This is a genomic window from Pseudactinotalea terrae (assembly GCF_009733845.1).
Lineage (GTDB): Bacteria > Actinomycetota > Actinomycetes > Actinomycetales > Beutenbergiaceae > Pseudactinotalea > Pseudactinotalea terrae.
The window spans coordinates 339,932-570,617 of record NZ_WNXZ01000001.1; the positions used below are offsets into that span (position 1 = coordinate 339,932).

The 230,686-nt window shown below is 70.7% G+C and carries 201 protein-coding genes, 3 tRNA genes, 1 other RNA gene and 1 pseudogene (2 of these 206 cut by a window edge); 142 read left to right on the plus strand and 64 right to left on the minus strand.

From position 1 onward, the window contains the following. From GPA03_RS01580 to GPA03_RS01640, 13 genes are all read left to right on the plus strand, one after another. Positions 1 to 58, plus strand: partial view of a carbohydrate ABC transporter permease gene (locus GPA03_RS01580; protein WP_156250250.1) — the end only. Its footprint begins 878 nt before the window's first position; 58 of the gene's 936 nt are visible here — the last part of the coding sequence; the start codon falls outside the window, past its left edge; it ends in the stop codon at positions 56 to 58. Next, positions 42 to 989 (plus strand): carbohydrate ABC transporter permease, encoded by a 948-nt coding sequence (locus GPA03_RS01585; RefSeq protein ID WP_206673427.1) that lies wholly within the window; start codon positions 42 to 44, stop codon positions 987 to 989. The genes GPA03_RS01580 and GPA03_RS01585 overlap by 17 nt, the downstream gene beginning before the upstream one ends. Positions 990 to 1,048: 59 nt before the next feature. After that, on the plus strand, positions 1,049 to 2,518 hold the full coding sequence (locus tag GPA03_RS01590) for an ABC transporter substrate-binding protein (RefSeq protein WP_162458222.1): 1,470 nt from the start codon (positions 1,049 to 1,051) through the stop codon (positions 2,516 to 2,518). Positions 2,519 to 2,607: 89 nt separating this feature from the next. Beyond that, positions 2,608 to 5,610 carry a DUF5722 domain-containing protein gene (locus GPA03_RS01595; RefSeq protein ID WP_156250252.1) on the plus strand — a complete coding sequence of 1,001 codons (3,003 nt, stop codon included), beginning with the start codon at positions 2,608 to 2,610 and terminating at the stop codon, positions 5,608 to 5,610. Between the two features lie 49 nt (positions 5,611 to 5,659). Then, complete coding sequence (locus tag GPA03_RS01600; RefSeq protein ID WP_156250253.1) at positions 5,660 to 6,526, plus strand: amidohydrolase family protein; 867 nt, start codon at positions 5,660 to 5,662, stop codon at positions 6,524 to 6,526. Between the two features lie 34 nt (positions 6,527 to 6,560). After that, positions 6,561 to 9,719: a family 78 glycoside hydrolase catalytic domain gene (locus GPA03_RS01605; protein WP_156250254.1), complete on the plus strand. Its 3,159-nt coding sequence runs from the start codon at positions 6,561 to 6,563 to the stop codon at positions 9,717 to 9,719. Between the two features lie 14 nt (positions 9,720 to 9,733). After that, on the plus strand, positions 9,734 to 10,933 hold the full coding sequence (locus GPA03_RS01610) for a cytochrome P450 (RefSeq protein WP_162458223.1): 1,200 nt from the start codon (positions 9,734 to 9,736) through the stop codon (positions 10,931 to 10,933). 884 nt (positions 10,934 to 11,817) lie between these two features. Next, positions 11,818 to 12,771, plus strand: coding sequence for an ABC transporter ATP-binding protein (locus GPA03_RS01615; protein ID WP_156250256.1), 954 nt, complete (start codon positions 11,818 to 11,820; stop codon positions 12,769 to 12,771). Next, positions 12,768 to 14,423 carry an ABC transporter permease gene (locus tag GPA03_RS01620; protein ID WP_156250257.1) on the plus strand — a complete coding sequence of 552 codons (1,656 nt, stop codon included), beginning with the start codon at positions 12,768 to 12,770 and terminating at the stop codon, positions 14,421 to 14,423. The genes GPA03_RS01615 and GPA03_RS01620 overlap by 4 nt, the downstream gene beginning before the upstream one ends. Before the next feature lie 214 nt (positions 14,424 to 14,637). After that, the gene (locus GPA03_RS01625) at positions 14,638 to 15,411 is read left to right on the plus strand and encodes an SDR family NAD(P)-dependent oxidoreductase (protein ID WP_156250258.1); all 774 of its coding nucleotides are present in this window, start codon (positions 14,638 to 14,640) and stop codon (positions 15,409 to 15,411) included. 57 nt (positions 15,412 to 15,468) lie between these two features. Beyond that, positions 15,469 to 16,044, plus strand: a complete 576-nt coding sequence (locus GPA03_RS01630) for a hypothetical protein (RefSeq protein WP_156250259.1) — start codon at positions 15,469 to 15,471, stop codon at positions 16,042 to 16,044. A gap of 146 nt (positions 16,045 to 16,190) precedes the next feature. Then, on the plus strand, positions 16,191 to 18,935 hold the full coding sequence (locus GPA03_RS01635; protein ID WP_241681031.1) for an ATP-binding protein: 2,745 nt from the start codon (positions 16,191 to 16,193) through the stop codon (positions 18,933 to 18,935). Positions 18,936 to 18,985: 50 nt separating this feature from the next. After that, the gene (locus GPA03_RS01640) at positions 18,986 to 19,888 is read left to right on the plus strand and encodes an NAD-dependent epimerase/dehydratase family protein (protein ID WP_241681032.1); all 903 of its coding nucleotides are present in this window, start codon (positions 18,986 to 18,988) and stop codon (positions 19,886 to 19,888) included. Positions 19,889 to 19,905: 17 nt separating this feature from the next. Here the strand turns inward: GPA03_RS01640 and GPA03_RS01645 are convergent, their stop codons facing one another. The 4 genes from GPA03_RS01645 to GPA03_RS01660 all read right to left on the minus strand — a co-directional run bounded on the left by GPA03_RS01645 (position 19,906) and on the right by GPA03_RS01660 (position 21,930). After that, on the minus strand, positions 19,906 to 20,364 hold the full coding sequence (locus GPA03_RS01645; protein ID WP_156250260.1) for an SRPBCC family protein: 459 nt from the start codon (positions 20,362 to 20,364) through the stop codon (positions 19,906 to 19,908). Positions 20,365 to 20,492: 128 nt separating this feature from the next. Continuing rightward, complete coding sequence (locus GPA03_RS01650; RefSeq protein ID WP_156250261.1) at positions 20,493 to 21,113, minus strand: dihydrofolate reductase family protein; 621 nt, start codon at positions 21,111 to 21,113, stop codon at positions 20,493 to 20,495. Further along, positions 21,110 to 21,601, minus strand: coding sequence for an SRPBCC domain-containing protein (locus tag GPA03_RS01655; RefSeq protein WP_156250262.1), 492 nt, complete (start codon positions 21,599 to 21,601; stop codon positions 21,110 to 21,112). Before GPA03_RS01655 ends, GPA03_RS01650 begins: the two co-directional genes overlap by 4 nt. Beyond that, entirely contained in the window at positions 21,598 to 21,930 is a 333-nt protein-coding gene (locus GPA03_RS01660; RefSeq protein WP_156250263.1) for an ArsR/SmtB family transcription factor, read from the minus strand. The genes GPA03_RS01655 and GPA03_RS01660 overlap by 4 nt, the downstream gene beginning before the upstream one ends. A 181-nt stretch (positions 21,931 to 22,111) precedes the next feature. Between GPA03_RS01660 and GPA03_RS01665 the strand changes: the two genes are divergently transcribed. The 5 genes and pseudogenes from GPA03_RS01665 (at position 22,112) to GPA03_RS01680 (ending at position 29,318) form a co-directional block, all read left to right on the plus strand. Beyond that, the gene (locus GPA03_RS01665; RefSeq protein WP_241681033.1) at positions 22,112 to 23,158 is read left to right on the plus strand and encodes an iron-containing redox enzyme family protein; all 1,047 of its coding nucleotides are present in this window, start codon (positions 22,112 to 22,114) and stop codon (positions 23,156 to 23,158) included. Beyond that, a complete protein-coding gene (locus tag GPA03_RS01670; RefSeq protein ID WP_156250264.1) occupies positions 23,155 to 23,355 on the plus strand; it encodes a CDGSH iron-sulfur domain-containing protein in 201 nt (66 codons plus the stop codon). The genes GPA03_RS01665 and GPA03_RS01670 overlap by 4 nt, the downstream gene beginning before the upstream one ends. A 98-nt stretch (positions 23,356 to 23,453) precedes the next feature. Further along, positions 23,454 to 24,593 carry an NAD(P)-binding domain-containing protein gene (locus GPA03_RS01675; RefSeq protein WP_156250265.1) on the plus strand — a complete coding sequence of 380 codons (1,140 nt, stop codon included), beginning with the start codon at positions 23,454 to 23,456 and terminating at the stop codon, positions 24,591 to 24,593. A gap of 14 nt (positions 24,594 to 24,607) precedes the next feature. Next, positions 24,608 to 24,724 (plus strand): annotated as a pseudogene (locus tag GPA03_RS22750) (GNAT family N-acetyltransferase); the annotation flags it as partial. Between the two features lie 172 nt (positions 24,725 to 24,896). Further along, positions 24,897 to 29,318, plus strand: a complete 4,422-nt coding sequence (locus GPA03_RS01680) for a lamin tail domain-containing protein (RefSeq protein ID WP_156250266.1) — start codon at positions 24,897 to 24,899, stop codon at positions 29,316 to 29,318. Between the two features lie 13 nt (positions 29,319 to 29,331). Here the strand turns inward: GPA03_RS01680 and GPA03_RS01685 are convergent, their stop codons facing one another. After that, positions 29,332 to 29,838, minus strand: a complete 507-nt coding sequence (locus GPA03_RS01685; protein WP_156250267.1) for a MarR family winged helix-turn-helix transcriptional regulator — start codon at positions 29,836 to 29,838, stop codon at positions 29,332 to 29,334. A 46-nt stretch (positions 29,839 to 29,884) separates the two neighbouring features. On the opposite strand from GPA03_RS01685, the gene GPA03_RS01690 reads away from it, so the two are divergent. Then, positions 29,885 to 30,598 (plus strand): SDR family NAD(P)-dependent oxidoreductase, encoded by a 714-nt coding sequence (locus tag GPA03_RS01690; RefSeq protein ID WP_156250268.1) that lies wholly within the window; start codon positions 29,885 to 29,887, stop codon positions 30,596 to 30,598. Here the strand turns inward: GPA03_RS01690 and GPA03_RS01695 are convergent. Continuing rightward, positions 30,588 to 31,511 (minus strand): DUF4349 domain-containing protein, encoded by a 924-nt coding sequence (locus GPA03_RS01695; protein WP_162458224.1) that lies wholly within the window; start codon positions 31,509 to 31,511, stop codon positions 30,588 to 30,590. The genes GPA03_RS01690 and GPA03_RS01695 overlap by 11 nt on opposite strands. Positions 31,512 to 31,798: 287 nt before the next feature. Next, positions 31,799 to 32,386, minus strand: a complete 588-nt coding sequence (locus GPA03_RS22755) for a YbjQ family protein (RefSeq protein ID WP_156250270.1) — start codon at positions 32,384 to 32,386, stop codon at positions 31,799 to 31,801. Positions 32,387 to 32,508: 122 nt separating this feature from the next. On the opposite strand from GPA03_RS22755, the gene GPA03_RS01705 reads away from it, so the two are divergent. The 4 genes from GPA03_RS01705 (at position 32,509) to GPA03_RS01720 (ending at position 37,787) form a co-directional block, all read left to right on the plus strand. Then, complete coding sequence (locus GPA03_RS01705; protein ID WP_156250271.1) at positions 32,509 to 33,669, plus strand: Gfo/Idh/MocA family protein; 1,161 nt, start codon at positions 32,509 to 32,511, stop codon at positions 33,667 to 33,669. A 127-nt stretch (positions 33,670 to 33,796) separates the two neighbouring features. Beyond that, positions 33,797 to 34,390 (plus strand): PadR family transcriptional regulator, encoded by a 594-nt coding sequence (locus GPA03_RS01710; protein ID WP_156250272.1) that lies wholly within the window; start codon positions 33,797 to 33,799, stop codon positions 34,388 to 34,390. Beyond that, the gene (locus GPA03_RS01715; RefSeq protein WP_156250273.1) at positions 34,387 to 35,118 is read left to right on the plus strand and encodes an ABC transporter ATP-binding protein; all 732 of its coding nucleotides are present in this window, start codon (positions 34,387 to 34,389) and stop codon (positions 35,116 to 35,118) included. The genes GPA03_RS01710 and GPA03_RS01715 overlap by 4 nt, the downstream gene beginning before the upstream one ends. Positions 35,119 to 35,120: 2 nt before the next feature. Then, positions 35,121 to 37,787 carry an FtsX-like permease family protein gene (locus GPA03_RS01720; protein WP_162458225.1) on the plus strand — a complete coding sequence of 889 codons (2,667 nt, stop codon included), beginning with the start codon at positions 35,121 to 35,123 and terminating at the stop codon, positions 37,785 to 37,787. 9 nt (positions 37,788 to 37,796) lie between these two features. On the opposite strand, the gene GPA03_RS01725 is transcribed toward GPA03_RS01720, so the two are convergent. Genes GPA03_RS01725 through GPA03_RS01735 form a run of 3 tightly spaced genes read right to left on the minus strand, consistent with a single transcriptional unit; the run spans position 37,797 to position 39,199 of the window. Continuing rightward, a complete protein-coding gene (locus GPA03_RS01725) occupies positions 37,797 to 38,255 on the minus strand; it encodes a hypothetical protein (protein WP_194239487.1) in 459 nt (152 codons plus the stop codon). A gap of 24 nt (positions 38,256 to 38,279) precedes the next feature. Continuing rightward, a complete protein-coding gene (locus GPA03_RS22760) occupies positions 38,280 to 38,804 on the minus strand; it encodes a helix-hairpin-helix domain-containing protein (protein WP_156250275.1) in 525 nt (174 codons plus the stop codon). Then, positions 38,801 to 39,199, minus strand: coding sequence for a hypothetical protein (locus GPA03_RS01735; protein WP_156250276.1), 399 nt, complete (start codon positions 39,197 to 39,199; stop codon positions 38,801 to 38,803). The genes GPA03_RS22760 and GPA03_RS01735 overlap by 4 nt, the downstream gene beginning before the upstream one ends. Before the next feature lie 110 nt (positions 39,200 to 39,309). Here GPA03_RS01735 and GPA03_RS01740 point away from each other — a divergent pair, with 110 nt between their 5' ends. Then, the gene (locus GPA03_RS01740) at positions 39,310 to 39,753 is read left to right on the plus strand and encodes a QcrA and Rieske domain-containing protein (RefSeq protein WP_156250277.1); all 444 of its coding nucleotides are present in this window, start codon (positions 39,310 to 39,312) and stop codon (positions 39,751 to 39,753) included. Between the two features lie 24 nt (positions 39,754 to 39,777). On the opposite strand, the gene GPA03_RS01745 is transcribed toward GPA03_RS01740, so the two are convergent. Further along, the gene (locus tag GPA03_RS01745) at positions 39,778 to 40,266 is read right to left on the minus strand and encodes an SRPBCC family protein (protein ID WP_156250278.1); all 489 of its coding nucleotides are present in this window, start codon (positions 40,264 to 40,266) and stop codon (positions 39,778 to 39,780) included. A 182-nt stretch (positions 40,267 to 40,448) separates the two neighbouring features. Here GPA03_RS01745 and GPA03_RS01750 point away from each other — a divergent pair, with 182 nt between their 5' ends. Beyond that, positions 40,449 to 40,934: a DUF4282 domain-containing protein gene (locus tag GPA03_RS01750; RefSeq protein WP_156250279.1), complete on the plus strand. Its 486-nt coding sequence runs from the start codon at positions 40,449 to 40,451 to the stop codon at positions 40,932 to 40,934. Between the two features lie 96 nt (positions 40,935 to 41,030). Here the strand turns inward: GPA03_RS01750 and GPA03_RS01755 are convergent, their stop codons facing one another. Continuing rightward, positions 41,031 to 43,418 (minus strand): ATP-dependent DNA ligase, encoded by a 2,388-nt coding sequence (locus GPA03_RS01755; protein ID WP_156250280.1) that lies wholly within the window; start codon positions 43,416 to 43,418, stop codon positions 41,031 to 41,033. A 265-nt stretch (positions 43,419 to 43,683) separates the two neighbouring features. Between GPA03_RS01755 and ku the strand changes: the two genes are divergently transcribed. Beyond that, complete coding sequence (gene ku, locus GPA03_RS01760) at positions 43,684 to 44,574, plus strand: non-homologous end joining protein Ku (RefSeq protein WP_156250281.1); 891 nt, start codon at positions 43,684 to 43,686, stop codon at positions 44,572 to 44,574. Positions 44,575 to 44,583: 9 nt separating this feature from the next. On the opposite strand, the gene GPA03_RS01765 is transcribed toward ku, so the two are convergent. Beyond that, complete coding sequence (locus tag GPA03_RS01765) at positions 44,584 to 45,132, minus strand: ATP-binding protein (RefSeq protein ID WP_206673428.1); 549 nt, start codon at positions 45,130 to 45,132, stop codon at positions 44,584 to 44,586. 218 nt (positions 45,133 to 45,350) lie between these two features. Between GPA03_RS01765 and GPA03_RS01770 the strand changes: the two genes are divergently transcribed. Genes GPA03_RS01770 through GPA03_RS01795 form a run of 6 tightly spaced genes read left to right on the plus strand, consistent with a single transcriptional unit; the run spans position 45,351 to position 54,242 of the window. After that, positions 45,351 to 47,228 (plus strand): ABC transporter ATP-binding protein, encoded by a 1,878-nt coding sequence (locus GPA03_RS01770; protein ID WP_156250282.1) that lies wholly within the window; start codon positions 45,351 to 45,353, stop codon positions 47,226 to 47,228. Next, the gene (locus GPA03_RS01775) at positions 47,225 to 49,069 is read left to right on the plus strand and encodes an ABC transporter ATP-binding protein (protein WP_241681035.1); all 1,845 of its coding nucleotides are present in this window, start codon (positions 47,225 to 47,227) and stop codon (positions 49,067 to 49,069) included. The genes GPA03_RS01770 and GPA03_RS01775 overlap by 4 nt, the downstream gene beginning before the upstream one ends. A 50-nt stretch (positions 49,070 to 49,119) precedes the next feature. After that, on the plus strand, positions 49,120 to 49,806 hold the full coding sequence (locus GPA03_RS01780) for a hypothetical protein (RefSeq protein WP_156250283.1): 687 nt from the start codon (positions 49,120 to 49,122) through the stop codon (positions 49,804 to 49,806). Positions 49,807 to 49,839: 33 nt separating this feature from the next. Continuing rightward, a complete protein-coding gene (locus tag GPA03_RS01785) occupies positions 49,840 to 51,597 on the plus strand; it encodes a hypothetical protein (RefSeq protein WP_156250284.1) in 1,758 nt (585 codons plus the stop codon). A 10-nt stretch (positions 51,598 to 51,607) separates the two neighbouring features. Then, positions 51,608 to 53,524 carry a metallophosphoesterase family protein gene (locus GPA03_RS01790; RefSeq protein ID WP_156250285.1) on the plus strand — a complete coding sequence of 639 codons (1,917 nt, stop codon included), beginning with the start codon at positions 51,608 to 51,610 and terminating at the stop codon, positions 53,522 to 53,524. A gap of 43 nt (positions 53,525 to 53,567) precedes the next feature. Beyond that, a complete protein-coding gene (locus GPA03_RS01795; RefSeq protein WP_156250286.1) occupies positions 53,568 to 54,242 on the plus strand; it encodes a vitamin K epoxide reductase family protein in 675 nt (224 codons plus the stop codon). Between the two features lie 24 nt (positions 54,243 to 54,266). On the opposite strand, the gene GPA03_RS01800 is transcribed toward GPA03_RS01795, so the two are convergent. Together GPA03_RS01800 and GPA03_RS01805 are read right to left on the minus strand one after the other, a co-directional pair. Then, positions 54,267 to 55,283 carry a Gfo/Idh/MocA family protein gene (locus GPA03_RS01800; protein WP_156250287.1) on the minus strand — a complete coding sequence of 339 codons (1,017 nt, stop codon included), beginning with the start codon at positions 55,281 to 55,283 and terminating at the stop codon, positions 54,267 to 54,269. Then, positions 55,280 to 56,107 (minus strand): sugar phosphate isomerase/epimerase family protein, encoded by an 828-nt coding sequence (locus tag GPA03_RS01805; RefSeq protein ID WP_156250288.1) that lies wholly within the window; start codon positions 56,105 to 56,107, stop codon positions 55,280 to 55,282. Before GPA03_RS01805 ends, GPA03_RS01800 begins: the two co-directional genes overlap by 4 nt. Before the next feature lie 68 nt (positions 56,108 to 56,175). On the opposite strand from GPA03_RS01805, the gene GPA03_RS01810 reads away from it, so the two are divergent. The 13 genes from GPA03_RS01810 to GPA03_RS01870 all read left to right on the plus strand — a co-directional run bounded on the left by GPA03_RS01810 (position 56,176) and on the right by GPA03_RS01870 (position 74,270). Next, positions 56,176 to 57,177, plus strand: a complete 1,002-nt coding sequence (locus tag GPA03_RS01810; RefSeq protein WP_156250289.1) for a LacI family DNA-binding transcriptional regulator — start codon at positions 56,176 to 56,178, stop codon at positions 57,175 to 57,177. 70 nt (positions 57,178 to 57,247) lie between these two features. Then, positions 57,248 to 58,657, plus strand: coding sequence for a glucuronate isomerase (gene uxaC / locus GPA03_RS01815; RefSeq protein WP_206673429.1), 1,410 nt, complete (start codon positions 57,248 to 57,250; stop codon positions 58,655 to 58,657). After that, positions 58,654 to 60,024, plus strand: a complete 1,371-nt coding sequence (locus tag GPA03_RS01820) for a mannitol dehydrogenase family protein (protein ID WP_241681036.1) — start codon at positions 58,654 to 58,656, stop codon at positions 60,022 to 60,024. Before uxaC ends, GPA03_RS01820 begins: the two co-directional genes overlap by 4 nt. Before the next feature lie 571 nt (positions 60,025 to 60,595). Beyond that, positions 60,596 to 63,073 (plus strand): leucine--tRNA ligase, encoded by a 2,478-nt coding sequence (leuS, locus tag GPA03_RS01825; RefSeq protein ID WP_156250291.1) that lies wholly within the window; start codon positions 60,596 to 60,598, stop codon positions 63,071 to 63,073. Positions 63,074 to 63,122: 49 nt separating this feature from the next. Next, on the plus strand, positions 63,123 to 64,160 hold the full coding sequence (locus GPA03_RS01830; protein ID WP_156250292.1) for a LacI family DNA-binding transcriptional regulator: 1,038 nt from the start codon (positions 63,123 to 63,125) through the stop codon (positions 64,158 to 64,160). Between the two features lie 274 nt (positions 64,161 to 64,434). Beyond that, positions 64,435 to 65,043 carry a KpsF/GutQ family sugar-phosphate isomerase gene (locus GPA03_RS01835; protein WP_156250293.1) on the plus strand — a complete coding sequence of 203 codons (609 nt, stop codon included), beginning with the start codon at positions 64,435 to 64,437 and terminating at the stop codon, positions 65,041 to 65,043. Further along, on the plus strand, positions 65,040 to 65,999 hold the full coding sequence (locus tag GPA03_RS01840; protein WP_156250294.1) for a ribokinase: 960 nt from the start codon (positions 65,040 to 65,042) through the stop codon (positions 65,997 to 65,999). Before GPA03_RS01835 ends, GPA03_RS01840 begins: the two co-directional genes overlap by 4 nt. Before the next feature lie 12 nt (positions 66,000 to 66,011). Next, positions 66,012 to 67,112, plus strand: coding sequence for a glycoside hydrolase family 172 protein (locus GPA03_RS01845; RefSeq protein ID WP_156250295.1), 1,101 nt, complete (start codon positions 66,012 to 66,014; stop codon positions 67,110 to 67,112). Between the two features lie 11 nt (positions 67,113 to 67,123). After that, positions 67,124 to 68,254: a DUF4185 domain-containing protein gene (locus GPA03_RS01850; protein WP_241681037.1), complete on the plus strand. Its 1,131-nt coding sequence runs from the start codon at positions 67,124 to 67,126 to the stop codon at positions 68,252 to 68,254. A gap of 51 nt (positions 68,255 to 68,305) precedes the next feature. After that, complete coding sequence (locus GPA03_RS01855) at positions 68,306 to 69,661, plus strand: ABC transporter substrate-binding protein (RefSeq protein WP_156250297.1); 1,356 nt, start codon at positions 68,306 to 68,308, stop codon at positions 69,659 to 69,661. Positions 69,662 to 69,798: 137 nt separating this feature from the next. Then, entirely contained in the window at positions 69,799 to 70,767 is a 969-nt protein-coding gene (locus tag GPA03_RS01860) for a carbohydrate ABC transporter permease (RefSeq protein WP_156250298.1), read from the plus strand. Further along, the gene (locus GPA03_RS01865; RefSeq protein ID WP_156250299.1) at positions 70,767 to 71,669 is read left to right on the plus strand and encodes a carbohydrate ABC transporter permease; all 903 of its coding nucleotides are present in this window, start codon (positions 70,767 to 70,769) and stop codon (positions 71,667 to 71,669) included. The genes GPA03_RS01860 and GPA03_RS01865 overlap by 1 nt, the downstream gene beginning before the upstream one ends. 3 nt (positions 71,670 to 71,672) lie before the next feature. Next, positions 71,673 to 74,270 (plus strand): GH116 family glycosyl-hydrolase, encoded by a 2,598-nt coding sequence (locus tag GPA03_RS01870; RefSeq protein WP_156250300.1) that lies wholly within the window; start codon positions 71,673 to 71,675, stop codon positions 74,268 to 74,270. A gap of 5 nt (positions 74,271 to 74,275) precedes the next feature. On the opposite strand, the gene GPA03_RS01875 is transcribed toward GPA03_RS01870, so the two are convergent. Both GPA03_RS01875 and GPA03_RS01880 read right to left on the minus strand, forming a co-directional pair. Beyond that, complete coding sequence (locus GPA03_RS01875; RefSeq protein WP_206673469.1) at positions 74,276 to 77,020, minus strand: AAA family ATPase; 2,745 nt, start codon at positions 77,018 to 77,020, stop codon at positions 74,276 to 74,278. A gap of 177 nt (positions 77,021 to 77,197) precedes the next feature. Continuing rightward, positions 77,198 to 77,848 carry an NAD(P)H-binding protein gene (locus GPA03_RS01880; protein ID WP_156250302.1) on the minus strand — a complete coding sequence of 217 codons (651 nt, stop codon included), beginning with the start codon at positions 77,846 to 77,848 and terminating at the stop codon, positions 77,198 to 77,200. Between the two features lie 455 nt (positions 77,849 to 78,303). Here GPA03_RS01880 and GPA03_RS01885 point away from each other — a divergent pair, with 455 nt between their 5' ends. From GPA03_RS01885 to GPA03_RS01930, 10 genes are all read left to right on the plus strand, one after another. Then, on the plus strand, positions 78,304 to 78,522 hold the full coding sequence (locus GPA03_RS01885; RefSeq protein WP_156250303.1) for a hypothetical protein: 219 nt from the start codon (positions 78,304 to 78,306) through the stop codon (positions 78,520 to 78,522). Beyond that, positions 78,519 to 79,448, plus strand: a complete 930-nt coding sequence (locus tag GPA03_RS01890) for a protein kinase domain-containing protein (RefSeq protein WP_156250304.1) — start codon at positions 78,519 to 78,521, stop codon at positions 79,446 to 79,448. Before GPA03_RS01885 ends, GPA03_RS01890 begins: the two co-directional genes overlap by 4 nt. A 37-nt stretch (positions 79,449 to 79,485) precedes the next feature. Continuing rightward, positions 79,486 to 80,358, plus strand: coding sequence for an alpha/beta fold hydrolase (locus GPA03_RS01895; protein WP_156250305.1), 873 nt, complete (start codon positions 79,486 to 79,488; stop codon positions 80,356 to 80,358). A gap of 29 nt (positions 80,359 to 80,387) precedes the next feature. Then, positions 80,388 to 80,546, plus strand: coding sequence for a hypothetical protein (locus tag GPA03_RS01900; RefSeq protein WP_156250306.1), 159 nt, complete (start codon positions 80,388 to 80,390; stop codon positions 80,544 to 80,546). A 40-nt stretch (positions 80,547 to 80,586) separates the two neighbouring features. Beyond that, a complete protein-coding gene (locus GPA03_RS01905; RefSeq protein ID WP_156250307.1) occupies positions 80,587 to 81,330 on the plus strand; it encodes a helix-turn-helix domain-containing protein in 744 nt (247 codons plus the stop codon). A 66-nt stretch (positions 81,331 to 81,396) separates the two neighbouring features. Then, positions 81,397 to 81,966, plus strand: a complete 570-nt coding sequence (locus GPA03_RS01910) for a small multidrug efflux protein (RefSeq protein WP_156250308.1) — start codon at positions 81,397 to 81,399, stop codon at positions 81,964 to 81,966. Between the two features lie 5 nt (positions 81,967 to 81,971). Further along, complete coding sequence (locus GPA03_RS01915; protein ID WP_170296867.1) at positions 81,972 to 82,649, plus strand: GOLPH3/VPS74 family protein; 678 nt, start codon at positions 81,972 to 81,974, stop codon at positions 82,647 to 82,649. 166 nt (positions 82,650 to 82,815) lie between these two features. Then, the gene (locus GPA03_RS01920; protein ID WP_241681039.1) at positions 82,816 to 83,196 is read left to right on the plus strand and encodes a DUF4260 family protein; all 381 of its coding nucleotides are present in this window, start codon (positions 82,816 to 82,818) and stop codon (positions 83,194 to 83,196) included. A gap of 56 nt (positions 83,197 to 83,252) precedes the next feature. Next, positions 83,253 to 83,669, plus strand: coding sequence for a DUF1801 domain-containing protein (locus tag GPA03_RS01925; protein WP_156250309.1), 417 nt, complete (start codon positions 83,253 to 83,255; stop codon positions 83,667 to 83,669). A 34-nt stretch (positions 83,670 to 83,703) separates the two neighbouring features. After that, a complete protein-coding gene (locus GPA03_RS01930; RefSeq protein ID WP_162458226.1) occupies positions 83,704 to 84,399 on the plus strand; it encodes a lysoplasmalogenase family protein in 696 nt (231 codons plus the stop codon). Here the strand turns inward: GPA03_RS01930 and GPA03_RS01935 are convergent. The 3 genes from GPA03_RS01935 to GPA03_RS01945 form a co-directional block, all read right to left on the minus strand. Further along, complete coding sequence (locus GPA03_RS01935) at positions 84,342 to 85,292, minus strand: RNA polymerase subunit sigma-70 (RefSeq protein WP_156250311.1); 951 nt, start codon at positions 85,290 to 85,292, stop codon at positions 84,342 to 84,344. The genes GPA03_RS01930 and GPA03_RS01935 overlap by 58 nt on opposite strands. Then, positions 85,289 to 85,909: a maleylpyruvate isomerase family mycothiol-dependent enzyme gene (locus tag GPA03_RS01940; RefSeq protein ID WP_156250312.1), complete on the minus strand. Its 621-nt coding sequence runs from the start codon at positions 85,907 to 85,909 to the stop codon at positions 85,289 to 85,291. The genes GPA03_RS01935 and GPA03_RS01940 overlap by 4 nt, the downstream gene beginning before the upstream one ends. 104 nt (positions 85,910 to 86,013) lie before the next feature. Then, complete coding sequence (locus tag GPA03_RS01945) at positions 86,014 to 87,846, minus strand: helicase HerA-like domain-containing protein (RefSeq protein ID WP_156250313.1); 1,833 nt, start codon at positions 87,844 to 87,846, stop codon at positions 86,014 to 86,016. 142 nt (positions 87,847 to 87,988) lie between these two features. On the opposite strand from GPA03_RS01945, the gene GPA03_RS01950 reads away from it, so the two are divergent. The 4 genes from GPA03_RS01950 (at position 87,989) to GPA03_RS01965 (ending at position 91,643) form a co-directional block, all read left to right on the plus strand. Next, positions 87,989 to 88,708, plus strand: coding sequence for a helix-hairpin-helix domain-containing protein (locus tag GPA03_RS01950; RefSeq protein WP_241681040.1), 720 nt, complete (start codon positions 87,989 to 87,991; stop codon positions 88,706 to 88,708). Between the two features lie 4 nt (positions 88,709 to 88,712). Then, the gene (locus GPA03_RS01955; RefSeq protein ID WP_156250314.1) at positions 88,713 to 90,191 is read left to right on the plus strand and encodes a ComEC/Rec2 family competence protein; all 1,479 of its coding nucleotides are present in this window, start codon (positions 88,713 to 88,715) and stop codon (positions 90,189 to 90,191) included. Between the two features lie 81 nt (positions 90,192 to 90,272). After that, a complete protein-coding gene (holA, locus tag GPA03_RS01960) occupies positions 90,273 to 91,289 on the plus strand; it encodes a DNA polymerase III subunit delta (RefSeq protein WP_156250315.1) in 1,017 nt (338 codons plus the stop codon). Positions 91,290 to 91,391: 102 nt separating this feature from the next. Then, complete coding sequence (locus GPA03_RS01965) at positions 91,392 to 91,643, plus strand: glycine zipper domain-containing protein (RefSeq protein WP_206673431.1); 252 nt, start codon at positions 91,392 to 91,394, stop codon at positions 91,641 to 91,643. Positions 91,644 to 91,725: 82 nt separating this feature from the next. Here the strand turns inward: GPA03_RS01965 and rpsT are convergent, their stop codons facing one another. The 3 genes from rpsT to GPA03_RS01980 form a co-directional block, all read right to left on the minus strand. Further along, the gene (gene rpsT / locus GPA03_RS01970) at positions 91,726 to 91,986 is read right to left on the minus strand and encodes a 30S ribosomal protein S20 (RefSeq protein WP_156250316.1); all 261 of its coding nucleotides are present in this window, start codon (positions 91,984 to 91,986) and stop codon (positions 91,726 to 91,728) included. Positions 91,987 to 92,198: 212 nt separating this feature from the next. Continuing rightward, complete coding sequence (locus GPA03_RS01975) at positions 92,199 to 92,744, minus strand: type II toxin-antitoxin system PemK/MazF family toxin (RefSeq protein ID WP_156250317.1); 546 nt, start codon at positions 92,742 to 92,744, stop codon at positions 92,199 to 92,201. Positions 92,745 to 92,774: 30 nt separating this feature from the next. Then, positions 92,775 to 93,971 carry an acetyl-CoA C-acetyltransferase gene (locus tag GPA03_RS01980; RefSeq protein WP_156250318.1) on the minus strand — a complete coding sequence of 399 codons (1,197 nt, stop codon included), beginning with the start codon at positions 93,969 to 93,971 and terminating at the stop codon, positions 92,775 to 92,777. 161 nt (positions 93,972 to 94,132) lie between these two features. Here GPA03_RS01980 and GPA03_RS01985 point away from each other — a divergent pair, with 161 nt between their 5' ends. Genes GPA03_RS01985 through GPA03_RS02010 form a run of 6 tightly spaced genes read left to right on the plus strand, consistent with a single transcriptional unit; the run spans position 94,133 to position 99,834 of the window. After that, entirely contained in the window at positions 94,133 to 94,891 is a 759-nt protein-coding gene (locus GPA03_RS01985) for a CoA transferase subunit A (RefSeq protein ID WP_156250319.1), read from the plus strand. A gap of 3 nt (positions 94,892 to 94,894) precedes the next feature. After that, entirely contained in the window at positions 94,895 to 95,536 is a 642-nt protein-coding gene (locus tag GPA03_RS01990; protein WP_241681041.1) for a 3-oxoacid CoA-transferase subunit B, read from the plus strand. A gap of 35 nt (positions 95,537 to 95,571) precedes the next feature. Continuing rightward, positions 95,572 to 97,146: a circularly permuted type 2 ATP-grasp protein gene (locus GPA03_RS01995; protein WP_156250320.1), complete on the plus strand. Its 1,575-nt coding sequence runs from the start codon at positions 95,572 to 95,574 to the stop codon at positions 97,144 to 97,146. Beyond that, a complete protein-coding gene (locus GPA03_RS02000) occupies positions 97,146 to 98,075 on the plus strand; it encodes an alpha-E domain-containing protein (RefSeq protein WP_156250321.1) in 930 nt (309 codons plus the stop codon). Before GPA03_RS01995 ends, GPA03_RS02000 begins: the two co-directional genes overlap by 1 nt. Then, the gene (locus GPA03_RS02005; RefSeq protein WP_156250322.1) at positions 98,072 to 98,911 is read left to right on the plus strand and encodes a transglutaminase family protein; all 840 of its coding nucleotides are present in this window, start codon (positions 98,072 to 98,074) and stop codon (positions 98,909 to 98,911) included. The genes GPA03_RS02000 and GPA03_RS02005 overlap by 4 nt, the downstream gene beginning before the upstream one ends. Positions 98,912 to 98,946: 35 nt before the next feature. Further along, the gene (locus GPA03_RS02010) at positions 98,947 to 99,834 is read left to right on the plus strand and encodes a hypothetical protein (RefSeq protein WP_156250323.1); all 888 of its coding nucleotides are present in this window, start codon (positions 98,947 to 98,949) and stop codon (positions 99,832 to 99,834) included. On the opposite strand, the gene GPA03_RS02015 is transcribed toward GPA03_RS02010, so the two are convergent. Then, entirely contained in the window at positions 99,827 to 100,126 is a 300-nt protein-coding gene (locus GPA03_RS02015; protein ID WP_156250324.1) for a GNAT family N-acetyltransferase, read from the minus strand. The two genes, GPA03_RS02010 and GPA03_RS02015, sit on opposite strands and share 8 nt — an antisense overlap. 82 nt (positions 100,127 to 100,208) lie before the next feature. Between GPA03_RS02015 and GPA03_RS02020 the strand changes: the two genes are divergently transcribed. Further along, positions 100,209 to 100,757, plus strand: coding sequence for a GNAT family N-acetyltransferase (locus tag GPA03_RS02020; RefSeq protein ID WP_162458227.1), 549 nt, complete (start codon positions 100,209 to 100,211; stop codon positions 100,755 to 100,757). On the opposite strand, the gene GPA03_RS02025 is transcribed toward GPA03_RS02020, so the two are convergent. From GPA03_RS02025 to GPA03_RS02045, 5 genes are all read right to left on the minus strand, one after another. Beyond that, complete coding sequence (locus GPA03_RS02025) at positions 100,683 to 101,303, minus strand: response regulator transcription factor (protein WP_156250326.1); 621 nt, start codon at positions 101,301 to 101,303, stop codon at positions 100,683 to 100,685. The genes GPA03_RS02020 and GPA03_RS02025 overlap by 75 nt on opposite strands. A gap of 16 nt (positions 101,304 to 101,319) precedes the next feature. Continuing rightward, positions 101,320 to 102,375, minus strand: coding sequence for a sensor histidine kinase (locus GPA03_RS02030; RefSeq protein ID WP_206673432.1), 1,056 nt, complete (start codon positions 102,373 to 102,375; stop codon positions 101,320 to 101,322). A gap of 17 nt (positions 102,376 to 102,392) precedes the next feature. After that, a complete protein-coding gene (locus GPA03_RS02035; RefSeq protein ID WP_156250327.1) occupies positions 102,393 to 103,157 on the minus strand; it encodes an ABC transporter permease in 765 nt (254 codons plus the stop codon). Then, positions 103,154 to 104,083 (minus strand): ABC transporter ATP-binding protein, encoded by a 930-nt coding sequence (locus GPA03_RS02040; protein WP_156250328.1) that lies wholly within the window; start codon positions 104,081 to 104,083, stop codon positions 103,154 to 103,156. Before GPA03_RS02040 ends, GPA03_RS02035 begins: the two co-directional genes overlap by 4 nt. A gap of 79 nt (positions 104,084 to 104,162) precedes the next feature. Continuing rightward, a complete protein-coding gene (locus tag GPA03_RS02045; protein ID WP_156250329.1) occupies positions 104,163 to 104,834 on the minus strand; it encodes a hypothetical protein in 672 nt (223 codons plus the stop codon). Positions 104,835 to 104,927: 93 nt separating this feature from the next. Here GPA03_RS02045 and lepA point away from each other — a divergent pair, with 93 nt between their 5' ends. From lepA to GPA03_RS02065, 4 genes are all read left to right on the plus strand, one after another. Further along, positions 104,928 to 106,814 carry a translation elongation factor 4 gene (gene lepA, locus GPA03_RS02050; RefSeq protein ID WP_277754858.1) on the plus strand — a complete coding sequence of 629 codons (1,887 nt, stop codon included), beginning with the start codon at positions 104,928 to 104,930 and terminating at the stop codon, positions 106,812 to 106,814. Then, entirely contained in the window at positions 106,814 to 107,965 is a 1,152-nt protein-coding gene (gene hemW / locus GPA03_RS02055; RefSeq protein WP_156250331.1) for a radical SAM family heme chaperone HemW, read from the plus strand. Before lepA ends, hemW begins: the two co-directional genes overlap by 1 nt. Before the next feature lie 81 nt (positions 107,966 to 108,046). Further along, on the plus strand, positions 108,047 to 109,114 hold the full coding sequence (locus GPA03_RS22975) for a DUF2189 domain-containing protein (protein WP_156250332.1): 1,068 nt from the start codon (positions 108,047 to 108,049) through the stop codon (positions 109,112 to 109,114). Between the two features lie 3 nt (positions 109,115 to 109,117). Then, positions 109,118 to 109,984, plus strand: coding sequence for a hypothetical protein (locus tag GPA03_RS02065; RefSeq protein WP_156250333.1), 867 nt, complete (start codon positions 109,118 to 109,120; stop codon positions 109,982 to 109,984). Here the strand turns inward: GPA03_RS02065 and GPA03_RS02070 are convergent. Next, complete coding sequence (locus GPA03_RS02070) at positions 109,971 to 110,819, minus strand: DUF3097 domain-containing protein (protein ID WP_156250334.1); 849 nt, start codon at positions 110,817 to 110,819, stop codon at positions 109,971 to 109,973. The two genes, GPA03_RS02065 and GPA03_RS02070, sit on opposite strands and share 14 nt — an antisense overlap. Positions 110,820 to 110,939: 120 nt before the next feature. Between GPA03_RS02070 and hrcA the strand changes: the two genes are divergently transcribed. The 7 genes from hrcA (at position 110,940) to GPA03_RS02105 (ending at position 120,693) form a co-directional block, all read left to right on the plus strand. Then, the gene (gene hrcA, locus GPA03_RS02075) at positions 110,940 to 111,965 is read left to right on the plus strand and encodes a heat-inducible transcriptional repressor HrcA (protein ID WP_156250335.1); all 1,026 of its coding nucleotides are present in this window, start codon (positions 110,940 to 110,942) and stop codon (positions 111,963 to 111,965) included. A gap of 34 nt (positions 111,966 to 111,999) precedes the next feature. After that, positions 112,000 to 113,121 (plus strand): molecular chaperone DnaJ, encoded by a 1,122-nt coding sequence (gene dnaJ / locus GPA03_RS02080; protein ID WP_156250336.1) that lies wholly within the window; start codon positions 112,000 to 112,002, stop codon positions 113,119 to 113,121. Between the two features lie 10 nt (positions 113,122 to 113,131). Continuing rightward, positions 113,132 to 113,896: a 16S rRNA (uracil(1498)-N(3))-methyltransferase gene (locus GPA03_RS02085; protein WP_156250337.1), complete on the plus strand. Its 765-nt coding sequence runs from the start codon at positions 113,132 to 113,134 to the stop codon at positions 113,894 to 113,896. Positions 113,897 to 114,046: 150 nt separating this feature from the next. Beyond that, positions 114,047 to 114,658, plus strand: a complete 612-nt coding sequence (locus tag GPA03_RS02090) for a GNAT family N-acetyltransferase (RefSeq protein ID WP_162458228.1) — start codon at positions 114,047 to 114,049, stop codon at positions 114,656 to 114,658. A 110-nt stretch (positions 114,659 to 114,768) separates the two neighbouring features. Next, positions 114,769 to 116,100 (plus strand): Dyp-type peroxidase, encoded by a 1,332-nt coding sequence (locus GPA03_RS02095; RefSeq protein WP_156250339.1) that lies wholly within the window; start codon positions 114,769 to 114,771, stop codon positions 116,098 to 116,100. Between the two features lie 26 nt (positions 116,101 to 116,126). Next, positions 116,127 to 117,011 (plus strand): aminoglycoside phosphotransferase family protein, encoded by an 885-nt coding sequence (locus GPA03_RS02100; protein ID WP_162458229.1) that lies wholly within the window; start codon positions 116,127 to 116,129, stop codon positions 117,009 to 117,011. Between the two features lie 73 nt (positions 117,012 to 117,084). Then, a complete protein-coding gene (locus GPA03_RS02105; protein WP_156250341.1) occupies positions 117,085 to 120,693 on the plus strand; it encodes an ATP-binding cassette domain-containing protein in 3,609 nt (1,202 codons plus the stop codon). Positions 120,694 to 120,744: 51 nt separating this feature from the next. On the opposite strand, the gene GPA03_RS02110 is transcribed toward GPA03_RS02105, so the two are convergent. Next, positions 120,745 to 121,386: a response regulator gene (locus tag GPA03_RS02110; RefSeq protein WP_156250342.1), complete on the minus strand. Its 642-nt coding sequence runs from the start codon at positions 121,384 to 121,386 to the stop codon at positions 120,745 to 120,747. Then, a complete protein-coding gene (locus tag GPA03_RS02115) occupies positions 121,383 to 122,483 on the minus strand; it encodes a sensor histidine kinase (protein ID WP_156250343.1) in 1,101 nt (366 codons plus the stop codon). The genes GPA03_RS02110 and GPA03_RS02115 overlap by 4 nt, the downstream gene beginning before the upstream one ends. Before the next feature lie 148 nt (positions 122,484 to 122,631). On the opposite strand from GPA03_RS02115, the gene GPA03_RS02120 reads away from it, so the two are divergent. The 3 genes from GPA03_RS02120 to GPA03_RS02130 all read left to right on the plus strand — a co-directional run bounded on the left by GPA03_RS02120 (position 122,632) and on the right by GPA03_RS02130 (position 125,034). Then, the gene (locus GPA03_RS02120; protein WP_156250344.1) at positions 122,632 to 123,618 is read left to right on the plus strand and encodes a hypothetical protein; all 987 of its coding nucleotides are present in this window, start codon (positions 122,632 to 122,634) and stop codon (positions 123,616 to 123,618) included. Next, positions 123,615 to 124,034, plus strand: coding sequence for a hypothetical protein (locus tag GPA03_RS02125; RefSeq protein WP_156250345.1), 420 nt, complete (start codon positions 123,615 to 123,617; stop codon positions 124,032 to 124,034). The genes GPA03_RS02120 and GPA03_RS02125 overlap by 4 nt, the downstream gene beginning before the upstream one ends. A gap of 247 nt (positions 124,035 to 124,281) precedes the next feature. Next, positions 124,282 to 125,034, plus strand: a complete 753-nt coding sequence (locus GPA03_RS02130; protein ID WP_156250346.1) for a nucleotidyltransferase domain-containing protein — start codon at positions 124,282 to 124,284, stop codon at positions 125,032 to 125,034. A 430-nt stretch (positions 125,035 to 125,464) separates the two neighbouring features. Here GPA03_RS02130 and GPA03_RS02135 read toward each other — a convergent pair whose 3' ends face one another. Then, entirely contained in the window at positions 125,465 to 127,000 is a 1,536-nt protein-coding gene (locus tag GPA03_RS02135) for a phytoene desaturase family protein (RefSeq protein WP_156250347.1), read from the minus strand. Positions 127,001 to 127,100: 100 nt separating this feature from the next. On the opposite strand from GPA03_RS02135, the gene GPA03_RS02140 reads away from it, so the two are divergent. The 17 genes from GPA03_RS02140 (at position 127,101) to GPA03_RS02220 (ending at position 153,045) form a co-directional block, all read left to right on the plus strand. Continuing rightward, positions 127,101 to 128,171, plus strand: coding sequence for a PhoH family protein (locus tag GPA03_RS02140; protein ID WP_156250348.1), 1,071 nt, complete (start codon positions 127,101 to 127,103; stop codon positions 128,169 to 128,171). Further along, the gene (gene ybeY / locus GPA03_RS02145) at positions 128,168 to 128,620 is read left to right on the plus strand and encodes an rRNA maturation RNase YbeY (protein WP_156250349.1); all 453 of its coding nucleotides are present in this window, start codon (positions 128,168 to 128,170) and stop codon (positions 128,618 to 128,620) included. Before GPA03_RS02140 ends, ybeY begins: the two co-directional genes overlap by 4 nt. Next, the gene (locus GPA03_RS02150) at positions 128,617 to 129,954 is read left to right on the plus strand and encodes a hemolysin family protein (protein WP_156250350.1); all 1,338 of its coding nucleotides are present in this window, start codon (positions 128,617 to 128,619) and stop codon (positions 129,952 to 129,954) included. Before ybeY ends, GPA03_RS02150 begins: the two co-directional genes overlap by 4 nt. Next, entirely contained in the window at positions 129,929 to 130,849 is a 921-nt protein-coding gene (gene era, locus GPA03_RS02155) for a GTPase Era (RefSeq protein WP_156250351.1), read from the plus strand. The genes GPA03_RS02150 and era overlap by 26 nt, the downstream gene beginning before the upstream one ends. Positions 130,850 to 130,962: 113 nt before the next feature. Continuing rightward, positions 130,963 to 132,462 (plus strand): alpha/beta hydrolase family protein, encoded by a 1,500-nt coding sequence (locus GPA03_RS02160; RefSeq protein ID WP_156250352.1) that lies wholly within the window; start codon positions 130,963 to 130,965, stop codon positions 132,460 to 132,462. Between the two features lie 57 nt (positions 132,463 to 132,519). After that, on the plus strand, positions 132,520 to 133,377 hold the full coding sequence (locus tag GPA03_RS02165) for a PP2C family protein-serine/threonine phosphatase (protein WP_156250353.1): 858 nt from the start codon (positions 132,520 to 132,522) through the stop codon (positions 133,375 to 133,377). A gap of 34 nt (positions 133,378 to 133,411) precedes the next feature. Then, positions 133,412 to 134,848, plus strand: a complete 1,437-nt coding sequence (locus tag GPA03_RS02170) for an FHA domain-containing protein (protein ID WP_156250354.1) — start codon at positions 133,412 to 133,414, stop codon at positions 134,846 to 134,848. 7 nt (positions 134,849 to 134,855) lie between these two features. Then, the gene (locus tag GPA03_RS02175) at positions 134,856 to 136,322 is read left to right on the plus strand and encodes a serine/threonine-protein kinase (RefSeq protein WP_156250355.1); all 1,467 of its coding nucleotides are present in this window, start codon (positions 134,856 to 134,858) and stop codon (positions 136,320 to 136,322) included. Positions 136,323 to 136,367: 45 nt separating this feature from the next. Beyond that, entirely contained in the window at positions 136,368 to 137,123 is a 756-nt protein-coding gene (locus GPA03_RS02180) for an FHA domain-containing protein (RefSeq protein WP_241681042.1), read from the plus strand. 126 nt (positions 137,124 to 137,249) lie between these two features. Beyond that, positions 137,250 to 143,507 (plus strand): Ig-like domain-containing protein, encoded by a 6,258-nt coding sequence (locus tag GPA03_RS02185; RefSeq protein ID WP_156250356.1) that lies wholly within the window; start codon positions 137,250 to 137,252, stop codon positions 143,505 to 143,507. A gap of 19 nt (positions 143,508 to 143,526) precedes the next feature. Then, the gene (locus GPA03_RS02190) at positions 143,527 to 144,519 is read left to right on the plus strand and encodes an AAA family ATPase (RefSeq protein ID WP_156250357.1); all 993 of its coding nucleotides are present in this window, start codon (positions 143,527 to 143,529) and stop codon (positions 144,517 to 144,519) included. 10 nt (positions 144,520 to 144,529) lie between these two features. Continuing rightward, the gene (locus GPA03_RS02195; RefSeq protein ID WP_156250358.1) at positions 144,530 to 145,807 is read left to right on the plus strand and encodes a DUF58 domain-containing protein; all 1,278 of its coding nucleotides are present in this window, start codon (positions 144,530 to 144,532) and stop codon (positions 145,805 to 145,807) included. Next, positions 145,804 to 148,101, plus strand: a complete 2,298-nt coding sequence (locus GPA03_RS02200) for a transglutaminase TgpA family protein (RefSeq protein ID WP_156250359.1) — start codon at positions 145,804 to 145,806, stop codon at positions 148,099 to 148,101. The genes GPA03_RS02195 and GPA03_RS02200 overlap by 4 nt, the downstream gene beginning before the upstream one ends. A gap of 35 nt (positions 148,102 to 148,136) precedes the next feature. Beyond that, on the plus strand, positions 148,137 to 149,360 hold the full coding sequence (locus tag GPA03_RS02205; protein WP_156250360.1) for an FHA domain-containing protein: 1,224 nt from the start codon (positions 148,137 to 148,139) through the stop codon (positions 149,358 to 149,360). A 149-nt stretch (positions 149,361 to 149,509) separates the two neighbouring features. After that, on the plus strand, positions 149,510 to 151,255 hold the full coding sequence (gene leuA / locus GPA03_RS02210; RefSeq protein WP_206673433.1) for a 2-isopropylmalate synthase: 1,746 nt from the start codon (positions 149,510 to 149,512) through the stop codon (positions 151,253 to 151,255). A gap of 291 nt (positions 151,256 to 151,546) precedes the next feature. Then, the gene (recO, locus tag GPA03_RS02215) at positions 151,547 to 152,278 is read left to right on the plus strand and encodes a DNA repair protein RecO (RefSeq protein ID WP_156250361.1); all 732 of its coding nucleotides are present in this window, start codon (positions 151,547 to 151,549) and stop codon (positions 152,276 to 152,278) included. Beyond that, positions 152,275 to 153,045 carry an isoprenyl transferase gene (locus GPA03_RS02220; RefSeq protein ID WP_194239488.1) on the plus strand — a complete coding sequence of 257 codons (771 nt, stop codon included), beginning with the start codon at positions 152,275 to 152,277 and terminating at the stop codon, positions 153,043 to 153,045. The genes recO and GPA03_RS02220 overlap by 4 nt, the downstream gene beginning before the upstream one ends. 4 nt (positions 153,046 to 153,049) lie before the next feature. On the opposite strand, the gene GPA03_RS02225 is transcribed toward GPA03_RS02220, so the two are convergent. The 5 genes from GPA03_RS02225 to GPA03_RS02245 are packed head-to-tail and all read right to left on the minus strand — an operon-like array spanning position 153,050 to position 156,581. Continuing rightward, on the minus strand, positions 153,050 to 153,607 hold the full coding sequence (locus GPA03_RS02225; protein WP_156250363.1) for a DedA family protein: 558 nt from the start codon (positions 153,605 to 153,607) through the stop codon (positions 153,050 to 153,052). After that, positions 153,600 to 154,007: a Fur family transcriptional regulator gene (locus GPA03_RS02230; protein WP_156250364.1), complete on the minus strand. Its 408-nt coding sequence runs from the start codon at positions 154,005 to 154,007 to the stop codon at positions 153,600 to 153,602. Before GPA03_RS02230 ends, GPA03_RS02225 begins: the two co-directional genes overlap by 8 nt. Continuing rightward, positions 154,007 to 154,888: a metal ABC transporter permease gene (locus tag GPA03_RS02235; RefSeq protein WP_156250365.1), complete on the minus strand. Its 882-nt coding sequence runs from the start codon at positions 154,886 to 154,888 to the stop codon at positions 154,007 to 154,009. The genes GPA03_RS02230 and GPA03_RS02235 overlap by 1 nt, the downstream gene beginning before the upstream one ends. After that, positions 154,885 to 155,673: a metal ABC transporter ATP-binding protein gene (locus GPA03_RS02240; protein WP_156250366.1), complete on the minus strand. Its 789-nt coding sequence runs from the start codon at positions 155,671 to 155,673 to the stop codon at positions 154,885 to 154,887. The genes GPA03_RS02235 and GPA03_RS02240 overlap by 4 nt, the downstream gene beginning before the upstream one ends. Continuing rightward, entirely contained in the window at positions 155,664 to 156,581 is a 918-nt protein-coding gene (locus tag GPA03_RS02245) for a metal ABC transporter substrate-binding protein (RefSeq protein ID WP_156250367.1), read from the minus strand. The genes GPA03_RS02240 and GPA03_RS02245 overlap by 10 nt, the downstream gene beginning before the upstream one ends. 110 nt (positions 156,582 to 156,691) lie before the next feature. Between GPA03_RS02245 and GPA03_RS02250 the strand changes: the two genes are divergently transcribed. Both GPA03_RS02250 and GPA03_RS02255 read left to right on the plus strand, forming a co-directional pair. Further along, the gene (locus GPA03_RS02250) at positions 156,692 to 158,080 is read left to right on the plus strand and encodes a glycine--tRNA ligase (protein WP_241681043.1); all 1,389 of its coding nucleotides are present in this window, start codon (positions 156,692 to 156,694) and stop codon (positions 158,078 to 158,080) included. Positions 158,081 to 158,083: 3 nt separating this feature from the next. Beyond that, on the plus strand, positions 158,084 to 159,307 hold the full coding sequence (locus GPA03_RS02255; RefSeq protein ID WP_241681044.1) for a YibE/F family protein: 1,224 nt from the start codon (positions 158,084 to 158,086) through the stop codon (positions 159,305 to 159,307). A gap of 7 nt (positions 159,308 to 159,314) precedes the next feature. Here GPA03_RS02255 and GPA03_RS02260 read toward each other — a convergent pair whose 3' ends face one another. Beyond that, on the minus strand, positions 159,315 to 159,941 hold the full coding sequence (locus GPA03_RS02260; RefSeq protein WP_338325714.1) for a TetR/AcrR family transcriptional regulator: 627 nt from the start codon (positions 159,939 to 159,941) through the stop codon (positions 159,315 to 159,317). Positions 159,942 to 160,035: 94 nt separating this feature from the next. Here GPA03_RS02260 and GPA03_RS02265 point away from each other — a divergent pair, with 94 nt between their 5' ends. After that, complete coding sequence (locus GPA03_RS02265) at positions 160,036 to 160,725, plus strand: DUF899 domain-containing protein (protein WP_156250370.1); 690 nt, start codon at positions 160,036 to 160,038, stop codon at positions 160,723 to 160,725. Between the two features lie 10 nt (positions 160,726 to 160,735). On the opposite strand, the gene GPA03_RS02270 is transcribed toward GPA03_RS02265, so the two are convergent. The 3 genes from GPA03_RS02270 to GPA03_RS02280 form a co-directional block, all read right to left on the minus strand. Next, entirely contained in the window at positions 160,736 to 162,037 is a 1,302-nt protein-coding gene (locus tag GPA03_RS02270) for an exo-beta-N-acetylmuramidase NamZ family protein (protein ID WP_156250371.1), read from the minus strand. A gap of 29 nt (positions 162,038 to 162,066) precedes the next feature. Next, entirely contained in the window at positions 162,067 to 163,857 is a 1,791-nt protein-coding gene (locus GPA03_RS02275; protein ID WP_156250372.1) for a glycoside hydrolase family 3 protein, read from the minus strand. Positions 163,858 to 164,018: 161 nt separating this feature from the next. Continuing rightward, a complete protein-coding gene (locus tag GPA03_RS02280) occupies positions 164,019 to 164,483 on the minus strand; it encodes a YbaK/EbsC family protein (protein ID WP_156250373.1) in 465 nt (154 codons plus the stop codon). A gap of 15 nt (positions 164,484 to 164,498) precedes the next feature. On the opposite strand from GPA03_RS02280, the gene dusB reads away from it, so the two are divergent. Further along, entirely contained in the window at positions 164,499 to 165,716 is a 1,218-nt protein-coding gene (gene dusB, locus GPA03_RS02285) for a tRNA dihydrouridine synthase DusB (protein ID WP_156250374.1), read from the plus strand. Positions 165,717 to 165,720: 4 nt separating this feature from the next. Here dusB and GPA03_RS02290 read toward each other — a convergent pair whose 3' ends face one another. The 5 genes from GPA03_RS02290 to GPA03_RS02310 form a co-directional block, all read right to left on the minus strand. Next, on the minus strand, positions 165,721 to 165,951 hold the full coding sequence (locus tag GPA03_RS02290; RefSeq protein ID WP_156250375.1) for a hypothetical protein: 231 nt from the start codon (positions 165,949 to 165,951) through the stop codon (positions 165,721 to 165,723). A 46-nt stretch (positions 165,952 to 165,997) separates the two neighbouring features. Continuing rightward, a complete protein-coding gene (locus GPA03_RS02295) occupies positions 165,998 to 166,798 on the minus strand; it encodes a ChbG/HpnK family deacetylase (RefSeq protein WP_156250376.1) in 801 nt (266 codons plus the stop codon). After that, positions 166,795 to 168,192, minus strand: coding sequence for an MFS transporter (locus tag GPA03_RS02300; RefSeq protein ID WP_156250377.1), 1,398 nt, complete (start codon positions 168,190 to 168,192; stop codon positions 166,795 to 166,797). Before GPA03_RS02300 ends, GPA03_RS02295 begins: the two co-directional genes overlap by 4 nt. A 76-nt stretch (positions 168,193 to 168,268) precedes the next feature. After that, on the minus strand, positions 168,269 to 168,523 hold the full coding sequence (locus GPA03_RS02305; protein WP_156250378.1) for a hypothetical protein: 255 nt from the start codon (positions 168,521 to 168,523) through the stop codon (positions 168,269 to 168,271). 74 nt (positions 168,524 to 168,597) lie between these two features. Then, positions 168,598 to 171,513, minus strand: a complete 2,916-nt coding sequence (locus tag GPA03_RS02310; protein ID WP_156250379.1) for a LamG-like jellyroll fold domain-containing protein — start codon at positions 171,511 to 171,513, stop codon at positions 168,598 to 168,600. 144 nt (positions 171,514 to 171,657) lie between these two features. Between GPA03_RS02310 and GPA03_RS02315 the strand changes: the two genes are divergently transcribed. Next, the gene (locus tag GPA03_RS02315; protein WP_156250380.1) at positions 171,658 to 172,839 is read left to right on the plus strand and encodes an ROK family transcriptional regulator; all 1,182 of its coding nucleotides are present in this window, start codon (positions 171,658 to 171,660) and stop codon (positions 172,837 to 172,839) included. Between the two features lie 26 nt (positions 172,840 to 172,865). Further along, a complete protein-coding gene (locus GPA03_RS02320; protein WP_241681045.1) occupies positions 172,866 to 173,057 on the plus strand; it encodes a KTSC domain-containing protein in 192 nt (63 codons plus the stop codon). Positions 173,058 to 173,082: 25 nt separating this feature from the next. On the opposite strand, the gene GPA03_RS02325 is transcribed toward GPA03_RS02320, so the two are convergent. Continuing rightward, on the minus strand, positions 173,083 to 174,066 hold the full coding sequence (locus GPA03_RS02325; RefSeq protein ID WP_241681128.1) for a LacI family DNA-binding transcriptional regulator: 984 nt from the start codon (positions 174,064 to 174,066) through the stop codon (positions 173,083 to 173,085). Between the two features lie 193 nt (positions 174,067 to 174,259). Between GPA03_RS02325 and GPA03_RS02330 the strand changes: the two genes are divergently transcribed. From GPA03_RS02330 to GPA03_RS02340, 3 genes are all read left to right on the plus strand, one after another. Beyond that, positions 174,260 to 175,525, plus strand: a complete 1,266-nt coding sequence (locus GPA03_RS02330; protein ID WP_156250383.1) for a sugar ABC transporter substrate-binding protein — start codon at positions 174,260 to 174,262, stop codon at positions 175,523 to 175,525. Between the two features lie 138 nt (positions 175,526 to 175,663). Continuing rightward, on the plus strand, positions 175,664 to 177,253 hold the full coding sequence (locus GPA03_RS02335; RefSeq protein WP_156250384.1) for an ABC transporter permease subunit: 1,590 nt from the start codon (positions 175,664 to 175,666) through the stop codon (positions 177,251 to 177,253). A 1-nt stretch (position 177,254) separates the two neighbouring features. Further along, positions 177,255 to 178,142 carry a sugar ABC transporter permease gene (locus GPA03_RS02340; RefSeq protein WP_156250385.1) on the plus strand — a complete coding sequence of 296 codons (888 nt, stop codon included), beginning with the start codon at positions 177,255 to 177,257 and terminating at the stop codon, positions 178,140 to 178,142. Between the two features lie 6 nt (positions 178,143 to 178,148). Here GPA03_RS02340 and GPA03_RS02345 read toward each other — a convergent pair whose 3' ends face one another. Continuing rightward, on the minus strand, positions 178,149 to 179,864 hold the full coding sequence (locus tag GPA03_RS02345; RefSeq protein WP_156250386.1) for a glycoside hydrolase family 13 protein: 1,716 nt from the start codon (positions 179,862 to 179,864) through the stop codon (positions 178,149 to 178,151). Between the two features lie 90 nt (positions 179,865 to 179,954). On the opposite strand from GPA03_RS02345, the gene GPA03_RS02350 reads away from it, so the two are divergent. The 6 genes from GPA03_RS02350 to GPA03_RS02375 all read left to right on the plus strand — a co-directional run bounded on the left by GPA03_RS02350 (position 179,955) and on the right by GPA03_RS02375 (position 187,309). Continuing rightward, on the plus strand, positions 179,955 to 181,214 hold the full coding sequence (locus GPA03_RS02350) for a deoxyguanosinetriphosphate triphosphohydrolase (RefSeq protein WP_156251304.1): 1,260 nt from the start codon (positions 179,955 to 179,957) through the stop codon (positions 181,212 to 181,214). A 151-nt stretch (positions 181,215 to 181,365) separates the two neighbouring features. Then, a complete protein-coding gene (locus GPA03_RS02355; protein ID WP_206673434.1) occupies positions 181,366 to 181,944 on the plus strand; it encodes an ArsR/SmtB family transcription factor in 579 nt (192 codons plus the stop codon). After that, positions 181,941 to 183,347, plus strand: coding sequence for an MFS transporter (locus tag GPA03_RS02360; protein WP_156250387.1), 1,407 nt, complete (start codon positions 181,941 to 181,943; stop codon positions 183,345 to 183,347). The genes GPA03_RS02355 and GPA03_RS02360 overlap by 4 nt, the downstream gene beginning before the upstream one ends. A 10-nt stretch (positions 183,348 to 183,357) precedes the next feature. After that, positions 183,358 to 185,319 (plus strand): DNA primase, encoded by a 1,962-nt coding sequence (gene dnaG, locus GPA03_RS02365; protein WP_156250388.1) that lies wholly within the window; start codon positions 183,358 to 183,360, stop codon positions 185,317 to 185,319. Further along, complete coding sequence (locus tag GPA03_RS02370) at positions 185,319 to 185,636, plus strand: hypothetical protein (protein WP_156250389.1); 318 nt, start codon at positions 185,319 to 185,321, stop codon at positions 185,634 to 185,636. Before dnaG ends, GPA03_RS02370 begins: the two co-directional genes overlap by 1 nt. Before the next feature lie 128 nt (positions 185,637 to 185,764). Next, complete coding sequence (locus GPA03_RS02375; RefSeq protein WP_194239489.1) at positions 185,765 to 187,309, plus strand: HNH endonuclease; 1,545 nt, start codon at positions 185,765 to 185,767, stop codon at positions 187,307 to 187,309. A gap of 84 nt (positions 187,310 to 187,393) precedes the next feature. Here GPA03_RS02375 and GPA03_RS02380 read toward each other — a convergent pair. The 3 genes from GPA03_RS02380 to GPA03_RS02390 all read right to left on the minus strand — a co-directional run bounded on the left by GPA03_RS02380 (position 187,394) and on the right by GPA03_RS02390 (position 188,934). Further along, positions 187,394 to 187,466: transfer RNA gene (locus GPA03_RS02380), tRNA-Asn, on the minus strand. 75 nt (positions 187,467 to 187,541) lie between these two features. Further along, positions 187,542 to 187,985, minus strand: a complete 444-nt coding sequence (locus tag GPA03_RS02385) for a hypothetical protein (RefSeq protein ID WP_156250390.1) — start codon at positions 187,983 to 187,985, stop codon at positions 187,542 to 187,544. Positions 187,986 to 188,034: 49 nt separating this feature from the next. Next, a complete protein-coding gene (locus tag GPA03_RS02390; protein ID WP_156250391.1) occupies positions 188,035 to 188,934 on the minus strand; it encodes a LysR family transcriptional regulator in 900 nt (299 codons plus the stop codon). 99 nt (positions 188,935 to 189,033) lie between these two features. Between GPA03_RS02390 and kdgD the strand changes: the two genes are divergently transcribed. Both kdgD and GPA03_RS02400 read left to right on the plus strand, forming a co-directional pair. Continuing rightward, positions 189,034 to 189,945 carry a 5-dehydro-4-deoxyglucarate dehydratase gene (gene kdgD, locus GPA03_RS02395; protein ID WP_156250392.1) on the plus strand — a complete coding sequence of 304 codons (912 nt, stop codon included), beginning with the start codon at positions 189,034 to 189,036 and terminating at the stop codon, positions 189,943 to 189,945. A 37-nt stretch (positions 189,946 to 189,982) separates the two neighbouring features. Continuing rightward, positions 189,983 to 191,197 carry an L-talarate/galactarate dehydratase gene (locus GPA03_RS02400; RefSeq protein WP_156250393.1) on the plus strand — a complete coding sequence of 405 codons (1,215 nt, stop codon included), beginning with the start codon at positions 189,983 to 189,985 and terminating at the stop codon, positions 191,195 to 191,197. Between the two features lie 25 nt (positions 191,198 to 191,222). Here GPA03_RS02400 and GPA03_RS02405 read toward each other — a convergent pair whose 3' ends face one another. Next, entirely contained in the window at positions 191,223 to 193,163 is a 1,941-nt protein-coding gene (locus GPA03_RS02405; RefSeq protein ID WP_156250394.1) for an elongation factor G, read from the minus strand. Between the two features lie 133 nt (positions 193,164 to 193,296). Here GPA03_RS02405 and GPA03_RS02410 point away from each other — a divergent pair. Then, positions 193,297 to 193,370, plus strand: a tRNA-Ile gene (locus GPA03_RS02410). 4 nt (positions 193,371 to 193,374) lie between these two features. On the opposite strand, the gene GPA03_RS02415 is transcribed toward GPA03_RS02410, so the two are convergent. Further along, a complete protein-coding gene (locus tag GPA03_RS02415; protein ID WP_156250395.1) occupies positions 193,375 to 194,151 on the minus strand; it encodes a peptidoglycan-binding domain-containing protein in 777 nt (258 codons plus the stop codon). Positions 194,152 to 194,320: 169 nt separating this feature from the next. Between GPA03_RS02415 and GPA03_RS02420 the strand changes: the two genes are divergently transcribed. Continuing rightward, positions 194,321 to 195,469 carry a PIN domain-containing protein gene (locus GPA03_RS02420; protein WP_156250396.1) on the plus strand — a complete coding sequence of 383 codons (1,149 nt, stop codon included), beginning with the start codon at positions 194,321 to 194,323 and terminating at the stop codon, positions 195,467 to 195,469. On the opposite strand, the gene GPA03_RS02425 is transcribed toward GPA03_RS02420, so the two are convergent. Then, positions 195,470 to 195,934, minus strand: coding sequence for an Lrp/AsnC family transcriptional regulator (locus GPA03_RS02425; RefSeq protein WP_156250397.1), 465 nt, complete (start codon positions 195,932 to 195,934; stop codon positions 195,470 to 195,472). A 62-nt stretch (positions 195,935 to 195,996) separates the two neighbouring features. Here GPA03_RS02425 and GPA03_RS02430 point away from each other — a divergent pair, with 62 nt between their 5' ends. The 5 genes from GPA03_RS02430 (at position 195,997) to GPA03_RS02450 (ending at position 201,715) form a co-directional block, all read left to right on the plus strand. Continuing rightward, positions 195,997 to 196,887: a phenylalanine 4-monooxygenase gene (locus tag GPA03_RS02430; RefSeq protein WP_156250398.1), complete on the plus strand. Its 891-nt coding sequence runs from the start codon at positions 195,997 to 195,999 to the stop codon at positions 196,885 to 196,887. 74 nt (positions 196,888 to 196,961) lie between these two features. Then, the gene (locus GPA03_RS02435) at positions 196,962 to 198,188 is read left to right on the plus strand and encodes a multidrug effflux MFS transporter (protein WP_241681046.1); all 1,227 of its coding nucleotides are present in this window, start codon (positions 196,962 to 196,964) and stop codon (positions 198,186 to 198,188) included. A gap of 34 nt (positions 198,189 to 198,222) precedes the next feature. Then, entirely contained in the window at positions 198,223 to 199,752 is a 1,530-nt protein-coding gene (locus GPA03_RS02440; protein WP_156250399.1) for an alpha-N-arabinofuranosidase, read from the plus strand. Positions 199,753 to 199,868: 116 nt separating this feature from the next. Beyond that, positions 199,869 to 201,041 carry a hypothetical protein gene (locus GPA03_RS02445; protein ID WP_156250400.1) on the plus strand — a complete coding sequence of 391 codons (1,173 nt, stop codon included), beginning with the start codon at positions 199,869 to 199,871 and terminating at the stop codon, positions 201,039 to 201,041. Positions 201,042 to 201,202: 161 nt separating this feature from the next. Next, positions 201,203 to 201,715, plus strand: a complete 513-nt coding sequence (locus GPA03_RS02450) for a DUF3145 domain-containing protein (protein WP_156250401.1) — start codon at positions 201,203 to 201,205, stop codon at positions 201,713 to 201,715. 30 nt (positions 201,716 to 201,745) lie between these two features. On the opposite strand, the gene GPA03_RS02455 is transcribed toward GPA03_RS02450, so the two are convergent. From GPA03_RS02455 to GPA03_RS02475, 5 genes are all read right to left on the minus strand, one after another. Beyond that, a complete protein-coding gene (locus GPA03_RS02455; protein ID WP_156250402.1) occupies positions 201,746 to 202,969 on the minus strand; it encodes a beta-ketoacyl-[acyl-carrier-protein] synthase family protein in 1,224 nt (407 codons plus the stop codon). A gap of 87 nt (positions 202,970 to 203,056) precedes the next feature. Continuing rightward, complete coding sequence (locus GPA03_RS02460) at positions 203,057 to 203,305, minus strand: acyl carrier protein (protein ID WP_156250403.1); 249 nt, start codon at positions 203,303 to 203,305, stop codon at positions 203,057 to 203,059. Positions 203,306 to 203,405: 100 nt separating this feature from the next. Further along, positions 203,406 to 204,458 (minus strand): beta-ketoacyl-ACP synthase III, encoded by a 1,053-nt coding sequence (locus GPA03_RS02465; RefSeq protein WP_156250404.1) that lies wholly within the window; start codon positions 204,456 to 204,458, stop codon positions 203,406 to 203,408. Positions 204,459 to 204,507: 49 nt separating this feature from the next. After that, a complete protein-coding gene (locus GPA03_RS02470) occupies positions 204,508 to 205,443 on the minus strand; it encodes an ACP S-malonyltransferase (protein ID WP_156250405.1) in 936 nt (311 codons plus the stop codon). A gap of 78 nt (positions 205,444 to 205,521) precedes the next feature. Then, positions 205,522 to 206,679 carry a PucR family transcriptional regulator gene (locus tag GPA03_RS02475; RefSeq protein ID WP_241681129.1) on the minus strand — a complete coding sequence of 386 codons (1,158 nt, stop codon included), beginning with the start codon at positions 206,677 to 206,679 and terminating at the stop codon, positions 205,522 to 205,524. Positions 206,680 to 206,803: 124 nt separating this feature from the next. Here GPA03_RS02475 and GPA03_RS02480 point away from each other — a divergent pair, with 124 nt between their 5' ends. Then, positions 206,804 to 207,235, plus strand: a complete 432-nt coding sequence (locus GPA03_RS02480; protein ID WP_156250407.1) for a VOC family protein — start codon at positions 206,804 to 206,806, stop codon at positions 207,233 to 207,235. A gap of 1 nt (position 207,236) precedes the next feature. Here the strand turns inward: GPA03_RS02480 and aceE are convergent, their stop codons facing one another. Continuing rightward, the gene (aceE, locus tag GPA03_RS02485) at positions 207,237 to 209,993 is read right to left on the minus strand and encodes a pyruvate dehydrogenase (acetyl-transferring), homodimeric type (RefSeq protein WP_241681047.1); all 2,757 of its coding nucleotides are present in this window, start codon (positions 209,991 to 209,993) and stop codon (positions 207,237 to 207,239) included. Positions 209,994 to 210,223: 230 nt separating this feature from the next. On the opposite strand from aceE, the gene GPA03_RS02490 reads away from it, so the two are divergent. The 18 genes from GPA03_RS02490 (at position 210,224) to rnpB (ending at position 228,374) form a co-directional block, all read left to right on the plus strand. Continuing rightward, positions 210,224 to 210,649, plus strand: a complete 426-nt coding sequence (locus GPA03_RS02490) for a DUF3052 domain-containing protein (RefSeq protein WP_156250409.1) — start codon at positions 210,224 to 210,226, stop codon at positions 210,647 to 210,649. Next, positions 210,646 to 211,122 (plus strand): redoxin domain-containing protein, encoded by a 477-nt coding sequence (locus tag GPA03_RS02495; RefSeq protein WP_156250410.1) that lies wholly within the window; start codon positions 210,646 to 210,648, stop codon positions 211,120 to 211,122. Before GPA03_RS02490 ends, GPA03_RS02495 begins: the two co-directional genes overlap by 4 nt. Position 211,123: 1 nt before the next feature. Beyond that, complete coding sequence (locus tag GPA03_RS02500; protein ID WP_156250411.1) at positions 211,124 to 211,918, plus strand: glycerophosphodiester phosphodiesterase family protein; 795 nt, start codon at positions 211,124 to 211,126, stop codon at positions 211,916 to 211,918. A 122-nt stretch (positions 211,919 to 212,040) separates the two neighbouring features. Next, positions 212,041 to 212,117: transfer RNA gene (locus tag GPA03_RS02505), tRNA-Val, on the plus strand. 295 nt (positions 212,118 to 212,412) lie between these two features. Then, the gene (locus GPA03_RS02510) at positions 212,413 to 213,948 is read left to right on the plus strand and encodes a family 16 glycosylhydrolase (protein WP_162458230.1); all 1,536 of its coding nucleotides are present in this window, start codon (positions 212,413 to 212,415) and stop codon (positions 213,946 to 213,948) included. 83 nt (positions 213,949 to 214,031) lie between these two features. Then, positions 214,032 to 215,693: an ABC transporter substrate-binding protein gene (locus tag GPA03_RS02515; protein ID WP_156250413.1), complete on the plus strand. Its 1,662-nt coding sequence runs from the start codon at positions 214,032 to 214,034 to the stop codon at positions 215,691 to 215,693. A 34-nt stretch (positions 215,694 to 215,727) separates the two neighbouring features. Continuing rightward, positions 215,728 to 216,804, plus strand: coding sequence for an ABC transporter permease (locus tag GPA03_RS02520; RefSeq protein ID WP_421958390.1), 1,077 nt, complete (start codon positions 215,728 to 215,730; stop codon positions 216,802 to 216,804). Positions 216,805 to 216,811: 7 nt separating this feature from the next. Then, positions 216,812 to 217,723: an ABC transporter permease gene (locus GPA03_RS02525; protein ID WP_156250414.1), complete on the plus strand. Its 912-nt coding sequence runs from the start codon at positions 216,812 to 216,814 to the stop codon at positions 217,721 to 217,723. Beyond that, positions 217,720 to 218,772 (plus strand): ABC transporter ATP-binding protein, encoded by a 1,053-nt coding sequence (locus GPA03_RS02530; protein ID WP_156250415.1) that lies wholly within the window; start codon positions 217,720 to 217,722, stop codon positions 218,770 to 218,772. The genes GPA03_RS02525 and GPA03_RS02530 overlap by 4 nt, the downstream gene beginning before the upstream one ends. Beyond that, complete coding sequence (locus tag GPA03_RS02535; protein WP_156250416.1) at positions 218,769 to 219,854, plus strand: ABC transporter ATP-binding protein; 1,086 nt, start codon at positions 218,769 to 218,771, stop codon at positions 219,852 to 219,854. The genes GPA03_RS02530 and GPA03_RS02535 overlap by 4 nt, the downstream gene beginning before the upstream one ends. Beyond that, positions 219,851 to 220,918 (plus strand): LacI family DNA-binding transcriptional regulator, encoded by a 1,068-nt coding sequence (locus GPA03_RS02540; RefSeq protein ID WP_156250417.1) that lies wholly within the window; start codon positions 219,851 to 219,853, stop codon positions 220,916 to 220,918. The genes GPA03_RS02535 and GPA03_RS02540 overlap by 4 nt, the downstream gene beginning before the upstream one ends. Before the next feature lie 2 nt (positions 220,919 to 220,920). Further along, entirely contained in the window at positions 220,921 to 222,519 is a 1,599-nt protein-coding gene (locus tag GPA03_RS02545; protein ID WP_156250418.1) for an FAD-dependent oxidoreductase, read from the plus strand. A gap of 113 nt (positions 222,520 to 222,632) precedes the next feature. After that, the gene (locus tag GPA03_RS02550) at positions 222,633 to 224,009 is read left to right on the plus strand and encodes an MFS transporter (RefSeq protein ID WP_156250419.1); all 1,377 of its coding nucleotides are present in this window, start codon (positions 222,633 to 222,635) and stop codon (positions 224,007 to 224,009) included. A gap of 49 nt (positions 224,010 to 224,058) precedes the next feature. Beyond that, positions 224,059 to 224,718: an HAD family hydrolase gene (locus GPA03_RS02555; protein ID WP_156250420.1), complete on the plus strand. Its 660-nt coding sequence runs from the start codon at positions 224,059 to 224,061 to the stop codon at positions 224,716 to 224,718. A gap of 71 nt (positions 224,719 to 224,789) precedes the next feature. After that, entirely contained in the window at positions 224,790 to 226,241 is a 1,452-nt protein-coding gene (locus GPA03_RS02560) for a threonine/serine exporter family protein (RefSeq protein ID WP_162458231.1), read from the plus strand. Positions 226,242 to 226,274: 33 nt separating this feature from the next. Beyond that, positions 226,275 to 227,210: an aldo/keto reductase gene (locus GPA03_RS02565; RefSeq protein ID WP_156250422.1), complete on the plus strand. Its 936-nt coding sequence runs from the start codon at positions 226,275 to 226,277 to the stop codon at positions 227,208 to 227,210. A gap of 41 nt (positions 227,211 to 227,251) precedes the next feature. Next, positions 227,252 to 227,983: a zinc ribbon domain-containing protein gene (locus GPA03_RS02570; protein WP_156250423.1), complete on the plus strand. Its 732-nt coding sequence runs from the start codon at positions 227,252 to 227,254 to the stop codon at positions 227,981 to 227,983. Positions 227,984 to 228,005: 22 nt separating this feature from the next. Next, positions 228,006 to 228,374: RNase P RNA component class A (rnpB, locus tag GPA03_RS02575), an RNA gene on the plus strand. Positions 228,375 to 228,377: 3 nt separating this feature from the next. Here rnpB and GPA03_RS02580 read toward each other — a convergent pair. Beyond that, positions 228,378 to 228,716 (minus strand): hypothetical protein, encoded by a 339-nt coding sequence (locus GPA03_RS02580; RefSeq protein WP_156250424.1) that lies wholly within the window; start codon positions 228,714 to 228,716, stop codon positions 228,378 to 228,380. A gap of 21 nt (positions 228,717 to 228,737) precedes the next feature. After that, positions 228,738 to 229,151, minus strand: coding sequence for a VOC family protein (locus GPA03_RS02585; protein ID WP_162458232.1), 414 nt, complete (start codon positions 229,149 to 229,151; stop codon positions 228,738 to 228,740). A 58-nt stretch (positions 229,152 to 229,209) separates the two neighbouring features. On the opposite strand from GPA03_RS02585, the gene GPA03_RS02590 reads away from it, so the two are divergent. Continuing rightward, complete coding sequence (locus tag GPA03_RS02590; RefSeq protein ID WP_156250426.1) at positions 229,210 to 229,674, plus strand: hypothetical protein; 465 nt, start codon at positions 229,210 to 229,212, stop codon at positions 229,672 to 229,674. On the opposite strand, the gene GPA03_RS02595 is transcribed toward GPA03_RS02590, so the two are convergent. Further along, a complete protein-coding gene (locus GPA03_RS02595) occupies positions 229,667 to 230,047 on the minus strand; it encodes an HNH endonuclease (protein ID WP_156250427.1) in 381 nt (126 codons plus the stop codon). The genes GPA03_RS02590 and GPA03_RS02595 overlap by 8 nt on opposite strands. Before the next feature lie 114 nt (positions 230,048 to 230,161). Between GPA03_RS02595 and GPA03_RS02600 the strand changes: the two genes are divergently transcribed. Continuing rightward, positions 230,162 to 230,686, plus strand: the start of a protein-coding gene (locus GPA03_RS02600; RefSeq protein WP_156250428.1) for an NAD(+) synthase. Its footprint extends 1,545 nt past the window's final position; only the first 525 of its 2,070 coding nucleotides appear in the window; the start codon lies at positions 230,162 to 230,164; the stop codon falls past the right edge of the window.

Genomic DNA, 230,686 nt, shown 5'->3' on the forward strand with positions numbered 1-230,686 from the left:
GCTGAGCGTCGTGATCTTCCGCGTCCGGAAGGAGGACCCCGGTGTCCGTCCCATCTGACGCTCTCGCATCCGGCCAGGGCGCCGCCGGTGCGCCAGCTGCTGGAGCCGTCGTCTCGAGGTCAGCACCCGTCCACGTGACAGGGCGCGCACGCGGGCCCGGCTCGGGCCGGGCGGGGCGGCTCAGCCAGCTCGGGATCGTCGTCACGCTGTCGGTGATCGCGTTCGTGGGGCTGTTCCCGTTCCTGTTCATGCTGGTGACGTCCTTCAAGACGAACGAGCAGTACTTCACCTCGTTCTGGCGACCCGCCTGGCCGCCGCACCTGGCGAACTACGTGGACGCCTTCACCCAGATCGCCCCCTACTTCGTCACCACCGTGGTGGTCGCGGCGGGCTCGATCGTGGGCGCGCTCGCGCTGTGCACGGTCGCCGCTTTCGTGATGGCGCGCTATCAGTTCCCCGGACGGCGGCTGCTGTTCGGCGCCATCGCGCTGCTGCTGATGGTCCCGGGGATCGCCAGCCTGATCCCCAGCTTCCTACTCATGCAGCAGCTCGACCTGCTCAACACTCGGCTGGTGCTCATGATCCCGCACGTGGTGGGTGGTGCGGTGCTCGGGACGCTGCTGATGAAGACCTTCGTCGAGCAGCTCCCGCAGGAGTTCTTCGACGCCGCGCTGGTCGACGGCGCCTCCGGGACGCGGATGTTCGGCTCCATCGTGCTGCCGCTGTCGCTGCCTGTCGTCGGGACGATCGCCCTGGTCACGGTCATCGGAGTCTGGAACGACTTCTTCTGGCCGCTGCTGACGGTCAGCCAGAACGAGCTGCGGACGATCTCCGTAGGCCTGGAGTTCTTCAACGGCCAGAACGGCACCAACTACGGGCCACTGTTCGCCGGGTACGTCCTCGCGAGCCTGCCCCTGCTGCTGCTGTTCACCTTCCTGTCCAAGCACTTCCTGGCGGGCCTGTCCGGCGGCCTGACCGGGAGCAAATGACGCCACCGACTTTCACCACCCCGCTGCGGCGCTCGCCGCCCGAAACGAGAAGAGACGAGATGACGACGACGACATCGCGCGTGCGCCTCATCGCCCTGGCCACCGCCGGCGCCCTGACGCTGGCCGCCTGCGGCGGCGGCGGCGATACAGACGAAGGCGGCGAGAACGGTGACTCCCTGGCGGGCACCACCATCACCCTCGCCGGCCCCAACCAGTGGAACAGCGACCCAGCCAGTTTCGGACCTGCCTGGGAAGCGCTGGTCGCGGCGTTCGAGGCCGAGACCGGAGTCATCGTGGAGACGACGGTGCTCCCCGTCGACCAGTTCGCGCAGACGCTGTCCACACAGCTGGCGGCGGGTACCGCGCCGGAACTGGTCTTCAACCAGGCCCCGCACGAGCCGGAGCTGGTCACCCCGCTGAACGAGTACCTAGAAGCGCCGAACCCCTTCATCGAAGGCAACACACGCTGGTGGGACGCCTTCGAGGCCGACAAGTACGGGCCCGGCGTCGCCGCCTCGGTCAACGCCGACGGCGACACCGAGTTCGTGCCGTTCAACCTCGTGGCGACCGGCGTCTTCGTCAACGCCGACATCTTCGCCGAGGTCGGTCTGGAGGCGCCGATCGAGACCTGGACCGAGTTCATCGACGGCTGCGGCGCGCTGCGGGAGGCGGGGTACACCCCGTTCGCGATGGACAACGGTGACCTCGGGCTGGGCTGGACTGTCCAGACCATTTCGAACATGCTGTTCGCCAAGTACTACGACGAGCTGAACGTCTACGCACCCGACGGCAGCGAGGGCAGCAGCCAGCAGCTGATCGCCAAGGACTGGGCCAGGGCGATCCTCAGCGGCGAGCTCGACGCCACGACGACCCCGGAGGCACGCGCGAGCGTCGAGCTGCTCGGCGAGTTCTACGACGCCTGCGTGACCGAGAACTGGTCCGGCGTGACCCCCTCCGGCGGTGGCGCCGTCGTCGGGCTGGACGAGTTCGCCTCGGGCGGCGCGGCGATGGCTTGGGGCGTGAACTTCGGCTACTCCGCCCTCGAGAACGTCGAGTTCGAGCTCCTGAGCATGCCATTCCCCACCATCGACGAAGAAGCCCACCCGCTCTCCACCGGGTTCGAGGCCCAGTACGGCTCATCCACCGGCGGAACCAGCTACATGGTCCCGGCCACCACCGAAGGTGTCGAGCTGGACGCAGCGATCGCGTTCCTGCAGTTCGTCTCGGCACCCGAGCACATCGAGCCGTGGCTGCAGGAGACCGGAGGCATCCCCGCCGTCGTCGACGCCGAGGCCGCGCCGTCGGTCGCTGGCTTCGCCGAAGGCGCGTGGGGCGAGCAGATGCTCACCGGTGGGATGCCCGCAGGTCCGCCCGGGACCACGATCCAGAGCGTCTACGACGGCTACCTGCTCGGCCAGCGCGACCTCGACGCGCAGCTCGCGCACCTGCAGGAGCAGTGGCTGGCTTCGCAACGCACCGCCGTGGAGGACAACGACTGGGAGTCCGAGCCGTGGGCGGCAGGCCCGTGACGCTCCACCAGCGGCTGCGCCGGACGCACGACCGCTCCCGCACTCTTCCCCCCGCACGCACTGTAGAAACCCCTCAACCGGAGGTATCCGTGTCGCACCACCCAGGCGGACTACGACGTCCGCGCACATTCCTGGCCGTCCTGCAGGCGGTCGCGCTGATCCTGACGCTCGGGTGGGTCGCCGGAGGCCCGGCGATGGCGGACAGCCATCCGACCGACGTCGTCGACGGCGTCAGCGGCGTCACAGCCCGCGATGACGTCATCGAGGTGTCCGGTCATGCCCCGGCCGGCGCTGAGGTCGAGGTGTACGCGCTCGGTACCGAGGCCGATCCGGCGTCGTGGCCCGAGCTCGAACCGGTCGCCACCGTGACCGCCGACGACGCCGGCACCTTCGGCGCATCGCTCCCATGGGACGCGGAGTCGGGGCTGTACTACGCCAAGTACCTGGCGGTGTCGGACGGGCAGGTGCTGGGCACCTTCCGCTACGTCGACGACAACCAGGTCACCCCGCTGCAGGACTTCGCTTACCCGGAGGCGCTGAGCAAGAAGGGCCTGCAGGTCCAGATGACCGATGACGCCGAGGTGATCGGCAACCAGCACGCGGGAATCAACATGCCGTTGGACCAGCTCATGCAGCTGGAGGACGAGGGCCCCGAGAACACCATCACCTTCGTCTCACAGGGTCGCGAGTTCTACTTCGACCGCCAGGCCGTGGAGGCGTCCGACCGGCAGATCAAGCCGCTGTCGGACAACGACCAGATCGTCAACCTCATCCTGCTGGTGTACGCCAGCGACGACCCGAACTCGGCGGCGCAGGTGCTGATCCACCCTGACGCCGACTTCAGCGGGGGACCGGTGTTCGGCTTCAACACCGAAACTGCCGAGGGCGTGGCGCACTACACCGCGGCTATGGAGTTCATCACCCAGCGTTACACCATGGCCGACGAGCGGTACGGCCGGGCGGTCGGCTTCATCGTCAGCAACGAGGTCGACGCGCAGTGGACCTGGAGCAACATGGGCGACAAGCCGCTCGAGGAGTTCCTGATGTACTACGAGCGAGCGATGCGCATCACCCACATGGCCGCCCAGGCCGCGTATGGGGGCGCGCGCACCTACACCTCGCTCACGCACTGCTGGACGATCGTCTGTGGGGCCAACCCGGACCCCGAGAACCCGACCCGCTACTACCCGGTGCGCGACGTCGTCGACGGCCTCAATGCACTGACCAAGGCGCATGGCGACTACGGCTGGTACCTGGCGCACCACCCCTACCCGGAGAACCTGTTCGACCCGGCGTTCTGGGAAGACACGACCGCGACGGACGACGTCGAGACGACCCCGCGCATCACGTTCAAGAACATCGAGCTGCTGCCGGCCTACCTCGCACGCCCCGAGCTGTTGTTCGAGGGTGAGTCGCGCCGAGTGATCCTGTCCGAGCAGGGCTGCAACACCGCCAACAACAGCGAGGAGGCGCAGCTGCTGCAGGCGGCCTGCTATGCCCTGGCGTATTACAAGGTGCGGTTCTTGGACAGCATCGACAACTTCATCCTGCACAGGCACGTCGACCACAAGATCGAGGGCGGCCTGCGGCTGGGGCTGTGGACCTGGGACGAGGACCGACCCGAACCGTCCTCTCCCGACGAGCGCAAGATCATCCACGAGGTGTTCCAGTACATCGATACCGAGCGGTCCCTGGAGGTAACCGAGTCGCTGCTGGACGTCATCGGCATCGACGACTGGTCCGAGCTGGTGCCCGGGTGGGACCCCACCGCGCTCGCTCAGCGACCGCTGCCTACGGCAGTGGGGGCTTCCACCACGGCGCGGCCGAAGGGTGAGACCACCACGGTCGCCGACTTCGCCGACGGTACCGACGGCTGGCGGATCTCCGACAACGTCACCTCGGTGACGGCGGCCGACGGCGACCTCGTGGTTGGGTTCGACTCACTGGCTTCGCTGTGGCGTGGCACCGATGTCGAGCTCACCACCCCGCTCGACGCAACCGACCAGCCGGTGCTCACCACCCAGTTGCAGGTCCCCGCCGACGCCGCCATCGGGACCCGATACGCCCGCATCAAGGTGTACTCAGGCAGCGGCGGTGTCATCGCCGAAGGCACCGCGCGGCTGGCGGACGGGGGCGGCACACAACGGGTCTCGATCGACTTGACAGGCTGGGACGGGCTGGAGGAGATCACCCGGATCAAGATCTGGGTGAGCGGCTCCACCAACGCCGACTGGGCGGGCGAGCTGCGCGTCGGCGATATCCACCTCGCTGAACGGCTGGCTGGTACCGGGCGCACCACGAACATCCAGGTGAGCGCCGCCGCCCCCCAGGGCTCGGACGTCGGCGCACCGCTGGAGCTCACCGTCACCAACAACGACCTCCGGCCGGCGGAGGCCGACCTGGTAGTCCAGCCGTGCCTGGGCATCGGCGCCGATCCCGACGCCGTTGAGCTGGATGGGCTCGGCACCGGGCAGACCCGGACCTACACCCTCGCCATCGAGACCTGGGAGCCTGCCGACCCGCAGGCCCCTACCGTCTGCCTGCAGATCCAAGGCGAACGGTTCCAGGTCCCGGTGTCGGTGCCACCACCGACGGCGGAGTCGGTCTACGACTTCGACGACGGCACCACCCAGGGCTGGCAGGCCGGGCAGAACGTCATGTCGGTCAGGGCCGCGACGAGCTTCCTCAACGGTCCCGGCGGCCCACAGGACGGCAGCCACGTGCTCGCAGCCGAGGCAGAGGTCGGCCCGGCGACCGACCTCAAGTCGGTCGTCGTGGAACCGGACGTCCCCCTCGACCTCAGCGACGCCGTCGAGGTCGTCGTGTTCCTCGACTCCTACGGCGGTGCTCCGGGCGCAACCGGCTACGAGGCGACGTTCACGCTGACGTCCGGCGAGGACGAGCTCACGGTGACGCAGCCGTACTCACCGGACAGCTGGAACGAGCTCGTGCTCGACGTCTCCGGCTGGGAGGGGCGGGCGTCGATCGACCGGATCGAGGTCGGCATGCGGGCGGTCGGCACCGACTTCGCGACCTGGAATCCGCAGTTCCAGATCGACTCGGTCGGCTACTACGACCGGCCTCGTTCGTGACTCGTGCGGATGCTCGGGCCGGGGCCACGTCCCGGCCCGGGCGCAGCCGATGATCGCCGACAGCCACTGCCACGCCTGGCGGGTCTGGCCGTACGACCGGCGCGTCCCCGACCCCGAGCACCGCGGGACGGTCGATGCCTTGCTGTGGCAGATGGATACGCACGGCGTCGCCCACGCGGCGGTGGTGTGCGCCCGCATCGGCGGCGGCAACGACGGCGCCGGGTTCGCCAACGCCGACAACAACGCCTATGTCGTCGATGCGGCACGCCGGTACCCCCACCGCCTCACCGCCTGGGTCGATGTCGACAGCATGTGGCGGGCTGAGCACCACACGCCCGGGGCGGCGCGCCGGGTGGCCGACGTTCTGGAGGAGACCGGCGCGCCGGGGGTGACCCACTACGTCCGGCCTGAAAACGACGGCTGGTTCCGCAGCGAGGACGGGCACGCGTTCGTGGCGGAGATCGCGGCACGGGGAGCGGTGCTGTCGTTGGCGGCCGGGGCGGCCTGGCTGCCCGACGTGGTCGAGATCGCGCGGCGGCACCCGTCGCTGGTGGTCCTGCTGCACCACCTCGGGCTGCCGCGCCAGGGGCGCCACCGCGAGCAGGACGTGAACGCTGTGCTCACGTGCGCCGAGGTGCCGAACATCGGCGTCAAGGCGTCCGGATTCCACTACAACGACGAGCCTGCGTGGGGCTACCCGTACCCAGCCGCCCAGCAGCTGTTCCAACGGCTACTGGATGGGTTCGGCCCGTGCCGCCTGCTCTGGGGCTCGGACTTCCCCGCCTCCCGCGACCTGCTGACCTACCGGCAGTCGATCGAGGTGGTCCGCGCGCATGCGGGACTGTCGACCGACGAGCTCGACCTCGTCATGGGCGGCAACCTCGACCGGTTGCTCCGCACTGGCTCGCTGACCTGACGCCCGATCCGGTTCGAGAAGGAGAGTCGTCGGCATGGCTGACATCCTGCATGGCGTGGTTGCCGGCGATGAAGTCATCACCTCCACGGCTGATCCGACCTCGAGCCGGCCGCACTGGCTGAGGGTGGACGGTCGGCCGTCCGGAAAGCCGGCGTCGGGCTCGCGCTGGGTCCCGACGGCGGCCGACCGGCGACCGCGACTAAGCTGGACCGTCCCCCTGCGCCGCGAATGCCAAGGCCAGACCGGCTATCAGCTGCAGGTCGAGTCCGCCCCGCGAGCGGGTCGGACCACGACGATCCTCGACACCGGTGTGGTGGAGGGCCGTGATCCCTGGCACCATCTCGTCCGGCCCCTTGACGCCCTCAGCAGCTACCGGTGGCGGGTCAGGGTGCGGGATGAGGAGCAGTGCTGGACGCCGTGGTCGGGGTATGCGCCTCTGGAGTGCGGTCCTTGGTGCTACACGGACTGGCAGGCGGATTGGATCACGGTGCCACCGCTGCGTCAGATGCGGATCCCGATCACGCTCGAACAGCCGGTCGAGCGAGCCCGACTGCATCTGACTGCCCAGGGCCTGGTCCGCGCCAGCTTCGACGGGGTCGCGATCAACGGCCACGCGGTCGACCCGTCCCGCACCGACATCGCCCGGGCTCTCTATCGCACCTACGACGTGACCGACCTGTGCACTCCTGGCGAGCACGTGCTCGACCTCACCCTGGCCCGAGGCGCCTGGGCGATCACCGATCTCCCCCCTCGCGTGCTCGCCACCTGCGTCGTGGAGCTGCCCGACGGCACCATCCGACACTTCGGCACGCGGGCGGCGATGGCCACCGCCCCCAGCGCCGTCGTCGTGGAGCAGCCCTTCTACCTGGAGCGGCACGACCTACGGGTCAGCGACCCATTCGTTCACGCCGGTGAGGCCACCGCGATCACGCCGGTGAGCTGCCCTTCGAGCCCGGCCTCGCCGCCCCTGGACGTCGCTCCGGACCCGGGCCCACCGGTGCACGCCACGTCGACGGTGGTGCCCAATCTGCTCGGTGACGAGGGGGGACGCCGCGTCTACGACGTCGGGCTGAACATCGCCGGACGGGTTCGCCTCAGGATTCTCGACGCCTGCCCGGCCGGCACCGAGATCCGGCTGGTCCACGGTGAGCATCTCGGCGCTGACGGTGCTGTGGACACCGTCAACCTGACGCTCCCGCACGATCGCGGCCGTACCCGCCAGGTGCTCGAGTTCGTTCTGGCCGGCGTTGGGGACGAGGTGTGCGAGGCCTGGTTCAGCTATGCCGGGTTCCGATACGTCGAGATCACCGGTCTGCCGCCGGCCACAAGGATCGAGCTGACCGCCGACACGCTGCACAGCGACCTGGCTCCGACCGGCACGGTGGAGACCGACTCGGCCGTCGTCGAGCGCCTCGTCGACTACGGGCGGCGGACCCTGCTCAACAACGTGCACGGCATCCCCGAGGACTGTCCCACCCGGGAGCAGGCCGGCTGGACCGGAGACACCGCCTCGGCCACCGAGTTCGAGCTGTCCGCCTTCGACGCCGAGGGATTCTTCACCAAGTGGCTCGGCGACCTGCGCACCAGCCAGCTGGACGACGGCGCCATCCCCGCCATCGCCCCCAATCTGTCGCCGAAGGCCACACCGCCGGACCCGGTCTGGGGCGCCGCGCTGCAGCGGGTGCTGTTGGGGCACTGGCTGCAGTACGGCGACCGGCGGGTACTGGACGCCAACCTGCCGGCGTTGCGGCGCTGGACCGACTGGCTCCTCGGCTGCATCGGACCGGATGGCATCGTCGACGGCGCGCCGATCAGCTACGGCCACGACTGGCTCGGGCTCCAGCAGACCCCTCCGGAGCTCCACCAAACCGGTGCCGCGATCGACGCACTGGACGTCCTGGCGAAGCTGGAAGCCGAGGTCGGGTCTCCGGACGCCGCCCGACGCGCCCAGGACCGGGCCGAAGCCCTGCGGACGGCGGCGCGGGCTGCATTCGTCGACCCGGACCGCCGCGTCGTCGGGAACGGGTCGCAGGGCTCGCTGGCCGTCGCCCTAGAAGCCGGTCTGCTCACCGACGACGAGCGGGCGTGGGCCGTCGCGGACTTGGTCGCCGCGATCCGCGGCCGTGGCAATCGGGTCAGCTCCGGTTTCGCCACGACCCGGACCGTCGTCCGGGCTCTCGCCCACGCCCGGCAGGACCAGGTGGTGTTCGACGTCCTCACCCAGCCTGCGGAGCCCGGCGTAGGGGCGATGATCGCCTCCGACATGGGCACCTTCTGGGAGTGCTGGTGGATCGACCCTGCCAACACGGGTACCGGCTCGCTGGACCACGTAGGCCTCGGAGGTCCGTTCGCCGGCTGGGTGTGGCAGTTCCTGGCCGGTGTGCAACCGCTCAGCGCGGGCTTCGGCCGGTTCCTGGTCGACCCGCATCCGGTGAGTGGGGTGAAGCGGCTCAGCGCCCGGATCGCCACCGTGCGTGGCGACATCGACCTGGCGTGGCAGCGCGACGGCGAGGCGCTCGAGGTCGAGCTGACCGTCCCGGTCTCGGCCACCGCGGTGCTGCCAACGCCGGATGGTCCGGTCGAACTGTCTGCGGGCGTGCACCGACTCCGGGTGCCGCGACCAGTGACGACCAGCCGACCGGCCCTGACGCAGCCAGCATGGTCGCCGCCAGCATGGGCGAGCCAGGCTGCCTACGTCGACACCGCCCCGCTTCTGGACACCACCACTGCCCACCAGATGACATCGACGGACGGCGCCAGGATCGAGGTGCTTCCCGACGGCCTGCGGTGCATGCCGGTGCCGCACGAGCAGGAGCCCGGCCCGGTGGTTCGGATCACCGGTGCCGCCGGCACGTCGCGGGCCATGGCGAGCCTGGAGCTTGACGCCGACCTGGAGTCCGCCACCTTCGCCTATGCCCGGGTCGACACCTGTCTGCCCACCACCCGGCGACCGGTGCGGGCGGTGCTGCGGCTGCACGCCGCCGACGGCAGCGTCCGTTGTGGCACCGCACGTCTCTGGCCGGCGGGATGGAGCCGTGTCGCTGTCGACATCCAAGACTGGCCAGGGAGATCCCGAATCGTCCGCATCGAGGTGGGCGTCGAGGTCAACGAGGACACCGACCCGATCGACGACCACCCAGCGGCAGTCCACGTCGGCACATTCGGCGTCAGCACCGCGCGCAGAACCTGGTGACAATGATGCACACGATGACAGGCTGCCCTTTCGGACACGACCAGAGCACGCTCCCGGGCGACTCGACGCCAACGCGGCCCTCGCCACGGTTCGCCACGTGGCGCGAGGAGGCCGCTCTCGTGCCGTTGCACTACCGCGACGGTCACGAGGGTGTGCTCGTCACCCGGTACGACGAGGCCAAGGCGGTGCTGACCGATCCGCGGTTCAGTCAGCAGCCGCAGCGGATGCCGTGCGCGGACGCGCCGATCGAGGCGGGCGTGCCGCCCGGCCCGTTGGACGAGGCGGGTCTGCTCGCCGATCGCAGCGGCAACATCCTCGGCTTCGACGGCGCACCGCACGTGCGCTTGCGCCGCGCGGTGACGCGGCGCTTCTCGGGGCGGTCGGCACGGACGCACCGACCTCGGATCGCCGCGATCGTCGCCGAGCAGCTCGAAGTCCTGATCGACGCCGGTCCCGGTGCCGACCTCCTGGCGCTGTACGCCGAGCCGATCTCGATACGCGTCCACGCGCTGGTCCTGGGGGTGGCCGACCACCTGCTCGACCGTTATGCGCAGGACTACGTGCACGGGGCACCGCTCCAGCAGCAGCACGACCTGTTGCGGGAGGCGGTGGCCCACCGCCGGGAGGACCCGGGCGAGGACGTGATCAGCGATCTGCTCGCCAACGACGACCTGACGGACGCCGAGGTCGAGGGGCTCCTGCACATGCTGAGCATGTCGGGTCGCGACACCGTCGCGTACATGATCTCGACAGGCACAGTCGCCCTGCTCGAGGACCCCGAGCAGTACCGCCTGCTCACCCAGGACCCCGAAATGGTGCCGGCCGCCGTCGAGGAGATCGTGCGGTTCTGCACGATGTTCCTGACGGTGTTCCCACGCACCGCGACCGAGGCGGTCACGATCGGAGACGTGACTGTCGAGTCCGGGACCACGGTCTCGGTCTCGGCGGTCTCCGCGAACCGTGACGAGCGACGCTTCCCCGACCCGGACAGGCTCGACGTCCTCCGTGACGCGCGCGGCCATCTCGCTTTCGGAGATGGGCCGCACGGCTGCGTCGGTCAGCAGCTCGCCCGCGTCGAGCTCGACGAGGCGTTCCGGGCGCTGGTCACCCGGCTGCCCGGGATGCGACTGGTCTCGACCGAGTACCACCGGCCCACACCGTTGGCGAACCCGGTGGCCACCTACGCAGCTCGGCCGGTCCTCGTCAGCTGGTGAGCGAAGCCGTGGCCGTTGGGGCCCGCCGCCCGTGACCGCTCCGGGCGCGAACATCTCGAGCTGGCGCAACCGGCACCCACGATCCGGCACGAACCGCAACGCGGGGACCTCGCGCACCGGTCCCCGGGTGCGGAACACTCCGGTCTGGCCGACCCGCTCGAACACTTCGTCGTCGCCGTCGTCGAGCACGCGCCACTCCGCGCCGACACGCGCTTCCAGGCCGACATCTCGCCGTTGTTCCCGTCGCCCGGATACCCCTGGCCGAGGTCGGACCCGACGAAGAGCCGGTCCGTCCTAGTTCGGACCAGCGCGCGGGGTGGCGTCATACTGTGAGCGACCGCGTTCGACTGGCCCTCCCGACGCTGGCACATTACTGGCACAGGTCAATCGGTCATGCATCGTGCCTGGTCAGAGCCATGCGGGCGAGCATCCCCTTAGCTCCACAACCAGAAGGACCAGGGCACGTTTTTCGCCCTGGTCCTTTGCGTTGAAAGGGTCAGTGATTCGAGGAGGAGCGAGGCACGAGCGACGGAGTCCCCTTAGCTCCACGGATGTGAGGACCCCGTCGGACCGTTGGTCTGGCGGGGTCTTTGCTCACAGTTGTGGAGGCGTTGCAGCTCGTACCCGTACCGCCGAGCGGGGGGTGCCGTGACCACGGCGCTGGTGACCACTGTCGTTCGCGCTGTCCACGGAGCTGCCTCGGCCCCCACGTTCGAACCACGCTTCCCTCTGCCGAGCCCAGGCCGCCGGGACGAATGACCCTGGTCATGAGTGCGTCGGTGGAGCACGGTTGAGATGCGACACCGGGGGAGTTCCCGGTCACGGCACACGCCGGGTCGCGGGTGGCGGGCCCGACCCGTCACGGCTGATGAGGAGGCGCGCCGATGCCTGCAGTATCGGTCGATGGCCTGCGCAAGACCTACGGGCCGGTCGTGGCCGTCGACGACCTGTCCTTCACGATCGGGGCGGGCGAGATATTCGCCCTGCTGGGACCCAACGGCGCCGGCAAGACGACCACGGTCGAGATCCTGGAAGGGCACCGCCGCCGCTCGAGCGGGAGCGTCGACGTGCTCGGCTTCGACCCCCAGACAGGTGGCAGGGCGTTCCGCGAGCGGATCGGAATCGTGCTGCAGGAGGCGGGCTTCGACGACACCTTCACCGTCGCCGAGCTGGTGCGACTCTACGGAGGCCTCTACCCTCGCCGGCTGGACCCAGACGTGGCCATCGACCGCGTCGGGCTCACCGACAAGGCGCGCGCACGGGTCAAGACCCTCTCCGGTGGGCAGCGGCGTCGACTGGACCTCGCCCTCGGACTGGTGGGTGACCCGGAGCTGCTCTTCCTCGACGAGCCCACCACCGGCTTCGACCCTTCCGCCCGCCGCCGGGCCTGGGAGCTGATCCAGGGGCTACGGGAAACGGGCAAGACCGTGCTCCTGACGACGCACTATCTCGACGAGGCCGAGCACCTGGCCGACCGTGTGGCCGTCATCGTCCATGGGCGCCTGGTCGCGCTCGGCACCACGGCCGAGCTGGCGGCCCAGCACAGCGGCGCAGTGGTCTCCTTCCGGCTGCCGGCCAACGCTGCGGTCACGGACCTCCCAGCGCTCGGCGGCACCCTGGTCCCGGAGGGTGCTGGATGGCAGCTCGCGACCGCCGCCCCCACCGCAGCCCTTCACACGCTCACCGCCTGGGCACTCGAACGAGGCATGGAACTGCCGTCGTTGACCGTGCATCGGCCCACCCTCGAGGACGTCTACCTCTCCCTCGTGGGCGCTGACAGCCACGCGCCGGCGGACAGGTCTGACGACGCGCGAGTCGAAGGGGGGCGGGCGCGATGAGCGACGTGTCGCTGGCCGGTCGGCCGGGGACGGTAGGTCTGGTCGCGCGCCAGGCCCGTTACGCCGCCACGGACTTCTGGAGAGCCCGGGTGGTGGCCTTGCTGAGCCTCCTTGTCCCGGTCGTCTGGCTCGTGATGATCGGTGCGATCGCGGGAAACGAGGTCCTCGACCCGACGACGGACCTGCGCGTCATGCAGTTCGCCACCCCGACGGCGCTGGTCATGGGGGTGCTGTACGCGACGCTTCCCACGATGGCCATCACGCTGACCAACGCCAGGGAGACGGGCGTGCTGAAGCGCCTGCGTGGCACCCCCTTGCCCATGTCCATCTACCTGAGCGGGCGCATGCTCGGCGCCTTGGGATTCGCAGTCCTCGCGGTGGCGGTCGCCCTTGCGCTCGCCGTGGTCGCCTACGACGTCCAGATCCTCTGGCGAACCGCTGTCGCGAGCGTCGCCACTGTTCTGCTGGCCGCCGTGTGCTTCCTGTCGCTTGGCCTCGGCCTGTCGGCACTATGCCGCTCGGCGGTCGTCGCTGAGGGCGTATCGATCGGCGCGGTCGTCGTCACCTCCTTCATCTCAGGCCTGTTCACCATCGGCGGCGCGCTGCCCGATCCCGTCACCCGGCTGGCCGAGGTCCTGCCCGTCAAGCCCCTCACCGACGCGCTGCAGGAGCAGTTCAGCCCGCACCTCGCCGGCGACGGCTGGGACCTGGGGGTGCTGGGCATCCTGCTGGCATGGACGGCCGTGGGTGCCGCCGTCGCGGTCTGGGGCCTACGAACAGAAGAGTCCTCGCGGACGGGTCGCCACGGAGCGCCGGTGGGGCGGCCGGCTAGTCGTCCAGCCGGCGCCCGGCGAGCCTCGGCAGCCAGTGCTCTCATCACCCACGCACAGCCACGCGTCGTCGAGGTGGTCATCGCACAGGCGGCCGCGGCGCTCAAGCAGGTGTGGCGTGACCCAGGGTCGGTGTTCTTCGCCGTCGTCCTGCCGCTCGGGCTGTTCGCCCTGATGGCAACCGTCTACTCCGACGGCGGTCCGGTCATCGGCGGGGTGCCCTTCATCACTCACCTGGCCGCAGGAATGATCACGTGGGGGGTTGCGGTGACAGCGTTCATGAATGTCCCCGAGACCGTTGTGCGGGCCCGCGACCGTGGCGTGCTGAAGCGCCTTCGCGGAACCCCGCTGGCACCTGCCCAGTACGTCGTCGGTCGGGTGGCAGGAGGGGCGGTGCTGGGTGTTGTCGTCACTGCCCTGGTGCTGGGTCTGGGCGTGGTGGCCTACGGCATGCGACCCTCGGCCGTCGAGGTGCTCATGGCGCTCGGCCTGCTGCTGCTCGGCACCGTGACCCTGGCCGCGTGCGGGTTCCTGATCGCAGCCGCGGTCGGCAACGCCCGCTCGTTCGGCGCTGTCTCCCTCACGGTCCTGCTACCCCTGTCATTCCTGTCGGACATCTTCACCATCGGCGCGCCGGAATGGATGAGCACCGTCGGAATGGTGTTCCCCCTCAAGCACCTGCAGAACGCGCTCGCCGACGTCCTGGGAGGGGCCGCGAGCTCGGGCACCTGGCTGCACATAGCCGTCTTGGCCGCATGGGCGATCGTGGCCGGCGCACTGGCGCTGCGCTACTTCCGCTGGCACGTCACGGAATCAGGCTGAGGGCAGTCGGCGAGGCCCAGGTCAATGACGTCTCGGTGTCCGGGCAACTACGTAGCGCGGCATCACCAGTGATTGTCACCGACGCGAAGGGCTCACCCGGTGCAGCACTCTTCAAGCCATGGGCAGGGCGCCCGCCCAGCGCTTCCGAGCCAAGGTTTCGGCGGTATGTCGCCTTTCTCGAGCGCTCTCACGCAGCTAGACGGAAGGCTCAACCATGACGACGCCGAGACAGCGAGTCGCCATCATCACCGGCGCGGGAAGCGCAGCGGGAATCGGCTTCGCGGCAGCCCGACTTCTCGGCGCCGGCGGAAGTCCTGTGGTGATCACGTCGACGACGGATCGCATCTTCGAGCGGGTCGCAGAGCTACGCGCCGCGGGTGTTCGAGCCGAGGGGGTGGTCGCCGACCTCACTCATCCTGCCGATGCGGCCACCGTCGTGGGGTGCGCGTCGGACTCGTTCGGCGGCGTGGACATCCTCGTCAACAACGCCGGGATGACCTCCGTGTCCGGCTCGTACGCGTCGGGTGCGGTCGACACGCTGTCCCTGGACGCCTGGAATGCCTCGCTCGATCGAAACCTGACCACGTCGTTCTTGATGATCCGCGCGGTGGCGGACCTCATGCAGGTGGCCGGGTACGGCCGCATCGTCAACGTCTCATCGGTGTCGGGACCGGTCGCCGCTTATGCGGGTGACGTCGGCTATCACGCGGCGAAGGCCGGCGTCGTCGGACTGACCCGGGCCACGGCGATCGACATGGCTGCGGCGGGCATCACGGTGAACGCCGTCGCACCGGGGTGGATCGACACCGCGTCCGCCTCCGACTACGAGCGGGTCTTGGGCGCGGCCACACCCGTGGGCCGGTCCGGCACTGCCGACGAGGTGGCGCATGCGATCGGGTTCCTCGCTGGTGAGGGCGCGTCCTACATCACCGGTCAGCTCATCACCGTCGACGGAGCGAACTCCATCAGCGAAGCGCGCGGGCGTTGACCCCCGACCGATGAAGCGCGCGTCATCGCGGACGCGCTCGAGAAGAAGGTGACGATCATGCGTGAGGTGACAGACGAAGTTCTGCTCGGCCTCGCAGGCATCGCGGCGACCCTCGTCGGCACGTTCATCGTTGCCGTGTTCTTCTATCTCGATTCCGTGCTGCATCGATCGCGCGGCGCCGCGCGCAGCGCGCCGGACCAGTACATGCGGGCCGGTGCCCGGTGGGTACTCATCGCCTACAGCCTGCCCCTTGTCGTCCCTCTCGCGCTGGTGGGTGCGGAGCCCGTGTGGGCGCGCGTCGCGTTCGTGACATTCGCAGCGGCACTCGTGGTCGCCACCGTCGACACCACCCGTCGTGTCCTGAAGAAGGGTGCGACCAGAAGGTCGCCCGCGCTGGCCGCGAACGAGGCCTTCACCTCGTTCGCGGTGGTGGCCCTGGTCGTGCTGCCGTGGACGCTGGGCGGCTCGACCCCGTCGGCGAGCGACTACCTCCCGTCTCTCCTTCTTGCCCTCGCCATCGGCTTCACCAGCACAGCGACGGTCATCATGTCGGTCTTCGATGCCGAGCGAACGCCGGTGCCTGCTCCGGAGGCCCCGGTGTCGTCGCGACCCTCCTCCACTCGCGGGCCGTGACCAGCAACGGATCGGTCGAGGTGGAAGGGCCGGTGTTCTCGCTGCTCGTGCCCTTGGATGCGGGGGAGCTGGGTCTGGCGCGTGAGGCGCGCATCGGAGAGAATCGGCCCGTTCGCCGGTACCGACCCGGGGGAGGAAGCCAGCCAGTGAACCTCTTGGGCCGACGCACCGAGCGCGAGATGGTCGAGCACCTGCTCGCCGGGGCGCGAACCGGACGCAGCGGGGTGCTCGTGGTGCGCGGGGAAGCGGGCATCGGGAAGACCGCGGTGCTGGAGCATGCCCAGCGAACCGCAACTTCGGCGGGGCACCGGGTCGTGCTCGTGGCCGGGGTGGAGTCCGAGACGCACCTCGCTTTCGCTGGCCTGCACCAGCTCTGCGCACCCCTGCTCGCTGGTGCTGAGTCCTTGCCCGAACCGCAGCAGGCAGCTCTGGGCGTGGCGTTCGGGTTGCACGGCGGTGCGACGCCGGACAGGTTCTTGGTCGGACTGGCGACCCTCAACCTGCTGGCCGAGACCGCCGAGGCCGGGCCGCTGGTGTGTCTCGTCGACGATGCTCAGTGGCTGGACCCGGCGTCCGCGCAGATCCTGGCGTTCGTGGCGCGGCGGTTGGCAGCCGAACGAGTCGCGCTGGTGTTCTCGGTGCGCGACGACGCCGAGAGCGAGTCGGACGCGCTCGCGGGGTTGCCGGAGATTCGCCTGGATCGGCTCGGCGACGCGGACGCGCACGACCTGCTGGCGGCAGCGGTCCGCACTCCGCTCGATGACGGAGTGCGCGACCGGATCGTCGCCGAGGCACGGGGCAACCCGTTGGCGCTGCTGGAGCTGCCACGAAGCGCGCAGCTGGCCGGTGGGTTCGAGCTGCCCGACGCTGTCACCTTGCCGCGTCGCATCGAGACGAGCTTTCAGCGCCGCTCAGGCGGTCTGCCGCCAGAGACGCAGCTGCTGTTGGTGCTGGCCGCGGCCGAGCCGACCGGGGATGTAGAGCTGTTGTGGCGGGCAGGCGAGCAGCTGGGCATCGCCGCCGACGCTGCGGCGGCTGCCGAAGCGGCTGGACTTCTGGAGATCGACCATCAGGTGCGGTTCTCTCATCCGTTGGTGCGCTCGGCGGTCTATCGAGCCGCCACATCACCGGACCGTCGCCGGGCACACCGCGCTCTTGCCGAGGCAACCGACCCGCGACGCGACCCTGATCGGTGTGCGTGGCACAGCGCGCAAGCGGTGCTCGGGGTCGATGAGGAGGCAGCCGCCGAGCTCGAGCGCTCGGCCGGCCGAGCGCAGGCCCGCGGCGGGGCGGCCGCAGGAGCGGCGTTCCTGCAGCGCGCAGCCGAGCTGACTCCGGATCCGGCCCTGCGCGCACGCCGGGCGTTGAACGCCGCGCAAGCCAAGTACGCGGCAGGTGCGTCCGAGGCCGCCTTGGAGCTGTTGACGGTCGCCACGGCCGGACCTCCGGACCCCCTGCACGATGCCCGCGTCGAACTGCTTCGCGCCCAGATCGCCTTCCACCTCACCCGCGGCAACGACGTGGCGGAGATGCTCCTCGATGCGGCGAGAAAGCTCGCCCCGCTGGACGCCGCGCTGGCCCGCGAGACCTACCTGCACGCCCTCGACGCCGCCATCATCACCGGCCGTCGGGACTCCCGCCTTGGCGTGCACGAGGTAGCCGAGGCGGCCCGGGCCGCACCGCCCCCGCCCGGGACGCCGGCGCCGTGGGACCTCTTGCTCGACGGCCTCGTGACGACGTTCACCGAGGGATACGAGGTGGGCGTTCCCGGGCTGCGTCGCGCGCTGGCGGCGTTCCGCGATCGCGGGCTACGCGCCGGGACTGCGAACGACGGCGAAGATCGCCGCTGGCTGTGGCATGCCAGCCGGACCGCGACGGCGCTCTTCGACGACGAGGCCGTCCACACGCTGGCCGCCCTTCATGTGCGGCTCGCCCGTGCAGCAGGCGCGCTGGTCACGCTGCCCGCCGCGCTCCTGTTCCAATCCGTTGCGCTGACGCTCAGCGGTGAGCTCGACAGTGCGGCTGAGCTAGCCGCCGAGCAGGCCGGGATCGAAGGTGCGACCCGGGCCGTCCCGTTGCTCCACTCCCAGCTCATCCTGGCTGCTTGGCGTGGCAGTCCGGACGAGGTCACCAGGATCCATGCGGCCATCGTCCGAGAGGCTGCTGCGCGGGGGCATGGCACCGAGATCTCTCTCGCGCAGTACGCGCTGGCGGTTCTGCACAACGGCATGGGCAGATACGACGCCGCGCAGGAGGCCGCCGCGCGGGCATGCGAGTCCGACGAGCTGAATCACAGCAACCTGGCGCTGCCTGAGCTCGTCGAAGCGGCGTGGCGTGCCGGTGAACCGGAGCGTGCACACGCGGCGTTGGAACAGCTGAGCTCGCGAGCAGACGCCAGCGGTACCCCATGGGCGCTCGGGCTGGCGGCCTGCTCGCGAGCCCTGACCAGCCCTGGTCCCGCCGCCGAGGACAGCTACCGCGAGGCGATCGAGCACCTCCAGGGCTCCCGGATGGCCGTCTACCTCGCCCGCACCCACCTCGTGTACGGCGAGTGGCTACGCCGGGACGGACGTCGCCAGGACGCCCGCGAACAGCTCCGCACCGCCCATCGGATGCTCTCGGACATGGGCGTGCGGGCCTTCGCCGAGCGCGGTGCCCGCGAGCTGCGCGCCACTGGCGAGCACCCACACAGCCGCAGCGCCCGGCCCACTGACGCCCTCACCGCGCAAGAGCTCCACATCGCGCGACTCGTGGCGACCGGTGCAACCTCCCGGGAAGTCGGTGCGCAGCTGTTCCTCAGCCACCGCACGATCGAAGCTCACCTCCGGAACATCTTCCGCAAGCTCGGGATCACCTCCCGCCGACAGCTCAAGGACGTCCGGCTCCCCTGACCGGCGAGACAACTCTGAGACAGGTCGAGGACGTGGACTAGATTCGTGCGATGGCCCGTCATCCGGGCGGTCCGACGGTGGACGGGGTTGTCATGGCGCGGGTAGTGGTCACAGGCGGAGCCGGGAAGCTAGGACGTGCGTGCGTCCGAGACCTGGTCGATCACGGCTGGGACGTCGTCGTGTTCGACCGCGCCCGGCCGGAGTCACCGACAGCCGGGGTGACCTACCTTCCGGTCGATCTCACCGACTACGGCCAGGTGATCGACGCGATGCTCGGCGTGGAGGAGCGGTACCACCAGGTCGACGCGCTGGTGCACCTCGCCGCCGTGCCAGCCCCCGGGCTGGTGCCGGATCACCACACCTTCTCCAACAACATGCTCAGCAGCTGGAACGTGATCAGCGCGGCGCGCCGGGCGGGCGTGCTCAACATCGTCTGGGCGTCGAGCGAGACCGTGCTCGGGCTGCCTTTCGACGTGCCGCCGCCCTACGCACCGGTCGACGAGGAGTATCCGCCGCGACCCAACTCGACCTACTCGCTCGTCAAGACGCTGGAGGAGCGGATGGCGGTGGAGCTCTGCCGGTGGGATCCCGAGCTGAAGATGATCGGGCTCCGCTTCTCCAACGTCATGGAGCCGGCGGACTACCAGCGGTTCCCCGCCTTCGACGACGACCCACGGCTACGCAAGTGGAACCTGTGGGGCTACATCGACGCTCGTGACGGCGCGCAGGCGGTCCGGCTCGCCCTCGCCTCGGACCTGACCGGTACCGAGGTGTTCATCGTGGCCAACGCGGACACGGTGATGAGGCGCTCCAGCGCATCCCTGCTCGCCGAGGTGTTTCCCGACGTCGAGGTGCGCGGCGAGCTCGGTGAGCACGAGACGCTGCTCTCGATCGACAAGGCCCGGCGGATGCTCGGTTTCGACCCCCAGCACAGCTGGCGCGACGAGGTCTGACCGGGCCGGGTACGGGATCAGGGTGTCTGGACGTCTCCGCGCCACGCGCCGGACTCGTGACCACGCTCCTCGATGAGCTCCTTGAAGCGTTCGAGGTCGCGCTCCACCTGACGGTCGTCGACGTTGACCGCTGAGCCGACCTTCTCCACGATGCCGGACGGCTGCCAGTCGATCTGGACCATCACACGGGTGCTGCTCTCGGCCAGCCGGTGGAACGTGACCACACCGGCGTGCTGGGTGTCGCCGCCGATGCTGCGCCATGCGACGCGCTCATCCGGGTGCTGCTCGGTGATCTCGGCATCGAACTCGCGCTCCACGCCGGCGATGTCCGTGACCCAGTGCAGGTGGGTGTCATCGACCTGGGTGATCGACTCGACACCGCCCATGAACTGCGGGAAGGTCTCGAACTGTGTCCACTGGTTGTACGCGGTGGACACAGGGACATCGACGTCGATGGACTTCTGAACTTGACTCATCGTCACTCCTTCGTTCCGTGCGTGCTGTGTGCGCGCCTGAGCGTCGCGGTGCTCCGGCGTCTACCGGTACCCGATCCCTGGCGTGAGCATGCAGCCGTGGTGGGGACAAGCGAGCACACCGGCGTGAATCAGGCGAGGTCGGCGACTCCGGCGTAGTCGCCTCGTGGTGCCGGCCCGGTGGTCTCGTAGTCGAGGAGCAGCAGCCCGGTGCCGGTGGCGCGGTGGGACACGAGGCGCAGGCCGACGTCGTCCGGCTCGGAGAGGAGCCGCCGACCCCGCCCGATGACGCAGGGTGCGACGACGAGCCGGAGGGTGTCGACCAAGGCTGCGGCCAGCAGGGTCGAGGCCAGCCGAGCGCTCCCGTGCACCTGGAGCTCGCGGCCGGGTCGGCGCTTGAGCTGCTCGACCGCCGTCACGGCCTCGCCGCCCAGCAGCGTCGTCGGGCTCCACAGGCCGGTGGTGAGCGTGCTGCTCACGACGTACTTGGGCAGGCCGTTCATCCGGGCCGTGAACGGGTCGGGCTCGGAGATCTGGGGCCAGTCCCGGCCGAACGCCTCATAGGTGCGACGCCCGAGCAGCAGCCCGTCGGCCAGATCCAGCCAGGCCGAGGCCTGTGCGATGAAGGTGTCGTCGATGTAGGGCACCAGCCAACCGCCGCGATCGAAGCCGTCGCTGGTGTCCTCGTCCGCCGAGCCCGGTCCCTGGCTGACGCCGTCGAGCGTGATGAACTGGGTGACGGCGAGCTTCATGCTGCAGCCCCGTTCTCGACGAGCGTGGCCAGCGCCCGGGTCACCGAGCCCCAGCCGTCGAAGAAGCCGAGGGTCTCGTGGTGCTCGCGTGCCGACGGATCGCCATGACGCACCACCACTCGGTAGTCGGTGCCGTCCGGGTGTTCCCCGAGCACGACCTCGGCCGTCATCGCGACTGGAGCGGGCGTCGCGGGTCGCCAGCCGCTCGAGATCGCATTGGTGAACACGATCCGGCGCTCCTCCTCGACGACGAGGAAGATGCCATCGGTGTGCGGGACGAAGTCCCGCCCGTTCTCGCTCATGAACGTGACGAAGCCTCCTCCAGGTCGCACATCGAGCTCCTCGATCCGCGCGGTCGTCGGAGCGGGGACCCACCACCGCTGCAGGAGTGCCGGGTCGGTCCAGGCGCGCCAGATGCTGTGGCGCGGTGCGCGGATGACGCGCTCGACCGTGAGGTCGAGCGCAGGGTCGTAGCTCGGTCGGGTCATGGGTTCTCCTCCTTGGTGACGACGTTCTCGAGACGATCGGTACGGGCCTCCCAGACGCTGCGCTGCTCGGCGAGCCAGTCGTCGAGCAGCGCCAGTCGGTCTCGGTTGAGGGTGCAGGTGCGCACCCGTCCGGACTTCTGCGTGCGGATCAGTCCGCTGGACTCGAGCACCCGGACGTGCTTCATGAAGGACGGCAGCGTCATCGGGAACGGGCGCGCGAGCTCGCCGATGCGCTTCGGACCCCGCCCCAGGGCCTGGACCACGTGCCGGCGGGTGGGATCGGCAAGCGCGACGAGCACGCCGTCGAGGTCCGCCGAATAGTTAGCCACAAGGCAAAGTATTCCCGAACGCTTGGCGATAGCGCAAGCGGGATCCCAACACGCTCATCACTGACGCACCCACCAGTTTCAGCCGAGCTGTTTGAGCAGGTGGCTGCCCGGGTACTGAAGGGCATCGGCGCACCTGCCGGGTTGCCGGCTCCGGTGCTTTCCTTCGTGATCGGAGACGTGCTTGTCCCTGGATGTCCGCCCCGCAGCGCTGGCCGCCCCCTTTCGTCCACGGGGACCCCTGAGCGAGGCCGTCCTCGCGAGGCTGACAGGTCAGCCCGGTCAGCCGGGCGACGCCGGTCTCGCCGCCCTGGCCGACCGCGCCCTGACCGAGACCGTCGACGTCGTGAGGGATGACGACGTCCAGCTCGCGCTGTTCGCGCTGTTCGCATCGTCGTACGGCTCGTTCGACCAGTTCGAGGCGGATCTCGAGTGGGATGGCGAGCTGATCGGTGCCCGGCGTCAGCTGGAGGCCGATTTCGAGCAAGCACTCCGGGCCGCCGTCCAGGTGCCCGCGTTGCCGACGTCGACGACCGACGCCGTCGCGCGGGCCTTGTTCGCGCTCACGGCGCAGGAGGGTGGGCCGAGCCTGTCGCGGTACCTGGCGAAGCGAGCGACACGTGAGCAGGTGCTCGAGCTCCTCGTGCAGCGTTCGGTCTACACGTTGCGCGAGGCCGACCCGCACTCCTGGGCGATCCCGCGGCTGCACGGGCGGGCCAAGGCGGCGCTGGTCGAGATCCAGGCGGACGAGTACGGCGGCGGCCGGCCCGATCGCGTGCACGCGGCGATCTTCGCTGCCTCGATGCGGGGCGCTGGGCTCGACGACAGCTACGGCTCCTACGTCGACGTCGTCCCGGCGCTGACCTTGGCCTCCCACAACATGATGTCGATGTTCGGTCTGAACCGGAGGCTGATCGGAGCGATCGTGGGCCATCTCGCCGCGTTCGAGATGACCTCCTCCATCCCGAACCGCCTCTACGGGGACGGGTTTCGCCGTCTCGGGTTCGGCGAGGACGTCACCGACTACTTCGACGAGCATGTCGAGGCCGACGCCGTTCACGAGCAGATCGCGGCCCACGACCTCGCCGGCGCTCTCGCAGAGGATCGGCCAGACCTGCTGCCCGACATCATGTTCGGCGCCGCGGCATGCGTCACGATCGACGGATGGGTGGCGCAGCAGATGCTCGATGCCTGGCATGACGGCGGCACGTCGCTGCGGGTGCCGGTATGAGCGAGCAACGTCCCACGATCACGCCGTACCCCGACGGCCCGCTCCTGGTACGCGGCGACATCGATCTGCGGACCGCCGACGGCGAGCCGATCGAGCGCAGGCGACGCACGGTCGCGCTGTGCCGCTGCGGGCTCTCCACGATCAAGCCGTTCTGCGACGGCACGCACAAGGCGGCGGGGTTCCGTACCGACGACTGAGGTCGACTCGCACGCCGCAGGCCCTGGGTCCGGGAATGTCGCGTCACGGTGGACGTTGTGCTGGGTAGCCATGTTGCCGAGAACGACGACGGAGATCGATGAGCACCGACCACGAGCGTGATCGGGCCGCCTCCGTGGTGGTGATCGGAGCGGGACAGGCCGGCCTCTCGGCCGGTTACCACCTGCGACGGCTCGGGTTCGAGGCGGCGGCGGGGGAGGGCGCGGGGGCCGGGCGGACGTTCGTGATCCTTGACGCCGAGGCGGCTCCCGGGGGCGCGTGGCAGCATCGGTGGGAGTCCTTGCGCATGGGCACCGTCAACGGGATCTTCGACCTCCCGGGCTTCCCGAAGCCACCGATCGACGCGCGGGAGCCGAGCCGGATCGCCGTCCCGCGCTACTTCGCTGCATTCGAGGAGCACACCGGTCTGCCGATCCGGCGCCCCGTCGCCGTCACCTCGGTGATGCCTGTCGACGAGCGGCCGCAGAGCGCCCTGGTCGTGACGTCCACCGCCGGTACCTGGCGCACGCGCGCGATCATCAACGCCACCGGCACGTGGGACAACCCCGTGCTGCCGCGCTTTCCGGGCCACGAGACCTTTCGGGGCCGTCAGCTGCACACGCGCGACTACCTGAGTGCGAACGAGCTCGCCGGGCAGCGGGTGGCGATCGTGGGTGGCGGGATCTCGGCGATCCAGCAGCTCGAGGAGATCTCGCGCGTCGCCACCACCTTGTGGTACACCCGCCGTGAGCCGATCTTCCGCGAGGACGGCTTCCGGTCCGAGGTCGAGGGTCGCGAGACCATCCGCCGGGTGGTCGCCGACGTCGAGGCGGGCAACCCCACCGGGAGCGTGGTCTCGTACACCCAGCTCGCCTGGTCGCCGTACGCCGTCGCGGCGCGCGATCGAGGTGCGCTCGTGCGCCGTACGATGTTCACCGCGATCGAGCCCGACGGCGTCCGCGAGCCGGACGGCAGCCTCACCTCCCTCGACGCGATCCTCTGGGCGACCGGCTTCAAGCCCGCCCTCACACACCTCGACGGTCTCCACCTCCGCAACGAGCGTGGGGGCATCGCGCTGCGCGGCACCCAGGTAGCGCAGGATCCGCGCGTGCACCTCATCGGCTTCGGCCCGTCGCAGTCGACCGTCGGTGCCAACCGGGCAGGGCGCGCCGCCGTCACGGCGGTCGCCCGCTGGCTCGGATCCGCGAGCGAGGAACGGGTGGTGGCTGTCAGCGCCTGAATCGGCTCGTGCGCGGCGAGCGCGTCGATCTGACGATGGCGTCTGTGGGTACCCGCGCACAGTTCGAGCGCGCCGGTTTCGTCAAGGCCTCCGACACCGCCTCGGTCATCGACGGGTTCCCGAGGTGCTGATGCGCACGCTCCTGCCGGCCGAGGCAGACGCGGCCTGAGAACCGGGCGTGAGACCGACGTCGGTGGCTCGCGGCGATCGCGCGCATTGTTCCAACGGTCACCGATGCGTCACGTCTCGTTCGTCTGCGCTCCCTAGCGTGAGGGGGTTCGTCGCCGACCTGAAGGTTCACCTGTGTCCACGCATCGTCGCTTCGCACCCCTGCTCGCACTGACTGCCGCGGCCTCGTTGGGAGGTGCGCTGGTGGTCCCCTCGGTGCCCGCGCAGGCTGCACCCGGGGAGAGCGTGCTCGTCTCAGAGGTCGTGGTCGACAACGTGGGCGACGACAACTTCGAGTACCTCGAGGTCCACAACGCGACCGCTGCGCAGGTCACGATCGGACCCGAGGGGTTCTCCCTCGCCTACATCTATGCCGACGACACCGACACGGCTCGGGATGTCCCTCTCGTCCCCGAGACACCTGTGCCACTGGCCGCCGGTGCGACTGCGGTGCTGTGGCTGAGCTACACCTCGGGCACCGGTGCGGTCGACTCCTTCGCGTACACCGAGGAGGACTTCCGGGCCCACCACGGCATCGCGGCCGGCACTCAGGTCGTGCGCATCACCGGCCAGGCAGGCATGTCCAACGGCGGTGGCCGCGGGGTCCGGGTGCTCGATGGCACCGACATCGTCGGCTGGTCCTTCTACCCGGCCGGGTCCGTCGGCGCGGACCAGGCCGCTCATTTCCAGGTCCCGGCCGCACCGGGTGCCGCGATCCTGCACGCCGGCCCGGCGGCGCCGTCGCCCGGCACCGTGACGCCGGAGCAGCTGATGCCCGGAGTGACCGAGCCGGATCCCGACCCCGACCCGGAGCCCGAGCCGCAGCTCGTACCCGACCCCGATGTGGTCACCGCGGCCCTTCAGGTCACCGAGGTGCTGCCGGACAGCGGCAACGTGGGTTCTGCCGACGGCTACGAGTTCATCGAGCTCTTCAACGCCACCAGCGAGCCCATCGACCTCGCCGACTACGCGCTGGTCTACCTCTACCCGCAGGACACCGCGGTCAACACGAACGAGGCGCACTGGCCACTGGTGCCCGACGACGTCGTGATCGCGGCGGGGGATACCCTCGTCATCTGGATCAAGAACGGCCAGAACGACGACCTCGACGGCGCAGCCTTCAACTCGTACTTCGGCAGCGACCTGGTCCTGGGCGCCGACCTGGTGGAGACCTTCGTGGGCGGCATGGCCAACGGGAGCCCGCGCGGCATCGCGATCCGCACCAGAACCGGCTTCGACATCAATCGCGCCTACTACAACATGGGCGGCGCAGACGACGTCTCGGCCGACCGCAGCATCCGGTACCAGGTGACCACCGACCTCCGCCTGCAGGAGATCGTCGAGGCGGGTGCGGTCCCGAGCCCGGGGCGTGTGCAGGCCGATCAGGTGCCGACCGGCCTGATGATCCCGGAGGTCGACGGCGCAGCCCCCACCCTGACCGACCTCACCCCCGAGGAGATCGACCCGGCCGCCGACTTCGTGATCGAGGCGCAGATCACCGATGACATCCAGGTCCGCAGGGTCACGCTCGAGCTGCGCAACGACGTCGACGCCGACTCGCTCACCGTCAACCTCACGCACGACCCGGGTGCACCCGACAGCTACCGGCACACCGTGGTGGCCGCCGACCTGATCGGGAAGCACTGGTATTCCTACCGGTTCCACGTGTCCGACGGCGCCCGCACGATCTCGACAGATGACGTCCAGGTCGCGGTCACCGGCACCTCGAGTGATCCGCTCCGGCTCGGTCTCGCCGAGGGCGCGGTGCTCGCCGGGAGCGTCCCGGTCACCGCCGGCGCCGACACCTACCCCTCGACGCTGGAGCTGGCGGTCGACGGGACCGCGGTGCCGAGCGACGCCTCGCTCGAGCAGCCACCGGTGTTCGTGTTCGCTGAGTCGCAGACCGACTTCTACTTCCGCAACGGGGTGCGGGTCGGCGAGGACGTGCTGCTGATCTTCGACGAGGGCAGCTACGCGGACACCGTCACCCGGTCGACTCCGGTGCCGCTCGAGCACCTGGTGCCCGGAGAGCCGCTGGTGGTCTCGGTCTGGGCCGGCACCAAGGCGGGGCCGTGGATCGACGAGGCGGAGAACAACGACGACTTCGTGATCTCGGCCATTCGACTGGTGCTGCCGGACGGACGCACTCTGACACCAACGGGCTACGAGAATCCCGCGCAGCTCATCCAGATGGGCGACAGCGCCGGAAAGAACGACGTCTACGACTCGGCCTTCACGATCCCCGAGGATGCCTGGACGGGGCGCACCTTCACGTGGGACACCACCCTGGTGAGCGACGGCGCACACGTGGTCTCCGCCGTCGACGGCGAGCACGAGGTGAGCGTCTCTGTGCTGGTCGACAACACGCCGCCGGTGGTGACGCCGTCGCTCGCCGAGGGCGCCACCTATCAGGGCCAGATCGTGCTCGACGCCGAGGTACGCGATGCGACCTCCGGCACCGCGTCGGTCAGCGCGACGCTCGACGGCGCGGCGATCGAGCTCGGTCACGTCACGTCCTCGGTCGTTCTCGGGGCGGGCGAGCACGTGCTGGAGGTCGTCGCTGCCGACGATGCGGGCAACACCACCGCGAGCACCACCACGTTCCTCGTGCCCGAGGAGATGCCCGAGACGCTCTCGTTCGATCCGGAGGACGGCGCCGTGGTGGCGCCGGGCGACATCGCGTTGCAGGCGCGCGTCGAGGACCCGACCGCTGACGACCTGGACGTCGCGTTCTACGAGGGCCACCGGTTCGACGCCGACGACGCGGAGGTCACCGCGACATCGGGCACCGTCAGCGATGCGCTCGACCTGGACCGCAGCGGCGGCACGGCCGGGCTGGGTGACATCAGCTCCGGGGACGGCTTCCCCTACCAGCAGCTCGAGATCCAGGTGCCTGCTGACGCCGGGGACTCGGCGCGGGTGCGACTGACCTGGGACGGCACGGCGGAGGTGGGTGCCGACGTGATCCTGTACGCGCTGGCTGCCGACGGCAGCTCCTGGGACGAGGTGGACCGAGCGGCGAGCGCCGGTGACCCGATCGAGCTCAGCGGCACGGTGACTGTCGGGGCGCACGCTCGCGACGGCGTCATCACCGCGCTGGTGCAGCACTCGGAGGGCTTCGCGGCGGCGCCGCAGTCGGATCGCGACACGGTCGTCAGCGGCGGCCATCCCGACGACGTGCCGCGCTCGGAGTACGACTTCACGATCGCGTGGGAGTCGGACACGCAGTACTACAACGAGGAGTTCTACGACCACCAGGTCGCGATCCACGACTACCTGCTCGAGCGGCGCACCGATCTGGACCTGCGGTACGTGATCCACACCGGTGACGTCGTCGACGACTACGACCAGCCCTACCAGTGGGCCAACGCGTCGCCGCAGTACGCGCGGTTCGACGACGTCGGTCTCCCGTACGGCGTGCTCGCAGGCAACCACGACGTCGGCCACCAGCTCGCCGATTACTCAGCCTTCAGCGAGCACTTCGGGGAGGCCCGCTACGCCGGCAACCCGTGGTACGGGGGCAGCTACGCCGACAACCGCGGTCACTACGACCTGATCTCGGCGGGCGGCATCGACTTCCTGATGCTCTACATGGGCTGGGACCCCGGCGACGAGGCGATCGACTGGATGAACGAGGTGCTCGCGCGGTACCCGGATCGGGTCGCCCTGGTGAACCTGCACGAGTACATGCTGACCACAGGCGGCCTCGGGCCGATCCCGCAGCGGATCCTCGACGAGGTGGTGGCGCCCAACCCCAACGTGCGGATGGTGCTGTCCGGTCACTACCACGACGCCTTCACGCGCATCGACACCTTCGACGACGACGGCGACGGTGTCGACGACCGCACGGTGCACGCCATGCTCTTCGACTACCAGGGGCTGCCTGAAGGCGGACTCGGCTATCTGCGTCTCCTTCACTTCGACAACGAGGGCGAACGCATGATGGTGCGGACCTACTCGCCGTCGCTCGAGCGGTACAACTCCGACGACCCCACCCTGCTCGGACCGGAGGGCGACCCGTACGCCTTCCAGGAGTTCGAGATCGGCTACGCCGCCCTCGGGATCGAGCCCAGCGACCGCACCCTCGCAGCTGAAGGCTTCGAGGTCGAGGTGCTCACCGACAACGTGATCGCGTCGGTGGAACAGGTCGAAGAGGCGTCAGGCGGCGGGGTGCAGGCCGGCTCGCGAATCCTGCCGATGCTGATCTCGGGTTCGGTGGCGACGGCGACGTGGACCCTCACCGACCCGGGCGAGTACGGCTGGTACGTGCGCACCGCGGACCCGTACGGCGCGGTCGACGACTCGGTCGTCAACCGGCTGGTCGTCGACGCCGGCGGTGACGGTGACGGCACCGACGGCGGGGGCTCCGCGCCCGGCACAGATCCCGGCCCCGGCGGCCCGGACATGGTGGACGGCCCCGGCTCCGTCGACGACGACCAGCCGCTGCCTGTCACCGGTGCCTCGCCGGCGTGGGCGGCGCTGATCCTGGCCGTTCTCACCATCGGCCTCGGTCTGGTGCTGCGGGCAGCGGCCGGCCGCCGCCGAACGCGACGGTGATCGGCCGGTCCCGCTAGCCCTCGGGCATCGAGTCCAGCCACCGTGCCAGCAAGCGTTCGAGGTCGGCCAGCTCGGAAGGGTCGAGACCGGCCGTCGTCGCCGTGTCCGCCTCGAGCACCTGGAGCGCGCTGCGCTCGACCAGCTCGTGCCCGGCGGCGGTGAGGAGCACGTCGACGCTCCGACCGGCACCGGGTCGCCGCTCCACGAGCCCCTCACGCTCGGCGCGGGCGACGCGCTGCGAGACGGCACCCGCGGTGACCAGGCAGCGCATCGCCAGTTCGCGTGTCGTCAGCGCGTAGGGATCGCCCGCGCGTCGAAGGGTGCTCAGCAGGTCGAGCGTGGCGCCGTCGATCCCGAGCTCGCGAAGGGTGCGCTCACGCGTGCGGCGCAGCCGGCTCGCGACCGACTTCGCCAACCAGATCGCGGGTAGCGAGGAGGTCGCGGCGCCAGGCATCTCCCGCTGCCACGCCGCCGCCACCGCGTGGGCAGCCGCCTGCTCTCTGGCTACGTGCTCGACCATGGTGCTAGCCTAACGTTTAGGTCTAAACGTTGAAGGAGCGGGAACAGTGACACGACGGGTGCTCGTCACCGGAGGTTCGCGGGGGATCGGCCGTGCGATCGCATCTCGGTTCGTCGACGACGGCTGTGAGGTCGTGCTGACAGGGCGGGGCGAGGAGGCCGAGCGCACCGCGCAGGAGATCGGCGCACGCGCGCTGCCTCTCGATCTGTCCGATCGGGCGACGATCTCCCACCTGGCCGAGCGGGTGGGGGAGCTCGACGTCCTCGTCAACAACGCAGGCGGCTTCGTGGGCCGGCCGCCGAGCGGTGCGCCGGACGTCGAGGCGATCGCCGATCACTGGGAGCGCACGCTCCGGGTGAACCTCGTGGGGCCGGCGCTCGTGCTCGCGATGCTCGAGCCCGGGTTGCGCGACGGCGGCGCGGTGGTCTCGATCGGATCGATCGGCGCCGAGTACGCGGGCAATCCGTACTCGGTCGCCAAGGCGGCGGTCCAGGCGTGGTCGGCCGGTGCGGCCGAGCGGCTCGGGGCGCGCGGCATCACGGCGAACGCGATCGCGCCGGGCTACGTCGCGGGCACCAACCTGTGGGGCGGCCCGGTCGCCGAGGAGCGCCACGCCTCGTTGGTGGAGCGCACGCTCGTGGGCCGGGCGGGCAGTCCTGCCGACATCGCCGAGCTGGCGTTCTTCCTGTGCTCGCCCGGCGCCCGCCACATCACCGGGCAGACCATCCACGTCAACGGTGGTGCCTTTCTCACGCGCTGACCTCGGGCGGCACCTGCCGACCCGGGGCCGCCGGCCGCCGTCGCCGCAGGATCACGAGCACGATCAGCGCCGGCACGCCGAGCGCCACGATCCACGGGAGGAGCGCTCCGATCACCACGAGCGCCGAACCGACGAAGGAGACGAGAGCGTTCCAGCCACTCTCCAGGCCACCGACGAACCCCCCTCGGGCCGCCGCGGGGGAGGCCGGCACAGACTCGAGCGAGACCGTGAGCGTCGACATCGCGACGCGGTTCGCCAGCGCGTCGCGCTGCGACTGCAGCGACTCGAGATCGGCCTGCCGCTCGCTGAGCGTCTTCTCCGTCGCCAGCAGGTCGGAGGTGTCATCGGCGCTCGCCATGATCTCGAGCAGTCGTTCGGTCGAGGTCTCGAGGGCGCTGATCCGGGCGTCGAGGTCCACGACGGTGCTGGTCACGTCCTCCTCCGACTGCGAGACCGACTGGACCTCGCCGACGTCGACCAGGTCCTCGATCACCTGGGTGAGGTCACCGGCCGGGATCCGCAGCACGAGCGAGGCCCAGCCGGGATCGTGCTCACCGGTACCGGCGTACTCCTCGCGGGCCTCCACGTGACCGCCGGTGGCTGCCGCTAGCGCCGCGACCTCGGCGGCCGCCGCCCGTGGGTCGTCGGTGAGCACCGCGACGTTCGCGGTGACGATCACCTGTCGCACGGTCACGTCCGTGGGGGTCATCGGGACCTCGGTGTCGGCCCCGCCGTCGTCCGAGCCCGCGCTGTCGGCGTAGTCGCCCGCTGCATCCTCCCCTCCGCCACCCGACCCGGCCGAGTCGCCGGCGCCGCTGGAGCAGCCCACGAGTGCGAGCAGGGTCAAGGTGATCGCGGCGACGGCGAGACGAGCGCGTCGCGACCCGCGCTGCGCTGGTTCCTGCGCGTCCACTCGCGAGCTTCGCTGGTTGCTCAGCGGCCACCGAGCGGCGCGGGTGGCCGCTGAGTGACCAACCGGCGGTGAGGATGGCCGCTGACTGAGGTTCGCGGGCTCGTCCCTGCGCACGTTGTCCATGCGGGAAAGGTAGGGACAGCGCTCACACGGGCGGAAGGTTTGTCACCTACTCGACGCACGATCGATGCTCTTCCGTGACCTACGTCGCCACTTTCCGGCACGAGCGCAACGAAAGATCGGGTCGCGACACAGGCTGTCGCGACCCGATCGGGGGCGTGGTTGGCTCAGCCCTGGCCGTACGGGGGCTGCTGCCCGTAACCGGGCTGCGGAGGCTGCTGGCCGTAGCCCGGCTGCGCCTGGGGCGGGAAGGGCTGCGCCCCGTACCCGGCGGCCGGCGGCTGCTGACCAGGCTGACCCTGCTGCGGGAACGAGGCCTGGCCGCCGTAGCCCGGCTGCGCGGGAACCTGGGTCGGGGCGGGGGTGGGCTGCGGCGCAGGCTGCGGGTGCTTCGCCTGCTCGGCTGACTGCTTGGTGGCGCCCTCCTCGCCCTCCTCGATCGGGGTCACCACGACAGCGGTACCGTAGGCACAGACCTCGGTGAAGGCCTGGGCGATGTCGCCGGTGTCGAATCGCATCGCGATCACCGCGTTGGCGCCCCGCTGCTCGGCCTGCTGCACCATGCGGGCCATGACCTCCTCGCGGGAGGCGTACACGAGCCGGGTGTACTCGTTGACCTCACCGCCACCGATCGCGCGGAAGCTCGCGACGATGTTCTGGCCGATGTTGGCGCTGCGGACGGTCATACCCATCACTTCACCGAGAACGGCGTCGATGCGATACCCGGGGACGGAGTTGGTGGTCACCACGATCATGCGCACATCCTTGCACCACGCGCCGCTCGAGGAGAGCACTAACGATGGCTGCTGCTGCAAGGTCTGGCAACGGGGTCGGCGCAGCCGGTGCTCAGCCCTAGCCTGACCGGCAGGAGGTCACAATGACTGAAGGACCAGTGAGGCTCGGGATCGTCGGGCACGGTGTGCAGGGTGGCAGCTACGCGCGTGCGATCCATGCGGGTGAGGTCGAGGGGATGGTGCTCGGCGCCGTCTGCGACCGGAACGAGTCCAAGCGGGAGGCGGCCCACGGTTACGGGGTCCCATACTTCGCGGACCACGAGGCGATGATCGCCAGCGGTGCCGTGGACGCCGTGGTCGCGACGGTGCCGCACTTCCAGCACCCGGAGGTGGTGATCGCCGCCCTGGAGGCCGGCCTGCACGCGCTTGCCGAGAAGCCTGCGGGTGTCTACGCCGCGCAGGTGCGGCAGATGAACGACGTCGCCGCGGCGCACCCGGACCTGACCTACGCGATCATGTTCAACCAGCGCACCAACCCGCTGTACCGGCGCATCAAGGAGATCGTCGACGGCGGTGAGATCGGTGCGATCCGCCGTTCCTCCTGGATCATCACCACCTGGTACCGGCCGCAGGTCTACTACGAGCAGAGCGCCTGGCGCGCCACCTGGGGCGGCGAGGGCGGCGGCGTGCTGGTCAACCAGTCGCCGCACCAGCTCGACCTGTGGCAGTGGATCTGCGGTATGCCCAAGACGGTTACCGCCAAGCTGGGCTTCGGGTTCCGGCGTGAGATCGCAGTCGAGGACGAGGCCACGATCCTGGCCGACTACGGCGACGGCGTGACCGGTACCTTCATCACCGCGACCCACGACCTGATCGGCACCGATCGTTTCGAGATCCTCGGCGATCGCGGCAAGATCGTGGTCGAGGGCTCGGCGCGAGCGACCGTGACCCGGCTCGACAAGGACGAGCAGGAGATCTCGGCGGCCGTGCCGCTCGAGGATGTCTTCAGGGTGGTCTCCGGTGGCAGCCAGCTGTACGAGAGCACGAGCGAGACGCTCGAGTTCGCCTCCCAGTGGGGCGGGCAGCACATGGAGGTGCTGCGAAACTTCGCGGCGAACATCCGGCACGGCGAGCCGCTGATCGCGCCCGGTTCCGACGGCATCAACGGCGTCAAGCTCGCCAACGCGGCGCACCTGTCGGCGTGGCTGGGCCGCGAGGTCGCCGTCGACGGCGAGGACGAGAGCTACCTGCGTGAGCTCAATTCCCGGATCCGTGCCGAGGGGCAGTTCCCCGAGCGCTCGTAGTCGTCGCTGATCGAGCGCGGCGTGCCCGACGACGAGCGACCGGACTCGACCCGCTCGTCACGACTCCCTGTGGTGGCAGGGTTACTCGGTAACCGCTATGGTTACCGGGTAACCGAGGGAGGCAGGGATGTCGGTCAAGCACGGACTGCTGGCGCTGCTGGCAGAGGAGCCGATGGGCGTGTACCGCCTGCGCAAGGAGTTCGAGGCACGCACGGGCGGGTCGTGGCCGGTGAACATCGGTCAGGTCTACTCGACGATGCAGCGCCTCGAGCGGGACGGCCTCGTCGCCAAGGTGGCAGCGCCGCACGAGGACGTCGATCTCTACGAGCCGACCGAGACCGGGCGAGCCGAGGCAGACGCGTGGTGGCGCACGCCCGTGGCACGCGGCGAGGTGGGGCGTGACGAGCTGGTCATCAAGCTCGCGCTCGCCGTCAGCGCGGTGGGTGTCGACGTGCGCGACATCGTGCAGGCACAGCGGTCGGAGACGATGCGCGCGATGCGCGACTTCACCCGGCTGAAGAGCCAGGTGCCCGCGCCCGGCGAGCCGGTCACCAGCCCTGAGCTCGCCTGGTCGCTCGTGCTGGACCACCACACCTTCACGGCCGAGGCCGAGGTGCGGTGGCTCGACCACATCGAGGCGAGCGTCGCGCGGGCGGTGCTCACGCCGTCGAGCGCGGGCACCACGACCACGGATCGCGACGAGGCCGAGGTGCCTCGGTGAGCGACCCGGTCCTGCTCACGTTGGAGGGCGTGCGCAGGGTTCACGGCTCAGGAGCACGGGAGGTCGTCGCGCTCGACGGCGTCGACCTCACCGTGCGCCTGGGCGAGCTCGTCGCCGTGATGGGGCCCTCGGGCTCGGGCAAGTCGACGCTGCTGAACCTCGCGGGCGGGCTCGACACGCCGACGTCGGGAACGGTGACGATCGCCGGCGACGTGCTCTCCGAGATGGACGCAGGAGGCCGTGCGGCGCTGCGCCGCAAGCGCATCGGGTACGTGTTCCAGGACTTCAACCTCATCCCTGCGCTCACCGCCGCCGAGAACGTCTCGCTCCCGCGAGAGCTCGACGGCGTGCCGGCCCGCAGGGCTCGCACCGAGGCGAGGGCGGCGCTCGCCGAGGTCGGCCTGGAGAAGCAGGCGCGGCGGTTCCCGGACGAGCTCTCGGGCGGCCAGCAGCAGCGGGTCGCGATCGCGCGGGCGCTCGTGGGACCGCGCCGCCTCGTGCTGGCGGACGAGCCGACCGGGGCACTGGACTCGGTGACCGGGGAAGCCGTGATGCGGGTGCTGCGCGCCCGGGTCGACGCCGGCGCCGCGGGTCTGCTCGTCACGCACGAGCCGCGGTTCGCGGCCTGGGCGGACCGCACGGTGTTCCTGCGCGACGGCAAGGTCGTCGACTCCACGGGCACCGACGAGCCCGAGGCACTGCTCGCCGACGCTTCCGCGGAAGCATGAGCATGGGCATCTGGGCGGCGCGGTGGCGGGTGGCGCTCCGGATCGCCTGGCGAGACGCCGCGCTGCACAAGGGGCGGACCGCGCTCGTCGTCGCGATGGTGGCGCTGCCGCTGCTTGCGGGCACGACGTTGATCACGGTGCTGCAGTCCGCCTACCCGACGCTCGCGACGACGGCCCAGATCGAGCTCGGGGACTCCGCCCAGGCACGAGTTCAGGCCACCGGGTGCGGCGCGGGCATGGTGCAGAGCGTCGACGGCCAGCAGTCGAGCTGCCTGGGTGAAGCTGCAGAGCCGCCGGACCCGCAGGCCGTGCTGGACGAGGCGTTCGGGCCGGACCTCGTCGTCGCACGCGAGCTGGTCGGCACCGTGAGCAACGGTGACGCGGCGCGGCCCTGGGACGTACGCGAGCTCGACGTGACCGATCTGCCTGGCATCGTCACACCGATCGAGGGTCGGCTGCCGTCGGCGCCGGGCGAGGGACTCATCGGTGAGTTCTGGGTGGAGGGCTTCGGCGGCATCGGTGACTCGATCGATATCACGGTCGGTGAGCAGACCACATCGGTGGAGATCGTCGGGATCACCGGGGATATCGAAGGCTTCTCGTTGGCGGTGCAGGAACCCGATTCCCAGTACCTCTACGTCGCGCCCGGCACGCTGCCGGGCAACGGCACCGCGTCGAGGCTCTGGTACGTCACGGGTGACCACGCGGTGACCTGGGACGACGTGCTCGAGCTCAACGAGGCCGGGTTGCTGGTCACCAGCCGTGCCGTGCTCCTCGACCCGCCCGCCTCGAGCGCGGTCCCGTTCGACGCAGTGAACGAGGATGACCTCCGCATGACGGCGTATATCGCCGGCATCGCGGCGCTGCTGCTGATCGAGGTGGTGCTGCTGATCGGTCCGGCGTTCGCCGTCGGCGCGAGGCGCCAGGCGCGTCAGCTCGCGCAGGTCGCGGCACACGGCGGCGCCCCCCGTGACCTGCGCAGGATCGTGCTGAGCAGCGGTCTGGTGACGGCGACCACCGGGGGAGTGATCGGCCTCGGTCTCGGCCTGACGGCGGGCGCGGCGATCTTCGGCGTGCTCGCGTGGCGAGGAACGCCACTGCCCAACCTCGTGCTGCCGACCTGGGAGCTGGCTGCCCTGCTGCTGCTGGCCCTCGGGATCGGTCTGGCCGCCGCCTGGATCCCGGCTCGGACCGCGGCGCGCGCCGATGTCGTCGCGACCTTGGGTGGGCGGCGGCACGAGGCGGCTCCGCGGAAGGGCGTCCCGCGCCTCGGCGTCGCCGTGGCTGTGCTCGGCGCGCTGACGGCAGTCCTCGGAGCAGTGATCGTCCGGCCGGTGGTGCTGCTCGGCGGGGTCGTGCTGCTGGAGGTCGGCATCATCCTGTCTGCGGGTGGGGCGATCGCGCTCGTGGCTGGGCTGGCGCCGCGGCTTGGTGTGGCCGGTCGGTTCGCGGTTCGTGAGGCTGCCCGCCATCGCACGAGGACGGGGCCGGCCGTCGCGGCTGTGATCGCCGCCGTCGCGGTGGCGAGCACGCTGATGATGTACGTCGCCGGCTCCGAGCGGGCTCAGCAGGACGCCTGGCAGCCCCTGGTGCCGCAGCCGAGCGTCGTCGTCCAGCTCTCAGAGGGTCTCGATCCCGCTGCGGGCGCAGCGCTGGTGGCCTCCGTCGCTGACGAGCTGGGCGATGACGTCCCCTTCGACGCGATCCACCCGGTCGTCGCGGTCGCGACCGGTGACCCGAGCGCGGCTGATCTCACGAATGTCGAGATGGAGATCGCGCCCGAGAAGACCTGCCCGTGGGACCAGCTCACCGACGCCGAGCGCCGCACCGACCCGAGCTGCAGCATCGTCCTCCACCGCGGTCCGTTCGGGACCATCGTCGACGACGGCACGCTCATGACGGAGCTCGGGATCGCGGACGACCGGGCAGCGCAAGGGCTCGCATCGGGGGGCGTCCTCGTCCCGGACGACATGTTCGTCTGGTCCGACGGGCAGGCGCATCTGCGCGTCGATGTCCACGACTCGACGTCGTCGGCCGAGCCTGAGATCAGGACCGTGACAGCCGAGGCGTCCGTCGAAGACTGGGCCGACCGGCTGGGATCGCTCATGGTCTCGCCCGAGGTCGCCGACGCGATCGGGCTCGGGTCGGTGACAGCAGGTGCGCTCGTCGTGAGCGCCGAGCCGCTCGATGACGCGGCCGTCGACCGGGTCCAGGGCGCCTTCTCCGCCGTCGATGAGAACGTGCAGGTCCTCCGGGACGACCCACCGTCGCCTGCCAACGGCGCCCCGATGCTGATCTCGCTGGCGATCGCGAGCCTGGTGGCCCTGGTCGCCACCGGTCTGGCCACGGGGCTCGCGGGATCGCACATCGCACCTGACCTGGCGACCCTGCTGGCGATCGGAGCGGCACCGCGCACCCGGCGGCGCATCGTCGCCGCCCAGGCCGTGGTGATCGCCGGGACCGGCGGTCTCCTCGGAGGGATTGCCGGGCTCTGCCTGGGTGGCGTCGTCGTGCTGTGGGAACGGGCGCAGGGCGCCTGGCCGGACTTCCCGTTCGTGGTGCCGTGGCAGATGGCGGCGCTCGTGGTCGCGATCCCCCTGGTGGCGGGCGGTGCCGGGTACCTGTTCACCCGGTCTCGGCTGCCCTTGGTTCGTCGCCTCGCAGAGTGACCTGACGCGTCAGCCTTCCGCTGGGAGCTCGGCGGGTGTCGCCTCGTGCCCGGCCTCGCCCACGCTGCGCTCGCGCTGCTTCATCCGTGCCTCGTAGATGTGGCGGCGGCCGCCGACGAGCGACTCGCGCACCTCGCGCTCGAGCTCGCGGAACAGCGACCAGTAGCCGTCGTCGTAGTCCTCGACGATCTGGAAGGTCCATCGGCCGGCGATCACGTTGCGACCGAGCAGCTCACGCTCGATGCGCTCGACGACATCGCTCCGACCGGCGTCCCGCAACGCCTGCACCGCCTCGCCGAGCTGGATGTCCGCGCTGCCGGTCAGCTGGTGGAAGGAGTAGAGGTGACCCCGTGCCCGTTCGCACGTCTCCAGCGCCTCGGTGATCTTCCCGACGGCGTCGACCACCTCGGCAGGCACGCCAGCGGGCGCGGTGTGGTCGGGCGAGGGCAGCTCGGACGCGTCGTCCATGCCTCCACTGTGCCAGAGCAGTCCTCAGGAACGCTCGGCGATCGCCCGCCGGAGAATCGCCACGGCCTTCGGGCCGACGCCGTGCAGCGAGGAGAGCTCGGCGTCCGAGAGGCGTGCCACGCCGTCGAGCGTGGTGATCCCCGCCTCCGCGAGCGCCCGCGTGGCGGGCCGGCCGATCGAGGCCGGCAGCTCGCCGGCACCGGGCTCCGCACGTGCAGCCGCTTCTGCGGAGGCGACCAACCGCTTCGGGGCCCGGTGCTTCCAGGCTCGGCGTACCCAGTGGTTGAGCTGCTGCCCGTTGATGTCGGCGAGCCGAAGGCGTGCACCGATCACGAGCGTGCCACGTGTCAGACGTTCGGCGCTGGGGTGCTCCGCGAGCACGCTGTCGACGTCGTCGCCGCTCAGCCAGAGCTGCACGTGCTCACCGTCGTTGGTGAGAGCCGCGAAGCTCGCGCCCCGCACCGCATAGCTGGTCCGCCCGGCCTGACCGGCGTCCTCGGCTTCCGGCAGCGAGAGCGCGGTCTGGCGCAGCTGGCGCGCCGTCGTCATCGACGCGCTCGCCACCACACCAGCAGGGCCAACCCGGCGGCGATCAGTCCCACGGACTCACTGACCAGTGCTATCACCTGCCAGCTGTCCCAGAACCCCTCGCGCAGGCCGAAGAAGCCGGTCGGCGTGTGCGAGATCAGCAGCGCGCCGAGCGAGAGCGCGTTGAACCCGACGGCGAGGAACCGCCACGCCCAGTGAGCGCTCGCGATCAGGGCCACCGCGATGACCGCGCCCGACACCGCGTTGACCGCGAACAGCGGCCCCACCACCGGCACGATCGACCAGCCGTCGAGAAACAGGTAGCCGTGCACCACTGCGGAGATCGCGGTCCCGACCGCCGCGATCCTGCGCAGGGCCGTCGCCTCGGCGGTGGTGGAGGCGGTCGTGGTGCTCATCGGGTCGTCATCCTCATACGTCCCATTCTGCTGGCATCGGCTCCGAGCGCAGGCGTCGCCGCGGCCGGCGTGGCTCACCGGGTACCCGGACCGTCGGCGAGACTAGGACCGTGACCGCCACGCCCTGCGCCCCCGACCGACCCCACACCTGTCTCAGCCGGCGTGCCCTGCTGGCAGCGGGAGGTGCGGCTGCCGGGGTCACGCTCGCGGCCTGCGGTGACGGGACCGAGGCCCCCACCACGGGAGATCCGGCGGCGGAGCCCACCACGCTCGCGAACGTCTCCGACATCCCGGTCGGCGGAGCGATCGCGGTGAGCAGCGCATCGGCCGGCGACATCCTGCTGACCCAGCCGGTCCAGGGCGAGATCCACGCGTTCTCCTCGATCTGCACCCACGCGGGCTGCGCCGTCGAACCGGCCGAGGGCGAGCTCGACTGCCCCTGCCACGGCTCCCGGTTCGACCTGCAGACCGGCGCGGTGCTCGGCGGACCGGCCCGAGATCCGCTGCCGACCGTGAGTGTCGAGGTCGCCGAGGACGGCTCGGTCATCGGCTGATCGCCCGAGCCGGGACCGTTCCTGCTACTCCAGGTCGTCGTAGTAGCCGATGAGCCCGGGGTAGTAGTCGTCGAACGGCGCGGGCGCCAGCCCGGACCGGATCGCGATCAGCCGGTCGAGGTAGTACTCCCAGCCCGGGCCGACCGTGCGGATGTCGTCGCCCTGCTCGATCAGCTGGTTGAGCTCGAGGCGGGTCCCGTCACCGCGGGGGCGCACGTCGATCTGCAGCTGCCAGCTCCCGGCCTCGCTGAGCATCTCGACCTGATAGCGCTTCGGTGGATCGCAGTCGATGATCGTGACCTGCTCCGGCTCGGCGCTGGCCTCGGCGGTCATGGTGAGCTCGACGACCTTGCCGGTACCGGTCTCGCCACTGACCCGGCCGATCCACTGCTCGAGCTTGTCCGGCTCGCTCACCCACGCCCAGATGTCCTCCGGCGGCGCCGCGATGTCACGCGGTACCACCAGCTCCAAGCCATCTCCGCTGGGGCGCAGAAACCCCGTGCCCTCCGCCATGTGGTCCTCCAGCTCGTTCGATCGGTCTGCCGCTGACGCTACCGAGCGCCGGCACCGCACGACAACGAATGCCGGGCAGTTCTCCCCGCGGTGGCTTCCCGACCCGCGCAGCGACGACCCCTAGGCTGCTGACGGCCCGCACCGCCGGACACGACCGTTCGGCCACGCACGCGAGGAGCAAGATGAGCCAGTATCAGCCGCCGCAGGGCGGACCCGCGCCCCAGCCCAGCCCCTTCCCACAGCAGCAGCCGCCGCCGGGCTTCGGGCAGCAGTCGCAGCCGCCGCAGGGCTTCGGGCAGCAGTCACAGGCTCCCCAAGCCTTCGCCCCGCAGGGCTACCCGCAGCCGACGTTCCAGCAGGGCCCGGCCGAGCCGGGACTGTTCGACACCACCTTCGCGAAGCCGACCACGCTGAAGGTCGCCAGGCCGGCGTACATCGCGGTGATCGCGGTCGCCGCATCCCTCGTCGTCTACGGCTTGATGCAGGCGATCTCGTCGTTCTCCATGGGCGGGATGTACGGCGGCGTCGGCTACGTGCTCGTCGGTATCGGTCAGCTGCTGTTCCTGCCGTCGGCAGGTTTCGCCGTCCTCACCCTCGGGCGCATGACGATCGAGCACTTCGTCCAGACCCACAAGGCGCGCGAGCGCGCAGCGGCCGAGAAGGCCTGAGACCCGCTGGCGCGGGAGCATGCCCGACGGCGATCTTCCCTGGGGTGGGTCCGGGTCGCCCGCGGTGTGCGGCTGGGTCGGGATTCGCCCAGGAGCTCACTCCGAGGAGATGTCCTCGACAGCCTTGTCGGGGCGCCACCCGCGCCAGCGTGGGTGGCGCAGGCGCCCGGCCGGTGACCACTCACCGAAAGCGACCTCCGCGACCTGGACCGGGTCGAGCCAGATCGCCCCGCGCGCGTCGAGCGGCGGCACGTCCTCGGCAGGTGAGTCCTCCCGGCGCAAGGGATCGAACCGGTCGAGCCACGCGCTCGTCTCCTTCTCCGTGAAACCCGACCCGACGCGGCCCACATAGCGCAGCGCTTCGCCGTCGGGCACGGCGAGCAAGAGCGAGCCCACCTTGCCCGCGCGGTTCCCGCCGCCCTCGCGCCAGCCGACCACCACGACCTCCTGGGTACTCGTGTGCTTGAGCTTGAGCCAGGAGGGGGAGCGGCGGCCGGGGGAGTAGCGGGAGTCGCGGCGCTTGGCCATCACGCCCTCGAGCCCGAGCTCGGCACTGGTGGCGAGGGCGGCGTCGCCGTCGTCACCGCTGGGCGGCACGTGCACGATGCCCTGCTCGCTCACGAGCGCCTCGAGCGCGTCGCGGCGGTCGACGTACGGCTCACCCATCAGCGAGGTGTCCTCGATCTCCAGGACGTCGAACAGCATCAGGTGCACCGGCCGGCGCTGCGCGGCACGGGCGATCTCGGGCTCGCGAGTGGCCTGCATCCTCGGCTGCAGCAGCGAGAAGCTGGGGCGGCCCTGGGGGTCGAGGGCGACGATCTCGCCGTCGAGCACGGCGCGGTTCGCCGCGACCAGCTCGGGCAGCACGCTCAGCTCGGGGTACTGCGCCGTCTGGTCGCGACCGCTGCGGGACATCACGCGCACCGTGCCGCCATCGACCTCGATGAGCGCCCGCACGCCGTCCCACTTCATCTCATACGCCCAGCCGGGCTCGTCCGGAAGAGCGTCGGCGAGCGTGGCCATCATCGGGCTGGGGAGCACCTGGCGACCACGGCCCCGGGTGCTCGACGGCGCTGCTCGCCGCTTGGGGCGGCTCGGGTCCATGAGGTGGATGAGCCAGTTCTCGCCGGTGCGGATGAGGGCGATCGTGCTGGTGCGGCCAGGCCCGTGGGCGAGGCCGCCGTCGGGACGACCGGTGAGGGTGGCGATGACCTCCTTGCCGTCGCGCCACTTGCTGGTGGTGTAGGTCCCGGAGTCCCAGATGGTCATCTCGCCGGCGCCGTACTCGCCCGCCGGGATGGTCCCCGAGAACGTGGCGTACTCCATCGGGTGGTCCTCGGTCTGGACGGCGAGATGGTTGACCTCGGGATCGTCGGGCACGCCCTTGGGGAGCGCCCAGCTGACCAGGACGCCGTGGCGCGCCAACCGAAGATCCCAGTGGAGCCGGGAGGCGTGGTGCTCCTGGATAACAAAGACACGGGACGAGCGGTCGTCTGACGCGAGGTCGTCAGCGCTGTGGGAGTCCGGGACGGGCTCGGGGGTGCGGGCCGGGTCGCGCTTGGCGCGGTAGGTGGACAGCCGGTCGGTGCCCGCGCCGATGCCGGGCGGGCGGCCGATCGGCCCCATCGGGTCGCCCCTGTCGGCCACGAGCTCGAGCACCTCGTCGAGCTCGAGGTGCCGCAGGTCGGGGTCCTCCAGCTCCTCCCACGTGCGGGGTGCCGCGACCTGCGGGCGGGAGGTGCCGCGCAACGAGTAGGGGCAGATCGTCGTCTTGTTGGCGTTGTTCTGCGACCAGTCGAGGAACACCTTGCCCGCGCGGGCGGACTTGGTCATCTCCGAGACCACCAGGTCGCGATGGTCGGCCTCGAGGCTGCGGGCGAGCTCCTTGGCGAGGGCGGAGGTCTGCGCCGAGGTGTAGCTGCCGTCCATCGGCGCATACAGGTGGATGCCCTTGCTGCCGCTGGTGACCGGGAACGTCGGCAGCCCCATCTGGTCGAGGATCTCCTTGACCAGCCGTGCGACGTGCGCGACCTGGGGGAGCTCGACACCCGGGCCGGGGTCGAGGTCGAACACGATCCGGTCCGGATTCATCGGATGCTCGTCGCCATCGAAACGCCACTGCGGCACATGCACCTCGAGCGCGGCGATCTGAGCGAGCCACGCCAGCGTGGGCCGGTCGTTCGCGATCGGGTACACGTTGTCGGAGTCCGAGTGGTGCAGGGTCGCGCGATGCACCCAGTGCGGGGTCCCACCGCCGAGGTTCTTCTGGAAGAACACCTCACCCTCGACGCCGTTCGGCCACCGCTTGCGCGTGACCGGTCGGTCCGCGCAGTGGGGCACCATCACCTCGGCGATCTGCGCGTAGTACCGCAGCACGTCCGCCTTGGTGGTGCCGGTCTCGGGGTAGAGCACCTTGTCCAGGTTGGTCACGCGCAGCTGGATGCCGTCGACGGCGACGGTCGCCTCGTTGCTCGCGGTGGGCATCTGCCCATCCTCCCCTGACCCGTCGCGCAGCACCCGCGTACACACCGCCGAGCAGGTGGTTCTGCCCGCCGGCGCGCGCCGAGCAGATGGTTCTGCCCGGTATGGCACGCCATACCGGGCAGAAACCCCTGCTCGGCGATGAGCGGGGCGTGGGAGCGGGGAGGGCGGCAGCGGCGCGCGGCGCCTGGAAACTCGGGCGTGCGTGGGCGGGTGATGTTTGACTAGGTTCACACCGGGGAGGCGACCGGGGGGAGAGGAGCTGGCTATGCGTGCGATCTGGAAGGGTGCGATCACCTTCGGCCTGGTCAACGTGCCCGTGTCGTTGTACAGCGCCACGGAGAGTCATGACGTGAAGCTGCACCAGGTGCACGATGCCGATGGCGGCCGGATCCGTTACCAGCGCAAGTGCGAGGTCTGCGGCGAGGTCGTGCCCTACGAGCACATCGACAAGGCCTACACCGAGGGCGAGACCACCGTGGTGCTCACAGAGGAGGACCTCGACTCGCTGCCTGCCGAGCGCAGCCGTGAGATCGACGTGCTGGAGTTCGTCCCCAGCGACCAGCTCGACCCGCTGATGTTCGAGGGCGCCTACTACCTGTCCCCGAACTCGGCGTCCACCAAGTCCTACGTGCTGCTGCGGCGCACGCTCGAGGAGACCGAGCGCACCGCGATCGTCTCGTTCGCCCTGCGGCAGAAGACACGTCTCGGTGCCCTGCGCGTGAAGGACGACGTGCTGGTGCTCCAGACGATGCTCTGGCCCGACGAGGTCCGCGCAGCCGACTTCCCGGCTCTCGACGAGAAGGTGCGCATCAGCGCCAAGGAGCTCGAGATGAGCTCGGCGCTGGTCTCGAGCTTCGAGGCCGACTTCGACCCCGAGGCTCATCACGACGACTACCAGGAGCAGCTCCGCACCTTGATCGAGGCCAAGATCGAGCAGGGCGAGGCCATCGACACCGAGGCCACGTTCGGCGGGACCGAGGAGGAGCCCGCGGAGGTCCTCGACCTGATGGAGGCGTTGCGTCGCTCGGTCGAGGAGACCCGTGCCAAGCGCGCCTCGTCCGGAGAGAGCACCGACAGCAAGTCCTCCGGGTCGTCGTCCAAGAAGTCCCCTGCCAAGAAGTCGACGGCGAAGAAGACCACCAAGAAGTCGGCCTGACCCCGATCGTCAACGGTCCGACAGGGAGGGCCAGCGCTCGCAGGCCCACTGCCGCCACGTGGCAAATCCGGTGGGTACAGGCGGTACCGGCCCCCCGCGCAGCTCCTCCTGGTCCGGCACGTCGAACTCCCCGTGCCACCGCTGGAGCTCGGTCTCGCTCATCCGGAACTGGCCAGGCTCGAACCGGAAGCGGCCGGCCACCCGTCTGCGCTGCTCGGGGTAGTCGATCGGCAGGTAGACGACCTGCGCGTCGACGCCGAGCGAGTGCGCGATCCAACGGAGCGCCGAGCGTTCGTCCCTGCTCCAGAGGCCGAAGTCGTAGATCACGTCGATGCCGAGAGCAGCCGCCCGCATCCCTACCTCGATCAGCTTGCCCTCGATCCGATCACGATGATCGGCACGCTCCCTGGAGCGCCAGCGGTCAGGGCTGTCAGCGTCGAAGACCGCCATCTGCCAGTCGTCGGGAGTCAAGCGAAGAGCGGGCAGAGCGACCTCCTGCTCCCTGGCCCACGTGGTCTTTCCCGCCCCGGGCATGCCGACGACGAGGGAGATGGTCACGCCGCGACACTAACCGCGTCGGCGCCGGGTGTACGAGCGCGGACAGCCGGAGGGTGCGACGACGGTCATGGTCGGCTCGCCCCGACCGGGCAGCGACGGTCGGGCGCTTCCACGATGTGGGACGTTGGATACCGCTTCCCGAGAGGAGTAGACTGTCGGCACCGGCTTGGTCGAAACGATTCGCAAAAGCGGCGAGCCAGCCGGTGCTCTTGGGAGGGATGCTCGTGTCCGCGACGGCGCCCGCACAGCGGAAGCCAGCAGACACCTCGACCGTTGCTACCTTGCTGCGGCTGTTGCCGTTCGTGAGGCCGGCACTGCCACGCATCAGCATCGGGATGCTGTGCGCGCTCGGCGCAGGCCTGTGCGCGCTCGCGATCCCGCAGGTGCTGGAGTCGCTCGTCGACGGCCCGCTCGCGGGTGCAGCGACCAGCGGTGACACGCGTGGGTTGTGGCTGGCGGTCGGGGCTGTGCTCGGTCTAGGTCTGCTGGAGGTGTTCTTCGTCTTCCTGCGCCGCAGGATGATCCTCACGCCGACGACGTATGTCGAGTGGGGGATGCGGACCACGCTCTTCAAGCATCTGCAGGATCTGCCGCTGGCGTTCCACGACCAGTGGCCTGGCGGGCAGCTGCTGTCCCGCGCGATGACGGACCTCAACATGCTTCGGCGCTGGATGGCGTTCGGCATCGTCATGCTCGTCGTCAACTTCGCCACCGTCGGCGTGGGCATCGCGTTGATGATCCGGACCGCCGGCCCGCTCGGCTGGGTGTACCTGCTCGGCGCGATCCCGATGGCGATCCTCAGCTTCAGGTTCTCGCGCCGGTTCCGGCGGATCGCCCGGATGTCGCAGGACCAGGCCGGTGACCTCGCCACCACGGTCGAGGAGTCGGTGCACGGGATCCGGGTTCTCAAGGCCTACGGCCGCGGCCCGGAGGCCTACAAGAACTTCGCCTCGCAGGCCGGCGAGCTGCGCAACACCGAGATGACCAAGGCTCGGCAGATGTCAGCGTTCACCTTCTCGATCATCTCGATCCCTGAGTGCGTCCTCGGCGCGTGCGTCTTCTGGGGCGTGTGGCTGGTCACCCAGGGCGATCTCACCATCGGAGCGCTCGGTGCTTTCTTCGCGACCGCCGCGGTGATCAACGGGCCGGTCGAGCAGCTCGGCCAGCTGCTCTCGATGAGCCTGACGGCCAAGACGTCGGTCGATCGCTACTTCGAGGTGCTCGACAGCGAGAACACCGTGGCCGACCCGCAGAAGCCGGTCCGGCTCGAGGAGGTCCGCGGCGAGGTCCGGTTCGAGGCCGTCCGCTTCCACTACCCGGACGCGCCCCCGATCGATCTCGTGCCCGCGCACACCCATGTGCCCCACGAGGCGCCGCGCGAGGAGGTGCTCACCGGTGTCGACCTGACCGTCCGGCCGGGGGAGACGATGGCGCTGGTCGGGCTGACCGGCTCGGGCAAGACCACGATGGCTGCGCTCGTGCCGCGGCTCTTCGACGTCACCTCGGGAGCGGTGCTGCTCGACGGGGTCGACATCAGAGCGATGACCCGCGAGCACCTGCGCACCCAGGTGGCGATCGCGTTCGAGGACGCGACGCTGTTCTCTGCCTCGGTCCGCGAGAACGTGCTCCTGGGCGCACCACCGCAGGCGCGCACCGAGGCCGACCTCCAGCGCGCGCTCGACATCGCTCAGGCGGGCTTCGTTCACAAGCTCCCGTTCGGCGTCGACACCACGATCGGTGAAGAGGGCATGAGCCTGTCCGGCGGTCAGCGGCAACGGCTCGCCCTGGCGCGCGCGATCGCCGCACGCCCCCGCGTGCTGGTGCTCGACGACCCGCTGTCGGCACTCGACGTCGAGACGGAGGAACGGGTCACCGTGCGGCTGCGCGAGGAGCTCTCCGACACCACGGTGCTCGTGGTCGCGCACCGTCCCTCCACCGTGGCGCTCGCCGACCGGGTGGCGGTGCTGCAGGAAGGGCGGGTCACCGGCGTCGGGACGCACTCCGAGCTGCTGGTCAGCCACCTGCACTACCGCTTCGTCATCTCCAGCCTGATCGAGGACGAAGAGTTCGACCGCGCACGTGGGGTTCGAGTATGAGCAAGATGATGGGCGGCCCCGGTGCCGCAGTCGCCGCGCGCCCGCTCGGCGTCGGTGACGAGGAGAACATCAACCTCGACCGGGACACGTCGAAGGCGGTCCGCAGGCGGTCGCGTCAGCTGCTGCTCAGCCTGCTCCGCCCGGAACGGACCAAGTTCTGGGCCACCGTGGTGCTCGTGGTAGTGGCACAGGCCTCCCGGGTGGCCGGCCCGGCGATCATCGCGATGGCGATCGACCGCGGCGTTCCCGCCGCCCAGCAGGAGGACTGGACCACGGTCGGCGTCATCGGCGGCGCCTACCTGCTCGCCGCGATCCTGGCCGGCGCGGCGTCCGCGGCGTTCATCCGGCTCGCCGCGCGCGTCAGCCAGGCGGTGCTGCTCGACCTGCGGCAACGTGTGTTCGCACAGACCCAGCGGCTCTCGCTGGAGTTCCACGAGAAGTACACCTCGGGACGCATCATCGCTCGCCAGACCTCGGACCTCGAGGCGCTGCGCGAGCTGCTCGACAACGGCATCACCTCGCTCGCCTCCGGCATGCTCTTCATGCTGTTCACAGGGCTGTCCTTGTTCCTGCTGGACTGGCGGGCCGGGATGGTGCTCGCGGTCGCCGTCGTCCCGGTGTTCCTCGTGGTGCGCTGGTTCGCCACCCGGTCGCGGGTCCTGTACCGCGAGTCGCGGGTGGCGTCGGCGCGCATGATCGTCAACTTCGTGGAGAACATGACCGGCATGCGTGCCGTGCAGGCGTTCCGCCGCGAGGAGTCGAACAACGAGCACTTCAGCGAGCTCGCCGAGGACTACCGGCGCAACAACATGAAGTCGTTCAACCTCAACGGCATCTTCGACCCCGCGCTGCAGCTGATCGGCAACCTCACGGTGGCGATCGCGCTGGCGGTCGGCGGCTACCGGGTGCTGCACGGTGACCTCGAGGTCGGCGTGCTCGTCGCGACGCTGCTCTACACCAAGCGGTTCTTCCAGCCGGTGCAGCAGATGGCCGGCGTCTACAACTCGTTCCAGTCCGCCACCGCCGCTCTCGAGAAGATCTCGGGGCTGCTGGAGGAGCAGCCGACCGTGCGGAACGCGGAGGACCCGACGCCGTTGCCGCACGCCTCGGGTGACCTGCTGTTCGAGAACGTCACCTTCGGGTACGGCTCGGGAGAGGTGGTGCTGCCACAGCTGGACCTGCACGTGCCGGCCGGGCAGACGGTCGCTCTCGTGGGTGCCACCGGCGCGGGCAAGTCCACCCTGGCGAAGCTGATCGCCCGCTTCTACGACGTCACCGAAGGCTCGGTCAGGCTCGACGGCGTGGACCTGCGCGACCTGTCCCGCCAAGACCTGCGCCGCGCGATCGTCATGGTCACGCAGGAGGCCTACCTGTTCAGCGGCACCGTCCGCGACAACATCGCCCTGGGTCGGCCCGACGCGGACGACGAGGAGATCGTCACAGCCGCTCAGGCGGTCGGCGCCCACGAGTTCATCCTCAACCTCCCCGACGGCTACGACACCGACGTGAACAAGCGCGGCGGTCGTGTCTCGGCGGGGCAGCGGCAGCTGATCTCGTTCGCGCGCGCGTTTCTCGCGGACCCGGCGGTGCTGATCCTCGACGAGGCCACCAGCTCGCTGGACATCCCCGGCGAGAGGCTCGTCCAGCGGGGGCTCGAGTCGCTGCTGCACGACCGCACCGCGCTGATCATCGCGCACCGGTTGTCGACCGTCGCGATCGCCGACCGCGTGCTGGTGATGAGCGACGGCCGCGTGGTCGAGGACGGCACCCCCGACGAGCTGATCGCCGGGAACGGGCGGTTCTCGGCCCTGCACGCCGCCTGGCGGGACTCGCTCGTCTGAGCGCGTCCACGCCGTCGGGTCTCGTGGTTGCATAGGCCCTGGAGGAGCCCATGCCATCTGAGAGAGCCGCCGACGGCGCAGCCGCGCCGCGCTCGCGGGGCGGGAGCGCACCTCCGGCTTGGCTACGCGACGTCACGCTCTGGGTCGCGGCGGCGCTGGCGGCCGTCGTCCTGGTCGTGCTCGGGGTGGCAGTCCTGCCGGGGTGGTGGGCCTCGGTCGTGGCCGGCTGGGTGCAGGGCGTGCTCGGCCGTGGCATCCCGATCGGCCTGGGCCTCGGCGCCCTGTTCACGCTGCTGCCGCTGGGCGTGGGGGTGCTGGCGCTGCGCAGCGGGCTCACCTCTCGCTCCCGGATCGCGCTCATCGTGGTGGCACTCCTGCTCCTGCTACCCAACGTGGTGACGATCGCCGTCTCCCTCGGCCGGGGCGACCCTCGGTCTGTTCTCGCGATCGCTGCTCCGGGCTTCGTGGGCGCCAGCGTCGCCGGGATCGGGCTCGTGGTCGCCCTGCTGCTGGCGCTGGTGCTGATCCGGCGCCGGTCGCGGCGGACCCGCAGGATGATGACCGAGGCGGGGGAGCGGGTCGCGGCGGCCAACCGTGAGCGCGCTCGGGAGCGAGAGATCGCCACCGAGCAGTCCGAACGCTCCGAGACCGAGCAGGCGGACCCGGTTCGGCCGGTCGTCGTCGAGCCGGACCCGGACTTCCCGCAGGAGCCCCCGGCCGAACCTCGGACACGCTGACGACCGTCACGGTCGCGCGGTTAGAGTGGATCGATGCCTGCTTCCCCGGTGCGCAAGCGGCCGCACGCCCGCGTAGCCGCCGCGGTCGCCGCGCTCATCCTCGTCCTGACCGCGTGCTCCGGCGACGGCGACAGCGACGAGGAGAGCTCTGAGCCGCCGTCGAGCGGCTCCAGCGCCAGCCCGACCGAGGAGGCGAGTCCGCGCCCGACCTCCGAGGCCCATGCACCTGACTCGGCGTACACGCTGCTGCCCTCGGTGGACCCCACCGAGATCGCCGTCGGGGTCTCCCGCACCTATTTGACCGGAGCGCAGGTGGCGATCGTGGCGCCCGAGGGAGACCGGGCCGCCGTGCTGCGGGCGGCGTCGATCGGCGCCTCGACCGGAGCCCCGGTGCTGCTCTCGGACGGTCCGGTCGGTGAGCTCAACACCGAGCTGCTGCGACTCGGCGTCGTGGGTGTGGTGACGATCGGGTCGGTCGATCTCGGCATGGTCGACACCACCTCGCTGATCGTGGCCCCGGCGCCCGAGGACGTCACGGATCTCGGCGACATCTTCGGGATCCCGCTCACCGCCGTCGAGATCCCCGCGGCGGAGGGCAGCGACGACATCGGCGCGCTGCTGGCGCTCGAGCCGGGTCAGGTGTTCACGCCCGGGGATCGGGCCGACGAGAGCACGCCGGAGGCGACGCCGTCCGACGGCGCGACGAGCGCGGGGCAGGAGCCGACGGCGGTCGGTGAGCTGCCCGAGCTCGCGCCGCCGGTCCAGGTGGAGGCGAGCGCGGTCATCGCCGACGGCGACCCGTCTCAGCTCGCGGGCCTGGGCACGGCGCTGGGTATCGGTGCGGACGTGATCCGGGTCACCGGCGACATCCGCGGCGATCCGACCGCGATCGCCGCGCTCTCCGAGCTGCAGCCGGAGACGCTTCTCGGCATCGGCACCACGCTGGGCAGCGAGGTCGACTTCACCTGGCAGACCGCGACGGCGCAGACCGGGGTGGAGCTTCCCGGTGGCGGTCAGCTCGTGTTCGACTCCAAGCGCTACATCGCCCTCTACGGCAGCCCCGTCACGCCGGCGCTCGGGCTGCTCGGCGAGCAGGACGTCGAGGCGACCATTGCCCGCGCCGCGCAGTTCGCGAGGCTATACCAGCCCCTCACCGAGGACACCACGGTTCCCGCGCTGGAGATCATCGTCACCGTCGCCAGCAACAGCGCAGGTGACGATGGCAACTACTCCAACGAGTGGGACTCGTCCACGTTCGTGCCCCTCATCGAGGCGGCTGCCGCGGCCGGTCAGTACGTGGTGCTCGACTTCCAGCCCGGCCGCTCGACATTCCTGTCGCAGGTGCAGCAGTACGAGGACCTGCTGGCCTACCCGAACGTCGGCATCGCGCTCGATCCGGAGTGGCGGCTGACCGACGACCAGGTCCACCTGGAGCAGATCGGGTCGGTGTCGGCGGCCGAGATCAACGAGGTGGTGACCTACCTGGCCGACTTCGTGCGCGAGCGCACGCTGCCGCAGAAGGTGATCGTGCTGCACCAGTTCCAGCTCCGCATGATCACCGACCGGCAGGATCTCGACATGAGTCGCAGCGAGGTCGCCCTCCTGATCCACGCCGACGGGCTGGGCTCGCAGGGCGCCAAGCAGGCCACCTGGCGAACCCTTCACGAAGGCGCGCCCGAGGGGATTCACTGGGGCTGGAAGAACTTCGTGGACGAGGATCGGCCGATGCTCACCCCCGAGCAGACCTACGCCGACGTCGACCCTGTCCCCGACTTCGTCTCGTACCAGTGAGCGTGACCCGATGACCGAGAACGAGCGCCCCGCAGCATCGCCGGCGGAGGCCGAGGAGACACCGCCGACCGAGGCGAACGACCCGACCGCCGGAAGCGAGGAGCAGCGGCCTCGTCGGCGGTGGGAGTGGTGGCACCAGCGCAGCACCACGTTCCGGCGCGCCGTGCGGTCGAGCGCAGCGATCCTGGTGGCCGGTCTCGTCTCGTTGGCCTTCGGGGTGACGACGGCGCAGTTCACCGGGTCGCTCGGACCTCACGTGGCGCAGTACTCGACCACCCTCAACTCCGAGGTCACGGTCGACATGGGGCCGCTGGGTGCGTTGATCATCGACTCGCCGCTGCCGCTCGGGCTCGGCGCCGACGTGGTGGTCAAGGAGATCCCGATCGAGCTGGCCTCGGCATCGGTCAACCCGGTCGCCGGCCTGACCGCGGACCTGTCCAGCTACAGCCAGTTCCTCGCCAACCCCGAGGCTGCGATCCGGGATGCTGCGATGGGTCTGGTGCGGGACGCCGTCGGTCGCAGCGTGCTCGCGTGGACCGTGCTGCTCGCGCTCGTGGCGCTCGGGCGGCTGGCCTCGCACGGGGTGCTGCGCGAGGCCGCTCGGAGCGCGTGGCGCCAGCAAGGAGTGCCGGCGATGACGATCGGGCTGGCGCTCGCGCTGATCGTCCCGCTCGTGGTGACGGCGACCCGTGGCTCGGGCGGGGTCGGCCGGCCCTCGGAGGTGCTGGCCGGGACACCGCTGGCCGAGGCGCGCATCACCGGTCGGCTCGGGAGCCTGGTCGACTTCTACGGCGGCTACGTGGTCGACGCGATCACGGAGAACCAGGAGTTCTACGAGGAGGTCGAGGCGAACCTCCGCGCCGAGTACGCCGCCGATCCTCAGCCGCTCGCACCGACCGGGGTCCCGGAGATGGTGCCCACGATCGACCCTGTCGCCGATGATCCGACCGCGACCGACGATGCGGCAGCGACGGACGATGCGGCCGCCGATGCGACGTCGGAGCCCACCGAGGATCCCGGCGAGCCGGCCTCGGAGGACGCGACCGCGGCGGACGCGACCGCGGAGTCTGAGGAGCCTGTCGAACCCGATCCGGTGACGATCACGATGGTCACCGACCTCCACTGCAACGTGGGCATGGCGCCGGTGGTGGGGGCCGTCGTCGAGCTCTCGGAGTCCGACGTCGTGCTCAACGCGGGCGACACCGTGATGGGTGGCACGTCGGTGGAGTCGGTGTGCGTGAACGCCTTCGCCGATGGCATCCCGGACGGCGTGCCGGTGGTGGTCGCGGACGGCAACCACGACTCCGAGACGACCGCGGGTCAGGAGGAGGCCCGCGGGTGGACCGTGCTGCGGGGGGAGCCGGTCGAGATCGCCGGGCTGACCATCCTCGGTGACCGCGACCCGATGCTGACCTCGTTGGGCGCACCGACGCACCCGCAGCGCGACGAGACGTTCGAGGAGATGTCCGCGCGGCTCAACGAGGTCGCGTGCGAGGCAGCCGAGGCGGGTGACCCGATCGACATCCTGCTCGTGCACAACATGCGGGCAGCGCAGGCCGGGCTCGACTCGGGCTGCGTGGGCCTCACGCTCAACGGGCACCTGCACCGGCGCATCGGGCCGTGGCAGAGCGGGCTCGGGATCCAGTACCTGAGCGCCAGCACGGCCGGCGCCACCAAGGACACCCCGACGATCGGGCCGCTGCAGAACACGGCCACGATCACGATAATCCGCTGGGACCGTGCCAACGACGTGCCGATGGACTTCCGGGTGGTCACGTTCGGCGTCGACCGCACCGTGACGATCGGTGAGTGGCTCTCGTTCCCGCCGCGTTCCGAGACGCCGGTCGATCTCGAGGCCCCGGCTCCGGGGGATGGGCCCTGGGACACGCAGGCAGGCGACCAGGCCACGTCGGACGACGACAGCTGAGCGGGACCTATCCTGAGGCCCGGACAAGGATGAGGAGACCCGAGTGAGCGCGAGTACCCACGAGGATCCGGACCTCGACGAGCTGGAGACCGATACGCCGTCGGCGCCGGACAGGTGGGCGGGCACCGAGCACGAGCGCGCCGGTGGCGCGGGGCGTGGGTTCGCGCTGCTGCTGGTGGTCACGGGGATCCTCGGCACGCTCGCGGCCGCGATGCTCAACATCGAGTACATCCACGTGCTCAACGACGAGAGCTACCGGCCGATCTGCGACATCAACCCGTTCCTCACCTGCGGGGCCTTCCTCGGGTCGCCGCAGTCGCAGGCGTTCGGGTTCCCCAACGTGGTCATCGGGATGGTCGCGTTCCCGGTCGTGGTGGTCACCGGCGTCCTGCTCCTCGGCCGGATGCGGCTGCCGGTCTGGTACTGGCGCGGGCTGCTGGGCGGAACGGTCTTCGGGATCGGCTTCGTGCTCTGGTTGCAGTACCAGGCGCTGTTCTCGATCCGCGCGATCTGCCCCTGGTGCGCCATCGTCTGGCTCGCGATGATCCCGCTGTTCGTGCACACGCTGGCCCGGTCGACGCAGAACGGTGTGCTACCGGTCGGCGACGGGCTGCGGTCGCTGCTCGTGCAGTACCGCTGGGTGCTGACCGGGCTCTGGTGGCTCGTGCTGGTCGCCATCGCGCTGATCGCGCTCGCCGACCAGTGGGCGATGCTCTGAGCGGTAGCGCCTGAGTCGTCCGCCTCAGCCGCCGTACAGTCCCGACTGCTCGTACACGCCCGCGAGGATCCGCTGCGCGGGCAGCGCATCCGCCAGCGAGATCCAGAACGGCTCGGGGTCCTCGAGGGTGGCGTAGAAGTCGGCGATCAGCGCCTTGTGGGACAGCCCCCAGTACGACGGCGTGGTCGCGCCTGGCGGGTCGTCGGAGACCACCGAGGTGGTGCCGTCGGCACTGACCATCGTCAGGTCACCACGCAGGGAGAGGCTGCCGCGCTCGCAGAGGATGTCGAGCGTCACGGGGGCGTTGGTGGCGTTGGCGTTGGTGGCCCACATCGTGCTGCGGACCGGCTCGCCGTCGGGCTGCGTGTGGACCAGCGTGAACGCTGCGGTGTCCTCGACGTCGACGCCCGGGATCGGGTGGAGCTGGAAGGCCCGGCCGGACACCTCGGTCACGGGGCCGACCAGCCACTGCAGCAGGTCGATCGTGTGGATCGACTGGTTGATGAGCACCCCCCCACCCGAGCGGTGCGACTGCCCGGCCCACGGCTTGGCGGCGTAGTACCCACCGGTGCGCGACCAGGCAACGGTGGCGGAGGCCGCGAGGACCGGGCCGAGGTCGCCGCTCTCGAGAGCCGCCCTCATCGCCCTGACCGTCGGGTTGTACCGGTTCTGGAAGCACACGCCGGCCTTCACGCCCGCCGTGGCGGCGGCCGCAGCGAGGCGGTCCGCCTCGGCGAGCGTGTTCGCGAGCGGCTTCTCGAGCAGCACGTTCACGCCGGCCGCCAGCGCGGCCAGCGCGACCGGGGCGTGCTGGTCGTGCGGCGTGCACACGTGCACGACGTCGATGTTGCCGGCTCCGAGCACGGCGTGGAGGTCGGTGGTACCGACGCTGGCGGCGCTCGCCGCGCGTTCGTTCGCGCGCTGCTCATCGAGATCGACGACGGCGGCCACCTCGATCTCAAGGGCGGTCAGGGCATCGATGTGGACACGTGAGATGTCGCCCGCGCCGACGACGACGGCGCGTCGCTTCGTGGTGCTCATGCGAAGGGGATGTTCTCCTCGGTGAGGATGCTCGTGAAGGCTTGGTGCGCCGTCTTCCACAGCTCGGGTCCGGAGAACCCTCCGAACGGTCCGGCGGCGGCGAGGTGGGGCTCGAGGGAGAAGAACCCGTCGAAGCCGTCCTCGGCCAGCGCGCGCACGGTCTCGCGGACCTCGCCGTCACCAGCGCCTGCCGGCACCACGGTGCCGTCGGCCAGCAGCGCGTCCTTGATCTGCACGTAGGTCAGGTGGGGTCGCAGCATCGTGTACCCCTCGGAGTAGGGCCGCACGCCGCACTGCACGAAGTTCGCCGCGTCCCACGCGATCTGCAGGTGCTCGTTGTCGACGCTCTGCACGATGTCGAGGCAGCGCGACGGGATGTCCCCGTAGATGTGCTTCTCGTTCTCGTGCACCATCGCGATCCCAGCCGCGCCGCCGATCGCGGCGAGGGCGTCCATCCGGCGTAGCACCTCGTCGCGGTGGTCGGCCGGGTTGTCACCGGTGGGGATGAAGAAGCTGAAGAGGCGGATGAACGGCGCCTCGAACTCCTGCGCGACCTCGACGCAGTGGCGCATCCGGTCCAGGTGCGGCTCGACGTCGTCGGTGATGTCGATCTTCCCGATCGGGGAACCGATCGAGGAGACGCGGATGTTGCGCTCCTTGAGCGCGGCAGCCACCTGCGCGCGCTGCGCGTCGGTCAGGTCGAGCACGTTCGTGTCCCACGCGCTACGGAGCTCGATGTACTCCAGGCCCAGCTCGGTGACCACCTCGAGCTGCAGGTCCAGGTCGGGTCCGATCTCGTCGGCGAAGCCACTCAGCGTCCACATGGTCCACGATCCAAGCGAGCCAGGACGCGAATGGCAATCGGTTGCCGCGTGTTGTAGCGTCCCGAGACATGGCAGAGCGGCCCACGACGATCTACGACGTCGCACGTGCTGCCGGCGTCGCCCCTTCCACGGTCTCGCGCGCCTTCTCGCGCCCCGGGCGTGTCAACGCGGAGACGGCGGAGCGCATCCGTGAGGTGGCTGCCGAGCTGGGGTACCGGGCGAACCCGCAGGCGCGGGCGCTCTCGACGAGGTCGACGTCGATGATCGCGGTGCTGCTCGCCGACATCGCGAACCCGGTCTTCGCCGAGCTCGTGCGCGGCGCCGAGGAGGCCGCGGCCGAGGCCGGTTACGCGATGGTGCTCGCGGACACGCGCGAGTCGGCGGGCCGCGAGCGCGAGGTGCTCGACAAGATCCTGCCCACCGTCGACGGGATCGTGCTGGCGAGCCCGCGGATGTCGGACACCGCCGTGCGGCAGGTCGCCAAGGTCAAGCCCACGGTCGTGCTGAACCGGGAGGTGGGCGGGCTCCCCAGCGTCGTCGTCGACAACCCGCGAGGGATGCGCCGGGCCGCCGAGCACCTCGCGGCGCTCGGGCACACGCAGGTCACCTATCTGGCCGGACCCGAGGCCGCATGGCCCGACGGCGTCCGCTGGCGGGCGCTGCGCGACGCGCGCACCGACCTGGGCCTCACGGTGCGCCGGGTCGGACCGGTGCCGCCGACCGTCAACGGCGGTGTCCGCGCAGCTGCCGCGTGGGCGACACACCCGACCTCCGCCGTCGTCGCCTACAACGACATGGTGGCGATCGGGTTCATGCGCGGCGCGCTGGCGATGGGCCGGCGGGTGCCCGGCGACGTCAGCGTGATCGGCTTCGACAACACCCAGTCCGCCGAGATCGTCACCCCGGGGCTCACCACCGTGGCGGCGCCCCAGCGCGAGCTCGGCGCGCGTGCGGTGCGGCACGTGCTCGCGTTCGTCGGCGGTGCCAGGAGCACCTCGACCGACCCGCTGGTGCTGCCCTCGAAGCTGGTCGAGAGGGCGAGCACCGGGCCGTATCCCGCGCCCTCGTGAGGTGCCTCGGCGGCAGCAAGGGTTGGCAATAGTTGGCACCGACGATCGGCGTGGATCAACGATGATGCGCATGCCTGCACTGGAGCTGCACCCCGACCGCTTGCTGCCCGCCGACGCAGCCACGCGCGCCGTCGCGCGCGAGCTGTACGACGCTGTCGCCGACAAGCCGATCCTCAGCCCCCACGGCCACGTGCCGCCGCAGTGGCTTAGCGAGGACATCCCGTTCCGGGACCCGACGTCGCTGCTGATCACGCCGGATCACTACGTGACGCGGATGCTGCACGCGCACGGGGTGTCGCTGAGCGACCTGGGCGTGGGGGAGGGGCCGCTCGACGAGGCCGCCTCGCGCCGCGCCTTCAGGATCCTGTGCGAGCACTGGAGCGCCTACCGCGGGACGCCGGTGCGGTACTGGCTCGTGGACGAGCTCGTGGGCATCTTCGGCGCCACCGAGCGGCCGAGCGGCGAGACCGCCGACGCGATCTACGACACGATCGCCGAGAAGATCGCGCAGCCCGAGTACCGGCCGCGCGCGCTGTTCGACCGCTTCGGCATCGAGGTGCTCGCGACGACCGACGACCCCTGCGACGACCTGGCGCCGCACGAGGCCCTCGCCGCCGACCCGACGTTCACGGGCCGCGTGGTCCCGACGTTCCGCCCCGACCGGTATCTCGACCCGCGGGAGGCGACGTGGAACGAGCGGGTGACCCGCCTGGGCGAGGTGGCGGGTATCGCCGTCGACGACTACGCGGGCTACGTCGCAGCGCTCGAGGACCGCCGTCGGTACTTCATCGAGCACGGTGCCGTCTCGACCGACCACGGCGTGGGCGACGCCGAGACCCTCGTGCTCGAGCACGCCGAGGCGGGCCGGTTGTACACCGCGGCACGCGCCGGCTCGGCGACCGCGACCGAGCTCGATGCGTTCCGCCGCCACATGATCAGCGAGATGGCCCGGATGTCGACCGAGGACGGGCTGGTGATGACGATCCACCCGGGCGTGCGGCGCAACCACCACCGTGCGACGTTCGAGGCGTTCGGAGCCGACGTCGGCTGCGACATCCCCACCACGGTCGAGTACACCAACGCGCTCGCCCCGCTGCTGAACGCCTACGGCACGCACCCGAACCTCAACCTCGTGCTTTTCACGATCGACGAGACCGTCTACTCCCGCGAGATCGCGCCGCTGGCGGGGTTCTACCCGAGCGTCTACGCGGGGGTTCCGTGGTGGTTCATCGACGCTCCCGAGGCGATCCGCCGCTTCCGCGCCGCGGTCACCGAGACCGCCGGCTTCTCGCGCACCTCCGGCTTCATCGACGACACGCGGGCGTTCTGCTCGATCCCCGCGCGGCACGACATGTCCCGCCGCCTCGACGCCGGCTACATCGCCGGGCTGGTCGGCGAGCACGTGCTGGCCATGGACGAGGCGCTCGAGGCGATCAACGACCTCGTCGTCAGCAACCCCCGAAAGGTGTTCAAGCTGTGACCCGACTGTCTCGCTCGCTGCCGAGCATGCCCGCCGCGGCCCCGGTGCGGATCGTGCACCTCGGCGTCGGCAACTTCTACCGGGCGCACGCCGCCTGGTACACCCACCACGCGCCCGACGCGGCCGACTGGGGCATCGCCGCCTTCACCGGCCGGCGGCCCGACGCCGCCCGGGCGCTGGCACCGCAGGACGGCCTGTACACGTTGATCACCAAGGGCGCCGAGGGCGACTCGACCGAGGTCATCGGCTCGATCGTGGCGGTGCACAGCTCCGACGAGCACGAGGCCTACCTGGGATACCTCGAGAACCCGGCGGTCGCCGTCGTGAGCCTCACGGTGACGGAGGCGGGCTACCGCCGGGGCGCCGACGGCACGATCGACCTGGACGACGAGGCGGTGGCTGCCGACGTGGCGGCACTCACCACGGATCCGCGGGCGGCCGTGACCACGGCCCCGATGAAGCTGGTGGCCGGGCTGCTGGCTCGGCGGGCGGCGGGCTCGGGCGCGATCACGATCATGCCGTGCGACAACCTGCCCGACAACGGTGCGGCGGTCGGGGCTGTCGTGCTCAGCGCCGCTCAGGCCGTGGACGCAAGCCTGGCGCCGTGGATCGAGGAGCACGTCGAGTTCGCCTCCTCGATGGTCGACCGCATCACGCCGGCGACGACCGACGCGGACCGGGATCTCGTGCGCGAGGCCATCGGGGCCGACGACGCCTCACCGGTGCCGACCGAGCCCTTCTCGGAATGGGTCATCAGCGGTGACTTCCCGGCAGGGCGACCGCAGTGGGAGGCCGCCGGCGCACAGCTGGTGGACGACGTCGAGCCCCACGAGCGGCGCAAGCTGTGGCTGCTCAACGGGTCGCACACGCTGCTCGCCTACGCGGGCTCGATCCGCAGCCACGAGACGATCGACGCCGCGATCGCCGACCCGGCCTGCCGTGGCTGGGTGGAGCTGTGGTGGCAGGAAGCCGAGCGGCACCTCGGTCTGCCGCACGAGGAGATCCAGGCCTACACCGATGCGCTGCTGGACCGCTACGCCAACGCCCGCGTGCGGCACCTGACGGCGCAGATCGCCTACGACGGCTCGCAGAAGCTCCCGGTCCGCACGGTACCTGTGGTGCAGGCCGAGCGCGCTGCCGGCAACGTGCCGACCGGCGGCGCCACCACCCTGGCCGCCTGGGTGCTCCACCTGCGCGGCGAGGGTGCCCCGGTGAAGGACGCCACGGTCGAGAAGGCCCTCGCTGCGGCGACCAGCGGCGACCTGCCGGTGGCCGTGCCCGCCGTGCTCGACCTGCTCGGCCTCGGCGGCGACGAGGAGCTCACCGCCGCCGTGCTCGCCCAGGTCGACGCCATTCACGCCCCCTGACGTTTCAACGCACTTTCGCCCGCCTCGCGATGTGAACGCAATTTCGACCGGCTCTGGGTGGTGAGCCGGCGTCCATCGGCTGGCTTCGCTGGTGGCTGAGCGTCCACCGGCTGGCTTCGTAGGTGGCTGAGCGTCCATAGATCGCCGGCGCTGGACGCTGAGCCACCGCTACCTGGCCATGGTCCGGCTGCATGCCGCTCGGCGCCGTTGCAGAAGTGACAGCAGGGCGCTTTCCACAACGCCTTCGAGGCTGTGCCGTTGCGGAAGTGACAGCTGGGCAGTTTCCGCAACGTCTACCGGGTCGTGCCGTTGCGGAACGGACATCGAAGCACGTTCCGCAACGCGGCGGGTCGGCTGCGACGCGCTCGCGGCCCGGCCACGAGGCGCACCCGTAGATCGCGGGAAGAGACAGGCGCGAGTACGATGTCGGCATGCGCTTCAGGCTGCTCCTTATCTAGCCGCGGCGAGAACCGACTTCTCAGCCGCGGCCGCCCCTCGCCCGAGGGGCTTTTTTGTGCCCCGAGGACCTAGCCCCGCAGCACCGCACCAGCACGAGGGAACCGACACGACCATGAGCAGCGAGACGAGCGAGACCGAGGCGACCTACGACGTCGTCGCCATCCAGGAGCGGTGGCGTCCGGTGTGGGAGGACCTCGACGCGTTCCGCGCGGGCACCGCGGCACCAGGCGCCGAGAAGCGCTATGCGCTCACGATGTTCCCGTACCCCAGCGGTGACCTGCACATGGGCCACGCCGAGGTGTTCGCGCTCCACGACGTGCTGGCGCGCTACTGGTGGCTGCGCGGCTACGACGTGCTCAACCCGATCGGGTGGGACTCCTTCGGGCTGCCGGCAGAGAACGCAGCGATCCGCAACGGCAGCAACCCCAAGGACTGGACGTACGCCAACATCGAGACGCAGGCCGCCTCCATCCGGCGTTACGGCGTCAGCTTCGACTGGTCGCGCCGGCTGCACACCTCGGACCCGGAGTACTACCGCTGGACGCAGTGGCTGTTCCAGAAGTTCTACGAGCGAGGGCTGGCGTACCGGAAGGCCTCGCCCGTCAACTGGTGCCCGAACGACCAGACCGTGCTGGCCAACGAGCAGGTCGTCGGCGGGATGTGCGAGCGGTGCGGCGCCGTGGTCACCAAGCGCGAGCTGACGCAGTGGTTCTTCAAGGTCACCGATTACGCGCAGCGGCTGCTGGACGACATGGAGGGGCTCAAGGACACCTGGCCCGAGCGTGTGCTGACCATGCAGCGCAACTGGATCGGCCGCTCCGAGGGCGCGCACGTGGAGTTCGCGATCGAGGGTCGTGACGAGCCCGTCACGGTGTTCACCACGCGCCCGGACACCCTGTTCGGTGCGACCTTCTTCGTGGTGGCAGCGGATGCCGCGCTGGCCGCCGAGCTGGTGACCGCCGAGCAGCGCCCCCAGTTCGAGGCCTACCTGGAAGAGGTCCGTCGCGCTTCCGACATCGAGCGCCTGGCCTCCGACCGCCCCAAGACCGGTGTGTTCTTGGGGCGTCACGCCGTCAACCCTGTCAACGGTGAGCGCATCGGAATCTGGGCCGCCGACTACGTGCTCGCCGACTACGGCACCGGCGCGATCATGGCGGTACCCGGCGGCGACGAGCGCGACTTCGCCTTCGCACAGGCGCACGACCTGCCGGTCGTCCACACCGTGCAGCCACCTGCGGACTTCGACGGCGGTGCCTACACGGGCGACGGCGTCACGATCAACTCGGCCAACGACGAGATCGACCTCAACGGGCTGGATGTCGAGACGGCGAAGCAGCGCGTGCTGGGTTACCTCGAGAGCAAGGGCGTCGGCACCGGAACGATCAACTTCCGGCTGCGCGACTGGCTGCTGTCGCGGCAGCGGTTCTGGGGTGCGCCGATCCCGATCATCCACTGCCCGAGCTGCGGCGAGGTGCCGGTGCCGCAGGACCAGCTGCCGGTCGTGCTGCCGGATCTCGAGGGCGATGAGCTCAAGCAGCAGGGCGGCAGGTCGCCGCTGGCGAACGCGACCGACTGGGTCAACGTGCCCTGCCCGCGGTGCGGCGGCGACGCCCAGCGCGACACCGACACGATGGACACCTTCGTCGACTCCTCCTGGTACTTCCTGCGCTACATCTCGCCCCAGGACGACACGCAGGCATTCGACCCCGAGGGCGTGCGCGCGTGGATGCCGGCGAACCAGTACGTCGGTGGCGTCGAGCACGCGATCCTGCACCTGCTGTACTCGCGGTTCTTCACCAAGGTGCTGGCCGACATGGGGATGATCGACTTCCAGGAGCCGTTCACCGCGCTGCTGAACCAGGGCCAGGTCATCAACCAGGGCAAGGCGATGAGCAAGTCGCTGGGCAACGGTGTGGACCTGGGCAAGATGATCGACGAGTTCGGGGTCGACGCCGTGCGGCTTACCCTGGTCTTCGCCGGCCCGCCCGAGGACGACATCGACTGGGCTGACATGTCGCCCGGCGGCTCGTTGCGCTTCCTGCAGCGCGCCTGGCGCCTGGCCGGCGACGTCACCTCGGCGCCCGGCGCCGATGCTGCCGACGGCGATCGTGACCTGCGTCAGGCCACCCACCGCACCGTGCGGCAGGCCGAGGAGCTGCTCGAGTCGCACCGGTTCAACGTGGTGGTCGCCCGCACGATGGAGCTGGTCAACACGACGCGCAAGGCGATCGACTCCGGGGTGGGCGGCGCGGACCCGGCGGTGCGCGAGGCCGTCGAGGCCGTCGCGCTGCTGCTGTCCCTGGTCGCGCCCTACACGGCCGAGGACATGTGGGAGCGACTGGGCCACGAGCCGACGATCGGCCGCGCCACCTGGCCAACGGTCGACGAGAGCCTGCTCGCCCAGGAGAGCGTGACCGCCGTCGTGCAGGTGATGGGCAAGGTGCGGGCGCGGCTCGAGGTCTCACCGGACATCAGCGAGGCAGACCTGCAGGAGCAGGCGTTGGCCGCGATCGCCGCGCACACCGAGGGCAGGGCGGTACGTCGCGTGATCGTGCGCGCGCCGTCGCTGGTCAACGTCGTCGTCGGCTGATCTGCGCCGTGGGCACCACGGGAAGCTCGAGTCGTGGGACCATCTCGGCGTGAGCAAGGCAAGCGCAGACAGGCGCACGCCGGTGAGGATCACCGACGTGGCGCGTGCTGCGGGTGTCTCGAGCGCCACGGTGTCGCGCGTCCTGAACGGCGCCGTGACGGTCGATCCTGCGCTCGCCGAGCGCGTCCGCGCCGCTGCCGCGGAGTCGGGATACGTGCCGAACCCGAACGGGCGCGCGCTGCGGCGTCAGCGCACCGACGTGTGGGCGGCGATCGTCTCGGACCTGCAGAACCCGTTCTTCACCTCGCTGGTGGCGGCGGTCGAGCACGTGGCCGTGCGCAACGGCTTCTCGGTGATGCTCTGCAACACCGACGAGCAGCTCGATCGAGAACGTGGATACCTCGCCACCGCGATCGCGCAGCGGATGGCCGGCGTGGTGGTATCCGTGACCTCGCAGGAGGACTCCGACCTCTCGGAGGTGCTCGCCGCCGGGGTGCCCACCGTGGTCGTCGACCGGCGCGTGCACGATTTCAGCGGTGACACGATCCTGCTCGACAACGTGCGAGCGGGCCGGATGGCCGTGCAGCACCTGCTCGAGCTGGGGCATCGCGACATCGTCTGCCTGGCCGGCCCCTCGGGCGTGAGCACCACCGAGGACCGGCTGCGGGGCGCGCTCGACGCGCTGGACGAGGCCGGCGTCCCTCACGACGACCGCCGCATGCTTCGTTCGGACCTCCGCGCCGGCGACGCCGAGGGCATGGTGCGTCAGCTGCTGGACGGACCGCACCGCCCCGATGCGATCTTCGCGACCAACGGTCCGGTGACGGTCGGCGCGTATCAGGCGATTCAGGCCAGCGGGTTGCGGATGCCGCAGGACATCTCCCTGGTGGGCGTCGACGACGAGCGCTGGGCCCAGCTCGTCCGACCGAGCGTGACCCTCGTGGCACAGCCGGTCGCCGAGATGGGGGAGCGGGCTGCCGAACAGCTCCTGCGCCGTGGCACCGAGCCCGATGCGCCGCCGCTGCACCTGCTGCTGACCCCCCGGCTGCTCATCCGCGAGAGCACCGGCCCCCGCGCCGCCCGCTGACCGGGCAGCGAGAGTAGCCTGCTCGCCGCGCCATGGCGGGCGCGCTGGGCGGGCGCCGGTGGGACACTCGTCCTGCCGCCAGCGGCGGATGAGGGTGTGGGCGTGGGGGCGCGGGTGTGGGGCCCGTGGCGCCCGGGGGCGTGCGGCCTGGGGGATGGGAGACCAGAGACTCGGGCGGGTGGGAAATCCGATCGGGACATCGGACTTCCCTTCGGCGGAGAAATCGATTACTGTCCTCAGTAATCGATTCCTGAGTCATGGAGGACACGGGCGGATGGGTGACAAGATCGACGCGGCGGTCGATGCGGGCGTCGGCGCGATGAGGATCGAGGCGAACGCGATCGCGGTCGCCGCGGACCGTATCGCGCCACAGCTCGCCGCTGCCGTGCGGCTGATCCGCCAGGCTCGTGGGCGCGTGCTGGTGTCCGGGATCGGCAAGTCCGGGCACGTGGGGGCGAAGATCGCCGCGACCCTCGCCTCGACGGGGACCCCGGCGCAGTTCGTGCACTCCTCGGAGGCTCTCCACGGAGATTCCGGCATGGCCACTCCGAACGACGTGGCGATCCTCATCTCCAACTCGGGCGAGACCGCCGAGGTGAACCAGTTCGCCGCGATGCTGCGGCGCTGGGGTGTGCCGATCATCGCGATGACGCGCGACCCCGACTGCACGCTGTCGCGCCTGGCGAACGTGAACCTCGATATCGCCGTCGACCGGGAGGCGGACCCGCTGGGCCTCGCGCCCACCTCCTCGACGACGGTCACGATCGCGATCGGCGACGCGCTCGCTGCGGTCCTGATGACCATGTCGGGCTTCACGCCCGAGCAGTTCCACGAACGGCACCCGGGCGGGTCCCTCGGTGCGCAGCTCGGAGCGGGATCATGAAGGTCTGTGTGCTGGCGTCCTTCATGTACGACCTGGTCGCCACCGCGCCGGTACGACCGGAGCGGGGTCAGACGGTCGTGGGCACCGCGTTCGAGACCTTCGTCGGTGGCAAGGGTTTCAACCAGGCGGTCGCAGCACGCCGCGCCGGTGCCCAGGTGAGCGTGCTGGGACGGATCGGTGACGACCCTTTCGGCGAGGAGTTCCGCGACTTCCTGCACGCCGAGGGGATCGCCGCCGAGCACGTCATCGCCGACGCGGCGGCCGGCACCGGTGTGGGCCTGCCGGTCGTGGAGACCGGGGGTCAGAACTCGATCGTGATCGTGCCGCGGGCGAACCTGCAGGTCACCCGCCACGACGTGGCGCACGCCTCGAGCACGATCGCGCACGCCGACGTGCTGCTCGTGCAGCTCGAGCTGCCGATGCCGGCCATCCTGGCTGCGGTGCGTATCGCGCACGCGTCGGGCGTGACGGTCGTGCTCAACCCGGCTCCGTACGCCGTGCTGCCGCCCGACCTGCTCGCGATGGTCGACGTGCTGGTCCCGAACGAGGGGGAGCTCCGCGAGCTCGCCGGAGCAGGCCCGGAGGAGGCGATCGAGCAGGTCGCGGAGACCTACTGGGCAGGGCGGCCGGGGTCGCTCGTCGTCACCCTCGGTGGCGCCGGCGTGCTGCTGCTCGACGGCGACGCACCCCCCGAGCTGGTGCCCGCGTTCCGGGTCGACGCGATCGACACCATCGGCGCGGGCGACGTCTTCTGCGGCAACCTCGGCGCTCGCCTCGCTGCGGGCGACGGTGTGCGGCAAGCCATCGTGGTCGCCAACGCGGCAGCCGCACTGAGCGTGCAACGCCACGGCGGCGCGCCGGCCGCACCACAGCTCGCCGAGACCGCGAAGCTGCTCGAGCGCGACGACCTGACCACCGACCTGACTGCCCCCGACGGGGCTCACGCACACGCCTGAGAAGGAGAATCGATGACGATCACCAACGGAACCGGCGCGGGCTACGGCAGCTACGGCAGTAGCCTGCGCGACCTGCCGCGGCTGCGGCACCATCGACGGATGCGCGTCTCCAGCTGGGACACGAGCGGGGGCAACGACGACCGCGTGACCGTCCGGCCGGGCGAGACCATCACGCTCGCCGACATCAACGGCGCAGGGGCGATCAACCACATCTGGATCACCGTCGCGCCACTGCAGCCCGGCAACCCGGAGACCGCGGATCAGGACTTCCTCCGCAAGCTGGTGCTCCGCATCTACTGGGACGACTCGCCCGAGCCCAGCGTGCTGGTGCCTGTGGGCGACTTCTTCGGAGTCGGCCACGCCCGCACCGTCAACTTCGCCTCGGCGCCCCTGCAGATGAGCCCGCAGGACGGCAAGGGCTTCAACTCGTTCTTCCACATGCCCTTCGCGACCAGGGCGCGGTTCGAGCTGACGAGCGAGTGCGAGTCCGAGCCGCTGGCCTTCTACTACTACATCGACTACGACGCCTTCAGCTCGCTCGAGGACGGACTCGGGCGCTTCCACGCCAGCTGGAACCGGCAGAACCCGACCGACGGCATCGAGCAGGGCACGATGACGAACTCGGAATACCTGTTCGGCCGCTCCAACATCGGCGGCGAGGGCAACTACACGATCCTCGACACGGTGGGGCGGGGCCACTACGTCGGGTGCGTCCTCAACGTCACCAACCTGCGGCACACCCCGGAATGGAACTGGTACGGCGAGGGCGACGACATGATCTTCGTCGACGGCGAGAGCTGGCCCCCCAGCCTGCACGGCACCGGGACCGAGGACTACTTCAACACCGCCTGGTGCCCGAGCGAGAGCTACGCCGCGCCCTACCACGGGATCACCTTGCCGGGCGGTGAGAACTGGTCCGGGCAGATCTCGATGTACCGGTTCCACATCGAGGACCCGGTGACCTTCACGTCCTCGATCCGGGTGACGATCGAGCACGGGCACAACAACCATCGCAGCGACGACCTCTCCTCGACCGCGTACTGGTACGCCGAGGAGCCGGCGACCGGTCTGACGCTGCTGCCGGTCGAGCAGCGGCTCCCGAGGCTGGGATGAGGCGCGGACGCATGACCGCAGCACTCGTCGCCACCATCGCCGCGGGCGGTCTCGTGGCGTGCGCCGGCGGCGGCGACGGGGTGCCGGTGGACACCGAGACCGACAAGCCGTTCGTCGTCACCGGTGCCAGCGACGTCACCCAGATCGCCCAGCTGACCGGTCCCGGCGCCATCAACGACACCGAGTCGGTCGCTGTCGCCGGCACCGATCTGGGGTCGATGGTCAACGTCGGCGAGCGGACCTACTTCGTGTTCGGCGACACGTTCGGCACCCGCGACGAGGGCATGACCGGTGGCGGGGGCGGCAACTGGCGTTCGAACGCCGTGGCCTTCACGACCGACGAGGACCCGAGCGACGGCATCACCTTCGACGGCTGGGTCCTCGACGACATCGGCCTGGCCCTGGAGGTTGCTGTCGGCCAGAAGGATCCCAACGACGGCGAGGGAGAGGTGACCAAGATCCCGACCTACGGGTTCGCCGTCGGGGAGACGATCTACCTGCACTACATGTCGGTGAGCTTCTGGGGCGAGCCGGGCGCGTGGGACGCCAACCATGCCGGCCTCGTGCGCTCCGCCGACGGCGGCGCGAGCTGGGAGGTGCTCGACGGGCCGCAGTGGCCGGGTGACTCCAACTTCGTGCAGGTGGCCACAGCCGACGTGACCGAGGGTGGGCAGGACTTCATCTACTTCTGGTCGATCCCCTCCGGCAGGTTCGGCGGCGTCCAGCTCATGCGGGTCCCGGCCACCACAGAGGCGGTCGAGGACATCGACGCCTACACCTACTTCGCCGGCACCGACGGTGCCGGGGAGCCGATCTGGTCCGCGGACATGACCGCCGCGACCACCGTGCTGGACGGCACGATCGGTGAGCTCTCGGTGATGTGGTCACCGACGCTCGAACGCTGGCTGATGACCTACTCGACGAACGGCGACGCCGTGCTGAGCGAGGGCATCACCCCGTGGGGTCCGTGGAGCGAGCCGCACGTGCTCACCACACAGGCGCAGACCCCCGGTCTGTACAGCCCCTACATGAACCCCCGGTACGTGAGCGAGGACGGCAAGACGATCTACTTCTCGCTCTCGATCTGGGATCCCTACAACGTGTACTGGTACAGCGCCCGACTGGAGACGGCCGATGCCTGAGGGCACCACACTTCACCCCGAGTCCCACCGAGTCATCGAGGAGGATGGCAGATGAGAAGCACCACGTTCCGTGCCCTGGGCATGGTCGCCGCGGCGAGCGCAGTCGCGCTCACCCTGGCGGCCTGCGGCAGCGGCACACCGGGTCAGCCCGCTGACACCGGAGGCGGCGGCGAGGACGTGCCCGAGGGCGCGACCACCGTCGAGTTCTGGCAGCTCAGCTTCCAGGAGGTGGAGAACGACTGGTACACGGCTGTCGTCGACGCCTTCAACTCCTCGCAGGAGGAGGTCCATGTCAACCTCACCCAGGTGCCCGGCGACGCGTGGGAGCAGCGGATGACCGCAGCCCAGGCCGCCGGCAACGCCCCCGACATGTACACCATCGCCTACAACGGCGTGATCTCGGCGGCCAGCACCGGGCAGATCCTCTCGCTCTCGGAGCACATCGGCGACGACGTCTGGACCGACGTGCAGCCGGAGGTGCTCGGCTCGGTCTCGATGGGGGAGGATCACTACGCCTTCCCGATGCTCGTGGAGCCCTCGGCCGTGCTCTGGTACCGCACCGACCTGTTCGAGGCGGCCGGCATCGACGCACCACCGGCCACCTGGGACGAGCTGGTCGAGCACGCCGCGACGCTGACCAGCGGTGACGTGTTCGGTTTCGGTGGCCCGCAGTCCGCTGGTGATGCCGGCTGGAGCACCTGGGGGCTGCAGTGGAACGTGGCCGGTCATCTGCCGATCAGCGACGACTGGAGCGAGGCCCAGTGCACGGACGAGTACGCGCCGTTCCTGCAGGCGTGGCAGGACATGTACGCGGCCGGCTCGCTGCCGCAGCAGGCGTTGTCCGGTGTCGCTGACGGCAACCCGCTCGGCCAGGGCCAGCTCGCCATGAACATGGGCGGGTCCTGGTTCGCCAGCGTGCTGCTCAACGACTTCCCCGAGATGGTCGAGAACATCGCTGCTGCGCCCATGCCGAGCTTCCACGGCGACCCGACGGCGCCGACCGCGACGCTCGGTGGCTGGACCTGGGTGGTCGACGCCAAGAGCGAGGTACCCGCTGAAGCGGCCAGCTTCATCGAGCACGCCCTCGGCGGTGGCGATGACGAGCAGCTGCTCGAGTACTTCGCGGCGACCCAGTACTCGAAGTACTCACCCCGCACCACCGTCAACGAGAACCTGATCGAGGCGGCGTCCAGCTCGGAGAACCCGTGGGCCGCGACGATCGCCGAGCAGATCGTGCCGAACTCCAAGCCCGAGGCCTCCTACCCGTGGGACATCTCCCTGGCGTTCGGGACCGCGCTCGAGCAGGCGATGCAGGGCACGGACGTCAGCGCCGCGCTGGCCGACTGCAACGCCGAGATCAACCGGCTGATCGAGGCCAACCAGCTCGCCGGGACTGCGCCGCAGTAGCCGGCAACGGGCGATCGAGGCGAGCCTCAGCGTCGAGTACGAGCCGTGCACCGCTCGTACTCGACGCGACGGCTCGTGCTCGCCGCCGCAGCAGCCAGTCCGCGGCACATGCAGGGCTCGACCAGGAGGAGTCGACGATGACCCAGACGGTTCAGGCGCCACCAGGCGCCGCCACCGTGCCACCACGCGTGCGCCGAGGGCGCGTGAAGCAGCCACGCGTGCGCACCGGCGTGAATGCGCGCAGCAACGTGATGGCGTACGCGATGCTCGCGCCGATCGTGCTGCTGCTGACGATCTTCGTGGTGTGGCCGGTGATCTATGCGATCTACCTGAGCTTCTACAACTGGAGCTTCTACACGCCACCGATCCCGGTCGGGTGGCGCAACTACGTCAACGTGCTGGGGGACCGGACCTTCATCCAGTCGGTCGGTCGCGGTTTGCTGTTCGCGGTCATCGTGGTTCCCGTCCAGCTGATCATCGGGTTCCTGTTCGCGAGCCTTGTCAAGAGCGTCAGCGGGAAGCTCGCGACCGTGCTCAAGGTCAGCATCTACATCCCGACGATCATCTCCGGCGTCATCGCCTCGATCGTTTTCGTGCTGATCTACAACTACCAGGGCGGCATCCTCAACGCCTTCGTCGGCCTGTTCGGCATCGAGAAGCAGGCGTGGCTGGGCAACGCGGAGACCGCCCTCGGCGCGCTGACGGTGCCGGCGATCTGGCTCGGCCTGGGCATCGGGACCCTGATCATGCTGGCGGGGATGGTCGACATCCCGCCCTCCTACTACGAAGCGGCGGATCTCGACGGCGCCACGTGGTTCCAGAAGACCTTCTACATCACGATCCCCTTGATGCGGAACATCTTCCTGTACCTGCTCATCGCAGGCTTCACGGCGGCGGTCCAGCAGTTCGAGCTTCCGCTGGTGATGACCGACGGAGGACCGCTCGAACGAACCTTGCTGCCGAACCTCTACATCTTCCAGCACTTCAGGAACGACACCTACGTGGGCTACTCCATCGCGGCGGCGATCCTGCTGATGATCGTGCTCGGGAGCATCTCCGCGGGGATCTTCCGTGTCCTCAACTCCGAGAAGGCGGTGGACGGCTGATGGCTGCCCAGACCCCGGTGACTGCGCCTGCGATCAGTGCGATCGGGCAGGCGCCCCGCTCGAGCGGCCGTTCCGAGGGCGGCTTGAAGGGCGTGCTGATCGGTGCCGGCAAGGCGGTCATGGCGACGGTCATCGTGCTGCTGGCCCTGTTCCCGCTGGCGTGGATGCTCATCGCCGGCTTCAAGAGCCGCTCCGAGGTGGTCGAGACACCCTTCCAGTTCTTTCCCGACGTGTGGCGGGTGGAGAACTACCAGCTGATCCTGCAGGATCCGGAGTTCATCCGCTCGATGAGCGTCACGTTCGCCGGCGCGATCATGTTCACCGTGCTGTCGCTGGCCGTGAACTCGCTCGGCGCATACGCGTTCGCACGGCTCGAGTTCGCCTTCAAGAACGTGCTCTGGGTGTACGTGATCACCACCATGTTCATCCCTGGCATGGCGATCCTGCTGACCTCGTTCGTGGTGGTGACTCGGCTGCGGATGCTCGACACGCTGGCGGTGCTGGTGCTGCCCGGCGCTGCCTCGGCCGCGCATCTGTTCTTCATGCGGCAGTACTACCTGAACGTTCCGTTGGCGATGGAGGAGGCTGCGACTCTCGACGGCGCGAGCAAGTGGGAGATCTACCGCCACATCTTCCTGCCGATGAGCAAGCCGGTGTTCGTGGTGGTGGGGATGACCTCGTTCCTCGCGTTCTGGAACTCCTACGTCTGGCCGATCATGACGATCACGAGCCGAGATCTCTACCAGATCCAGCAGTACCTCGCGACGTTCCGGTCTGAACGGGCGGCCGAGCTCGGGATGTTGATGGCAGGATCGACGTTGGCGGCGCTGCCGGTGCTGATCCTGTTCCTCATCTTCCAGCGTCACATCATCGGCGGCATCAAGATCGCGGGGCTCAAGTAGACGATGGTGACGCAACGCTCGGTGGCCTCCTCGGAGGCACCGCACATCGCGATGCCGCTCGGTGGCATCGGGACCGGGAACGTCAGCATCGGTGCCGACGGCGGGCTGCGGCAGTGGCAGCTCCACAACATCGGGAATCACCGCGGCGACCTCCCGAACTCGTTCTTCGCGCTGCGGGTCTCGCAGTGGGAGCCACCGTTCGACGCGGTGCGGGTGCTGCAGGCGCCGCCGCCGCGGCGGCTCTCCGGCACCCCGCTGGTGAACGACGACCTCGTGCCTCGCTGGCAGCACGAGCTGCTCGCGCGGCACGGCGGGGTGGAGGCCACCCGGTTCCGCGCGACCTACCCGGTGGCGGAGATCGACTACGAGGACGACCTCCCGGTGACGGTGCGGCTCGAAGCCTTCACGCCGATGGTGCCGCTGGACGTCGAGGCCAGCTCGCTGCCGGTGGCGATGTTCACCTTCACGATCACCAACACCACGGACGTCCCGGCACACGGGTGGCTCGGCATCGGGATGCAGAACCCGCTCGGGATCGACGGCACGCTGCAGCCGCAGGGTGTCTGGGCGCCCGGCTACGGCGGCAACGTGAACCGGGTGGACCGCTCCGCCGTCGAGCAGCCCGATGGTCCCGCGAGCTGGACGCACCTGCTGATGGAGAACCCCGGCCTGGCGGAGCGGCACCCTGGCGCCGGCCAGCTCGTGGTGAGCGCAGACGCCCCGCTCACCACGGCGCTACCGCACTGGACCGAGCCGGAGCAGTTCCTCGACTTCCTGCGCCAGCGGCAACCCTTCGGTCCGCGGGACTGGGCCCACATGCCCCCGGATCTCGCGGATCCGCAGCCGTCCGGCTCCTGGGCGGCGGCGGGGCCGAGCCCCGAGGGCAGCACGTGGAACGGCGGGCTGGCGGCGCAGTTCGACGTCGAGCCGGGGGCGTCCACCCAGATCCGGGTGAGCCTGGCCTGGTGGCTGCCGAACCGGTACATGAACTTCACGCAGTTCGGTGGGATCCGGCCCGAGTGGGGGGCTGAGCGGCACTGGCTGGGCAACCACTACGCCACCCGCTTCGCGAGCGCGCGCGCGGTCGCGGACCACGTGCACGAGCGGTGGTCCGGGTTGCGCGACGCCACGCTGCGATGGACCAGCACGCTTCGCCACAGCGGCCTCGATGACGTCGAGGTGGAGCACCTCGCGGCGCAGGCCGCGATCGTGCGGAGCCCGTCGTTCTTCAGGGTCGCCTCGGGTGAGCTCTACGGCTTCGAGGGCGTGCAGGGTGCCTCCACCACGATGTGGTCGGGCGATGTGGGCGGCTCCTGCCCGCTCAACTGCACGCACGTGTTCATGTACGCGCAGGGGCTGGCGCGGCTGTGGCCCGAGCTCGACCGCAGCATGCGCGAGACCGAGCTGGACGTCATGCAGGCGCCCGCGGGCTTCATCCCGCACCGCGTGATCCTGCCGACCGCGCTCGGCCAGCTGTGGGACCGACCGATCGGTGGGCCGAAGGACCCGGCGCTCGACGGCATGCTCGCCGCCGTGCTCAAGGGCTACCAGCAGGTGCGCAACGGTGTCGGTCAGCCGTGGCTGGAGCGGTACTGGCCGAACCTGCAACGGCTGCTGGACTACATCGCGAGGACGTGGGACCCCGCGCAGACCGGGATGCTGCACGGCATCCAGCCCTCCACCCACGACATCGACCTGGCCGGGCTCAACACCTACATGGGTACCTTGTGGCTCGCCGCGCTGCGCGCGGGCGAGGAGCTGGCGCGAGAGGTCGACGACATCGATCAGGCGGGGACCTGGCGTGACCTCTTCGAACGTGGCAGCGCACGCTACGACGCCGAGCTCTTCACGGGGGAGTACTACCGGCAGGTCCTGGAGCAGGGCGATCCTGTCGAGTTCCAGTGGGGTCCCGGATGCCTGTCGGACCAGCTGATCGGGCAGTGGTGGGCACACGTGCTCGACCTCGGCTACCTGCTGCCGGCCGAGAACGTGAGGACTGCGCTGCGATCGGTGGTCCGGTACAACGTGCGGCGCGGCTTCGAGGGCTTCGAGCACCCCTACCGCAGCTTCGCCGACGGCGACGAGACGGGGCTCCTGATGTGCACGTGGCCCACCGGTGGCCGGCCGGAGGTGCCCACGCGCTACTGCGATGAGGTGTGGACCGGGATCGAGTACCAGGTGGCGGCCCACCTGGCGCACGAGGGTCTGGCGGCGGAGTCGCGGGCCGTGGTCGACGGCGTCTGGGGCCGGTACGACGGTCGCCGTCGCAACCCGTACAACGAGATCGAGTGCGGTGACCACTACGTCCGCGCGCTCTCGGGCTGGAGCGTTCTCGAGGCACGCACCGGTCAGCGCTGGGACGCACGCTCGCGGACGTTGACCCTGCGCTCACCCGCTCCTGGCTCGGCGTGGCCGATCGTGCTCGACGGCGGGTGGGGTCAGGTGCTGAGCTCCGCTGACGGTGCCCTTGCGCTGAGGTGCGATCACGGCAGCCTCGCCGTCGATCACGTTCGCCTCGACGGCGCGGACGCCTGCGACGTGTCGCTGCGGCTGCGTGCTGGAGAGTCCGCCCCGCTGCTGGGCCGGTCGCCCTCGTCCTAGGCGGATCAGGGTAGGTGGAGGGTGCCGAGCTCGCGCCGCGAGGTGATCCCGAGCTTGCGGAAGATGTTGCGCAGATGAGCCTCGATGGTGCGCGGGCTGAGGAACAGCTGGGCGCCGACCTCGCGTGAGGTGGCCCCGGTGGCCACCAGGCGCGCGACGTGCAGCTCCTGCGCGGTGAGCTCGTCGGTGGGCTGGGCGGTCCGTGCTCGTGGCTGCTCGCCGGTGGCGCGCAGCTCGCGCGCGGCTCGTTCGGCGAAGGCATCGATGCCCATGTCCACGAGCATCCGGTGGGCTGTGCGGAGCTGGTCACGGGCGTCGTGGCGGCGGCCTTCGCGACGCAGCCACTCACCGTAGACGAGATGCGTGCGGGCGAGGAACACCGCCCACCGGCAGCTGGTGAGACGCACGAGCGCCTCGCGGTAGTGCTCCTCGGCGGCTGGACCGGTCGTGGTCAGCGCTCGTGAGCGCGCGGCCAGCCCGAGCGCGAAGTCCGTCCCGCTCGCGTGGGCCCGAGAGGTGAGGACCTCCAGCGCGGACGCGGCACGTGGGGTATCGCCGGCGCGGGCCGCGGCCTCGACCAGCTCGGGCAGGGCGAGGGCGCTGTACGCCAGGTCGTCGTGCTCGCACGGAGGCGCCGCGGCGGCGACGGCGGCCTCGTAGTTGCCCAGTCCGTTGTGCAACGCCGCCAGCGTGGCCTGGGCCAGGCAGACCGTCGCGCCCTCACCTCGCTCGGTCGCCTCGGTGACCATGCTGCCGTAGAGCTCGAGCGTCTCGGCCTGCCGGCCGCCCCAGGCAGCGAGCATCAGCCGAGCATTCGGTAGCGGTGGGGCGCCGGTGGCCTGCGTGATCGCCGCCTCCTCGGCCGCCAGCTCCGTGGCCTGGTTCAGCTCACCGGTGAGCACGCGTATCGAGGCCACCGCGTTGAGCGCGGCGGGGAGCATGGACAGCGAACCGGCGTCACGGGCGAGCCGGACCGCGGTCGTGGCCAGCGTGTAGAGGGTGTCGTCATCCCACAGCATCGACGCGACGTGGCAGGCCAGCCACAGCCAGCGGCGGTTGTCATCCGTGACCCGGGACTCCGGGCCGAGCAGCATCTCGAGCGACCGTTGCAGGGTCGGGACGCTCGCCTCGAACCCCTGCTCTGACCTCGTGGTGAGTCCTTCGAGCAGCAGATCGACCGGTCGAGGCGGCGCCGGCGACGGGGGCGCGTCGGCAGCTGCTCTGGCGGCCTCGGGCAACCCGCGGCCCTGGGCCAGGTGACCGGTGTGGATCGCGGCATCGATCGCCTGCAGGTACGTCTCGCGTGCCAGCGCCGGGTCCAGTGGGGAGAGCGACTTCGCGGCGTCGAGCAGCAGGCCCGGGATGTCGCTCCCTCGGGTCCGGTGGAAGGCGATCTGGGCGTGGAGCAGCTGGAGACGGGCACCTGCCAGGGTGTCCAGCGGCCCCGCGGCTGCGACGGCCAGGAGCTCGCCCGCGGCGTCGGACGCGCCGGCGTCGTGCTTGGCGTGGGCGGCGTCGAGCGCTCGCCTCGCACGGGTCGCCGGGTCGGGCGTCAGCTCGGTGGCGTGCTGCAGGAACGCGGCCGCGGCCGCCAGACCGCCGCGAGCGCGTGCCCGCTCGGCCGAGTGCTCCAGCTCCGCGGCTACGTGTTCATCGGTGCCCAGCACGGCCTGCGCGCGGTGCCAGGCACGGCGGTCCGGATCGGTCTGCGGGTCGGTCGCGGCTGCCAGTGCGCCGTGGGCACGCCGGCGGTCGGGCGGCGTGGCTGCCCGGTACACCGCTGATCGCACCAGGGGGTGGCGGAAGCGCACCCGGGCGTCGATGTCCAGCAGGCCCGCGGCCTCCGCGGGTATCGCGGCCTCGGGAGCGAGGTCCACGTGCGCGGCTGCGCGCCACAGCAGCCCGACGTCGCCCGTCGGCTCCGACGCGGCGACCAGCAACAGCTGCTGTGTCTCGGCCGGGAGACTGGCCGACCGGCGTCGGAAGCTCTCCTCGATGCGGCGCGGGACGCTCAGCGCGCCCGGGAGCTCGAAACCGCCTGCGAGATGGGTCGACGGCGCGTTGCGGGGCAGCTCGAGCAGGGCCAGCGGGTTGCCGCCGGCCTCGGCGACGATGCGGTCGCGCACGCGCACGTCCATCGGCGTGCGCACCGCGGCGCTCAACAGCTCCCGGGCATCGAGCTCGCCGAGCCCCTCCAGCCGGAGATCAGGCAGGCCGGAGAACGGTAGGCGGTCGCCTTCCTCGGAATCTCTCACCCCGAGGACCAGGGCCAACCGTTCGGCGCCCAGCCGCCTGGCCACGAAGGCCAGGACCTGTGCCGACGCCTCGTCCAGCCACTGCGCATCGTCGACGAGACACAGCAGCGGCTCCTGCTCGGCGACCTCGGCCATCAGGTGGAGCGTCGCCAAGCCGACCAGGAATCGGTCCGGAACGGCACCGCTGCGGAGGCCGAACGCCACTCCGAGTGCGACCTGCTGCGGCTCGGGCAGCGTACCGGTGTGGTCGAGCAGGGGCGCGCAGAGCTGGTGCAGCCCGGCGAACGCGAACTGGGTCTCGGACTCGACGCCGACCGAGGACTCCACGCGGAAGGCGGAGCCGTCAGCGCTGTCGCGCGCGTACTCGAGCACCGCCGTCTTGCCGATACCGGCCTCACCGCGCAGCACCAGAGCCGCGCTGCGCCCGGACCGTGCCTGGGACAGCAGCGCGTCGACCGCTTCGCGCGCGGCGCGCCGGCCAATGAGGTTCGCCAGGCTGTGCTCCCGTCAGAGCCCCGACATCAGTGCTCACCATCGTAGTTGTCATTGCAACCAAGCAGGGCGGGTTTCGGGTGCGAGGGCGCAGCACGTGGCGGGGCTGGCGCGGGTCGTACCGCTGTCACGTTCGTCGGACTCCGCCGACCCGCGCGACCGCCGCCGCGGATGGGCGACTCAGGGGAGGTTGGCCAGCACTGCGGCAGCGATCGGCGTCGAACCCTGCGTGAGCTCGAGGATCTGCCTGCGGATCCGAGGCTCGTGGAGCAGCTCCGCCAGGGTTGCTGCCACATCTTCACGGGGGATCTCGTCATGCGGCTGTGCCGGCCCGAGGGATACCGTGCCGGCCCCGGGGCGGTCGACCAGCAGGGAAGGTCGAAGGATCAGCCAGTCGAGCCCGCTCATGCTGACCGTGACGTCGACCAGCTTCTTGACCGCGAAGTAGAACTCCACGTCGTCGCCGAGATCGTGCCCACGTTCGGCCTCGGGGAGCACCGACACCAGGACGAAGCGATCGACACCTGAGAGGCGAACCGCCTCCATCGCCGTCACCACGCCTTCGCCGTCGATGGCGGACGTGACCTCCCGCGCGCCCCCGTTCGAGCCGGCCGTATACACGACGGCGTCCGCGCCGGTGACCATCGGTACCAGGGACTCGGGCGTGAGGTCCGTGAGCTGGGCGACATGCGCGTCGACTCCCCGGGCAGCGAGGTCTCGTCGTTGCTCCTCGCGGCGGACCAGACCGGCCACGCCGTCGCCCCGAGCGATCAGGTTCCTGGCGAGCAGCCCACCGACCGCCCCGCTGACACCGATGATGAAAACCCTCATCGGTGCGTGCTCTGCCCGGCGTCGGGCGTTCCGCGCCCGGTACCGGCGGAGCGATGACTATCGACGTACCGATGCATGATGCCAGCCTGAACCTCCGAGCCTGCCCTTCGCGTCGGTAGAACCCACCGATCTTCGACCGGCTGGACGGGCGAGGTCGCTGCCCCGAGGCCCGCACCCCGGGTGTTTGTCCCATGCGGTGGTGACCACCTACGTGGCTCTCACCGACGCGAGGGCTCCGGTACCGCTGCGAGCCTGATCAAGCAGCAACGACCGACCGTCCGCACCTCCCGCGGCAGGACGGATGCCACCACCCATGGCCGGTGCCACCAGGTCAGGGCCTCGACGAGAGGAGTCACCATGTCCGCCAGTCCGGTCGCGCCGGCCGCCCGGCCGAACGCCGACGAGGTGCGCGGACTCCGCGTCTGGCGCATCGTCTCCCTCCGGGGCGGCCCGCGATGACGATCGTCGTCCTCAGCTACCGCGATGTCCTTGCCGGGGGCGCCCTGGGATGCGTCCCGGCCGGCCTCGTGCTCACCATTGTCGTGCTCGCCCTGTACAGCACGGCTGTGAGCGTCGTGGAGGGTCGCCGCCGCTGCGCCGGGACCCGTGCGGATCTGACGCCGGACCCGCGCTCGCCGTTCATCGACCGACCTCGGCGACAGGGACGCTCATGACCGGCGAACGCCTGCTCGGCGGGCGGTATCAGCTTCGTGAGGTCGTCGGCTACGGCGGCATGGCTGATGTGCACCTCGCTCGCGACGTCCATCTGGACCGCTGGGTCGCCGTCAAGATCCTCCGCGACGACCTCGCCCGGGACCCGATGTTCCGAGCGCGGTTCCGGCGCGAGGCGCAGGCAGTCGCGGGCCTCAACCACCCGACGATCGTCGCCGTCTACGACATCGGGCACGGCGACGAGGGCCGACCTGAGGGTGCGCCGTTCATGGTCATGGAGTACGTCGCGGGCCGTTCGCTGCGGGATCTGCTCGACGACGGCGAGCTCGCTCTGGCGGACGCCGTCCAGCACGAGCTGGGGGTCCTGTCCGCACTCGCTGTCAGCCACCAAGCCGGGGTGGTCCACCGCGACATCAAGCCGGCCAACGTGATGCTCACCCTCATCGGTGCCGTCAAGGTCGTGGACTTCGGGATCGCGCGCTCCAGCGGCGACCGCGACGCAGGTGTGACCGAGACGCGAGCGGTTCTCGGGACCGCCCAGTACCTCTCGCCAGAACAGGTGCGGGGTGAGCTGGCCGACGCACGCAGCGACCTGTACTCCGCAGGCTGCCTCCTCTACGAGCTGCTGACCGGGCGGCCACCGTTTCTCGGCGACAGCCCGGTGGCCGTCGCCTACCAGCACGTGCACGAGGAGCCGGCCCCCGCCAGCACCCACCGCGACCAGATCACCCCGGCCCTCGACGACGTGCTCCGCAAGGCGCTCGAGAAGGACCGGGAGAACCGGTTCCAGAGCGCCCGAGAGTTCACGGACGCACTGCAGTCCGCCGCGAAGGGGCTCGTCGACGAGAACGGCTGCCTCGCGCCTGACCACCTCACCTCCCCGGCCGGCCAAGGCCACGAGGACCTCTGCCACACCAGCTGCCGATGAGCGCACAGGTCTCATCGGCCTCACGAAAGGAACGAGCATGGGATCGATCACCGTCGGGAACGAGAACAGCACCCCGATCGAGCTCTACTACGAGGATCAGGGCGCGGGTCAGCCCGTCGTCCTGATCCACGGCTACCCGTTGAACGGACATAGCTGGGAACGCCAGACGCAGGAGCTGCTGGCTGCCGGCCACCGCGTCATCACCTATGACCGGCGCGGCTTCGGCCGGTCCAGCAAGGTCGGGGAGGGCTATGACTACGACACCTTCGCGGCCGACCTCCACACCCTGCTGGAGACCCTCGATCTGAGCGACGTCGTCCTCGTCGGGTTCTCGATGGGCACCGGCGAGCTCGCCCGGTACGTGTCCCGCTACGGCCACGAGCGCATCGCCAAGCTGGCCTTCCTCGCCTCCCTCGAGCCGTTTCTCGTCGCTCGTGAGGACAACCCCGAGGGCGTGGCGCAGGAGGTGTTCGACCAGATCAGAGAACAGGCCAAGAACGACAGGTACGCCTGGTACACCCAGTTCTTCTCGAACTTCTACAACCTCGATGAGAACCTCGGCTCGCGCATCAGCCAGGAGGTGGTCACCGGAAGCTGGGCGGTCGCCGTGACGAGCGCCCCGGTGGCGGCCCATGCGGTCGTCTCCTCCTGGATCGAGGACTTCCGTCGCGACGTCGACGCAGTCCGCGCCTCCGGGAAGCCGGTGCTGATCCTGCACGGGAGCGCCGACAGGATCCTGCCGATCGACGCGACGGCACGCCGATTCCGGCAGGCGCTTCCCGAGGCCCGATACCTGGAGATCGACGGCGCTCCTCACGGTCTGCTCTGGACCCATGCGTCGGACGTCAACGACGCGTTGCGCAGCTTCATCACCTCGGACCACCGCCAGCCGGCCGCGGCTCGCGGCTGAACCCGCCAGCACCCACGGAAGGCACGACCATGAGCGACGAGCACCAGACCCCGAGGACCGACGACCGCGGCGGGAGCGCCGCCGCCAACGAGGTCGCGATCAGCCTCGCCGCAGCTCTCGGCGGCACGCTGCTCGGGGTCACACCCGATCGTCGGGGGCGTGACCTCGCCAGCACGGCATCCAGCTGAGCCCCGACACCCGTAGCGACCGACAGCGAGGACCGATCTCATGGCCTGGAGCACACGTGAGCTCGCGGAGCTCGCCAGCACCACGGTGAACACGATCCGGCACTACCACCGACTCGGGCTCCTCGACGAGCCCGAGCGGCGGTACAACGGCTACAAGCGGTACGGCGTGCCGGACCTGGTCCGGCTGCTGCGGATCCGACGACTGGCGACCCTCGGCGTCCCGCTCTCCAGGATCGGTGAGGTCGAGGCGGGCGGCGACAGCGTGCGTGATGTCCTGCTCGACCTCGACACCGAGCTCGCCGCGGGCATCGAGCGGCTTCGGAGGGCGCGGGCCGACATCGCGACGATCCTGCGCGAGAACGCGCCACCTGACGCGCCGCCCGGCTTCGAGTCCGTGGCCTCCAGACTGTCGGAGTCGGACAGCGCGATCATCCACATCTACACCCAGCTCTACGACGCGGACGCCCTGGCGGATCTGCGCCGGATGGTCGAGGTGGATGCTGACGCCGGCGCGCTCGGGGACGAGATCAACGCGCTCCGGGCAGATGCCGACGAATCGGCCCGGCAGCGGCTGGCCGAGATGCTCGCGCCGTCACTCGCTCAGAACCTGATCGACTTCCCATGGCTGCGGGATCCGATCGAGCACCTCTCGAAGAGCGAGCATCTCACCCAGCGCACGTTCCTCGATGCCGTGGTCGAGCTGTACAACCCCGCCCAGCTCGATGTCTTCCAACGAGCGGGCGTCCTCGCACAGGCGCAGGTCCAGGCAGCCGATGCCCGGTGACGGGCACGCCATCTCGATGTCCGCACCGAAACCACCCCCACCACCACTGAAAGACAGGAGTCAGACATGAGCGGTATAGAGCAGCTCATCATCAACTTCCAGGAGCTCGTCGCCCAGGTTCCAGAGCTCGTCCGGCCGTTCATCATCATGCTGGCCGGTGCCATCCCGTTCGTGGAGGGTGAGGGAGCATCGCTGATCGGCGTCGCTGGCGGCCTTCATCCCGTCGTGGCGTGGCTCGCGGCCGCCTCGGGCAACTTCCTGTGCGTGCTGGTCGTCGTGGCCGTCACGTCGAGGGCGAGGAGTGCCGTCGTGGATCGACGCGCCAGCCTCGTCGCCGCGACTGCCGGAGGGGGAGCGCCTCCGAACGATCCGTCGTCCCTGCACGAGGCTCCTGCCGCCGTCCCCGAGTCGAAGGGGCGTCAGCGCTTCAAGAGGTGGCTCGTCCGCTTCGGGGTCCCCGGCGCGAGCATCCTCGGGCCGCTCGCCATCCCCACGCAGATCACCTCGGCGATCCTCGTGGCCGGCGGCACGCCTCGCCGCTGGGTGCTGCTCTGGCAGGCCGTCGCCATCGTCATCTGGACGACGGTCGCCACGGTCTCGATCTGGGCCGCCCTCACGTACGTCGTGGGGGTGTGACCGACATGGCGGAGGCACCGACGTTGGCCGAGGATCTGATGCTGCTGTTGTTCCAGCCCCGCTCGGGTACGTTCGCCGGCGAGACCACGCTCTACTACGTGCTCGCCGCGGCCGTGCTCGCCGATCTCGCGCTCGAGGAGCGCGTGCGCGTCGAGACGACGCCGACCGGGACCGTCAGGGTGGGAGCAGTCGCCGAGCGTGCGCCGTCGGACGAGATCCTGCGTGCCACCTGGGACCACGTCGCCGACCGACCGCGGTTCGTCCAGTCCGTCCTGCCCACGGTCGGGCCACAGCTGCGCCAGCCGACGGTCGAGCGCCTCATCGCGCGTGGCGACATCGGGCAGGAGTCCCGCCGAGTCCTCGGACTGTTCGGGCGGAAGGTGCTGGTACCGGGGAAGAACGGCCGCCGCGCCGAGCTGGTCGCTGGGGTACGCGCCGTGCTGGTCGAGGGCGCGCAGCCGGGGCCGCGGGTGTCAGCGCTCGCAGCGTTGGCCTGGGCAAGCGGCTCGCTCTCCCAGCTGGATCCGGAGATCCCGTGGACGTCCGCGGTCACCACCCGCGCGCAGGAGCTCGAGCGCGGGAGCTGGGGGGCGGCAGCCGGTGGCGAAGCGGTGGTGCGCACCATGAACGCGATCATCATCAACAGCGTCATCGTGGCAAACGCTGCGCTCAGGCGCTCCTAGGCGTGTGCGGCCACCATGGTGGGACGCCACGCGAGATGGTGAGACGTCACGCGAGTCCCTGGGCCCCGGTCCCACGGCACGGCCGCACCGACGCACGGCTGCGAGAACGCACGTCGTCGGTCGCCCGACGACGCCCGGCGAAACGAGGACAACGAAGGGAACTGCGATGATGACGACGACCATCCAACGAATCGAGAACGGTGCGTTGGCGGTGGCGATCCTGCTGGTGATGATCGCTGCGCACCAACCCTGGTGGCTGCTGCTGGCCGCCTTCCTCCTGTTCGACCTCTCCGCCCTGGGCTATCTGCGAGGTGCACGCGCAGGCGCCCTCACCTACAACGTGGTCCACAACTACACGGGTCCGGCCATCGCCCTGTCGCTCTACGTCGCGCTCGTCCTGACCGACCGGACGGTGACCTGGCTCGCCCTTCTCGCCGCCTGCTGGGCGTTCCACGTGGCACTTGACCGCGCACTCGGGTACGGGCTCAAGCTGGACGACTTCGCGCACACGCATCTGGGGCGGATCGGTCGAGGGTCGCGCGGTTAGCCGGCCAGGCCCCCGACTCGTAGCGCGATGTCGGTACCTGGGTCCATGCTGAGCGCATGGCTGAAGCGAAGACCCGACCGACCGATGAGTCGGTGTCGCAGTTCCTCGACGCCGTCTCGCCTGCGGCCCGCCGGGACGATGGTGCAGCGCTGGCTCGGCTGATGACCGAGGTCACCGGCGTCGACCCGGTGATGTGGGGGCCGTCGATGATCGGGTACGGCAGCTACCACTACCGGTCGCCGTCGAACCCGCGTACGCACGGTGACTGGCCCCGGGTCGCGTTCTCCCCACGCAAGAGCTCGCTGGTCCTCTATGGCATCAAGGACCGCCCCGAGGCACAGCCACTGATGGCCTCGCTCGGCAGCTACACCGAGGGTGCCGGGTGCGTCTACGTGAAACGCCTGACCGATGTCGACGAGGGCGTGCTGCGCAGCCTGGTCGAGATCGCGTTCAACCGACCCGACGACGACTGATCGAGCCCGGTGCTTGTCGCCTACGGTGACGCAGGTGGGCAGGGGCGAGGTGGACAGGCGGCGAGGCGCGGTGGTCCCGCTGATCGGCCTCAGCCTGGTCGCGTGCATCGTGCAGGTGGTCGCTACCGCCGCCGGCTGGGACTGGGCGGGTCGCGCACAGTGGTTCGCGATGCCGTTGCTGGCACTCGCGCTCGTGCTCGCGGGCGGGCTCCGGGATCCGCGCGGTCGTTGGTGGCTCGCCGGCCTCGTGTTCTCGTGGGCGGGCGACACCCTCGGCGGCAACGGCTTCCTGGTGCTCCTCGGCTGCTTCCTCGTCGCGCACCTGTGCTACCTCGTCACGCTCTGGCCCAGCCGCGCCCGCAGCGTGCTCGGCACGGCGCCGATGATCGGCTACCTCGCCGTGGGCGGCACGGGTGCGGCCCTGATCGCCCCGGTTGCCGGAGGCGTGCTGGCCGCACCCGTGGTGGTCTACGCGGCAGCGTTGACGATGGTCGCCGTGCTGGCCACCGCGGCCGGCCGGGCGGGGGTGATCGGCGGCATCCTGTTCATGTTCTCCGACCTCACCCTCGCGCTCGGGATCTTCGTGATCGACATCCCCGCCGCGCTGCAGACCTTCCTGGTGATGGGCACCTACGTGCCGGCTCAGGCGCTGCTGCTGGTCGGGGTGCTCGGTCAGCTCGGGTCGGCGAAGGACTCCGGAAGCCCGAACGCGGCGAACCGGTCCCGCTGATCGAGGTAGGTGACCATCGTGCTCACCGCCGCGCCCTCGACCTCGAGCAGCACGATCGCGAACGGCCGGTAGACGGTCTCACCGCCGGGTCCCTGCTCCGGTGCGTACTGGCCGAACGCCGGCGAGCCGTTCGCGCTGGTTCGCAGCAGCCGATGCCCCACGCATCCGGCCCTCGACGCGAACGCCCGAGACACCTCGTCGATGCCGGAGAGCCAGAAGGCGACCGGTGGCATCGAGGTGATCACATCGGTGGTGAGCAGCCTCGCGAGCGCGTGGACGTCGTGGCGCTCGAACGCCATGACGAAGTCGTCCAGGAGCCGGTCGTCGACCGACCGGGCAGCCGCGCCGGGGCTGGGGGCGGCGATCGTGCGTCGGGCGCGGCGCAGGGTCGAGTGGACAGCGGTCTCACTGGTGCCGAGGACCGCAGCGGTCTCCGCCGCCGAGAGCGCGTAGACGTCCCGCAGCACGAGAACGACCCGCTGTCGCGGTGGCAGCCGCTGCAGCGCCGCCACGAACGCCATCCGGATGGTCTCACGCTGCTCCCACGCCGTCGCGGGATCGAGCGCGTCCGGGAGCGGTGTGATCCATGACCCGGCGGGCAGCACTCGATCGGTGGAGCTGGCGGGGTCCGCATGCTCGACCATGTCGGTGGGCAGCTCGCGGCGGACCGCGGCCTTGAGCCGGTCGAGACAGTGCCGTGTCGCGATCGTGTACAGCCAGGTGCGGAGGGAGCCGCGCGCAGGGTCGTAGCGCTCGCGTGCCCGCCAGCCCGCGAGCAGCACCTCCTGGGCGGCGTCCTCGGCGAGGCCACCGTCGCCGAGCACGCGGTAGCAGTACCGGACCAGCTCGGGCCGCAGCCCGGCCAGGGCCTGGTCGTCGACGGCGAAACTCACACAGCCTCCGACGGGTGCCCCGGCACCGGCGCTCGCCCGGTCACCGCGAGCACGAGGTCGACAGCAGGCATCCGCACCTCGGTGACACCCCGGTCGCCAGGGTCGGAGCGAACCGTGAGGTCGGCGTCGTCCGCGACGAGTGCGATCCCGCCGAGGTCGACGCCGAAGAACGCGATCGACTCGGGGCTGCCACCGGCGAGCGCAGCGGCAGCCACGTGCGGCTCCGGCCCCGGGAGGCCGAGCGGCACGGTGATGTCGAGCCCGTGGATCACCTCGTGGGCGAGCGCGCCCTGGTGTGCGTCAGGGCCGGGCGTCCAGCGGCTCGGCACCCGTCGCTGGTACCGATCGAGCAGCTCCGCGTCGCTGAACCGTGCGGTGTGGGCCCGGGCGGTGCGGTCGCACGCCACGTTGATGTCGCCGTCGGCGGCGGCGACCGTGGCCTGGAACTCCGGCCAGCTCTGGGTCTCCGAGGTAGTGAGGTGGGCCACGACCTCGCGGATGCGCCAGCCCTGGCACAGCGAGTCGGCGGCCCACTGCTCAGGGCTCAGCTCGGCGAGCAGTGCGGCCAGGCGGCGGCGCTCGGAGACGGTCAGCTCGTACAGCTCGGTGGCGTTCATCAGCATCCTCTGATCGATATGATCCCGCGGGCTGCGGCATCCTCGTCAGGGGATACGAGGCAGCGACGTGGAAGTCGTCGCTCACCGCCACACGAGTGGATCGCTCAGCGCCTCCGGGTGCCGAAGATGGACCGGGTGATCTCCCGGCCGATCGCTCGCCCGGCGGAGGTGAGCATCGAGTCCAGCGTCGACCGCCGGGACTTGGCGTTCCGCTCGGCCTCCTTGGCCGCACGCGCAGCACGCGCCGCCTCTTCCTTGGCACGCGCCTTGGCCGCGGCCTCGGCCTCCTTCTCGGCGCGCTTCTCCGCGGCGACGCGGTCCTTCTCGGCCTGCTCGGCCGCGGCCTCGGCCTGCTCTGCCTCGATCCGGGCCTGCTTCTCCTGGTCGATGCGACGCACCAGCATCTCGTAGGCGCTGACGCTATCGACCGCGGTGCCGTACCTCGACAGCGCAGGGGAGGCCTGCACCACCGCGGTGACAGCGGCCTCCGGTGCCGGGTCCATCAACGCCTCGGGCGCGCGCAGGCGTGTCCAGGCGACCGGGGTGGGTGCGCCCTTCTCGGTGAGCACGGTGACGATCGCCTCGCCGGTCCCCAGAGCGGTCAGCAGCTCTTCCAGGTCGTACTCCGACGTCGGGAAGGTCCTGACGGTGGCGCGCAGCGCCGTGGCATCGTCCGGGGTGAACGCACGCAGCGCGTGCTGCACACGGTTGCCGAGCTGGGCGAGCACGTCCCCGGGCACGTCCTTGGGGGTCTGGGTGACGAAGAAGATCCCCACGCCCTTCGACCTGATCAGCCGCACCGTCTGCGTCACCTGGTTGAGGAACTCCTTCGACGCGCCGTTGAACAGCAGGTGCGCCTCGTCGAAGAAGAAGACCAGCTTCGGCTTCTCGGCGTCACCGACCTCGGGCAGCTCGCCGAACAGGTCGGCGAGCAGCCACATGAGGAAGGTGGAGAACAGCGCGGGCCGGTCCTGCAGGTCGGGGAGCTCGAGGGCGGAGATGATGCCGCGGCCGTCGGCGGCCGTGCGGATGAGGTCGGCGGTGCTGAAGGCAGGCTCACCGAAGAAGACGTCGGCGCCCTGCGCCTGCAACGCGACGATCTCACGCAGGATCACCCCGGCGGTCGCCGAGGACACGCCACCGATGCCCTTCAGCTCGTCCTTGCCGTCCTCGCTGGTGAGATACGCGATCGTGGACTGCAGGTCCTTCAGGTCCAGCAGCGCGAGGCCTTGCGTGTCCGCCCAGTGGAAGATCAGCCCGAGCGAGGACTCCTGGGTGTTGTTCAGCCCGAGCACCTTGGCGAGCAGCAGCGGTCCGAAGTCGGTCACGGTGGTGCGGATCGGGACGCCGTTTCCCTGGCCGCCGAGCGAGTAGAACTCGACGGGGAACGCGGTGGGCATCCAGTCCTGCCCGAGGCTGGTGGTGCGGGCGAGCAGCTTCTCGTTGCCCTGGCCGGCGACGATCAGCCCGGACAGGTCGCCCTTGATGTCCGCGAGGAACACCGGGACGCCTGCGGTGCTCAGGCCTTCGGCCATGCCCTGGAGGGTGCGGGTCTTGCCGGTGCCCGTGGCTCCGGCCACGAGCCCGTGCCGGTTCATCATCGCGAGGGGGAGACCGATCTGCACGGCTGGCACCGCGTCGTCGTCCTCGACCAGCGCGCCGAGCGGCAACGTGCCGCCCTCGAACGTGTACCCGGCCTTGATGGCGGCCGCCTGCTCCGAGAGCGGGGCGTCCTCGCCCGGCTTGTCCGGCCCAGCCTCGGCGACCTCGTCCGGCTCGCTGGGTTCCGCGGGCGCATCGGCCGGCGCACCCGCGGCTGCTGCGGCCTCGGCTGCCCGCAGGGCTGCGACCGCTGCCGCGGCCTTGGCCTCGGCTGCCTCGGCAGCGGCCTGTGCTGCGGCGGCACGAAGGGCCGCAAGCTCTGCCTCAGTCGTCATGACGCCTCACATTAGGGGCTCCGGTGCATGTGCACGGGCTGACCGAGGCCCGACTGTCCACAGCTGCAGCCAGATGCACCGCTGTCCACAGCACCCCTGCGTTGCCGCGCGGGTCGGGCACCGGTCGACCTACGTTCGCCTCATGCGTGACGATCCCGGCGCACGGTTGCGGAGCTACCTGCGCGTCGCGTACGACAGCGGCACCGAGCCCGAGGTGTCCACGCGCGAGCCCCGCAGGTGGGCGGCGCCCACAGGGGCGGCAGCCAGGGTCGCGGCCGTGCTGATCGTGCTGCTCGTCGCGGGTGTCACCTGCCTCGTGCTCATGCGGATCCCCGTGGCACCCGCTGCGCCTGCCGCCCCCACGGCGGAGCCGGCGCCTCCTGCGAGTGCACCCACGGCGGCGGCCACCCCGAGCGATGGCGAGCAGGCCGGCGGTGAGGTGCTCGTCGTGCACGTCGCCGGTGCTGTCACCGAGCCCGGGGTCGTCGAGGTGCCGCACGGAACCCGCGTCGCCGATGCCATCGAGAGGGCGGGCGGCGCGACGGCGGAGGCCGATCTCGATGCGCTCAACCTCGCTGCGCCGGTCGCTGACGGCCAGCAGGTGTACGTGCCGCGGGAGGGCGAGGAGGTCCCCCCGGTGAGCAGCGGGGCCGGCTCGGCCACCGCCGATACCGTGCTGAACCTCAACACGGCCGACGCCGCCGCGCTCGAGACCCTGCCCGGTATCGGCCCGGCCATCGCAGGACGCATCATCGCCTGGCGCGAGGAGCACGGTGCGTTCGTCTCGGTGGATGCGCTGACCAACGTGTCCGGCATCGGCCCGGCCACACTGGAACGCCTGCGCGACCTGGTCACGGTGTGAGGCAGTGCCTGCACCCAGGAGCCAGGATCTGCGCCTGCTGCCCGCGGCGGCGCTCGGCTGGGTGGCAGCCATCCTCGGTCTGCACGCAGGAGCGCTGCTCACCGGAGGCGCGCTGCTCGGCTGCCTGGCCGTCACCGCTGCGGCTGCAGCCCGGCTGCGACGAGCCCCCGCTGGTCGGCACCGGCGTCGCACCCATGGCCGTTCGGCTGCCACCGCCGTGCTCGCCGGCGCGACGGCGGCAGCACTGCTCGGCTGGTCCTGGGCGCGCGCCGAGGCCCGTGGCGCGGTGGTCGAGCCCTACCTGGGCTCCGACGTCGTCGCAGTGCTTCGGATCGACTCCGAGCCCCGGGTCCTCAGTGTCGGCCGGGTGCTGCTGCGGGCGACGTGGATAGCCGTGGGCTCGAACCCGCACGACGCACCGACACACCCGCTCGGGGTCGCGGTGTCCGTGCTCGCCGATGCGAGCTGGATGAGCGCGGTGGTGGGGGAGCGGGTGCACGCTGCCGTTCGCGTGGTCGAGACCGAGCGTGCTGATGCCGCTGCCGCGCTCCTCGTCGCGGAGGGCGGGCACGAGGTCGTGGCCCGGGCGCCGCCGGTCGCTGCGCTCGTCGCGAGCCTGCGAGCAGGGCTGGTGTCGGCCAGCTCGGATCTGGACGCGCAGGCCCGCGGCCTCGTGCCGGGCATCGCCCTGGGGGACGACAGGTTGCTCCCGGCCACGCTCGAGGACGACCTGCGCACGGTCAGCCTCACCCACGTCACGGCGGTCTCCGGTGCACACGTGGCGATGGTGCTCGGGCTCGTGCTGCTGACCTTGCGCCGGCTGCCGCGCGCGGCGCAGGCGGTGCTCGGGGCGGTGGTGCTCGTCGCCCTCGTCGCTCTGGTGCACCCTGCGGCGAGCGTGCTGAGGTCGGCGACGATGGGTGGGGTGCTGCTCGTCGGGCTGCTGCTGGGCCGGCCCCGCGCGGCGCTGCCGGCCTTGTGGGCGAGCATCGTGGTGCTGCTCGCCGTCGACCCGTGGCTGGCAGGCTCGTTCGGGTTCGTCCTCTCGGTTCTCGCGACGTCCGGACTGCTGATCGGCGCCGGTCCGATCGCGGACCGGCTCACGCGCCTCCTTCCGCGCCCGGCGGCGTTGGCGCTCGCGGTGCCGATGGCTGCCCAGCTGGCGTGCGCTCCTGCGCTGGCCCTGTTGCAGCCGGCGATGCCGGTGCACGGTGTGCTCGCCAACGTCATGGCGGCGCCCGCCGTGCCTCCGGCGACCATCCTCGGCCTCGTCGCCACGCTCGTGGCACCGTTCTCCGCGGCGGTGGCGCACGTGCTCGCGGCCTGGGCCGGGGTGGCGACGGCCTGGGTGGCCACGGTCGCGATCTGGTGCGCGGCGCTCCCGCTCGCGACCCTCCCGTGGTGGCTGGCGGTGCTCGGGGCGCTCCTCGGGCTGCTGGCGCGTGCGGTCCTGCTGCGCTCGCGGGCCGGGCGGGGGCGTTGACCGGCCTCTCGGGGCGGCCGGCGGGCTTGCGCCCGTGAGGGCCGATGCCCTGCTGTCGGCCGGAGGTGGCAGGCTGGTCCCGTGCCACCCTCACGCCGTCGACCAGCCGGGCTCAGCCCTCTCGATCTCGATGCCATCCCGCTCGCGCCGGTCGTGCTGGTCAAGGGTGCGGAGGGCTACTTCGTCGACGCCGTGACCGACCACCTGCTGGCGCTGGCGAAGGAGCGCGATCCCCAGGTCGAGGTGACACGGATCGACGCGGCGGCCTACCAGCCGCATCAGCTCGACGTCATCACCAGCCCGTCCTTGTTCGAAGAGCGCCGCCACCTGGTGATCGATGCCGTGGATGCTGCGTCCGACGCGTTCATCACCGACGCCGTCGCCTACGTCGAGAACCTCGACGGCGATGTCGGTGAGGTCACGATGGTGATGCGCCACACCAAGGGCGTGCGCGGCAAGAAGCTCCTCGACACGATCGCGGCCGCCAAGCTCCCGGTCGTGCAGTGCGATCCCCTCAAGCGCGACACCGAGAAGGCCGACTTTGTCAGCGGCCGGTTCCGTGCCGCCGGGCGCCGCGCGAGCGCCGACGCCGTCCGCGGTCTCGTCGAGGCGCTCGGCTCCGACCTGCGTGAGCTCGCGGCAGGTGTGCAGCAGCTGATCGACGACACGACCGGGGCGATCACACCCGATGTCGTGCAGCGGTACCACGGTGGCCGTGTCGAGGCCACCGGCTTCCGTGTCGCCGACACCGCGATCGCGGGCGATGGTGCGGCCGCGGTCACGTTGCTGCGCCACGCCCTGGCCACCGGTTCCGACCCCGTGCCGCTCGTCGCCGCGCTGGCGATGAAGCTGCGCACGCTCGCCAAGGTCGCCGCCACCCGCGGTCGCGGTGGTGCCAGCGCGGGCGAGCTGGGCCTGGCGCCCTGGCAGATCGACAGGGCTCGCCGCGAGCTCTCGGGCTGGACGCCCGAGGGTCTCGCCGCGGCGATCTCGGCAGTCGCCGACGCTGATGCCGAGGTCAAGGGCGAGAGCCGCGCACCGCAGTTCGCCGTCGAGCGCGCGGTGCTGCGTGTCGCGGGCGCTCGCGCCGGCCGCTGATCCTCCCGGGCTGCCGATCCCTCCGCCGCCCGGGGGAGCAGGTCGGCAGGCTCACCCGCTCGACGGAGGAGGCCGCACGCGTGCTCCCGGCATGCTGGGGGCATGGACGAGGACCAGCAGCCCGAGGAGCAGCAGCCCACGAAGCCGGCTGCGCAACCGATGTTCGCTGCCGGTATCGCGATCGGGCTCTCGATCGGTGCGGCCATCGGAGTCGCGATGGACAACATCGCCATCGGCATGTCGATCGGAATCGCCATCGGGGTCGCCTTCGGCATCGCGTTCCAGTCCGAGCGGTCCGCCGCTGACGAGCGGGCTGACGACGACGCCGACGGCCCCACCGAGCACGAGCCGTGATGCCCGGGCCGGCGCCCAGCGGGCAGACGACGACGGCGCCACCCCGAGGGGGTGACGCCGTCGCGACGTTGTGCTGGGTCGCTCAGAGAGCGGCGACCTGCTTGGCGAGCGCCGACTTGCGGTTCGCTGCCTGGTTGAGGTGGATGACGCCCTTGGAGGCGGCCTTGTCCAGGTGACGGGAGGCGGTCGCCAGAGCGGCGGTCGCGGTCTCCTTGTCGCCGGAGGCGATCGCCTCACGGACGTGTCGAACCTGGGTCTTCAGCTCCGACTTGACGGCCTTGTTGCGCAGGCGCGCCTTCTCGTTGGTGCGGATCCGCTTGATCTGGGACTTGATGTTTGCCACGTGTAACTCGGACTCTTTCGGTGGTTCGCTCGCGCGATCGGACTACGACGAAGAGGGTGTCGGCGCTGCGACGCGGAGACGGACACGAGGGCTGGGATCCTCTGGGGCTTCCGCGATGGCGCTGTGCGGGTCACCGAATCAACAGCAACCCAACGGAGCACTTTACCAGGTTCGCGATCCTCCCCGGGAGCACCGTTCACGTGGCCTGGGCCTCAGCTGCCGTGCTCGGCTCGGTGAGCCTGGAGCGCGTCGGCAACGGCGTCGTAGCGCTGCTGCTCGAGCACGGCACCCACGCGCCGGATCGCGGCCGTCGGGAGGTAGAGCACGCGATCGAGCCGGACCTCGGACTCGCGGCTCCGGCTGTCCCACGAGCCGCCGCCGATGTCGAACCAGTACCGGCCCCAGCGCGCCTCGTCGGCGGCGTCGCGGTCGTGATCCTTGGAGGTGGTCTGCAGGCCGAGGTACCCACCCCGGTGCCGCGCGATCACGAGCACGGGACGGTCCTTGCCACGACCGTCGTTCTCGTCGTACGGCACCCACGCCCAGACGACCTCACCGGGGTCCGCCGCGTCGTCGTCCTGCGGCGCGTACCGCAGCGGAGGCAGGTCGCCCTCGTACGGCGCTGTGGTCTGCGCGAGCTCGGCCGTGCTGGTCCTGCTCGGTCGCCTGCTTGCCGCCCGCCCCCGCCGGCGGGAGGTGTGTGCGGCATCGCGCACCAGCGACGCCGCCACGTTGACGATCCGGTTGAGCAAGCGCATGACGCCCGAGGTTAGGGCATGTCACCCAGCTCAGCGACGCAGCAGCAGCGCATCCCCCTGGCCGCCGCCGCCGCACAGCGCCACGGCAGCGCGGCCCGAGCCACGCCGCGCCAGCTCGTACGCGGCGTGCAGCGCCAGCCGGGCGCCCGAGGAACCGATCGGGTGCCCGAGCGCGATCGCACCGCCGTGGATGTTGACGCGCTCGGGGTCGATGCCGAGCTCGCGCGTCGAGGCCACCGAGACCGCCGCGAACGCCTCGTTGATCTCCACGAGATCGAGGTCGCTCACCCCCCACCCGGCACGGCTGAGCGCGGCCTCGATCGCGCGCGAGGGCTGGCTGTGCAGGTGGTTGTCCGGCCCGGCGACCTGACCGGCCGCGTCGAGCGTCGCCATCACGGTGAGCCCGGTGGCCTCGGCGTGCGCCCGCGTGGTCAGCACCAGCGCCGCCGCGCCGTCGCTGAGCTGGCTGGCGTTGCCGGCCGTGATCGTGCCGTCGTTCGCGAACGCGGGGCGCAGCTTCGCCAGCCCCTCCGCACTGGTGTCCTCCCGGACTCCCTCGTCATGCTCGACGACGACGTCCCCCCGCCTGCCGGAGATCGTCACCGGAGCGATCTCCTCGGCGATCACCGCGCGCGCGGCCGCCGCCCGCTGGTGCGAGGCGAGCGCGACCGCGTCCTGCTCTTCGCGCGTGAGGCCGCGGGTGGTGTTGCCGCGCTCGGTGAGCGCACCCATCGGCCCGCCGTCGGCGGCGTCGGTGAGACCGTCGTGGGCGAGGTGGTCGACCGCCGTGCGGTCGCCGTACAGCCACCCGGCGCGCGTGCCGGGCAGCAGGTGCGGCGCGTGGGTCATCGACTCCATCCCGCCTGCGACCACGACCGCCGCATCGCCGGCACGGATCATGCGTGCGGCGTCGATGATCGCCGTCAGGCCCGAGAGGCACACCTTGTTGACCGCGGTGGCGTGCACCCGCGGGTCCAGGCCGGCACCGAGCGCTGCCTGGCGCGCCGGGTTCTGCCCGGCGCCCGCCTGCAGCACCTGCCCCAGCAGCACGGCGTCGACCGATCCGGGGGAGATGCCCGCGCGCTGCACGGCGGCGCGGATCGCGTGCGACCCCAGCTCGACGGCGGTCATGCTCGCGAGTGCTCCCGCAAGCTTGGCGTACGGGGTGCGGGCGGCACCGACGATCACGACGTCGGTGGGGGCGTCCTGCTGTGGCACGGAGGTCATCCGTCGCCTCCTCTTCATCGGGGATGGGATCAGTCTCGCACCGCTCGGGTGCGCGGTCCGAGTCCGCAACGAGGGCGGGCACCGTACCCCGGGCGCGGCTCGGCCGGCTGCGGCAGGATGGCAGCGGAAGCAGCGCAGCATCCGTGGCAGCGAGGAGCACGATGAACATCGACAAGGTCGTCGAGAGCGCGGCCACAGCCGTGGCTGACATCCCCGAGGGGGCGAGCATCGCCGTCGGCGGCTTCGGGTTGTGCGGCAACCCGATGGAGCTGATCACAGCGCTGCTGGCTCAGGGAACGGGCGGGCTGTCGGTGGTGAGCAACAACTGCGGTGTCGACGACTGGGGGCTCGGGCTGCTGCTCGCGCAGGGGCGGCTCGCGAAGATGACCTCCTCGTACGTGGGCGAGAACAAGGAGTTCGAGCGGCAGTTCCTCTCCGGCGAGCTCGAGGTCGAGCTGACCCCGCAGGGCACGCTCGCCGAGAAGCTCCGGGCTGGCGGCTCCGGGCTGGCGGCGTTCTTCACGCAGACGGGGGTCGGCACGCAGGTCGCCGAAGGCGGCCTGCCACGCCGGTACGACGGCGCCGGGGGAGTCGCGGTCGCGTCCCCGCCCAAGGAGGTCCGCAGCTTCGGCGGCAAGGAGTACGTGCTGGAGGAGGCGATCACGTGCGACTTCGCGCTCGTGCACGCGTGGCGGGGTGACCGGGCGGGCAACCTGCAGTTCCACGCCTCGGCGCGCAACTTCAACCCGCTCGCGGCCATGGCCGGGCGCGTCTGCGTCGCCGAGGTCGAGGAGCTCGTGGAGGTCGGTGACATCCCTCCGGACGCCGTCCATCTGCCCGGCGTGTTCGTGACCCGGGTGCTCGAGGTGGGCACCGACATCGAGAAGCGGATCGAGCGCCGCACCGTGACGGAGGTCTGAGCCGTGGTGCTGACCAGGCAGCAGATGGCGGCCCGCGCGGCCGCCGAGCTCACCGACGGCTCCTACGTCAACCTCGGGATCGGGCTGCCCACGCTCATCCCGAACTACGTGCCCGATCACGTCACCGTGGTGCTGCAGTCGGAGAACGGGATCCTGGGCGTGGGTCCGTACCCGGTGCCGGACGCCGTCGACCCGGACCTGATCAACGCGGGCAAGGAGACCGTGACGACGCTGCCGGGTGCGGCGTTCTTCGACAGCGCGCTGAGCTTCGCGATGATCCGCGGCGGCAAGATCGACGCAGCGATCCTGGGCGGCATGCAGGTCTCGGCATCCGGAGACCTGGCGAACTGGATGATCCCGGGGAAGATGGTCAAGGGGCCCGGCGGTGCGATGGATCTGGTGCACGGCGCGAAGCGGGTGATCGTGCTGATGGAGCACGTGGCCAAGGACGACAGCCCCAAGATCGTGGCTCGGTGCTCGTTGCCGCTCACGGGTCGCGGCGTGGTCAGCCGGGTCATCACCGACCTGGCCGTGATCGACGTCGAGCCCGACGGGCTGGTGCTGCGCGAGTGCGCCCCCGGGGTCTCGGTCGAGCAGGTCGTGGCGGCCACCGAGCCGCCGCTGCGGATCGACCTGGCGACGTAACGCGCCCGACACCGGACGGGCGGTAGGTTCGGGCCATGGCCGATCTGTTCGAGGGGTACCCGAGCGGAGCCGCCTGGGACGAGATGCTGGGCGGCGAGAGCCGTGCGGTGCGCACGCCGTACGAGCACGTGCACCGCACGATGGGCGCGCTCGACGCCGACGAGCTGCGGCTGCGCGCCGATGCGCTCGCGCGCAGCTATCTCGATCAGGGGATCACGTTCGACATCGGTGGCGAGGAACGCCCGTTCCCGCTGGACTCGGTGCCGCGGGTGCTCGACGGCGCCGAGTGGGAGCACCTCGCCCCCGGCATCGCGCAACGGGTGCGGGCGCTGGAGGCGCTGCTCGCCGATGTGTACGGCGAGCAGAAGATGATCGCCGACGGCGTGCTACCGCGCAGCCTGATCCTCTCCTCGGCGCACTTCCACCGAGCAGCGATGGGCGTGCAGCCCGCGAACGGCGTCCGGGTGCACGTGGCAGGCATCGACGTGATCCGCGACGCCGCCGACTCCTGGCGCGTGCTCGAGGACAACGTGCGGGTGCCGAGCGGGGTCTCCTACGTGCTCTCCAACCGCCGCGCGATGGCGCAGTCGTTCCCCGAGCTGTTTTCCACGATGCGGATCCGGCCGGTGGCGGACTACCCGCGCCGGCTCCTCGCAGCACTGACCGCGGCCGCACCGCCCGGGGTCGACGACCCGGTCGTCGTGGTCCTCACCCCCGGTGCCTACAACAGCGCGTACTTCGAGCACTCGCTGCTCGCCCGTCTCATGGGGGTCGAGCTCGTGGAGGGCCGGGACCTGGTGTGTGCCGGGGACCGCGTCTACATGCGCACCACCGAGGGGCGCCGCCGTGTCGACGTCATCTACCGGCGGGTCGACGACGAGTTCCTCGATCCGGTCGCGTTCCGGCCCGACTCGCTGCTGGGCTGCCCCGGGCTGCTCAACGCGGCCCGCGCGGGCACCGTGACGATCGCGAACATGGTGGGCAACGGCGTCGCCGACGACAAGCTGGTCTACACCTACGTGCCCGACCTGATCCGGTACTACCTGAGCGAAGAGCCGATCATCTCCAACGTCGACACCTGGCGGCTCGAGGAGCCCGAGGCGCTCGCCGAGGTGCTGGACCGGCTCGACGAGCTCGTGGTCAAGCCGGTCGACGGTTCCGGCGGCAAGGGCATCATCATCGGTCCCGCGGCCGACAAGGCCGAGCTCGACGCCGCCCGCGCGCGGCTGCGACGAGACCCGCGCGGCTGGATCGCCCAGCCGGTCGTGCAGCTGTCCACGGTCCCGACGCTCGCGGGGGAGTCCTTGCGCCCGCGGCACGTGGACCTGCGCCCGTTCGCCGTCAACGACGGCGAGAACGTCTGGGTGCTGCCCGGCGGCCTCACCCGCGTGGCGCTGGCCGAGGGGCAGCTGGTGGTCAACTCCTCCCAGGGCGGTGGGTCGAAGGACACCTGGGTGCTCGGGAGCGGCCGGCAGCGCGTGCCGGTGCGACCAGAGGCCGTGCCCGAGGTGGCGATCCAGGGGGTGCCGCTCGACACCAACCCGTTGGACAGCGGCCAGCAGCAGCAGGCGCAGCAGCAACAGCAGTCACGCGCGGAAGGGGCGACCTGATGCTCTCCCGGATCGCCGAGTCGCTGTTCTGGATCGGCCGCTACGTGGAGCGCGCCGACGACACCGCCCGCATCCTCGACGCCCATCTGCAGCTGCTGCTGGAGGACCCGTGGGTGGAGGAGGACCTCGCCTGCCGGTCGCTGCTGGCCGTCATGGGTGCGCCTGCGCCGCCCGACGGCGATGAGGTCGGCCGGCAGCACGTGCTCACCGAGCTGGCGTTCAACCGTGCCTCACCCGGTGCGATCGCCGGAGCGCTGACGGCGGCCCGCGAGAACGCGCGCCGGGCGCGCGAGGTGCTCTCCTCCGAGCTCTGGGAGGCGCTCAACACCACCTGGAACGCGTTGCCGGGCCGGATCGCGACCTCGACACCACCCGACTTCTTCGCGTGGGTCCGTGCGCGTGCCGCGCTGGTGGGCGGTCTGGTGGACGCCACCACCCCCCGGGACTCGACGCACCAGTTCATCGTCCTCGGGCGCTCGATCGAGCGGGCCGACATGACCGCGCGGCTGCTCGCCACCCGTGCGCTCGCGGGCGGTGCGGCACCCGGGTGGACCACGCTGCTGCGCTCGTGCGGCGCCCACGAGGCCTACCTGCGGACGTATCGCGGTCGCGAGGCCGACCGCCTGGCCGCGGAGTTCCTGCTGCTCGATCCCTCGTTCCCCCGGTCGGTGCTGTACTCGCTGGTCCGGGCCGAGGGCTGCCTGGGCGAGCTCGAACCGGGGGTTCGCCGCAAGGACGACGACGACCCGCGCACCGTGATCGGACGCATCCGCTCCGCGCTGGAGTACCGCCCGATGCTCAAGCTCCTCGGCAACCTCCCGCAGGAGATGGAGGACGTGCAGCGCGCCTGCTCGGAGGCCTCCGACGCGATCAAGCTCCGGTACTTCCCCTCCGGGGTGTCCGACGACTGGATCGGAGATCCCTGGTGAGCCGGCTCCACATCGTGCACCGCACGACCTTCTCCTACGCCCGCACCGTCACCGCCTCCTACAACGAGGCACGGATGCGGCCCGCCGAGCTGCCGCACCAGCACCTGATCTCCTCGCGGTTCACGGCGACGCCCTCGACCCACCACTCGACGTACCTCGACTACTGGGGCACCTCGGTGACCCCGTTCGAGGTGCTGACGGCGCACGAGGCGCTGGTGGTCCTGTCCGAGTCCCGCGTCGAGGTGAGCGCGCCGCGCCCGTTCCAGCCGGTCGGGTGGGACGTGCTGCGTTCGCCGGCGCTCGTCGACCGGATGTGCGAGTACCTGGTCCCCACCTCGGTGACCGAGCCCGCGCCCGACCTCGCCGTGCTGGCCAGGGACAGCGTCGGCGACCGGTCGCCGTCGGAGGCTGCCGGCCAGATCCTGCGCGCGATGCGCGACGAGCTCGAGTACCTCCCCGGCGTGACAGGGGTGCACACCAAGGCGATGGAGGCGTGGGAGTCGCGGGCGGGCGTGTGCCAGGACATCGCGCACCTCGGCGTCGGGGCGCTCCGCGCCGTCGGGATCCCCACCCGGTACGTCTCGGGCTACCTGCACCCGCTGACCTCGCTCGCCGAGCCGGGTGTGCCGGTCACGGGGGAGTCGCACGCCTGGGTCGAGTACTGGGTGGGCGACTGGGTCGGCTTCGACCCCACGAACCGGATCACGGTCGACGACCACCACGTGATCGTGGCGCGCGGGCGTGAGTACGGCGACGTCACGCCGCTGCGGGGCGTGTACGCGGGAGGCGGCCGGTCCGAGCAGAAGGTCGAGGTCCGGATCACCCGCGAGGCCTGATGAAACGAACCGGGCGTCGGCGACATGAGCCGGGCATGAGGACACAGCAGGGGATCACAGCCGGCGCCGGGGCGCTCGCCGTCGCCATGATGATGACGGCGTGCGCGGGTGCGCCCAGCGACCAGACGGCGGGCTCGGGCTCAGGCTCAGGCTCAGGCTCAGGCTCGGGTGACGGGGGCACCTACGCCGCCTTCAGCACGATGCTGCAGCCGGCGCAGGACGCACCGCCGGAGCTGTGCCTGGGTGGTGTGGCGGAGTCCTATCCGCCGCAGTGCGGCGGTCTCGAGCTGATCGGGCTGGACTGGGACGATGTCGCCGACGCAGAGACCGCGAGCGGCGTCACCTGGGGCACCGGCTGGGTCGTCGGGAGGTACGACGGCGAGGCGGGCACGTTCACGCTGACGGAACCGGTGAGCGCCGAAGCGCCGGCAGGCGTCACTGTCCCCGAGGAGGAGCCGCTCGAGTTCGCGCCGCTGTGCGATGACCCGTACCGCGGCGGTGACGAGTCCTTCGACGGCTCGCCCGAGGCGGCTGCGGCCCAGGAGGAGCTGCTGGCCGCGGCCGCCGCGCTCGACGGCTACATCACCCTGTACGTCTCGGACGGCGCCTCGGAGTTCAACGTGCTGGTGCAGGGAGACGCCGAGGCGGCGCACGCCCAGCTCCGCGAGGTGTGGGCCGGCTGGCTGTGCGTCGCGACCGGCAACGGTGCCAGCGAGGCGGACCTCAGCGCCGCGCAGCAAGCGGTCCACGAGAAGCTCGGTGACCTCGTGCTCGGATCAGGGGGCGACGGGGTCGACGGCGTCTTCCACGTGTCGGTGATCGTCGCCGACGAGGCCACCACGCAGGCCGTGCTGGACGCCGTCGAGGAGTGGCTGACGCCGGAGCAGGTCGTGGTGACCGGGACGCTGATCCCGGTCAGCTGAGCGGTCGGTGCCCCTCGACCAGGTCCGCATGCTCCGGATGCCGCTCGAGGTACGCCCCGACGAACTCGCAGACCGGGACGATCGATCGCCCAGCAGCACGTTCGGCATCGAGCGCAGCCCGCACGAGGGTGGACCCGACGCCCTGGCCCTCGTGCGCCTCGTCGACGACGGTGTGCGTGAAGGTCGTCACGCCGCCGGCGCGATCGTACTCGGCGAACCCCAGCACCTCACCGTCTCGCTCCGCCAGGTACCGGCTGCTGCTCTCGTCCTCACGAACGGTGATGTCGCTCATGGCGTCAACTCTAGGTCGCCTCGACCGGCGCCCGGCTGAGAACCGCTCGAACGCGAGCGCGAGGGCCGGTCACACTGGCGGCATGAACGAGGTCGCGCTCCGCCCCGGCACACCGGCGGACCTGGCCGCCGTCGCGGCGGTGTACCTGCGGGCACGCGCCGCGGCCTACCCCGCGATGCCGCGGGGCGTCCATCCACCCGGCGAGGTTCGGGAGTGGGTCACGAGCTGGGATCTCTCGGCTGTCGAGGTGTGGGTCGCCCACCGCGGTGACCGCCTGCTGGGGTACGCCCGGATCTCGGGGGAGTGGCTCGAGGACCTGTACGTCGACCCTGCCGCCCAGGGTGAGGGCGTCGGATCGGCACTGCTCGGGGTGGTCAAGTCCCGCCGTCCTGCCGGGTTCCTGCTCTGGGTCTTCGAGTCCAACGAGCCCGCTCGCGGTTTCTACCGCTCGCACGGTCTGGTCGAGATCGACCGCACGGACGGGTCCGGCAACGAGGAACGAGCGCCCGACGTCAAGATGGCTTGGCGCGGAGGGCCCGCAGCTCGCCTCAGCGCATCACAGCCAGCCGCGCTCCTGCGCGACGCGGGCGGCCTCGTACCGGGTGTGGGTGCCGGTCTTGCCGATCGCTGAGGACAGGTAGTTCCGGACCGTGCCCTGCGACAGGTGCAGTCGCACCGAGATGTCGGCCACCGTGGTGCCGGTCAGAGCCAGCCGCAGCACGTCCCGCTCGCGCTCGGTCAGGTGACTCTCGCCCTCGATCAGCGAGCTGGTGGCGAGCGCGGGGTCGAGCACGCGCAGCCCCTGGTGCACCCGACGCACCGCGTCGGCGAGCTGCCTGGCCGGGGTGTCCTTGACGACGAAGCCGGTGGCACCGGCCGCCAGCGCCCGCTTGAGGTACCCGGGCCGGCCGAAGGTGGTCACGATCAGCACGTGGCACCCCGGCAGCCGGGCACGCACCGCCGCGGTCGCCTCGATCCCGTCGATCCCCGGCATCTCGATGTCGAGCACGCACACGTGAGCACCGCTCTGGACGGCGGCGCTCACCACCTCGTCGCCGCGCCCCACCTCGGCGACCACCTCGATGTCGGGCTCCAGCCCGAGCAGGGTCGCGAGCGCACCGCGGACCAGTGCCTGGTCGTCCGCCAGCAGCACCCGGATCGGCGGCGTCTCGCTCACCACGGCCGCACCTGCCTCACAGCTCCACCCTCAGCTCGTGCCCGCGCCCGCCCGGGCCGGTGCCGAGCGTGACCGTGCCGCCGGAGGCGCTCACCCGCTCCCGCAGGCCGCGCAGACCGTTCCCCTCGACGCCGGTGTCCCCGACGCCGTCGTCGGTCACCACCAGGGTGCCCGGTCCGAGCGTGACCACGCATCGGCGCGCGCCGCTGTGCCGGACCACGTTCGTGACCGCCTCGCGCAACGCCCAGGCGAGCACGATGCGGTTGCTGACATCCACCTCGTCGGAGTCGGCCGGCAGGTCCGCCTCGATCCCTGCGGCGACGAGCGAGTCGCGCGCCACCTCGAGCTCGTCGTCGATCCGGGTCGCCCGCAAGCCGGAGACGGTGAGCCGGATCTCGGCGAGGGCCTCCCGTGCGAGCGTCTGCACCTCGGTGAGCTCGGCGGCCGCACGTGCGCCGTCGACCTCGATGAGCCGGCTCGCCAGCTCGGCCTTCACCGAGATCGCGGTGAGGGAGTGGCCGAGCACGTCGTGCACGTCGCGCGCGACACGCTCCCGCTCGCTCACCACGGCCATCTCGCGGGCGAACCTGTCGTGCCGGTCGCCGTAGTGGCCGAGCCCGCGCACCAGCATCGTGAAGCCGTAGATCAGCGGCAGCAGGACGAAGAAGAACCACAGGCCCTCGTGGCCCGAGATGCCGAGGATCGTGAGCGCGACCACGAGCGCGATCCCCGCGACGAGTCCGCACACCGGCCAGCGGAACGAGAACACCGCGAACGAGACGATGAAGGGCGCGACCGCGAGCGCCTCGATACCGATGATCAGCGCCAGCACGCCCGTGATCGCGATCAGGACTGCCAGCGACAGCCAGCCACCGTACGGCCGCTCATCACGCATGATCCGCGTGAAGCCGAGGACGTACAGCGCCCCGAAGGCCGCGATCGCCGCGAGCCCGAGCAGGCGCCACCCGTCGGCGACCTCGACCTCCAGGACCGAGCGGATCGGGAAGTACAGGAACACGATCCAGCCGGCGCCCATGAGCCAGCCGAACCGCGACCAGGGGTTGGGGGGCACGACCGGGACGCTCTCGGTCACTGGCGTCCGCGTCCCCGCTGCACCAGCAGGATCGCGAGCGTCGCGAAGATCACCAGCCACACCGTGACACTAGCCACCGGGACCCAGAGCGGCTCGTGCACGGGCGGGCCGTCGGTCGAGATCAGCCACCCGTCCGTGACCGGATAACGGGCGAGCGCCACGATCCCGTACAGCGGCGTGAACTTGGCCACCATCAGCATCGCCCCCGAGAGCGGGAAGAACAGGTTGCCCAGGAACGCGAGGATCACGAGCGAACCGCTGGCCGCGCTCACAGCGCCCTCGGTCTTGAAGGCCAGCCCGAACACCAGCCCGTACAGCGAGAACATCGCCGCCCCGACCAGCGCGAGGAGCGCCGTGAGGACCCAGAGGTGACCGGTGCCCTGGGCGCTCGTGAAGAAGCCGAGCGCGTAGATGAGCGTGACCGGGATCGCCGCCACCGTGAGCCCGAGCACGGTCTTGACAAGCACGTACTGCGGGTCCCTCATCGGTGTCAGCCCGAGCTGGCGGCCCCAGCCCTGCATGCGTTCGACGGCGGCCATGCCGCCGATGCTCGTGGTCGCCGTCACCGCGCCGTACACGGCCATCGACACCATCATGTAGAAGGCGACGTTCCCCTCGCCGGTGGGGAGCATCTCCTGCGAGTAGCCCTGCGAGGCTCCGAAGATCACGTAGAGGAACGCCGGCAGCACGGCCGTGAAGAACAGGCTCATGTAGTCCCGGACGACCCGGCGCAGCTCCATCCGGTAGTAGGTCGTGTTCATCGCTGTGCTCCGTCCGAGGTCAGGGCGAGGAAGGCGTCGTCGAGGGATCCGGTGGTGATCTCCAGCCCGGTGCCGCCGAGCTCGCTCAGCAGCAGCAGGGCCACGGCATCGCTGTCGCCCGCGCGGACGACCACCCGGTCACCCGCGGTGTCGACGTCGGTGACGGAGTCGGTGGCGCGGAGCTGCCGGACGGCGCCGTCGAGCCGGTCGGGAGGCAGCGTGGCGGTGACCGTGCGCCCGGTGGCGCGTGCCCGGATCTCCTGGGTGGCGCCGTCGGCCACCACCGCCCCGCGCGCGATCATGACGATCCGCTCCGCGAAGGTGTCGGCCTCCTCGAGGTAGTGGGTCGCGAAGATGACCGTGCGGCCGGCGGAGACCTCGGCGCGCATCGTGGCCCAGAACTCGTGCCGGGCACCGACGTCCATGCCGGCAGTCGGCTCGTCGAGGATCAGCAGGTCCGGGTTCGGGAGCAGCGCCAGCGCGAACCGGAGCCGCTGCTGCTCACCGCCCGAGCACTTGCTGACCCGCCGCCTGGCGAGGGCGCTGAGCCCGGCGCGCTCGAGCACCTCGTCGACCGGCTGCGGGTCGCGGTAGGTGGAGGCGATCACCGCCACCGTCTCGCGCACGCTCAGGTCATGGAGGAGACCACCGGTCTGCAGGACGGCGGAGACCAGGCCGCCGAGCACGGCGGCTCGCGGCGCCCGCCCGTAGACGCTGACCGTCCCCGACGTCGGGTCGGTGAGCCCGAGCACCATGTCGAGGGTCGTGGTCTTGCCGGCCCCGTTGGGACCGAGGAACGCGACGATCTCGCCGCGTCCGATGCTCAGGTCGATGTCGCGGACCGCTTCGACCGGGTCGGCGCCCGGCGGCCGGAAGGTCTTGGTGACCCCCACGAGATCGACCGCGCTCTGCGCTGTCGTTGTCATGGCACCGAGTCTGGCGCCGGCGGTGGGGACCGGCCAGGATCGCGCGTCACGGAACCGGCCGTGACAGATGTCATCCGTGTCAGCGCGCGAGCAGCACCGCAGCCATCACGAGGATCGTCAGCCCGCCGACGGCGATCGTGAGCATCGTGCCCGCGAACGCGGCCACGGTGACCCGCAGGTCGTCCACGAGATACGGAGCCTTGGTCGGTCCGCCGGCCGCCCGCAGCAGCGCACGCTGGGCTCGCTCCATCCGCCCGAAAACACGCCCGATCACCGCGAACCGGCCGACGCCGAGCGCCCGGGTCAGCCGTGCCCCGGTGCTGCGGCGGCTCGCCTCCGGAAGCTGCACCTCGGTGAAGGCGTCCATGACGGCCCGCACGTCCTCCTCGCCCTCGAGGCCGCTCATGTCGTCCTCGACCTTGTCCGAGAGCGAGTCGATCCGGATGAGGTCGACCGACGTGTCGGTCACGACCGGCCTGGCCGTGGTCTCGGACTCGGCGGTCAGCCGAAGCCAGCGTCGCCGGCGCAGCGCCAGCACCACGACCGGCAGCGCGAGCAGCGCGAGGAACAGGATCAGCAGCACGGCCCCGACGGTCCCCGGACCGCCGTCGCCCGCCAGCAGCGCCCAGACCTCCAGGGTGAGGATCAGCAGCACGATGCACGCCCACCCGAGCAGGAACGCCGTCGGGAACCGCAACAGCTGGGCACCACCGCGCGCGAAGGCGCCAAGGGACTCCGACAGCGAGCTCATGGCGACCATTCTCACAAATGGCGCAGTCAGGTGGGACGGCGCGGGCATGGGACGATGGCAGCAGCCACGTCCCTGCCACCGCGAGGTCCCTCGTTGCCCCCGATCCCGAGTGCCGCCGACCAGGCGAACCGCATCGCTCCGGCCGCCACCGCGCCGGAGCTGCTGCGCAACTTCTGCATCATCGCCCACATCGACCACGGCAAGTCGACCCTGGCGGACCGGATGCTGCAGCTGACCGGTGTCGTGGACCCGCGGCAGATGCGCGCGCAGTATCTCGACCGCATGGACATCGAGCGTGAGCGCGGCATCACGATCAAGAGCCAGGCGGTGCGGATGCCGTGGGGCGTGCACGAGGACGAGTCCGGCTCGGTCGTGCCGTACGCGCTCAACATGATCGACACCCCCGGGCACGTGGACTTCACCTACGAGGTTTCCCGCTCGCTCGCGGCGTGCGAGGGCGCGGTGCTGCTCGTGGACGCCGCCCAGGGCATCGAGGCGCAGACCCTCGCCAACCTGTACCTGGCGATGGAGAACGACCTCGCGATCATCCCGGTCCTCAACAAGATCGACCTCCCGGCCGCGCAGCCGGAGAAGTACGCCGAGGAGCTCGCCAACCTCATCGGCGGCGACCCCCAGGACTGCCTCCGGGTCTCGGGCAAGACCGGTGAGGGTGTCGAGGCGCTGCTGGACCGGATTGTGCAGGAGGTGCCGGCTCCTGTCGGCGACCCGGACGCCCCGGCCCGCGCGATGATCTTCGACTCGGTCTACGACGTCTACCGCGGCGTGGTCACCTACGTCCGCGTCATCGACGGGCACCTGAGCCCGCGCGAGCGCATCCTCATGCACTCCACGCGCGCCACCCACGAGCTGCTCGAGATCGGCGTCTCCTCGCCGGAACCCAAGCCGAGCAAGGGGCTCGGCGTGGGCGAGGTGGGCTACCTCATCACCGGCGTGAAGGACGTGCGCCAGTCGCGTGTCGGTGACACGGTCACCAACGCGGCCAAGCCTGCCAAGGACGCGCTGGCCGGATACGCGGACCCCAAGCCCATGGTCTTCTCGGGCCTGTACCCGATCGACGGCTCCGACTACCCGGACCTGCGGGAGGCGCTCGACAAGCTCCAGCTGAACGACGCCGCGCTCACCTATGAGCCCGAGACCTCGGTCGCGCTCGGGTTCGGGTTCCGCTGCGGGTTCCTCGGGCTGCTGCACCTGGAGATCGTCCGGGAACGGCTCGAGCGGGAGTTCAACCTCGATCTGATCTCGACGGCGCCCAACGTGATCTACGACGTCACGATGGAGGACGGCAAGGAGATCGTCGTCACCAACCCCAGCGAGTTCCCGGCCGGCAAGATCGGCTCGGTCAGCGAGCCGCTCGTCAAGGCCACGTTGCTCACGCCCAGCGACTACGTGGGCACGATCATGGAGCTGTGCCAGAGCCGGCGCGGATCGTTGCAGGGCATGGACTACCTGTCGGAGGACCGGGTCGAGCTGCGCTACACGCTGCCGCTCGCGGAGATCATCTTCGACTTCTTCGATCAGCTGAAGTCGCGCACCCGTGGCTACGCGACGCTCGACTACGAGCTGACCGGGGACGCCGTGGCCGACCTGGTCAAGGTCGACATCCTGCTGCAGGGCGAGCCCGTGGACGCGTTCTCGGCGATCGTGCACCGCGACAAGGCGTACTCCTACGGCGTGATGATGACCGAGAAGCTCAAGGAGCTGATCCCGAGGCAGCAGTTCGAGGTGCCGATCCAGGCCGCCGTCGGGAGCCGCATCATCGCTCGCGAGACCATCCGCGCGATGCGCAAGGACGTGCTCGCCAAGTGCTACGGCGGCGACATCAGCCGGAAGCGCAAGCTGCTGGAGAAGCAGAAGGAGGGCAAGAAGCGGATGAAGAACATCGGCCGCGTCGAGGTCCCCCAGGAGGCGTTCGTCGCCGCGCTCTCCTCTGACGCCGGGGGCGGCAAGGAGAAGAAGTAGTGCCGCCGTCGTCACCGTTCGGGGTGTACCTGCACGTGCCGTTCTGCTCGGTGCGCTGCGGCTACTGCGACTTCAACACCTACACCGCCACCGAGCTCGGCGGCGGCGCCAGCCAGGCGGCCTACGCGCGCACCGCGGCGCAGGAGATCGCTCTCGCCGACGTCGAGCTGCGGCGCCGGGGGCTGGCCGGACGCGAGGTCTCGACGGTGTTCTTCGGAGGTGGCACCCCGACGCTGCTCCCGACGGCGGACCTCGCCTCGATGCTCGCGAGCGTCCGGGACACCTGGGGCCTGGCATCCGACGCCGAGGTCACCACGGAGGCGAACCCGGACTCGGTGGGTCTGGAGGACCTCGTGGCGCTGCGCGAGGCAGGTTTCACACGGGTCTCCTTCGGGATGCAGTCCGCGGTCCCGCACGTGCTCGCGACGCTCGACCGGACGCACGACCCGGAGCGGGTCCCGCAGGTCGTCGCGTGGGCCAAGCGAGCGGGCCTCGCGGTCTCGCTCGATCTGATCTACGGCACGCCGGGGGAGTCGGTCCAGGACTGGCGCGCGAGCGTGGCGGCGGTGCTGGCGCTCGAGCCGGACCACGTCTCGGCGTACGCGCTCACGATCGAGCCCGGGACGAAGATGCACGCCCGGGTGCGCCGCGGCGAGCTTCCTGGCGTCGACGGCGACGACCAGGCCACCAAGTACGAGGTCGTCGACGACCTGCTGGAGCAGGCGGGCTACGGCTGGTACGAGATCTCCAACTGGGCGCGCTCGCCCGAGCAGCGCTGCCGACACAACGTCGCCTACTGGCGCTCGCACGACTGGTGGGGGATCGGACCGGGCGCCCACAGCCACCTGGCCGGCACCCGGTTCTGGAACGTCAAGCACCCCCGTGCGTACGCGCAGCGGCTCGAGGACGGTGAGCTTCCGATCCAGGAGACCGAGGCGCTCACGGCGGAGCAGGTCGCTGACGAGCAGGTGCTGCTCGGCATCCGGCTGGTCGAGGGACTCCCGGTCGAGGGGCGCGCCGCCCGGGCGCAGCTGCCCGCGATGGTGCAGGAAGGTCTGCTGGAACCGGGCGCCGCAGCCGCCGGGATCGCGCGGCTCACCCGGTCCGGGCGGCTGCTCGCCGACACCGTCGTGGGCAGATTGGTGGCCTGAAGCCCGGCATCCCCACGAACCGGGCATCAATCGGTACGGTAGGCGCGCACCAGATCTCCACCATTCGCTTACAGGAGTGACATGACGCAGAACCCGCCGGACCCCCAGAACCCGGGCGGTGAGCAGCCCAACCCGCAGCAGCCCGGTGGGTTCCCGCCGCCGCCTCCGCCGAGCTACGGCAGCGGAAGCCAGCCGCCGGCCGACCAGCCCCCGAGCTACGGCAGCCCGAACCAGCCGCCGGCTGACCAGCCCCCGAGCTACGGCAGCCCGAACCAGCCGCCCAGCTACGGCGCACCGCAGCAGCCCGGTGGCTTCCCGCCGCCCCCGCCCGGTGGGGGCGCGCCGCCGCCGCCTCCCGGCGGTGGCTTCCCGGGTGCTGCCCCGCCGCCGCCTCCCGGCGGTCAGTACGGCCAGTACGGCGCGCCGCAGTATGGCGGCCCGGCCGGTGGCCAGTGGGGCTCGGACCAGCCGCCGTTCTCGGTCGGTTCGGCCATCAGCTACGGCTGGAACGCGTTCAAGTCGAACGCCGGCGTGTGGATCGGCGCGTTCCTCGCGGTCGCCGTCATCAGCGTCGTGCTGCAGAGCCTGCTCAACCCGTCCGTGAACGTGGACCTGGGCGACGCCGGCTCCATCCCGATGGTCGAGTACACCTTCGCCGGCCAGCTGCTGGCGGGTCTCGCCTCGATCGTGACCTACCTGCTGTCCGCCGTCCTGATCCAGGGCGCCGTGCACAAGGTCAACGGCCGCTTCGAGGGCTTCGGCTCGTTCACGAACTTCACCCACGCCGGCCCGCTGTTCGTCGCTGCCGCGGCGCTCGGCGTCGTCAGCCTGGTGCTCGGCCTGCTGTCGGTCGTGTCGCCGTTCCTGACGAGCATCCTCAACCTCGTGTGGGCCATCCTCAGCGTGTTCACCCTGTACGTCGCGGCTGACCGCGGCCTGCAGGTCGTGGACGCGGTGAAGGAGAGCTTCCGCCTGGTCACGTCGAACCTGGGCTCGGTCATCGTGCTCTGGCTCGCCACCATCGGTCTGGTGATCGCGGGCGTCATCGTGGTCTGCTTCACCGGTCTGATCATCGTGGTCCCGCTGCTGGTGCTCGCCTGGGCGTTCGCGTACAAGACGCTCTCCGGCCAGCCCGTCGCCGCACCCTGATCGATGACGCAGCCCCCGGAGGAGCCCGAGCCGAGAGCGATCTCGGACCCGGGGGCTGCGTCCGATCCGCACGAGCCGTACGGCCGAGCACCGGATCCCAGCGGCGCGTATCCCAGCCCCGATCAGGGCGGGTTCGCGCCGCTGCCTGATCTGCGGGCAGGGGACTATCTCCCACCCGGACCCGGGTACAGCGGCGCAGACACCGGGCCGGATGCCGCGCCCCAGGCCACCGACTCGCTGCGCCGCGCCTGGCGGATCTTCGCCGACAACCCGGTGCCGTTCGTCATCTCCCAACTGATCTGGGCCCTGATCTTCGTCATCCCCGTGGCGCTGCTGCTGATCGCGTTCGGCGCGCTGCGGCTCGCCGATGGCGGCACCCCAGCCGGGCTGCCGGCGCTGCTCGGTGTGGGCGGGCTGGTGACCGTGCTGGTCATCGTGCTGCTCGCCGTCGTGCAGCAGGGTGCCTTCGCGACAGCGACGCTGAAGGCGGTCGACGGCGACCGCGTGGGCGTCGCGGACTTCTTCCGCCCACGCCACGTGGCCCAGCTGCTCCTGCTCGCCCTGATCCTCGGCGTCGCCTCGGCCCTGCTCGCGATCACCGGCATCGGTCCGTTGATCGTGATGTTCTTCGGCGTCTGGGCGGTGCTGCTAGTGGTCGAGCGCGGGCTGTCGGCGGTCGAGGCCGTCAAGGTCAGTGTGAGCGCCAGCCTGCGAGAGCCTGGCCAGACGATCGTGCTGGTGCTCGCCGCCTACGTGATGAACGCGGTCGGAGCGCTGCTGTGCGGGCTCGGCACGCTCGTCTCGATGCCGGTGGGTGTGCTCGCGTTCGCGGACTACTACCGGCGCAGCGCGGCGTTCAGTCGACCGTGACGAAGTCGACGAGCTCCTCCACGCGCCCGAGCAGCGCGGGCGAGAGGTCCTTGTAGTCACGTACCCGGCCGAGGATCCGCTTCCACCCGGCTGCGATGTCCGCCTGGTTCTTCGCGGGCCAGCCGAGGGCGCGGAGGGTGCCGACCTTGATGTCGGTGCCCCGCGGGACGTGCGGCCACTCCGCGAGACCGACCCGGGCGGGCAGCACCGCCTGCCACACGTCGACGTACGGGTGCCCCAGCACGAGCACACCCGGGAACGTCGCCATCACGGCGTCGGCGATCCTGCTCTCCTTGGATCCGGGCACGAGGTGGTCGACGAGCACCCCGACGCGGCGCGCGGGGCTGGGTCCGAAGTCGGCGAGGCGATCCGCGAGGTGATCGACGCCGTCGAGCATCTCGACGACGACACCCTCCACCCGGAGGTCATCACCCCAGACCCGCTCGACGAGCTCGGCGTCGTGGCGACCCTCCACCCAGATCCGGGAGGCGCGCGCCACCCGGGCGCGCGCGTTCGTGACCGCGACCGAGCCGCTGGCGGTCCGCCGCGGCGTGGCGGGACCGGACCGCGGTCGCGGCGCCACGAGTCGCACGGGCTTGCCGTCCACCCAGAAGCCGGCGCCGAGCGTGAACGTGCGGGTGCGTCCCTGGCGGTCCTCGAGCACGACCACGTGCTCGCCGCCGCTCTTCTCGACCCGCACCACAGCACCGACCCACCCGCTGGTCACGTCCTCGACGACCAGGCCGCGATCGGCCGGCACGTCGGTGGTCTGAGGCTTGCGGTGGCGGTGCGGGTCCTGGGACAGGACGTCGCTGCCGTAACGATCGTGGCTCACGCCGGTCGACGTTACGCAGGCCACGCCCGCGAGTGTGGGAGGCACGGCTTAGAATTGGCACTCGGGAACCGTGAGTGCCATCACGAGCGCTACTGCGAGTCGTCAGGAGGAGGCGAGCCGATGGAACGGCAGGACCGGCAGCTCGACGTGCTCCGCGCGATCGTGCAGGACTACGTCCGCAGCCGCGAGCCGGTTGGCTCGCGTCACCTCGTGGAGCGGTACAACCTCGGCTTCTCGCCCGCCACGATCCGCAACGACATGGCAGTGCTCGAGGAGGAGGGCTATATCGCCCAGCCACACACCTCCGCCGGCCGGATCCCCACCGACAAGGGCTACCGGGCGTTCGTCGACAGGATCAACGTCGTCAAGCCGCTCTCGGCGGCGGAGCGGCGCGCGATCCACGAGCTGCTGGACTCCGCCGTCGATCTCGACGACGTGCTGGAGCGCACGGTGCGCCTGCTCGCCCAGCTGACCCAGCAGGTGGCGGTGGTGCAGTACCCCTCGCTGCGCCGATCGGCACTGCGTCACGTCGAGCTCGTCCCAGCGGCCGCACACCGGCTGATGATCGTCATCATCACCGACACCGGGCGGGTCGAGCAGCGGATCATCGAGCACGAGCAGGAGATCGATGCGCCGTTGCTCGCCGAGGTGCGTGCGCGGCTGAACGCGGCGGGGACCGGGCGGCGGATGCCCGACCTGGTGGGAGCCTTCCGTGAGGTGGTGGAGGCGTTCCCCCACGATGACCGCGCGCTCGTCACCGAGATCGCCGAGCTCGTCACCGACACCCTCTCCGAGGAGGTCGAGGAGCGTATCGTCATGGCAGGCACGGCGAACCTGGCCCGTGCCGACGTCGACTTCACGCGCACCATCTCGCCCGTGCTGGAGGCGTTGGAGCAGCAGGTCGTGCTGCTCAGGTTGCTGACGGAGATGGGCGAGGAGTCGCCGCTCGCGGTGCGCATCGGAGCCGAGACGCTCGACGAGGGCCTCAGCGAGACCGCGGTGGTGGCCGGCGCCTACGGAACAACCGGTGGCGGGAGCGGGTTCGGTCAGGTGGGCATCGTGGGACCGACCCGGATGGACTACCCCTCGACGATGGCCGCCGTCCGCGCGGTGGCGCGTTACCTGTCCAAGATCCTGGCGCCCTGACGCCGATCACGAACCAACGAACGAGACGAGAAGCGTGACGACGGACTACTACGAGGTGCTGGGCGTGTCCCGGGAGGCCACTCCCGAGGAGATCAAGCGCGCCTACCGCAAGCTCGCGCGTCAGTACCACCCCGATGTGGCAGGCCCCGAGGCTGCCGACAAGTTCAAAGAGGTCAGCGCCGCGCACGAGGTGCTGTCCAACCCCGAGAAGCGCCGGATGTACGACATGGGTGGCGGCATGCCCGGCATGTCCGGCAGCGGCGCAGGCTTCGGGTTCAGCGACATCTTCGAGTCGTTCTTCCAGGCGGCCGGTGCTGGTGGCGCGAGCCGTGGCCCGGCCTCGCGCGTGCGCCGCGGCCAGGATGCGCTGATCCGGATCGACGTGGAGCTCAAGGACGCGGCGTTCGGCGTCGCGCGCGAGGTCACTGTCGACACCGCCGTGGTGTGCACCGTCTGTCACGGCTCCTGCTGCCGCCCCGGCACCGGGCCGGTCACGTGCGTGGAGTGCCAGGGCCGTGGCTCGGTCCAGCGCGTCGCCCGCTCCTTCCTGGGCAACGTCATGACGACGGCGCCCTGCGCCGCATGCGGCGGCTTCGGCTCGGTCATCCCCGACCCGTGCCAGGAGTGCTCCGGCGAGGGCCGCGTCCGCAGCCGCCGGACGATCACCGTGAACGTCCCCGCCGGCGTCGACACCGGCACCCGGATCAAGCTGAGCGGACAGGGTGAGGTCGGTCCCGGTGGCGGCCCCGCCGGCGACCTGTACGTGGAGGTGCGGGAGCGCAAGCACCCGATCTTCACCCGCCGCGGCGACGACATCCACTGCACGGTCGAGCTCCCGATGACGGCCGCGGCGCTCGGCACCGTGGTGGCGATGGAGACGCTCGACGGTGAGCAGGAGGTCGACATCCGGCCCGGCACCCAGCCCGAGGACATCGTCACGCTGCGCGGACTCGGCATCGGTCATCTGCAGGCAGGCGGCCGCGGTGATCTGCACGTGCACGTCAAGGTCAGCGTGCCCACCGAGCTGACCCCCGAGCAGGACCGCCTGATGCGCGAGCTGGCGGCCGAGCGTGGCGAGGAGCGTCCGCAGGCACGGATCTCACCGGTGAAGAACTCGGTGCTCCGGAAGCTGCGCGACACGTTCGCCGGTCGGTGAGCGTGGGGTCGTGACCGCGCCGGTCTTCGTGGTGGAGCCCGGCGCGATCGGCGTCGGGCTCGGCCCGGGTGATCGCTGGACGCTGACAGGCCCCGAGGCCCGCCACGCGGCCTCGGTGCAGCGGCTCCGCGCCGGTGAGCCGATCGAGGTGGTCGACGGCGCCGGGACCAGGCTCCGAGGTGACGTCGCCGACGGATCGGGACCGGGCGCCGTCGAGATCTCGGTGCGCGAGGTCGCCCACGAGCAGCCGCCCACCCCTCGACTGGTGCTCGTGCAGGCGCTCGCCAAGGGCGGCCGCGACGAGATGGCGGTCGAGGCCGCCACCGAGCTCGGCGTCGACGCGGTGCGGCCGTGGCAGTCAGAGCGTTCGGTCGTGCAGTGGCGCGGCGACAAGAAGGCCAAGGGCGAGCAGCGCTGGCGGGCGCTGGTCCACGCAGCCACCAAGGTGGCGCGGCGCTCGTGGCTGCCCGAGGTGCTGCCGTTCGTGCGCGGGAACGCGCTCGTGGACGTCGTCGCCGAGGCTGTGGCGGGTGGCGCCGTGGTGCTGGTGCTCCACGAGGTCGCGAGCGCACCACTGGTGCAGGTACCGCTCGAAGGGGTGCGCGAGGTGATGGTCGTGATCGGGCCCGAGGGCGGCATCAGCGACGACGAGGTCGACGCCCTCGTCGCCGCCGGTGGCGCCGCGGTGCTGCTGGGACCGAACGTGCTGCGCAGCTCCACCGCGGGGCCGGCGGCGCTCGCCGCCATCAGCGCTCGCTCCGGCCGCTGGGCCTGAGGTCTCGCTCGATCGACACCGGGTGAGTCACCGATCGCCCGGTGACGACGCCCCAGACCGCGCAGGGGCGATCGCCGGATGTCGCCCGCAGCAGGTTCCGCTCGGTCGCCCGACCGTGCAGGCTGCTCTCGAGCGCCCGAAGGAGCCGGAATGTCCGCACCACAGCCGTACCACCACGTCCGTCCGATCGCAGCTGTCGACCTGCCGGCCGTGGCCGAGCTGCTCGGCCGTGGCATGGCCGACAACCCGATCCACGTCGCGGCATACCGGGGCGACGAGAGCTCCGGTGCACGCCGACACAGCCGGCTGATGCATACCCTCCTGCGTGCCTCGCGCTCGTTGCAGCTGGAAGGCGTCGACCGGGACGGCGCGCTGGCCGGTGTCGCCGGGTGGGCCCCGCCGGGGACGTGCCGGCCCGTGCTCGGCGCCCAGCTGCGCCTCATGGCCCGAGGTGTGACGTTCGGCCCACGAACAGCGGGCCGCTTGCTGACCTGGACGACTGCGTGGGCCAAGCACGACCTCGACGCTCCCCACGTGCACCTCGGCCCCGTCTCGGTCGACCGTCACCTGCGTGGGCTCGGCATCGGCAGCCTGTTGCTCTCGCGGCACGTCAGCCGGCTCGACGTCGCCGGCGCGGTGGGATACCTGGAGACCGATCGGCCCGAAGCCGTGGGCTTCTACGAGCGGTTCGGATTCCGGGTGGTCGAGCGGGCCGACGTGCTGGGGACGACCTGCTGGTTCATGCGCCGGCCCGCCAGCTGAGGATGTCGCACCACGGCGACATCGCTCGTACGCGGTGTCGTCGCTGGTCGACCGAGAGTGTCGTCTCGGCACGGATGCGGCGCCGCCGAGCCCTTCGTAGCGTCTCGCTCATGACGAGATCGCCATCGACCGCGCCGCAGGGCCGGCGCACGATCACCGTGCCACGGCGTGCTCTGCTGGGATCGGCTGTCGCGACCGTGGGTGGCGCAGCGGTGGCGGGCTTCGCGGGCGGGCAGCTGCAGGCCGGTGTGGATGGCACACCGGTCGACCCGGCTGCCGAGGAGGTCGTGTCCGCGTTCGGGGTCCATCAGGCCGGCATCACCACGGCGCAGCAGCGGTACGCCACCTTCGTCGCCGCCGACCTGACCATCACGGACGGGGCGCTGCTGCGCCGGCTGCTGGCCGACATCTCCGCCACGGTAGCGCTCGTCACGCAGGGCCAGGAGCCGCCGCCCTCGCCGATGTTCCCGGACGGCGCTATCACCCCGACCGACTTCGCGACCGGCCTCGGAGCGGCGCGGCTGACGATGACGGTCGGAGTCGGCGCCCGGGTGCTCGAGCTGCCGGGCATCACGCGTGAGGCACCACGACGGCTTCGACCGCTGCCCGCCTTCGCGGGAGACCACCTCGACCCACGCTGGGGCGGCGGCGACCTGTTGGTCCAGATCTGTGCCGACGACGCCCAGGTGGTCAGCGCGGCCATGAGAGCCCTGCGGGCACGACTGCCCGGCTATGCGGTCATCCGCTGGACGCACTCGGGCTTCCTCAGTGCCCCGACCGGCGGCGGGACGCCGCGCAACATGTTCGGGCACAAGGACGGCACGTCCAACCCGCGACCCGGTTCCGCCGAGCTCGCCGACATCGTCTGGTCGCTCCCCGACGAGCCCGCATGGTTCGCCGGAGGCACGTACCTGGTGTTCCGCAAGATCCGGATGAAGACGGCGAGCTGGGACCTCACGACCCGCGACGAGCAGGACGCGGTGATCGGTCGCCGTCGCTCGGACGGCGCACCGCTGACCGGCGAGCAGGAGTTCGACCAGCCCGATCTCGAGGACACGGGAGCAGGCGGCGCGCCCGTCATCGCCGAGGACGCGCACATCCGGCGTGCGCACGGGTTCTCGATGCTGCGCCGCAGCTACAACTACGACTACGGGTTCCTCACCGCCATGGCCGGCGGCAGCCCCGACCCGTTGGAGCACCCGGAGGACCACCCGCACGCGCCCGGCACCGAGGACCACCATCACGGCGGGCACGGCAAGCTCGACGTCGGGCTGCTGTTCTGCGCCTACGGCAACGACCCCGACAGCCAGTTCGTCGCCGCGCAGCACCGCCTGGCCGAGCACGATCGTCTGAACACCTTCATCCAGCACACCGGCAGCGCCATCTTCGCGATCCTCCCGGGGTTCCGAGACGGGGGCTACGTCGGGGACACTCTCGTCTGAGACGAGAACGACTCATGGAGACCAGGATGAGTGACACGGGCGCGGCTCCGCCCACTGACCCCGTGGCGGCGGACCAGGCGGTCCTGGACGAGATCGGTGCACGGCACGGCCTGTGGGCACCCGGAACCGCCGGCGCGACACTGGCACGGGGAGGGGAGAACACCACCGTCGCCGTCGAAGGCTGGGTCGTGCGGTTCAACGAGGATCACGACGCCGTCGCGCGCGAAGCGGCGCTGCTCGGTGCGCTCGCCCGTGCCACCTCCGTCTCGACGCCGGTGCCGCAGGTCCACGACGACCGGCTCGGGCTCCTCATCTACCGCCGGCTGCCGGGCGAGCCGCTCCTGGCTCGTCAGCAACGGCCCGCAGCGGGCGCGGTCGCGGCGCTCACGGAGGTCCTCGCCGCGCTGCGGCAGATCCCGGAGGCGCAGCGGCTGCCGGTGGACGACTACCCGAACGATGCCTGGCACCAAGACGCGCTGGAGCACTTCCGCGCGACCAGCTCCAGGCTCGAGCCGGAACGCGCCGCCGTGATCGCGTTCTTCCTCAGCGAGCCGGTACCACCGAACCGGGATCTGCTGGTCCCGCAGCACAACGACCTCGGGGCCGAGCACATCCTCGTCGACCGGACCGGCGTCGTGACGGGCGTCATCGACTGGACGGACGCCGCACGGACCGACCCGGCGCGCGACCTCGGACGCCTCTACCGCGATCTCGGGAGCGAGATCGCGTTCGGTGTCGCCGCCGCGCTCGACGGACCCGTCGGCGACGACGAACGCACCCGCATCCAGTTCCACGCTCGCTGCACATGGCTCGAGGACTTCCGCTACGCCGTCGACGACCCCGGGCCTCGGGCGCTCTACCTGGACAACTGCCTCCGCACCTTCGACCACACCTTCGGAAACCCTGCATGAGCTCGGCGCGCACGCCCGCGCGGCGCAATATTGAGGCGGAGGATGTCGGAGCGGGCACGTACCTTCTGAGGTGATGATCAGCGAGCAGCACACGCCTGGGACAACGCCTCTTCCCGACGCGTCGCGAGAGCATGCCCCGAGCCCGGACGATCCGGCTAGGCGGCTGGACTGGCGGCGCCTGCGCAGGCCTGCCGCGCTGGTCGCGCTGCTCGCGCTGAGCGCCGGCGCGCTCGGCCAGGTCCTCGGTACCGCGGTGGCCGGTCGGCTCGCGGAGAACGCCACGCTCGCCGGGCTGGTCCTGCTCGCCGCCTGCGTCGTGGGTGGCGCGCTGCTCGACGGCGCCGGTCAGGTCGTGTGGGCCGGTGTCGTGGACAGGGCCGAGGGCAAGCTGCGGAGCGACCTGCTCGACGCCGCCCTGAGGCAGCCGCTGTCCGCACTGTCGGAGCAGGCCGTGGGCGAGGTGCTGGACCGCGTCGACGACGACACCCATGCGGTCGGCACCCTGGTGCGGCGCCAGCTGTGGGGTGCCGGCCGCACGGTCGTGGCGACCGTGCCGATGTGGGTCGTGGCTGGGGTGACCTGGTGGCCCGCGTGGATCCTGTTCCCTGTGCTCGCCGTGGTGGTCTGGTTCGCCACCAGGCGGATGCTCGACGAGATCGCGCGCCGCAAGGTGATCGAGGAGATGGCCTGGACCGACCACGCCGCGGCCTTCGAGGAGGCGGTCGCGGCACGCAACGACCTGCGCACCAGCCTCGGGCAGGCGTTCGCCGTGCGCAGGCTCGCCCAGCTCTCGGCGGCCGTGCACGAGAAGTTCCACAAGGTCGTCCGTGTCGAGGAGCGGCTGATCCGCCGGGCGGGCATGCTCACCTACTCGCTGCTGGCCGCGACGGCGGTGGTCAGCTCCATCCTCGCTGCGGGCGGGGACCTGTCGGTGCAGCAGCTCGTCACGCTGTTCCTGGTCACCGCCATGTTCATCGGCCAGATCGACAACCTGGTCCATCACCTTCCTGACATCCAGGAGGGTCTGGGTGCGGTGCTGCGGCTGCGTCAGATGTTGGCGCTGCCGCCGGAGCCCGAAGGCGGGGACGAGGTGCCCGAGGGTCCGCTGGACGTCGAGCTCCGTGACCTCACCTTCACCTACGCCGAGGGCACGTTCGCGCTCCGAGACGTCAACCTGCGGGTGCCGGCGGGCCAGACCATCGCGCTGGTGGGCCGCACAGGTTCGGGCAAGTCCACGCTGGCCGCGCTGCTCTCGCGCGCCGTCGAGCCTGGCCGCGGGATGGTGCTGATCGGCGGCGCCGACGTACGCGACCTCGACCTGCAGAAGCTGCGCCGCGCCGTCGGGGTGGTGACCCAGCGCACGGAGATCCTGGCCGGCACCCTCGCGGAGAACATCGCCCTGTTCGCGGACGTCCCGCGAGCCCGGATCGAGGCGGCGGTGCGCGAGCTCGGGCTGGGCGAGTGGGCCAGCGGGATGCCCGACGGCCTCGACACGCTGCTCGGGCCAGGCGGCACCACGCTGTCGGCGGGGGAGGAACAGCTGGTCGCGTTCGCGCGGTTGCTCGTGCAGGACGTCCAGCTGGTCGTGCTCGACGAGGCGACCGCGCGCATGGACCCGCTCACCGAAGCGAGGGTCGTGGCGGCCTCGGACCGTCTGCTCACCGGCCGCACGGGCGTCCTGATCGCGCACCGGCTCAGCACCATCGAGCGCGCGGGGCTGGTCGCCGTGCTCGATCACGGTCGGGTGGTGCAGCAAGGCCCGCGGGCAGCGCTCGCACGGACACCAGGCCCGTTCCGCACCCTCGTCGAGGCCGGGGCGAGCGACGGCTCGCTCGACGACGAGGACTACGACGGCAGCCTGCACGACCACCACCCCGACGAGGTTCCCACCGGCGCGGCCGGGTCGAGTCCCGCTGCTCAGGAGACCGAGGGCGCTGTGGTCGAGGCGGTGGGTGGTCGCCGTCGGACGGGCGCACCACCAGACGTGCCCGAGCCGGGTTCGGGACTGAGCCTGGCTCGCGGCATCCTCAACGGGCTGCTTGTCCGACCGAAGTGGGGTGTCTTCGCCGCGCTGCTGTTCCTCCTGTCCAGCCTGGTGGCCGCGCAGGGTGCGGTCAGCGGCTTCCTGTGGGGTCGTGCCGTCGAGCAGGTGCAGACCGGGGTGGTGCCGGTGGTGCTCGTGGGCTCGCTCGCGGTGCTGCTGCTCACCCAGCCGCTGCTGCTCTCCCGCGCGATCGGCCTGTACCCACGATGGTGGGTGGAGGTGCTGCTGCGGATCCGGATGGCCGTCATGCACGGGCAGACCCGCCAGCACCGGCTGCCCGTGACGCCTCCGGGCGAGGTCGTGGCGCGGGCGATGGACGCGGACCGGTTCGTCCGGTACGCCGACCGCTGGGTCGACTTCACCAACGGACTGCTCATCGTGGCCGTGACGGCGGTCATCAGCGGAACCTGGACCGCGGGTGCGGTGCTGCTGGGTGTCATGGTGGTCTCGGCCGCCGCCTCGGCGATCGGCAGGCCGATCGCCGGCCGCTCCGCCACCAAGTCGTCGACCGCGCGGGCCCACTTCGGGCGGGCGCTGGTGTCCGCGCTCGACTCCGCGCGCACCGTCAAGCTCGCTGCGCGGACGCCGGATGTCCGGCGGCACCTGCGTGAGGTGGACTCCGGGAGGGTGCGTGCGGCGATCTTCGAGCACCGGGTGCAGGCGGTCCTGGACTCCGTGCCGATCGTGATGCTCCACGTCGGTGTGGTCGTGGCCTGGGGCTTCCTGCTCACGAACAGGTGGGATCTCGCGACGACGCTGCTGGTGGCGAACGCCGTCACCGGGTTCGCCTGGTACGGCGTGGTGGCCGGTGCTGTGATCACGGAGGCACCCGGGACGCGCTCGTGGCAGGTCGCCACCGCACGCTTCGCCGCCGGCGCCGATCTCACCGCCGCGCAGCCCGGCGTGGACCTCGTCTCGGGGCGTGCACCCACGCCGGTGCAGCCAGCACGCACGCCGCTCGAGCGGCTCGAGCTGGCCGGGTTGAACGCCGTTCACGACGACGGCACGGTCGGTGTGTACGACGTCGATCTGCAGGTGCGGCGCGGCGAGCTCGTCCTCCTGCTCGGGCAGGTCGGCTCGGGCAAGTCGTCGCTGCTGTCGGCGCTGGCCGGACTGGTCGAGCACACCGGTGAGGTCCGCTGGAACGGCGTCCCGGTGCGCGACGCTCAGGAGTTCCTGCGGCCCGCGCAGGTCGCGCACGTGGCACAGGTGCCGCGGGTGCTGTCCGGGACGTTCTCGGACAACGTCCGACTCGACCACCCCCGTGACCTCGACGGCCCGATCCGGGCGGCGCGGCTCACGCAGGACGTGGAGGAGGCAGGCGGACCGCACTCGCTGGTCGGGCACCGCGGCGTGCGGCTGTCCGGTGGTCAGGTGCAGCGTCTCGCGCTCGCACGAGCGCTCGCCGCCGACACCGAGCTGCTGCTCGCCGACGACGTCTCCAGCGCGCTCGACGCCTCCACCGAGATCGAGCTCTGGGCGGCGCTGCGCGAGCAGGGCACCACCGTGGTCGGTGCCACGTCGAAGCGCGCTGCGCTCGCCCGTGCCGACCGTGTGGTGGTGCTGGTCGACGGCACGGTCGCCGCCGTCGGGCCCTGGAACGAGCTGTCACCGCGCTGGAGCCACCTGGCCGGCTGACCCTCGAGCGCCTCGCTCGCGCGGTGCTTCCTCACCGTGCCGGTGGCCAGCTCACGACTGCCCGCGCCGGTTCCACACCCACATCGCGATGCCTACCCGGTTGCGGACGTCGAGCTTGCTGCTCACGGTCGCGACCAGGTTCTTGACCGTTCCCACGGCAAGGTGCAGCTCGGCGGCGACCTGGGCGTTGGTCAGGCCTCGCGCCACCAGCTCGGCCACCAGGAGCTCGCGGGGACTCAGGGCCGGTTCCGGAATCGGGACCGGGGCCCGCGAGACGTGGCGCAGCAGCCGCGCCGTGAGCTGCGGGCTGATGAGCACATCTCCGGCGGCGGCGGCCCGGATGGCTTCGACGAGCAGCGTGGGACCGGATCGCTTGAGCAGGAAGCCGCAGGCACCGTTGCGCAGGGCAGCATGGACGTCCTCGTCGACGTCGAAGGTCGTCACGACGAGTACGCGGATCGCGGGGTCTGCGCCGGGTCCGGCGAGCTGCCGGGTGACCTCCAGACCGTCCAGCTTCGGCATCCGGACGTCGGCGACGACCACATCGGGCCGCAGCCGGCGAGCCAGGTGGACGGCGGCAGCGCCATCGGCCGCCTCGCCCACCACGGTCATGTCGGGCTGCGCGTCGATGACCATCCGATAGGCGCTGCGGAGCTCGCTCTGGTCGTCAGCGATCACGATCCTCAGGCTCACCGGTGGCTCCGTCCCGCCGGGAGCACCGCCGCCAGTCGCCAGCCGCCGCCGGACCGCGGACCGGCGGTCAGCGTGCCACCCTGCGCCTCGAGGCGCTCGGCGAGCGTCGCGATCCCGCTCCCGCCCGGACCGGCCTGTGCCGGCTGCGCAGTCCTCGGTACCACGGCCTCCGAGGACACCGCGTTCTCCACGACGACGGCCAAGGCCCTCCGATCGTCCGTCGGTCCGATGTCGACGGTGACCTCCGTCGAGTCTGGTGCGTGCCGCCGGATGTTCGTCAGGGCCTCCACGACGATGCGGTAGGCGTTGGCGGACACCTCACCGCCGCAGTCCTCGGCGCCTGGGGCGACGTGCAGGTCCACGGGCGCCGGCCCGATCGCCGAGAACTGCTGCGCGAGGTGGCGTAGGTCCGAGAGGCTGCGGCGGCGTTCGTCGTGCTCGCGGAGCATGTGGACGCTCTGGTCGAGACTGGCCAGCGCACGCTGTCCCAGCACCTCGATCCGTTCCAGGGCGAGCGCAGCCTCCCGTCCCTCGGCGTCGAGCATCCGGGCCGCCTGGGCCTGGAACAGCATCGCGCTGACCTCGTGCGCGACGAAGTCGTGCAGGTCCGCCGCGATGGCCAGCCGCTGCTCGGTCTGGACGCGCCGCACCTCGCGCAGGTGCGACGCGTCCTGGGTGCGCAGGTACCAGCCCGCGGCGGCAGCGGCGAGGACGAAAGGGATCCAGAACAGACCGAGCAGCAGATCCGCCGGGGACTCGATCGGCGCACGGACGCGCAGCAGCGTGGCGGCGATGGCGCTGCCGGCCAGGGCGCCCACCCCGATCGCGACCGGTGACCGCGACCGACGCACGAGGACGACGACCAGCGTGAGGAGACCGGCGATCTCCACCAGGCCCCAGAGAGCCGCACCGATGCCGCCGTCGCCCGTCGGCAGGTGCGCGGCAGTCAGGACGAGCGACAGGCCGGCGAGAGCCGCGGTCGGGACGTGCACGGATGGGCGGCGTCCCCGCCACCACACGATCGCCGCTACGACGGCGAGGACGGCCACGGACGCGCGGCCGACCCCCAGCACGAGGCCGGCCAGGCTCATCTCCATGGGCAGGCGTTTCGAGGCACGGCGTCAACACTAGGACGGGCACGTCCCGCGAGAACCGTGCCGAAGGTCATCGACCAGCTCGCCGTTGCCGAGACCAAGGGCTTTCGGCACCTTCCGCGGGTGTGCCCGACCACAGCATCGTCGAGGCATGACATCACATCTAGCTCTTCGACATCGGTGGCCGGCCCTGGCGGCGGCCTGGTGGTTGACCTACGCAGGGCTCGCCGTCGCGTGGAGCCTGGGGGCTCCCGGCTGGCCGTTCGCCGTCGAGGGTGCGGCCGCGCAGGCCGGTGCGGTCCTCGTCGGGATCGACCCGGCGACGGCGGCGCCTGTGGTGGCGGCGTTCAGCATCGCCACCGCCGCCGCCAACCTCGCGCTGCGCCGGTCCCGCGGTACGCAGCGCCGGCGGCTGATCCTTCCCTTCGCCTGGGGCACGGTCCTGGTCACGGTCCTCGTCGTACCCGACGCCCGCCTCCTGCTGACGTTCTTCCAGCTGATGACGGGCAACGTCTCGGGCGCGGTCTGGCCCGTGGCCAACCAGGCGGTGTGCGTGGTCGGTGCGCTGCTCACCGCCGCTGCCGCGCACACGGCCGGTGAGCGCTCGCCCGGCCGGCGGGCGTCGTCGTGGTCGCGCCTGGCGATGGTCTGCGCCGTCGGTGCCCCGCTGGCCTACGCCACGATTCGCGGCGCATGGGCGCTGGGACTGCCCGTCGGGGCGACCGAGACGTTCCTCGCGCCCTACACGGCTCCCGGCGCCCGGCTCACGGAGGCGATCATCGCCGGTGCGGCGACCGTAGGAGCGCTTCTCACGGTGGGGCTGGTTCGGCCGTGGGGCGAGACGTTCCCTCGGTGGTTGCCGGGCCTGGCCGGCAGGCGCGTCCCTCCGATGCTGGCGGTGATCCCGGCTGCCGCTGCCGCGATCCTGCTCATGAGCGCCGGCGTCGCCCTCTCACGGGGCATCCTGGCCATGGCGTGGGGCCTGATGCCGGCCACGCCCGCTGCGGAGCTCGCGAACTGGGGTGCGTGGTCGGCGGCGCCGCTCTGGGCACTCTGGGGACTGGCGCTGGCGGCTGCGACCTACGCCTACCACCTCCGACGCCGGTCGACCAGGGCCGTCGTGGGCGGTGCGTCATGACCGCCCGGATCCGTGGGGCCGGGTACACGGCCGCAGCGTGCGCAATAGGGCTGTCGGTGGCGCACGGCGCCGTCTACACGATCGGCTTCCTCACCCAGGCCGATGCGACCTGGGCGGCGTACCTCGTCGGCGGCCTGGCACCGAGCGCGGTCGCCGCGGGGCTGGGTGCCTCGGCTCTCGTCCTCACCCGTGGCCGTCCGCGCCGGGGCGAGCGCCTGCTGATCGGGCTCGCCTGGCTCGCCTGCCTCCTCTTCACCCTGCAAGCCGTGCTGCTGCTCATGGCGGGAGACCCACGGCTCTTCGCACCCGACAGGCCCGGGACCTATTCGCTGGTCGGCGGCCCCGCCTTCGGCGTAGTCGCCTGGGCGTCGCTGCGCCGTCGTACGGCGTGGAGAAGACGAGGGTCCGGTCGATGAGCGTGACCTCGAGCCGTGGCCCAGCGATCGGCTCCGGTACCCACGCCCCATGCCTCGGCGGGGCCGACCCGGAGCGCAGCCGCGACCAGGTCCTTGCGGGGTGACGGGCGTCGGAGCGCGCGCGCCGATCGTGTGGTGGTTCTGGTCGATGGCACCGTGGCCGACGTCGGTCCATGGACCGGCTCTCGCCTCGCTGACGCCACCTCGCGGCTGAGCGTCTCGTCCACGGCCTGACAGACTGTGAGTGATGATCGAGATCTTCACTCAGACCGAGCGGGAGGCGCTGCGCGAGGCCTTGATCGCGCGCGCGCAGCAGGACCCGGACGTGTCGGCGGCCGCCCTCGTGGGCTCGGTCGCGACCGGTCGTGAGGACCGCTGGTCCGACATCGACCTGGTGCTCGGGGTGGAGGCGTCCGTCGTCGACACGGTGGCGCACCGCTGGACGAACGCCATGTACGGCGAGCACGGTGCGGTCCACCACCTCGACGTGGTGGCCGCAGGCGTGCTCTACCGCGTGTTCCTGCTCGCCTCCTCCCTGCAGGTCGACATCTCCTTCTGGCCCCAGGACCAGGTGCGGGCCACCGAGGAAAGCTTCCAGCTACTGTTCGGTGAGGTCAACGAGCCGACCGTTCCGCGTGAGCAGGATCCCGCGGCCGCGATCGGCTGGGCCTGGCTCTACGCGCTGCACGCGCGTTCCGCCCTCGCGCGTGGCCGCACCTGGCAGGCGGTCATGATGCTCGACGACCTGCGCAACCAGGTGCTCTCGCTGGCGTGCTTGCGTCACGGTCTCGTCGCCTTCCACGGCCGTGGGGTCGATCAGCTCCCGACGGCGGTGCTCGCCGCGTTCGCCGACGCGCACTCATCGGACCTCACCGACGCTGCGCTCGCGCGCCGGTTCCGCTCCCTGCTCGACCTGTTGCTCACCGAGATCATCGAGTACGACCGGGACCTCGCCGAGCGGCTCCGACCCAGCTTGCTGCTGCTGACCTCTCAGAGCTGAGACCGGAGCGATGCGATCCAACGTCCCCATCCCGGGCAACCCGTGGCCGCGGGACATGGTGATCCGTGTCGACCCGCACAGCCACCTGATCACGCTCCTGTTCGTCCGGCACGCCTGGGGCAGCAGGCCTGGGCGTGGTTCGCCGCCGCGGACCCGGTCCGGCCGCGCTGGGAGAGCACCTACGGCCGGGACGGCATCGACTCCGTCGCGCTCACGGACTGGGAGCGGGCGGTTGAAGGCCCGCTTCCGCCGGCCAGTCCCGAACACGACTGCGTCGACGTGCTGGTTTCGGCCTGGCGAAGCGGTATCGACTCGATCGTCGTGCTCCCGTACCGCGGCTACTACGTGCATCGGTTGAGTCGTCGTCACCTGGCGGTGTCGAGGTCGACCCGCGAGGATCGCGTGCTCTACCGCCGCGCGCTGGCGACGATCACGTGAGCAGCTCCAGCAGCGCGTGCGCGGCGTTGTGGCCGGCGATGCCGCTGACCGCACCGCCGCGCACCGCGCCCGAGCCGCACACCAGCACCCTCGGGTAGTCGGTAGCCACGCCCCAGGCGGCCGCCGGCCCGGCGGCCGGCTCCGACAGCCACGGCCAGTCGAGATCCCCATGGAAGATGTGGCCGCCGGGCATCCCGAGCTCAGCCTCGATGTCGCGCGGGACCTTGGCCTCCAGGCACGGGCGGCCGTCGGCATCGGTCAGCAGCAGCGGCTCCAGCGGCTCGGCCAGGTGCGTCTCCAGGCCCGCGACCGCGGCAGCGAGCAGGTCCGCACGCGGGGTCGGGTCGTCCGCTCGCACGTGGAGGCCGAAGTAGGTGAGCGTCTGCACGCCGGCGGCGTCGAGCTCGGGCGACAGGATGGAGCGGTCGGTCAGTGTGTGGCAGTACACCTCGCCCGGCGGCGGGCCGGTCAGCGACCCGACCGGTGCGCCCGCCGCCACCGCACGGTGCACCCGTTCGAGGTCGGAGTAGGCCTCGCCGCTGTGGAGCGTTCCCGCGAAGGCCACCGCCGGATCCGCACCGCTGCGCAACCGCGGCAACCGGGACAGCACCATGTTCACCTTCAGCTGCGCACCCACGGGCCTGGTCGGAACGACATCGCCGCAGAGCTCGGCGAGCAGCGCCGGGGCGACCCCGGACAAGACCCAGCCCGCCTCGCGACCGAAGGCTCCGCCGTCGGGCCCCGAACCCCGCACGGTGACGTGGTCCGCACCCGGTTCCAGCGCGGTCACCCGGTGGCTCAGGCTGATCCGTACCCCGGCCTCCACGGCCACCCGCCGCAGCTCAGCGCTCACCGCTCCCATGCCGCCGACCGGCACCCGCCACGGCCCGCCGATCACGTGGTAGAGGAAGCAGCGGTTCTGCACGAGGGACGTCTCGCGAAGGGAGGCGAACGTGCCGATCAGCGCATCGGTCGCGACGACGCCGCGCACCAGGTCGCTCGAGAACCGGCGCTCGAGCGCCTCGCCCAACGGGCGTGTGATGAGGTCGTGCCAGACGCCGTCGGGCACGGCGGCGCGGATCTGCCGCTCGGCGGGCAACGGTCCGAGCAGGGTGGGGGCGACGGCGTCCGCGAGGCGCTGGGCGTCCTCGTAGAAGTGCGTCCAGGCGTCGTGCTCGGCGTCGGAGCCGGTGAGCTCACGGAACGAGGCACGGGTGCCCGGGAGATCATCGGTGACGAGCAACGCGGCAGGCCCGGCGTCGCCGTCGTACGGCGTGCACGAGGCGACCGACCGGTCCGCGAGGCTCACATCGAGCCCGAGGTCCGCGATCAGTGCCGCCGGCATGAGGCTCACCAGGTACGCGTACCGGGACAACCGCACGTCCACGCCCGCGAACGGCGCCTCGCTCACGGCGGCCCCGCCCACGTGGTCGGCAGCCTCGAGGATCTCGACGGCGAGCCCCGCCCTGGCGAGATAGGTCGCGGCCACGAGCGCGTTGTGGCCACCTCCGACGACGACGACGTCCATGCACCCGAGGGTATGCCTGGGGTGGTTGGTCGCCTGCGCCGGTACGCTGGTGCCGACCCTGTCGTCAGTCCGAGGAGCACCTGGGCCCGCGGCCCTGCCCATGTCTGAGAGCACCCCACAGCCAGCGATGTCCACGCCCGGCGGTGCCGCGCATGTCACCCATCAGGTGACGATCCCCGACGATGTCCCCATGGTTGCGCTTCTCGGTCGCCGCGACGAGGTGCTGCGCGCGATCGAGAAGGGTTTCGCCGGCGTCGACATGCACGTGCGCGGCAACGTGGTGACCCTGACGGGCCCGCCCGGGGACGTCGCGCTCGCCGAGCGGCTCCTCGACGAGCTGAGCCAGGTCGCGGGGAGCGGGCAGCCCTTGGACGCCGACGCCGTCGAGCGCGCGATCACGATCCTGACCGCGACCACCACCGACCGCCCGGCGCAGGTCCTCACGATGAACATCCTGTCCAACCGCGGCCGCACGATCCGGCCGAAGACGATGGGGCAGAAGGAGTACGTCGAGGCGATCGATCGCCACACCGTCGTGTTCGGCATCGGACCGGCCGGTACCGGCAAGACCTACCTCGCCATGGCCAAGGCCGTGCAGGCTCTGCAGGCCAAGCAGGTCAACAGGATCGTGCTGACACGGCCTGCCGTGGAGGCGGGGGAGAGCCTCGGTTTCCTCCCCGGGACGCTCAACGACAAGATCGACCCCTACCTGAGGCCGCTCTACGACGCCCTTCACGACATGCTCGACCCCGACTCGATCCCGCGCCTGATGGCCGCCGGCACCATCGAGGTGGCGCCGCTGGCCTACATGAGGGGGCGGACGCTGAACAACGCCTTCATCATCCTCGACGAGGCGCAGAACACGACTCCCGAGCAGATGAAGATGTTTCTGACCCGGCTCGGCTTCGAGAGCAAGGTGGTCGTCACCGGTGACGTGACGCAGGTCGACCTGCCCGGCGGCGCCCGATCGGGGCTGCGTGTCGTCCAGGAGATCCTCACCGAGATCGAGGATGTCGAGTTCTGCCGGCTCACCAGCGCCGACGTGGTCAGGCACCGGTTGGTGGCCGACATCATCGACGCCTACGAGCGATGGGACGCCACCCAGCCCCGCGAGGACGCCCGGCAGCGGTCCCACCGAACCGAACAACGAGCAGGACGGAACCAGCGGTGAGCACCGACGTCACCAACGAGTCGGGCTACACGCTCGACGAGGTCGAGTTCAGCGACCTCGCCAGCTACGTGCTGGACGAGATGCACGTTCACCCGCAGGCAGAGCTGGAGGTGCGGTTCGTCACCACGGAGGTGATGGCCGATCTCCACGTGCGTTGGATGGACGAGGAGGGTCCCACCGACGTCCTGTCGTTCCCAATGGATGAGCTTCGCCCGGGCGACGTCGATGAACCGAGCGAGGAGGGCATCCTCGGCTCCGTCGTGGTCTGCCCGGATGTCGCGGTCACCCAGGCCAAGCAGGCCGGGCACTCGCCCGAGGAGGAGATGCTCCTGCTCACCACGCACGGGATCCTGCACCTGCTCGGCTTCGACCACGCCGAGCCGGAGGAGGAGAAGGAGATGTTCGCGCTGCAGCGACGCCTGCTCCTCACCTTCCTCGCCAACCGATGAGTGGCTTACCCGCCCTCGCCGCCATCACGGGTCCGGCCGAGGGCGTGCCGATCAGCCCGCTGCTGATCCTGGCCCTCGGCTCGATCGCGCTCGGCGCGGTCCTGTCGGCCGGTGAGGAGGCGGCGCGCACGATCACGCGCGCGGCGGCCCACGAGGCCGAAGGGCGCGGTGCGGACGCCGTGGTGGCCATCGCCGAGGACCCGGAGCCGGCCGCGCGCGTCACCGGCTACCTGCTGGTGCTGGCGCAGATGACCGGCGCCGTGGGGCTGACGCTCGTGCTCGTGGGCCTGCTGGAGACCTGGTGGCAGGTGCTGGTCGGCTCGATCCTGGTGGCGGCGCTGATCATGATGCTGGTGGTGGGCGCCAGCCCGCGGCGGTACGGCCGGCGCGAGCCGGTGAAGGTGCTCGCGACCGTCGGGCCGCCCATCCTGGCGCTCGCGCGGTTCATGGCGCCGATCGCGCGGCTGCTGTCCCGGATGGGTGAACGCGCCGGCCGCACCACCGGTGAGCAGCGCGCCGTCGACGAGGAAGAGCTGCGTCAGATGGTCGATCGCGTGAGCGAGAGCGAACAGATCGACGACGACGAGCGCGAGATGCTGCAGGGCGTCTTCGAGCTGGGCAACACGATCGTGCGCGAGGTGATGGTCCCACGCACCGACATGGTCACGCTCGCCGCCCACACCTCGATCAACAAGGCCAGGAACCTGTTCGTGCGCTCCGGCTTCTCGCGGGTGCCGGTGGTCGGGGACAGCGTCGACGACCTCCGCGGGGTGCTCTACCTCAAGGACGTGCTGGCGTACACCTTGAACCGGCCCGACCGCGACAAGGAGCGGGTCGAGGCTGTGCTCCGCACGCCGGTTCTCGTGCCGGAGACCAAGGCCGTGGACGACCTGCTCGAGCAGATGCGCACCACGGGTATCCACATCGCGATCGCGTTCGACGAGTGGGGCGGTGTGGCCGGCCTCGTGACGATCGAGGACGTCCTGGAGGAGCTGGTCGGTGAGCTCACCGACGAGCACGACCGGTCCGAGCCCGAGGTCAAGCCCGACGGCGAGGGCTCCTTCCTCGTGCCCGCCCGCCTCGCGCTGGACGAGCTGGGGGATCTCTTCGATCTCGAGATCGAGGACGACGACGTCGACACGGTCGCCGGTCTCCTCGCCAAGGCTCTGGGCAAGGTTCCGATCCAAGGGGCGCACGCCGTCACCCACGGCCTCGAGCTCGAGGCCGTGAGCGCCGCCGGCAGGCGGCGCCGCATCGATACGATCCGGGTCACCCGTGCCCCGGAACCCGAAGAGCAGGAGGACGCCGATGAGCGACGAGACTCGCGGCGGTGAGTTCCGGGCGGGCTTCGTGTGCGTCGTCGGGCGCCCCAACGCCGGCAAGTCGACGCTGACCAACGCGCTCGTCGGACAGAAGGTCGCGATCACGTCCAAGCGCCCGCAGACCACCCGGCGCGCGGTGCGCGGCGTCGTGAACCGACCCGGTGGCCAGCTGGTGCTGGTCGACACCCCTGGGCTGCACCGACCGCGCACGCTGCTCGGCGAACGGCTGAACGAGCTGGTGAGAGGCACTCTCGCTGAGGTCGACGTGGTCGTGTTCTGCCTTCCCGCGGACCAGAAGGTCGGCCCCGGCGACCGGTTCATCGCAGACGAGCTGCGCGAGTCGCGCACGCCGGTGGTCGCTGTCGCGACCAAGGCCGACTCGGTCCCGCAGGAGCGGTTGGTCGAGCACCTGCTCGAGGTGTCGGCGCTCGGCGACTGGGCTGACATCGTGCCGGTCAGCGCGCACAAGGACTTCCAGCTGGACGTGCTGGTGGACGTGCTCCTGAAGCACGTGCCCGAGGGCCCGCAGATGTACCCCGACGGCGAGCTGACCGACGAGCCCGACCACATCATGGTGGCCGAGCTGATCCGCGAAGCAGCCCTGGAAGGGGTGCGCGACGAGCTTCCCCACTCCCTCGCCGTCGTGGTGGAGGAGATGGTCGAGCGCGACGAGCCCCGCCGCGACGGCCGCCGCCTGATCGACGTCCGCGCCGACGTGTACATCGAGCGCCCCAGCCAGAAGGCGATCATCATCGGTGCCGGCGGCTCACGGCTCCGCGACGTCGGCACCCGTGCGCGTCACGGCATCGAGGCTCTGCTCGGGTGCGCTGTCTACCTCGACCTCCACGTGCGCGTGGCGAAGGAGTGGCAGCGCGACCCCAAGCAGCTGCGCCGCCTCGGCTTCTAGCCTCCGCCGTCGGACCGCGGCAGGCCTGCGCCCTCTCGGTGCGTGGATGGCCGCCGCGGGTGGTGCAGCCCGGTGGTCGGGTGAACGTGCCGGAAGGTTTTACGCTGAGGCATGTGAAAGCCCGGTTCCTGCTCGCTGTGCTGGGCACGATCCTCCTGCTCGGGCTCGTCGGGTCGATCGCGGGGCCGGCGTGGGATCCGGAGCCGCTCACGGAGCAGCTGATCGTCGAGACCGACGACGTCACGATCTCGACCGCCGAGCCCACGGCGCCTGTCGGCACCTACGAGACCACCACGAGCGACGTCGAGATCGAGCTCGACGGCGCGAGCGTCACCGCACGCCTGACCGCGCCGGTCGGCGCGCCGGACGGTCAGCCCGGCATGCTCTTCATGCACGGCGCCGGCACCGCGGGCCACACGAACTTCACCGACCAGGCCCAGGCGCTCGCCAGCGCGGGTGTGTACGTGCTCGTGCCTGCGAAGCGCATGGACACCTACACCACCCGGTCCCGCGACTACGAGGGCATGGCCCGGGACTACCTCGTCTCCTGGGAGCTGCTGGCCTCGACGCCGGGGGTGGACCCCGAGCGGGTCGGCATCTACGGCGAGAGCGAGGGCGCCTGGATCTCACCGATCGCCGCTGTGCTCGAGCCGCGGGTCGCGTTCCTGGTGATGGTCGCGGCACCGGTCGTGCCGCCCCGCGAGCAGGGCGCGTTCGCGATGGACAACTACCTGCGCAACACACACGTCCCGTGGCCGGTGTTCCGCGCGATCCCGCGAGCCACCGGGGCCCACATCCCCGGCGGCGGCTTCGAGTACGTGGACTTCGACGTCAGCCCCTGGCAGCAGCAGCTCACCCAGCCCGTGCTGATGGTCTACGGCACCGGCGACACGTCGATGCCGCTGGTCCAGGCACCGCTGCAGGTCATCGACGACATGGCGGTCAACGGCAACGACGAGTACACGCTCCGCTACTTCGCGGGAGCCAACCACGGCATCCGGATCGACGGAGCGCTCGCCCCGGGGTTCACCGATGCGCTTGCCGCATGGACGCTGGGACTGCCCGCCACCGGGTCTGCGGAGCCACGGATCGCGGGTGACCAGCCCGAGCAGACCTACGAGGCGCGGGCCCTGCCGAGCCCGCGCTGGTACGCCAACGGCGACATGCTCATCTGGTCGGTCGTGGCCTCCGCGCTGCTCCTGGTCATCGGGCCGATCCTGTGGGTCCTGACGGCGTTGCCGCGGCGCCGCTCGGGCCGTCGCCTCCCCGGTCCGGTCGCCCGCCACACCGCAGCCACGGGGCTCGCCGCGCTCGCGGTGCTCGTCACCTTCGTGGCCTACTGCGCCCAGGTGGCCGACCTCGCCCTGAACTACCGAACCAACGACCTCGTGGTCCTCGGGGGGTGGATCGTGGTGCAGGCAGTGGGGGTCCTGGCGGCGACCGTGCTGGTCCACAGCGTCTGGACCGCCAAGCCGTTCCACCCGGAACGCTGGAGCAAGCGCGACAGGCGCGCAGGCCGCTCCGGTGTGCTGCTCTGGTGGGGCACGCACCTTGGCGCACTGGGGCTGCTGCTGGTCGCCGCGTACTGGGGCGTCTATCCCGCGGTCGTGTAGTACTGCCCACCCGATGACGCGCCGCGCAGGTCCCGATCCCTCATAGGATCGTCCACGATGTCCACCGACGAACGCGCCACGCCCACGAGCTTCGGTGCCCTCACCGACACGGGTGGTCGGAGGGCGGTCAACGAGGACTCGGTGCTGGCGCACCCACCGGTCTTCTGCGTCGCCGACGGCATGGGCGGCCACAGCCGCGGCGCCATGGCCTCGGCTGCCGTCGTGGCGGCGTTCGAGGCACTGGCCCGACAGATCGATGCGGACGTCTCCGGCGTCGAGGTCTCCGCCGGGCAGGTGCAGGCCGCTGTCGTGGACGCGCAGGCACGTATCCGCTCCGACCTCGGGCTCGCCGAGCCGGAGTCCGATGCGGAGATGACCGCAGGCTCCACGCTCGCCGGTGTGATCCTCACCCGCGCCGACGAGCGGCTGTGCTGGCTCGCCTTCAACATCGGCGACTCGCGCATCTACCGGTACTCGGGCGGCACGCTCAGCCGCGTCAGCGTCGACCACTCGGTGGTGCAGGAGATGATCGACGCCGGCGAGATCAGCGAGGCGGAGGCGCTCACGCACCCGATGCGCAACATGATCACGCGCGCCGTCGGCAGCGGTGTCGAGGTGAGCCCCGACTTCTGGCTCCTCGGGGCCGCTGCGGGCGATCGACTGCTGCTGTGCAGCGACGGGCTGATCAACGAGGTTCCCGAGGCCGAGATCGGTCAGACGCTCGCAGGGGGTGGCACCGCGCGGCAGGTCAGCGAGACGCTGATGGCGCGCGCCACCTTCCGGGGCGCCCGCGACAACGTGTCGGTGATCGTGGTCGATCTCGATGCCTCCAGCCAGGCCGACGAGGTGACTGCGCCACGCCTCGCCGGGGCCTACGATCCCGAGGACACGATGCCTCGCGAGTACGCCCGATGATCCGACGACCTCACGAAGGGGACGGTGGCACCAGATGACTGACTACAGCTACGGGCCGGGAGAGTGGACCGCGCTCGCCCACGGTGGCAGGGCGGCGCTGCTCGACCCGGCGATCGACGCCGAGTCGGTGCGGACGATCTGGGCCTCGCTGTCCCAGGGCGGGTCCCTGGAGTCGTGGCTCGAGGTGCTCGCCGGGAACGGGCTGGCATCGCTGCCGAGCTTCGGCTTCGTCGACCCTGGAGAGGACGGCGTCCGCGTCGTCGTGCGCGGAAGCGTCACCGGGATCGTCGAGGGTGCCGAGATCTCCGCGGGGGGCATGCGCACCTGGCGTGAGCACGTCGCCCCGGCCGAGTCGGCCGTCGTGCTCCAGGTGGCGCCCAGCGACGTCAGCCTCGTGCTGATCGGAGGCCACGTGCTGGCCTCGACCCTGCAGGTCGGCCACCTGCCGGAGCCTGTCGAGGAGGCGGACACGATCGAGGGTGAGGCGCACGAGGCCGCGCCCCTCGCCGACCAGGTCGCTGCGGAGGCTGCGGGCGAGAGCTGGGCCGGAGGCGCGCCGGTCGACGAAGAAGGCCCCGCGCCGGCGGAACCCGCAACCGACGAGGTCGAGCCCGACTTCGTGCTCGACGACGACGACGACGAGGACGAGGACATCGCTGACGAGGCGCACGAGACAGGTGCCGAGCTCGAGGCCAGCGACGAGTCGACCGGTTCGCTCGTGGGCGAGGACGGTCCTGGTTCCGAGAGCGGCACGGCCGTGCTCGAGGACCTGCCCGACGGGTCGACCGCAGCAGGAGCAGCTCCGCTCGCCCCGCCGTCCGGTCAGCAGCCCTGGGCGGTGCCGGCGCCGGCGGAGCCGCAGGCCAACCAGTGGGGGCCGCCCCTGCAGCAGGAGGCTGCGCCGTCGTTCGAGCAGCAGCCGCAGGAACAGCCCTGGCAGCAGCCGGCCCCGGAGCAGGGCGAGCAGCAGTCTGAAGCCGATCTCGGCGACCACGACGGCTACACCATGCGCGCTGCTGATGTCCCGAGGCCCGAGGAGGACGCGCAGGTCGACCACACGTTGGCGCCCGCGCAGGAGGAGCCCGGCCAGGAGTCCGCTGCGCAGGGTCCGGTGATGCAGCTCTCGTTGTCCACCGGCCAGCAGGTCGAGCTGGACCGGCCGGTGCTCATCGGCCGCGCACCGGAGTCCTCGCGGTTCGGCTTCGGCGAGACCCCGCGCCTGGTGACCGTGCCCAGCCCGCAGCAGGACATCTCGCGCACCCACGTCGAGATCAAGATCGATGGCGACTCGGTGCTGGTGACCGACCTCCGCTCCACCAACGGCACGGTCGTGGTGCTGCCCGGCTCGCCGCCGCGGCGGCTGCACCCGGGGGAGAGCGTCCCGGTTCCCACCGGGACCGTGGTCGACCTCGGCGACGGTGTGACGGCGGTGGTGGGTCTCCCCGACACCGCCGCCCCGATCGCGCACTGACGCGCTGGTGGTCAAGAAGCGCCCACCCGCTCCACCGCCGGAGATCCCGGGCTTCGAGTTCATCCGGCTGCTCGGGTCCGGGGGCTTCTCCGACGTCTTCCTGTACGAGCAGGAGCTGCCGAGGCGCCGGGTCGCGGTGAAGGTGCTGCTCGCGCAGGCCTCCGGCGAGACGGCGCGCCAGCAGTTCGTCGCGGAGGCGAACCTGATGGCGCAGCTGTCCACGCACCCCTCGATCGTGACGATCTATCACGCGGACACGGCCGCCGACGGCCGGCCGTACCTGATGATGGAGTACTGCCCGCGACCGAACATGTCGGTCAGGTACCGCAGCGAACGCATCGCCGTCGCCGAGGCGATCCGGATCGGTATCCGGCTGGCGGGCGCCGTCGAGACCGCGCACCGCATCGGCATCCTGCACCGTGACATCAAGCCGGCGAACGTGCTCACCACCGATTACGGCTGGCCGGCGCTGACCGACTTCGGCATCTCGGTCGTGTCCACCGCGACGCCGGGTGGCGAGGCTGTCGGCATGTCGATCCCGTGGGCGGCGCCCGAGTTCTTCGCCGACGACGCGGTCCGCGGCGTCGGCGGCGACATCTACTCCCTCGGTGCCACCGTGTACACGCTGCTCAAAGGAGCCTCGCCGTTCGAGGACCCGGACGGTCCCAACTCGGCGCTGGACCTGATCACCCGGATCGAGCGCAGCGCGGTGCCGCCTATCGGGCGGCCCGACGCGCCCGCGTCGTTGGAGTCGGTGCTGGTCCGCGCAATGGCCAAGCGCCCCGAGGGTCGGTACCCGAGCGCCGCCTCGTTCGGCCGAGCACTGCAGCGTGTCGAGCAGGAGATGCAGCTCTCGCAGACCTCGCTGGACCTGCCGGACACCTCGTGGGCGCAGACGGAGGGCAGCGAGGACACCGACGACCTGCGCACCCGGGCCCGCATGGTGACCACCGTGCAGCAGGGCATGGTCTCCGACTCGAGCGTGCCGCCGCCGATCTCCGCCCCGCCGCCCGGCCCGGCCGGGCCTGCGGCACCACCACCGCAGCCGAACGGCGAGGAGCCCGAGAAGAGACGTCGCTGGCCCGCCTTGCTCGCGTCGCTCGCCGTCGTGGCAGTGATCGTCGTCGTCGTCATCATCGGAGCGCTCAACAGCCCGGACGTGCCGATCAACGAGACGAGCACGACCCCGGCGCCCACCGAGGAGATCCCGACCGACACCCTGGAGATACCGCCGCCACCGGTCGGTCTCGAGGGTGAGCGGTCGCCGGGCGGACCGATCCGTTTCACCTGGGCGGCGCCCGAGTGGGAGGGCGAGCTGACCTACATCTGGCGGATCCAGGGGGAGCAGAACACGGAGCGCACCGTGGGTGGTACCACGCTCGATGTCGACGATCCAGGTACGGTGTGTGTCGAAGTCGCTTCTGTCACGGACCGGGGCTCGCTCTCCGAGTACGCCAGCGCCTGTGCGGGATGAGCGGCTTCCGCGACGCGAATCTTCACTGGTGAGACGGGGAAATCAATGGGTCTGCAGGTCGAGTTCTGCGGCGAGTGGTACGACCTCGACGAGGCGAACCCGTTCCAGATCGGGCGTGAGGGCGACCTCGAGGTCGACGAGAACCCCTATCTGCACCGCCGGTTCCTGACGATCAACCATCACGACGGGCTGTGGTGGCTCGAGAACGTCGGCTCCCGGCTCTCAGCCACGGTGTCCGACGGCGAGGGGAACGTCCAGGCATGGCTCGCACCCGGCGCGCGGCTGCCGTTGGTCTTCGCCCACACGACCGTGCTATTCACGGCTGGTCCCACCACCTACGAGCTGGGGATCGTGGGCGACGAGCCCACATTCACCTCCGCCGTCAACGAGCACACCGAGGTCGGCGAGACCACGATCGGTCCGGTCACCTTCACCGAGTCCCAGAAGCTGCTGATCCTGTCGCTGGCCGAGCCGGTCCTGCGGGGCCGCGGCAGCACGGCGTCGATCCCGACCTCCGCTGATGCCGCCAAGCGGCTCGGCTGGAGCATCACGCGCTTCAACCGCAAGCTCGACAACGTCTGCGAGAAGTTGAGCCGGCACGGCGTGCGTGGCCTTCGCGGCGGTCAGCAGCAGCTGGCCGTGAACCGCCGCGCCCGGCTCGTGGAGCACAGCGTCGCCTCGCGGCTGGTCGTCGCCGCCGATCTCGAGCTGTTGGAGAAGAACGCCGAGGAGGCCGCAGCGGCCGCGGCAGAGGAAGCGGCCAAGGCCGAGCAGCAGACGGAGACGGCGTCGGTCGACTGACGGGTTGCCCTACCCATCCAGACCGCCGCGCTACCCGGTTCGCGCGGTTAGGATGACATCCGGTCTTGGGCGTGCCGGATGCGCTCGGTGCCCGATGTCCACGTGTGCTGATGGGGGAGTGAGCGCGTGCCTTCCACGAGGCTGCGATGGTTGCGCGACCGGAAACGGGTCGCGAGTGCGCTCGTCGTCGCGCTCGTCGTCGGCACGATCGTTGCGCTCTCGCTGAACTACCGGGGCGTCGCCACCGCTGATGTCGAGCTGAACGACGGCGGTGTCTGGGTCTCGAACGAGAACAGCGTCCTCGTCGGGCGCCTCAACTACCCGGTGCGCGAGATCGACGCCACGCTCGCCGCGGACACCCCCGACATCGACCTGCTGCAGCGCGGCGACGACGTGCTGCTGCGCGACCCGAGCGCCGGCATGCTGCGCCGGATCGACACGGTCAACGTGCAGTTCTCGGGTGCGTCGGTGATGCTGCCGCCCCAGGCGCAGGTCAGTCTGGGCGAGGGGGCTGTCGCGGTCCTCGACCCGGCCGACGGCCGGCTCTGGGTGACGGCCCCGACCGATCTGGCGGTCATCGAGGAGGCCACGGTCGCACCGACCGCCACCTTCGGTGAGGGCGCCCACATGACCATGGGCGACGACGGCACGGTCTACGTGCTCGACGTCGTCGACAACGAGATCCTCACCTACCCGCCCGAGGTGTGGGAGGCGCTCTCCGGCCAGGAGGTCGAGGGCGCCCCGGCGGCGACCGACGGCACCGACGGCACCGACGAACCGACCTCGGAGGCCACCGACGGCGGTGCGGCCTCGCAGGAGCCCGAGCCGGAGGAGAGCTCGACCGCTCAGCCCGAGGTCACCGTGCTCGACGAGGAGATCGACCTGACGACGGCGCAGGTCCAGATCACCGCCGTCGGTGACGAGGTGGTCGTGCTCGCCTACGAGGCGGAGGACGGCACGCTGACCCTGGTGCGCCCGGATCAGGATCCGGTCGACCTGAGCGCCCTCGACGTCGATCACGCGAGCGCGCTGCTGCAGGCGACGAGCCGCAACGGCGAGAGCGTCGCCATCGCCGCCAGAGACGCCCTCGTGACGGTCCCGCTGACCGGCGGCGACCCCCGCGTGGTGCCGAGCACGCAGCCGGGCACGCCCGCGCAGCCGGTCCAGGTGAACAGCTGCGTGCACAGCGCCTGGGCGGGTGGTGTGCCGAGCTATCTGCGCGTCTGCGGCGACGCCGAGGCGGAGGAGCAGCAGGTCCCGCAGGCGGCCGTCAACGCCGAGCTCGTGTTCCGGGTCAACCGCAACCTCGTCGTGCTCAACGATCTGCAGAGCGGCGACGTCTGGATGCTCGAGGATCGTCTCTACCTCGTGGAGAACTGGGAGGACGTGATCTCCTCCACCTCCGAGGAGGAGGAGACCGAGGACCCCTCCGAAGCCGAGACCGACGAGGTGCCCCTCGACCGTGAGGCCGAGAACCAGGACCCGACCGCCAACCCGGACCAGTTCGGCGTCCGCCCGGGCCGCACGATCGTGCTCCCGGTCCTCGACAACGATCGCGACCCTGACGGCGACCTGCTCACCGTCGCGACGTACACGCAACCTGCCGAGTCCTTCGGCACCGTGGAGGCGATCCTCGGGGGCCGGGCGCTGCAGGTCCGGCTCACGCCCGACGCGAGCGGCAGCGCCGAGATCGAGTACGGGATCAGCGACGGCCGCGACGGCCAGGACTCCTCGACGATCCGGCTCGACGTGAGCGCAGCCACGCAGAACGGTGCTCCGGAGCAGACCGACCCGATCGAGGCCGAGGTGGTCGCGGGACAGGCGGTCGAGGTCAACATCCTCAACGACGTACGCGACCCCGACGGCGACGACGTCTACCTCTCCGGCGCACAGGCGCAGGACACGCTCAACGTCTCGGTCCGCCCCGACGGCACGGTCACGATCACCGACCTGGGGATCAGGACGGGCCTCCAGCAGGTCGTCGTCGATGTCAGCGACGGGCAGCTGACCGAGCAGGCGACGATCGATCTCGAGGTGCTCCCGGACACCGCGGCGCCGCCGCAGGCCGTGTTCGACTTCGCGACCGGGTTCGTGGGCTCGCCGATCGTGGTCGAGCCGCTCGTCAACGACATCGACCCGAACGGCAAGCCGCTCGACCTCGCGATCGTCACGCCCACGAACGGCGGCGAGCAGCGCACCGACACGGACAAGGACTCGTTCACCTTCGAGGCCAGCGCCGCCGGCAGCTACTACCTGACCTACGTGGTCACCGACGACGACGGCCTCAACGCCGAGGGCCTCGTCCGGATCGATGTGGTGCAGCCCAGCACCGAGCTGGCGCCGGTCGCGGTGAGCGACACCGCGTTGCTGCCACCCGACGGCTCGGTGGTCGTCGACGTGCTCGACAACGACAGCGACCCCGCCGGTGGTGTGCTGGCCGTGCAGAGCATCGACGTCCCGCGGGGCGTGGGTCTGCAGGTCGCGATCCTCGACCACAGGATCCTGCGGATCACCTCCGAGCAGGTGCTGCGCGAACCCGTGACGATCGGGTACACGGTCTCGAACGGGACCCGGTCGGCACAGGGCGCGGTCACGGTGATCCCGCTGAGCGGTCAGAGCGACGCGCTCGGGCCGCAGCCCCACCCGGACGCCGCGACGGTGCGTACCGGTGACCATGTGACGATCCCGGTGCTCCGCAACGACACCCACCCGAACGGCCTCGAGTTCCACGTCAGCGGCATCGAGGTCCCCGACGACATGCCGGGCCTGCCGTTCGTCAGCCAGGACCTCGTGCGCTTCGCTGCGCCGGACGAGCCGGGCACCTACCGGTTCACCTACACGGTGACCGACGAGAACGAGCGCACCGACTCCGCCACGATCACGATCTACGTCGAGGCACGGGGGGAGGAGGCGAACGCCCCGCCGCAGCCGGCCGATGTGGAGGTCCGCGCGTTCGCGGGCGAGCGGATCCGCATCCCGATCGACATCTACGGCATCGACCCCGACGGCGACTCGGTGCAGCTGGTCGGTCCCACCACCTCGCCCGAGCGCGGGCGGATCGTCGACGTGCAGTCCGGTTTCATCGACTACATCGCCTACAACTCCGTCGAGGGCGGCACCGACTCGTTCACGTTCACGGTGCGCGACCGTCAGGGGGCCCTGGGCGAGGCGACCGTGACGATCGGTGTGATCCCGCCGCCGGCCACCAACCGCAGCCCTGTTACGGCAGCCGACGAGATCACGGTGCGCCCGGATCGGAACATCCAGGCCGACGTCCTGCTCAACGACACCGATCCCGACGGTGACCAGCTCACCTTCGGCGACCCCGCGGTCGTCGACCCGCCCGAGGGGCTGGACGTCGGCGTCGAGGAGGGCTTGCTCACCTTCACCTCGCCCTCGGAGGAGGGCACGTACACGATCCAGTACCGCGCCGACGACACCCACGGCGGCAACGACATCGGCTCGCTGACCGTCACGGTCGACGAGGACGCGACGCTGATGCCGCCGGTTGCCCTGGACGACCTGGTGCCGGCGACCCAGCTGATCGACGCGGTCTCGCTCGATGTGGACGTGCTCGCCAACGACTACGACCCGGACGGCAGCAGCGCCGACCTCACAGTCTCGCTGCCGGGTGGCGAGGACACCATCGCGGTGCTCGACGACGGGCGGTTGCGGATCCCGGTCACGCCCACCCGACAGGTGGTCACCTACCAGGTCACCGACGTCGACGGCGAGAGCACCTACGCGTTCGTGGAGGTCCCCGGCACCGAGGACACCGGCCCGGTGCTGCGCTCCGACGTCGCCCTGGAGGTCGACTCCGGCGAGGAGCTCCTCGTGGAGCTCGAGGACACCGTCGTCTCGCTCGCCGGCCGCACGGTCCGTCTGTACGACCTCGACGGCGTCATGGCCACCAACAGCGACGGCGGCCCGTACGTGGTCGACGAGGACACGTTGCGCTTCGTGTCCGCCGCCGACTACGCCGGCCCGGCGGCGATCACGTTCTCCGCGACCGACTTCGCGGACATCAACGCCGCCGACGTCATCTACTCGGTCATCACGATCCCCATCGAGGTGATCGCGACCACGCAGCAGCCGCCGACGTTCCGGAACGGCTCGATGGAGCTGGAGGCCGGCGGCGACCCGGTCAGCCTGGACATCGGTCGGCTGGCCGACGACCGCGACACCGAGCTCTCCGACCTCGAGCTCACCATCGGTGACGTACCGGCGGGCTTCAGCGCGAGCCTCGAGGGCGGCGTGATCCTCACGGCCTCGGCCGATCTCGACACCCCGCGCGGCACCGTCGTCGAGCTGCCGGTCCAGGTCAGCGACGGCGACAACCCGCCGGTCGAGGGCGTCATCACGCTCACCGCGACCGGGAGCCGGGCGCCGCTGCTCGTGGCGAACGACGACGACATCGGCGAGGTGCACCAGGGGGAGTCGGTCAGCGTCCCGGTGCTCGGCAACGACACCAACCCGTTCCCGGGTGAGCCGCGCACGATCGTCGATGTCTTCGTCGAGACCGGGGAGGCGTCGGCGAGCATCCAGGGCGACCAGGTCGTGGTCACCCCGGCGCCGAGCTACGACGGTCGGCTCGTGGTCGTCTACACGGTGCAGGACGCCACCGAGGAGTCGGAGCGGTGGCGGCAGGCACGGGTCACCGGCACGGTGCTCGGGGTCCCGGAGGCGCCGGCCCGGCCGGCGATCGAGTCGGTGGGCAACCGCGAGGTCGTCGTCGACATCACGCCGCCCGATGACAACGGTGCTCCGATCACGGGCTACGAGGTCACCGCGAGCGGCGGCCCGACGGTCGCGTGCCCGACGACGACCTGTCGGATCACCGGGCTGACGAACGATGTCACCTATACGTTCACGGTGGTGGCGATCAACGAGGTCGGTACCTCGGAGCCGAGCGCGTCGTCGGCCGAGGCGCGGCCGGACGTCTCGCCCGGACCGGTCGCGGCACCGTCGGTGGAGTTCGGCGACAGCGAGCTGCGCCTGGCGTGGTCGGCGCCAGCCAACGAGGGCTCTCCGATCCACACCTACGACGTGCAGATCTCGCCGCCGCCGCCCAGCGGGCAGTCGCAGATCTCGCTCGACGCGGGCGCGACCAGCTACACCTGGACCGGGCTCACCAACGGTGTCACCTACGAGTTCCGGATCCGGGCGCACAACGACGCGCCGGAGGCCGGTGCCTGGGGCGACTGGTCGCGCGGCGAGTACCCCTCGGCTCCGCCCGCGACGCCGGCGACCCCCTCCATGACCCGCATCGACACGCCCGCGGGCGGGCAGGTACAGGCCAGGTGGACCGCGCCGAACGACAACGGTGACTCGATCGACACCTACCACGTGACGCTGTACCGCAACGGTGTCGTGTACCGCACCGTGACGGTCGGCGACGACACCCTGACACGCCTGTTCGACGTCGAGAACGGCTACGACTACAGCGTCAGCGTGGTCGCCGAGAACCGGTCGGGCCGATCGCCGGCCTCGGCCCAGTCCGCCGCCGTGACCTCGTTCGGGGCGCCCGGCCAGGTGACCGCGGTGTCGGCAGCGCCGACCGGGAACAGCGGTCAGATCACCGTCAGCTACTCACGGCCGTCCGACAACGGGCAGGCGATCCAGCGGTTCGAGTACAGGTTGAGCGGCGGCGGCAGCGGGAATCTCGGCGCCAGTCCCGCGACCATCGGCGGGCTCAGCAACGGCACCGGCTACACGGTGCAGGTCCGCGCATGCAACACGTACTGCGGTGCGTGGAGCGCGGCGTCCGCCGAGGCTGCCCCGTACGGTCCACCCGCGACCCCGAACGCGAGCCACATCAGCTCCTCCGTGGGCAGTGGCGAGAACGGTCGGACGGTGGGCTTCTCCTGGACCTACCCGACCAGCAGCAACGGTGCGGCGATCACGGCCAGCCAGTTCCAGGTCGACAACGGCGGGAGCCAGAACGGTGGGCGCACAGGCAGCACCAGCGTGACGGGCGGCTGGGAGGAGACGCACCGGTTCCGGATGCGGGTGCAGAACGAGTACGGCCAGTGGAGCGGCTGGTCCGACTGGCAGAGCCGGAAGGCCGGGGCCGATCCCACGCCGCCGATCCCGCCCTCGGTCACGATGTTGCACGGTCGCGACGCGCAGGGGCAGCAGGGGTGTACCCACGCCTCGTGCGCCTTCCTCGACTTCAGCTACGACAACCTGCCGTCGGCCAACTACACGATCCAGTTCTACGCCTCCGGGGAGAGTGGGGTCTGGCGCAGCTACACCGCGACGCTCTCCGGCGATGGCCGCTACAACTCCACCACCTACCGCGGGCAGCCCGGCGAGGTGATCCGTGTAGTGATCACCGGGGGCGGGAACACCTACGAGGACTCGATCACATGGCCGAACAGCTGAGGCACCGAGCAGAGGGACGATGACGATCACCAACACCCCCACGACCACGACCGCACAGCAGGCGCAGCAGTTCGCTGACGTCTTCTCGCGGCTGGTCGGCAACGTCGAGCAGGCGGTGCTCGGCAAGGAGCACGTGATCAGGCTGGCGCTCACCTGCCTGTTCTCGGGCGGGCACCTGCTGCTCGAGGACTTCCCTGGCACGGGCAAGACCTCGCTCGCCCGCGCGCTGGCGGCCTCGGTGCACGCCTCCCACACGCGCATCCAGTTCACGCCGGACCTGCTGCCCTCGGACGTCACCGGCGTGACGATCTTCGACCAGGACTCGCGAAAGTTCGAGTTCCACGAGGGGCCGATCTTCGCCTCGGTGGTGCTCGCGGACGAGATCAACCGCGCCTCGCCCAAGACCCAGTCCGCCCTGCTGGAGGTCATGGAGGAGGGGCGGGTCACGGTCGACGGCGTCGCCCGCGCCGTGCCCACCCCCTTCATCGTGCTGGCCACCCAGAACCCGATCGAGCAGGCCGGCACCTACCGGCTGCCCGAGGCCCAGCTCGACCGGTTCCTCATGCGGACCTCGCTCGGGTACCCGGACCAGCGGGCGACCGTCGAGATCCTGGCGGGCTCCGCCGTCCGCGACCGGACCGCGGCCCTGCAGGCCGTGATCGGCGGTCCTGAGGTGATCGAGCTCGCCAAGGTCGCTGCCAACGTGTACGTGGACTGGGCCGTGCTCGAGTACATCTCGAACCTCGCCGAGGCCACCCGCGCCGCCCCGGAGATCGCCCTGGGCGTCAGCGTCCGCGGCGCGCTGTCCCTCGTGCGGTGCGCCAAGACCTGGGCGGCCGCGCTGGGGCGCCACTACGTCATCCCCGACGACGTCAAGGAGCTCGCCGAGCCCGTGCTCGCGCACCGCATGGTGCTCGACGCCGAGGCGGAGTTCGAGGGCGGCACCACCGCGCGCTCCCTGCAGCGGATCCTCAGCGAGATCGCGCCGCCGGCGCAGCGATCGGACTCCTAGGCCGAACCTCATGAGCACTCCCCACCAGTCCACGCGGCAGGCAGCCGCGATCGCGCCGGGACCCGTCGAGGGCACCCGGTCGGTCACGAGCGCCGTCACGGGGCTGGTCGAGGGCGTCAAGAAGTCGCGCACCGCGATCTCCTGGGTCAGCCGCGCGGGATGGGTGGTGCTCGCCGCGGCGGTGATCTCGCTCGTCGCCGGGCTCCGGCTCGCCTGGATGGAGCTGATCGTCCTCGGTGGTGCGCTGCTCACCCTCATCGTCGGGGCGATCGCCTTCGCGATCGGGCGGCACCCCTACCGGGTGACGCTCAGGCTGCGCGAGGGCCGCGTCGTCGTCGGGGAACGGGCGATGGGCGCGCTCGAGGTCATGAACACCAGCCACCGAGCGGTGCTGCCGGCCCGTATCGAGCTGCCGGTCGGGGTGGCGAAAGCCTCGTTCGCGCTGCCCACGCTCGCGGCCGGCGCGGAGCACGACGAGCTGTTCGCGATCCCCACCGAGCGTCGCGGTGTCATCACGGTCGGCCCGGTCTCCTCGGTCCGGGGCGACCCGATCGGCCTGATCCGCCGCGCCGTGCTGTGGACCGAGCCCGAGGAGCTCTACGTCCACCCGCGCACGATCAGGATCGGTGGCACGGCCGCCGGGTTCCTGCACGATCTCGAGGGGCGCGAGACCCGGGAGATCACCAACGCCGACCTGTCCTTCCACGCGCTGCGCGAGTACGTACCCGGTGACGACCGACGCTACGTGCACTGGCGCAGCTCGGCCCGGACCGGCACCTTGATGGTCCGCCAGTTCGAGGAGACGCGGCGCTCCCACCTGGTGCTGGCGCTGTCGGTCCAGGAGGCGGACTACGGCCACCCGGACGAGATGGAGCTGGCGATCAGCGCCGTCGGGTCGCTCGGGCTGCACGCGATCCGCAGCGAGTCCGACCTGACCGCGATGACCACCGAGGAGGTGCTGCTGCACCGCACACCGCGCCAGCTGCTCGACGGGCTCACCCGGCTCGAGGCCACACGCAGCCCCACCACGATCGTCGACCTCGGCCGCACGATCGCCCGCGACGTGCAGCGCGCCACCGTGGTCCTGATGGCGTTCGGGTCCGCCGTGACGCCCGACCAGATCCGTACCGCCGGTGCCGTGCTGCCGGCCGGTGTCCGGGCGCTCGCCCTCCGCGCGAGCCTGGCGGACGACGCCGAGCTCGGCGCGCGGCGCCTCGGCAACGTCACCGTGCTGACGCTGCCGACCCTGGAGGAGCTGCCCCGCGGGTTCCGGAAGGTGGAACGGTGAGCGCCGGTGGCGGCGCCGCCGCCGTCCCGAGCCGCCGATCGCTGCGCGGTACCGGCACCGGCGTGCCTGCCTGGCTGCAGTGGTTCACGGTGCAGCGCGTGGTCGCGATCCTGGTGCCGGTCGCGCTGATCGTCCTCGGCGTCGCCCCGCTGCACGAGGTGTACCTGACCCCGGTGCTCTGGGTGACCGTGGCCGGCGCGGCGCTGCTGGGGACCGTGCTCGCGACCGCCGGGGCGCAGCGCCGCTGGCCGACGCTCACCGTTCTCGCGTTCGCGCTTCCCACGTTCTTCCTGTTCGGCGCCCTCGCGGCGCCGTCGACGGCGATCGGCGGGGTACTCCCGACACTGACCACCTGGCAGGTGATGGGTCGCGGCGTGGTCACGGTCTGGAAGCAGGTGCTGACGATCGCACCGCCGCTGGGCAGCTCAGGTGTCCTGCTCTTGCTGCCGTACCTGCTCGTATTCTTCGGCTCCCTGACCGCGGTGACGATCTCGTTGCGCGCGAAGCGGTGGTCGCTGAGCCTGCTGGCGCCGCTGCTGGTCGCGGTGATCTCGATCCTGTTCGGGACCCGGCTCACGGTAGCGCCGGGCGTGATCGGCGTGCTCGCCGCCGGGATCTCGATCATGTGGGTCGCCTGGCGCGCCGGCCGGCTCGAGGCGCACCGTGTGATCGCCGTCCCGCTGGTGCTCGGGCTGGTCGCGATCGGAGGCACGGCGACGGCGTTCCTGGCCACGCCCGACAACCCTCGCCTCGTGCTGCGCGACTTCATCGACCCGCCGCCGGACCCGCACGACTACACGAGCCCGCTCGCGTCCTTCCGCCGCTACGTGGACACGATGGCGGAGGAGACGCTGCTCACCGCGTCCGGCCTGCCTGCGGGCACCCAGCGCGTCCGGCTCGCCACGATGGACAGCTACGACGGCCACGTCTGGGGGATCACGGGCTCCGGCGCCGCGGGATCCGGCACCTTCGCCCGGCCCGGTGAGCGGCTGGTCACCGAGATCTCGCCGGGCGCCGCCGGGGTGGACATCACGATCGAGGGGTACACCGGCGTCTGGCTGCCGACCGTCGGCGCGAGCGAGGACGTCGACTTCACCGGCAGCCGCGCCGAGGACCTGACCCGGTCGTTCTACTTCAACCGCACCACCGACACCGGGCTGGTCGCGCTGACGATGCGGGCGGGCGACAGCTACCGCCTGGTCGCCGATCCTGCGGCGGACGTGGTCGCCGATCCCGACGCCGCGCCGCCGGAGTCGATGATGCAGCTGCCCGCCTCGCGGGTCCAAATGCCCGAGACCAGCGGCGTCCCCGACGTCATCGCCTCGCTCGCCTCGGAGTGGTCGGCCGGGGCGAACGGCGACTACGAGCGCGTGAGCATGATCGCCACCGCGCTGCACACCTACGGCTACTACTCCGACGGGCTCGAGGGCGACGCACCCTCGCGGCCGGGTCACGGTGCCGCCCGCCTGGTCGGCATGCTCGACAGCGACCAGATGACCGGCAACGCGGAGCAGTACGCCGCCACGCTGGCGCTGATGGTGCGCGAGCTCGGGCTGCCGGCCCGGGTGGTGATGGGCTTCGACGTCTCGCAGGCGAGCGCTGACGGCGGGGTCGTCACGATCACGGGCGCCGACGTCACGGCCTGGGTCGAGGTGCCGTTCGAGGGGCAGGGCTGGCTGCCCTTCTTCCCAACGCCGGACGAGGACCAGATCCCGCAGGTCCAGGACCCGCAGCCGCAGGACCGCCCCGAGCCACAGGTGCTGCAGCCGCCGGAGCCGCCGCAGGAGCCACCGGTCGTGCCGCCGCTGGACCGCGGGGACGCCCCTGCTGAGCAGGAGAACCCCGACGAGGACGACGCCGCCGAGCGGATCCTGCTCTACGTCGCCGTGATCGGGATCCCGCTGCTCGTGCTGCTGAGCCCCTTCCTCGTGATCGCCGCACTCAAGGCGAGACGCTGGCGCCGCCGCCGATCCTCGGGGTCGCCCGACGACCGCATCGCGGGCGGCTGGGCCGAGCTGTCCGATCGCGTGCTCGACCTCGGGGTACCCACGACGAACGGCGCCACCCGCCGGGAGGCGGCGCAGACGTACGACACCGAGCTCGTGGGCGCGGGCACGCTCTCGCTCGCGCGGCGCGCGGACCAGGGCGTCTTCGCCCCCGAGCCGCCGTCGCAGCCGGAGATCGACGCCTACTGGGCCGACGTCTCCACCGCGGTCAAGCACGCCGCTTCGGCGGTCCCGTGGCGGCGCCGGATCGGCGCTCGCTTCTCGCTGCGGTCCTTGCGTCGCAGGTGACGACGGTGGGCCCGAGTTGATCCAGAATGGGTGACATGGACCGCACCGCAGCAAGCCCGCTGGTGGGGGAGGCGAGTCGCTACCTCGAGGACACCGCGCCCAACAACGGCGGCCGCAACACCCGGCCGCTCGCGATCCCGGTCGTGGTGACCACCTACGTCAGCGGGTCCCGCACCGGCGCCGGCGTCGGAGTCGCGGTCCTGGGTGCGTTGGCGGGTCTGGCGGCCTGGTTCGGGGTCGAGGAGCTGACGGCGGAGTCCTCTCTCGTGCTCGCGATCGTCGCCTTCGTGCTCGCCGCGGGGCTGCTGGCGGCAGCGGTGGTGCTCGCGATCCGGCTGGTCCGCAGCGGGGTACGGCTCGTCGAGGCGCTGCGACGCTGGTACCAGGTGGCGCCCGAGGTGCCGGTGCGCGGCGTCGAGGTGCTCACCCAGCAGGCGGGCATCGTGCGGATCGTGCTTTCGGGCCTGGCGGTCGTGACGGCGATCGCGATCGTGGTCGTGGCCGGCGCGACGGGCGAGTCATCGGTCTGGGTCGCGGCCGGCTTCGCCGTGCCGGCCCTGCTCGGGGTCGGCGCCGCCGGTGCGCTGGGCTGGTGGCGGGTGCGTTCGCTGCTGGCGGCCACGGCGCCGCAGCCCTCGGGGGACGCCTTCGCACCCGCGCCGTACGCGCAGCAGCCCGCGATGCAGCCTGCCCAGTCGCACCCGTACCAGCAGGGTCACCAGGCGCCCCCGCACCAGCAGCAGCCCCCGCCCCAGCAGTGGGCGCCGCCCCCTCCACAGCCGCAGCCCCAGCCCCAGCCCCAGCCGTGGCTGCCGGCAGGAGCCCAGCCCGGCGGTGAGACCTGGACGTCTGCTCCCGAGCTCGCCTCCGAGCTCGGCGACACCCGCCTCGTGACCGACGGCACCACCTCCGGTCCGGCGCGGTTCCCGGTCGTGGTGCTCGACGACGGCCGGCGGCTGACCTCCGGCGTCACCACTCTGGTGGGTCGGGCGCCCACGCCCCGCGAGAACGACCTCGCGGTCGAGATCGTGCCGGTCCTGCACCCGACGGTGTCCAAGACCCACGCGGCGTTCCGTGTGACCGACGAAGCGGTCTACGTGACGGACCGGTCATCGACCAACGGCACGACCGCCGTCGGGCAGGACGGCGCGCAGCGCCGCGTCAAGCCCTGGGCGGAGGTCCAGGTGGAGACAGGTGGGGCCGTCCTGCTCGGCAGCTATCGGATCAGCGTCGTGGCCTCGGAGGACCTCGAGCGATGAGATGCCCTAGAGTGTTGGGCATGCGGACGACGCAGCTCCTCCTTCGTCGCCGCGGCGAGGCCCACTGAGGCCGGCCTCCTCGCCGCGGAGTCGCCTGGTGCCCGGCCACCGGCAACGACCGCCCAGCGCGGAGCACAGGAGCAGCGAGCATGACCACGACCCACACCACCTTCGGGATGCCGGTCGGCAAGTACCGGCCCTTCCAGGACACCACAGCGCCGATCGACCTGCCTGACCGGCAGTGGCCGAGCAAGCGCATCACCGCGGCGCCGCGGTGGCTCTCGACAGACCTGCGCGACGGCAACCAGGCGCTCATCGAGCCGATGGACCCGGTCCGCAAGCGCACGATGTTCGACCTGCTGGTGCGCATGGGCTACAAGGAGATCGAGGTCGGGTTCCCGGCCGCGTCGCAGACCGACTTCGACTTCGTCCGCTCGATCATCGAGGACGAGGCGATCCCCGAGGACGTCACGATCTCGGTGCTGACGCAGGCACGTGAGGACCTGATCCACCGCACGATCGACTCGGTGGTCGGAGCGCACCGCGCCACCGTGCACCTGTACAACGCGACCGCGCCCGTCTTCCGCAGCGTGGTGTTCCGCAACGACCGGGAGGGCACGAAAGACCTGGCGACAGAGGGCACCCAGCACGTCATCGACTACGCCGAGAAGGTCCTCGACCCGGACACGATCTTCGGCTACGAGTACTCGCCCGAGATCTTCATCGACACCGAGCTGGACTTCGCGCTCGAGGTGTGCGAGGGCGTCATGGACGTCTGGGCGCCCGAGGAGGGTCGTGAGATCATCCTCAACCTGCCCGCCACGGTCGAGCGCGCCACCCCCAACGTGTACGCGGACCAGATCGAGTGGATGAGCCGCCACCTGTCCCGGCGGGAGTTCATCGCGCTGTCGGTGCACCCCCACAACGACCGCGGCTGTGCCGTCGCGGCGGCCGAGCTCGCGGTGATGGCGGGCGCGGACCGGGTGGAGGGCTGCCTGTTCGGGCAGGGCGAGCGCACCGGCAATGTGGACCTGCTGACGCTGGGCATGAACCTGTACAGCCAGGGCGTCGACCCGGGCATCGACTTCTCCGACATCGACGAGGTCCGCCGCACGGTCGAGCAGTGCACCCGGATGGACGTGCACCCGCGCCACCCCTACGGCGGCGACCTGGTCTACACGGCCTTCTCGGGATCGCACCAGGACGCGATCAAGAAGGGCTTCGCAGCCCGTGCCCAGCAGGTCGCGGACGCCGGCGGCGAGGAGACCGCGGTGCCGTGGGACCTGCCGTACCTGCCGGTCGACCCGAGCGACGTGGGGCGCAGCTACGAGGCCGTCATCCGCGTCAACAGCCAGTCCGGCAAGGGCGGTGTGGCCTACCTGCTGCAGAGCACGCGCAGCCTCGACCTGCCGCGCCGGCTGCAGATCGAGTTCTCGGGCATCGTGCAGAAGCACACCGACAGCTTCGGCGGCGAGATGACCGCCGAGCAGCTGTGGCAGATCTTCTCGGACGAGTACCTGCCGGCCACCGAGGAGAACGGCCTCGAGCCCTGGGGTCGGTTCGCCCTGGGCGCGAGCCAGGTCGCCTCGGCCGGGGACGGCAGCAACGACCTGCTCACCGTGACCCTGCACGACGGCGACCAGGAAGGCACCGTGCAGGCCTCCGGCAACGGCCCGCTCGCCGCGTTCGTGGCGGTGCTGGCGCAGTCCGGCATCGAGGTCCAGGTCCTCGACTACGCAGAGCACGCGCTGTCGCAGGGCGAAGAGGCGAGCGCGGCCGCCTACGTCGAGTGCGAGGTCAACGGCGAGGTGCTGTGGGGTGCGGGGATCGACCCGTCGATCACCACGGCGTCCTTCAAGGCGGTCATCTCGGCCGTCAACCGCGCCCTGCGCTGACCGCGGGGACGGGGTTCGACCAGCGACACTTGACACGTCGACGAAACGCGCTCAGACTCACTCGGTCGACGAGTCGACGTCCTTGCTCGCAGTGTGGACCCGGGATGGCCAGGGGGCTTGCCAGCGGATGCGACGCCACCTCGCGACACGGCGGACCGTCCCGTCGCGAACGGTGCTGGTGGGTGCCCCCCACCAGTACCGTTCTGCGCTCGTCGCGGCCTGCGCAACAACGGGTACCGCCCGCGGGCGCGGCTGCGCACGTCAGAGGTCACGGTGGGGGAGAATGATCCGGTGAAGCTGTACCGGGACGAGGGCGTGGTGCTACGCACCCGCAAGCTCGGTGAGGCCGACCGCATCATCACGTTGCTGACCCGGGAGCACGGGCAGGTCCGGGCGGTCGCGAAGGGGGTTCGGCGCACGTCGTCACGCTTCGGTGCGCGGCTGGAGCCGTTCAGCGTGGTCGACCTGCAGCTGCACATCGGACGCAATCTCGACATCGTCACGCAGGTCGACACGCTCGCACCCCACGGTCGCGCGATCTGCGCCGACTACTCGTTGTTCACCACGGGGACGGCGATGGTCGAGACCGCAGAGCGCCTCACCGAGATCGAGCGTGAGCCGGCCACGCAGCAGTACCTGCTGCTCGTCGGAGCGCTGCGCTCGCTGGCCGAGCGGATGCACGCGCCCAGCCTCGTGCTCGACTCCTACCTCCTGCGCGCGCTCGCGATCGCGGGCTGGGCGCCGAGCTTCGCCGAGTGCGCCCGTTGCGACACCGAGGGTCCGCACCGCGCCTTCGCCGCTCCGCTCGGTGGCATGGTGTGCGCCGAGTGCAGGCCGCCCGGCGCTGCGGCGCCTGCGCCCGAGACGGTCCGGCTGCTGGGTGCGCTGCTGACAGGGGACTGGTCGGTCGCCGATGCGAGCGACGATCGTCATCGCCGTGAGAGCTCCGGGCTGGTCGCCGTCTACACACAGTGGCACCTGGAGCGGGGGCTGCGCTCGCTGCGGCTGGTCGAGCGGGCGTGACCGCGCCGCCTCCGCACCCCTCGGGTGCCCGCCCGCCGACGCTCCCGCCCCACCTGGTGCCCCGGCACGTGGCCGTCGTGATGGACGGGAACGGGCGCTGGGCGAACTCCCGCGGGCTGCCGCGCACCGAGGGGCATGCCGCTGGAGAGGCGGTGCTGCTCGACGTCGTCGCGGGTGCGATCGAGCTGGGCATCACCCACATCAGCGCCTACGCGTTCTCGACCGAGAACTGGAAGCGGTCACCTGCGGAGGTGCGCTGGCTGATGGGGTTCAACCGTGACGTGCTGCGGCGTCGCCGGGACGAGATGAACTCGTGGGGGGTGCGGGTGCGCTGGGCGGGGCGCCGCCCCCGGCTCTGGCGCAGCGTGATCGCGGAGCTGGAGGAGGCCGAGCGGCTCACGCGCGCCAACTCGACCTGCACGCTGACGATGTGCGTCAACTACGGCGGCCGCGCCGAGCTCGCCGACGCCACCCGTGCCATCGCGCGCGAGGTGGCCGCCGGCCGGCTGGACCCCGAGCGGATCACCGAGCGCACGATCGCTCGCCACCTCGACGAGCCGGAGCTGCCGGACGTCGACCTGTTCCTGCGCACCGGGGGCGAGCAACGCGCGTCGAACTTCCTCATCTGGCAGTCCGCGTACGCCGAGATGGTGTTCCTGGACAAGCCCTGGCCCGAGGTCGACCGGCGGGACCTCTGGGATGCGGCCGTGACGTACGCCCGCCGCGACCGCCGCTACGGGGCCGCTGTCGACGCCGTCGAGGGCTGACCGGTCACGCTGCCGGGTCGGCCTCGGCGAGCTCGTTGGCGTGCAGGCCGCCCGGCGTGGACTGCTCGCCCGCGCGGCGGCGACGCCGCATGAACACGACCGTGAGCACGATCACCACGGTGACGGCGAGGATGGCGGCGAGTCCGAGCGGAGACCCGGCCGCGGCGGCCATCACGGCCTCCCAGGCGGCGAAGCCGATCGTGGCGTAGATCGTGGCCCAGGCGAGGGCGCCCGGGATCTGGGCGAGCACGTACTTCCAGAGCTCGATCCGCAGGATCCCCGCAGCGGCCTGCACCATCGACTGGAAGCCGACCGTGAGGTAGCACAGCGGCACCATGCCCAGCCCCCAGCGGCGTAGCGCGCGCACCCCGGGCTCGGCGCCACCGGCCTCGAGCCAGTCGTGCATCCGGCGCTTCCAGCCTTGCTGGGGATGGGTGCGGCGCAGGGTCTGCTCGGTGGCGACCCGGCCGACCCAGTAGACCATCTGGGCGCGGGCCATCGCGCCGAGGAAGAGCACCACGAAGGCGACCCAGAACGGCATCGAGGCCAGGAAGTCAGGCACCCGTGCCGCCCCCGTAGATGCGGGTGGCGCACTCGCGGCAGGTGCCGACCAGCTCGGCGGTGTGGTCGACGTCGACGAAGTCGTGCTCGTGAGCGATGCGCGAGGCCCAGCGTTCGACAGCCTCGCCGGCGAGCTCGACGGTCTTGCCGCACTCGCGGCACACGAGGTGGTGATGATGCCCGCGTGCGCAGCGACGGTACAGCGCCTCGCCGTCCTCGATGCGGAGCACGTCGACGTCGCCGGCTTCCGCCATCGCCTGCACGGTGCGGTAGACGGTGGCGAGCCCCACGTTCTGGCCGGCATCCTTGAGCATCTGGTGGAGCTGCTGGGCGGAGCGGAAGTCCGGGGTGCCGTCGAGAAGGTCCGCGAGCGCGGTGCGCTGCCGTGTCATACGCTGCATCAGCCCTGGCCTCCTTCCGACGCGCCAGCGGGTGCCGCGGCGCGCTGCCACAGCGGCCGCAACGCTGCGACACCAGCGTAGATGGCAATCGCCAGCACCACGATCACGGCCCCGGGCGCCAGATCGACCGTGAACGTCACCAGCAGCCCGCCGACACAGGCGACCCCGCCGATGAGCATCGCGATCGTCATGGTCTGCCGGAACGAGCGCGCCACCAGCTGCGACGTCGCGACCGGCACGATCATCAGCGCGCTGACCAGCAGCAGCCCGACGACCCGCATCGACACCGTGACCGTCAGCGCCGCGACCACCGCGACCGCCACGTTCAGCGCCGTCACCGGCAGCCCGGTCGAGCGGGCGAACTCCTCGTCCTGGGACACAGCGAAGAGCGCGGTGCGCAGGCCCAGGCCAACGGCGAGGATCACGGCGGACATCGCCAGGGTGGCGACGAGGTCGCCTGTGCCCACGGTCGCGAGCGAGCCGAACAGGTAGCTCATGAGGTTCGCGCTGGTGCCGCCGGCCAGCCCGATCAGCACCACGCCGCCGGCGATGCCGCCGTAGAACAGGAGCGCGAGCGCCAGGTCGCCGCTGGTGCGACCTCGAGATCGCACCATCTCGATGATCACGGCTCCGATGATGGCGGCGACGACGGCGCCAGGGATCGCGAACGCGTCGGCCTTGGCGGCGCCGGTCGCGGCGCCGACCAGCCAGCCGAGGGCCACACCGGTGAGCGCGACGTGCCCGATCCCGTCACCCAGCAACGAGAGCCGCCGCTGCACGAGGAACGTGCCGACGACCGGCGCGCTGACCCCCACCACGAGCGCAGCGAGAAGGGCGCGCTGGAACAGCGGCGTGGACAGCATCGCCAGCACGTCGGTCATGGCAGGCTCCGCTGGGTCTGCGGCTCGGTCGCGAGCGCGTGCTCGACGTGCAGGTGGTCGTGCGCGCCGTGCGGGTGGACGTGGTCGCGGGGGAGGTCGCCGTCGTGGATGATCCGGCCGGCGCGCAGCACCACCGCGCGGTCGAGCAGCTGGGCGAACGGGCCCAGCTCGTGCAGCACCATCACGATCGTGCGGCCCTGGTCGTGGAGGTCGCTGAGCAGCGCCGCGAACGAGGACTGGGTGAGCAGGTCGACCCCGGCGAGCGGCTCGTCGAGGATCAGCAGGTCGGGATCGCGGACGAGCGCGCGCGCGATCACGACCCGCTGCGCCTGGCCGCCCGAGAGCACGCCGAACGGGCGGTGCGCGAGGTTCGCGACGCCGAGCTGGTCCATCGCCCGCAGCGCTCTCTCGCGGTCGGCGCGGCGAAGCCACCAGCGTTGGCGCCCGAGCAGCCCGGTCTCCACGACCTCGAGGGAGGTGGCCGGGACGCCCGATGCGGCGCTGAGCCGTTGCGGCACGTAGCCGATGCGCGGCCAGGGCACGCGGCTGTTCTCACGGGTCGGGGCGCCGAACAACCGGGACTCGCCCGCGACCACGGGCACCTGCCCCAGTGCGGCGCGGATCAAGGTGGACTTGCCCGAGCCGTTCGCCCCGAGCAGTGCCACCGCCTCGCCCGGGTGCACCTGCAGGTCGACGTCGGTCAGCAGCGTGTTTCCGCCGATCGCCACCGACACCGAATCGAGCTGGATCGGGTCGAGGGCGGTGCCCGCCTCTGCTAGCTGCACTGGAGTCCTTCGTGGAGCGCGGCGAGGTTCGCCCGCATCGCGGCGAGATAGTCCGAACCTTGCGGCTCGAGCTCGATCGGGTCGAGCGTAGCGAGCGTGAGCCCGAGCTCCTCGGCCACGGCGTCCGCGCCGGCGGTGAGTCCGCCAGGCTGGGTGAAGATCGTCGTGACGCCGGCGTCGCGCGCCTCCCGCAGCACCTCGGCCACCCGAGCGGGGGAGGGTTCGGCCTCCGGGTCGATGCCGCCGATGCCGATCTGGGTGAGCTCGAACGCGTCAGCCAGGTACCCGAAGGCCTCGTGGCTGGTCACGAACGTGCGGTCGGCGCAGTCCGCCAGACCGGTCGCGAACTCGCTCTCGAGCGTCTCCAGATCGGTGCGCAGGGAGGCCGCGTTCGCCTCGTAGGTGGCTGCGCCGTCCGGGTCGGTCTCGGTGAGCGCAGCGGCGAGCGCATCAGCGACGTCCGCCACACGCAGCGGGTCGAGCCAGAAGTGGGGGTCGACGCCGCTGTGGTCGTGGCCGTCGTGGTCCCCCTCGTCCTCGTGCCCTTCCTCGAGCAGGTCGGCCGAGTCCGCGGCGTCGACCACGACCGTCTCCTCGCCCACCTCGCCGATCGTGTCGTCGACGGCGGCCTGGAACCCCGAGAGCATCAGCACCACGTCGGAGGTCACGATGCTCGTCACTGCGGAAGGCGAGAGCTCGAGGTCGTGCGGCTCGGTGCCGGCGGGTGCGACGTTGGTCACGGTGGCGGCCTCGCCCGCGACCCGCTCAGCGATGAACTGCAAGGGGTAGGCGGTGACCGCGATCTGGACCTCGCCGTCGTCGCTCGCGGCCGAGCAACCGACCAGCAGGAGGGGGAGCGCTGCGACGGGGGCGAGGATGCGGGCGCGCAGGCATGTCATGACAATCATTCTCAACAATGATGAGAATGCTTGTCAAACCAGGTCTGGTCGGACCGGCTAGCCTGACTCGGACGCCCGGCCAGCCAGGTCGGGTGCGGCATCAGAAGGAGTCCCTCATCGTGGCCAGCGCAACCTCCAGACTCGACAACGTCATCAGCCTCGCCAAGCGTCGTGGCTTCGTTTTCCAGACGGGCGAGATCTACGGCGGAACCAGGTCGGCGTGGGACTACGGACCGCTGGGCACCGAGCTCAAGGAGAACATCAAGCGGCAGTGGTGGCAGGCGGTGGTCCGCGGCCGCGACGACGTCGTGGGCCTGGACTCGGCCGTCATCCTGCCGAAGCAGGTCTGGGTGGCCTCGGGGCACGTCGGCGCGTTCAGTGACCCGCTGACCGAGTGCCTGCAGTGCCACAAGCGGTTCCGTGAGGACCAGCTGATCGAGGAGTTCACCGAACGCAAGGGCCGTGAGCCCGAGGGCGGCCTCGCGGGGGTGCCGTGCCCCTCCTGCGGCACGACCGGTCGCTGGACCGAGCCGCGCGACTTCAACATGATGCTCAAGACCTACCTCGGCCCGGTCGAGGACGAGAGCGGGCTGCAGTACCTGCGGCCCGAGACCGCGCAGGGCATCTTCGTCAACTTCATCAACGTGATGCGCTCCAGCCGCAGCAAGCCGCCGTTCGGCATCGGCCAGATCGGCAAGTCGTTCCGCAACGAGATCACGCCCGGCAACTTCATCTTCCGCACCCGCGAGTTCGAGCAGATGGAGATGGAGTTCTTCGTCAAGCCCGGCGAGGACGAGGAGTGGCACCAGTACTGGATCGAGAACCGCACCGACTGGTACGTGGATCTCGGCATCGCCCGCGACAACCTGCGCCTGTACGAGCACCCGGCCGAGAAGCTGTCGCACTACTCCAAGCGCACGGTCGACATCGAGTACCGGTTCGGCTTCCAGGGGTCGGAGTGGGGCGAGCTCGAGGGCATCGCCAACCGCACCGACTTCGACCTGACCACGCACTCGGAGCACTCGGGCCAGAACCTGTCCTACCTCGACCAGGCCACCAACGAGCGCTGGACCCCGTACGTGATCGAGCCGGCGGCGGGGCTGACCAGGTCGCTGATGGCGTTCCTCGTCGATGCCTACGACGAGGAGGAGGTGCCGAACGCCAAGGGCGGCACCGACGTCCGCACCGTGCTGCACCTGGACCCGCGGCTCGCGCCGGTCAAGGTCGCGGTGCTGCCGCTGTCCCGGAACGAGGAGCTCTCCCCGGCTGCCCGCAGCCTCGCCGCAGAGCTGCGCAAGTCCTGGAACGTCGACTTCGACGACGCTGGGGCGATCGGGCGCCGCTACCGCCGTCACGACGAGATCGGCACCCCGTTCTGCGTCACGATCGACTTCGACACGGCGCAGGACCAGGCCGTCACCGTGCGTGAGCGCGACTCGATGACCCAGGAGCGAGTCGCGATCGACCAGGTGCGCGGCTACCTCGCGGAGCGCCTGCTCGGGGCCTGACCGGTGAGCACCGATCCCCACGAGCCCGGACCTCGCCGTCGCACCCGCCGGGCTGCTCGACGCGCGATCGGTGGCCACGCGCACGGCCACGGGCCGATCGAGATACCTGCCGCCGAGGCACGTCGGGTCCGGACCGTGCTCGCCGCCCTCGTGGTCCCGCTGCTCATCGCGACGATCGTCGGGATGATCGCGCTGTGGCCGCGTGGCGAGTCCCAGATGGGCTCGGTGCCGCTCACAGCCGACGGCGCCACGTTCGAGCGCGGCCGCGTGACCGACGTGCCCGGCGAGCTCGGAGCGGAGGTCGTGGTCGAGGTGCTCACCGGCGAGCACGCCGGCCGCGAGGTGAGCGTGCAGGCGCCCCCCGAGGTGCTCGCCGAGGGCGTCGAGATCGGCGACGAGATCCGCATGCTGTACGTCGCCGGCGCTGCCGCGACCGGCTCGCCGTTCGTGTTCGTCGACTACGTGCGTGACATCCCGGTGATCGTGCTGGTCGCGCTCTACCTGCTGGTGGTCGCGCTCGTGGCCCGATGGCGCGGGCTCGCGGCGGTCCTCGGGCTCGCGGCCTCGCTGGTGATCGTCGGCGCGTTCGTGATCCCCGCGCTGATCCTCGGCACCTCGCCGTTGCTGGTGGCGCTCGTGGGGTCGAGCGCCATGATGTTCGTGGCCGTCTACCTCGCGCACGGGATCTCGATCCGGACGACGACGGCGCTCCTCGGCACGTTCGCCGGGCTCGCGATCACGACGGCGCTGGGGTGGTGGATGCTCGGCGCCGGCAACCTCGTGGGGAACGGCTCTGAAGAGGCGTACATGGTCTTCACCACCTTCCCGGGGACCTCGCTCAGCGCGCTGCTGCTGTGCGGCATCGTCATCGCCGGGCTGGGGGCGCTCAACGACGTGACGATCACCCAGGCGTCCGCCGTCTGGGAGCTGCACGCCACCGACCCCGGCGCCGGCCGCGGCAAGGTCTTCACCCGGGCGATGCGCATCGGCCGCGACCACATCGCCTCCACCGTCTACACGCTCGCGTTCGCGTACGTGGGCACGTCGCTGCCGCTGCTGATGGTCGGCGCGATCTACGACCGGAGCCTGCTGGAGTTCCTCATGTCGGGCGAGATCGTCGAGGAGGTCGTGCGGACGCTCGTGTCCTCGATCGGTCTCGTGCTGGCGATTCCCGCCACCACGGCGATCTCGGCGGCGCTCGTGGGGCGCACCCCGCAGAAGGCCTGAGGACCGCTCAGGTCTGGACGCCGGTCACGATCGCCGCGACCGTCCGCTCCGCCAGGGCACGCAGCTCGGCGGCCGGCAGGCCGCGCAGCGGGCCGTGGATCGCCAGCTCGGCGAAGCCGTGGACCGCTGACCAGCAGGGCCACTCCGCGCCGGGTCGTGCTCGTGGGTCGAGAACGCCGGCGGTGACCATCGTGTCCAGCGCCTCGACCAGCATCCGGAACGGTGGCGCCGTGGCGGGGGAGCGGTACGGGCTGTCGGCAGGTGCGGATCCCGGAGCGGGGAAGAACGCGACGGCGAACCAGCCGGGCTCCTCGAGGGCGAACTCGATGTAGCCCAGTCCGACCGTGATCAGCCGGCTCCGAGCCTGCTCGTCGGCCTCGCTCGAGGACGCGGCACCGCTCCCTGCCGGGAGCGCCATGCGATCGGCCATCAGCTCCTGCACGCGTGCCGCCACCGCACCCAGCAGTGCGTCACGGTCCGCGAAGTGCCGATAGGCGGCATTGGGGGAGACGCCGACCCGCCGCGTCGCCTCCCGCAGCCCCAGCGCCCCAGGACCACCCTCCCGGGTGAGCTCCAGGCCCGCGTCCACGAGCGCGGCCCGCAGGTTGCCGTGGTGGTAGGGGCGTTGCGTCACTCGCACCTCTTGACTCGTCGCCAGCCATGTCTACGATGTCAACTTATCATCGTGTGGACGTTGTCCACATCGCGACGAACGAGGAGCCCCGCCCATGTCCAGCACCGCCCTTCCACCGGTCGTCGACGCGAGCACCTGGCAGCGCGAGCTCGAGGCCCTGCGGGCTCGAGAGAAGGCCGCGACCCGGGAGCTCGACGCGATCGCGGCCCAGCGCCGTCGGCTGCCGATGGTGGCGATGCCCTCCTACACCCTCGTCGGCAAGGACGGTCCGGTCACGCTCGCCGAGGTGTTCGACGGCCGGTCGCAGCTGATCACGTACCACCACATGTGGCACGACGACGCGCAGTGGCAGTGCGGCGGCTGCACCGGCTTCACCTCGCAGTTCACCAGGCTGGATTTCCTCGACCCCTACGACGCGCGTTTCGTGATCGTCACGCAGGGCCGCATCGAGGACGCGCTCGCCTACGCCGAGCGGGTCGGCAACCGCATGGAGTGGTACTCCACCGCGGACAGCGAGTTCGGCGCCGACGTGGGCGCGCCCGCGGGCGGCGGGTTCGCCGTCAACGTCTTCCTGCGCGAGGGCGACCAGGTCTTCCGCACCTGGACCACGGACGGCCGCGGCACGGAGCAGCTGAGCCACACCTTCCCGCTGATCGACCTGCTGCCCTACGGGCGACGCGAGGACTGGCAGGACTCGCCCGCGGGCTGGCCGAAGGAGCCGGCCTACGTCGGCTGGCTCGACTCACCCGACATCGCCCGGCTGTACGGGCCCGCTGCCAGCTGAGCTGCCGACCTCAGCGATAGATCAGGTAGGGGCGGCGACGTCGGTCGAAGGCCGACAGCTCCTCGCCCCAGGCGGCGATCACCTCGTCGGCACCGGCGCCCGCGTCGATCTGCTCGCGCAGCCGGGTGGACCCGGTGAGCTTGTCGATCCAGAACGGGCGTGCCGGGTCCCAGGAGTCCTCGCGCCAGGCGAACTCGGCGTAGAGGTCGTGCGCCGCCACCAGCATCTCGACACCGACCCGGATCGGGTCCACGCGGTCGGGGTGCGTGATGTGCACCTGCAGCCCCGCGCAGACCTCGCCCACGTGCTTGCTGAACGTGGGCGTGAAGTACGCCTCACGGAACTGCACGCCCGGGATCTCCCGGGCCGTGAGCGCCTGCGCCCACCGGTGGTCGAGGTAGGGCGCGCCGATCAGCTCGAACGGCCGGGTGGTGCCCCTGCCCTCCGACAGGTTGGTGCCCTCGAACATCCCGGTGCCGGGGTAGACCAGCGCGGTGTCAGCCGTCGGCATGTTCGGGCTCGGCATCACGAAGGTCTGGCCGGTCTCGGCGAACAACGTCCGGCGCTTCCATCGGCGCATCTCGACGATCTCGAGTTCCTCGACGACGCCACCCTCCTCGTCGGGGAGGAACTCGCCGTTGAAGAACTGCGCGAGCTCACCCACCGTCATGCCGTGCGCCTGCACGATCTCCTTGGCGCCGACGCCGGAGGTGAACTCCGCCGTCATCATCGGCCCTCGTGCGGTGCCTCCGATCGGGTTCGGCCGGTCGAGCACCACGAAGCGGACGCCGGTGCGTACCGCGGCGCGCATCGCGGTGTACATCGTCCAGATGTAGGTGTAGAACCGGGCGCCGACATCCTGGATGTCGAACACGACCGTGTCGACCCCGGCCGTGGTGTACATCTCGGTCATCGCATCGACGCCCGCGCCGTACGCGTCGTAGACGGTGATGCCGGTGCGCGGGTCGGTGAACGTCGGCTCGGCCTCGCCGGCCTGCGCGGATCCGCGGAATCCGTGCTCGGGCCCGAACACCGCCACGATGTCCACCTGGCCCGAGTCGTGCATCTCGTCCACGATGCTGCGCAACGAGCCGAGCACGCCCGTCGGGTTGGTGATGACGCCGACGCGCCCGCCGCCGAGCACCGCCCAGTCGTCCTCGGCGGCCACCTCGGCGCCGCTGACCACGCGGCGGCCGGGCGCGTTGCCACCGGGGCTGCTCGCGGCCGGTGCGGCGCCCGCGAGCAGCCCCGCTGCCGACACCCCCGCCGCGGTCAGTCCGCCGGCGAGCACTCGTCGTCTGTTCACTGCCATCCTCGATCGTCTCCCTCGTGGTTGTGCGGTCACCAGGTCAGCCCGTGCCCGAACGGGTACAGGATCGTCGTAGGGTCGTCGGCTGCCAGGATGTCGACCGGCAGCGTGCCCACCGGCGCGACCTCACCCGCGAGGACCCTGGCCGCGGACTCGATGGCGATCGGCGAGTAGGAGTACGTCGCGAGGTAGGTCGGTGCGTCGCCGAGCGAGGCGATGTCGTAGGGGTTCCGCACCGCGACGACGACCACGACGGCACCGGTGGCGCGCAGCTCCGACACCAGCTGCTGCTGACCTGGCGAGGTCGACGCGTTCATCGTCAGGACCACGACCACGTCAGCAGTCGCGGCGGCGGCGACAGCGGCCGCGATGCGGGCGCTGGAGGGCGCGGTGCCGGTCTCGACCCGCGTCACCACGCCGCCCCGGTCGGTCAGCGCGTCGGCGAGGACGCCGGTGGTCGTCACGCCGTACCCGGTCACCAGGATGGCGGTGCCCTCGACGGCGAGCGGCAGCACGCCGTCGTCGTTGCGCACCAGCGTGGTGGTCCGGTCCGTGATCTCGTCCGCCAGGCTCAGGTGGGCCGGGATGCCGACGACGGCGCTCACCTCCTCGGGGTCGGCGTAGGGCCGCTCGACGATGCCGCGCCGGTACTTCAGCCGCAGGATGCGCGCGACCTTCTCATCGAGGTCCCGGCGGCTGATGCGGCCGGTCTGCACGGCATCAGTGACCGCTGCGTACGCATCGTCCATCGCTGGTGTCATCAGGAGCTGGTCGGCACCCGCGAGCAGGGCGCGGACGGCGACCTCGGCGTCGCCGTAGAGGTCACGCACGCCCTGCATGTTGAGAGCGTCGGTGACGATGACGCCGTCGAAGCCCAGCTCCTCGCGGAGCACGCCGGTGAGGATCGGGTGGCTCAGCGTCGCCGGGTCGCCGGAGTCGTCGAGCGCGGGGAAGGCGAGGTGGGCCGTCATGATCATGTCGATGCCGGCCTCGATCGCCGCCCGGAACGGTGGCGCGTCGATCTCCTCCCACTCCTGGCGCGTGTGGGTGATGATCGGGAACGCGACGTGGCTGTCGACCGCCGTGTCGCCGTGGCCCGGGAAGTGCTTCGCCGAGGCCGAGACACCACCGTCGTCCTGGAAGCCGCGCACCTGCGCGGCTGCCATCTCGGCGGCCAGCGCCGGGTCGGAGCTGAACGAGCGGGTGCCGATCACCGGGTTGGCCGGGTTGACGTTGACGTCGCAGACCGGCGCGAAGTCGGTGTTGACGCCCATCGCCCTCAGCTCGGCCCCGATGATCTCGGCCGCGGCGCGGGCATCCTCGGCGCTGCGGCCGGCACCGAGCGCCATCGCGCCCGGGAACGGCGTGGCCGGCGGCCCGATGCGGGTGACGAGGCCACCCTCCTGGTCGGTGGCGATCTGCAGCGGGATCTGCACCTTGTTGGGCCCCTGGTTCGCGGCTTCCTGCAGGCCGTTGGACAGCGCCACGATCTGGTCGGGGTCCTGCACGCTGTCGGTCCACGCGAAGTAGATGACACCCCCGAGCTGGTACTTCTGCACCACCTCGGCCGGGCTGGCCACCCCGTACAGCGGGATGTTGCGCTCGTCCGGCGTGGTGGCGTCGGACCCGTAGACGTTCTGGACGAACAGCTGGCCGATCTTCTGCTCGATGGTCATGCGGCGCAGGTGCGAGGTGACCCACCCGTGCTCGCCGCGCGGGCTGCTGCCGTGCGCGTGGGCCGTGGTCGCGGCTGCTGCCACGCCAGCGGCGGCCAGGCCGCTGGTGAGCAGGGTCCTGCGGGTGAACGTGGTCGACGGGCGCATGGCGTCTCCAAGGGGCTGCTCGCGGCGGTGCGAGCGTCTGGTCGGGTCGATCCATGCCTACCCGAACGGGAACCCCCATGGTAGAGGTTTGACCAAAGCTTGACCCTACTTGGCCACCCCGGGTGGTGGCGTTGCCGGTTTTCAGCCCGCCGCTCGTACGGTCACGCGACCGTGAGCTCCGTGGCGCTGGTCATGCGCACCAGCTCGTCATAGGTGGTGGAGAACACCGCGGCGGGATGGCCGGCAGCCGCCCAGACGACCGGGTGCTCGCGCAGCCAGGGGTCGATGTAGGTCCGGATCGGTGCCGGGTGGGCGATCGGTGAGACCCCGCCGATCACCTGGCCGGTGTGGGTGCGGACGAAGTCCTTGTCCGCCCGCGTCAGGGGGCCGGTGGTCCGCGCGACCAGGTCGGTGTCGACCCGATGGGCTCCTGAGGTGAGGATGAGGACCGGCGCACCACCGCCGTCGAACAGAAGACTGTTGGCGATCGCTCCGACCTGGCACCCGAGCGCCTCGGCGGCCAGCGCCGCCGTGTGCACGGAGTCCGGGAGGATCCTGATCTCACCGCTGCCACCCGCCTCGGCGAGGGCGGCCCGGAACCTGGTGATCGACGTGTGCTCAGCCACACCCCGACCCTATCGATGCCGAGGATCAGCGATACTCGTGCGGTGAGCTTGCGCATCGGTCCCTACGACGTGGGCACCCCCATCGTGCTCGCACCGATGGCCGGGGTGACCAACGCGCCTTTCCGCACCCTGTGCCGGGATGCGGCGCTCGACGGCGTGCCGCCCGATCAGCAGGCCGCTCTCTCCTCCTCGCCGGCACCGGTCGGGCTGTACGTCGCGGAGATGGTCACCTCTCGGGCGCTGGTGGAGCGCACCCCGGAGTCGATGCGGATCATCTCCCACGACGAGACCGAGAAGGTCCGGTCGGTGCAGCTGTACGGGGTCGACCCGGCCACGGTGCGGGCCGCGGTCCGGATGCTCGTCGCCGAGGACCGCGCCGACCACATCGACCTCAACTTCGGTTGCCCCGTGCCCAAGGTGACCCGCAAGGGCGGGGGAGCGGTCCTGCCGTGGAAGCACGACCTGTTCGGGGCGATCGTGACGGGCGCGGTGCAGGAGGCGGCGCCGTCGGGGGTTCCGGTGACGGTGAAGATGCGCATGGGGATCGACGCCGACCACCTCACGTACATCGACGCGGGACTGCGGGCACAGGATGCGGGCGTGGCCGCTGTCGCGCTGCACGCCCGTACGGCTGCCGATTACTACTCCGGGACCGCCCACTGGGACTCGATCGCTGCGTTGAAGGACGCCGTGACCGATGTTCCCGTGCTCGGCAACGGTGACATCTGGTCCGCCGAGGACGCGCTGACGATGGTGGCGCAGACGGGGTGCGACGGCGTCGTCGTGGGCCGCGGCTGCCAGGGCCGACCTTGGCTGTTCACGGACCTCGTAGCGGGCTTCGCCGGCTCCGACCTGCGCGTGCAGCCGGGCCTGCGCGAGGTGGCGAGCGCAATCCGCCGGCACGCCGAGCTGATGGTCGAGCACTTCGGCGAGGAGGGAAGGGCGTTGCGCGAGCTGCGCAAGCACATGTCCTGGTACCTCAAGGGCTACGTGGTGGGCGGCGAGGCGCGTGCCGCCCTCGGCATGGTCAGCAGCCTCGCCGAGCTCGACGACCGCCTCGGCGCGCTTGACCTCGAGCAGCCCTACCCGGGCGAGGGAGCAGAAGGGCCGCGCGGTCGTGCCGGCAGCCCCAAGACCCCTGCGGTTCCGGACGGCTGGCTCACCAGCCGCGAGATCGACGACCGCCTGAGCGAGATGCTCGCCGAGGCCGAGCTGAGCGTCTCGGGAGGCTGACTCCTCAGACGCGGTCTTCCGGCGGGGTCCCGTAAGGAGAGGTCGCATCGGTGGTCGGACCGGCGTGGGGTCTGGGGTCGTCCTTGCCGAACACGCCTACGGAGATCCAGACCAGCGCGACCACGACACCGCCGAGCGGGGCGTACCCGTTGGGCGTCGGGTCGAGGGCGGCGAAGCCTGCGCCGTACAGCATCGAGAGCGCCAGCGCGATGAAGGAGAGGTACCTGCGGTTCATGTCTCGAACGATCGCACGGACGGCGAGCCCAGGCCGATGACGTCTGTCACCGATCTGGGGCCAGCCAGTCGGGGGCGGGCTCGATCGCGGCGCTCGCCAGCGCCTCGTGCCATGCCGGGTCGCGCAGCAGCCTCGCCTCCCAGGCGCGGATCTGCCCCGTGGGCCCCGGCAGTCCCTCGGCCGGGTGGAGGAACAGCTCGCTGGTGCCCTCGGGCAGCGTCACGAGCGCACCGATCATCTGCTCGCGCAGTGCCTCGTAGGACCCCAGCTCGGCGGCGCCGGCGCGGTTGGTGATCATCGCCTCCGGCAGCGGCACGCCGAGCTGGTCGGCGAGGGCGACCGCGTCGCGATGCCGGGCCGCCAGCTCTGCGGGCACCTCTCCGAGGTAGGGAGCCAGCTGTCGTGGCAGCCGGAACGCCAGCTGCTCGGCCGCGCACCAGTGCAGCACCGGAGCCAGCCAGGGGCCGCCGTCGAGCCCGTAGAGCGTGCCGGCGTGCGAGTCCGCACCCGTCGGGGTGATGCCGTGCTCGCGCATCCAGGCCAGCTGAGCGGCGAGCTCGGCGAGCACGTCGTCGACGGTCGTGCTCGCCAGGGCGAACGGCAAGGCCGCGTTGCCCGAGCGAGCTCGCCACCGCTCGATGCCACGCTCGCTCGTGAGCGTGGCGTGCAGGCGCGGGGTGACGCCGAGCGCGGCGAGCTGGGCAGCGGCGTCGGCTGCCCCGGGCGTGACGGTCAGCAGCGTGGTGGCGGTGATGTGCCCGCGCTCGAGCAGGGCGAGCACGGTCGCGTCGGTGCGGGGGTCCCGGCCGAGGTCGTCGGCCGTGATGACGAGCCGGCGCCCGCTCACACCGTGCTCTCGTCAGCGGGCTCCACCAGCTCGGACGCCTCGGGGGGCAGCTGTGCGGGGACGTGCAGGAAGCGGGCGGCGACCGAGCCGATCAGGGCGAGCGCGAACGGGTACACGCACATGTAGAAGCGGAACGCGGTGCCGGGGTCGGAGCCGGGGTCGTCGCCCGAGGTGTAGCCGAAGAACCAGGTCAGCGACGCGAGCGCGAGGCCCGTGATGATGCCGTTGAGGCGGCCCAGGGTGCCGAACGCCGACAGGAACAGGCCCTCGCGGTGGGCGCCGTGACGGACGGCGTCGCCGTCGAGCACCCGGGCCACGATCAGGTCGTTGGTCGCGAGCATGCCCGACCAGCCGATGCCCACGAGCACGCCGGCCGCGATGCCGGTGACGAGGTCGTGAGCGAAGAACAGGCCGATGAAGCTCACGGCGAGGAGCGGGAACGCGAGCCGCCAGGTCCACAGGGCACCCCGCCGGGCCACCACCCGGGTCCATACCGCCAGCCCGACGGCGGCGACCACGATGACCACGCCCTGCAGGTAGAGCGTCTGCGCGACCGGCAGCCCGAGCGCGTACCGGACGTAGAGCTGCACGCCCGAGAGCACGAGCGCCATCGGGATCGCGTAGCAGGCCCCGATCAGGCCGACCTTCCAGAACAGCGGGTTCTTGAGGATCGCGACCACGCTCGGCAGGAACGGGGTCCGCTCACGCGTGGAGTAGCGCGGGTTCTCGTGGACGCCGATCGCCATGAAGCAGATCGCGACGACCGCGACGAGGCCGTAGATGATCGCGGTGGTGCGGAACCCCGCCGTGGAGGTCTCGGAGCCGAACACCTTCGTGGTGAGCAGCGGCGTGACCGCGAGCGAGACCACCAGCGCGACGAGCTGGAAGCCCTGCCGCAGGCTGTTGGCCCTCGCGCGCTTGGTCTCCTCGGGGAACACCTCGGGCAGCAGGGCGCCGTAGTTCGCGTTGAGCATCGAGTCGAACGCCTCGCACAGGATCGCGAAGACCGCGAACCAGATCACCAGGCCCACGCCGTCGAGCGAGGTCGGTGCCGAGAAGAACGCGATCATCGACGCCGCGAGCAGCGGCGCGCCGATCAGCAGCCACGGCCGCCGGCGTCCGAACCGGGTGCGGGTGCGGTCGGAGAGGTGGCCGAGCAGCGGGTTGTCGATCGCGTCGATGACCGCGTACACGATCATGACGCCGGCGTACACGCGGGCATCCATGCCCAGCATGTCCACGTAGAACAGGATCATCGATCCCTTGATCATGTTGATCGGGATCGACGTGCCGAACATCCCGATCGCGTAGCGCCACGGTGGCGTGCGACGTGGCGTCGTCGACGCCACCGTGGGGCCGCTCGGTGCGGTCGAGCTCTCGAACGGGTCAGCCATCGCAACCTCCTGCGCCGGAATGTGCTCGGCGAGATCCTCCCACCAGGACGGTCGGTCCCGCGCTAGGGAGCGTCGGCTACGGCTGACTGCCGTCGTAGTGCGGCCAGAGGACGAACAGTCGCAGGCTCTGCGCCTCGTCGTTCAGCATCGCGAACCCGCTTCGTGGCGGCTCGGTGGAGAGCAGCTGCCGGACGTCACCCAGGAGGCGCTCGCACCGGTCGAGGCCCGCTGCCGCGAGCACGCGGGCCGGGACGGTGCCGGCGTGCGCCCGCACGACCGCCGCCGGTCCACCGGTGTCGTGGCCGGTCGCCGGATGCAGCTGCTCGATCACGAGACACACGTCCTGCTGCCGCTGCGCCACGAGCCCCGTGAGGGGCCGCCGCCTGCGCGGCGGCCCCTCACCGCTCACGCGCGTCCGGCGCGGTGCCGCACGAGCAGCACCGTCACGCCGCAGGCCACCGTGAGCGCCGCGAGGAGCCCGAGCAGCGGGAGCATCCCGGACGTGCCCGTGTCGGCCAGATCGCCGGGGCGCCCCGACTGATCGGAGTCGTCCGAGGCGCCGCCCAGGTCGTCGCCGCCGGCTGCGGACGTCGGTGGGTCGGTCGGTGCCGTGGTCGGGTCCGTCGGGCCGTCGGTCGGGCCGTCGGTCGGGTCGGTCGGCGGGTCGGTCGGCGCCTCCGTGGGAGGCACCTCGGCGGCCTGGATGACGATCGTCGCGGCGACGCTGGAGGAGCCGGTGGTGGCTGTCACCGTGACCGGTCCGGGACTCAGGCTCGGGGGCAGCGCGATCGAGGCGATGCCGGCGCCGTCGGCACCCGTCGTGAGCGCGCCGAGCGAGACAGCGCTCGCTGCCGCGAACGTCTGCATCGATGACCCAGCCGTCTCCAGCGTCAGGGTGTAGTCGCTGCCCGGGAGGCCGCCGGTCAGACCGAGGTCGATCTGGTCACCGGCCTCGGCCTCGGCCGGCGCCGAGAGGTCGATGGGCATCGCGAGGGTGCAGGAGACCGCATCGGCGACCGCTGCCCGGACCGGCACCAGGGCCGGGCTGTCGTCCTCACCACCGGCGAGGAGCAGCTGCAGGTCGCGGACGGCCGCCGTGCCGTCCCCGCCTGCGTCGCGCTCGGTCTCGACACGGGCGAGCGCGTCGCGGACCGCGGCGGCGTCCTCCGGGGACAGACCGGAGGCGGCGTCGTCGAGAGCTTGTCTGGCGTGCTCGAGCTCGCCGAGCAACGGGTCGTCGGTCTCCGTGGTGTACGGGCGGTTCGTGACGCACGCCGGCGGCTGTGCGTTGAGGAACCGGGTGAGGAAGGAGTGCGCGGCGATCTGTGCGGTGCGCTCCTCTCGGAGCCCGTAGTTGCTCTCCGTCGTGTTCAGGTACGTGTGCCCGTCCTCGAAGCGGCTCTGCAGCTCGATGGCCTCCTGGAGGTGGAGGCGTGCCCACTCGCTCGGGGGCGTGCTGAGGTCCGAGCCGATGTCGAAGCTGTCAGCGATCACGTCCGCCTGGGCGAAGTACATCGGGAAGGTCGTGCCCCAGTCGTTGCCGTCCGGGTAGTAGATGTCCGGCTCGCCCGGCACGTAGATCGTCCCGCCGGGTGCGTCCCAGGGCGGCGAGTCGAACTGCTGCTCGACCAGTGCGCCGTAGGTGAGATCGACGTTGTGCAGGAACGCTGACGCCGGCAGGTGCCCGGCGAGCTGTTGGGCCAGCGCGTTGTTGACGCTCTGGTCGAAGGCCAGCATGTAGATGGGGTGCATCAGGTTGTGGTTGGCGACCGTGCCGTCGGTGTCGACGTTCGACCCCTGGAGGAACTCGTCCAGCTGTCGGCCGTTGAGGACCTCGGTCGAGGTCACGTCCTGCGGTGCGGCCCAGCCGGCGATCGACAGCTCGAGGGCATCGGCTCGCCACTGCTGTGCGCCGGCGGCGTTCGGCATCATCATCGCCGCCAGGCCCGAGAGCGAGCTCTGCCAGGTGTTCTCCTCGGCCTTCGTGTCACCGGGGCTGATGATCCGGCCCTGCGGGTCGCGGTAGTAGCCGGGCGCCGGCATCGCGTCGGCCTCCATCGCCACCATGTTGGCCACGCAGCTCTGCTGCTGCGGTGTGAGGTCGTCCCAGAGCAGCCACGCGGCGAATCCGTTGTAGTAGGCCCACAGCGAGGCCTGCCACTGGGACGACTCCGGTCCCCATCCCTGCGGGGTGTTGGCGATGTGCTCGGCCGCTGCCGAGGTGGCCAGCCGCACCACGCGCTCGCGGGCCTCGCTCTCGCTCACCCCGGTGTCCGCGGCGTCGTAGGTTCCGGTCGCGAGCAGGATCGCGGCGTTGACCGACGCCATGGCGACGCCTCGCAGGGCGTACTCGGTGTTGGCCACCCTCCCGGTGAGGTCGATCCGCTCATCGGTCTCGGCCCCGAACTTGTCGTCCCACCAGGTCGTGGTGACGAAGCGGTTGGCGTTCCGGGCCGCCTGCAGGCTGAGCTGGGTGATCTCGTCCTGTGGCACGTCGCCCTGGAGGATCGCCGGGTCCGGCGGTGTCACACCGGCGGCGAGGTCGCTGGCGTCGTCGCACCCCGCCCAGGGCTCGGTGCTGGGTGTGGTCGTCAGCGACACAGCGCCGATCGAGCCGCGGTAGAAGAAGTCCTGCCCCTCGTCGCCGCCGTTGCCGATCCGCATGGGGTTGCTGCCGTTGTTGACGATGGGGATACCCATGTCGTAGGTGACGTCGGCTGCCGCACCTCCGGCGATCTGGATACGGACCTGGTTCGCCTCACGCGTGATCGCGATGTCGTAGCTGGTCCCGGCCTGGGCGATGACGCCGGAGGCGTACTGCGCCCACTGACCACGTCCGACGATCCGCGACCAGAACCGGATCTCGCCGTCGGGCATGATGTACACGGCCCAGCCCTGGTTGTTCGTCGACCGGCTCGTCACGAGCGCCTGGTGCTGGCGGGTGAGCGGCCCAGGCACGACGTCGGTCAGCGTCAGCTGCCAGGTGCGGTTGCCGGGCTCGAGAGCGCGATCGAACGGGATCTGGATCTCCGAGTCGTCGGCGGCGCTGAAGCGTGCGCTGCCGTCGGCGAACGTGACGCCGGGAAGCGCCTCACCGTGACGCTCGCCCGTCGAGTCCTGCGCGTCGCCGTCGAGCGCCCAGGTCGAGGAGCTGGGGGCGGGCAGGTGGGAGTCCGCCTCAGCGGTCGGCACGGTGGTGGCTCCGAGCACGAGCGCGGCGCCGAGCGCCGCCGTCAGCGTGCGGGCGAACCTTCGCCCGGATGGGGGCCGGAGCGCCCGTGGGAGATCGGGAGTAGGGGGAGAGGGGTGATGCCGGGTCATGGTGCGCCTTCGCTCGTCCGGTACCGCTGCGCTGCGGGCTTCTGCATGTGTACCAGCGGCGGAGCGAGTTGGGCAAGACCTTTTCGTAAAAGACCATAACGAATGGTCGTGACGCTACGGTAGCGGCTGGCGAAAGGCATCGAGATGGATCAACCTGCCCGCGGCACACCACAGCTGCGGATGCTCAACACGCGCCGAGTGCTCTCGGCAGTGCGGGATGCCGGTGAGCCCACCCGCATCGCCGAGCTTGCGGAGATGACCGCGCTGACCCGACCCACGGTCGCCCAGATCGTCGCCGTGCTCGAGGAGCACGGATGGCTGGAGCGCCACGAGCCCTCGGTTGCCACCGGCCGGCCGGCAGCCCGTTACGCGCTGCTGCAGCGCAGGTTCATGGTCTTCGGCGCTGACGCCGGCGCGCATCGGGCCGTGGTCGAGGTGGCAGGCCTCGACGGCCGTGTGCGGGCCCGGCGCGAGCGCCGCCACGACCGCAGGCTCGGCCAGGAGATGCTCGACCTGCTGGGCGAGATGCTGCAGGAGTGCCTCGCCGAGACGGGCCTGCGGGCTGCGACGATGGTGGCCGGCACGGTGGCGACCCCGGGGATCGTCGATCTCCGGACGGGTCGGATCACCACGCGCCACAAGCTCGGCGACTGGACTGTCGAGGAGGTCGTGGATCGGCTCGGTGCCGGCACGACCGACGTGTCTGTGGAGAACGACGCCAACCTGGCCGCGCTGGCGATGCGCTCCGTGCCGGACATGCCGCCGACCTTCCTCGGTCTGCAGTGGGGTCAGCGCCTGGGTGCCGGGATCGTGCAGGATGGCCAGCTCTATCGCGGCGAGTCCGGCGCCGCGGGCGAGGTGGGATCGTTGCTCACCGAGGATCCGGTGACAGGTCAGGTGCGCCACCTCGAGGAGGTCGTGCGTGTGAGCCGGCTCCCGGAGCTCGGTGGCGTTCCCGAGGTGTCGGCAGAAGAGCTGCTCGCGGCCGCAGGTCGTGGTGAGCAGGGCGCCGTCGAGGCGCTGCGGCACGGTGTGGCTCCGTTGGTGAGGGTCGTCGCTCCGATCTGTCTTGCACTGGACCTGCGCGTCATCACCATCTCGGGCGCGATCGCTCGCGGCGGTCCGGCTCTGCCCGAGGCGCTGCGCGACGAGCTGGGCCGGCACGGCGCCCACGATGTGGAGTGCGTGCTGTCTCCGTTCCTCGAGGACACCGTGGTGCGCGGGGCGGTGGGGCACGCCGCAGAGTCGGGGTGGCAGCGGGTGCTCGCCACCGCGCCCTGGCGCTCCGGGGGGCCGAGCGACGAGCCCGGTGTCACCGACCGGTGAGACGGGTTCCGGTGAGATCGGGCGCCGTGGCTGCGGTGGGGTACGACGCGGCGACCAACGAGCTCGAGGTCGAGTTCATCGGCGGCGACGTGTACCGGTACTCGATGGTGCCGCCCTCGGTGCACCGCGAGCTGATGGTCGCCGACTCGATCGGCGCCTACGTCAACCGCGAGGTCAAGCCGCACTACCCGGGCCGCGAGGTCTTCGACGCGGGGTAGACCTGGTGCAGGAGTTTGGGCAGGGTCAGGGGGTGGGGGCCGGGGCGGTCGAGCCGCGCACGATGAGCTCGGGGGAGTAGACAAGCTCGGTGCGCGGGGCGCCGCCACCGCTGATCTCGGTGAGCAGGGCGTTGACCGCGGCCGCCGACATCTCCTCGACGCGCTGGCGGATCGTGGTCAGCGGGGGCTCGGTGAAGGCGATGAGGGGGGAGTCGTCGTAACCGATGACCGAGACGTCGCCAGGCACGGCCAGACCGAGCGCGCGGGCGGCCTTGACGGCGCCGAGGGCCATCACGTCGGAGGCGCACACGATGCCGGTGCAACCCTTCTCGATCAGCTCCTTCGCGGCGGCCTGGCCACCCTCGAGCGTGAATAGCGAGGAGGAGACCCATTCCTGGGTGTCGGTGACCCCGAGGCTCTGCTCCATCGCGGTGGCGAAGCCCTGGATCTTGCGCGCGACCGGCGTGAACCGATCGGGCCCGACGGCGAGCCCGACCTTGGTGTGGCCGAGCGAGACGAGATGACGCACGGCGAGCGACATGGCCTCGACGTCGTCGGCGGAGATGAAGGAGGCGTCCAGGCCCGGGAGGTAGCCGTTGACGAGCACCATCGGCAGCCCCTCGCTGCGGAGCTTGTGATAGCGCTCGGGGGAGGCGCTGCGGTCGGCGTGGAGGCCTGAGACGAACACGATGCCGTCGACGCCGTGGTCGCGGAGCATCTCGGTGAACTCGTCCTCGGTGGTACCGCCGGCGACCTGTGTGCACAGCAGCGGCGTGAAGCCGGAGCTGGCGAGCGCGGCCGAGATCCGTTGCGCGAACAAGGGGAACACCGGGTTCGTGAGCTCAGGGACCACGAGTCCGATCAGACCGACCGACCGGCCCCGGAGCCGCTCGGGGCGCTCGTAGCCGAGGAGGTCCAGCGCCTGCAGCACCGCCTGCCTGGTCTCGGCGGCGACCCCCGGCTTGCCGTTGAGCACACGCGAGACCGTGGCCGTGCTGACGCCCGCCATCTCGGCGAGGTCGGTCAGCCGGGTGCGGCTGCTCGTGCTCGTGGTGCTCACCTGGACCTCCTTGTCTGAAACGTGTTCTGAAAGTTACAGCAAGGCCTTGCAGAAGGGAAGGATTCGGGATACCTTCCATCGAACAGGGCCGTTCGCTACGACGCGACGCCGGCCGAGTCACGACACACACAGGAGTGAGCAGATGCGTCGAAGCATCATGATCGCTGCGGCAGCAGGCCTGACCCTGGCCCTCGCCGCATGCCAGAGCGGCGGCGGTACCACCGACGACGAGACGACCGACGGCGGCGCCACGGGCGGCGAGGAGACCTCCTCTGCCGCCGCGACCGGCACGCTGACGATCTGGGCGGACGAGCTCCGCGCAGAGCCGCTGACGGATGTGGCAGCACAGTTCGAGTCCGAGACCGGCGTCACGGTCGAGATCGTCCAGAAGAACTTCGACGACATCCGCCCCGAGTTCCTCGCGCAGGCGCCGACCGGTGAGGGCCCGGACATCATCGTCGGCGCCCACGACTGGACCGGCGAGCTCGTGACCGCCGGCGTCGTCGCCCCGGTAGACCTCGGCGCCAAGGCCGAGGAGTTCGTCGAGGTGGCGGTCAACGCCTTCAGCTACGAGGGCTCCAACTACGGCGTCCCCTACGGCATCGAGAACATCGCGCTCGTGCGCAACGACGGCATGACCGACGTCGCACCCACCACCTGGGACGAGATGATCGCCGCGGGCGAGGCTGCGGGTGGTCAGTACCCCGTGCTGCTGCAGCAGGGCGATGCGGGCGACGCGTACCACATGTACCCGTTCCAGACCTCGTTCGGTGCGCCGGTCTTCGCGACCGATGACACCGGTTCCTACCTCCCGGAGCTCGCTCTCGGTGGCGAGGCCGGCACGGCGTTCGCCGACTGGCTCGCCGCCAACGGCGCGGCCGGAACCGGCGCGCTGCAGACGGCCATCACGGCAGACATCGCCAAGGAGGCCTTCGCCAACGGCGAGTCAGCCTTCATGGTGACGGGCCCGTGGAACATCTCGGCCTTCACCGACGCCGGCCTGGAGGTCTCGGTGCTGCCGATCCCCTCGGCGGGTGGCGAGACCGCAGCACCGTTCGTGGGCGTGCAGGGCTTCTTCGTCAACGCGACGTCCGAGAACCAGCTGCTGGCCAACACCTTCCTGCTCGACTACGTCGCGACCGACGAGGTCCAGACGGCTCTGTACACCTCCGGTGGCCGGATCCCCGCGCTGACCACCGCGTCTGACGCCGTGGCGGCCGACGACCCGATCGTCGCCGGCTTCGCGGCGGCCGGCGAGGTGGGCGTCCCGATGCCGACGCTTCCGCAGATGGGTTCGGTGTGGGACTTCTGGGGCACCACCCAGGCCGACATCATCTCCGGTGACGCCAGCGACCCGGCTGCCGCGTGGCAGACGATGGTCGAGAACATCGAAGCCGCCATCGGCTGATCCGCGCGCCGCACGCCGCGCGTGCGGCAACAGTCCTCGGGGGCGTCGGCACGGCGCCCCCGAGGACCAGCGGTCGCACCTTCGCGGCCGACGGCACACACCACCAGCGCGACGTCGCGCGAGTCTCTGGAGTTGCTGATGAGCACTGTCGCCACCAAGGACGAGACCCCGGTCCGGGGGAGTACCTCGCACGCTCGCGAGCTCAATGGCTGGTGGTTCGTGAAGCTGGCCGTGATGGCGGTGATCAACGCCGGCCTGCTGTACGCCGTCTACTCCTCGTTCATGGTGCGCCAGTGGTGGATCCTCGCGGTCACGGTCGTGCTGCTGGTCGTCGTCAACTGGGTGTACTTCAGCAAGCGCAAGGTGCCGGCGAAGTATCTGCTGCCCGGCGTGATCTTCCTGCTGGTGTACCAGGTGTTCACGATGGGCTACACGGCCTACATCGCCTTCACCAACTACGGATCCGAGAACACCGTCTCTCGCGATCAGGCGATCGAGCAGATCCTGCGCACCGGTGACATCCGGGTGGAGGGCGCGCTCGACATGCCGCTCAAGGTGGTCCGCGACGAGGCCGACCAGCTCGGCTTCGCCGTCGTGGTGGATGGTGAGGTCCAGGTCGGGACCGCCGAGCAACCCCTGGAGCCGGTCGACGGCGCCACGATCGGTGAGGGCGGCGCCCCCGAGGAGATCCCCGGCTGGAGGGTGCTCAACCTCGCCGAGGTCCTCGAGGTGCAGGGCGAGGTCACTGAGCTGCGGGTGCCGTTCTCCGATGACCCGGCCGATGGTTGGGTTCGCACCCAGACGGGCGCGGTCGGCTTCCAGTCCTCGCCGCGCTACTCCTACGACGCAGCTGCCGACGCCTTCACCGACATCACCACCGGCACCGTGTACATCCCCAACGACCGTGGCTTCTTCGAGGCCGAGGACGGCACCAGACTGACCCCGGGCTGGCCGGTGACCATCGGGTTCGAGAACTTCCAGCGCATGCTGACCGACTCCCGGATCAGCAGCGCCCTCCTGCAGGCCGGTGCCTGGACGTTCGCATTCGCATTCCTCTCGGTCGCGACCACGTTCTTCCTGGGCCTGTTCCTGGCCATGACGTTCAACCACCCCGCGGTGCGGGGGCGCACACTGATCCGGTCGCTGCTGATCCTGCCGTACGCGTTCCCAGGCTTCCTCGCCGCGCTGGTCTGGCGAGGCATGCTCAACAACCCCTACGGCTTCATCAACTCGACCATCCTCGGCGGGGCGGACATCCCGTGGCTGACCGAGGAGTGGCTCGCGCGCTTCTCGATCATCGCGGTCAACCTGTGGCTCGGCTTCCCCTACATGTTCCTCATCGCCACCGGGGCGCTGCAGGCCGTGCCCGGCGATGTCTACGAGGCGGCCAAGATCGACGGCGCGAAACCGTTCCGGCAGTTCCGCTCGATCACCCTGCCGCTGCTGATGATCTCGGTGGCGCCGTTGCTGATCGCCTCGTTCTCCTTCAACTTCAACAACTTCAACCTCATCTACTTCGTGACCGAGGGCGGCCCGAACATCCCCGGCCACCCGTTGGCGCTGGGGGAGACCGACATCCTCATCTCGGTGGTCTACAAGGTCGCCGTCGTGGCCGGCACCAAGCAGTACGGGCTCGCCGCCGCGATGTCGATCCTCATCTTCGTCATCGTCGGCCTGGTCTCGTGGCTGGGCTTCAGACAGACCCGCAAGCTCGAGGAGGTGCTCTGAGATGAGTGCTGTGACCGACGTGACCGGGACCCGCAAGGCTGCGCAGCGCAACCGGTGGTGGCGCGACCTGTCCTGGCGCTATCTCGTGGCGGTGGTGGCGATCGCGTACGCCGCGTTCCCGATCGTGTTCGTGCTCTCGGCCTCGCTCTCGCGACGCGGCACGCTGAGCGGCACCACGGGACTGTTCCAGTCCGTGACCACCGTTCAGTACGAGGCGCTGTTCGAGACGCTGTTCTGGCAGTGGATGCTCAACTCGCTCATCATCGGCGGGTTCTCGGCGATCGGCACCGTGATGATGGCGGCATCAGCGGCGTACGCGTTCTCACGCTTCCGGTTCAAGGGCCGCCGCAACGCGCTGACGTTCCTGCTGCTGCTGCAGATGTTCCCGCAGCTGCTGGCGTTCGTGGCGATCCTGCTGCTGCTGCTCGCGCTGGGCGACGCGATCCCGATCCTCGGCCTGAACAGCCGGATGGCGCTGATCGCGGTCTACCTCGGTGGTGCGCTCGGCGCCAACACGTTCCTGATGTACGGCTTCTTCAACTCGGTGCCGCGAGAGCTGGACGAGGCGGCCCGTATCGACGGTGCCTCGCACAGCAGGATCTTCTTCACGATCATCCTGCGGCTGGTCGCCCCGGTGCTCGCTGTCGTGGCGCTGCTGAGCTTCGTCGGATCCTTCAGCGACTTCATCATCGCCAGGGTGGTGCTGACCCAGCAGGACCAGCTGACCGTGGCCGTGGGCCTGTACCAGTTCGTCTCAGGTCAGTTCGACGCCCGCTGGGGCATCTTCGCTGCCGGTGCGGTCCTCGCCTCGATCCCGATCATCGTGCTGTTCCAGTTCCTGCAGCGCTACATCGTGGGCGGGCTCACCGCGGGCGCCGTCAAGGGCTGACCGAGGTCAGCCCAGCCACACCGCCGTGTCCGAGGGCACGAGCACGTCGCCGTCGGAGGTCTCCTCGAGCGGTCCGCTCGCGAGCACGACGGTGAGCGTGCCCACCGCCACGGGCGCCTCGCCGAGGTTGACGACCACCCGTAGGTCGCCGTTGCTGAAGGCGAGCACCGTCTCGCTCGGGTCGCCCAGCCACGCGAGCGGGCCGTTCCCGAGGTCGAGCTCGCGGCGCAGCCGCAGCGCCGTGCGGTAGGTCTCGAGCGTCGAGCCCGGCACACCCTCCTGGACGTCGACGGCGTAGCGAGCCCATTCCTGCGGCTGCGGCAGCCAGGTCGCGCCGGTGGGCGAGAACCCGAACCCGGGCTCGGCGGCCTCCCACGGGAACGGGACGCGGCAGCCGTCGCGGCCCTTCTCGGCCTGGTCGGTGCGGAAGTACGCCGGGTCCTCGCGGAGCTCGTCGGGCAGCTCGGTGTGCTCCGGGAGCCCGATCTCCTCGCCCTGGTACAGGTAGGCGCTGCCCGGTAGCGCCAGCATCAGCAGCGCCGCCGCCCGCGCGCGTCGCAGCCCGAGCTCCGCGTCGGGCTGCGGGTCCTCGGCGCCGATGCCGTTCGGGCCCTTGCCGGTCTCGCCCAGCCCGAGGCGCGACGAGGCGCGCACCACGTCGTGGTTGGACAGCACCCAGGTGCAGGGCGCGCCCACGGCGTCGCTCGCCTGCAGGCCGCCGGTGATCGAGGCGCGGAGGCGCTTGGCGTCCCACGGGGTCGAGAGGAAGTCGAAGTTGAAGGCTTGCTGCATCTCGTCGGGGCGGGTGTACGCCGCGATCTTCTCCGGCCCGTCGGCCCAGGCCTCGGCGACCAGGCAGCGGTCGCCGTCGTACTCCTCGAGCACCGCGTGCCAGCGGCGGTAGATCTCGTGCACGCCGGGCTGGTCCCAGTACGGCGAGGGGCCGGGATCGTGGGCGTCCGGGTCCTCGTCGTTCCCGCTGACCATGCCCGTGCGGTGATCCCAGTCCGGGAACGACTGGTCTTTCACCAACCCGTGCGCCACGTCCACGCGGAAGCCGTCGACGCCCCGATCGAGCCAGAACCGCAGGATCGACTCGAGCTCGAGCCGGACCTCCTCGTTCTCCCAGTTCAGGTCCGGCTGCGTCACGTCGAACAGGTGCAGGTACCACTGGCCGGGCGAGCCGTCTGCCTCGGTGACGCGGCTCCACGCCGGCCCTCCGAACACGCTGCGCCAGTTGGTGGGCGGCTGCTCACCAGCCTCGCCCTTGCCCCCACGGAACACGTAGCGTGCCCGCTCGGGCGACCCGGGCCCGGCGGCCATGGCCTCCTGGAACCAGGCGTGGTCGCTGCTCGTGTGGTTGGGCACCAGGTCGATGAGGACCTTCAGGCCGAGCTCGTGGGCGCGGGCCAGGAGCGCGTCGGCATCGGCGAGCGACCCGAAGCGCGGGTCGACCTGCCGGTAGTCCGCCACGTCGTAGCCGGCGTCGTGCTGGGGGGAGGTGTAGAAGGGCGAGAGCCACAGCGCGTCGACGCCCAGCCGCACGAGGTGGGGGAGGCGTGCGGTGATCCCACGAAGGTCGCCCATGCCGTCGCCGTCGGCATCGGCGAAGCTGCGGGGGTAGACCTGGTAGATAACGGCGCTGCGCCACCACTCGCGCCCGGTGGCGGGAGGGTGGACGAGCGTCGTGGTCGCGTCGAGGTCCAGGCCGGTGGTGGTCATCGTTTCATTCTTCACAGGAGGCGGAACGGATGCAAAGCGGGCCCCAGTAGGCTCGCGTGCGTGTCTGCCAACGTGAGGTCGAGCGTCGAGATGCCGGATTCCGGCTACACCGACGCCGACGTGCAGCGCTGGTACCAGGAGCCCCCGAAGCGGGCCACGCGCACGCCGTTCGAACGCGACCGCGCGCGGTTGGTGCACTCCTCGGCGCTGCGTCGGCTGGGGGCGAAGACGCAGGTGCTCGGCCCGGGCAGCGACGACTTCGTCCGCACCCGGCTCACGCACTCGCTCGAGGTCGCGCAGGTGGGTCGCGAGCTCGGCAAGTCGCTGGGGTGCGACCCCGATGTCGTCGACACGGCGTGCCTGTCGCACGACCTGGGGCACCCGCCGTTCGGTCACAACGGCGAGAACGCGCTCGACCTCGTGGCGATGAACATCGGCGGCTTCGAGGGCAACGCCCAGACGCTCCGCATCCTCACCAAGCTGGAGCCCAAGACCTTCACGCCCGACGGCGTCCCGTGCGGTCTCAATCTCACTCGCGCCTCGCTCGATGCCGCGACCAAGTACCCGTGGTTCACCGGCGAGGGCCCGGTCGACCCGCAGGGGGTCGTGACCGCCAAGTTCGGCGTCTACGGCGACGACGCGCCCGCCTTCCGATGGCTTCGTGACGGCGCTCCCGCGGGGGTGCGGTGTCTCGAGGCGCAGGTGATGGATCTCGCCGACGACGTCTCGTACTCGGTGCACGACGTCGAGGACGCGATCGTGCTCGGCAAGGTCGACCCGGTCGCCCTCGGCAGCGACGAGGCTCACCACAAGGTCGTCACCCAGGTGCGCGACTGGTACGACCCGGACGTCTCCGACGACGCCCTCGGTGACGCTCTCGACCGGCTGCAGCGGCTGCCGTACTGGGTGTCCGGGTATGACGGCGGAAGGTTGTCGCTGGCACGCCTGAAGGACATGACCAGTCAGCTGATCGGCCGGTTCTGCGACGCCGCCAGTGATGCGACCCGCGCCGAGTACGGCGGCGGCCGCCTCGTGCGGTTCGATGCCTCGATCGTCGTGCCCGACGACGTCCTCGCCGAGATCTCGGTGCTCAAGGGCATCGCGGCGGCCTATGTGATGGCGCCCCGCGAGGACGAGCCCGTCTATCACCGGCAGCGCGTGGTCCTGGCCGAGCTCGTCGAGGCGATCTTCGAGCGGGCCGAGGTCGCGCTCGAGTCGCCCTTTCTCGCTGACTGGCGGGATGCGGCCGACGAGGGTGCTCGCTTGCGCGTGGTCATCGATCAGGTCGCTTCGCTCACCGACCTGTCGGCCTACGCCTGGCACGCCCGGCTCTGCGGCACACCCGACTGACGCCTCAGGGAGCACGTTCGGGTCCCCACCCACCCGCCGAACCGGTGGTTCTGCCCGGAACGGGCGCGCATACGGGGCATGACCACCTGCTCACCGTCGACCGCGCGCCAGCTTCTTGACAATACCGTCGGGATTCGCCGACCATACGGGAATGGCCGACGATGATGAGCGAGGCGACGTGGTGCCGCCGACCCCTGACTACGAGCTCGCCGAGACGCTCGAGCTGACCGACCCGGGCCAGTACCGGGCTCTCTTCGAGGACACGCGCAAGGAGATCGTGTCGCTGCTGCTGGAACGAGCGGCGACCACGTCGGAGCTGGCTGAGGTGCTCGGCAAGCCGAAGGGCACGGTCGGGCACCATCTGAAGGTGCTCGCCGACGCCGGGCTCGTGCACGTGGTGCGGACCAAGCGGGTGCGGGCGCTGGAGGCGAAGTACTACGGGCGGACCGCCCGGGTGTTCCTCTACCAGCGCGAGCACGAGGCGGTCGGCGAGGAGGAGCGGGTGCTGGCGCAGGCCGCGGCGGCGATCGCCCAGATGCCCGACGGCATGGTCTCGGCCAACGCCCGGTACGCGCGGATCCCGGAGGAGCGGGCGCAGGAGTGGCGGCACCGCCTCGACCAGCTGCTGCTCGAGTTCGCAGCCGAGCCCCCGGGCGGCGAGACGACGTTCGCCTTCGTGTACGGCCTGTACGCCACCAGCCGACCGCCGTTGCCCCGGGACGAGCAGTGAGCACCACCGCCGTCAAGCGGCCGCTCGGGGCGAACTACCGCAAGCTGTTCACCTCCGCGGTGGCAGCGAACTTCGGCGACGGCTTGATGTCGGTCGCGCTGATCTGGCTCGCCTCGGCGGTGACGCGCGACCCGATCGCGATCGCGGTGGTCGGTGTGGCGAGCAAGCTCCCGTGGCTGGTGTTCAGCCTGCCCGCCGGGGTCATCAGCGACCGGTTCGACCGGCGCAGGCTGGTGGCCTGGATGGACGTGTGCCGGGTCGTGGTGATCGCCGGCCTCGGGCTGCTCGTGCTGCGCTACCAGGACGGGCTGCCCACGCCTGAGGCACTCGCCGCGGGTGCGCCGGAGCCCGCCAGCGCCCCGATCATGGTGACCGCCCTGATCGTGGCTTCGCTACTGCTCGGGTGCGCGGAGGTGCTGCGGGACAACACGGCTCAGACGCTGATGCCCGCCGTCGTGCACAAGGACCAGCTCGAGAAGGCGAACGGGCGGCTGTGGGGTGCCGAGACCACGGTGAACAACTTCGTGGGACCGCCGTTGGGTGGTGTGCTGATCGCGATCGCGCTCGCGCTGCCGTTCCTGATCAACGCCGGGCTGCTGGCGGTCAGTGCCGCGCTGGTCTTCGCGCTCGCGGGCACGTTCACACCGGGCGGCGCGGGCGCCGAGGCGCGCGGGAGGATCGACTGGAAGGGCGAGATCAGCGAGGGCTTCACGTGGCTGTGGAATCACCGCCTGATCCGCACGCTGGCCATCCTGCTGGGCCTGCTCAACATGCTCAGCAACATCGCGTTCATCACGAGTGTGCTGTACGTGCAGGAGGTGCTCGGGCTCTACGAGGGCTGGCAGTTCGGGCTTGTCACCACCGGCTTCGCCGCCGGTGCCGTGATCGGGTCCCTGACGGCGGAGCGCGTCACGGCGAAGCTGTCACCTGGGACGTCACTCGTGGTCTCGATCGTGGGTATGGGCGGGGCGACGCTGCTGATGGGGCTGCTGCCCTGGGCGGTGGCGTTCTGGCTGTGCGGCGTCGCCGCAGGCGTGTTCGTGGTGCTGTGGAACGTGATCACGGTGTCGCTGCGGCAGCGACTGATCCCCGACCGGCTGCTCGGTCGTGTGAACTCCGTTTACCGGTTCTTCGGCTGGGGCACGATCTCGCTCGGTGCGCTGCTGGGCGGTGCGCTGGTGACGTGGGGCGAGGTGCTGCTGGCGCGCGAGTGGGCGCTGCGGTCGGTGTACCTGATCTCCGGCATCCTGACGCTCGCCCTGGTCGGGTACGCGGCGCGCCGGGTCGGGACCGCGCAGATCCGCGCGGCGGAGGCGGCGGCGGAGGCAGAGCAGGAGGCCGCAGCACCTCAGCACGAGGGGCCGGCTGTGGACGAAGCGAGCACCGCCGTCGACGGCGCATAGACTCCGCACCATGGCAGGTCGGATACGCAGCGAGGACATCGCGGCGGTCCGGGAGCGCGCACGCATCGAGGAGATCGTCGGCGCCCATGTGACGCTGAAGCAGGCGGGCGTCGGGTCGATGAAGGGGCTGTGCCCGTTCCACGACGAGCGAACCCCGAGCTTCCACGTGCGCCCGCAGCTCGGGCTGTGGCACTGCTTCGGGTGCGGCGAGGGCGGCGACGTCATCTCGTTCGTGCAGAAGATCGACAGCCTGTCCTTCACCGAGGCGGTCGAGCACCTGGCGGGGCGCACGGGTGTGCAGCTTCGCTACGAGGAGGGCGGTGGGGGCGCCCGGCCCGGGGTGGAGCCGGGCAAGCGGCAGCGACTCATCGAGGCGCACCGGGTCGCGGCGGAGTACTACGTCGAGCAGCTGGAGTCGGCGGAGGCGGCCACGGCCCGGACGTTCCTGTCCGAGCGGGGCTTCGATCGGGCGGCCACGGAGCCGTTCGGGGTCGGGTACGCGCCGAAAGGCTGGGAGTCGTTGAGCCGGCACCTGCGGGGTCGCGGGTTCACGGAGGCGGAGCTGACCGCCTCGGGGCTGGCCTCGCAGGGAAACCGGGGCGTCTACGACCGCTTCCGCGGGCGGCTGGTCTGGCCGATCCGGGACACCACGGGTGACGTCGTGGGGTTCGGCGCGCGGCGGCTGTACGAGGAGGACCAGGGTCCGAAGTACCTCAACACGCCTGAGACGCCGCTCTACAAGAAGGCGCAGGTGCTCTACGGCATCGACCTCGCCAAGCGGGAGATCGCCAAGCGCAAGCAGGTGGTCGTCGTCGAGGGTTACACCGACGTGATGGCGATGCACCTGGCGGGTGTGCCCACGGCGATCGCGACCTGCGGTACGGCGTTCGGGTCCGACCACGTGCGGATCGTGCGGCGGCTGCTGGGTGACGGTGTGGGCGGCGCGGCGGGCGTGATGCTCTCCTCGGGCGCCGCGGTGGGCGGCGAGGTGGTCTTCACGTTCGACGGTGACGAGGCCGGCCAGAAGGCCGCCCTGCGGGCGTTCAGCGAGGACCAGCGCTTCGCTTCGCAGACCTTCGTGGCGGTCGAGCCGAACGGTCTCGATCCGTGCGACCTGCGGCAGCGCAACGGCGACGCCGCCGTGCGCGAGCTCGTGAGCACCCGGGAGCCCCTGTTCGAGTTCGCGATCCAGTCGGTGCTGCGGCAGGTGGACCTGTCGACGGCGGAGGGTCGCGTGACCGGGCTGCGGGTGGGTGCCCCCGTGGTCGCGAGGATCCGCGATCACGCGTTGCGTGGTGAGTACGCGCGCGAGCTTGCGGGCTGGCTGGGCATGGACGAGGTCTCGGTGCGGCAGGCCGTGCAACGGGCCGGGCGCAGCGACGGTCGTGACGAGCGGTCGCCGGAACGCCGCGGCGCGCCCGACGCCGGGCGCGAGCAGGCGCCGGTGCGGCAGCAGCCTCAGTCCGACGACCCGGTGGTGCGGCTGGAGCGGCAGGTGCTGGTCGCCGTCCTGCAGTTCCCGCAGCACGGGCTGGCGGCCGGTTTCGATGATCTCGGTGCCGACACCTTCGCGGTGCCGGCGCACCGTGCGGTCCATGACGCGATTCGCGCGGTCGGGGGAGTGGGTGCTTACGGCACGCTGGTGGAGGAGCTGACCGCCAGGGGTGCCGGGACCGGCGCGGCGGGTCAGGCCGCGGCGCAGTGGGCCGAGGGCGTGCGAGAGGCTGCCGGGCCCGTGGCGGGCATGGTGACCGAGCTTGCGGTGGCGCCGTTGCCCGAGGATCGTCCCGAGGCGATCGGCCCGTGGGCGCGGGGGGTGCTCGTCGCGCTGATCAGACTCGGCCTCAACCGCCAGATCGGCGAGGTGAAGGCGCGGCTGCAGCGCACAGAGCCCGACGATCCTGCCTACCAGCCGACCTTCGCCGAGCTGCTCGAGCTCGAGCAGCGACGGCGGTCGTTGCAGGCGGAGTAGTGGCGACGTACCACCGCGTCGCCTGGTTCCCGGAGCGCGGCCACGGGGTGTACGTCCGCGAGGTCATGGTCTCGTTCGATACTGACGAGGGTCTGGCCATCGGCGTCGCCGAGGGGGTCGGCTACCACAACCATGGCGGGCGGTTCTCCGCCCAGAAGGTCCTCGAGCAGTTCGGCGCATGGCTCGAGGAACCCGCGATGGTCTGGCTTCGGCCGTGGCTGCAGATGCTCGCGCGGGGTGAGGTCGAGAGAGCACGGGAGCTGCTCGAGATCTATCGAGAACGCCACGGCGGCGACGCCGAGACCGTGGAGTGGTAGCGGTCACGGCTCGGGCTGAGCGTCGGTGCCCGGTTGCCTGCGTGGCCAGCGTGGGTCCGGTCGGCGACGATTCGGCATGATCTTGCGCCCGACGGGCGTTGTCGGAGGTCGGCTCTACACTCATACACATGTTCGAGGACGGTGCGGTCGACGCGACTGACGTGGGTCTGGCAGCCGACGTTGCCTCGGCTGCGCACGCCCTGCTCGATCGCGTGCGTGACGACGCCGCCGCCCTCGGTGCAGCAGCCGTCGATGGGTTGCCTGGCATCAGTGTTCATGCCGGTTCCGCGGCCACGCCCGACGCGGGTACCTGGTTGGTGGATCTGCTGTCAGCGCTGAGCGGTTTGTCGTCGGCGGTGGAGGCGGTCTCCGCACGGGCAGCAGTCGAGCTGGATCGGGTGCGGCGGGCGCAGGAGGCCGAGCAGGGCGTCCCACCGGCGCGGCGCGGCCGTGGCGTCGGTGCGGAGGTCGGCTTGGCACGTCGCGAGTCCGGCACCCGGGGTCGGTCGTTCCTGGGCTTCGGGAAGGTGTTGTGCACCGAGATGCCGCACACGATGCGCCGACTGGCAGCCGGTGACCTGTCGCCGTGGCGGGCCGTGCTGCTCGCCAAGGAGTCGGCGACCCTGACTCTCGAAGACCGGGTCCGCTTGGACGAGGAGCTGTGCGCGGACCCGCAGGTCCTCGCCGGGATGGGAGACCGCGCGGTCGCTGCGGCCGCGAGAGCCTGGGCCTGCCGCGAGGATCCGGCAAGCATCGTCGAGCGCCGCTCCCGCGCCGAGAGCGAGCGCAGGGTCTCCCTGCGGCCCGCGCCCGACACCATGGCGTACCTGACGGCCCTGGTGCCGGTCGCCGAAGGGGTGGCGGCGTTCGCCGCGTTGAGCAAGCACGCCGACTCCGCACGCAGCGAGGGAGATCCCCGTTCCCGCGGGCAGGTCATGGCCGATGCGCTGGTCGCCAGGGTCACCGGGCAGGCCGAGGGCGCCTCACCCGGCGTGCTCGTGAACCTGGTCATGACCGACAGCGCGCTCTTCACCAGTCACGACGCCGAGCCCGCCACCCTGCCGGGCTACGGACCCGTCCCCGCCGCTGCGGCACGCGAGATGGTCGACCGAGCCAGCAACGACGCCGCGGCCTGGGTCCGGCGGTTGTACATGGCACCCCGCTCCGGCGAGCTGGTGAGCATGGACTCGAAGCGGCGCAAGGCGCCGCGCGGGCTGGCCGAGTTCGTCCGGTTGCGCGACGGCGACACCTGTCGGGTGCCGTGGTGCGATGCACCGGCCCGGCACATCGACCATGTCGTCGGCGTCGCTGAGGGCGGCCTCACGACGGATTGTAACTCGCAGGCGGGGTGCGAGCTGCACAACTATGCGAAACAGGCACCCGGATGGAGATCCGAACCGGTGGGCCAGGCTCGGGACCCCGCCCAGGAGCGCGACCCGGCGGAGGATGAACGGCACGTCGTCGCGACCCGAACGCCTACCGGTCACGTCTATCTCAGCGGCTCACCGAGGTTGCCCGGGTCCACCACGCGCCAGCACGACGACCGCGAGCACGACGACCGCGAGCAGGTTCCGCCCATCCTGCCCAGCACGGCGTCCGTGCGGAGTGGTCCACACGTCGACTACTCCGAAGGGGAGGAGACCTTCCTCAAGTGGGTGCGCGCCGTAGCGTGAGCAAGCGCGCAGTATGAAAGGTCGCGCAGCATGAGGGTATGGCGAAGGCCCCGATGCGTCGTGGTCGGAGCCTTGCTGCTGATGCTCCCCCGGTTGGACTCGAACCAACAACCTGCCGATTAACAGTCGGCTGCTCTGCCAATTGAGCTACAGGGGATCGCGGCCTGACGATCATACCGGGCCAGAGCCGGTGCTTCTGCACCTGAATATGCGGCCCACATCACACCTGGGTTCACATCCCGGCGGCGTCCCTCACCCGGGCTTCGAGGGCGTCGATCTGGGCCTCGAGCTCCGGCCCCGGGCGCACCCGCCCGACAGCGAGCACCTGGGTGATCAGCTTGTCCTCCGGGCTGCGGCGCACCACGGCGCGCAGTGTGCCGCCGCCGCGGGCCGGCTCGCTCTCGGAGTAGACGACGCTGGCGTCGACACGCTCCCGGAAGGTGAGCGGAAGGTCGCGCGGGCCTTCCTCGACCGTCACGAGGACCTCTGGCGCCGGCACGCCGACCCAGTGGATGGCGAGCGTGTGGGCGTCGCCGTCCCACTCACCGCGCTCGACCTCGTGCCAGGGTCGCCGCCATGTCAGCACCTCCTCCGTGACCAGTGCGACCTCGGAACGCGTCAGCACGAGCCAGCGATCGCCGTCGAGCTCAGCCCACGCGAGGGGGCGTTCCGTCACCGCGCTCGTCACGAACGAAGGCGCCCGCTGCACACGCTTGAACATGCGCTCAGTCCACCACACCGTCGCGATGCTCCGCCCGCACCAGGTCCACGAGCGCATGGGCGGCCGGGTTGGGACTGTCGGCAGCCCACAGGAGATGAAGCTCCACGGGCGCCGCCGGCAAGCCACTGATCTCGCGGTAGACGACGCCCTCCAGGTGGAGCCGCTGCGAGGACCGCGGAACCATCGCCACCCCACGCCCCGCCGCAACGAGCGAGAGCATCGTGAGGACCTGCGTGACCTCGTGCACCGCCGTGGCGCCGGGCGGCGGCAGCAGCCGCACCACGAGGTCGTGGAAATACCTGGCGTCGGCGGGGGAGTAGACGATCATCGGTTCGCCCACCAGCTCAGCGAGGGCAGCAGGCGCTCTCCCGGTCGCCCAGCGGTGCGTGGCCGGCACCGCCAGCAGCAGGTCCTCGTGCTGGATGGGGTGGGAGCGGAGGGTCGCCTCGTCGAACGGGGGCCGAGCCAGCCCGACGTCGATGCTCCCCTCGAGCAGGTGTGCCGCCTGATCGGTGCTCACCATCTCGACGAGCTCGAGATGGACACCGGGCAGCGATCGGGACGCGACGTCGAGGATCGCGGGCAGCACCCCGAGCGCCGAGCCGGCCGTGAACGCGAGCCGAACCGTCCCGCTGGCGCCTGCCTCCACCAGGCGAGCGCGCTGGAGCGCGGAGTCCGCGGTTGTGAGCATGCGCCTGGCATCAGCGAGGAACGTTTCGCCCGCCGCGGTCAGGGTGACCGATCGCTGGTCCCGGTGCAGCAGTCGCGCGCCCACGATGCGCTCGAGCTTCTGGATCAGCCGACTCAGCGGCGGCTGGGTCATCTGCAGCCGGGCAGCCGCCCGCCCGAAATGCAGCTCCTCGGCGACGGCCACGAAACCGCGCACCTGATCCAGGGTGAACATGATGCTCAGACGGTATCAATGCATCCTGAACGGGTCTTGGACGGCAATGACGCGCCCGCTCTAGGCTGCCGATGTCATCCCCGCCCGAGAGGACTGCTCATGGTGCGCTCGCCGCACGAGGTCGCCGACACGCTCGGCTCGGGGCTGCTGTCGTTCCCGGTCACCCACTTCACCAGCGCCGGAGACGTCGACGAGGCCCCGTACCGCGAGCACGTCGCCTGGCTCGGGTCGGAGGGCGCGATGGGGCTGTTCGCGGCGGGTGGCACCGGGGAGTTCTTCTCGCTGACCCTCGGCGAGGTCGAGCAGGTGGTGCGTGCCGCGCGCGAGGCAGCGCCGGCCGACCTGCCGGTGATCGCACCCTCCGGGTACGGCACCGCGATCGCCGTCGAGCTCGCGCAATCAGCTCAGACCGCCGGGGCCGACGGCATCCTGCTCCTCCCGCCCTACCTCACCGAGGCCGGGCAGGCGGGTCTCGAGGCCCACGCCCGCGCTGTCTGCCAGGCCACGGACCTCGGCGTGATCGTCTACAACCGAGCGAACGCGCGCTACGACGCCGACACCGTGGAGCGGCTCGCAGCCGACTGCCCGAACCTCGTCGGCTTCAAGGACGGCGTCGGCGACATCGAGCAGATGACCAGCATCTACTCGCGACTGGGGGAGCGGCTGCTCTATGTCGGGGGGCTCCCGACGGCGGAGATGTACGCACTGCCGTATCTCTCGTTGGGTCTGACGACCTACTCCTCTGCGCTGTACAACGTGATCCCGCGCTGGGCGATGGACTTCTATCGCGCGGTCCGGGAAGGCGATACGCAGCACGTGTTCACCCAGCTCGACGAGTTCGTGATCCCGTACTGCGACCTGCGCAATCGTGGCGCGGGGTACGCCGTCAGCATCATCAAGGCCGGGATGCGCGTGATCGGCCGCGACGCCGGGCCCGTCCGATCACCTCTGACCGAGCTCAACGACGCCGAGGTCAGCGAGCTCGGAGCTCTGCTGGAGACGGTCCGATGACACAGCAGCACCCACGCTCAAGGAGGACAAGAACACGATGACCCAGCCCGCTACCGCCCCCTCCCGCGCGAGTGCGCTCGCTGGCCCGGAGGCGCCACTCCTGGCCGACCAGCCGGGTGCTGCGACACTCGACCGCATCGCCCACGTGCAGCTCCGTTCGATCCTGCTTCCGCTCGCCACCGCGATCAGCGACGCGAAGGTGCTGACCGGCCGGCAGCGACCGATGAGGGAGGTCGCGTTCCTGTTCGTCGAGATCACCACCGAGGGCGGCCGGAGCGGCATCGGCTTCACGTATTCGAACCGCGCCGGTGGCCCGGGGCAGTTCGCCCACGCCAACGAGATCGCCGACGTCCTGATCGGCGCTGATCCCAGCGACATCGACAAGATCTGGACCAAGCTCTGCTGGGCCGGCGCCTCGGTGGGGCGCAGCGGCCTGGCCACACAGGCGATCGCCGCGATCGACACCGCGTTGTGGGACCTGAAGGCCAAGCGGGCCGGCCTTCCGCTCGCCAAGCTGATCGGCAGTCACCGAGACTCCGTCCGTACCTACAACACCTCAGGCGGATTTCTCCACACTCCGATCGACGAGGTCAAGGACCTCGCGGCGGCCGCGCTTGAGCGTGGCATCGGTGGCATCAAGCTGAAGGTCGGCCAACCGGACTGGCGCACCGACATCGCCCGCGTCAGCGCCGTCCGCGAACACCTCGATCCCGATGTGCCGATCATGATCGACGCCAACCAGCAGTGGGACCGTCACACGGCGATCCGGATGGGCCGCATCTTCGAGGAGATGAACCTGGTCTGGATCGAGGAACCGCTCGACGCCTACGACGTGCAGGGCCATGCGGCCCTCGCGCGCTCTCTCGACACCCCCATCGCGACCGGCGAGATGCTCGCCAGCGTCGCCGAGCACGTCAGCATGATCGACGGTGGCGGGGTCGACATCGTCCAGCCCGATGCGCCACGCGTCGGCGGCGTCACCCAGTACCTCAAGCTCGCCGCCTACGCCGAGGCCAAGCATCTCGACGTCGCGCCGCACTTCATCATGGAGATTCACTGCCACCTGGCGGCCGCCTACCCCCAGGAGTCGTGGGTCGAGCACTTCGACTGGCTCGACCCCCTGTTCAACGAGCACCTCGAGATCCGCGACGGACGGATGTGGCTCTCCGACCGGCCCGGCCTGGGGATCACGCTGAGCGAGCAGGCACACGCCTGGACTGTCGCCACCGCCGAGGCCGGGGCGCGACCCTGAGGGCTGCGGCCAGCCACGGCTCGCGTCAGCCGACCGGTGCGTACCCTGCCGGCTCGGCGAGGAAGGTGCCGAGGCCGGAGGTGAGGTCGGGCACCCGCCGCTCGTACAGGTCGATCCGTTCGGTCGCGAGGTCGGCGAGGAGCGTGGCGCCGCCGTTCGCGGCGGTGATCTCGGCTGGTGTGCCACCCATGTCGACGAGCAGCGCGAGCGCGCCCGGGAGCGCAGCCTCCGGCATGCGGACCTCGATCCGGCTCCACGGAGCGCACAGCATCGTTCCCGCCTGACGCAGTGCGGCCCGAAGGGCCTCCGCGGCCAGGCGGCGGAACTCGCCGGCGCTCGGCGTGGCGGCGTGGAAGCGCCCGTGCACGAGCGTCACGACGCAGTCCACCACCCGCCACCCCTGCAGCCCGCGTCGCAGCTGCTGGTGCACGGTCGCCTCGACGGCCGTGTGGAACGCGGGCAGCAGATTGCCGCGCTCCACGCCCATCACGTACCGCGCGCCCGACCCGGGTGCTGCAGGCTCCAGCAGGAGCCCCACCTGGGCGTTCCCGCTGGCTGAGTCCCGCCGAGCCTCACCCGCGGCTGCGGGTCGCTCGACGTGCACCACCCGCGTCGGCAGGAACTCGGTGTCGATCCCGAACTCCTCGGCCAGCCTCGTCCCGAGCACCTCGCGCTGCACCTCGCCATAGAGGCTGACGGCGATCTCGCTCTCGCCCTCGTCGATGCGGACGTCGATGAGCGGGTCGGCGTCCGCCAGCTCCAGCAGAGCGCGGTGCAGATCGGCGCGACGGGCGGGATCAGCCGGACGGATCACGGCCTCCAGACCCGGGGGAGGGAAGTGCCAGGCTGCTTCTCCAGGTTCGAGCACGCCCAGACCATCCCCGACGGCGGCACGTACCAGGCCCCTCAGGACACCGATCTGGCCGGCGTGCACGGGGCCGTCGCGGAGCCGGCTGCCCTCGAGGACGGCGCTCCCGGTGACCTGCTCCTCGAGCACGCCGCGACCTCCCCATCGGTCGTGGTGGTGCACGGTCAGCCGGTCGCGCGCCTGCACGCAGCCGCTGTCCACGCGGACGTGGACGAGTCGATGCCCGCTGCCGTCCCGCCCCACCCGGAACGCACGGGCGCGCAGCAGACCGCCCGCAGCCGGCGAGACAGCCGGCAGGTACGTGACGACCGCGTCGACGAGCTCCGCGATGCCGACGCCGGTGAGTGCGGCGGTGTGCAGCACCGGGTGCAACCGACCGGCCGCCGTTTGGCGGCCGACGGCGGCTGTCACCGCCGTGAGGTCCACCTCCCGTTCCTCCAGGAACGCCCGGACGATTCCGGGTTCGTGATCCTCGACGGCGTCCGCGATGTCCGCCAGCAGCTGGTCACCCGTGCGCGGGGCCGGGTGCGCGTCGCGGCTGCCGAGCGCCGCGGGCGCCGTCAGGGCGATCGTCCGGCCGGTCATCGCTGCGTCGAGCTCGGCCAGCAGCTCGAGGCCTCGCGCCCCCGCACGGTCGATCTTGTTCACGACGACGAGGAAGGGCAGCCCGAGCCGTTCCAGCGCCCGGATCAGCATGCGGGTCTGCGGCTGCACCCCCTCGACGGCCGAGATCACGAGGATGGCGGCGTCGAGCACTCCGAGCGAGCGTTCGACCTCCGCGACGAAGTCGGCGTGACCGGGCGTGTCCAGCAAGTTGACGGCGACGGACCCGCCGTCGGCGCGGTGGAGCTCGAACGAGACCACGGCGGCTCGGATGGTGATGCCCCGACGGCGCTCGATGTCATCGGCGTCGGTGACCGTGTCGCCGTGATCGACGCGGCCGGGGCGGTCGACCACGCCGGCGTGGTGGAGCAGCTGTTCGGTGAGAGTGGTCTTACCGGCATCGACATGGGCGAGAACGCCCAGGTGCAGCACGGCAGTCGGCACAAGATCGGCGGGCACGAAGATCCTCGGGGTGAGCGGGAGCAGGGTCGACAAGATCGAGCTCCGTGCGCCCCATCTGCCTCTCCTCCCGTCACCGCGACCGTGCGGCCGGCCGTGTCGCAATCTAGAACCGCGGCCGGCGGGCGACCAGCGAATAACCTCTGGAGCACTAGGCTGGCCGCCGTCGGCCCCGGTAGCTCAGCCGGTCAGAGCAGCGGACTCATAATCCGTCGGTCGTGGGTTCAAGCCCCACCCGGGGCACCTGTCACAGGTACCTCCGCTGCACGTTGAGGTACCGGATCTCGGCACCGATCGTCAGTGGCCCACGCCACCCGTCGGTGTCGTGCGGATACAGGCCCTTGGCCTGGAGGAAGCGCTGCAGGGCGGTGATCGAGCGAGGACCGAAGTCGCCGTCGAGAGCGAACTGGGATGCGTAGTAGCCGCGCCTGCGCAGCCACCGCTGCATGGCGAGCTCCAGCAGCGCGTCCGTGAGCCCGATCGAGGCCATCAGCAGCCGCCACGCCCGCAGGGAGTCCGCCGTGTGCGCCGACTTGACCGGCAGGTCCTGCTCCGGCCACCCCTGCGGTGTCGTCTGCAGGTCCACCACCTCCGGCTCGTGCACGAGCACACCGTGATAGTCCTCCGCCCATCCCCGGTAGAGCATGCCCCAGCGGCGCGTCAGGTCCTCGATGCCGACCCGGGCCACTGTGCGGCCCGGTCCCGCCGAGGTGCTGATGCACACCCCGCCCCCCACGCTGATCGCGACGTGGTCGAAGTCATTGTTCTTCCCGCTGGTGATGTCCCAGAACACCGGGACGCCAGCCGGTGGCGTCCCGGAGCGGCGTCGTTCGGTGGCCTCCCACGCCTGGCGGGCGCTCGGGTAGCGAGCGGAGAACCCGAAGCACGTGCGCACGAACTTCTCGCACATGCCCGAATAGCTCGCTCCTCGCCCGATCGCCGCGCTGGCACGCTCGACCCGTTCCGCGGCGCTCGGCACCCCCATCGCTCGTCGTGGCAGCTCCGACACGGCTTGCGCGCTCATGCTCACTCCTTCTTCCAGGGCTGGTGTTGCTAGCCAGGAGCCGGGCGGTCTCGTCCAGATACATCGGCGGCGCGACGTCGGGGGAGCGGTCGCGGGGTCGGTGAAACCCACGCCACGGGGCCGGGCCGCAGGCGACCGCCGCGTCCTGAGCCGGGCTTAGGGTTGCCGGGTGGAAGATGACGATCGGATCGCCCTGCTCCTTGACTACGAGAACCTCGCCCTCGGAGCACGAGATCACCTCGCGACCCCGTTCGACCTGCTCCCGATCAGCGACGCGCTCGCCGAGCGTGGCCGCGTGGTGGTGCGCCGCGCCTACGCCGACTGGTCCTACTTCGACGAGGACCGGCGCATGCTCACGCGCGGTCACGTCGAGCTCATCGAGATGCCGCAGCGCATGGGTGTCTCCCGCAAGAACGCCGCGGACATCAAGATGGCGGTCGACGCGATCGAGATGGCCTTCTCGCGCGACTACATCTCCACGTTCGCGATCTGCACCGGCGACAGCGACTTCACGCCGTTGGTCCACAAGCTCCGCGAGCTCAACAAGCGCGTGATCGGGGTCGGGGTCCGCGACTCCACCTCGAAGATGCTCCCGCCCTCGTGCGACGAGTTCCTCTACTACGACGACCTCGCCGGTGTGGAGTCACGACCCTCCTCCTCGCGGAGGTCGGGAAGCTCGAAGAAGGCTCAGCCCGACAGCGGCGCGGCAACGGCTCCGGCTCCGACGGCCACGCCCGAGAGCGGCGGCTCCGGCGGGCCGGAGCCCTCGCGCAAGCCCGTCATCACTCGCGTCCAGGAGCCCGACGAGCCGCAGCAAGAGACTGATGACGAGCCGGCGGCCGACGCCCGGGACGTTGCCGTGCTGGTGGCGCAGACCGTGGCGGGCCTCGAACGGACCTCGGCCTCCGACGTGACCGCCTCGGTCCTCAAGCGCACCCTGCTGCGCAAGGACCCGACGTTCAACGAGGCCGACCATGGCTTCCGGGCCTTCGGCGAGCTCGTCCGCCACCTGGCCGACAGGGGCGTGCTCGACGTCACCGACGGACCCGCCCAGGGCGACCCCGTGGTTCGCCTGAGCGAGCGGGGAAGCCGGGAGGAGGCCTTCGGCCTGCTGCGGGACGCCGTCGCCGACATCGGCAAGAACGGCAAGCCGGTGCCGCTCAACGGTCTCAAGGACCATCTCCGGCGCGACCACCCCGAGTTCACGGAGAAGACGTTCGGATATCGCTCGTTCCTGCAGTTCGCGCGGGCGGCCGAGACCGCCGGCGTGATCGCGATGGAACGCAACGACGACGGATACCTGCTGACACCTGCCTGATCAGGTCCGGAGGGCGACCGGTCGGTCCGCGAGCACCGAGAGCACCAGCATCGTGCGGGTGCGCACGATGCTGGGCCGGCGTCGCAGATCCTCGATGACTCGCTCGAGGTGGGGCACATCGGTGACCTGCACGCGCAGCACCGCGTCCGGTTCGCCGCTGACAGTCACCGCGCTGATGACCTCCTCGAGGCCGCTGATCGTGGCGAGCACGTCGCGCGGCGTGGTCTTCTCCGCACAGTAGACCTCGACGATGGCCTCGAACCCGAGCCCGAGCTTCGCGGTGTCGAGCACAGCCGCATAGCCCTGGACGACGCCGTCGGCCTCCAGGCGGTCCACCCGTCGCTTCACGGTGGCGATCGAGATGTCGAGATCGCGTGCGACGTCGGCGAACGACCGTCGGCCATCAAGCCGCAGGATTGCAAGGATCTTTCGATCCAGGTCGTCGAGAGTGGGCTTCGTTGCCATGGACGTCGAGAGTATCGACATGATCGTTGCATGTGAGCCGGATCACGCGTACCAAGGGCGACATGTTCGAAGAGGCACAGCTCTACGCACCTGTCACCGAGGGTCCAGACGGCGTGACGGTCCATCTCGCCGACGACCACCCCGGTGCCCATGACCCCGAGTACCGGGCGCGCCGCAACGAGATCGCCGCCGGTGCGCTCGCGTGGGAGCCCGGTCAGCCGCTGCCCCACCTCGAGTACCTCGACGAGGAGCACCGGATCTGGGAGACGGTGTCGCGGGAGCTGCACGGGAAGCACGAGACGTACGCGATCCGGGCGTTCCGTGAGGCGAAGGAGGCGCTCGCGCTTCCGGAGGACCACGTGCCCCAGCTCAGCGAGGTGAGCGAGCGACTCACAGCGCTCACGGGGTTCCGGCTCCATCCCGCCGCTGGTCTGGTGCCGCTGGATCAGTTCTACGGATCGCTTGCCGACCGCGTCTTCCACTCCACGCAGTACCTGCGGCATGGCTCTACACCGCTGTACACACCGGAGCCGGACATCCTCCACGAGATCGTCGGCCACGGGAACCTGCTGGCCTCGCCCGAGATCGCGGACGTCAAGCGTCTCGCCGGCGAGGCGGCCCGCCGCTGCGAGACCGAGGCCGGGCTGCAGTTCGTCGCCGACGTCTTCTGGTTCACGATCGAGTTCGGTGTGATGTACGAGCAGGGGGAGCTGCGCTGCTACGGCGCCGGCCTCCTGTCCTCGTACGGCGAGATCGAGGAGTTCCGTGGTGCCGACATCCGCCCCCTCGACTTCCACGAGATGGGGACCTTCGACTACGACATCACGCACTACCAGCCGGTGCTGTTCGCCTGCCAGGGGATGGCGGAGCTGACCGAACGCGTCGGTGGGTTCTTCGCCGACTTCACCGACGAGACGCCCGACCGTCTCGCCGCCGGTGCCAAGGTGGCCTGAGCGCGGCGCCGCTCTCGTCGGGGCTCGCAGCGACGGGCGGAGGGGTCGTAAGCGGGAGCGCCTAGAGTTGCTGGGTGAGCCAGCATGCCGGGAGTCGAAACGATCCGACTCCGTTGGCTCCTCCGGCCGGCGCCGTCGTCACCATGATCCTGGCCGGGCTCAGCATGCTCGGACCGTTCACGATCGACACGGTGTTCCCGGCGTTCGAGCGCATCGGCGAGCAGTTCGGCGCCGACAGCACCGCGATGCAGCAGGTCACGAGCCTCTACATGCTGGCATTCGCCGTCATGAGTGTCTTCCACGGCCCGCTCTCGGACGCCTTGGGGCGCAAGCCGGTGATGATCGCCGGCCTGATCGGCTACGTGGCCGCCTCGATCGGCTGCGCGCTGGCGCCGAACCTCGCGGTGCTGCTGGTGATGAGGACGCTGCAGGGCACGTTCGCGGGTGCGGCCACGATCGTCTCGCGCGTGGTCGTCCGCGACATGTTCAGCGGCCCGCAGGCGCACAAGATGATGAGCCGCATCATGATGATCTTCAGCGTGGCTCCGGCCATCGCCCCGGTCGCTGGCGGCTGGCTCCTCAAGATCGGCGAGTGGCCGGTCATCTTCTGGTCGATCGCCGTGTACGGCATCCTCGCGCTCCTCGCCGTGCTGCTCCTGCTGCCGGAGACGCACCCGCCGGGCGCGCGCTCCCCGCTGCGGGTGGGCGCGGTGGTGCGCTCGATCCTCGAGGTGGGTCGACACCCCGACATGATCCGGCTGGCTCTCGTGACCGCCTTCGCGATGGGCGGCCAGTTCGTGTACATCGCCGCCGCGCCGATCATCGTGGTCGACCTGTTCGGGCTGGGTGAGCAGGACTTCTGGAAGCTGTTCGTCCCGATCATCGTCGGCATGCTCGTGGGCGCGTGGCTCTCGGGCCGGCTCGCCGACAAGGTCAGCCGAAGCAGGCTGGTGGACGCGGCGCTCGCGTGCGCCCTCGGCGCCGGCCTGCTCAACGTCGTGCTGATGCTGATCCACCCCTACCTGCCGCTCGCGATGGTGGGACCCGCCCTGCTCTCGTGCGCCATCGCCGTCGCGTTCCCCGTGATCCAGCTCGAGATCCTTGACACCTTCCCGCACCACCGTGGTGCCGCAGCCTCGCTGGGAACGCTCGCATCGCTCGGGTTCAACGCGCTGCTCGCCGGCGTGATCGCGCCGCTGGTGACGGCGAGCCTGCTCACGGTGGCTCTCGCCGCTGCCGGCTTCGCGCTGCTCGGGTTCCTGCTCTGGGTCGGGCACCGGCGCGCCGTACGCGTGGGGTGACGCGGGCGGCCTTCCGCTGTTAACGTTCACATCCATGACCTCATTGCGTGCGGTGATCGACCTCGACGTCGAGGGACCGCAGATCAGCAAGCACCTGTACGGACACTTCGCCGAGCACCTGGGACGGTGCATCTACGGTGGGTTCTACGTGGGAGACGACTCCGAGATCCCGAACGAGGGCGGGATCCGGCTCGATGTCGTCGAGGCGCTCCGCGCGCTCAACATCCCGAACCTGCGCTGGCCCGGCGGCTGCTTCGCCGACGAGTACCACTGGATGGACGGCATCGGGCCCCGCGAGGAGCGGCCCCGGATGGTGAACACCCACTGGGGCGACATCGAGGAGAACAACCACTTCGGGACGCACGAGTTCATGGCGCTGTGCGAGATGCTCGGTGCCGACCCGTACGTCAACGGCAACGTCGGCTCCGGCACCGTCAAAGAGATGAGCGACTGGGTCGAGTACCTCACCCGTGACGGCGACTCGCCGATGGCCCGCCTCCGCCGTGCCAACGGGCGCGACAAGCCCTGGAACGTGCCCTTCTGGGGTATCGGCAACGAGCCGTGGGGGTGCGGCGGCAGCATGTCGGCCGAGCACTACGCCGAGGAGGCTCGCCGGTACGCCACCTATTGCCGTAACCACGGGGACAACAAGCTGTACAAGATCGCGGCGGGCGCGTCGGAAGACGACTACCACTGGACCGAGCAGCTGATGAAGGCGCTCAGCTGCCTCGGATGCCAGCACGACCCGAAGAACATCTTCCAGGCGATCACCTTCCACTACTACACGGTGCCCGGCGAGTGGAAGGACAAGGGCAGCGCGACCGACTTCGACGCCGACGAGTACTACACCACCCTCGTCAAGGCGCAGCGGATCGACGAGCTGATCTCGGGGCACTCCGCCGTCATGGACTGCTACGACCCGCAGAAGAAGGTCGGCCTGATCCTCGACGAGTGGGGCACCTGGTTCAACGTCGAGCCCGGTACCAACCCCGGCTTCCTGTACCAGCAGAACACCATGCGCGACGCGTTGGTGGCGAGCCTGCACTTCGACGTGTTCCACGAGCACGCCGAGCGCCTGGTGATGGCGAACATCGCGCAGACGGTCAACGTGCTGCAGGCGATGCTCCTGACCGACGAGGCCACCGGCGAGCTCGTGCTCACGCCGACCTACCACGTGTTCGAGATGAACAAGGGCCACCAGGACGCCGCGTCGCTCGCCGTGCACCTGCTGGGCGAGGATCGCGCGATCGACGTCGACGGCGCCGAGCTGCGGCGCGTCTCCTCCTCCGCCTCGATCTCGGGCGACACCGCCCTCGTGTCCCTGTCGAACCTGCACCTGACCGAGGCCACGGACATCACGCTCGACCTGCGTGGCCGCGAGGTCACCGCACTGACCGGCCGCGTGCTGGCTCCTGATGACGCGGCCGCCCACAACGTCCCCGGCGGTACCGAGGCAGTCACGCCGCGTGACCTCGAGATCGGGCCGGTGGTCGGTGGGAAGGTGACGGTGTCGCTGCCGCCGCACTCGTTCGCCACGGTCTCGGTGCAGCTGACCGCGGGCTGAGCGCGGGATAGAGGTGCCCGCCCGCGTGTGTGTGCGGGCACCCGCGGCGCTCCTAGGATGGTGCGCGTCGGGCATCGGTCATCAGCCGGCGTCGGCGTACCAGAAGGGGGAGCCCCATGGCTCAGACGTTCAACTCACCGCCGGGCTGGCCGAAGCCACCCGAGGGCTGGACGCCGCCACCGGGCTGGGCGCCCGACCCCTCCTGGCCGGCCGCGCCGGACGGCTGGCAGTTCTGGGTCGATGACCCCTTCGCTGCAGCGGTCGCGGCGGAGAACACCTCCCCGAGCCAGCGCACCCAGCAGCAGGATCAGCAGGCGACCCAGACCATGGGCACGCCGGTGACGCAGGCACTGCCGGCCCAGTCGGCCCAGCCCACCCCACCAGGTCAGCCGGGGCTCTACTCCTACGCACCGAGCGCCGGGCTCGAGCAGCCTGGCGCCTCGCCGTACAACCCGCAGCAGGGCGGATACGCGGCCGGCTCGGCCGGTGGCTACGCTCCCGGCGGGGGCTACCCCGCTGGCCCGTACGGACCCGCGGGAGCCGTCGGACCCGGTGGGCCGGCGCCCAAGGCGCGCAACACCACCACGATGATCGTGGTCGCCGTCGTGGCGGTCCTGGTCCTCGGTGGGCTCGTGTGGGGCATCTCGTCCCTGTTCCGTGGTGGCGACGAGGACCCGACGGCCGTCGAGCCCTCGACGTCCGCGACCTCGGATCAGCCGACCGACGACGCGACCTCGGAGGAGCCGACCGAGGAGGTCACCTCGGACGAGCCCACCGCGGACCCGACGGGCGACCCGACCACCGATGACGGCGGCACCGCAGCAGGCGACTTCGTCGACCTCGCCGCCGGTGAGCCCGCGCTGGTCTACGGGATCTCGGGGGAGCCCGTCGTGGAGGTCCGGCTCCTGGAGCACGTGGTCGGCTGGCAGCCCGAGGGAACGGGCAGCACGCTGTGCGGCGAACCCGAGAGCGATCAGTACCTCGGGCTGACGCTGGAGTTCACGGTCCTGCCTGCCATGGCGGACGAGGATCCGGGCACCTACACGTTCATCGGCTGGGAGCTCGGCGCGTTGGCCGGCGACCAGGTGATCGAGACCAGTGCCTTCGCCACCGGGCTGTTCTGCGTCGGCACGGAGGAGAGCGCACCTTCGGAGATGCAACCGGGTGAGACCTACACCGGGCTGTCGGTGCTGGACGTCCCCGCCGACGTGACCGCGGTGACATGGCAGGAGCTGTTCAACTGGAGCGGCGACGCCTCCGCCTACCGGTGGGTGCTTGCGGACCAGTGACGCGGCAGCGTGACGTGCCGGGCGGCGATCCCATCGCCAGGATTGCCGCAAATGAGCCGAGATAGGGCACAATAGGCAGCACGAGCCGTGAGTCGCGCTTGCTGGCAGCGGAAGAGATGCGTTGGGGAAGACGAATCTCGTCCGAGCTGGAAGGAGCGGCGATGCCTGCATTGGCGTCTGGTGTGATCACCCGCGGTGTCGTTTTCGTGCACTCTGCACCCCGTGCGCTGTGCCCTCACGTCGAGTGGGCCATCGGGTCCGTGCTCGGCTCCAGGGTCGCTGTGGACTGGTCTGCGCAGCCCGCTGCGCCCACGTTGTTCCGCACCGAGCTGTCGTGGACAGGTGACGTCGGGACCGGCGCTCGCCTGGCGTCGGCACTACGCGGCTGGTCCCACCTCCGGTACGAGGTGACCGAGGAGGCGGCACGCGGCACCGACGGCGGTCGTTGGAGCCACACGCCCGACCTCGGCATCTTCTACGCCCAGACAGACGTGCACGGCAACGTCGTCGTCCCCGAGGACCGCATCCGGTCCGCCATGGAGCACGCAGCCGACCCGGTACGGCTGCGTCAGGAGCTGGACCTCGCGCTCGGGCAGGCCTGGGACGACGAGCTGGAGCCGTTCCGCTACGCGGGTGCTGGTGTGCCCGTGCGCTGGCTGCACCGCGTCGGCTGAGGGCCGGGAAGCCGGCTCAGCCGACGCAGGTCACACCGAGGCGACGATCAGGCTGGCGTTGTGGCCGCCGAACCCGAAGCCGTTGTTGAACGCCGCCACCTGACCCTCAGGCAGGTCGCGGGGCGTGTCACGAGCCAGGTCGATCGGCAGCTCGGGTTCCGGCTGGGTCACGTTGATCGTGGGTGGTGCCAGGCGGTCCCGCAGCGCGAGCACCGTGAAGATCGTCTCGAGCGCACCGGCGCCACCCAGGAGGTGGCCGGTCATCGACTTCGTGGCGGACACGACGGGGCTGTGCGGCAGGACCTTGGCGACGACGCTCGCCTCACCCATGTCGCCGAGCGGCGTGGAGGTGGCGTGCGCGTTGACGTGCACGATGTCGGTGCTGGCGAGCCCGGAGTCCTCGAGAGCAGCACGCATCGCGCGCTCCTGGCCCTCGGGGGCCGGTGCCGCAATGTCTGCCGCGTCCGAGGTGATCCCGAACCCGGCCACGCGGGCGTAGATCGTGGCGCCGCGCGCGAGCGCGTGCGACTCGCGCTCGAGCACAAGGATCCCGGCACCCTCGCCCATGACGAAGCCGTCGCGGGTGATGTCGTAGGGCCTCGACGCACCCTGCGGGTCGTCGTTGCGGGTCGAGAGCGCCTGCATCCGCGCGAACGCGGCCAGCGGCAGCGGGTGGATCGGTGCCTCGGTACCGCCGGCGAGCACCATGTCGGCGCGGCCGGACTGGATGATCTGGGTGGCGTAACCGATCGCCTCGGCACCCGAGGCGCACGCGGAGACCGGGGTGTGAGCACCCGCGCGCGCACCGACCAGCATCGAGACCTGCGCCGAGGGCGCGTTCGGCATCAGCATCGGCACCGTGAGCGGGGAGACCCGGCGGGGTCCCTTCTCCTTGTAGTTGTCCCACTGGGACAGCAACGTCCAGACGCCACCGATGCCGGAAGCGACCACGGTGCCGAGACGCGTGGGGTCGATCTCCGGGCTCCCGGCGTCCGCCCAGGCCTGCCGGGCGGCCACGACCGCGTACTGAGCGCTCGGGTCCATGCGGCGGGTCTCAGGCACGCTGAGCACGTCGGCGGCCGGCACGGCGAGCTCACCGGCGAAGCGAACGGGCGCGTCGTACTGCTCAACCCAGTCGTGCTCAAGAATGTTGACACCGGAGCGGCCCGCGAGGGCGGCCTCCCAGGTGCTGGCGACGTCTCCGCCCAGCGGGCTGGTGACTCCGAGTCCGGTGATCACGACCTGATCAGTCACGGTTCGTCGCTCCCTCGTTGCGTGGATGGCTGGATGAATGGACGAGCGGGTGCCGCGCCGATACCGGCTGCGGCACCCGCTCGGGGCTCAGGCCTGGGCCTGGGCGATGAAGCTGACGGCGTCGCCGACGGTGGTGAGGTTCTTGACGTCCTCATCGGGGATCGTCACCCCGAACTTCTCCTCGGCGACCGAGACGACGGTCATCATCGTCAGAGAGTCGATGTCGAGGTCGTCCGTGAAGGACTTCTCGGCCGTGACCGCGTCTGTCGGCAGGCCCGTCTCCTCGTTCACGATCTCGGCGAGGCCCTCGAGGATCTCGGATTCGCTGTGCGCCATGGGTGGCTTCCCTTTCTGTGGTGGGTCTGCTGGTCGATCTCGACCGTTCGCGGACCCAGTGTTGCGGACTGAGGTCGCCGCTCGCGCGGCAACGCGCGGATCAGGGCAGGATCACGACCTGCCCGGCGAACGCCATGCCGGCGCCGAAACCGATCTGCAGCGCGACATCGCCGCTCTTGGCAGCGCCCTCGCGGAGCAGCCGCTCGGTCGCGAGCGGGATCGAGGCCGCGGAGGTGTTGCCGGTGTCGGCGATGTCGCGACCGACGACGACGTCCTCGCGCAGCCCCAGCGTCTTCAGGAGCTGGTCGGTGATGCGCATGTTGGCCTGATGGGGGATGAACACGTCGATGTCAGCGGGCGTGAGCCCGGCCGCCTCGATCGTGCGCCTGGCCAGCTTGGGGATGTTGGTGATGACCCACTTGAACACGGTGGGCCCCTGCTGGCGCAGCGTGGGGGTGACCATCTGCGAGACCTCCTCGGCCAGCTCGGCGCGCTCCGGCATGGGCTCGCCCAGCTCCTCGCGGCGATAGTCGAGCCAGGGCTTGGTCTGATAGATCGCACCCGCGAGGCTGCCGTCGCTGCCCCACACGGTCGGACCGATGCGTGGGGTGTCGGAACGGCCCACCACAGCGGCTCCGGCACCGTCACCCAGGAGGAACGAGATCGTGCGGTCGGTCGGGTCGATGAAGTCGCTCATCCGTTCGACGCCGACAACGAGCACGTGCTCGGCGGTGCCCGCGCGCACCAGGGCGTCGGCCTGGGAGATGCCGTAGCAGTACCCGGCGCAGGCCGCCGAGATGTCGAACGCCGCGGCGGGCGTGGCACCGAGACGCTCGGTCAGCAGCGTCGCCAGTGCGGGCGTCTGCTCGAAGTGCGTGACGGTCGCGACGATGACGGCGTCGACGTCGCCCGGTGCGATCCCGGCCTTGGCCAGGGCTTCCTCGGCGGCGGCAGCCGAGAGGTCGAGGATCGTGGTCTCGGGGTTGGCGCGCGCCCGGGTCTTGATGCCGGTGCGCTGCACGATCCACTCGTCGGAGGAGTTGATCGGGCCGACGATGTCCTCGTTCGGCACGAGGTTCTCGCCTCGTGCCCCGCCGACAGCGAGGATCTGAGAACCGGTGACCGGTTCGGTCGGGCGCAGCGTGGCGGTCATGCGTTCTCCTCGCGGTCGGTCGGGGATGCGGTTCGAGACTTCGGCGTGGTCACGCGCGGTGACGTGCGATCAGCTCGGCTGCGGCGTCGAGGTCGTCCGGGCTCTTCAGGGCGACCGTCTCGACGCCCTTGAGCGTGCGCCGGGCGAGGCCGGTGAGGACACCGGCGGGGGCGAGCTCGATCGCGGCGGTGACACCGAGCGCGAGCAACTGGTCCTGACATGAGTCCCAGCGCACCGGGCGCGAGATCTGCGCGACCATCTGGCGCAGCGCCGTCGTGCCGTCGGTCACGACCGAGCCATCGGCGTTGGTGAGCAACGGGACGATGGGATCGGCGGGGGTGAGGGCCTCGGCAGCGGCGGAGACCGCCTCGACCGCGCTGCCCATGTAGCGCGTGTGGAAGGCGCCGGCGACGGCCAGCGGGATCACCCGGGCGCGTGCGGGTGCGTTCTCCTTGAGCTGCTCGAGCGCCTCGAGGGTTCCGGCGGCGACGACCTGGCCGCCGCCGTTGACGTTGGCCGCGACGAGCCCGAGCGACTCGATCGCGGCGACGACCTCGGAAGGCTCCCCGCCGACCACGGCAGCCATCCCGGTGGGAGTAGCGGCGGCCGCCTCGGCCATCGCGCGGCCGCGGGTGGCGACCAGCCCGAGCGCGTCGCCGTCATCGAGCACGCCAGCGACCACGGCAGCGGCGTACTCGCCGACCGAGTGCCCGGCGGTGACGGCGGTCCAGTCGGTGTGAGCGCCGGCCCTGCCGCTCAGCGCAGCGAGGCTGAGCAGGGAGGTGGCGACGATCAGCGGCTGTGCGACGGCGGTGTCCTTGATGGCCTCGGCATCCGCCTCGGTGCCGAGGTGCAGCAGGTCCACCTGCGCTGCCTCACCGAGGCGCGCCAGCATCTGCTCGGCGCTCAGACCTTCGACCTCGAGCCACGGCGTCAGCATCCCGGGGGTCTGCGAGCCCTGACCTGGGCACAGTACGGCGATCACCTGTCTACTCTCCCGTCCGTCGTCGTCTCGCAAGGACGCCGGATCGCAACAAGCTGTGCCGGTGTCGTTGTGGACACTCTACAAGCGCCCGCTGTCCGAGTGAGGGCCCGCGGCATCGAGCCGCCCGGCCGCGAGGGCGATCTGGAGCACGAATCCCTCCCGCGCGTCCGTCGGGTCCCAGCCGGTCACGGTGGTGATGCGCTTGAGGCGGTACCGAACCGTGTTCGGGTGCACGAACAGCTGTCGTGCGGTCGCCTCGAGCGAGCGCCCCTCGCTGAGGTAGGCGCTGAGCGTCTCCAGCAGGTGGCCGCCCACGCCGAGCAGCGGTGCGTAGACCTCCGAGAGCAGCGTGCGTCGCGCGTCCACGTCTCCGATCAGCATCCGCTCGGGGAGCAGCTCGTCGGCGAGCACGGGCCGCGGGGCCGATGGCCAGGCGGTCACGGCGACGAGACCCGACAGGGCGGCACGCGCCGACCTGCCGGCGTCGGCGAGCGAGCGCACCTGGGGCCCGATCACGACCGGACCCGGGCCGAACCTGTCGAGGAGGGCCTCGGCCTGGGCGCGTAGGTTGCCCTCGCCGCCCAGTACCACGACGAGGCGGTCGCCCTGGATGCCGACAAGCGCGTCCGAGGAGGCCCGCCGGGCCGCGCGGCGCAGCTCGGCCGAGCTGACGTCGTCGAGGTGCGGCTCGACCGATCCCACCAGCACGATCGTGTTGCCGCGGCCCGCCCAGCCGAGCGCGGCCACGCGTGAGCGCAGCCCTTCGTCGGCCTCCCCGCGAAGCAGCGAGTCGACCACGAGCGCCTCGAGCCGGGCGTCCCACGCACCGCGTGACTCCGCGGCCCGGGCGTAGACCTCGGCAGCAGAGAACGCGACCTCGCGCGAGTAGAGCAGCACGGCCTCGCGCAGCGCGGACCGGTCAGCGGGGGTAGCGAGGGTCTCGGTGTGCTCCTCGACGATCTCGACGACGATGCGCACGAGCTGGAGCGTGTGCTGCAGCGAGATCGAACGGGTCAGCTCCGGGGGAGCGGCGCGGAAGATCTCAGCGGCGTTCGAGGTGCCCCGCTCGGGGTTCTCGTACCAGGCGATGAAGCTGGCGATGCCCGCCTGCGCCACCAGCCCGATCCAGGACCGGTCCTCGGCCTGCAGCGCGCGGTACCAGGCGAGCTCGCTGTCGAGCCGGGCCAGCGCGGCCGAGGTGAGCTGACTGGTGCCGCTCCGCAGCCGCTTGACCATGTCGTCGCTGCCTGGTGGTGCGACCTTCGGTCGGGACTCGGTGCTCACCGCGCCAGGATAGGCCGATGTTGTGGAACTCCCACAACGGACACCCGCTGTCGGTGTCCTGAGACAGGATGCTGGCATGGACCAGTACCTCAGCCTCGTCACCCTCGCCGTCCCCGATCTGGATGCTGCCCGGCGCTTCTACGTCGACGGCCTGGGGTGGCACGCTCGCCAGGATGGCGGCGATGTGATCTTCCTGCAGGTCGGGCCCGGGCTGGTGCTGTCCCTCTGGGAGCTCGCGAGCTTCCGCGAGGAGGTGGGCGAGCCCGTACCCGGACTTGCGCCGATGACGCTCGCTCACAACGTCGCCGACCCGGCACGCGTTGACGCGGTGCTCGAGGCCGCCCGGCGGGCCGGGGCGAGCGAGGTCGTCCCAGGCAGGCATCGTGAGTGGGGTGGCTACTCGGGCTACTTCGCCGACCCGGCCGGGTTCCGGTGGGAGGTGGCGCACAACCCGTTCGACACCGACCTCGCGCAGGCCGGTCAGGCCTGGGCGAAGCAGCAGCGTTGATCTAGGAGTCGCCGCCCGCGGTGCCGGTGGTACCGGCGTTGACATCGAGCAGGCGATAGCGCTCGACCGCCTGTGCCGGCGCGGAGGCGTCGACCTCGCCACGTCGCGCGAGGCCCTGCAGCGCACGCGTGACGATCGACTGGGTGTCGATGAGGAAGTGCCGACGCACGGCCGGGCGGGTGTCGGAGAACCCGAACCCGTCGGCACCCAGCGTGAGCAGGTCGCCCGGGACCCACGCGCGAATCTGGTCGGGGACCAGGTGGTCGTAGTCCGTCACTGCCACGAACGGGCCCTGCGCGTCCGCCAGCTTGGCGGTCACGTACGGGGTGCGCTGCTCGCCACCGGGGTTGACGAACGCGTCGTGCTCGGCAGCCAGCGCGTCCCGGCGGAGCTCCGTCCAGCTGGTCACCGACCACACGTCCGCCACGACGCCCCAGTCCTCGCGGAGCTGCTGCTGCGCCTCGAGCGCCCACGGCACCGCGACACCCGAGGCGAGGAGCTGCACCCGGGGACCCTCGCCCTCGCCGTCGCGGAGCTTGTAGATGCCCTTGAGGATGCCCTCGACATCGACGTTCTCCGGCTCGGCCGGCTGCAGCATCGGCTCGTTGTAGACCGTCAGGTAGTAGATCACGTCACGGGAGCGCTGCGTCTCGCTCCCGTTGTCCTCCCCGTACATCCGCTCCAGACCGTCCTTGACGATGTGACGGATCTCGTAGCCGTACGCCGGGTCGTAGCTGACCACCGCGGTGTTGGTGGACGCGAGGATGGGGGAGTGGCCGTCAGCGTGCTGCAAGCCTTCCCCGGTCAGCGTGGTGCGGCCGGCCGTGGCGCCGATGAGGAACCCTCGGGTCAGCTGGTCGCCGGCCGCCCAGAACTGGTCACCCGTGCGCTGGAAGCCGAACATCGAGTAGTAGAAGTAGAACGGCACCATCGGCTCGCCGTGCGTGGCGTAGGAGGTGCCGACCGCCTGGAACACGGCGGCCGAGCCGGCCTCGTTGATGCCGGTGTGCAGCAGCCCACCAGCCTCCGACTCCTTGTACGAGAGCAGCAGCTCGCGGTCGGCTGCGAGGTAGTGCTGGCCCTGCGTGTTGAAGATCTTCGTGCTCGGGAAGATCGCGTCGAGGCCGAAGGTGCGGGCCTCGTCCGGGATGATCGGCACGATCCGCCGGCCGAAGTCCTTGTCGCGCAGCAGGTCCTTGAACAGCTGGACGAGCGCCATCGTGGTGGCGACCTCCTGCTGCCCGGACCCCTTGGCGAGTCGCTCGTAGGTCTTGTCGGCCGGGAGTGTGACCGGCACGTGCTTGTCGCGCCGCTCCGGCTGGAACCCACCGAGCGCCTTGCGGCGATCCATCATGTAGGTGATCTCGGGGGAGTCCACCCCGGGGTGGAAATAGGGCGGCAGGTACGGGTCGGCTTCGAGCTCGGCGTCGGTGAACGGGATCTCGAGCGAGTCGCGCAGGCCCTTGAGGTCCTCGAGCTTGAGCTTCTTCATCTGGTGCGTGGACATACGGCCCGCGAACGAGGAACCCAGTCCGTAGCCCTTGACGGTGTGGGCCAGGATCACAGTGGGCTGGCCCTCGTGTTTGACCGCCGCGTCGTAGGCGGCGTAGACCTTGCGGTAGTCGTGACCGCCGCGCTTCATCGCCCAGATCTCGTCGTCGCTCATCCTCTCGACGAGCGCCTTCGTGCGCGGGTCGCGACCGAAGAAGTGGTCCCGGATGAACGCGCCGGACTCGGCGCGGTAGGTCTGGTAGTCGCCGTCGGGCGTGTTGTTCATCAGGTTGACCAGGGCGCGGTCCTTGTCCGCCTCCAGCAGCGGGTCCCAGTCGCGGCCCCAGATCACCTTGATGACGTTCCAGCCCGCGCCGCGGAAGAACGCCTCGAGCTCCTGGATGATCTTGCCGTTGCCGCGGACCGGCCCATCGAGGCGCTGCAGGTTGCAGTTGACGACGAACGTGAGGTTGTCGAGGCCCTGCTGGGCGGCGAGCTGCAGCATGCCGCGCGACTCGGGCTCGTCCATCTCGCCGTCGCCGAGGAATGCCCAGACGCGCTGGTCCGAGGTGTCCTTGACGCTGCGACCCTCGAGGAACCGGTTGAACCACGCCTGGTAGATCGCCGATGCGGGGCCGAGGCCCATCGAGACCGTCGGGAACTCCCAGAAGTCGCGCATGTTGCGCGGGTGGGGGTAGGAGGGTAGCCCGCGGCCGCCCGAGGAGCGGGAGAGCTCCTGGCGGAAGCCGTCGAGATCGGCCTCGGAGAGCCGGCCCTCGAGGAACGCCCGCGCGTACATGCCCGGGGCCGCGTGGCCCTGGAAGTAGATGCTGTCGCCGCCGCCGGGGTGGTCCTTGCCGCGGAAGAAGTGGTTGAGGCCTACCTCGTAGAGCGTCGCGACGGAGGCGTAGGAGGACAGGTGCCCGCCGACCGAGATCTCGGGCCGCTGCGCACGCGTGACCATGATCGCGGAGTTCCACCGCAGGTAGTCGCGGTAGCGGCGCTCGATCGCCTCGTCGCCGGGGAAGTACGGCTCGTCGTGAACACCGATGGTGTTGACGTAGGGGGTGGTGACCGGCTGCGGCACGACCACGCCGTGCTCACGTGCTCGCTTGAGCATGTTGAGCAGGATGTAGCGGGCGCGCGGGCCGCCGCGATTCTCGACCAGGCCGTCGAGTGACTCGAGCCACTCGCTCGTCTCTTCCGCGTCGATGTCGCGGACCTGGCTGAGCAGACCGTTGATAAGTGGACCTGCAGTGGACGTCACGGGTTCCTCTTCTCCAGGGCTTCGGTTCGCTGCCGGCACCCGCCAGATCTTGCGGCCTGGCAGCGGCGCCTCGCGCGGTCGGGCCGCCCAGGGCCCCGGACCGTTACTTCCTTGTGCCATTCTTCCTTGAAGCCGGCCACAACGACACCACAACTCCTTCACGGGCGCTGTGATGTCGCTGACACTAGGATCAAGGTCAGCTCACCCCGATCGAAAGGACCCGCGACACAGTGGCAGCACGGCCGGAGACGACCGAAGGATCTGGACGCCTGGGGGTGGCGTCCGGGCAGGTGATCCAAGAGTTCGGGTACGACAGCGACTGCGACGAGGAGCTGCGCGCCGACATCGAGGCTGCGATCGGCTCACCTCTTGAGGACGAGAGCTACGGCGACGTCATCGACGTCGCCTTGATCTGGTGGCGTGACGACGACGGCGACACGCAAGATCTCACCGATGTCCTCACCGATGCGCTGACCACCCTGGAGGATGGCGGGCTCATCTGGCTGCTGGCACCGAAGGCAGGCAGGCACGGCCATGTCCCGCCTGCCGAGGTCGAGGAGGCCGCCACCACCGCGGGCCTGCACACCACCTCGACGATCGCGGTGGCACCGGCCTGGTCGGCATACAGACTCACCTCGCGCGGTAGAGGCAGGTGATCCCGGTCGGCGAGCCCGCCCCGGAGCTGTGCCTCCCGGACATCCACGGGACCCCGACCGATCTCGCCGATCTCGACGGCGCTGCGCTGCTGGTGTTCCTTCCTGCTGCGTTCACGCCGTTGTGCTCGGGCGAGCTGGCCGGGCTGCCGCCTCTCGCCGCGTCGGTCGCCGCCCATGGTGTTCGCGTGCTTGCGGTGAGCTGCGACTCGATGTTCGTGCTGCGCACCTGGGCGGAGCAGTCCGGGGTCACCGGCGACTCGGGTCCCACGTTGCTCTCCGACTTCTGGCCGCACGGTGAGGTCTCGCGGCGCTACCAGGCGTTCGACCACGAACGCGGCACCTCCACCCGGACCTCGTACCTGATCGACGGCGACGGCGTGATCAGGTGGTCCACCCGCTCGCCGGCGGGGGTGGCGAGGGACCTCGAGGACCATCGCACCGCCGTCGAGCAGCACCTGCCCAGGGTGGCCTGAGATGACGGAGGGTGGCCATCCCGACCGGTACCTGACCCAGCCGCCGCTGGCGCTCGCGCACCGCGGTGGTGACGCGCTGCCCGCCAATGTCGGCATCGAGAACTCGCTCACGGCGGTGGGCAACGCGGTCGCGCTCGGATATCGCTACATCGAGACCGATTCGCGGGCGAGCATCGACGGCGTCGCGTTCGCCTTCCATGACCGGGACATGTCGCGGGTGAGCCCCGATTCCGGCTACGGCACGCGCCCCTTCGCGACCCTGACCGCGGCGGAGATCCGTGCGGTCCGGCTCCGCGGCGGCGAACGGATCGCAACGATCGCGGAGCTCTTGGACAGCTTCCCGCAGACACGGTTCAACATCGACGTCAAGACGGCTGAGGTCATCGAGCCGACCGTGCGGGTGATCGAGGACGCTGCGGCGCAGGACCGGGTGCTGATGGCATCGTTCAGCCATGCGCGACTGACATGGGTGAGGCGCCTGCTGCCCGGGGTCGAGACCTCGGCGTCGCCGCAGGAGATCACCGCGTTGCGGTTGCGGCCACGGCTGTGGCGCTCGTTCATCACCGCCGGCGGCGCGACCTGCCTGCAGGTTCCCGAGTTCCGGTACGGGTTCCGGATCGTGACGCCCGGTTTCATCGCCGGGGCGCACCGCAACGGCATGCAGGTGCACGTCTGGACCGTCGATGAGCCGGCCGACATGCACCGGCTCCTCGACGCCGGTGTCGACGGCCTCATCACCGATCGACCCGACGTGCTCCGCGAGGTGCTGGTCGAACGGGGGCAGTGGCGGACCTGAGGGCTGGCTACAGATCCTGCTCCGTTCGTTCCGGTTCCAGAAGAGGTCCGCGCCGCAGCCGCCGGTGCGGCTGGCACAATAGGTGAGCCGGGCGCGCGTGGTCGTGCTCACGTCACCGTCCCGGGCCCATAGCTCAGCTGGTTAGAGCGCCGCGTTTACACCGCGGGTGTCGGGGGTTCGAGTCCCTCTGGGCCCACCAGCTGGTCATCCGCGGCGGGCGGGTGCATGGATCAGCTCAGAGCGCGTCTCGACACCCGCCGGTGCAGCCGGTCTCGGCGCGGCTGACGTGTGTCTCGGAGTCCTGGCCCTCGCCGTCGAGGGAGGTGGCGAAGCTGCGCACCGACTTGGGGGTTGACCGCGTACGGGCGGTGCCATACTCTGATGCGCATACGTAGTACCGCGTGAGTACCGATGCTCACAGTGTTCGCGTGCATACGAATGCGCACACCGGGACGCCACGCAGAACCGAACTCGACGACGAGAGCGAGCGTGCAGTGCGAACCTCAGTCAGGCGGACCTTCCTCCGCGTCACCGCGGCTGCTGCGGTCGCCCTGCTGCCTGCCGTGGCGGCACCCGCGGCGGAAGGCGACGTCGAGACGACGTCCCTGCTCGGGCATCCCGGCGGCGACTCCTTCTACGAGACGTTCGACGGACCGCTAGACGAGACCTTCTGGTACGTCGCCGACGAGTTCCGCAACGGGACCTACCAGAACTGCCAGTTCAATGCGGCCAACACGGTCGTCACGGACGGCCTGCTGCAGCTCTCCCTCGATGACACCCCGTACGGCGATCAGGACTACTCCTGCGGCTCGATCCAGACACGGGAGTGGCACGGGTACGGCACGTACGAGACGCGCATGCGGGTCGGTGCGGCGAGCGGCACCAACTCCTCGCTGTTCACGTACACCGGGCCGACCTACGGCGAGCCGTGGCACGAGATCGACGTCGAGATCCTCGGTCACGACACGACCGCCGTCGAGTTCAACTCCTGGGTCGACGGCGCCGCGGCCGGCGGCGGACCGGTGCCTGTCGGCGTCGACAACGCGGCCGAGTTCGTCGACTACGCATTCGTCTGGGAGCCCGACCGCCTCCAGTTCTTCATCGACGGCGAGGTCGCCCGGACCTACACGGACCCCTCGGACCTCCCCACCTACACCCAGCGCGTCTTCCTCATGATCTGGGGGACCGACACGTTGACGGACTGGATGGGGCCGTTCGAGTATCCCGGTGCACCGATCGTCACCGAGTACGACCACGTGGCGTTCACGGCTCTCGGGGACGAGTGTCCGTTCGAGGGCTCGCTGGCATGTGGTCTGGAGGCACCCACCACGTCGTTCGTCGACGACATGGACACGCTCGACACCTCGCGGTGGTTCGTCTCCGACGGCTGGAACAACGGCGACGCCTACGCCTGCGGCTGGGATGCCGACCAAGTCTCCGCCGTCGATGGAGCTCTCGAGCTCACCTTCGCAGCCGGGGCCGTCGCCGGCCGTGACTACGCCTGTGCCGAGGTCCAGCACCGCACGCCGCTGGGCTACGGCACCTACGAGGTGCGAGCGCAGGGCGTCGAGAACCCCGGCGTGCTGGCCTCGATCTTCACGTACGCCGCAGCCGGCGACGACGGACCGGCCGAGGGCATCGACCTCGCGCGGCTCCTCGGCGCCGACACCGACACCGTGCGCCTGAGCACATCTCGCTACCACCAGCAGATGGTCTCGACCTCGGCACCCCTGACCCCTGGCGCGGACGAGGCCTTCCACGACTACGGCATCGTCTGGTCGGCGGATCGCCTCGACTTCTACGTCGACGGCGAGCTGGTGCACGCGGTGACGGACCCGGCGAAGATCCCGGTTCGCGACGCCAAGCTGTTCCTGTCCCTGTGGGGCGGGACCGTTCCCGGTGGCGGCGAGCTCGTCCCGCCGGACGTACCGCTGACGATGCGCGTCGACCGGGTGGCCTACACCGCGCCCGGTGAGAGCTGTCAGTTCACCGGGTCGATCGTCTGCACCGCTGCAGCATCGACCGCGTGAGCCGCTCCACCCGGCGTCGCTTGACGGCGTCGACTCACGCACCGCACGACCCCCGCTACTCGACACCCACGAGGAGAGCGCACATGCGCACCAGCACCAGGTTCATGCGAGCCGCGGCAGGACTCGGCGTCGTCGCCGCGTTCGTCGCTGCCTGCTCACCCAACGACGTGACCGAGCCCGGAGGTGGTGGCTCGGCCACCACCGAGTCCGAGCTGATCTACGGCAACACCGACGGCGGCACCACCTACGTCCTCAACTTCAACGTGTACTCGCCCGCCACCGACAAGTCGCCCAACTCCGGTCTGGTGTACGAGCCGCTGGTGCGGATCGACCACAGCGACGGCGGGAACGTCGCGCCCTGGCTGGCGCAGGAGTGGGTCTTCAACGAGGACGGCACGGAGCTGACCTTCACGCTGCGTGAGGACGTGACGTTCTCCGACGGCGAGCCCATGACGGCCGAGGACGTCGCGTACTCGCTCTCGATCCCGCTCGAGAACCCGGAGCTGAACGCGACGGGCGCGACCTATACCTCCGTGGAGGCCACGGGCGACGCCGAGGTCCACCTCACCTTCGAGTCCGCCTCGTTCAGCGTGCTCAACCAGTTCGCCGGCCTGCTGATCGTCCCCGAGCACATCTGGAGCGAGCAGGACCTGACGACGTGGACCAACCCTGAGCCGATCGGTACCGGCGGCTTCACGCTCGGCGACTTCTCGCCGCAGCAGCTGACGTTCGCCGCCCGCGACGACTACTGGGGCGGGGAGTTCGCGATGGAGACCCTCAAGGTCGTGCCCGTCACGCAGGACACCGTCAAGTCTCAGCTGCTCACGGGCGACGTCGAGTGGGGGACGGTGTCGTGGGCCAACGGCGAGGAGGAGTTCGTCGCGGCGAACCCGGAGACGAACATGTACCAGCTGTACGCCACCGGCGGCTCCTTCGCCGCGTTCTTCAACACCGCGCGCACGCCCTTCGACGACGTGCACATCCGCCGGGCGCTGGCGCTGACGATCCCGAGCACAGACATCGTCGCCACGCTCAACCGGCCGGGCACGGAGGCCAACCCCACCGGCCTGCAGGACGGCATCTACGACGACTGGTTGCTGCCGGAGTATCAGGGCGCGATCCGGGAGGTCGATGTCGAGGCTGCGCTCGAGGAGCTCGCGCTGTCCGGCTACACGGTCGAGAACGGTGCGCTGGTGCGCGACGGCGAGACCTACAACCCGACGCTGTCCTTCAACACCGACTTCGGGTGGGAGGCCTACGCCGACATCATGATCAACAGCTGGCGCGAGCACCTCGGTCTGGAGGTCACGCCGGCCGGAGCCCCCGGGGCGGCGCTGCTCGAGCAGCAGCAGCTCGGACAGTTCGACATCACGATCCAGGGTGCGGGCGGCTCGAGCGCCTTCGGCGCCTACAGCGGGCTCAGCTCGGAGTTCGTGGTCCCCGAGGGTGAGCAGGCAGCCGCCAACTACGGCCGGTGGAGCGATCCCGAGACGGACGCTGCCATCGCCGAGATGGCTGGCACGGCCGATCCCGACGAGCTGCGTGAGGCGTCCTACGTGCTGCAGCGCGTCGTCGCCGAGGAGGTGCCGTTCGCGCCGATCTACGCGAGCTACTGGTTCATCGACATCAACGCCTCGAGGTGGACCGGCTGGCCCACGCCCGAGAGCTTCGAGCACGTGCCCTCACCGGTGCTCGGGCCCTCGACGACGTTGACCCTGCTCGACCTCGAGCCCGCGACCTCGTGAGGTCGGAGCTGAGCTCCGCGAGAGGGGAGGGGAGATGAGCGTGGCGACCTCGGACGCGGCCGTCGCACCTACCCCGGAGACGCCGGGTTCCACGCCGACGACGACCCGGCTGCGGGTGCCGAGCCGGTGGTCGTTCATGGTGCGGCGACTCGGCTTCTACCTGGCGGCGGCGTGGGCGGCGATCACGCTGAACTTCCTGCTGCCACGCATGATGCCGGGCGACCCCTCGGTCGCGATCATCCAGCAGCTCCAGCGTGTCAGCGGCCAGCAGCTGCCGCCCGAGACCCTCGTCTCGATCCAGGCTCTGTTCGGCAACCCGGACGCCAACCTGTTCGAGCAGTACCTCGCCTACCTCGGCCAGCTGGCACGTTTCGACCTCGGTACCTCGATCTCGCGCTTCCCGACGCCGGTCTCGGAGGTGGTCTCCTCGGGGTTGCCGTGGACACTCATGCTCGTCGGGTCGACAACGGTGATCGCGTTCGTGCTCGGTACCGGTCTTGGCGTGCTCACCGGCTGGAAGGCCGGTGGCCGCCTCGACGCCATCCTCACGCCGGCGTCCACGTTCATCTCGGCCGTCCCGTACTTCTGGGTCGCGCTGCTCGCGCTGTGGGTGTTCGGCTTCCAGCTGGACTGGTTCCCCTCCTCGGGTGGGTACGACCCGGACGCGGAGGGTGTCGCGTTCTGGCTGAGCGCGCTGCGGTACGGGTTCCTGCCGGCCGCGACGATCGTGTTCTCCGCGTTCGGGGGCTGGTTGCTGGGGATGCGGAACATGACCGTGACCACGGTCCGTGAGGACTATGTGCTGCTCGCCCAGGCGAAGGGGCTCTCGCCCGGTCGGGTGGTGCTGCGGTACGCCGCGCGCAACGCGATGCTGCCCAGCTTCACCGGGTTCGCCCTCGCGCTCGGCGGCGTGATCGGCGGGGCGCTCCTCACCGAGATCGTGTTCAGCTATCCGGGCATCGGGTACCTGCTCTACGACGCGCTCACGAAGCGCGACTACCCCGTCATGCAGGGCGTCTTCCTGCTGATCGCGCTCACGGTCCTGGTGGCGAACCTTGTCGCCGACTCCGTCTACGTGCTCGTGGACCCCCGGGTCCGCGAGCAGGGATGAGGTACGCGTGCTTCCCTCTCTCTGGTCCAACCCCAAGGTTCGCTTCGGGCTGGTCGTCGTGGGTTTCTTCACGGCGCTCGCGGTCCTCGGCCCGTGGCTCACGGAATCCGTGCTGGGCGTGGACCCGCGCGCCAACGACATCTCGGCGATCGCGTCCCCGCCGAGCGCCGAGCACTGGCTCGGCACCACCCAGTTCGGGCAGGACGTGCTCGCCCAGCTGGTCGCCGGGGCTCGCGGGTCGATGTTCGTCGGTGTGCTGGCCGCGCTGATCGGCACGGCGCTCGCGATCGCGTTCGGCGTGACCGCCGGCTACTTCGGCGGCACCGTCGACCACATCCTCAACTTCGTGACCAATCTGTTCATGGTGATGCCGGTGCTGCCACTGATCTTCATCGTCTCCGGCTACCTGCGCGGGACCGGGCTGTGGGTGATCGCCGTCATCATCGGTGTCTTCGGCTGGGCCGGTGGCGCCCGCACGCTGCGCGCCCAGACATTGAGCGTGCGGAACCGGGACTTCGTGCTGGGCATGCGGATGCTCGGGGAGTCGCACGGGCGGCTCGTCGCCGTCGAGGTGCTGCCCCACCTAGTCGGGTGGATCGCCTCGATGTTCCTCGGGGCACTGATCGGCGGCATCCTGGCCGAGGCCGGCCTGGCGTTCCTCGGGATCTCCGACTCCGGCTCCATCAGCTGGGGCTCGATGATCCAGGCAGCGCAGAGCCAGAGCGCGGTGCTGCGGGGGATCTGGTGGTGGTTCGTGCCGCCCGGCCTGTGCATCGCGCTCATCGGGACCGCTGCCGCCATGATCAACTTCGGGGTCGACGAGCTGGCCAACCCCAAGCTCCGCGCCGGCACCCGCCGGGTGATCCGACGGACCCGCCGCGCGGAGCGAGCCGTCGCTGCCGAGGGAGGAGCCGCATGACCGCCGACATCCGCGACCACACCGCGTCCCAGCACCTGGCCGACGGGCCGCCCGGCGACGCCGGCACGGTGCTGGACGTGCGCGACCTCACGGTCTCCTACGTCGGCCCCGACGGCGGCACCGTGGCGTGCCGCGATGTCACCTTCCAGCTGGGCCGCGGCGAGGTGCTCGGCATCGCGGGCGAGTCCGGCTCTGGCAAGTCGACGCTCATCACCGCGCTCACCCGCCTGCAGCGGCCACCCGCGACGACGACGGCGGGCAGCATCGTCTTCCACCCCTCCGACGGCCGACCGGGGATCGATCTCGTCCCCCTCGGGTCGCGCGAGCTCCGTCGGCTGCGGTGGACCTCGATGTCGATCGTGCTGCAGAGCGCGATGGACGCGCTCAACCCGGTGATGCGGCTGGGGGACCAGTTCGCCGACGTGCTCCGTACGCACCACCGCGGCATGGATCGTGCCGCCGCCAAGGTCAGGACCGTCGAGCTGCTGGGCATGGTCGGCATCTCCGCCGATCGTGCGCGGAGCTTCCCGCACGAGATGTCGGGCGGGATGCGGCAGCGCGCCACCATTGCGCTCGCGCTGGCGTGCTCGCCCCAGCTCGTCGTGATGGACGAGCCGACCACCGCCGTCGACGTCGTCATGCAGCGCCAGATCATGGCGCAGGTGCTGCGGCTGCGGCGCGAGCTGGGCTTCGCCGTCATCATCGTCACGCACGATCTGTCGTTGCTGCTCGAGGTGGCCGACAGGATCGCGATCATGTACGCGGGCCGGATCGTCGAGATCGGATCGGCGGAGGCCCTCTACCGGACGCCGGCCCATCCCTACACGCGCGGGCTGCGGGACTCGTTCCCGCCGCTGCACGCTCCCCTGACCACGCTGCACGGCATCCCCGGCACCCCGCCCGATCTGCGGCGCCTGCCCACCGGCTGCCCGTTCCACCCCCGGTGCCCGGTGGCGGTGGAAGCCTGCTCGTCCACCAAGCCGCCGCTGGTGCACCTGCCCGATCAGGCCGCCGAGTGCCTGCTGCTGACCCCGGAGGCGACCTCATGACCGCTGCACCTGAAGCCGTCGCCGGCGAGTCCACGCCGGTGCTGTCCGCGGTCGACGTGACGAAGCACTTCGTGGTGCGTGGCGCCGTGGGCGACTCCTCGGTGGTGCGGGCAGTAGAGAACGCCTCGGTCGACCTGCACGAAGGTCGCATCGTGGCGGTCGTGGGGGAGAGCGGGAGCGGGAAGACGACGCTCGCCCGGATGCTCGCGCGGTTCTACGAGCCGACGACGGGCGAGATCCTCCTCGACGGCGTGCCCGCGACCGGACGAGCGACGCGCACCTACCACCAGGACGTGCAGCTGATCTTCCAGGACCCGTTCGGCTCGCTCAACCCGGTCCACCGGGTGCGGCACAACCTGGACCGGGCGTTGCGCATCCACGACCGGCGGTTGTCGGCCTCCGAACGACGCAAGGCCGCCATCGAGCTGCTCGAGCGAGTCAGCCTCACCCCCGGTGAGGACTACCTCGACAAGTTTCCCCACGAGCTCTCCGGCGGTCAGCGCCAGCGCGTGGTCATCGCCAGGGCGTTGGCGGTCGGGCCGCGGGTGCTGCTGGGTGACGAGCCGATCTCGATGCTCGACGTCTCCATCCGGCTCGAGATGCTCAACCTGCTCGATCGGCTGCGCCGCGAGGACGGGCTCGCGCTGCTGTACATCACGCACGACATCGCGAGCGCTCGATACGTGTGCGACGACGTCGTGGTCATGTACGCCGGAGAGATGGTCGAGGGCGGCCCGAAGGAGGAGGTCATCGCACGCCCGGCGCACCCCTACACCAAGCTGCTCGTCGAGTCCTCGCCCGACCCCGACCGGGTCGGGACGCTGTCCCGCGAGGAGCTCTTCGACGACGCCGAGGCACTGGGTGAGCCGCCGAGCCTGATCGAACCACCGGACGGGTGCCGCTTCCATCCCCGCTGCCCGTTCGCGATGGAGCGCTGCCGGACGCAGGCGCCGCCGCGCACCGACGTCGGTGGGGGGCATTGGGCACGATGTTGGCTTCACCAGGAAGGTCGGGCGGAGGAGATCGGTGCGACGACGTTCGCAGCCGCCCTCGCCAACCGCGACAAGGAGGTCAGATCATGACGACCAAGAGAGAGCGGGCCCCCCGCCAGGCGGACGTGGCCCGGCTGGCCGGCGTCTCCCAGTCCGCGGTGTCCCGGGTCGTCAGCGGCGACCTTGCCCGCATCCCGGTCAGCACCCAGGAGCGGATCCGCGCGGCCGTGCGTGAGCTGGGGTACGTGCCGAACCCGGCGGCACGCAGCCTGCGCGGGCGTCGCAACTCCCTGCTCGGGGTCCACACCTTCGAGCCGGTCTTCTCGCGTGCCCGTGACGGCTTCTACGTCGACTTCCTGCTCGGCATCGAGGCTCGTGCGGAGGAGACCGGCAACGACCTCGTGCTCTTCACCTCCGCGGCCGGCGGCGAGGGGTCGCGGTCGGTCTACCGCGCGGGGGTGAACCGCCTCGGCATGGCCGACGGCAGCATCCTGCTCGGCGTCGCGACCGACGTCATGGAGCTCGCGCGGCTGGCGAGCGAGGGTTACCCGTTCATCCACATCGGTCGCCGCGACGTCCCCGGGGCGGAGATCTCGTGCGTCGCACCCGACTACCGCGCGGCGGCCGCGGAGGTGGTGGCGCACCTGGTGCAGCTCGGCCACACCCGGTTCGCCTACCTCCGGGACCACCACGGTCTGCCCCCCTACGAGGACCGGCGTTCCGGGTATGCGGCGGCGCTCTCCTCTCACGAGCTGCGCGACGTCTCGCCCGGCGCACTGGGCCGGGCCGGCCTGGTGGACAGCTGGATCGACGACATGGTCGCGAACGGGACGACGGCGGTCGTGGCCGAGAGCGTCTGGCTGGCGGACCGGCTGGTCTCGGGGCTGGCTGCACGGGGTCGGCAGGTGCCGTCGGACGTCTCGGTGGCGGTGCTCGAGACGCGCGCACCCGACTCGGCGGTCGCGTGGGACTGCCTGGTGATCCCGCGCGAGGAGGTCGGCCGAGTCGCCGTCGATCGCCTCATCGCACTGATCGAAGACCCGGGTGCGGACCCGACGACCACCTGGGTGCCCTGCTCGATGGCACCCGGAGAGACCATCGCGGCAGCGCCGTCGAGCACGAGTACGAGCACCACAACGATCAAGGAGTCATGAACATGACCGAACGCAGCACCGAGGTCCTCGTCGTCGGCGGCGGGCTGGGCGGGATCGCCGCCGCGCTGACGGCAGTCAAGCTCGGGCGCCGTGTGGTCCTCACCGAAGAGACGGACTGGCTCGGCGGCCAGCTCACGTCCCAGCTCGTGCCCCCGGACGAGCACGCCTGGGTGGAGTCCGAGCTCGTCTCGCCGAGCTACGCGGCTCTGCGATCGGGGATCCGCGCCTACTACCGGCGCTGCTACCCACTGACGGCGGAGGCCCTCGCCGACCCCGAGCTCAACCCCGGCCGCGGCGTCGTCTCACGCCTGTGCCACGAGCCACGCGTCGCGGTCGCGGTGCTGGAGGAGATGCTGGCGCCGTGGCGTGCCTCCGGTGCCATCGAGGTGCTGCTCGAGCACGTGCCCACCGCCGTACACACCGACGGCGACGTCGTCGAGGCGGTCACCCTGCGCGACTCGCGCTCGGGCGAGGAGGTCGTCGTGACCGCGCCCTACGTCGTCGACGCCACCGAGCTCGGCGACCTGCTCGAGCTCGGCGGCGTGGAGCACGTCATCGGTGCGGAGTCGAGCCAGGAGACGGGTGAGCTGCACGCCCTGGACCGGGCAGACCCGCTGGATCAGCAGGCCATCTCGTGGTGCTTCGCGCTCGAGCACCGCCCGGGGGAGGACCACACGATCGACCGGCCGGCGTCCTACCAGCACTGGGCGACGCACGTCGCGCCGTTCTGGCCGGGTCCGCAGCTGTCCTGGATCGACGTGGAACCGGTCTCGCTCGGGCTGCGGGACCGCCCGATCTTCATGTCGAGGCCCGCGCCGGGGGTGCCGTTCGACCTGTGGAAGTACCGGCAGATCCTCTCGGCCGACGTCTTCGCACCGGACTCCGGCATCCGTGACGTCTCGGCGGTCAACTGGCCGCAGATCGACTACTGGGAGAAGCCGCTGCTCGGTGTCGACGAGGCTGCTCGGAACGCGGCGCTCAAGGCGAGTCGCGAGCTCTCGTTGTCGCTCCTGCACTGGATGCAGACGGACGCGCCTCGCGAGGACGGCGGCACGGGTTATCCCGGGCTCCGGCTGCGTCCCGACATCAGTGGGACAGCGGACGGGCTCGCGAAGGCCGCGTACATCCGTGAGTCCCGCCGGATCAAGGCCGAGTTCACGGTGCTCGAGCAGCACGTCGGAGTGCAGGCGCGCGGCATCGACGCCGGATCGGAGATCTTCGAGGACGCCGTCGGGATCGGGCACTACCGGATCGACCTGCACCCCTCGGCCAGCCGTACCTACGTCGACGTGGCCAGCTTCCCGTTCCAGATCCCGCTCGGATCGCTGCTGCCGGTGCGGGTGGAGAACCTGCTGCCGGCGTGCAAGAACATCGGGACCACGCACATCACCAACGGCGCGTACCGGCTGCACCCGGTGGAGTGGTCCATCGGCGAGGCTGTCGGCGCGCTCGCCGCCTACAGCCTCGATCGTGGGATCGCGCCGCGGAAGGTGCGTGCCGACGCAGGGGAGTTCGGGGCCTACCACCAGCTGCTCACCCAGACGCTCGGTGTGACCACGCAGTGGCCCGACGACATCCGCAGGACCAAGCCCGCCTACTGAGCCGCCGGCCCGAGCCGACGACGACTGGCATCGATATCCCTCTTTCCCGTACACACATGTTCGAGTACCGTACTCGTACGTTAGTGTTCGAGTTATAGGTGAGGGTGGTTTCGATGCAGACGTCCGACGACGCGGCTCCCCAGACGGAAGCCGCTGATCCCCGCCGATGGCGGACGCTGGTGCTGCTCGGTGTGGCTCAGCTGATGCTGATCGTCGATGTCACGGTGGTGGCGATCGCACTCCCGGAAATGCAGGCCGACCTCGGGCTCGAGCGTTCGGGTGTGGCCTGGGTGGCGAGCAGCTACGCGCTCGTGTTCGGTGGCCTGATGCTGCTCGGCGGCAAGGTCGCGGACATCCTCGGGCCGCGCCGGGTCGTGCTCGCCGGACTCAGCCTGTTCGTGGCGGCGTCGCTGCTCGCCGGGCTGTCGGGCAGCGGGGAGGTGCTCGTGCTCGCGCGTGTGCTCCAGGGCGCCGGGGCGGCAGCGATGTCACCAGCGGCGTTGTCCGTCATCGTCCGCACCTTCACCGGAGCGGAGCTGACGCGGGCGCTCGGCGTCTGGTCGGCCCTCGGTGGCGCGGGGGCCGCGGTCGGGGTGCTCCTGGGCGGTGTTCTGACCTCTGGACCGGGGTGGCAGTGGGTGTTCTTCATCAACGTCCCGGTCGGCATCGTGCTGATGATCGGCCTCGTGCGCTCGGTTCGTCCGTTGCCTGGTTCGGGCGGCCAGGTGGACCTGGCCGGTGCCGCTCTGGTCACGGCGTCGACCGGAGCGCTCGTGTACGGGCTCGTCGCCGCTGGGGATGCGGGGTGGCTCAGCGCGAGCACGCTGATCGCCGCCGTCACGGGCCTGATCGGGTACGCCCTCTTCGGATGGCGGATCCGTACCGCCCCAGCGCCGCTGATCGAGCCAGGGGTCCTCCGGCGCGGCCCGGTGCTCCGGGGTCTGGTGCTGATCTTCGTGGCGACGGCACTGATGATCTCGGTGTTCTTCCTCGGATCGTTCGCCCTGCAGCACCTGCACGGGTTCACCGCGCTGGAGACCGGCCTGTCGTTCCTCCCGGTCGCTGTCGGAACCATCCTCGGTTCCACTGTCGCGGGACGTCTCCTCCCGCGCTGGGGCGTGCGCGCGGTGTCCGGTGCGGGTCTGCTGATCGCTGCCGCGGGTCTCACCGCCACCGCGGCGATCTTCTCGATGACGGTGCTGATCGTCGCCACGAGCGTGGCCGCGCTCGGCATCGGTGCCGCGTTCGTCGCCGCTGCCGGCAGCATGTTCTCGGCCGTGCAGCCGCACGAGGCCGGTGTTGCCTCCGGTGCCCTCAGCACGTTCCACGAGTTCGGCGCTGCCGCGGGCGTCTCCGCCGTCTCCAGCATCGCGGCCGCCGCACTTCTGACACCCCGGTTCGGTGCCTTCGCGCCTGGGTACTGGTTCGCAGCGGTCGTCGCCCTGGTTGCCTGCCTCGCGTCGCTGTCACCAGGTCGCAAGGCCGCCTGAGGTCCCCGGTGAGTGGGTCTTGGGCTCCGGCGCCGCTACCCTGCGCGGCATGCCGTTGCTGCTCGTCGACCTCGACAACACGCTCGTCGATCGGGCTGCCTCGATCGCCCGCTGGGCGAAGGCCTACGTGACCGAGCGGACCGGGGTAGCTGATCCCGCCCTGGTCTCCGAGATCATCCGGGCCGACGGCGACGGCTTGCGTCCCAAGCCAGAGGTCGCCGCCGACCTGGGCCGGCTGCTGGGGCTGAGCGAGGCGGAGGAGGGTGAAGTCATCACGGTGCTGCGGGCCGGCGTGCTGGAGTACCTGCGGCCCGATCCCGCTGTCGCCCCCGCACTGGGGCGGGCACGCGAGGCCGGCTACGTCCCGTTCGTGGTCACGAACGGGAACGTGGCGCAGCAGGAGAACAAGCTCCGCATGATGGGGCTGGTGGAGCACGTGACGGGCATGGTGGTCAGCGAAGCCGTCGGGGTCCGCAAGCCTGACCCCACGATCTTCGAGGTCGCCGCCCGCGCGGCCGGTGCAAGCCTCGACGGCGCCTGGATGATCGGCGACTCCGCCGAGGCGGACATCGGTGGCGCCGCGAACGCGGGGCTGCGCTCGGTGTGGCTCAGCCGTGGCCGCACGCTGGCAGCGGACGAAGCGCGTCCGACGGCGATCGCTGCCAGCTTCCCGGAGGCGGTCACCGCTGTGCTCAGCCATCGGAGCTGAGCGAACCGGTCCGCTGCCGGGGTGGCGTCCGCGAGCACCTGCGCCGCGTGCCGTGGCGTAGCGTCGTGGTCGTGGCTGACGAGAACGGGGGAGTGCCCGAGCAGCACCCAGGTCCGCCGGTGCGCGTGGGCGCCGCCGGCATCCGGTCGCGTGCGCGGCGTGTGGTCAGCGCCTCCGGGCCGCCCACCTACACCTTCGGCGCCCGCCGTCGATCGTCCGGGCTCTCGTTCGCGGCCGAGCGCGAGGTGCTGGATCTGGTGCTGCGCACGGGCGAGGCGCTGCTCGGCACCGGCGCCGGCGTCGCGGACGTCACGCTCGCGATGCAACGCATGGCCGCCGGGCTCGGCATGGTCGGCGCACAGATCGACATCACCTTCAACTCGATCACGGTCTCGCTCGACCGTGACGAAGGTGCGATCACCCGTGTGCGTGTGCTCGACGTCCGCACCTCCGACTACAGCCGGCTCGCCGACGTGCTCGAGCTGGTGGACGATGTGGCCGATCGTCGTGCGGAGCTCGCGGAGGCGCTCGCGCGACTCGACGCGATCGTGGGTGCTCCGCACCCGTTCCGTCGCTGGGTGGTCACGGCTGCGCTCGGCCTGATGGCCGCCGGGGTGGCGGTACTGCTCGGCGGTGGCTGGCAGGTCGCGGGCATCGCCGCCGTCACCACCGGGGTCATCGACCGCACGTTGCGGTACCTGCGCTACCGCGGGCTGCCGTACCTGTTCCAGCAGGCTGCGGGATCGGCGATCGCGACCCTGGTCGCGTTGCTGCTGCTCTGGGGCGTCGGGCAGCTCGGCTGGGACATCAACCTGCTGCCGCCGTCGTTGGTCGTGGCCTCCGGGATCGTGGTGCTGCTCGCCGGGCTCTCGCTGGTCGGAGCAGCGCAGGACGCCATCTCCGGCTTCCCGCTCACCGCAGCCGGCCGCTCGTTCGAGGTCGCGCTGCTCACCCTCGGGATCGTGGTCGGGGTGGGTGTGGTGCTCGAGGTCGGAGCCCGCCTGGGCGTGCCCCTGACCATGTCCGACCTCGGTGCCTTCGCCCCGCCGCTCGCGGTGCGGGTGGTGGCGGCCGCTGTCGTGTCGGGCAGCTTCGCGGTCGCGTCGTACACGCGACTGCGCACGGTGCCGCTGGTCGCCGCGATCGGTGGCATCGGCGTGATGGTCAACGGCGTGCTGGAGCTGGCGACTGTGGGCCCTGCGGCTCGCGCGTTCGCCGCCTCGTTGGTGGTCGGCCTCCTCGCCGGTGTGCTTGCACGCCGCCGCACCGCGCCCGCCATGGTGCTGACGGTGTGCGGCATCACCCCGATGCTGCCCGGTCTGGCCATCTACGGTGCGATGTTCGCGATCGTGGAGAGCGGCAACGTTCTCTCGGGTGCCACGCTGACAGTCCAAGCGGTCGCGGTCGGGATCGCCCTCGCGGCAGGTGTCAGCCTCGGTGACTTCGTCGCGCGCAGCACACGCGCGCAGGCCGACCGGTGGCAGGCGGCGCTCCAGCGCCGCGCGCGCGGCACCAGGATCTAGGACAGCACGCACCGGACGCGCGATGATGAGCACGTGAAGACCATCGAGATTCCCCATGCCGGCATCACCGCACCCGCGCTCGTCCTCGGGCTGATGCGGATCACCGAGAAGAGCGACGACGAGGTCAGGGAGCTGGTGCGCACCGCGCGCGAGAACGGCATCGACTTCCACGACCACGCCGACGTCTACGGACCCGAGATGCACGCGTGCGAGCGCCGGTTCGCCGAGGCGATGAGGCTGACGCCCTCGGAGCGGGCCGAGCTGACGATCCAGACCAAGGCCGGCATCGTCAAGGACGGTCCCTACTTCGACTTCTCCTACGAGCACCTGGTCGAGAGCGTGAACGGTTCGCTCGAGGCGCTCGGCACCGACTACATCGACATCCTGCTGCTGCACCGCCCGGACGCGCTGGTCGAGCCCGAGGAGGTCGCCCGCGCCTTCGACGAGCTGCACGCCGCCGGGAAGGTGCGCCACTTCGGCGTCTCCAACCACACCCCGGGTCAGATCGAGCTGCTCAAGACTGTGCTCACCCGGCCGCTGGTGGCCAACCAGCTGCAGCTGAGCATCCCCCATGCCGCGCTCGTCACCCAGGGCCTCGCCGCGAACATGGCCGGGCTCGACCAGTCGATCAGCCGCGACGTCGGGCTGCTCGACTACTGCCGCCTGCACGGCATCACGGTGCAGGCGTGGTCGCCAGCGCAGAGCGGGTTCTTCACCGGCCCGTTCGTGGGCGACCGCGACAACTTCGCCGACCTGAACGACGTCCTCGACGAGCTGGCGGAGCGACACGGCGTGACGCCGAACGGGATCGCGACGGCCTGGATCACGCGACACCCGGCGCAGATGCAGGTGGTCCTGGGTACGACGACCCCCAGCCGGGTCGCCGAGGCGGCAGCGGGTGCAGACATCGTGCTCAGCCGTGCGGAGTGGTACCAGCTGACCCGCGCCGCCGGCCATCGGGTGCCGTGAGGATAGGGTCGACCGCACACCTCGACGACCGGAGATCACGCATGGCATCTGCCCCTGTGGCCGACCAGCTCAGACTGCTCGACGTGCAGGCGCTCGACATGCGCCTCGCGAAGCTCGCTCACCAGCGCCGCAGCCACCCGAGCCTCGCTGCGCTCGAGGAGGTGAGCGGCCGGGCCGAGGATCTCGACCGAGCACGCGTCGACGCCGAGACCGCCGTCCGCGACGCCCGCCGGGCGGTCGCCAAGGCCGAGACGGACGTCGAGCAGGTCCGCACGCGCGCCGAACGTGACCGGCAGCGGCTCGAGAGCGGCACCGGGTCCCCCAAGGACTTGCAGGCGCTCGGCCACGAGCTGGAGTCGCTCGCCAAGCGGCAGGGCGACCTCGAGGAGGTCGAGCTGGAGGCGATGGAGGCGCTGGAGGCCGCACAGCGAGAGCTGGACGCGATCACCACCCAGCGCGCCGCGCTGGGTGACCAGATCACCCAGCTCGAGTCCGAGCGCGACGCCGCGTTCGCCGAGAACGACGCCGAGAGGGCGACGGTGGAGGCCCAGCGAGCGGCCGCCGTCGAGCCGCTGGACGCCGGTCTGGTCTCGTTGTACGAACGGGTGCGCGAGCGCTCAGGTGGCCTGGGGGTGCTGCGGCTGCGCGGCGCCACCACCGACCCGCTGCAGATCTCCCTCAGCCTCACCGAGCGTGCGGCGATCGAAGCGGCGCCGGCCGATGAGATCGTCCGTTCCGAGGATGGCTACATCATCGTCCGGGTCACGGACTGAGCCGCGTAGACTGAGAAGTGGATGAGCCGGCCAGACGGTCGCGTCACGGGGAGACCTGTGCCGAGGAACGTCCGGGCTCCACAGGGCAGGGCGGTGGGTAACACCCACCCGGGGCGACCCGCGGGACAGTGCCACAGAGAACAGACCGCCGTGCGCGAGCGCGGTAAGGGTGAAACGGTGGTGTAAGAGACCACCAGCACACCGGGTGACCGGTGTGGCTAGGTAAACCCCGCCCGGAGCAAGGCCAGACAGGAAGCGTTCGAGGGCTGCTCGCCCGAGCTTCCGGGTAGGCCGCACGAGATGGCTGGCAACAGTCGTCCTAGATGGATGGCCGTCACCGCGGATCTCAGGATCAGCGGGACAGAACCCGGCGTATCGGCCGGCTCATCCGCCATCACGAGCTGCGCAAGCCGAGCTGGTGCGACCCGTTGGCCGCACGACGCCAGCGACACCCGGCACTGGCGGGTACCTCACCGCCTCGGCGATCGACAGCTTCACGTACGAGGTACTCGACGTTGACGCAGAGCTTGATGAAGCCCACGACGAGACAGGCGCAACCGCCACAGGCCGCTGCAAAGCCCAGCGCGGCTGTCCATGCCCAGTCCCCATCAGCGCGCGCCTCCGGCTGCCACAGCACATATGCGGCGAGGACAGCGGCTGCCGCGAGCAGCGCGATACCGGCGCCGATGATCGTCGCGGCCTGCCGCACCTTGAATGTCGCGAACCAGTCCATGAGGCAGGCTATTCGACTCGGTCAGCTCGTCTCCGGATCTGGATCAACCCCGACGACGGAGCCGTCGGAACCTGTCCGGTACCTCCCCTTGCTCAGATCGACGAGCACGAGACGGTTGCCGAACGGATCCGCCACGACGGCGACGCGTCCCACCGGGATGTCACGCGGCGGGGAGATCAGACTGCCACCAGCACCCACGACCGCGGCGGCGGCCTCGTCCGCCGACCGCACGAGCCAGCTCGGTTCGGCGCCCATGGTGGTGCTCAGGACGATCTCGGTGTCCGTGTCAGGGCACCGCAGTCCCGCCTGGCCGAGCTCGTCGTCACGCCACGCCAGCTCATGACCGAGACGGCCGACATAGAAGTCCAGACCGGCGTCGAGGTCCGGCACCGCGAAACTGACCGCATCGACCATCCTGAGCAGCGGCTCATCCATGGAATCTGGGTACCACATCGCTGGCTGCCGCCGTCTGCGTTGTCGTAGCGTGGCCCTCATGGCAACCCCTTGGCCCCAGCTCCTGCAGCAGGTCCCGAACCTGAACAACCAGCAGTCGCCCTTCAGCTACAGCGTCACCCCCGAGGGGGTCATCGTCGGGTACTGGGACGTGGCGAAGATCCAGATGCTCGGCCTCACCGGCGCGAGCAGCTTCTCGAAGGAGTACCGCATCGACGTGCGGCCCACGGGCGACGGCGAGTACGAGTACGTCGAGACCGGCACCGAGTCCTCGGGCTCCGTCGGGCAGAGCGGGGGCGGGTTCCAGAAGGAGTTCTTCAAGGGCAAGTCCACCCAGAAGTCGTTCGGCTTCCAGGCCGGGCTCGGCGGCACCAGCCACGGCGAGCCCACGAACGCGGCGAGCTGGTCGTTCGACACCGATGCGATCAAGAAGCCGCTCTTCGACTTCTTGGAGCACTTCGGATGGCAGGCGAAAAAGGGGTTCTTCGGGCGCCTCTTCAGCTGAGGTCGGCCCCAGGCACCGGCACCGAGGTGACGACCTGTGGCTTGAGGCTCCGGCGGATCTCGGCGTGCCGCAGCAGGAACTCCCGCTCGCCCAGGCCCTTGCGGCGGAGCCATGACGTCACCTCGCCGTTGCACTTGCTGGCATTGCACGGACCACATGCGGGAACCACGTTGGCAATCGTGTACCGGCCGCCGCGGGAGATCGCCAGCACGCAGTCGCGCTGCAGCGGCCGGTCCGCGGCGCCGCAGTAGGCGCAGCCGCCCCAGGCGCCGACAAGGGCCGCCCATTCCAGGTCGGTGAGGTCGTTCTCGACCCGTCGCAGCCGACGCCGCCGCCGGTTGGCCGCCCGGGTGCGGCGACTCGTCGAGGTCATGAGGCCAGCGTAGAAGCGGCCGCGCCGAGCGCGGGGAGGCGAACGCGCGCGGCGCAGGCGTGCCGGTTGCCTCCGGTCGGGCGATCGGAGGGCCTGACCTGACACACTCGCCCTGTGCCTACGACGGACTTCCGGAACATCTACAGCCACGGTTTCGCGCGCGTCGCCGCCAGCGCGATCCCGGTCGCCCTGGCCGACCCGGCCACGAACGCCGAGCGGATCGCCGCGCAGGTGCATGAGCTGCACCAGCAGACCGTCGCCGTCGCGCTGTTCCCGGAGCTGAGCGTCACCGGCTACTCCCTCGACGACCTTGTCCTGCAGGACCCGTTGCTCGACGCCGTCGACGTCGCGATCGTCACGATCGCCGAGCGCACCGCCGACCTGCTGCCGGTGATCGTGGTGGGCGCACCGCTGCGCAACGGCAACCGCTTGTACAACTGCGCCGTCATCATCCACCGCGGTGCGGTGCTCGGTGTGGCCCCGAAGTCGTACCTGCCCAACTATCGCGAGTTCTACGAGAAGCGATGGTTCGCTGCCGGCGCAGACGCGACCACCGACGTCCTGCACGTGCCGCACTGGCCGGGCGCCGGCGTCCACGGCGACATCCCGTTCGGCACCGACCTGCTGTTCCGCGCCACC

Coding starts and splice junctions, on each gene's coding strand:
- GPA03_RS01590 (WP_162458222.1), top strand. CDS start 1,049: ATGACGACGACGACATCGCGCGTGCGCCTCATCGCCCTGGCCACCGCC.
- GPA03_RS01600 (WP_156250253.1), top strand. CDS start 5,660: ATGATCGCCGACAGCCACTGCCACGCCTGGCGGGTCTGGCCGTACGAC.
- GPA03_RS01605 (WP_156250254.1), top strand. CDS start 6,561: ATGGCTGACATCCTGCATGGCGTGGTTGCCGGCGATGAAGTCATCACC.
- GPA03_RS01610 (WP_162458223.1), top strand. CDS start 9,734: ATGACAGGCTGCCCTTTCGGACACGACCAGAGCACGCTCCCGGGCGAC.
- GPA03_RS01615 (WP_156250256.1), top strand. CDS start 11,818: ATGCCTGCAGTATCGGTCGATGGCCTGCGCAAGACCTACGGGCCGGTC.
- GPA03_RS01620 (WP_156250257.1), top strand. CDS start 12,768: ATGAGCGACGTGTCGCTGGCCGGTCGGCCGGGGACGGTAGGTCTGGTC.
- GPA03_RS01625 (WP_156250258.1), top strand. CDS start 14,638: ATGACGACGCCGAGACAGCGAGTCGCCATCATCACCGGCGCGGGAAGC.
- GPA03_RS01630 (WP_156250259.1), top strand. CDS start 15,469: ATGCGTGAGGTGACAGACGAAGTTCTGCTCGGCCTCGCAGGCATCGCG.
- GPA03_RS01640 (WP_241681032.1), top strand. CDS start 18,986: ATGGCCCGTCATCCGGGCGGTCCGACGGTGGACGGGGTTGTCATGGCG.
- GPA03_RS01645 (WP_156250260.1), bottom strand. CDS start 20,364: ATGAGTCAAGTTCAGAAGTCCATCGACGTCGATGTCCCTGTGTCCACC.
- GPA03_RS01650 (WP_156250261.1), bottom strand. CDS start 21,113: ATGAAGCTCGCCGTCACCCAGTTCATCACGCTCGACGGCGTCAGCCAG.
- GPA03_RS01655 (WP_156250262.1), bottom strand. CDS start 21,601: ATGACCCGACCGAGCTACGACCCTGCGCTCGACCTCACGGTCGAGCGC.
- GPA03_RS01670 (WP_156250264.1), top strand. CDS start 23,155: ATGAGCGAGCAACGTCCCACGATCACGCCGTACCCCGACGGCCCGCTC.
- GPA03_RS01675 (WP_156250265.1), top strand. CDS start 23,454: ATGAGCACCGACCACGAGCGTGATCGGGCCGCCTCCGTGGTGGTGATC.
- GPA03_RS01685 (WP_156250267.1), bottom strand. CDS start 29,838: ATGGTCGAGCACGTAGCCAGAGAGCAGGCGGCTGCCCACGCGGTGGCG.
- GPA03_RS22755 (WP_156250270.1), bottom strand. CDS start 32,386: ATGATCGTGGTGACCACCAACTCCGTCCCCGGGTATCGCATCGACGCC.
- GPA03_RS01705 (WP_156250271.1), top strand. CDS start 32,509: ATGACTGAAGGACCAGTGAGGCTCGGGATCGTCGGGCACGGTGTGCAG.
- GPA03_RS01710 (WP_156250272.1), top strand. CDS start 33,797: ATGTCGGTCAAGCACGGACTGCTGGCGCTGCTGGCAGAGGAGCCGATG.
- GPA03_RS01720 (WP_162458225.1), top strand. CDS start 35,121: ATGGGCATCTGGGCGGCGCGGTGGCGGGTGGCGCTCCGGATCGCCTGG.
- GPA03_RS01725 (WP_194239487.1), bottom strand. CDS start 38,255: ATGGACGACGCGTCCGAGCTGCCCTCGCCCGACCACACCGCGCCCGCT.
- GPA03_RS22760 (WP_156250275.1), bottom strand. CDS start 38,804: ATGACGACGGCGCGCCAGCTGCGCCAGACCGCGCTCTCGCTGCCGGAA.
- GPA03_RS01735 (WP_156250276.1), bottom strand. CDS start 39,199: ATGAGCACCACGACCGCCTCCACCACCGCCGAGGCGACGGCCCTGCGC.
- GPA03_RS01745 (WP_156250278.1), bottom strand. CDS start 40,266: ATGGCGGAGGGCACGGGGTTTCTGCGCCCCAGCGGAGATGGCTTGGAG.
- GPA03_RS01750 (WP_156250279.1), top strand. CDS start 40,449: ATGAGCCAGTATCAGCCGCCGCAGGGCGGACCCGCGCCCCAGCCCAGC.
- GPA03_RS01755 (WP_156250280.1), bottom strand. CDS start 43,418: ATGCCCACCGCGAGCAACGAGGCGACCGTCGCCGTCGACGGCATCCAG.
- ku (WP_156250281.1), top strand. CDS start 43,684: ATGCGTGCGATCTGGAAGGGTGCGATCACCTTCGGCCTGGTCAACGTG.
- GPA03_RS01770 (WP_156250282.1), top strand. CDS start 45,351: ATGCTCGTGTCCGCGACGGCGCCCGCACAGCGGAAGCCAGCAGACACC.
- GPA03_RS01775 (WP_241681035.1), top strand. CDS start 47,225: ATGAGCAAGATGATGGGCGGCCCCGGTGCCGCAGTCGCCGCGCGCCCG.
- GPA03_RS01780 (WP_156250283.1), top strand. CDS start 49,120: ATGCCATCTGAGAGAGCCGCCGACGGCGCAGCCGCGCCGCGCTCGCGG.
- GPA03_RS01785 (WP_156250284.1), top strand. CDS start 49,840: ATGCCTGCTTCCCCGGTGCGCAAGCGGCCGCACGCCCGCGTAGCCGCC.
- GPA03_RS01790 (WP_156250285.1), top strand. CDS start 51,608: ATGACCGAGAACGAGCGCCCCGCAGCATCGCCGGCGGAGGCCGAGGAG.
- GPA03_RS01800 (WP_156250287.1), bottom strand. CDS start 55,283: ATGAGCACCACGAAGCGACGCGCCGTCGTCGTCGGCGCGGGCGACATC.
- GPA03_RS01805 (WP_156250288.1), bottom strand. CDS start 56,107: ATGTGGACGCTGAGTGGCTTCGCCGACGAGATCGGACCCGACCTGGAC.
- GPA03_RS01810 (WP_156250289.1), top strand. CDS start 56,176: ATGGCAGAGCGGCCCACGACGATCTACGACGTCGCACGTGCTGCCGGC.
- uxaC (WP_206673429.1), top strand. CDS start 57,248: ATGCCTGCACTGGAGCTGCACCCCGACCGCTTGCTGCCCGCCGACGCA.
- leuS (WP_156250291.1), top strand. CDS start 60,596: ATGAGCAGCGAGACGAGCGAGACCGAGGCGACCTACGACGTCGTCGCC.
- GPA03_RS01835 (WP_156250293.1), top strand. CDS start 64,435: ATGGGTGACAAGATCGACGCGGCGGTCGATGCGGGCGTCGGCGCGATG.
- GPA03_RS01840 (WP_156250294.1), top strand. CDS start 65,040: ATGAAGGTCTGTGTGCTGGCGTCCTTCATGTACGACCTGGTCGCCACC.
- GPA03_RS01845 (WP_156250295.1), top strand. CDS start 66,012: ATGACGATCACCAACGGAACCGGCGCGGGCTACGGCAGCTACGGCAGT.
- GPA03_RS01850 (WP_241681037.1), top strand. CDS start 67,124: ATGACCGCAGCACTCGTCGCCACCATCGCCGCGGGCGGTCTCGTGGCG.
- GPA03_RS01855 (WP_156250297.1), top strand. CDS start 68,306: ATGAGAAGCACCACGTTCCGTGCCCTGGGCATGGTCGCCGCGGCGAGC.
- GPA03_RS01860 (WP_156250298.1), top strand. CDS start 69,799: ATGACCCAGACGGTTCAGGCGCCACCAGGCGCCGCCACCGTGCCACCA.
- GPA03_RS01865 (WP_156250299.1), top strand. CDS start 70,767: ATGGCTGCCCAGACCCCGGTGACTGCGCCTGCGATCAGTGCGATCGGG.
- GPA03_RS01870 (WP_156250300.1), top strand. CDS start 71,673: ATGGTGACGCAACGCTCGGTGGCCTCCTCGGAGGCACCGCACATCGCG.
- GPA03_RS01880 (WP_156250302.1), bottom strand. CDS start 77,848: ATGAGGGTTTTCATCATCGGTGTCAGCGGGGCGGTCGGTGGGCTGCTC.
- GPA03_RS01885 (WP_156250303.1), top strand. CDS start 78,304: ATGACGATCGTCGTCCTCAGCTACCGCGATGTCCTTGCCGGGGGCGCC.
- GPA03_RS01890 (WP_156250304.1), top strand. CDS start 78,519: ATGACCGGCGAACGCCTGCTCGGCGGGCGGTATCAGCTTCGTGAGGTC.
- GPA03_RS01895 (WP_156250305.1), top strand. CDS start 79,486: ATGGGATCGATCACCGTCGGGAACGAGAACAGCACCCCGATCGAGCTC.
- GPA03_RS01900 (WP_156250306.1), top strand. CDS start 80,388: ATGAGCGACGAGCACCAGACCCCGAGGACCGACGACCGCGGCGGGAGC.
- GPA03_RS01905 (WP_156250307.1), top strand. CDS start 80,587: ATGGCCTGGAGCACACGTGAGCTCGCGGAGCTCGCCAGCACCACGGTG.
- GPA03_RS01910 (WP_156250308.1), top strand. CDS start 81,397: ATGAGCGGTATAGAGCAGCTCATCATCAACTTCCAGGAGCTCGTCGCC.
- GPA03_RS01915 (WP_170296867.1), top strand. CDS start 81,972: ATGGCGGAGGCACCGACGTTGGCCGAGGATCTGATGCTGCTGTTGTTC.
- GPA03_RS01920 (WP_241681039.1), top strand. CDS start 82,816: ATGATGACGACGACCATCCAACGAATCGAGAACGGTGCGTTGGCGGTG.
- GPA03_RS01925 (WP_156250309.1), top strand. CDS start 83,253: ATGGCTGAAGCGAAGACCCGACCGACCGATGAGTCGGTGTCGCAGTTC.
- GPA03_RS01940 (WP_156250312.1), bottom strand. CDS start 85,909: ATGAACGCCACCGAGCTGTACGAGCTGACCGTCTCCGAGCGCCGCCGC.
- GPA03_RS01945 (WP_156250313.1), bottom strand. CDS start 87,846: ATGACGACTGAGGCAGAGCTTGCGGCCCTTCGTGCCGCCGCAGCACAG.
- GPA03_RS01950 (WP_241681040.1), top strand. CDS start 87,989: ATGCGTGACGATCCCGGCGCACGGTTGCGGAGCTACCTGCGCGTCGCG.
- GPA03_RS01965 (WP_206673431.1), top strand. CDS start 91,392: ATGGACGAGGACCAGCAGCCCGAGGAGCAGCAGCCCACGAAGCCGGCT.
- GPA03_RS01975 (WP_156250317.1), bottom strand. CDS start 92,744: ATGCGCTTGCTCAACCGGATCGTCAACGTGGCGGCGTCGCTGGTGCGC.
- GPA03_RS01980 (WP_156250318.1), bottom strand. CDS start 93,971: ATGACCTCCGTGCCACAGCAGGACGCCCCCACCGACGTCGTGATCGTC.
- GPA03_RS01985 (WP_156250319.1), top strand. CDS start 94,133: ATGAACATCGACAAGGTCGTCGAGAGCGCGGCCACAGCCGTGGCTGAC.
- GPA03_RS01995 (WP_156250320.1), top strand. CDS start 95,572: ATGGCCGATCTGTTCGAGGGGTACCCGAGCGGAGCCGCCTGGGACGAG.
- GPA03_RS02000 (WP_156250321.1), top strand. CDS start 97,146: ATGCTCTCCCGGATCGCCGAGTCGCTGTTCTGGATCGGCCGCTACGTG.
- GPA03_RS02010 (WP_156250323.1), top strand. CDS start 98,947: ATGAGGACACAGCAGGGGATCACAGCCGGCGCCGGGGCGCTCGCCGTC.
- GPA03_RS02015 (WP_156250324.1), bottom strand. CDS start 100,126: ATGAGCGACATCACCGTTCGTGAGGACGAGAGCAGCAGCCGGTACCTG.
- GPA03_RS02020 (WP_162458227.1), top strand. CDS start 100,209: ATGAACGAGGTCGCGCTCCGCCCCGGCACACCGGCGGACCTGGCCGCC.
- GPA03_RS02035 (WP_156250327.1), bottom strand. CDS start 103,157: ATGAACACGACCTACTACCGGATGGAGCTGCGCCGGGTCGTCCGGGAC.
- GPA03_RS02040 (WP_156250328.1), bottom strand. CDS start 104,083: ATGACAACGACAGCGCAGAGCGCGGTCGATCTCGTGGGGGTCACCAAG.
- GPA03_RS02045 (WP_156250329.1), bottom strand. CDS start 104,834: ATGAGCTCGCTGTCGGAGTCCCTTGGCGCCTTCGCGCGCGGTGGTGCC.
- GPA03_RS22975 (WP_156250332.1), top strand. CDS start 108,047: ATGACGCAGAACCCGCCGGACCCCCAGAACCCGGGCGGTGAGCAGCCC.
- GPA03_RS02065 (WP_156250333.1), top strand. CDS start 109,118: ATGACGCAGCCCCCGGAGGAGCCCGAGCCGAGAGCGATCTCGGACCCG.
- hrcA (WP_156250335.1), top strand. CDS start 110,940: ATGGAACGGCAGGACCGGCAGCTCGACGTGCTCCGCGCGATCGTGCAG.
- GPA03_RS02090 (WP_162458228.1), top strand. CDS start 114,047: ATGTCCGCACCACAGCCGTACCACCACGTCCGTCCGATCGCAGCTGTC.
- GPA03_RS02095 (WP_156250339.1), top strand. CDS start 114,769: ATGACGAGATCGCCATCGACCGCGCCGCAGGGCCGGCGCACGATCACC.
- GPA03_RS02100 (WP_162458229.1), top strand. CDS start 116,127: ATGAGTGACACGGGCGCGGCTCCGCCCACTGACCCCGTGGCGGCGGAC.
- GPA03_RS02105 (WP_156250341.1), top strand. CDS start 117,085: ATGATCAGCGAGCAGCACACGCCTGGGACAACGCCTCTTCCCGACGCG.
- GPA03_RS02115 (WP_156250343.1), bottom strand. CDS start 122,483: ATGGAGATGAGCCTGGCCGGCCTCGTGCTGGGGGTCGGCCGCGCGTCC.
- GPA03_RS02120 (WP_156250344.1), top strand. CDS start 122,632: ATGACATCACATCTAGCTCTTCGACATCGGTGGCCGGCCCTGGCGGCG.
- GPA03_RS02125 (WP_156250345.1), top strand. CDS start 123,615: ATGACCGCCCGGATCCGTGGGGCCGGGTACACGGCCGCAGCGTGCGCA.
- GPA03_RS02130 (WP_156250346.1), top strand. CDS start 124,282: ATGATCGAGATCTTCACTCAGACCGAGCGGGAGGCGCTGCGCGAGGCC.
- GPA03_RS02135 (WP_156250347.1), bottom strand. CDS start 127,000: ATGGACGTCGTCGTCGTCGGAGGTGGCCACAACGCGCTCGTGGCCGCG.
- GPA03_RS02140 (WP_156250348.1), top strand. CDS start 127,101: ATGTCTGAGAGCACCCCACAGCCAGCGATGTCCACGCCCGGCGGTGCC.
- GPA03_RS02150 (WP_156250350.1), top strand. CDS start 128,617: ATGAGTGGCTTACCCGCCCTCGCCGCCATCACGGGTCCGGCCGAGGGC.
- era (WP_156250351.1), top strand. CDS start 129,929: ATGAGCGACGAGACTCGCGGCGGTGAGTTCCGGGCGGGCTTCGTGTGC.
- GPA03_RS02165 (WP_156250353.1), top strand. CDS start 132,520: ATGTCCACCGACGAACGCGCCACGCCCACGAGCTTCGGTGCCCTCACC.
- GPA03_RS02170 (WP_156250354.1), top strand. CDS start 133,412: ATGACTGACTACAGCTACGGGCCGGGAGAGTGGACCGCGCTCGCCCAC.
- GPA03_RS02180 (WP_241681042.1), top strand. CDS start 136,368: ATGGGTCTGCAGGTCGAGTTCTGCGGCGAGTGGTACGACCTCGACGAG.
- GPA03_RS02190 (WP_156250357.1), top strand. CDS start 143,527: ATGACGATCACCAACACCCCCACGACCACGACCGCACAGCAGGCGCAG.
- GPA03_RS02195 (WP_156250358.1), top strand. CDS start 144,530: ATGAGCACTCCCCACCAGTCCACGCGGCAGGCAGCCGCGATCGCGCCG.
- GPA03_RS02205 (WP_156250360.1), top strand. CDS start 148,137: ATGGACCGCACCGCAGCAAGCCCGCTGGTGGGGGAGGCGAGTCGCTAC.
- leuA (WP_206673433.1), top strand. CDS start 149,510: ATGACCACGACCCACACCACCTTCGGGATGCCGGTCGGCAAGTACCGG.
- GPA03_RS02230 (WP_156250364.1), bottom strand. CDS start 154,007: ATGCAGCGTATGACACGGCAGCGCACCGCGCTCGCGGACCTTCTCGAC.
- GPA03_RS02235 (WP_156250365.1), bottom strand. CDS start 154,888: ATGACCGACGTGCTGGCGATGCTGTCCACGCCGCTGTTCCAGCGCGCC.
- GPA03_RS02245 (WP_156250367.1), bottom strand. CDS start 156,581: ATGATTGTCATGACATGCCTGCGCGCCCGCATCCTCGCCCCCGTCGCA.
- GPA03_RS02265 (WP_156250370.1), top strand. CDS start 160,036: ATGTCCAGCACCGCCCTTCCACCGGTCGTCGACGCGAGCACCTGGCAG.
- GPA03_RS02270 (WP_156250371.1), bottom strand. CDS start 162,037: ATGGCAGTGAACAGACGACGAGTGCTCGCCGGCGGACTGACCGCGGCG.
- GPA03_RS02275 (WP_156250372.1), bottom strand. CDS start 163,857: ATGCGCCCGTCGACCACGTTCACCCGCAGGACCCTGCTCACCAGCGGC.
- dusB (WP_156250374.1), top strand. CDS start 164,499: ATGCCGAGGATCAGCGATACTCGTGCGGTGAGCTTGCGCATCGGTCCC.
- GPA03_RS02290 (WP_156250375.1), bottom strand. CDS start 165,951: ATGAACCGCAGGTACCTCTCCTTCATCGCGCTGGCGCTCTCGATGCTG.
- GPA03_RS02300 (WP_156250377.1), bottom strand. CDS start 168,192: ATGGCTGACCCGTTCGAGAGCTCGACCGCACCGAGCGGCCCCACGGTG.
- GPA03_RS02310 (WP_156250379.1), bottom strand. CDS start 171,513: ATGACCCGGCATCACCCCTCTCCCCCTACTCCCGATCTCCCACGGGCG.
- GPA03_RS02315 (WP_156250380.1), top strand. CDS start 171,658: ATGGATCAACCTGCCCGCGGCACACCACAGCTGCGGATGCTCAACACG.
- GPA03_RS02325 (WP_241681128.1), bottom strand. CDS start 174,066: ATGGCGGGCGTCAGCACGGCCACGGTCTCGCGTGTGCTCAACGGCAAG.
- GPA03_RS02330 (WP_156250383.1), top strand. CDS start 174,260: ATGCGTCGAAGCATCATGATCGCTGCGGCAGCAGGCCTGACCCTGGCC.
- GPA03_RS02335 (WP_156250384.1), top strand. CDS start 175,664: ATGAGCACTGTCGCCACCAAGGACGAGACCCCGGTCCGGGGGAGTACC.
- GPA03_RS02340 (WP_156250385.1), top strand. CDS start 177,255: ATGAGTGCTGTGACCGACGTGACCGGGACCCGCAAGGCTGCGCAGCGC.
- GPA03_RS02345 (WP_156250386.1), bottom strand. CDS start 179,864: ATGACCACCACCGGCCTGGACCTCGACGCGACCACGACGCTCGTCCAC.
- GPA03_RS02350 (WP_156251304.1), top strand. CDS start 179,955: ATGCCGGATTCCGGCTACACCGACGCCGACGTGCAGCGCTGGTACCAG.
- GPA03_RS02355 (WP_206673434.1), top strand. CDS start 181,366: ATGGCCGACGATGATGAGCGAGGCGACGTGGTGCCGCCGACCCCTGAC.
- dnaG (WP_156250388.1), top strand. CDS start 183,358: ATGGCAGGTCGGATACGCAGCGAGGACATCGCGGCGGTCCGGGAGCGC.
- GPA03_RS02375 (WP_194239489.1), top strand. CDS start 185,765: ATGTTCGAGGACGGTGCGGTCGACGCGACTGACGTGGGTCTGGCAGCC.
- GPA03_RS02390 (WP_156250391.1), bottom strand. CDS start 188,934: ATGTTCACCCTGGATCAGGTGCGCGGTTTCGTGGCCGTCGCCGAGGAG.
- kdgD (WP_156250392.1), top strand. CDS start 189,034: ATGGTGCGCTCGCCGCACGAGGTCGCCGACACGCTCGGCTCGGGGCTG.
- GPA03_RS02400 (WP_156250393.1), top strand. CDS start 189,983: ATGACCCAGCCCGCTACCGCCCCCTCCCGCGCGAGTGCGCTCGCTGGC.
- GPA03_RS02415 (WP_156250395.1), bottom strand. CDS start 194,151: ATGAGCGCGCAAGCCGTGTCGGAGCTGCCACGACGAGCGATGGGGGTG.
- GPA03_RS02425 (WP_156250397.1), bottom strand. CDS start 195,934: ATGGCAACGAAGCCCACTCTCGACGACCTGGATCGAAAGATCCTTGCA.
- GPA03_RS02430 (WP_156250398.1), top strand. CDS start 195,997: ATGTTCGAAGAGGCACAGCTCTACGCACCTGTCACCGAGGGTCCAGAC.
- GPA03_RS02440 (WP_156250399.1), top strand. CDS start 198,223: ATGACCTCATTGCGTGCGGTGATCGACCTCGACGTCGAGGGACCGCAG.
- GPA03_RS02445 (WP_156250400.1), top strand. CDS start 199,869: ATGGCTCAGACGTTCAACTCACCGCCGGGCTGGCCGAAGCCACCCGAG.
- GPA03_RS02450 (WP_156250401.1), top strand. CDS start 201,203: ATGCCTGCATTGGCGTCTGGTGTGATCACCCGCGGTGTCGTTTTCGTG.
- GPA03_RS02460 (WP_156250403.1), bottom strand. CDS start 203,305: ATGGCGCACAGCGAATCCGAGATCCTCGAGGGCCTCGCCGAGATCGTG.
- GPA03_RS02465 (WP_156250404.1), bottom strand. CDS start 204,458: ATGACCGCCACGCTGCGCCCGACCGAACCGGTCACCGGTTCTCAGATC.
- GPA03_RS02475 (WP_241681129.1), bottom strand. CDS start 206,679: ATGGTCAAGCGGCTGCGGAGCGGCACCAGTCAGCTCACCTCGGCCGCG.
- GPA03_RS02480 (WP_156250407.1), top strand. CDS start 206,804: ATGGACCAGTACCTCAGCCTCGTCACCCTCGCCGTCCCCGATCTGGAT.
- GPA03_RS02500 (WP_156250411.1), top strand. CDS start 211,124: ATGACGGAGGGTGGCCATCCCGACCGGTACCTGACCCAGCCGCCGCTG.
- GPA03_RS02515 (WP_156250413.1), top strand. CDS start 214,032: ATGCGCACCAGCACCAGGTTCATGCGAGCCGCGGCAGGACTCGGCGTC.
- GPA03_RS02520 (WP_421958390.1), top strand. CDS start 215,728: ATGAGCGTGGCGACCTCGGACGCGGCCGTCGCACCTACCCCGGAGACG.
- GPA03_RS02530 (WP_156250415.1), top strand. CDS start 217,720: ATGACCGCCGACATCCGCGACCACACCGCGTCCCAGCACCTGGCCGAC.
- GPA03_RS02535 (WP_156250416.1), top strand. CDS start 218,769: ATGACCGCTGCACCTGAAGCCGTCGCCGGCGAGTCCACGCCGGTGCTG.
- GPA03_RS02540 (WP_156250417.1), top strand. CDS start 219,851: ATGACGACCAAGAGAGAGCGGGCCCCCCGCCAGGCGGACGTGGCCCGG.
- GPA03_RS02545 (WP_156250418.1), top strand. CDS start 220,921: ATGACCGAACGCAGCACCGAGGTCCTCGTCGTCGGCGGCGGGCTGGGC.
- GPA03_RS02550 (WP_156250419.1), top strand. CDS start 222,633: ATGCAGACGTCCGACGACGCGGCTCCCCAGACGGAAGCCGCTGATCCC.
- GPA03_RS02555 (WP_156250420.1), top strand. CDS start 224,059: ATGCCGTTGCTGCTCGTCGACCTCGACAACACGCTCGTCGATCGGGCT.
- GPA03_RS02570 (WP_156250423.1), top strand. CDS start 227,252: ATGGCATCTGCCCCTGTGGCCGACCAGCTCAGACTGCTCGACGTGCAG.
- GPA03_RS02580 (WP_156250424.1), bottom strand. CDS start 228,716: ATGGACTGGTTCGCGACATTCAAGGTGCGGCAGGCCGCGACGATCATC.
- GPA03_RS02585 (WP_162458232.1), bottom strand. CDS start 229,151: ATGGATGAGCCGCTGCTCAGGATGGTCGATGCGGTCAGTTTCGCGGTG.
- GPA03_RS02590 (WP_156250426.1), top strand. CDS start 229,210: ATGGCAACCCCTTGGCCCCAGCTCCTGCAGCAGGTCCCGAACCTGAAC.
- GPA03_RS02595 (WP_156250427.1), bottom strand. CDS start 230,047: ATGACCTCGACGAGTCGCCGCACCCGGGCGGCCAACCGGCGGCGGCGT.